This is a genomic window from Kitasatospora sp. SUK 42 (assembly GCF_015776785.2).
Taxonomy (GTDB): domain Bacteria; phylum Actinomycetota; class Actinomycetes; order Streptomycetales; family Streptomycetaceae; genus Kitasatospora.
In genome coordinates this window covers 1,425,329-1,623,564 of record NZ_LFMD02000002.1, presented here as the reverse complement: position 1 = coordinate 1,623,564, position 198,236 = coordinate 1,425,329, and the positions used below count along the sequence as shown (strand labels likewise).

Annotated in this window: 187 protein-coding genes, 1 rRNA gene and 1 riboswitch; of the genes, 117 read left to right on the top strand and 71 right to left on the bottom strand. The window is 72.9% G+C overall.

Translation table 11 applies throughout. The features are described from left to right. Positions 1-132: 132 nt before the first annotated feature. From rrf to pstB, 9 genes are all read left to right on the top strand, one after another. A 5S ribosomal RNA gene (gene rrf, locus RZ50_RS06960) occupies positions 133-249 on the top strand. 74 nt (positions 250-323) lie between these two features. After that, the gene (gene mshD / locus RZ50_RS06955; RefSeq protein WP_196951660.1) at positions 324-1,322 is read left to right on the top strand and encodes a mycothiol synthase; all 999 of its coding nucleotides are present in this window, start codon (positions 324-326) and stop codon (positions 1,320-1,322) included. 142 nt (positions 1,323-1,464) lie between these two features. Continuing rightward, positions 1,465-3,816, top strand: a complete 2,352-nt coding sequence (locus RZ50_RS06950; protein ID WP_374199879.1) for an RNA degradosome polyphosphate kinase — start codon at positions 1,465-1,467, stop codon at positions 3,814-3,816. A 122-nt stretch (positions 3,817-3,938) separates the two neighbouring features. Next, complete coding sequence (locus RZ50_RS06945; protein ID WP_254802014.1) at positions 3,939-5,027, top strand: CHAD domain-containing protein; 1,089 nt, start codon at positions 3,939-3,941, stop codon at positions 5,025-5,027. Between the two features lie 67 nt (positions 5,028-5,094). Further along, positions 5,095-5,556, top strand: a complete 462-nt coding sequence (locus RZ50_RS06940) for an NUDIX hydrolase (RefSeq protein WP_374199902.1) — start codon at positions 5,095-5,097, stop codon at positions 5,554-5,556. A gap of 227 nt (positions 5,557-5,783) precedes the next feature. Beyond that, a complete protein-coding gene (gene pstS / locus RZ50_RS06935; RefSeq protein ID WP_196951661.1) occupies positions 5,784-6,917 on the top strand; it encodes a phosphate ABC transporter substrate-binding protein PstS in 1,134 nt (377 codons plus the stop codon). 150 nt (positions 6,918-7,067) lie between these two features. Further along, the gene (gene pstC, locus RZ50_RS06930) at positions 7,068-8,045 is read left to right on the top strand and encodes a phosphate ABC transporter permease subunit PstC (protein WP_196951662.1); all 978 of its coding nucleotides are present in this window, start codon (positions 7,068-7,070) and stop codon (positions 8,043-8,045) included. Continuing rightward, entirely contained in the window at positions 8,042-9,118 is a 1,077-nt protein-coding gene (gene pstA / locus RZ50_RS06925; protein ID WP_196951663.1) for a phosphate ABC transporter permease PstA, read from the top strand. Before pstC ends, pstA begins: the two co-directional genes overlap by 4 nt. A gap of 68 nt (positions 9,119-9,186) precedes the next feature. Continuing rightward, complete coding sequence (gene pstB, locus RZ50_RS06920; RefSeq protein ID WP_196951664.1) at positions 9,187-9,963, top strand: phosphate ABC transporter ATP-binding protein PstB; 777 nt, start codon at positions 9,187-9,189, stop codon at positions 9,961-9,963. Between the two features lie 117 nt (positions 9,964-10,080). Here the strand turns inward: pstB and RZ50_RS06915 are convergent, their stop codons facing one another. Then, the gene (locus tag RZ50_RS06915; protein WP_196951665.1) at positions 10,081-11,076 is read right to left on the bottom strand and encodes an inorganic phosphate transporter; all 996 of its coding nucleotides are present in this window, start codon (positions 11,074-11,076) and stop codon (positions 10,081-10,083) included. A 5-nt stretch (positions 11,077-11,081) separates the two neighbouring features. Further along, positions 11,082-11,702 (bottom strand): DUF47 domain-containing protein, encoded by a 621-nt coding sequence (locus RZ50_RS06910; RefSeq protein ID WP_030059626.1) that lies wholly within the window; start codon positions 11,700-11,702, stop codon positions 11,082-11,084. Between the two features lie 435 nt (positions 11,703-12,137). Here RZ50_RS06910 and RZ50_RS06905 point away from each other — a divergent pair, with 435 nt between their 5' ends. Further along, on the top strand, positions 12,138-12,527 hold the full coding sequence (locus RZ50_RS06905; RefSeq protein WP_196951666.1) for a metal-sensitive transcriptional regulator: 390 nt from the start codon (positions 12,138-12,140) through the stop codon (positions 12,525-12,527). Between the two features lie 22 nt (positions 12,528-12,549). On the opposite strand, the gene RZ50_RS06900 is transcribed toward RZ50_RS06905, so the two are convergent. Together RZ50_RS06900 and RZ50_RS06895 are read right to left on the bottom strand one after the other, a co-directional pair. Then, positions 12,550-12,738: a hypothetical protein gene (locus RZ50_RS06900; protein WP_254802432.1), complete on the bottom strand. Its 189-nt coding sequence runs from the start codon at positions 12,736-12,738 to the stop codon at positions 12,550-12,552. Between the two features lie 196 nt (positions 12,739-12,934). Then, complete coding sequence (locus RZ50_RS06895; protein ID WP_196951667.1) at positions 12,935-13,834, bottom strand: hypothetical protein; 900 nt, start codon at positions 13,832-13,834, stop codon at positions 12,935-12,937. Between the two features lie 174 nt (positions 13,835-14,008). Between RZ50_RS06895 and RZ50_RS06890 the strand changes: the two genes are divergently transcribed. After that, positions 14,009-14,203: a hypothetical protein gene (locus RZ50_RS06890; protein WP_196951684.1), complete on the top strand. Its 195-nt coding sequence runs from the start codon at positions 14,009-14,011 to the stop codon at positions 14,201-14,203. On the opposite strand, the gene RZ50_RS06885 is transcribed toward RZ50_RS06890, so the two are convergent. After that, positions 14,200-14,949, bottom strand: a complete 750-nt coding sequence (locus tag RZ50_RS06885; RefSeq protein ID WP_196951668.1) for a phosphatase PAP2 family protein — start codon at positions 14,947-14,949, stop codon at positions 14,200-14,202. The two genes, RZ50_RS06890 and RZ50_RS06885, sit on opposite strands and share 4 nt — an antisense overlap. A 151-nt stretch (positions 14,950-15,100) precedes the next feature. Continuing rightward, positions 15,101-16,249 (bottom strand): bifunctional lytic transglycosylase/C40 family peptidase, encoded by a 1,149-nt coding sequence (locus RZ50_RS06880; RefSeq protein WP_196951669.1) that lies wholly within the window; start codon positions 16,247-16,249, stop codon positions 15,101-15,103. Positions 16,250-16,497: 248 nt separating this feature from the next. Here RZ50_RS06880 and RZ50_RS06875 point away from each other — a divergent pair, with 248 nt between their 5' ends. The 6 genes from RZ50_RS06875 (at position 16,498) to RZ50_RS06850 (ending at position 24,133) form a co-directional block, all read left to right on the top strand. After that, positions 16,498-16,848, top strand: coding sequence for a hypothetical protein (locus RZ50_RS06875; protein WP_254802012.1), 351 nt, complete (start codon positions 16,498-16,500; stop codon positions 16,846-16,848). 166 nt (positions 16,849-17,014) lie between these two features. Further along, positions 17,015-17,833, top strand: a complete 819-nt coding sequence (locus tag RZ50_RS06870) for a hypothetical protein (protein WP_308271510.1) — start codon at positions 17,015-17,017, stop codon at positions 17,831-17,833. 292 nt (positions 17,834-18,125) lie between these two features. Then, positions 18,126-19,115 carry a hypothetical protein gene (locus RZ50_RS06865; RefSeq protein ID WP_217680287.1) on the top strand — a complete coding sequence of 330 codons (990 nt, stop codon included), beginning with the start codon at positions 18,126-18,128 and terminating at the stop codon, positions 19,113-19,115. Between the two features lie 7 nt (positions 19,116-19,122). Further along, a complete protein-coding gene (locus RZ50_RS06860) occupies positions 19,123-20,712 on the top strand; it encodes an SCO6880 family protein (protein ID WP_308271509.1) in 1,590 nt (529 codons plus the stop codon). A gap of 63 nt (positions 20,713-20,775) precedes the next feature. Then, positions 20,776-22,125, top strand: coding sequence for an ATP-binding protein (locus RZ50_RS06855; protein WP_196951671.1), 1,350 nt, complete (start codon positions 20,776-20,778; stop codon positions 22,123-22,125). A gap of 208 nt (positions 22,126-22,333) precedes the next feature. Next, positions 22,334-24,133 carry a bifunctional UDP-sugar hydrolase/5'-nucleotidase gene (locus tag RZ50_RS06850; RefSeq protein ID WP_196951672.1) on the top strand — a complete coding sequence of 600 codons (1,800 nt, stop codon included), beginning with the start codon at positions 22,334-22,336 and terminating at the stop codon, positions 24,131-24,133. Between the two features lie 69 nt (positions 24,134-24,202). On the opposite strand, the gene RZ50_RS06845 is transcribed toward RZ50_RS06850, so the two are convergent. The 5 genes from RZ50_RS06845 to RZ50_RS06825 all read right to left on the bottom strand — a co-directional run bounded on the left by RZ50_RS06845 (position 24,203) and on the right by RZ50_RS06825 (position 29,768). Continuing rightward, positions 24,203-25,693 carry a HAMP domain-containing sensor histidine kinase gene (locus RZ50_RS06845; RefSeq protein ID WP_308271508.1) on the bottom strand — a complete coding sequence of 497 codons (1,491 nt, stop codon included), beginning with the start codon at positions 25,691-25,693 and terminating at the stop codon, positions 24,203-24,205. Continuing rightward, positions 25,690-26,460, bottom strand: coding sequence for a response regulator transcription factor (locus RZ50_RS06840; RefSeq protein WP_196951673.1), 771 nt, complete (start codon positions 26,458-26,460; stop codon positions 25,690-25,692). The genes RZ50_RS06845 and RZ50_RS06840 overlap by 4 nt, the downstream gene beginning before the upstream one ends. 68 nt (positions 26,461-26,528) lie before the next feature. Next, positions 26,529-27,722, bottom strand: a complete 1,194-nt coding sequence (locus tag RZ50_RS06835; protein ID WP_196951674.1) for a S1C family serine protease — start codon at positions 27,720-27,722, stop codon at positions 26,529-26,531. Positions 27,723-27,862: 140 nt separating this feature from the next. Further along, positions 27,863-28,921 carry a LacI family DNA-binding transcriptional regulator gene (locus RZ50_RS06830; protein ID WP_196951675.1) on the bottom strand — a complete coding sequence of 353 codons (1,059 nt, stop codon included), beginning with the start codon at positions 28,919-28,921 and terminating at the stop codon, positions 27,863-27,865. 115 nt (positions 28,922-29,036) lie between these two features. Next, positions 29,037-29,768, bottom strand: a complete 732-nt coding sequence (locus RZ50_RS06825; protein ID WP_196951676.1) for a response regulator transcription factor — start codon at positions 29,766-29,768, stop codon at positions 29,037-29,039. A 722-nt stretch (positions 29,769-30,490) separates the two neighbouring features. On the opposite strand from RZ50_RS06825, the gene RZ50_RS06820 reads away from it, so the two are divergent. The 7 genes from RZ50_RS06820 (at position 30,491) to RZ50_RS06795 (ending at position 35,047) form a co-directional block, all read left to right on the top strand. After that, on the top strand, positions 30,491-30,784 hold the full coding sequence (locus RZ50_RS06820; RefSeq protein WP_196951677.1) for a MoaD/ThiS family protein: 294 nt from the start codon (positions 30,491-30,493) through the stop codon (positions 30,782-30,784). Between the two features lie 5 nt (positions 30,785-30,789). Beyond that, on the top strand, positions 30,790-32,091 hold the full coding sequence (locus RZ50_RS06815; RefSeq protein ID WP_217680286.1) for a hypothetical protein: 1,302 nt from the start codon (positions 30,790-30,792) through the stop codon (positions 32,089-32,091). Positions 32,092-32,257: 166 nt separating this feature from the next. After that, complete coding sequence (locus RZ50_RS06810; RefSeq protein ID WP_196948049.1) at positions 32,258-32,980, top strand: DUF2993 domain-containing protein; 723 nt, start codon at positions 32,258-32,260, stop codon at positions 32,978-32,980. Between the two features lie 238 nt (positions 32,981-33,218). Then, positions 33,219-33,299 carry an Ms5788A family Cys-rich leader peptide gene (locus tag RZ50_RS30310; RefSeq protein ID WP_350517234.1) on the top strand — a complete coding sequence of 27 codons (81 nt, stop codon included), beginning with the start codon at positions 33,219-33,221 and terminating at the stop codon, positions 33,297-33,299. Positions 33,300-33,531: 232 nt separating this feature from the next. Further along, positions 33,532-34,368: a sulfurtransferase gene (locus RZ50_RS06805; RefSeq protein WP_196948050.1), complete on the top strand. Its 837-nt coding sequence runs from the start codon at positions 33,532-33,534 to the stop codon at positions 34,366-34,368. 40 nt (positions 34,369-34,408) lie between these two features. Next, positions 34,409-34,699 carry a DUF1416 domain-containing protein gene (locus RZ50_RS06800; RefSeq protein WP_030059605.1) on the top strand — a complete coding sequence of 97 codons (291 nt, stop codon included), beginning with the start codon at positions 34,409-34,411 and terminating at the stop codon, positions 34,697-34,699. A gap of 72 nt (positions 34,700-34,771) precedes the next feature. After that, positions 34,772-35,047: a DUF3099 domain-containing protein gene (locus RZ50_RS06795; protein WP_308271507.1), complete on the top strand. Its 276-nt coding sequence runs from the start codon at positions 34,772-34,774 to the stop codon at positions 35,045-35,047. A 24-nt stretch (positions 35,048-35,071) separates the two neighbouring features. Here the strand turns inward: RZ50_RS06795 and RZ50_RS06790 are convergent, their stop codons facing one another. Further along, positions 35,072-35,434: a DsrE family protein gene (locus tag RZ50_RS06790; RefSeq protein ID WP_196948051.1), complete on the bottom strand. Its 363-nt coding sequence runs from the start codon at positions 35,432-35,434 to the stop codon at positions 35,072-35,074. Between the two features lie 348 nt (positions 35,435-35,782). On the opposite strand from RZ50_RS06790, the gene RZ50_RS06785 reads away from it, so the two are divergent. From RZ50_RS06785 to RZ50_RS06775, 3 genes are all read left to right on the top strand, one after another. Continuing rightward, positions 35,783-36,367, top strand: coding sequence for an FABP family protein (locus RZ50_RS06785; RefSeq protein ID WP_196948052.1), 585 nt, complete (start codon positions 35,783-35,785; stop codon positions 36,365-36,367). A gap of 85 nt (positions 36,368-36,452) precedes the next feature. Further along, entirely contained in the window at positions 36,453-36,917 is a 465-nt protein-coding gene (locus RZ50_RS06780) for a Fur family transcriptional regulator (RefSeq protein ID WP_196948053.1), read from the top strand. A gap of 19 nt (positions 36,918-36,936) precedes the next feature. Further along, positions 36,937-37,899, top strand: coding sequence for a folate-binding protein YgfZ (locus RZ50_RS06775; RefSeq protein WP_196948096.1), 963 nt, complete (start codon positions 36,937-36,939; stop codon positions 37,897-37,899). Positions 37,900-37,932: 33 nt separating this feature from the next. Here RZ50_RS06775 and dtd read toward each other — a convergent pair whose 3' ends face one another. Further along, positions 37,933-38,373, bottom strand: a complete 441-nt coding sequence (dtd, locus tag RZ50_RS06770; RefSeq protein ID WP_196948054.1) for a D-aminoacyl-tRNA deacylase — start codon at positions 38,371-38,373, stop codon at positions 37,933-37,935. Positions 38,374-38,846: 473 nt separating this feature from the next. Between dtd and RZ50_RS06765 the strand changes: the two genes are divergently transcribed. The 3 genes from RZ50_RS06765 to RZ50_RS06755 all read left to right on the top strand — a co-directional run bounded on the left by RZ50_RS06765 (position 38,847) and on the right by RZ50_RS06755 (position 40,792). Further along, positions 38,847-39,479 (top strand): ABC transporter substrate-binding protein, encoded by a 633-nt coding sequence (locus RZ50_RS06765; RefSeq protein WP_254802010.1) that lies wholly within the window; start codon positions 38,847-38,849, stop codon positions 39,477-39,479. A gap of 70 nt (positions 39,480-39,549) precedes the next feature. Next, the gene (locus RZ50_RS06760; RefSeq protein ID WP_196948055.1) at positions 39,550-40,509 is read left to right on the top strand and encodes an asparaginase; all 960 of its coding nucleotides are present in this window, start codon (positions 39,550-39,552) and stop codon (positions 40,507-40,509) included. A 73-nt stretch (positions 40,510-40,582) separates the two neighbouring features. Beyond that, positions 40,583-40,792, top strand: a complete 210-nt coding sequence (locus RZ50_RS06755; RefSeq protein ID WP_030288965.1) for a dodecin — start codon at positions 40,583-40,585, stop codon at positions 40,790-40,792. Between the two features lie 177 nt (positions 40,793-40,969). On the opposite strand, the gene RZ50_RS06750 is transcribed toward RZ50_RS06755, so the two are convergent. Further along, complete coding sequence (locus RZ50_RS06750; protein ID WP_030059594.1) at positions 40,970-41,461, bottom strand: inorganic diphosphatase; 492 nt, start codon at positions 41,459-41,461, stop codon at positions 40,970-40,972. A gap of 76 nt (positions 41,462-41,537) precedes the next feature. Here RZ50_RS06750 and dacB point away from each other — a divergent pair, with 76 nt between their 5' ends. From dacB to folE, 6 genes are all read left to right on the top strand, one after another. After that, complete coding sequence (gene dacB, locus RZ50_RS06745; RefSeq protein ID WP_196948056.1) at positions 41,538-43,160, top strand: D-alanyl-D-alanine carboxypeptidase/D-alanyl-D-alanine-endopeptidase; 1,623 nt, start codon at positions 41,538-41,540, stop codon at positions 43,158-43,160. Between the two features lie 631 nt (positions 43,161-43,791). Beyond that, positions 43,792-44,976, top strand: a complete 1,185-nt coding sequence (locus tag RZ50_RS06740) for a zinc-dependent metalloprotease (RefSeq protein ID WP_196948057.1) — start codon at positions 43,792-43,794, stop codon at positions 44,974-44,976. A 280-nt stretch (positions 44,977-45,256) separates the two neighbouring features. Further along, entirely contained in the window at positions 45,257-46,384 is a 1,128-nt protein-coding gene (gene tilS, locus RZ50_RS06735; protein WP_196948058.1) for a tRNA lysidine(34) synthetase TilS, read from the top strand. Between the two features lie 71 nt (positions 46,385-46,455). Beyond that, on the top strand, positions 46,456-47,010 hold the full coding sequence (gene hpt / locus RZ50_RS06730) for a hypoxanthine phosphoribosyltransferase (RefSeq protein WP_031064035.1): 555 nt from the start codon (positions 46,456-46,458) through the stop codon (positions 47,008-47,010). Positions 47,011-47,234: 224 nt separating this feature from the next. Further along, on the top strand, positions 47,235-49,289 hold the full coding sequence (gene ftsH / locus RZ50_RS06725) for an ATP-dependent zinc metalloprotease FtsH (protein ID WP_196948059.1): 2,055 nt from the start codon (positions 47,235-47,237) through the stop codon (positions 49,287-49,289). A gap of 107 nt (positions 49,290-49,396) precedes the next feature. Then, positions 49,397-50,002 (top strand): GTP cyclohydrolase I FolE, encoded by a 606-nt coding sequence (gene folE, locus RZ50_RS06720; RefSeq protein ID WP_196948060.1) that lies wholly within the window; start codon positions 49,397-49,399, stop codon positions 50,000-50,002. A gap of 57 nt (positions 50,003-50,059) precedes the next feature. On the opposite strand, the gene RZ50_RS06715 is transcribed toward folE, so the two are convergent. Beyond that, positions 50,060-51,214, bottom strand: coding sequence for an esterase family protein (locus tag RZ50_RS06715; protein WP_196948061.1), 1,155 nt, complete (start codon positions 51,212-51,214; stop codon positions 50,060-50,062). 379 nt (positions 51,215-51,593) lie between these two features. On the opposite strand from RZ50_RS06715, the gene RZ50_RS06710 reads away from it, so the two are divergent. The 7 genes from RZ50_RS06710 to RZ50_RS06680 all read left to right on the top strand — a co-directional run bounded on the left by RZ50_RS06710 (position 51,594) and on the right by RZ50_RS06680 (position 58,106). Then, positions 51,594-53,435 carry a phosphatidylglycerol lysyltransferase domain-containing protein gene (locus RZ50_RS06710; protein ID WP_196948062.1) on the top strand — a complete coding sequence of 614 codons (1,842 nt, stop codon included), beginning with the start codon at positions 51,594-51,596 and terminating at the stop codon, positions 53,433-53,435. 78 nt (positions 53,436-53,513) lie between these two features. Further along, positions 53,514-54,386, top strand: coding sequence for a dihydropteroate synthase (folP, locus tag RZ50_RS06705; protein WP_196948063.1), 873 nt, complete (start codon positions 53,514-53,516; stop codon positions 54,384-54,386). Positions 54,387-54,414: 28 nt separating this feature from the next. Continuing rightward, complete coding sequence (locus RZ50_RS06700) at positions 54,415-54,894, top strand: nuclear transport factor 2 family protein (RefSeq protein WP_196948064.1); 480 nt, start codon at positions 54,415-54,417, stop codon at positions 54,892-54,894. 247 nt (positions 54,895-55,141) lie between these two features. Continuing rightward, entirely contained in the window at positions 55,142-55,501 is a 360-nt protein-coding gene (gene folB / locus RZ50_RS06695) for a dihydroneopterin aldolase (RefSeq protein ID WP_196948098.1), read from the top strand. A gap of 43 nt (positions 55,502-55,544) precedes the next feature. Then, positions 55,545-56,144 (top strand): 2-amino-4-hydroxy-6-hydroxymethyldihydropteridine diphosphokinase, encoded by a 600-nt coding sequence (folK, locus tag RZ50_RS06690; protein WP_196948065.1) that lies wholly within the window; start codon positions 55,545-55,547, stop codon positions 56,142-56,144. Positions 56,145-56,298: 154 nt separating this feature from the next. Then, entirely contained in the window at positions 56,299-56,787 is a 489-nt protein-coding gene (locus tag RZ50_RS06685; protein WP_196948066.1) for a DUF3180 domain-containing protein, read from the top strand. A gap of 122 nt (positions 56,788-56,909) precedes the next feature. Then, the gene (locus RZ50_RS06680; protein WP_196948067.1) at positions 56,910-58,106 is read left to right on the top strand and encodes a hypothetical protein; all 1,197 of its coding nucleotides are present in this window, start codon (positions 56,910-56,912) and stop codon (positions 58,104-58,106) included. Positions 58,107-58,211: 105 nt separating this feature from the next. On the opposite strand, the gene RZ50_RS06675 is transcribed toward RZ50_RS06680, so the two are convergent. Together RZ50_RS06675 and RZ50_RS06670 are read right to left on the bottom strand one after the other, a co-directional pair. Continuing rightward, the gene (locus tag RZ50_RS06675) at positions 58,212-58,787 is read right to left on the bottom strand and encodes a TerD family protein (protein ID WP_196948068.1); all 576 of its coding nucleotides are present in this window, start codon (positions 58,785-58,787) and stop codon (positions 58,212-58,214) included. 146 nt (positions 58,788-58,933) lie between these two features. Continuing rightward, positions 58,934-59,431: a hypothetical protein gene (locus RZ50_RS06670; RefSeq protein WP_254802009.1), complete on the bottom strand. Its 498-nt coding sequence runs from the start codon at positions 59,429-59,431 to the stop codon at positions 58,934-58,936. A 145-nt stretch (positions 59,432-59,576) separates the two neighbouring features. Between RZ50_RS06670 and arfB the strand changes: the two genes are divergently transcribed. Continuing rightward, positions 59,577-60,008 (top strand): alternative ribosome rescue aminoacyl-tRNA hydrolase ArfB, encoded by a 432-nt coding sequence (gene arfB, locus RZ50_RS06665; protein WP_196948070.1) that lies wholly within the window; start codon positions 59,577-59,579, stop codon positions 60,006-60,008. Between the two features lie 10 nt (positions 60,009-60,018). On the opposite strand, the gene RZ50_RS06660 is transcribed toward arfB, so the two are convergent. Further along, positions 60,019-60,546 (bottom strand): flavin reductase family protein, encoded by a 528-nt coding sequence (locus tag RZ50_RS06660; protein WP_308271506.1) that lies wholly within the window; start codon positions 60,544-60,546, stop codon positions 60,019-60,021. Between the two features lie 371 nt (positions 60,547-60,917). Between RZ50_RS06660 and RZ50_RS06655 the strand changes: the two genes are divergently transcribed. Both RZ50_RS06655 and RZ50_RS06650 read left to right on the top strand, forming a co-directional pair. Then, positions 60,918-62,711, top strand: a complete 1,794-nt coding sequence (locus RZ50_RS06655; RefSeq protein ID WP_196948072.1) for a diguanylate cyclase — start codon at positions 60,918-60,920, stop codon at positions 62,709-62,711. Between the two features lie 141 nt (positions 62,712-62,852). Next, positions 62,853-63,911, top strand: a complete 1,059-nt coding sequence (locus RZ50_RS06650; protein ID WP_196948073.1) for a hypothetical protein — start codon at positions 62,853-62,855, stop codon at positions 63,909-63,911. 114 nt (positions 63,912-64,025) lie between these two features. Here RZ50_RS06650 and nagA read toward each other — a convergent pair whose 3' ends face one another. After that, positions 64,026-65,207 (bottom strand): N-acetylglucosamine-6-phosphate deacetylase, encoded by a 1,182-nt coding sequence (gene nagA / locus RZ50_RS06645; protein ID WP_196948074.1) that lies wholly within the window; start codon positions 65,205-65,207, stop codon positions 64,026-64,028. Then, entirely contained in the window at positions 65,204-66,151 is a 948-nt protein-coding gene (locus RZ50_RS06640) for an ROK family protein (RefSeq protein WP_196948075.1), read from the bottom strand. Before RZ50_RS06640 ends, nagA begins: the two co-directional genes overlap by 4 nt. Before the next feature lie 402 nt (positions 66,152-66,553). On the opposite strand from RZ50_RS06640, the gene RZ50_RS06635 reads away from it, so the two are divergent. After that, positions 66,554-67,789, top strand: coding sequence for an extracellular solute-binding protein (locus tag RZ50_RS06635; RefSeq protein WP_254802008.1), 1,236 nt, complete (start codon positions 66,554-66,556; stop codon positions 67,787-67,789). A 27-nt stretch (positions 67,790-67,816) separates the two neighbouring features. On the opposite strand, the gene RZ50_RS06630 is transcribed toward RZ50_RS06635, so the two are convergent. Then, complete coding sequence (locus RZ50_RS06630; RefSeq protein WP_196948076.1) at positions 67,817-68,161, bottom strand: cupin domain-containing protein; 345 nt, start codon at positions 68,159-68,161, stop codon at positions 67,817-67,819. 112 nt (positions 68,162-68,273) lie between these two features. On the opposite strand from RZ50_RS06630, the gene RZ50_RS06625 reads away from it, so the two are divergent. Together RZ50_RS06625 and otsB are read left to right on the top strand one after the other, a co-directional pair. Next, positions 68,274-68,501 (top strand): DUF3263 domain-containing protein, encoded by a 228-nt coding sequence (locus tag RZ50_RS06625; RefSeq protein WP_196948077.1) that lies wholly within the window; start codon positions 68,274-68,276, stop codon positions 68,499-68,501. A 54-nt stretch (positions 68,502-68,555) separates the two neighbouring features. Continuing rightward, on the top strand, positions 68,556-69,395 hold the full coding sequence (otsB, locus tag RZ50_RS06620) for a trehalose-phosphatase (RefSeq protein ID WP_254802007.1): 840 nt from the start codon (positions 68,556-68,558) through the stop codon (positions 69,393-69,395). Here otsB and RZ50_RS06615 read toward each other — a convergent pair. Then, positions 69,382-70,848 carry a trehalose-6-phosphate synthase gene (locus tag RZ50_RS06615; RefSeq protein WP_196948079.1) on the bottom strand — a complete coding sequence of 489 codons (1,467 nt, stop codon included), beginning with the start codon at positions 70,846-70,848 and terminating at the stop codon, positions 69,382-69,384. The genes otsB and RZ50_RS06615 overlap by 14 nt on opposite strands. Before the next feature lie 51 nt (positions 70,849-70,899). Continuing rightward, a complete protein-coding gene (locus RZ50_RS06610; RefSeq protein WP_196948080.1) occupies positions 70,900-71,904 on the bottom strand; it encodes a glucosyl-3-phosphoglycerate synthase in 1,005 nt (334 codons plus the stop codon). 146 nt (positions 71,905-72,050) lie between these two features. Then, positions 72,051-72,186, top strand: a riboswitch (SAM riboswitch). A gap of 17 nt (positions 72,187-72,203) precedes the next feature. On the opposite strand from RZ50_RS06610, the gene thrC reads away from it, so the two are divergent. From thrC to RZ50_RS06585, 5 genes are all read left to right on the top strand, one after another. Continuing rightward, positions 72,204-73,511, top strand: coding sequence for a threonine synthase (thrC, locus tag RZ50_RS06605; protein ID WP_196948081.1), 1,308 nt, complete (start codon positions 72,204-72,206; stop codon positions 73,509-73,511). Positions 73,512-73,540: 29 nt separating this feature from the next. Then, positions 73,541-73,819: a MoaD/ThiS family protein gene (locus RZ50_RS06600; protein WP_196948082.1), complete on the top strand. Its 279-nt coding sequence runs from the start codon at positions 73,541-73,543 to the stop codon at positions 73,817-73,819. A 550-nt stretch (positions 73,820-74,369) separates the two neighbouring features. After that, complete coding sequence (locus RZ50_RS06595; protein WP_153461112.1) at positions 74,370-74,570, top strand: cold-shock protein; 201 nt, start codon at positions 74,370-74,372, stop codon at positions 74,568-74,570. A gap of 323 nt (positions 74,571-74,893) precedes the next feature. After that, positions 74,894-76,516: a chaperonin GroEL gene (gene groL, locus RZ50_RS06590; RefSeq protein WP_196948083.1), complete on the top strand. Its 1,623-nt coding sequence runs from the start codon at positions 74,894-74,896 to the stop codon at positions 76,514-76,516. A gap of 113 nt (positions 76,517-76,629) precedes the next feature. Next, positions 76,630-76,986 (top strand): hypothetical protein, encoded by a 357-nt coding sequence (locus RZ50_RS06585; RefSeq protein WP_196948084.1) that lies wholly within the window; start codon positions 76,630-76,632, stop codon positions 76,984-76,986. Here RZ50_RS06585 and RZ50_RS06580 read toward each other — a convergent pair. Further along, complete coding sequence (locus tag RZ50_RS06580) at positions 76,983-77,624, bottom strand: hypothetical protein (RefSeq protein ID WP_196948085.1); 642 nt, start codon at positions 77,622-77,624, stop codon at positions 76,983-76,985. The two genes, RZ50_RS06585 and RZ50_RS06580, sit on opposite strands and share 4 nt — an antisense overlap. 64 nt (positions 77,625-77,688) lie before the next feature. On the opposite strand from RZ50_RS06580, the gene RZ50_RS06575 reads away from it, so the two are divergent. From RZ50_RS06575 to RZ50_RS06565, 3 genes are read left to right on the top strand one after another with little or no spacing between them, the layout of a single operon-like run. Beyond that, positions 77,689-78,042, top strand: coding sequence for a PadR family transcriptional regulator (locus RZ50_RS06575; protein ID WP_196948086.1), 354 nt, complete (start codon positions 77,689-77,691; stop codon positions 78,040-78,042). Then, positions 78,039-78,968, top strand: coding sequence for a hypothetical protein (locus tag RZ50_RS06570; RefSeq protein ID WP_196948087.1), 930 nt, complete (start codon positions 78,039-78,041; stop codon positions 78,966-78,968). The genes RZ50_RS06575 and RZ50_RS06570 overlap by 4 nt, the downstream gene beginning before the upstream one ends. Positions 78,969-79,021: 53 nt before the next feature. Next, positions 79,022-79,708 (top strand): copper homeostasis protein CutC, encoded by a 687-nt coding sequence (locus tag RZ50_RS06565; protein ID WP_196948088.1) that lies wholly within the window; start codon positions 79,022-79,024, stop codon positions 79,706-79,708. A gap of 57 nt (positions 79,709-79,765) precedes the next feature. Here RZ50_RS06565 and RZ50_RS06560 read toward each other — a convergent pair whose 3' ends face one another. Then, positions 79,766-81,817: an ATP-binding domain-containing protein gene (locus tag RZ50_RS06560; protein WP_196948089.1), complete on the bottom strand. Its 2,052-nt coding sequence runs from the start codon at positions 81,815-81,817 to the stop codon at positions 79,766-79,768. Between the two features lie 382 nt (positions 81,818-82,199). Here RZ50_RS06560 and RZ50_RS06555 point away from each other — a divergent pair, with 382 nt between their 5' ends. Continuing rightward, entirely contained in the window at positions 82,200-82,361 is a 162-nt protein-coding gene (locus RZ50_RS06555; protein ID WP_196948090.1) for a hypothetical protein, read from the top strand. Between the two features lie 50 nt (positions 82,362-82,411). On the opposite strand, the gene RZ50_RS29840 is transcribed toward RZ50_RS06555, so the two are convergent. Continuing rightward, a complete protein-coding gene (locus RZ50_RS29840; RefSeq protein WP_374199901.1) occupies positions 82,412-83,272 on the bottom strand; it encodes a cellulose-binding protein in 861 nt (286 codons plus the stop codon). Positions 83,273-83,354: 82 nt separating this feature from the next. Next, on the bottom strand, positions 83,355-84,992 hold the full coding sequence (locus RZ50_RS06545) for a DNA repair helicase XPB (RefSeq protein WP_196948092.1): 1,638 nt from the start codon (positions 84,990-84,992) through the stop codon (positions 83,355-83,357). A 138-nt stretch (positions 84,993-85,130) separates the two neighbouring features. Here RZ50_RS06545 and RZ50_RS06540 point away from each other — a divergent pair, with 138 nt between their 5' ends. Then, positions 85,131-85,382, top strand: coding sequence for a hypothetical protein (locus RZ50_RS06540; RefSeq protein WP_196948093.1), 252 nt, complete (start codon positions 85,131-85,133; stop codon positions 85,380-85,382). Positions 85,383-85,403: 21 nt separating this feature from the next. Here RZ50_RS06540 and RZ50_RS06535 read toward each other — a convergent pair whose 3' ends face one another. Next, positions 85,404-87,905 (bottom strand): helicase C-terminal domain-containing protein, encoded by a 2,502-nt coding sequence (locus tag RZ50_RS06535; RefSeq protein WP_196948094.1) that lies wholly within the window; start codon positions 87,903-87,905, stop codon positions 85,404-85,406. 339 nt (positions 87,906-88,244) lie between these two features. On the opposite strand from RZ50_RS06535, the gene RZ50_RS06530 reads away from it, so the two are divergent. Beyond that, on the top strand, positions 88,245-88,967 hold the full coding sequence (locus tag RZ50_RS06530; protein ID WP_217680284.1) for a hypothetical protein: 723 nt from the start codon (positions 88,245-88,247) through the stop codon (positions 88,965-88,967). 21 nt (positions 88,968-88,988) lie between these two features. Here the strand turns inward: RZ50_RS06530 and RZ50_RS06525 are convergent, their stop codons facing one another. Next, on the bottom strand, positions 88,989-89,861 hold the full coding sequence (locus tag RZ50_RS06525) for an alpha/beta fold hydrolase (protein ID WP_196947403.1): 873 nt from the start codon (positions 89,859-89,861) through the stop codon (positions 88,989-88,991). Between the two features lie 69 nt (positions 89,862-89,930). Between RZ50_RS06525 and RZ50_RS06520 the strand changes: the two genes are divergently transcribed. Further along, on the top strand, positions 89,931-90,536 hold the full coding sequence (locus RZ50_RS06520) for a TetR/AcrR family transcriptional regulator (protein ID WP_196947404.1): 606 nt from the start codon (positions 89,931-89,933) through the stop codon (positions 90,534-90,536). A gap of 76 nt (positions 90,537-90,612) precedes the next feature. Next, positions 90,613-91,662 carry an acyl-CoA desaturase gene (locus tag RZ50_RS06515; protein WP_196947405.1) on the top strand — a complete coding sequence of 350 codons (1,050 nt, stop codon included), beginning with the start codon at positions 90,613-90,615 and terminating at the stop codon, positions 91,660-91,662. 60 nt (positions 91,663-91,722) lie between these two features. On the opposite strand, the gene RZ50_RS06510 is transcribed toward RZ50_RS06515, so the two are convergent. Further along, complete coding sequence (locus tag RZ50_RS06510; protein WP_196947406.1) at positions 91,723-92,313, bottom strand: hypothetical protein; 591 nt, start codon at positions 92,311-92,313, stop codon at positions 91,723-91,725. Between the two features lie 249 nt (positions 92,314-92,562). Between RZ50_RS06510 and RZ50_RS06505 the strand changes: the two genes are divergently transcribed. Further along, on the top strand, positions 92,563-92,817 hold the full coding sequence (locus RZ50_RS06505; protein WP_196947407.1) for a hypothetical protein: 255 nt from the start codon (positions 92,563-92,565) through the stop codon (positions 92,815-92,817). Between the two features lie 57 nt (positions 92,818-92,874). Here RZ50_RS06505 and RZ50_RS06500 read toward each other — a convergent pair whose 3' ends face one another. Beyond that, on the bottom strand, positions 92,875-93,582 hold the full coding sequence (locus tag RZ50_RS06500; protein ID WP_196947408.1) for a carbon-nitrogen hydrolase family protein: 708 nt from the start codon (positions 93,580-93,582) through the stop codon (positions 92,875-92,877). Between the two features lie 75 nt (positions 93,583-93,657). On the opposite strand from RZ50_RS06500, the gene RZ50_RS06495 reads away from it, so the two are divergent. Continuing rightward, positions 93,658-94,251 (top strand): DUF4291 domain-containing protein, encoded by a 594-nt coding sequence (locus RZ50_RS06495; protein WP_196947409.1) that lies wholly within the window; start codon positions 93,658-93,660, stop codon positions 94,249-94,251. 38 nt (positions 94,252-94,289) lie between these two features. Here RZ50_RS06495 and RZ50_RS06490 read toward each other — a convergent pair whose 3' ends face one another. Continuing rightward, positions 94,290-94,856, bottom strand: coding sequence for a choice-of-anchor C family protein (locus RZ50_RS06490; protein ID WP_196947410.1), 567 nt, complete (start codon positions 94,854-94,856; stop codon positions 94,290-94,292). Positions 94,857-95,235: 379 nt separating this feature from the next. On the opposite strand from RZ50_RS06490, the gene RZ50_RS06485 reads away from it, so the two are divergent. Beyond that, positions 95,236-96,405: a serine hydrolase domain-containing protein gene (locus tag RZ50_RS06485; RefSeq protein WP_308271505.1), complete on the top strand. Its 1,170-nt coding sequence runs from the start codon at positions 95,236-95,238 to the stop codon at positions 96,403-96,405. 57 nt (positions 96,406-96,462) lie between these two features. On the opposite strand, the gene RZ50_RS06480 is transcribed toward RZ50_RS06485, so the two are convergent. Beyond that, on the bottom strand, positions 96,463-96,831 hold the full coding sequence (locus RZ50_RS06480; protein WP_196947411.1) for a nuclear transport factor 2 family protein: 369 nt from the start codon (positions 96,829-96,831) through the stop codon (positions 96,463-96,465). A 71-nt stretch (positions 96,832-96,902) separates the two neighbouring features. Here RZ50_RS06480 and RZ50_RS06475 point away from each other — a divergent pair, with 71 nt between their 5' ends. Next, the gene (locus RZ50_RS06475; protein WP_196947412.1) at positions 96,903-97,769 is read left to right on the top strand and encodes a LysR family transcriptional regulator; all 867 of its coding nucleotides are present in this window, start codon (positions 96,903-96,905) and stop codon (positions 97,767-97,769) included. Between the two features lie 121 nt (positions 97,770-97,890). Here the strand turns inward: RZ50_RS06475 and RZ50_RS06470 are convergent, their stop codons facing one another. After that, positions 97,891-98,574, bottom strand: a complete 684-nt coding sequence (locus RZ50_RS06470; RefSeq protein WP_196947413.1) for a hypothetical protein — start codon at positions 98,572-98,574, stop codon at positions 97,891-97,893. A gap of 288 nt (positions 98,575-98,862) precedes the next feature. Further along, complete coding sequence (locus RZ50_RS06465) at positions 98,863-99,444, bottom strand: TIGR03086 family metal-binding protein (RefSeq protein WP_196947414.1); 582 nt, start codon at positions 99,442-99,444, stop codon at positions 98,863-98,865. A gap of 65 nt (positions 99,445-99,509) precedes the next feature. On the opposite strand from RZ50_RS06465, the gene RZ50_RS06460 reads away from it, so the two are divergent. Beyond that, positions 99,510-100,319, top strand: a complete 810-nt coding sequence (locus tag RZ50_RS06460) for an AraC family transcriptional regulator (RefSeq protein ID WP_196947415.1) — start codon at positions 99,510-99,512, stop codon at positions 100,317-100,319. A gap of 131 nt (positions 100,320-100,450) precedes the next feature. Here the strand turns inward: RZ50_RS06460 and RZ50_RS06455 are convergent, their stop codons facing one another. The 4 genes from RZ50_RS06455 to RZ50_RS06440 all read right to left on the bottom strand — a co-directional run bounded on the left by RZ50_RS06455 (position 100,451) and on the right by RZ50_RS06440 (position 104,441). Continuing rightward, positions 100,451-101,467, bottom strand: a complete 1,017-nt coding sequence (locus RZ50_RS06455) for an iron-siderophore ABC transporter substrate-binding protein (protein WP_196947416.1) — start codon at positions 101,465-101,467, stop codon at positions 100,451-100,453. Between the two features lie 72 nt (positions 101,468-101,539). After that, positions 101,540-102,355 carry an ABC transporter ATP-binding protein gene (locus RZ50_RS06450; protein ID WP_196947417.1) on the bottom strand — a complete coding sequence of 272 codons (816 nt, stop codon included), beginning with the start codon at positions 102,353-102,355 and terminating at the stop codon, positions 101,540-101,542. Next, the gene (locus RZ50_RS06445; RefSeq protein ID WP_196947418.1) at positions 102,355-103,401 is read right to left on the bottom strand and encodes an iron chelate uptake ABC transporter family permease subunit; all 1,047 of its coding nucleotides are present in this window, start codon (positions 103,399-103,401) and stop codon (positions 102,355-102,357) included. The genes RZ50_RS06450 and RZ50_RS06445 overlap by 1 nt, the downstream gene beginning before the upstream one ends. Then, positions 103,398-104,441 (bottom strand): iron ABC transporter permease, encoded by a 1,044-nt coding sequence (locus RZ50_RS06440; RefSeq protein ID WP_196947419.1) that lies wholly within the window; start codon positions 104,439-104,441, stop codon positions 103,398-103,400. The genes RZ50_RS06445 and RZ50_RS06440 overlap by 4 nt, the downstream gene beginning before the upstream one ends. Before the next feature lie 99 nt (positions 104,442-104,540). Between RZ50_RS06440 and RZ50_RS06435 the strand changes: the two genes are divergently transcribed. Beyond that, on the top strand, positions 104,541-105,170 hold the full coding sequence (locus RZ50_RS06435) for an HAD family hydrolase (protein ID WP_196947420.1): 630 nt from the start codon (positions 104,541-104,543) through the stop codon (positions 105,168-105,170). 16 nt (positions 105,171-105,186) lie between these two features. Here the strand turns inward: RZ50_RS06435 and RZ50_RS06430 are convergent, their stop codons facing one another. Beyond that, positions 105,187-105,417: a hypothetical protein gene (locus RZ50_RS06430; protein ID WP_196947421.1), complete on the bottom strand. Its 231-nt coding sequence runs from the start codon at positions 105,415-105,417 to the stop codon at positions 105,187-105,189. A gap of 478 nt (positions 105,418-105,895) precedes the next feature. On the opposite strand from RZ50_RS06430, the gene RZ50_RS29835 reads away from it, so the two are divergent. After that, positions 105,896-106,279 (top strand): cold-shock protein, encoded by a 384-nt coding sequence (locus RZ50_RS29835; RefSeq protein ID WP_030289703.1) that lies wholly within the window; start codon positions 105,896-105,898, stop codon positions 106,277-106,279. A gap of 31 nt (positions 106,280-106,310) precedes the next feature. Here the strand turns inward: RZ50_RS29835 and RZ50_RS06420 are convergent, their stop codons facing one another. From RZ50_RS06420 to RZ50_RS06405, 4 genes are all read right to left on the bottom strand, one after another. Beyond that, positions 106,311-107,165: a 1,4-dihydroxy-6-naphthoate synthase gene (locus tag RZ50_RS06420; RefSeq protein WP_196947422.1), complete on the bottom strand. Its 855-nt coding sequence runs from the start codon at positions 107,163-107,165 to the stop codon at positions 106,311-106,313. Beyond that, positions 107,158-107,904, bottom strand: coding sequence for a futalosine hydrolase (locus tag RZ50_RS06415; protein WP_217680282.1), 747 nt, complete (start codon positions 107,902-107,904; stop codon positions 107,158-107,160). The genes RZ50_RS06420 and RZ50_RS06415 overlap by 8 nt, the downstream gene beginning before the upstream one ends. A 10-nt stretch (positions 107,905-107,914) precedes the next feature. Next, positions 107,915-108,448: a hypothetical protein gene (locus tag RZ50_RS06410; protein WP_196948210.1), complete on the bottom strand. Its 534-nt coding sequence runs from the start codon at positions 108,446-108,448 to the stop codon at positions 107,915-107,917. Between the two features lie 130 nt (positions 108,449-108,578). Further along, positions 108,579-109,928, bottom strand: a complete 1,350-nt coding sequence (locus RZ50_RS06405) for an MFS transporter (protein WP_374199900.1) — start codon at positions 109,926-109,928, stop codon at positions 108,579-108,581. Between the two features lie 543 nt (positions 109,929-110,471). On the opposite strand from RZ50_RS06405, the gene RZ50_RS06400 reads away from it, so the two are divergent. Further along, positions 110,472-111,353 carry a DUF3027 domain-containing protein gene (locus tag RZ50_RS06400; RefSeq protein WP_196948211.1) on the top strand — a complete coding sequence of 294 codons (882 nt, stop codon included), beginning with the start codon at positions 110,472-110,474 and terminating at the stop codon, positions 111,351-111,353. Positions 111,354-111,525: 172 nt separating this feature from the next. Next, positions 111,526-114,822 (top strand): sacsin N-terminal ATP-binding-like domain-containing protein, encoded by a 3,297-nt coding sequence (locus tag RZ50_RS06395; RefSeq protein ID WP_308271504.1) that lies wholly within the window; start codon positions 111,526-111,528, stop codon positions 114,820-114,822. Positions 114,823-114,884: 62 nt separating this feature from the next. Here the strand turns inward: RZ50_RS06395 and RZ50_RS06390 are convergent, their stop codons facing one another. Both RZ50_RS06390 and RZ50_RS06385 read right to left on the bottom strand, forming a co-directional pair. Then, positions 114,885-117,344: an HAD-IC family P-type ATPase gene (locus RZ50_RS06390; protein WP_196948212.1), complete on the bottom strand. Its 2,460-nt coding sequence runs from the start codon at positions 117,342-117,344 to the stop codon at positions 114,885-114,887. A gap of 53 nt (positions 117,345-117,397) precedes the next feature. Further along, positions 117,398-117,712 carry a DUF2530 domain-containing protein gene (locus RZ50_RS06385; protein WP_196948213.1) on the bottom strand — a complete coding sequence of 105 codons (315 nt, stop codon included), beginning with the start codon at positions 117,710-117,712 and terminating at the stop codon, positions 117,398-117,400. Positions 117,713-117,876: 164 nt separating this feature from the next. Here RZ50_RS06385 and RZ50_RS06380 point away from each other — a divergent pair, with 164 nt between their 5' ends. The 3 genes from RZ50_RS06380 (at position 117,877) to RZ50_RS06370 (ending at position 122,341) form a co-directional block, all read left to right on the top strand. Further along, positions 117,877-119,337 carry an NCS2 family permease gene (locus RZ50_RS06380; protein ID WP_196948214.1) on the top strand — a complete coding sequence of 487 codons (1,461 nt, stop codon included), beginning with the start codon at positions 117,877-117,879 and terminating at the stop codon, positions 119,335-119,337. Positions 119,338-119,509: 172 nt separating this feature from the next. Beyond that, entirely contained in the window at positions 119,510-120,433 is a 924-nt protein-coding gene (locus tag RZ50_RS06375) for a DUF4231 domain-containing protein (protein ID WP_196948215.1), read from the top strand. A 198-nt stretch (positions 120,434-120,631) separates the two neighbouring features. Further along, positions 120,632-122,341 carry a hydrogenase maturation protein gene (locus tag RZ50_RS06370; protein WP_196948216.1) on the top strand — a complete coding sequence of 570 codons (1,710 nt, stop codon included), beginning with the start codon at positions 120,632-120,634 and terminating at the stop codon, positions 122,339-122,341. 56 nt (positions 122,342-122,397) lie between these two features. Here the strand turns inward: RZ50_RS06370 and RZ50_RS06365 are convergent, their stop codons facing one another. Together RZ50_RS06365 and RZ50_RS06360 are read right to left on the bottom strand one after the other, a co-directional pair. Continuing rightward, positions 122,398-123,261: an MHYT domain-containing protein gene (locus RZ50_RS06365; RefSeq protein WP_217680280.1), complete on the bottom strand. Its 864-nt coding sequence runs from the start codon at positions 123,259-123,261 to the stop codon at positions 122,398-122,400. Between the two features lie 283 nt (positions 123,262-123,544). Next, entirely contained in the window at positions 123,545-123,952 is a 408-nt protein-coding gene (locus tag RZ50_RS06360) for a VOC family protein (RefSeq protein WP_196950817.1), read from the bottom strand. Positions 123,953-124,084: 132 nt separating this feature from the next. Between RZ50_RS06360 and RZ50_RS06355 the strand changes: the two genes are divergently transcribed. Next, positions 124,085-124,519, top strand: coding sequence for a MarR family winged helix-turn-helix transcriptional regulator (locus RZ50_RS06355; RefSeq protein WP_045692358.1), 435 nt, complete (start codon positions 124,085-124,087; stop codon positions 124,517-124,519). 121 nt (positions 124,520-124,640) lie between these two features. Further along, complete coding sequence (locus RZ50_RS06350; RefSeq protein WP_308271503.1) at positions 124,641-126,164, top strand: MFS transporter; 1,524 nt, start codon at positions 124,641-124,643, stop codon at positions 126,162-126,164. 114 nt (positions 126,165-126,278) lie between these two features. Here RZ50_RS06350 and RZ50_RS06345 read toward each other — a convergent pair whose 3' ends face one another. Continuing rightward, positions 126,279-126,803 carry a GNAT family N-acetyltransferase gene (locus tag RZ50_RS06345; protein ID WP_196952850.1) on the bottom strand — a complete coding sequence of 175 codons (525 nt, stop codon included), beginning with the start codon at positions 126,801-126,803 and terminating at the stop codon, positions 126,279-126,281. A gap of 75 nt (positions 126,804-126,878) precedes the next feature. Between RZ50_RS06345 and thpR the strand changes: the two genes are divergently transcribed. Further along, the gene (gene thpR, locus RZ50_RS06340) at positions 126,879-127,466 is read left to right on the top strand and encodes an RNA 2',3'-cyclic phosphodiesterase (protein WP_196952851.1); all 588 of its coding nucleotides are present in this window, start codon (positions 126,879-126,881) and stop codon (positions 127,464-127,466) included. A 263-nt stretch (positions 127,467-127,729) separates the two neighbouring features. On the opposite strand, the gene serC is transcribed toward thpR, so the two are convergent. Beyond that, positions 127,730-128,848, bottom strand: a complete 1,119-nt coding sequence (gene serC / locus RZ50_RS06335) for a phosphoserine transaminase (RefSeq protein ID WP_196952852.1) — start codon at positions 128,846-128,848, stop codon at positions 127,730-127,732. Positions 128,849-128,998: 150 nt separating this feature from the next. Then, a complete protein-coding gene (locus RZ50_RS06330; RefSeq protein WP_196952853.1) occupies positions 128,999-130,099 on the bottom strand; it encodes a citrate synthase 2 in 1,101 nt (366 codons plus the stop codon). A gap of 334 nt (positions 130,100-130,433) precedes the next feature. Between RZ50_RS06330 and pdxH the strand changes: the two genes are divergently transcribed. The 7 genes from pdxH (at position 130,434) to RZ50_RS06295 (ending at position 140,668) form a co-directional block, all read left to right on the top strand. Then, the gene (gene pdxH / locus RZ50_RS06325) at positions 130,434-131,159 is read left to right on the top strand and encodes a pyridoxamine 5'-phosphate oxidase (RefSeq protein ID WP_374199878.1); all 726 of its coding nucleotides are present in this window, start codon (positions 130,434-130,436) and stop codon (positions 131,157-131,159) included. Between the two features lie 138 nt (positions 131,160-131,297). Further along, complete coding sequence (locus RZ50_RS06320) at positions 131,298-131,492, top strand: hypothetical protein (RefSeq protein ID WP_196952854.1); 195 nt, start codon at positions 131,298-131,300, stop codon at positions 131,490-131,492. Between the two features lie 136 nt (positions 131,493-131,628). After that, positions 131,629-132,987: a TIR-like protein FxsC gene (locus RZ50_RS06315; RefSeq protein ID WP_196952855.1), complete on the top strand. Its 1,359-nt coding sequence runs from the start codon at positions 131,629-131,631 to the stop codon at positions 132,985-132,987. Continuing rightward, a complete protein-coding gene (gene fxsT, locus RZ50_RS06310; protein ID WP_196952856.1) occupies positions 132,984-136,955 on the top strand; it encodes an FxSxx-COOH system tetratricopeptide repeat protein in 3,972 nt (1,323 codons plus the stop codon). The genes RZ50_RS06315 and fxsT (RZ50_RS06310) overlap by 4 nt, the downstream gene beginning before the upstream one ends. A gap of 225 nt (positions 136,956-137,180) precedes the next feature. Continuing rightward, positions 137,181-137,378, top strand: coding sequence for a hypothetical protein (locus RZ50_RS06305; protein WP_196952857.1), 198 nt, complete (start codon positions 137,181-137,183; stop codon positions 137,376-137,378). 40 nt (positions 137,379-137,418) lie between these two features. Continuing rightward, positions 137,419-139,818 carry an FxsB family cyclophane-forming radical SAM/SPASM peptide maturase gene (locus tag RZ50_RS06300; protein ID WP_196952858.1) on the top strand — a complete coding sequence of 800 codons (2,400 nt, stop codon included), beginning with the start codon at positions 137,419-137,421 and terminating at the stop codon, positions 139,816-139,818. 7 nt (positions 139,819-139,825) lie between these two features. Next, positions 139,826-140,668 (top strand): aminoglycoside N(3)-acetyltransferase, encoded by an 843-nt coding sequence (locus tag RZ50_RS06295; protein WP_254802006.1) that lies wholly within the window; start codon positions 139,826-139,828, stop codon positions 140,666-140,668. Positions 140,669-140,689: 21 nt separating this feature from the next. On the opposite strand, the gene RZ50_RS06290 is transcribed toward RZ50_RS06295, so the two are convergent. Further along, entirely contained in the window at positions 140,690-141,424 is a 735-nt protein-coding gene (locus RZ50_RS06290; RefSeq protein ID WP_196952859.1) for a helix-turn-helix domain-containing protein, read from the bottom strand. A 244-nt stretch (positions 141,425-141,668) separates the two neighbouring features. On the opposite strand from RZ50_RS06290, the gene RZ50_RS06285 reads away from it, so the two are divergent. The 3 genes from RZ50_RS06285 (at position 141,669) to RZ50_RS06275 (ending at position 144,210) form a co-directional block, all read left to right on the top strand. Continuing rightward, positions 141,669-142,334, top strand: a complete 666-nt coding sequence (locus RZ50_RS06285; RefSeq protein WP_196952860.1) for a DUF4097 family beta strand repeat-containing protein — start codon at positions 141,669-141,671, stop codon at positions 142,332-142,334. Between the two features lie 53 nt (positions 142,335-142,387). After that, positions 142,388-143,491 (top strand): serine hydrolase, encoded by a 1,104-nt coding sequence (locus RZ50_RS06280; RefSeq protein ID WP_196952861.1) that lies wholly within the window; start codon positions 142,388-142,390, stop codon positions 143,489-143,491. 248 nt (positions 143,492-143,739) lie between these two features. Further along, a complete protein-coding gene (locus RZ50_RS06275) occupies positions 143,740-144,210 on the top strand; it encodes an NUDIX domain-containing protein (protein ID WP_196952862.1) in 471 nt (156 codons plus the stop codon). Positions 144,211-144,361: 151 nt separating this feature from the next. On the opposite strand, the gene RZ50_RS06270 is transcribed toward RZ50_RS06275, so the two are convergent. From RZ50_RS06270 to RZ50_RS06260, 3 genes are all read right to left on the bottom strand, one after another. Next, positions 144,362-144,922: a GNAT family N-acetyltransferase gene (locus RZ50_RS06270; protein WP_196952863.1), complete on the bottom strand. Its 561-nt coding sequence runs from the start codon at positions 144,920-144,922 to the stop codon at positions 144,362-144,364. Positions 144,923-145,008: 86 nt separating this feature from the next. Next, positions 145,009-145,203 carry a DUF397 domain-containing protein gene (locus RZ50_RS06265; RefSeq protein ID WP_196952864.1) on the bottom strand — a complete coding sequence of 65 codons (195 nt, stop codon included), beginning with the start codon at positions 145,201-145,203 and terminating at the stop codon, positions 145,009-145,011. Between the two features lie 2 nt (positions 145,204-145,205). Continuing rightward, on the bottom strand, positions 145,206-146,075 hold the full coding sequence (locus RZ50_RS06260) for a helix-turn-helix transcriptional regulator (protein WP_196952865.1): 870 nt from the start codon (positions 146,073-146,075) through the stop codon (positions 145,206-145,208). A 171-nt stretch (positions 146,076-146,246) separates the two neighbouring features. On the opposite strand from RZ50_RS06260, the gene RZ50_RS06255 reads away from it, so the two are divergent. Both RZ50_RS06255 and RZ50_RS06250 read left to right on the top strand, forming a co-directional pair. After that, positions 146,247-146,615 carry an ATP-binding protein gene (locus RZ50_RS06255; RefSeq protein WP_196952866.1) on the top strand — a complete coding sequence of 123 codons (369 nt, stop codon included), beginning with the start codon at positions 146,247-146,249 and terminating at the stop codon, positions 146,613-146,615. Further along, entirely contained in the window at positions 146,612-146,857 is a 246-nt protein-coding gene (locus tag RZ50_RS06250) for a hypothetical protein (protein ID WP_196952867.1), read from the top strand. Before RZ50_RS06255 ends, RZ50_RS06250 begins: the two co-directional genes overlap by 4 nt. Before the next feature lie 17 nt (positions 146,858-146,874). On the opposite strand, the gene RZ50_RS06245 is transcribed toward RZ50_RS06250, so the two are convergent. Then, positions 146,875-147,453, bottom strand: a complete 579-nt coding sequence (locus tag RZ50_RS06245) for a TetR/AcrR family transcriptional regulator (protein WP_196952868.1) — start codon at positions 147,451-147,453, stop codon at positions 146,875-146,877. Between the two features lie 78 nt (positions 147,454-147,531). Here RZ50_RS06245 and RZ50_RS06240 point away from each other — a divergent pair, with 78 nt between their 5' ends. After that, a complete protein-coding gene (locus RZ50_RS06240; protein WP_196952869.1) occupies positions 147,532-149,034 on the top strand; it encodes an MBL fold metallo-hydrolase in 1,503 nt (500 codons plus the stop codon). Between the two features lie 49 nt (positions 149,035-149,083). Further along, positions 149,084-149,611, top strand: a complete 528-nt coding sequence (locus RZ50_RS06235) for a hypothetical protein (RefSeq protein ID WP_196952870.1) — start codon at positions 149,084-149,086, stop codon at positions 149,609-149,611. Between the two features lie 16 nt (positions 149,612-149,627). On the opposite strand, the gene RZ50_RS06230 is transcribed toward RZ50_RS06235, so the two are convergent. Beyond that, the gene (locus RZ50_RS06230; protein WP_196952871.1) at positions 149,628-149,825 is read right to left on the bottom strand and encodes a DUF397 domain-containing protein; all 198 of its coding nucleotides are present in this window, start codon (positions 149,823-149,825) and stop codon (positions 149,628-149,630) included. A gap of 200 nt (positions 149,826-150,025) precedes the next feature. On the opposite strand from RZ50_RS06230, the gene RZ50_RS06225 reads away from it, so the two are divergent. The 3 genes from RZ50_RS06225 to RZ50_RS06215 are packed head-to-tail and all read left to right on the top strand — an operon-like array spanning position 150,026 to position 156,453. Continuing rightward, positions 150,026-151,456: a TIR-like protein FxsC gene (locus tag RZ50_RS06225; RefSeq protein WP_196952872.1), complete on the top strand. Its 1,431-nt coding sequence runs from the start codon at positions 150,026-150,028 to the stop codon at positions 151,454-151,456. Beyond that, complete coding sequence (gene fxsT, locus RZ50_RS06220) at positions 151,453-155,460, top strand: FxSxx-COOH system tetratricopeptide repeat protein (protein ID WP_196952873.1); 4,008 nt, start codon at positions 151,453-151,455, stop codon at positions 155,458-155,460. Before RZ50_RS06225 ends, fxsT (RZ50_RS06220) begins: the two co-directional genes overlap by 4 nt. 30 nt (positions 155,461-155,490) lie before the next feature. Beyond that, the gene (locus RZ50_RS06215; RefSeq protein WP_196952874.1) at positions 155,491-156,453 is read left to right on the top strand and encodes a D-glycerate dehydrogenase; all 963 of its coding nucleotides are present in this window, start codon (positions 155,491-155,493) and stop codon (positions 156,451-156,453) included. Here RZ50_RS06215 and RZ50_RS06210 read toward each other — a convergent pair. The 3 genes from RZ50_RS06210 to RZ50_RS06200 all read right to left on the bottom strand — a co-directional run bounded on the left by RZ50_RS06210 (position 156,450) and on the right by RZ50_RS06200 (position 159,197). After that, positions 156,450-157,304, bottom strand: coding sequence for an alpha/beta fold hydrolase (locus RZ50_RS06210; protein ID WP_196952887.1), 855 nt, complete (start codon positions 157,302-157,304; stop codon positions 156,450-156,452). The genes RZ50_RS06215 and RZ50_RS06210 overlap by 4 nt on opposite strands. Before the next feature lie 22 nt (positions 157,305-157,326). Then, entirely contained in the window at positions 157,327-158,256 is a 930-nt protein-coding gene (locus RZ50_RS06205; protein ID WP_196952875.1) for a DUF4231 domain-containing protein, read from the bottom strand. A gap of 176 nt (positions 158,257-158,432) precedes the next feature. Next, positions 158,433-159,197 carry an SIS domain-containing protein gene (locus RZ50_RS06200; RefSeq protein WP_196952876.1) on the bottom strand — a complete coding sequence of 255 codons (765 nt, stop codon included), beginning with the start codon at positions 159,195-159,197 and terminating at the stop codon, positions 158,433-158,435. A 220-nt stretch (positions 159,198-159,417) separates the two neighbouring features. Between RZ50_RS06200 and RZ50_RS06195 the strand changes: the two genes are divergently transcribed. Then, positions 159,418-160,110 (top strand): metal-dependent transcriptional regulator, encoded by a 693-nt coding sequence (locus RZ50_RS06195; RefSeq protein ID WP_196952877.1) that lies wholly within the window; start codon positions 159,418-159,420, stop codon positions 160,108-160,110. Between the two features lie 473 nt (positions 160,111-160,583). On the opposite strand, the gene RZ50_RS06190 is transcribed toward RZ50_RS06195, so the two are convergent. Next, positions 160,584-161,288 carry a bifunctional DNA primase/polymerase gene (locus RZ50_RS06190; protein ID WP_374199877.1) on the bottom strand — a complete coding sequence of 235 codons (705 nt, stop codon included), beginning with the start codon at positions 161,286-161,288 and terminating at the stop codon, positions 160,584-160,586. 306 nt (positions 161,289-161,594) lie between these two features. Between RZ50_RS06190 and RZ50_RS06185 the strand changes: the two genes are divergently transcribed. Then, positions 161,595-162,971, top strand: a complete 1,377-nt coding sequence (locus tag RZ50_RS06185; protein WP_196952878.1) for a transcriptional regulator — start codon at positions 161,595-161,597, stop codon at positions 162,969-162,971. Between the two features lie 215 nt (positions 162,972-163,186). After that, positions 163,187-164,392 carry a hypothetical protein gene (locus tag RZ50_RS06180; protein ID WP_196952879.1) on the top strand — a complete coding sequence of 402 codons (1,206 nt, stop codon included), beginning with the start codon at positions 163,187-163,189 and terminating at the stop codon, positions 164,390-164,392. A 57-nt stretch (positions 164,393-164,449) separates the two neighbouring features. Here the strand turns inward: RZ50_RS06180 and RZ50_RS06175 are convergent, their stop codons facing one another. Further along, on the bottom strand, positions 164,450-165,751 hold the full coding sequence (locus tag RZ50_RS06175; RefSeq protein WP_196952880.1) for an ABC transporter substrate-binding protein: 1,302 nt from the start codon (positions 165,749-165,751) through the stop codon (positions 164,450-164,452). Between the two features lie 175 nt (positions 165,752-165,926). On the opposite strand from RZ50_RS06175, the gene RZ50_RS06170 reads away from it, so the two are divergent. Beyond that, positions 165,927-166,442 carry a hypothetical protein gene (locus tag RZ50_RS06170; RefSeq protein ID WP_196952881.1) on the top strand — a complete coding sequence of 172 codons (516 nt, stop codon included), beginning with the start codon at positions 165,927-165,929 and terminating at the stop codon, positions 166,440-166,442. A gap of 159 nt (positions 166,443-166,601) precedes the next feature. Then, the gene (gene purU, locus RZ50_RS06165; RefSeq protein WP_308271499.1) at positions 166,602-167,468 is read left to right on the top strand and encodes a formyltetrahydrofolate deformylase; all 867 of its coding nucleotides are present in this window, start codon (positions 166,602-166,604) and stop codon (positions 167,466-167,468) included. 32 nt (positions 167,469-167,500) lie between these two features. Here purU and RZ50_RS06160 read toward each other — a convergent pair whose 3' ends face one another. Both RZ50_RS06160 and RZ50_RS06155 read right to left on the bottom strand, forming a co-directional pair. Beyond that, positions 167,501-168,703 carry a zf-HC2 domain-containing protein gene (locus RZ50_RS06160; RefSeq protein ID WP_217680278.1) on the bottom strand — a complete coding sequence of 401 codons (1,203 nt, stop codon included), beginning with the start codon at positions 168,701-168,703 and terminating at the stop codon, positions 167,501-167,503. Then, a complete protein-coding gene (locus tag RZ50_RS06155; protein ID WP_196950484.1) occupies positions 168,700-169,281 on the bottom strand; it encodes a sigma-70 family RNA polymerase sigma factor in 582 nt (193 codons plus the stop codon). Before RZ50_RS06155 ends, RZ50_RS06160 begins: the two co-directional genes overlap by 4 nt. 591 nt (positions 169,282-169,872) lie before the next feature. Between RZ50_RS06155 and RZ50_RS06150 the strand changes: the two genes are divergently transcribed. Further along, positions 169,873-170,346 (top strand): ATP-binding protein, encoded by a 474-nt coding sequence (locus RZ50_RS06150; protein WP_196950483.1) that lies wholly within the window; start codon positions 169,873-169,875, stop codon positions 170,344-170,346. A 495-nt stretch (positions 170,347-170,841) separates the two neighbouring features. Here the strand turns inward: RZ50_RS06150 and RZ50_RS06145 are convergent, their stop codons facing one another. Then, positions 170,842-171,843: a GlxA family transcriptional regulator gene (locus tag RZ50_RS06145; RefSeq protein ID WP_196950482.1), complete on the bottom strand. Its 1,002-nt coding sequence runs from the start codon at positions 171,841-171,843 to the stop codon at positions 170,842-170,844. A gap of 240 nt (positions 171,844-172,083) precedes the next feature. On the opposite strand from RZ50_RS06145, the gene RZ50_RS06140 reads away from it, so the two are divergent. From RZ50_RS06140 to RZ50_RS29830, 5 genes are all read left to right on the top strand, one after another. Beyond that, the gene (locus RZ50_RS06140; protein WP_217680277.1) at positions 172,084-173,331 is read left to right on the top strand and encodes an MFS transporter; all 1,248 of its coding nucleotides are present in this window, start codon (positions 172,084-172,086) and stop codon (positions 173,329-173,331) included. A 33-nt stretch (positions 173,332-173,364) separates the two neighbouring features. Further along, the gene (locus RZ50_RS06135; protein WP_196947811.1) at positions 173,365-173,892 is read left to right on the top strand and encodes a GNAT family N-acetyltransferase; all 528 of its coding nucleotides are present in this window, start codon (positions 173,365-173,367) and stop codon (positions 173,890-173,892) included. 131 nt (positions 173,893-174,023) lie between these two features. Continuing rightward, positions 174,024-174,368: a DUF4229 domain-containing protein gene (locus RZ50_RS06130; RefSeq protein WP_308271495.1), complete on the top strand. Its 345-nt coding sequence runs from the start codon at positions 174,024-174,026 to the stop codon at positions 174,366-174,368. Between the two features lie 146 nt (positions 174,369-174,514). Next, positions 174,515-175,504, top strand: coding sequence for a LacI family DNA-binding transcriptional regulator (locus RZ50_RS06125; RefSeq protein WP_196947809.1), 990 nt, complete (start codon positions 174,515-174,517; stop codon positions 175,502-175,504). A gap of 158 nt (positions 175,505-175,662) precedes the next feature. Then, a complete protein-coding gene (locus RZ50_RS29830) occupies positions 175,663-179,160 on the top strand; it encodes an SdrD B-like domain-containing protein (RefSeq protein ID WP_305853014.1) in 3,498 nt (1,165 codons plus the stop codon). A gap of 95 nt (positions 179,161-179,255) precedes the next feature. Here the strand turns inward: RZ50_RS29830 and RZ50_RS06110 are convergent, their stop codons facing one another. Further along, positions 179,256-180,464 (bottom strand): MFS transporter, encoded by a 1,209-nt coding sequence (locus tag RZ50_RS06110; RefSeq protein WP_196947808.1) that lies wholly within the window; start codon positions 180,462-180,464, stop codon positions 179,256-179,258. A 448-nt stretch (positions 180,465-180,912) separates the two neighbouring features. On the opposite strand from RZ50_RS06110, the gene RZ50_RS06105 reads away from it, so the two are divergent. Then, positions 180,913-182,262 carry a dicarboxylate/amino acid:cation symporter gene (locus RZ50_RS06105; protein ID WP_196947807.1) on the top strand — a complete coding sequence of 450 codons (1,350 nt, stop codon included), beginning with the start codon at positions 180,913-180,915 and terminating at the stop codon, positions 182,260-182,262. Positions 182,263-182,537: 275 nt separating this feature from the next. Here the strand turns inward: RZ50_RS06105 and RZ50_RS06100 are convergent, their stop codons facing one another. Next, complete coding sequence (locus RZ50_RS06100; RefSeq protein ID WP_030287184.1) at positions 182,538-182,741, bottom strand: cold-shock protein; 204 nt, start codon at positions 182,739-182,741, stop codon at positions 182,538-182,540. Between the two features lie 465 nt (positions 182,742-183,206). On the opposite strand from RZ50_RS06100, the gene RZ50_RS06095 reads away from it, so the two are divergent. The 7 genes from RZ50_RS06095 (at position 183,207) to RZ50_RS06065 (ending at position 191,361) form a co-directional block, all read left to right on the top strand. Then, positions 183,207-184,112, top strand: coding sequence for a menaquinone biosynthetic enzyme MqnA/MqnD family protein (locus tag RZ50_RS06095; protein ID WP_196947806.1), 906 nt, complete (start codon positions 183,207-183,209; stop codon positions 184,110-184,112). A 229-nt stretch (positions 184,113-184,341) separates the two neighbouring features. After that, positions 184,342-186,111: a serine/threonine-protein kinase gene (locus tag RZ50_RS06090; protein WP_196947805.1), complete on the top strand. Its 1,770-nt coding sequence runs from the start codon at positions 184,342-184,344 to the stop codon at positions 186,109-186,111. A gap of 108 nt (positions 186,112-186,219) precedes the next feature. Beyond that, entirely contained in the window at positions 186,220-187,440 is a 1,221-nt protein-coding gene (mqnC, locus tag RZ50_RS06085; RefSeq protein WP_196947804.1) for a cyclic dehypoxanthinyl futalosine synthase, read from the top strand. Positions 187,441-187,454: 14 nt separating this feature from the next. Then, positions 187,455-188,168: a hypothetical protein gene (locus RZ50_RS06080; RefSeq protein WP_196947803.1), complete on the top strand. Its 714-nt coding sequence runs from the start codon at positions 187,455-187,457 to the stop codon at positions 188,166-188,168. 257 nt (positions 188,169-188,425) lie between these two features. After that, positions 188,426-189,013: a hypothetical protein gene (locus tag RZ50_RS06075; protein ID WP_196947802.1), complete on the top strand. Its 588-nt coding sequence runs from the start codon at positions 188,426-188,428 to the stop codon at positions 189,011-189,013. A gap of 121 nt (positions 189,014-189,134) precedes the next feature. Next, positions 189,135-189,830, top strand: a complete 696-nt coding sequence (locus RZ50_RS06070) for a demethylmenaquinone methyltransferase (protein ID WP_196947801.1) — start codon at positions 189,135-189,137, stop codon at positions 189,828-189,830. Positions 189,831-190,038: 208 nt separating this feature from the next. Beyond that, positions 190,039-191,361 (top strand): geranylgeranyl reductase family protein, encoded by a 1,323-nt coding sequence (locus RZ50_RS06065; protein ID WP_374199876.1) that lies wholly within the window; start codon positions 190,039-190,041, stop codon positions 191,359-191,361. Positions 191,362-191,372: 11 nt separating this feature from the next. Here the strand turns inward: RZ50_RS06065 and RZ50_RS06060 are convergent, their stop codons facing one another. From RZ50_RS06060 to RZ50_RS06050, 3 genes are all read right to left on the bottom strand, one after another. Further along, on the bottom strand, positions 191,373-191,774 hold the full coding sequence (locus RZ50_RS06060) for a MazG-like family protein (protein ID WP_254802003.1): 402 nt from the start codon (positions 191,772-191,774) through the stop codon (positions 191,373-191,375). A gap of 122 nt (positions 191,775-191,896) precedes the next feature. Further along, positions 191,897-192,607 (bottom strand): peptidylprolyl isomerase, encoded by a 711-nt coding sequence (locus RZ50_RS06055; protein WP_254802002.1) that lies wholly within the window; start codon positions 192,605-192,607, stop codon positions 191,897-191,899. An 84-nt stretch (positions 192,608-192,691) separates the two neighbouring features. Beyond that, positions 192,692-193,381, bottom strand: coding sequence for a TetR/AcrR family transcriptional regulator (locus tag RZ50_RS06050; RefSeq protein WP_254802001.1), 690 nt, complete (start codon positions 193,379-193,381; stop codon positions 192,692-192,694). A gap of 94 nt (positions 193,382-193,475) precedes the next feature. Here RZ50_RS06050 and RZ50_RS06045 point away from each other — a divergent pair, with 94 nt between their 5' ends. Together RZ50_RS06045 and RZ50_RS06040 are read left to right on the top strand one after the other, a co-directional pair. After that, positions 193,476-194,141, top strand: coding sequence for a CatB-related O-acetyltransferase (locus RZ50_RS06045; RefSeq protein ID WP_196947799.1), 666 nt, complete (start codon positions 193,476-193,478; stop codon positions 194,139-194,141). A gap of 176 nt (positions 194,142-194,317) precedes the next feature. Next, positions 194,318-195,259: a DMT family transporter gene (locus RZ50_RS06040; RefSeq protein ID WP_196947798.1), complete on the top strand. Its 942-nt coding sequence runs from the start codon at positions 194,318-194,320 to the stop codon at positions 195,257-195,259. A gap of 55 nt (positions 195,260-195,314) precedes the next feature. Here the strand turns inward: RZ50_RS06040 and RZ50_RS06035 are convergent, their stop codons facing one another. After that, a complete protein-coding gene (locus tag RZ50_RS06035) occupies positions 195,315-195,887 on the bottom strand; it encodes a hypothetical protein (protein ID WP_254802000.1) in 573 nt (190 codons plus the stop codon). Positions 195,888-196,196: 309 nt separating this feature from the next. Between RZ50_RS06035 and RZ50_RS28915 the strand changes: the two genes are divergently transcribed. Both RZ50_RS28915 and RZ50_RS06025 read left to right on the top strand, forming a co-directional pair. Further along, on the top strand, positions 196,197-197,201 hold the full coding sequence (locus RZ50_RS28915; protein WP_196947797.1) for a histidine kinase: 1,005 nt from the start codon (positions 196,197-196,199) through the stop codon (positions 197,199-197,201). Continuing rightward, positions 197,198-197,893, top strand: a complete 696-nt coding sequence (locus RZ50_RS06025; RefSeq protein WP_196947796.1) for a response regulator transcription factor — start codon at positions 197,198-197,200, stop codon at positions 197,891-197,893. The genes RZ50_RS28915 and RZ50_RS06025 overlap by 4 nt, the downstream gene beginning before the upstream one ends. Positions 197,894-198,236: the final 343 nt, after the last annotated feature.

Here is a 198,236-nt window from a genome sequence, read left to right as displayed (position 1 = left end):
GCCCTGTGAGGGGTGGAGTTGACCGGTACTAATAGGCCGAGGGCTTGTCCTCAGTTGCTCGCGTCCACTGTGTTGTTCTGAAACAACGACCCCAACCATTCGTGGTTGGTGCGGTTGACAGTTTCATAGTGTTTCGGTGGTCATAGCGTGAGGGAAACGCCCGGTTACATTCCGAACCCGGAAGCTAAGCCTCACAGCGCCGATGGTACTGCAGGGGGGACCCTGTGGGAGAGTAGGACGCCGCCGAACAATTATTCAGAAGAGCCCTCATCCGGGAAACCGGATGGGGGCTTTTCGCATTTCCGTTGACGTATCGTCGGTACATGGACGATCAGACAGCGGTCATTGCGAACAACGTGCTCCGCCCCGAGCAGCGCGACGGCGCCCTGCGTGTTCTGGCGGAGGCCCAGACGGTGGACGGTCGGGCCGCCGTGTCCGAGCAGGGCCGGCTCCGGCTGCGTTCCTCCGCCGAGACGCCCCGCCCGGGCGTGACCCACTTCCTCCCGACCGACGACGACACCGTTCTCGGCTACGGCCAGCTGGAGGTCCCGGAGGTCCCGGAGGGCCCGGCCGCCAACCCCGCCGCCGAGCTGGTGGTCGACCCGGCCGCCCGCGGTCGCGGGCTGGCCCGTCCGCTGGTGGACGCCGTGCTGGAGCAGGCCCACCTGGCGGGGCGCGACGCGGTGGACTTCTGGGTGCACGGCGGCCACCCGGCGGCCCGGCACCTGGCCGAGGCGTACGGCGCGGAGCTGGTCCGAGAGCTGCGGCAGATGCGCCGCACCGGCCCGCAGACCGAGGAGGTGGCCCTCCCCGAGGGCATCGAGCTCCGCACCTTCCGCCCGGGGGAGGACGACGCCGAGTGGCTGCGGCTGAACGCCGTGGCCTTCGCCCACCATCCGGAGCAGGGCGCCTGGACCGAGCAGGACCTGGCCGAGCGGCTCGCCGAGCCGTGGTTCGACCCGGCCGGCTTCTTCCTCGCCACCCGCGACGGCAGGCCGGTGGGCTTCCACTGGACCAAGGTGCACCCGGCCACCGCCACCGAGCCGGAGCTGGGCGAGGTGTACGTCGTCGGGGTGGACCCGACCGAGCAGGGCAGCGGCCTCGGCCGGGCGCTGACCGCGGCGGGTCTGCGGTACCTGACCGGCTCCGGTGCGGGGGAGCGCGGGCTGGAAACCGTCCTCCTCTACGTCGACGCCGACAATCCGGCCGCCGTCCGGGTATATGAACGACTGGGATTCACCATTCACGAGGTGGACCTCATGTACCGCGCCCGGTACCGGGCCGACCGCCACCAGCGGCACCGGGCGAACCGCTCGGCCTAGCCGTCCCGGACGGCCGGGCCGTACCGAGCGGACGCGGGCGGGGGGCGGAAGACGGCACCGCCCCTTGCCCCGACCGACTCAGCTTTCCTCCTGGCCATGCGGTGTTTACCGTGGATTCAATTGCTGCCGCGAAGATCACAGGATGAAGTCCGTAGTGTCTCGCTCGTGCAGAGTCGACCGCCATTCGCCGGCCGGTCCTGTACGGACCGCGCCCGGTGGGTGGGCGCTGTCCCCGGGAGCCACCCGGGGCGAGGACGACGGCCCGCAGAGCCATTCGCGTCCGGACGCCGTCCTGCTGCTGGAGGAGCTGGAGCTCATGAGCATCCCCCGCCCCGTCTCTGCCCCGCTGTCGCCAACGGCCCGGATGTCCAGTTCGCTGGGTGTCCCTCCGGAGCTGCCGGCCACGGACGAGCAGGAGTTCGAAGTACTGCCGCAGGGCCGCTTCCTGGACCGCGAGCGGAGCTGGCTCGCGTTCAACGAACGCGTCCTTGAGCTCGCCGAGGACCCGGAGATCCCGCTCCTGGAGCGGGCCAAGTTCCTGGCGATCTTCGCCAGCAACCTGGACGAGTTCTTCATGGTCCGGGTGGCCGGGCTCAAGCGCCGCATCGCCACCGGCGTCGCCCAGCGCAGCGCGTCCGGCCTCCAGCCGCGCGAGGTGCTGGACCTGATCTGGACCCGCTCGCGCGAGCTGATGGCGCGGCACGCCGCCGCCTTCCAGCAGGAGGTGCTGCCGGACCTCGCGACCGAGGGCATCGAGGTGGTGCGCTGGTCGGAGCTGGCCGAGAAGGAGCAGGCCAGGCTCCACACCCTGTTCCGGCAGAAGATCTTCCCCGTTCTGACCCCGCTGGCCGTCGATCCGGCGCACCCCTTCCCGTACATATCGGGACTCTCCCTGAACCTGGCCGTCGTGGTGCGCAACCCGGTGTCCGGGCACAAGCACTTCGCCCGGGTGAAGGTGCCGCAGTCGCTGGCCCGCTTCCTGGAGGCCTCGCCCCAGCGGTACGTCCCGCTGGAGGACGTCATGGGCGCGCACCTGGAGGAGCTCTTCCCGGGGATGGAGGTGTTGGCCCACCACGCCTTCCGCGTCACCCGCAACGAGGACCTGGAGGTGGAGGAGGACGACACCGAGAACATCCTCAAGGCCCTGGAGAAGGAGCTGATGCGGCGGCGCTTCGGCCCGCCGGTCCGGCTGGAGGTCGAGGAGTCGATCGACCCCTACATCCTGGACCTGCTGGTGCGGGAGCTGAACATCACCGAGGCGGAGGTCTTCCCGCTGCCCGGGCCGCTGGACCTGACCGGGCTGTTCGGGATCGCCGAGCTGGACCGTCCGGAGCTCAAGTACCCGAAGTTCGTGGCGGGCACGGCCCGCGGGCTGACCGACGTCGAGTCCGCCTCGCAGCCGGACATCTTCGCCGCGATGCGCGAGCGCGACGTCCTGCTGCACCACCCGTACGACAGCTTCTCCACCTCGGTGCAGGCCTTCCTGGAGCAGGCCGCCGCCGACCCGGACGTGCTGGCGATCAAGCAGACCCTGTACCGGACCTCGGGAGACTCGCCGATCGTGGACGCCCTGATCGACGCGGCCGAGTCCGGCAAGCAGGTGCTGGTCCTGGTCGAGATCAAGGCGCGCTTCGACGAGCAGGCCAACATCAAGTGGGCCCGCAAGCTGGAGGAGGCCGGCTGCCACGTGGTCTACGGCCTGGTCGGGCTGAAGACGCACTGCAAGCTGTCGCTGGTGGTCCGCCAGGAGGGCGACACCCTGCGCCGCTACTCGCACGTCGGCACCGGCAACTACCACCCGAAGACGGCCCGGCTGTACGAGGACCTCGGCCTGCTCACCTCCGACCCGCAGGTCGGCGCCGACCTCTCGGACCTGTTCAACCGGCTGTCCGGCTACTCGCGCCGCGAGTCCTACCGCCGCCTGCTGACCGCCCCGCGCGGTCTGCGCGACGGGCTGGTCTCGCGGATCCACAACGAGATCGCCCACCACAAGGCGGGCCGGCCCGCGTACGTCAAGATCAAGGTCAACTCGATCGTCGACGAGGCCGTGATCGACGCGCTGTACCGGGCCTCGCAGTCCGGGGTGCCGGTGGACGTCTGGGTGCGCGGGATCTGTGCGATCAGGCCGGGCGTGCCGGGGCTGAGCGAGAACATCCGGGTGCGCAGCGTCCTGGGCCGCTTCCTGGAGCACTCCCGGATCTTCGTGTTCGGCAACAACGGCGATCCGGAGGTTTGGATCGGCAGCGCCGACATGATGCACCGCAACCTGGACCGCCGGATCGAGGCCCTGCTGCGGATCACCGACCCGGCGCACCGCGCCGAGCTGTCGGGGCTGATCGACCTCGGGGTGTCGGACGAGACCGAGTCCTGGCACCTGGGGCCGGACGGCACGTGGACCCGTCGCACCCAGGACGCCGAGGACCGGCCGCTGCGGCACGTCCAGGACCTCCTCATCGACTCGCGCCAGCGCCGCCGGGCCGCCACCTCGCGCTGACGCGTCCACTGATGCGAGCCGCCGGAGCAGTCGGGTCCCCCCGGGGCCCCGAGGGGACCTGCTCCGGCGGTCGGCCACCAGCTCCGGGGAACGGCCCCGGGGGAACGGGGATCTACCACGCCATGACCGATGCGCCGATGACGGCCCAGGCGGCGTCCACAGCGACCGCCGGGGACATCCTTTCCCGCCAGCTCACCGCTCAGGCCGGGGCGTTCCTGCGCGCCCTGCCGCTCGCGGTGGGCGAGGTCGGCGCCAGACCCGGTTCGGCCGCGGTCGTCCCGGCGACCGGTACCGCCGATCTGCTGCGGGCCGTGCGGCGGGTCGGCGGGCTGCTGCACACCTTCGGCGCCGTCTTCGAGCAGAGCTGGGCGCAGGAGTCGCGCACCGAGCTGCGCTGGCTGCTCAACCTGCTGGCGCTGGAGCCCGGGTACGTCCGTCGCTCGGCCCGGCTGCTGGGCGCGCTGGACTCGCTGAGCGGCACCGATCCGGACGGCACGGGCATGCTGGCCGGGCACGCCGGCGCCCCCAAGGCGCGGGCGCTGCTGGACCGGCAGCTGACCCTGGCCCGGACGAGGGCCCACTCCACGGTGCTCCAGGAGCTCCGCTCGGCCCGGCTGCACGCGCTGGCGGACCGGATGACCCTGCTGGTCGGTGACGCGCCGCTGCTGGAGGCGGCGGGCGGCCGGGCGCCGGCGGTGCTGCTGCCGCAGGCGGCCGCGGCGTTCACCGCGCTGGCCGCCGGCGCCCAGCAGCTGCCGCTGCAACGGGCCGCGACGCCGTACGGCGGGGACGGGTTGCGCCGACTGGGCACGGTGTCGGTGGCACGCGGCGCGGGGGACGCGGACGCGGCGCTGGCGGCCGACGACGCGCCCTGGTCCCGGCTGCGGATCCTGGTGAAGCGGGCCCGGTACGCGCTGGAGGTGTGCGCCCGCCCGTCCACCGAGCTGGACGAGCTGGACGCGGTGCTGGGCCGGCACCAGGAGGCGGCGGACGCCGCGGTGACCGCCGCCACCGCGGCGCGCACCCCGCGGATCACCCCCGCGACCGCCTACGTGCTGGGCGTGGTCCATGCTGATCAGCGACTGGAGGTGGAGGCGGCGCGGTACGCCTTCGGCCGCCGGTGGTCCGACCTCCCGCCCGGCCCGGACGGCTGGCTGGAGCTCCCCCCTGCCGAGGGCTGGGGGCATTCCCCCGCACCACGGACGGTCTGAATTGCGCGATCGCCTGAACACCGGGCGGCCGGCGGTCCCGGCCCCGGCCGGGACGGGCCGCGCCCCGGTGATCCTGGCGGCGGGCGCGGTGCTGTGGCTGCCCGGCCGGCCCAAGCCCAGCGGTCGGCTGGGGCGGCCGCGGATCGCGGTGATCCACCGGCCCAAGTACGACGACTGGAGCCTGCCGAAGGGCAAGCTCGACCCGGGCGAGGGCGTGGTCGAGGCGGCGCTGCGCGAGGTGTGGGAGGAGACCGGCTTCCACTGCCTGCTCGGCCCGGAGCTGCCCGCCCAGCACTACCCGGCGCAGGGCCGTCCGAAGGAGGTCCGGTACTGGGCGGCGGTGCCCACCGGCGGGGCCTTCCGGCCGAACCGGGAGGTGGACCGGCTGGAGTGGCTGCCGGCCGGGAAGGCCCGCGCCCGGCTGACGCACGAGCGCGACCGGTTGCTGATCGACGCGCTGCTGGCGATGCTGGGCGCGGGGCCCGTACGGACGGACGGCGTCCCACCGGTGAAGGAACAGTGGAAGTGATCTTCCTGCGCCCTTGCCGTGACGCAACCGTTACTACGTGACGTAGTTTCCTGTCATCCGTTCGAGGTTCACTCCCCGTTCACTTGTGACCGGCTGTCGTGTCACTTACCCGGCCTAACTTCGGGTCTACCGGAGGGCCGAACGGGCCCCGGACCACAGCAAAACCCGCTCGGCGCCGTACACGTACGGCCCTCGCAACGGGCAATGCCACAGAAAGGGACACCCCTGTGAAGCTCCAGCGGAACGGCCGCTCCAAGGCCCTCGCCATCGGTGCCATGGCGCTCGTCAGCTCGCTGTCGCTCGCTGCCTGCGGGTCGGACAACAACAGCGGCTCCACCGCCTCCGGCGGTTCCAGCGGTTCCGCTGCCGCCAGCGCCATCAACTGTGGCAAGCCCGGCTCGCTGATCGCCGCCGGCTCGACCGCCCAGGGTGCGGCGATGGACGTCTGGAAGACGTCGTTCAACGCCGCCTGCTCCGGCACCACGATCAACTACCAGGGTGGCGGCTCCGGCGCGGGCATCCAGCAGTTCAACCAGGGCAAGATCCAGTTCGCCGGTTCCGACTCGGCCCTCAAGCCGGCCGAGGTCGACGCCTCCAAGGCGGTCTGCACCGGTGGCCAGGGCATCGACCTGCCGATGGTCGGCGGTCTGATCGCGCTCGTCTTCAACGTCGACGGCGTCGACAACCTGGTCCTGGACGCCCCGACCGCCGCCAAGATCTTCGACTCGCAGATCACCAAGTGGAACGACCCGGCCATCGCCGCCCTGAACCCGGGCGCCAAGCTGCCGGACGCGGAGATCCAGACCTTCCACCGCTCGGACGACTCCGGCACCACCGAGAACCTGACCAAGTACTTCGCCGCCGCCGGCGGCGGCGCCTGGTCCTACCCGGCCGGCAAGGCCTGGGCGGGCAAGGGCGGCCAGTCGGCCAACGGCAGCGCCGGTGTCTCCGCCCAGGTGAAGCAGGTCAAGAACTCGATCAGCTACGTCGAGCTCGCCTACGCCCAGACCAACAACCTGAAGAGCGCCGCGATCAACACCGGTGCCTCCAAGCCGGTCGCGGCCACCGCGGAGAACGCCGCCAACACCTTCGCCAAGGCGCAGATCGCCGGCACCGGCAGCGACCTCGCGCTGAAGCTCGACTACGCGACCAAGGAAGAGGGCTCCTACCCGCTGGTCCTGGTCACCTACGAGATCGTCTGCGACAAGGGCAACAAGGCCGAGACCCTCGACACGGTGAAGTCCTTCCTGACCTACACCATCAGCGACGCGGGCCAGAAGGCCGTCGGCGAGAAGGGCTACGTCCCGCTGCCGAAGACCCTCACCGACAAGGTCAACAGCACCATCGCGACCCTGGCCTGATCCGACAGGACCACCGGTGGGACGGCCCCGTGAGCGAGGGGGGCCGGGGCCGTCCCGCCGGAACGCACCGATCCAGCACCAACGTCCGGGGCACCGCCGCCATGGTGCCGACCCCCTTCCGGGGCGGCGCCACCAGACCGGAGTAGACCAATGACTTCATCCTCCCCTGCCGCCCCGCGAGGCAGGGAACGCCGACCGCGTGACAGCCGGGTCGGCGACAAGATCTTCATGAACCTCGCCCGTGGCTCGGGCATCCTGCTGCTGGTCATCATGGGCGCCATCGCCGCGTTCCTGACCTGGCGGTCGGTCCTGGCCCTCAGCACCAACGAGGGCAACTTCCTCACCACCTTCGAGTGGACGCCGGACGCCCCGAAGCCGGTCTTCGGCATCGCCGTCCTGGCCGTCGGCACCATCGTCAGCGCCGTCATCGCGATGGTGATCGCCGTCCCGGTGGCCATCGGGATCGCGCTGTTCATCTCGCACTACGCGCCGCGCCGGATCGCCCAGCCCTTCGCCTACCTGGTCGACCTGCTCGCCGCCGTCCCCAGCATCGTCTACGGCCTCTGGGGCGCGCTCTTCCTGGTCCCGCACATGGACGGCCTGACCAGCTGGCTCAACCAGTACCTGGGCTGGACGTACATCTTCGACCAGACCAGGACCGGCACCCCGCGCAACCTGTTCACCGTCGGCATCCTGCTGGCGATCATGGTCCTGCCGATCATCACCGCGGTCTCCCGCGAGGTGTTCCGCCAGGTGCCGCGGATGCACGAGGAGGCGGCGCTCGCGCTCGGCGCGACCCGCTGGGAGATGATCCGCACCGCGGTGCTGCCGTTCGGCCGCCCCGGCATCATCTCGGCCTCGATGCTCGGCCTCGGCCGCGCGCTCGGCGAGACCATCGCGGTCGCCGTGGTGCTGTCCGCCAGCAACGTCCTCTCGCTGCACATCCTGGACGCGGGTGGCGGCACGTTCGCGCAGAACATCGCGCTGAAGTTCGCCGAGGCCGGTGACAACGGCCGCAACGCGCTGATGGCCTCCGGCCTCGTCCTGTTCGTCATCACCCTGCTGGTGAACGGCGCCGCGCGACTGATCATCGCCCGCCGCAAGGAGTACTCGGGGGCCAACGCATGACCGCGGCAACGACTTCCGTCACGGCGGACGCCCGGCCGATCAGCCGGAAGCTGACCGCCAACCGGCTGCCCAAGTGGGCCCCGGCCGCCATCGCCGTCGGCTCGATCGCGGTCGGCTGCGGGATCGGCGCCGTCGGCGGCCTGGAGAGCCACCTGCAGTGGGGCCTGATCTCGGCCGTGCTGTTCCTGCTGGGCAGCTACCTGGTCTCGGCCCAGGTCGAGGGCCGGCGCCAGGCCAAGGACCGGTTCGCCACCTCGGTGGTCTGGGTCGCCTTCATCCTGGCCGTCGTCCCGCTGGTCTCGCTGACCTTCTACACGGTCCAGCAGGGCATCTCGGTGGTGAATGGGAACTTCCTGAGCCACTCGATGAGGGGCGTGATCCAGTCGGGCCCCGGCGGCGGCATCTACCACGCCCTGATCGGCACCCTCCAGCAGGTCGGCCTGGCCACCCTGATGGCCGCCCCACTGGGTCTGCTGACCGCCGTCTACCTGGTCGAGTACGGCCGCGGCAAGCTCGCCAAGGCCGTCACCTTCTTCGTCGACGTCATGACGGGCATCCCGTCGATCGTCGCCGGTCTGTTCATCCTCTCGCTCTGGAACCTCGCCCTGGGCTTCAGCTACTCCGGCTTCTCGGGCAGCCTCGCGCTGGCGATCCTGATGATCCCGGTCGTGGTCCGGTCCACCGAGGAGATGCTCAAGCTCGTCCCGAACGAACTGCGCGAGGCCTCGTACGCGCTCGGTGTTCCGAAGTGGAAGACCATCCTGCGGATCGTCCTCCCCACCGCGATCGGCGGCATCACCACCGGTGTGATGCTCGCGGTCGCCCGCATCACGGGCGAGACCGCCCCGGTGATGATGCTGGTGTTCGGCGCCGACGCCATCAACACCAACCCGTTCGAGGGGCCGCAGCAGTCCCTGCCGATGTACATCTGGCAGCAGTACTCGATGGTCAACAACGACTTCGGGTACGCCCGCGCCTGGGGTGCCGCGCTGGTGCTGATCGCCTTCGTGATGGGGCTCAACCTCATCGCCCGGGGCATCGCACGCTGGCGCTCGCCCAAGGGCGGGCACTGAGCGACCGACTGACGTACGACACAGCATTCATTAGCGGCCGACGGCCGCGGGCGAGAGAAGTAATGATCATGGCCAAGCGCATCGACGTCAGCGGACTGTCGGCCTACTACGGCACCACCAAGGCCATCGAGGACATCTCGATGAGCATCGAGCCCCGCTCGGTGACCGCCTTCATCGGCCCCTCCGGCTGTGGCAAGTCCACCTTCCTCCGCACCCTCAACCGGATGCACGAGGTGATCCCCGGCGCCCGGGTCGAGGGCAAGGTCCTCCTGGACGACGAGAACCTGTACGCCTCCAACGTCGACCCGGTCGCCGTGCGCCGCTCGGTCGGCATGGTCTTCCAGCGCCCGAACCCCTTCCCGACCATGTCGATCTACGACAACGTGGTCGCCGGGCTGAAGCTCGCGGGCGTGAGGAAGAAGGCCGTCCTGGACGACGTGGTGGAGCGCTCGCTGAAGGGCGCCAACCTCTGGAAGGAGGTCCACACCCGGCTGAACAAGCCGGGTGCCGGCCTCTCCGGCGGTCAGCAGCAGCGCCTGTGCATCGCCCGCGCCATCGCGGTCGAGCCGCAGGTCCTGCTGATGGACGAGCCCTGCTCCGCGCTCGACCCGATCTCCACCCTCGCCATCGAGGACCTGATCGGCGAGCTGAAGTCGCAGTTCACCATCGTCATCGTGACCCACAACATGCAGCAGGCGGCCCGTGTCAGCGACCGCACCGCCTTCTTCAACCTGTCCGGCGTCGGCCAGCCGGGCAAGCTGATCGAGCTGGACGACACCCAGCGGATCTTCTCCAACCCGTCGGTCCAGGCGACCGAGGACTACATCTCCGGCCGCTTCGGCTAGACCGCCGGACCCCAGCCGTCCCGCGGTGCTGCATGGCGGTGCCGCCGCGGGGCACGAGAAAGGGCCCGCCCCCGAGATGTGGGGGCGGGCCCTGCCTCTTTCCGGCCGTCCGGGGCGTCAGCCCCAGAACAGGTGAACGAACCAGTACATCAGCGCTGCGACGATGGCGGCCGCCGGCATCGTGATGAACCAGCCGAGCACGATGTTCTTCGCGACGCCCCAGCGCACCGCGCGGATCCGCTTGGTGGCCCCCGCGCCCATGATGGCGGCGGTGATCACGTGGGTGGTCGAGATCGGCGCCTTGAAGACGAACGACGTGATGTACATGACCGCGGCGGAGGTGGCCTCGGCGGCGAAGCCCTGCGGCGGGTCCAGCTCGATGATCTTGCGGCCGAGCGTCCGCATGATCCGCCAGCCACCCGCGTAGGTGCCCAGCGAGAGCATGGTCGCGCAGGAGATCTTCACCCAGACCGGGATCCCGCCGCCGGACTGGTGGCCGGAGATGGTGAGTGCCATCACGACGATGCCCATGGTCTTCTGGGCGTCCTGCAGGCCGTGGGCCAGCGCCATCGCGGCGGCCGAGGCGGTCTGGGCGACCCGGAAGTTGCGCTTGGCGCGGTGCGGGTTGGCCCGGCGGAAGATCCACAGGATCGCCAGCATCACCAGGAAGCCGCCGACCAGGCCGACCACCGGCGAGACGATCATCGGGATGACGATCTTGTCGATCACCCCGCTCCAGATCACGTCGACCCCGCCGGCCAGCGCCGCGCCCACCATGCCGCCGAACAGGGCGTGCGAGGAGGAGGACGGCAGGCCGAAGTACCAGGTGACCAGGTTCCATGCGATCGCGCCGACCAGTGCGGCGAAGAGGATCGCCATCCCCTGGTTGCCGGTCGGGGTCTCGATGATTCCCTTGGAGACGGTGTGCGCGACCCCGCTGCCCAGGAACGCGCCGGCCAGGTTCATCACGGCGGCCATCGCGAGCGCGGCCCTCGGGGTCAGCGCCCGGGTCGAGACCGAGGTGGCGATCGCGTTCGCCGAGTCGTGGAAGCCGTTGGTGTACGTGAAGAAGAACGCAACGCCGATGACGGCGATGAGTGCTGCCATGTCCACGAGGGTCAGGACTCCTTGACGGCGATGGTCTCCACCGTGTTGGCGACGTGCTCGAACGCGTCCGCCGCCTCCTCAAGGACGTCCACGACCTGCTTGAGCTTGAGCACCTCGATGGCGTCGTACTGACCGGAGAACAGGTGGGCGAGCAGCTTGCGGTGGATCTGGTCGGCCTGGTTCTCCAGCCGGTTGACCTCGATCCAGTACTCGGTGAGGTTCGACATGCTGCGCAGGTTCGGCATCGCCTCGGCGGTGAGTTCCGCGGCGCGCGCCAGCACCTCGATCTGCTGCTCGATGCCCTTCGGGAGCGTCTGGATGTCGTAGAGGACGACCAGGTCGACGGCCTCCTCCATGAAGTCCATGATGTCGTCCAGCGACGAGGCGAGGCTGTAGATGTCCTCGCGGTCGAAGGGCGTGATGAAGGAGGAGTTCAACTGGTGGAAGACGGCATGGGTGGTGTCGTCCCCGGCGTGCTCGGCGGCGCGCATGCGCTCGACGATCTCCGCGCGGGCCGACACGTCTGATCCCAGCAGCTCCAGAAGGAGCTTCGATCCGACGACGAGGTTCTCCGCGGCTGCGGCGAACATGTCGTAGAAACTCGTCTCCTTCGGGGTCAGGCTAAAACGCACGGAAATCTCCGATGTGCGGGGTAGGGACTGAACGATGCTAGGTGCAACCAAGCGCAATCGCGCAAACGGGGTGATGCCGGAGGAGGCGGAACCTCCCCTTCCGTTCGGCTGCCGCACCGGCTGATCCGGACCGCACGGCCGTGTGCGGACGTGAGCGAGCGTAGCGAGCGAACCGTCAGGAGGCGCGCTTTGAGCGGAGCGTCCGCCGAGCCGGGCGGGGCGGGCGCCGAGCCCAAGTCTGGCGGAACCCCGCCCGGATCGCCCCCGTCGTGCAGGAGGAGGAACGGGGCGCCGCTCAGACGGGTGAACCGCGCGACGGCCCGCACCGGGCCCCCTCGGCACCTGCCGGATCGGCCGTCGGAACACCACGGGAGGCCCCGGTGTTGGACACTGGAGGCCGACGCAGCCACCAGGCACCCAGACGAAGGCGGGCCGATGACCACGACGCAAGCGCGCACCGAGCCGGACCACGCGCACGGGACCGACCCCCACCCCGGCACCCCCACCACGGCCGTCCCCGAGGCCGCCGGTCACCACGGCGGCCCGCACGGCTACAGCGCGCAGAAGGACGCGCACCTCAAGCGGCTGCGCCGGATCGAGGGCCAGATCCGCGGCCTCCAGCGGATGGTCGACGAGGACGTCTACTGCATCGACGTGCTCACCCAGGTCTCGGCCAGCACCAAGGCCCTGCAGTCCTTCGCGCTCTCCCTGCTGGAGGAGCACCTGCGGCACTGCGTCGCCGCGGCCGCCGAGCAGGGCGGAACCGAGCTGGACGCCAAGGTGGCGGAGGCCTCGGCGGCGATCAGCCGACTGCTGCGCAGCTGAGGCCGGGGCCCGAAGGCGGGCCCTAGCCTTCGCCCTCCCGCTCGGCCCGGCCGGGGTCCACCCGGTCCAGCAGCACCTCGTCGATCCGTTCGGTCGGCAGCCGGTCGCAGGAACTGGCCGTCGCGGCGATCATCAGCTCGCCGGCCAGCTCGATCTCGTCGAGGGCCGCGTCGTCGTGGCCACCGCTGCGGCCGCCCGTGGACGACACCACCTGCACCACCCCTTCAGCGCCTCGCCAGCCCGGGCGGCAGCCACCCGATGTCCAGCCTAGGCACTCCGGGGCCCGTCCACATGGCACGGACGGGCCATCTCGGCGCCGCCGAAACGGGTGGCCACCGCTCCCCGGACGGCCACCCGCTCCGGCGGCGCCCCGTCTCGCCCCGGCGCCGGAGCGCTGCCCCGGCGGGCTACTTCGGGCTCTCCGAGGGCTTCATCTGGTAGATGTCCGAGGCCGGCGGCTCCGCCGCGTCGACCGGCTTGCCGAAGTCCGACAGCGAGGTGGTCGAGGTCACCTTCACCTGGTCCTTGGCCTCCTTCGACCCGGCCACCCCGGCGAAGGTGAACACCTCGACCACCTTGTGCAGCCGGCCCTGGTCGTCCAGCCAGGCGTCGTACGGGACCTCCTTCGCGGTGAAGGTCTGCGCGCCCATCCGCAGGCCGTCCCCGCCCCGGCCGCCGGTCGCGTCGGCCGCCTTGGACAGGTCCAGGGTGCCCCGGTAGTGGTGCAGCACGGTCCCGTCCACGGTGTCGGTGCCGACCAGCTCGGCCTTCTGCACCCCGCGCAGCGCGCCCGCCGCCGAGGCCGGGTCGGTGGCGCCGCTGCTGACCAGGTTGCCGTCCGGCAGCTGACGCACGTCCAGCTTGACCCACTTGCCCTCGGGCACCTTGGCGCCGCTGTTCTGCAGGTAGACCGTGCCCGGCAGGACCACCTCGACGATCCTCCCGGTGGTCGCCGCGCCCGGCGGCACCTGGACCTCCAGCCGGCCGATCCGCTTCACGTAGTCGTAGCCGCCGGTCCCGGTGAACGAGGCCTTCTTCTCGGCGGACTCGGTGACCAGCTCGGTGGCGGTGTGCGCCGAACCGGTGCGGCCGGTGATGTCGGCGGCGCCCCGAACGGCCGTCAGCGGGTCGGCGGCCAGCTGGTCCGGGGCACCCGACTGCTGGTCGGAGGAGCCGGCGCCGGAGTGGCCCGAGCAGCCGGCGGCCCCCGCGGCCAGGGCGGCGGCGAGCAGGGCGGCCCCGGCCGCCGAGCGCAGGTGCGGACCCGGACGGCGCGCTGGCCGCCCGGTGCGCTGCTGGTCGGTCATCTTCATCCTCGCGACAACCCCCTCGGGCCCGACTGCCCCGCCGACGGCGGCACCGGCTGAGGCACCGGGTGGGCAGAGCTCTTTCCGGGTAAACGAGTTGGGGCGCGAAGGGTTACGGGGCCGGGGGAGCGGAGCACGTCGCACGACGGGCCCGGGAGCGTTACGGTGAACCACGTGCACAGTGAGCTGCCGGCCGCGCCCGGCACCACCCGGATGCCCGAGCACCGCGTCGCGATCAGCGAGCGCGGTTCCTTCGCCTTCGCGACCTGTAGCTGCGGCTGGTACGCGCCGGCCCGCCGCTCCCGGGACCTGGCCCGCCGGGAAGGCGGCGGGCACCTGGCGGAGAACGGCGGCGGGGAGCTGGATTAGGCCGCGAGGTCGGACTCCGGCGGCTGCTCCTCGGCGCGCACCGCCCCGCGCCCGCGCCGACGGCCGCGCGCGACGGCCCCGCCGCGGCCCGCGCCGCCGCGCTCCGGGGCCCGGATCAGCGGGGCGACGGCCGTCCGGCTCAGCGCGTGGCAGAACGGCACCAGCACCGCCATCGCGATCGGTGCCAGCAGCAGCACCACGGCGACCGCGAGCGCGAAGCCGCCGATCACGTCCGTCGGGTAGTGGACGCCCATGAACATCCGGCAGAAGCCCTGCAGCAGGGCCAGACCGCCGGCGATCCAGCCGAGCCTGCGGTTCACCAGGAACAGCGCCACCGCGACCGCCATCGTCATGGTCGAGTGGTCGCTGACGAAGGAGTGGGTGCCCGCCTTGCCGTCCACCAGCACCAGCAGGTCGGGGTGGTCGACGAAGGGGCGCGGGCGGTTCACGATCGCGGCGATCGGCAGGTTGGCCAGCTCGGCGACCGCGACCGAGAGCGGCACCCAGAGCAGTCCGGCGATCGCCACCGGCGCGTCCGGGCGGCGTCTGGCCTGCAGCCAGCCCACCAGCCCGAGCATCGCCAGGCCGATCAGGATGCCGTACTCGCCGACCCACGAGACCAGGTGGTCCAGCCACCGCGGGGAGCTCTTGGCCAGGCCGTTGACGGCGCGGAGCAGGCCGAGGTCGGGGTTGGTCGTGTCGGCAAGCGGCGTCGACACGCCGCACCTCCTTCTGGTCCGCTGCATCTGGTCGTTCGGCCGGGGCCCGCCCGGCGGGGAAAAGCTGACGAGGGGCCACCGGACCCAACGTCAACGCCGGGACACAGCGTTCCACGGGAACGCGCGGTTATGGAAACTTGACTCAGCGTCCACAGCGCGCACACAGGTCCCCCGGGGCTCAGCCGTTCCCGACCGGGCGTCCCGGCCCGGTCGGGGCCGCCGGGGCCGCGAGCGCGGGCTGGGCCGGGGCGGTCGTCGGGCCGGCGGTGGGGGAGGTCGTGGCCTGCGGGTCACCCGGACGGCTGGGGGCGTTGACCGCGCCCTGGCTGTTGCGGGTCGGCAGCGCCTGGGCGCCGTCCGAGGTGACCCGGGTCGCGCCGATGTACTCCCTGGTGTCGATCTTGTCGTAGCGGATCACCGCCCCGGTGTGCGGGGCGTCGAGCATGTAGCCGCCGCCGACGTAGATCCCGACGTGGTGGATGCTCCGCGGATCGCTCAGGTCCGTCGCCCAGAACACCAGGTCGCCAGGCCGCAACTGGTCGCGCGACGGGTGCGGGCCGGCGTACCACTGGTCGTTGGCCACCCGGGGCAGCTCGATGCCCACGCTCTCGAACGCCGCCTTGGTCAGCCCGGAGCAGTCGAACCGCCCGTTGTCCGCGGCCGTGCCGTCACCGCCCCACAGGTACGGCGTGCCGAGCTTGGTCTGCGCGAAGTAGATCGCGGCCGCCGACTGCGAGGACACCTCCACCGGCGCGGTCGACGCGGTGAAACTGCGGGCCATCGCCTGGATGTTCCGCACGTAGCCCTGGGTCTCCCGGTACGGCGGCACCCCCCTGTTCTTCGTCACCGCGTACGGGCCCGCGTTGTAGGCGGCCAGCACGTTGGCCTGCGGGTCGCCGGGCACATTGGCGACGTCCTTGGCGAGCGCGCAGTCGTAGACCGCCGCCGAGGCGATCGCGTCGTACGGGTCCCAGACGTCCTTCCTGCCGTCCCCGTTGCCGTCCGTTCCGTACATCGCCCAGGTGCCCGGCATGAACTGCGCCATTCCCTGCGCGCCGACGCCGGATTGGGCCTTGGGATCGAAACCGCTTTCCTGGTACAGCTGCGCCGCGAGCATCGGCGGGGAGATCTCCGGGCACAACGTGCCCCACTTCTGGATCGTCTCCTGGTAGGCCGCCGGGACCGTACCGGGAGAGAGGGCGGAACGATTCGCCGCCTGCTGCGGCGTCCCGCTTGCCGCATATGTCCCCATCGTCACCAGGCCGAGGAAGCCGAACGCGACAACTCCCGCAGCGACGGCGGCAGTACCGCCCTTCCGGAGTACCATCAGCACCATCCCGACGAGTCGTCAGTCGAAGTGTCCCGGAAGGCGTTGCTCACCGCAATCATCAGAGATACAAAGAGTGAGCGCTATCCTTCGTACGGTGGACATCCTCGCGTACGTGTCCGGTGCCTCACGACCAATCTGCGAGAAGTAGCCAAGTCGACATCAGATCTGGCCAAGAATAGGCACCGACCCTTCGCGCGGGCGGGGTCAGGGCCCTTGAATTTGCCTGATCGGGCGGTGAGATGGAAATGAACCTGAGCAGCGTGCACACCCATGCGGTCGGCCACCTGGCCGAGGACCCACCCAAGAAACCGAATATCGACACCATCATCGGCGGGATCGCCCCGGACTGGGGCCCGTTCGCGAGCCTCGGCTCGGAGGCCCGGGTGATGGTCGAGGTCATCATGGCCGTCGCCATCCTGGTCTGCCTCGGCATCGCGGTCTGGGGCGCGGCCAAACAGCGGATCGGCGCGACCGCGATGCGCGACAGCTTCGGCGCCGAACAGGGCAAGGGGCTGATCATCGCCGGGCTGACCGGCGTGTTCATCATCGGATCACTCGGCACTCTGTTCACCATTGTCTACGGCATGGCTATCTGACGATCAGACAGCAGTGAGTCGGCCAGACTGAGGACGGGCCCCCGCCCGGACGTCCCAGCGGCCGACCGCCCAGGAGTCCACCCCCGTTCCCACCCTCCGCCCGCGCCCGCCCCCGGACGGAGAGCCCCCGGAGCCGCCCCCGGCTCCCAGCACCAGGAGGGCCGCCGTGCCGTTGTCCGACGACCAGCCGCACACCCGTACGCGGCTGCCGGTCGGCGAACAGCCCGTATCCACGCCGACCCTCCGTCAGTCCAAGCCGCTGCGCACCCTGCTGACCGTCCTCGTGGTGGTCACCCTGCTCGTGGTGGCCATCTCCATCGCCAACCGCGCCAAGCCCGCCCCCGGCAACGCGGGCGGCTCCGCCGACCACGCGGCGGCCCCCACCGCCCCCTCCGGCGCCGGCCCCGGCCCCAGCGGCGACCAGCCCGTCGGCACCACCGTCAACGGCATCCCCTCCGGCTACCCGCACAACGAACAGGGCGCCCAGTCCGCCGCGACCAACTACGCGGTGGCGATCGGCTCCACGGACATGTTCCGCACCGACAGCCGCCACACCATCATCGCCACCATCGCCGACCCGGGCGCGGCGGGGGGACTGCAGAGCCGACTGGACCAGGGCTTCACGCCGGAGACGGCAGCACGGTTCGGTGTCGACGCCCAGGGGCAGCCGCCCAAGGGCTTGACCTTCGTGAGTCGGACGATTCCGGTCGGTTCCAAGAACAACAACTACACCGCGGAGAGCGTCAAGGTCGACGTTTGGTGCACTGGCTTGTTCGGGCTGGCCGGTGAGCGGTCGACCAAGCCGGTTTCCGAGGAATGGTTCACGCTCAGCCTCAGCCTGCGGTGGACCGGAACGGACTGGAAGCTCACTGACTACAGCCGAGTGGCGGGCCCAGCACCTGTCCCGCCAGATCAGCAAGCCGCGACTGCGGAGGAGATCACTGGTGCCGTCGAGCAGTTCGGAGGCTTCCGCTATGCCCGCTGACGGTAACCCCGGCCTTGTCAGGAGGACTGTCGGCCGCGTGACCGGGTTGGCGCTGTTCGGCGCCGTTTCGGTCCTGCTGACGGCCAACCGTGCGATCGCGGACCCCGCACCCACACCCACCCCCGGCTCCGGGGGCACCAACTCGAGCTGCCCGGGAGTTCCCCTTCCCGGGAACGACGTCTACTGCGCCCCGCCCGGTGGTGGTGGATCGCTCCCCGGGAGTGGCACCGTCAGTAACGTCACCGATCCGCTCGGGTCGCTGGCCAAGGGGTGTGCCCAGGCGGCGGCGTGGGTGGTGCGGAACCTGTCGGGGGCGATCGACGGGACGACGCAGGTGGACTTCACCAATGCGTCGTTCCTGCAGCAGTACGCGGTGGTGTTCGCGGTGTCGACGGTGATCACGCTGGTGCTGTGGCTGCTGGCGGTGACCAAGCGGGCGGTGCGGGGGGCGCCGCTGACGACGGCGATCTCGGAGGCGATCGGCTTCCTGTGGCTGACCGTGGTGGCCTCCGCGTTCACGCCGCTGATCCTGTACACCGTGGTGAGCGTGACGGACGGGCTGACCAAGGCGATCGCGGTCGGGACGAAGTCGGACACCGGGACGTACCTGGGCGGGTTCGCCGACACCCTGGAGAAGGGGAACGTCGGCGGCGGGCCGCTGATCCTGGTGCTGGTGTCGCTGGTGGCGGTGCTGGCGGCGGCGGTGCTCTGGATCGAGCTGCTGATCCGGGCGGCGATGCTGTACGTGGGCGCGCTGCTGGGTACGGCGGTGTACGCGGGGCTGGTGGACAAGCAGATGTGGAAGCACGTGCGCCGGTGGGCGGGGGTGATGGTGGCGGTGGACCTGGCGAAGCCGATCATCGTGGTCATCCTGGGCCTGGCGGGTGCGGTGGCGACCGGGGCCGGGGCCAGCGACGACTTCTCCCGGGTGCTGTCCGGGCTGGCGATCCTGTTCCTGTCGATCTTCGCGAGTGCCGCGGTGTACCGGTTCGTCCCGGGTTTCGGCGACGAGATGATGAACATGCGCCGGGCCCGGGCCAGTGCCGTGCAGGCCGGTTCGGCGATGATCAACGGCACCGCGAACCTGATGAAGCAGGGCATCACCACCCACGGCGACCGCGGTCAGCAGGCGGCCGGCGGGGGCGGTGGCGGTGCGGGCGGCGGCTCGGTCGCGCCGGGCATCGCCGCGCACGCCGGCCGTACGCCCGCCCCACCGCCGCAGGCCGGGCCGCCGCAGGCCCAGGTTCCGATCCGCGACAGCAATCCAGCGAAGGGGGGGTGACGGGTAAGTGAGCAGCGAACCGCTCGGCCAGTACGGTGCCCAGTACGCCCAGCCGTACGTGCACCAGCGCCGCACCTACCTGATCGGCAAGGCCCGCCCGAACGCGCCGATCGGCCGGAACCGGGAGTCCGGCGAGATCCTGCTGATCATCTTCGGGGCGTTCCTCGGGATGCTCTGGGGTCTGATGATGCCGATCCTGCCGCTGAGGATCGCCGGTCTGGTCGGCCTGCCCCTGCTGGCCATCGCGGCGGTCTACGTGCCGTACCGCAAGCGGACGTTCTACAAGTGGGTGGAGATCAACCGCACCTACCGCCGGACGGTCCGCAGCGGGCGCGCGGTGTGGCGTTCGGAGGCGATGGACGCGGGCACCCGGATGGACGGCCGTGAGGTGGAGATCGGCCCGCCGCCCGGGGTGGGGCGGCTGCGCTGGCTGACCGCGCCGTTCGGGCCGGACGAGGTCGGGGTGCTGATGCACCTGGAGCGGCGGACGGTGACGGCCGCGATCGAGATCGAGGGCCCGGGCGTCGGGCTGCGCGACTCGGAGGACCAGGAGGCGCTGGTCGACCGCTTCGGCACGCTGCTGAAGCACGTCGCCAACGGGGACGGCTTCGTGACCCGGTTGCAGATCCTGGCCCGTACCCTGCCGGCCGACCCGGACGCGCACGCCAAGGACGTCGAGCGGCGCGGCGACCACGACGCGCCGCGCTGGCTGCAGGAGTCGTACGACCAGTTGCAGTCGATGGTCTCGACCTCCTCGGAGCAGCACCGGGCGTACCTGGTGGCCTGCATGCACTACACCCGCGACCTGGCCGCCGAGGCGCACGCGATGGGGCGCAGTGCCTACGAGAAGCGTGCCGCCGGCGGCCCGTCCCGGGACGACGACGGGTTGGCGGCGGTGATGGCCCGCGAGCTGACCGACATCTGCGCCCGGCTGGCCGAGGCGGACATCCGGGTGCGGCAGCCGCTGGGCCAGGCCCGGCTGTCCTCGCTGCTGCACTCGATGTACGACCCGGACCACCCGATCGACCACATCCAGGCGATGTCGCGGCGCAACGCCTGGCCGGCGGAGCTGGACGCGACCCACCCGCAGTACCTTGAGGCGAAGACCCGCGAGTCGGCGACCCGGGAGCCGTGGTGCCACGCCACCGCGTGGATCAAGGAGTGGCCGCTCACCCCGGTGGGCGTCAACTTCCTGGCGCCGCTGCTGGTGCACACCCCGGACGTGATCCGGACGGTCGCGGTGACGATGGACCTGGAGCCCACGGACGTCGCGATCGAGCGGATGCTGACCGAGAAGACCAACGACGAGGCGGAGGCCAGCCGGGCGGCCAAGATGAACCGCACGGTCGACCCGCGCGACCTGGCGCACACCGGCCGGGTGGATCAGCGCGGTGACGACCTGGCGTCGGGCGCGGCCGGGGTGAACCTGGTCGGCTACATCACGGTCTCCTCGCGCAACCCCGAGGCGCTGGCCCGCGACAAGCGGACCATCCGGGCCTCGGCCGGCAAGAGCTACCTCAAGCTGGAGTGGTGCGACCGCGAGCACCACCGGGCCTTCGTCAACACCCTGCCGTTCGCCACCGGCATCCGTCGCTGACGGCGGCGTCCGCCCACCCCACCGCGCTCGTCCATCCCTACCGCTGGCACCAGGAGGCCGCCCATGGCGCTCGGCAACCTCACCGACGCGTTCACCAGCCTGATGTTCGGCAAGGTGGAGACCACCCGGCTGCCGGTGCGCACCTCGACCGGCCAGGCGCAGGCGGTCTACCTGCCCACCGCCGCACCGGGGTTGGGCGACTCGGGGGTGATCATCGGGCGCGAGGTGTACAGCGGCAAGGGCTACGTGTACGACCCCTTCCAGTTGTACGGGCAGCAGCTGCCGGCCCCGCACTGGCTGGTGCTGGGGGAGTCCGGCAACGGCAAGTCGGCGCTGGAGAAGACGTACGTCCTGCGGCAGTTGAGGTTCCGCGACCGCCAGGTCGTGGTGCTGGACGCGCAGGGCGAGGACGGTGTCGGCGAGTGGAACCTGATCGCCGAAGCGCTGGGCATAAAGTCGATCCGGCTGGACCCGTTGGCGGCCCGGGACGGCGGGGTGAAGCTCAACCCACTGGATCCGGCGATCACCCAGACCGGCCAGCTGTCGCTGCTGCGCACCATCATCGAGGTGGCGATGGGGCGCGGTCTGGAGGAGCGGGCCGGCTTCGCGCTGAAGGCCGCGCACGCCCATGTGGTGGCCTCGGTGAAGGATCGTCAGCCGGTGCTGGACGACATCATCGACACCCTGCGCAACCCCGACCTGTCCTCGGTGGAGTCGCTGGGCGTGGCGGTGGACGAGGTGCAGTCCTGGGGCCTGGACGTGGCGCTGGTGCTGGACCGGCTGGTCGACGGTGACCTGCGAGGGATGTTCGACGGGTCGACCACCAAGGGCATCGACCTGGACGCCCCGCTGATCGTCTTCGACCTCTCGCACATCGACCGCAACTCGATCGCGATGCCGATCCTGATGGCGATCGTCGGGGTGTGGCTGGAGCACACCTGGATCCGGCCGGACCGGAAGAAGCGCATCTTCCTGGTCGAGGAGGCCTGGCACATCATCAACAGTCCTTTCGTGGCACAGCTGTTCCAGCGGCTGCTGAAGTTCGGGCGACGGCTGGGTCTGTCCTTCGTCGCGGTGGTGCACCACCTGTCGGACGTGGTGGACGGCGCGGCGGCCAAGGAGGCCTCGGCGATCCTGAAGATGGCCTCGACCCGGACGATCTACATGCAGAAGGCCGAGGAGGCGCGGGCCACCGGCCGAGTGCTGGGCCTGCCGCGCTGGGCGGTGGAGATCATTCCGACCCTGTCGCCGGGCATCGCGGTCTGGGACGTCAACGGCAACGTCCAGGTGGTCAAGCACATCATCACCGAGGCCGAGCGGCCGCTGGTGTACACCGACCGCGCGATGACCGAGGACGCGGTGGCCGAACGGACGCGGGCCGAGCGGCAGTTGGCGGCCGAGCCGGGGGTCTGAGTCGAGGCTTGAGCCGCGGCCGGGCGGTGGTCCGCAGGCGGTGCGCCCCCGCCGGATGGCGATGGTTCGTCAGCAGGTAATCCTCTCGTTACGTTCGACCTCCTGACAGCTACGCGCGTTGACCCTAGGCTGCACAGGCGCAACATCTTGCCCGCACGCCGGCGCTCCAGTCGCCGGTGCTCCCTCCGAGGTGCAGGGGACCCCCTTCATGCTCACCGTCAGATCCCGACGGACGGCGCTCGCCGTCGTCGCCGCCGCAGGTCTGTTCGGCACGGTGGCCGTGCCGACGGCCGCTCAGGCCGCCGATGCCAACGCCAAGCGCCACAAGACCGTCAACCTCCAGTTGCTGGCGATCAACGACTTCCACGGCAACCTGGAGCCCCCGGCCGGGTCCTCCGGCACGATCAAGGAGATCGACCCGGCCACCGGCAAGGAGGTCTCCACCCCGGCCGGCGGCATCGAGTACCTGGCCACCGAGCTGCGCCAGGCCCGGATCCCGGCCGACGACTCGATCACCGTCGCCGCGGGCGACATCGTCGGGGCCAGCCCGCTGACCTCCGCGCTGTTCCACGACGAGCCGACCATCGAGGCGATGGACAAGCTCGGCCTGGACGTCACCTCGGTCGGCAACCACGAGTTCGACCAGGGCGCGGCGGAGCTGCTGCGCAAGCAGGACGGCGGCTGCCACCCGACCGACGGCTGCTACGAGCCCGGTCGCACCTTCAAGGGCGCCAACTTCAACTACCTGTCGGCCAACGTCACCGACGAGAAGACCGGCAAGCCGCTGCTGGCCCCGTACTGGGTGACCAAGTCGCAGGGCGTGAAGATCGGCTTCATCGGCGTCACCCTGGAGGGCACGCCGAACATCGTGACCGCCCAGGGCGTCCAGGGCCTGAAGTTCGCCAACGAGGTCACCACGATCAACAAGTACGCCGCGGAGCTGAAGGCCAAGGGCGTCAACTCGATCGTCGCGCTGATCCACGAGGGCGGCTACCCGGCCAGCGGCGTCTACAACTACGACTGCGGCGCGGCCGGCCAGGGCATCTCCGGCCCGATCGTCGACATCGCGAAGCGGATCGACCCCGCGGTCGGCGCCATCGTCACCGGCCACACCCACAACGCGTACGCCTGCAGCATCCCCGACCCCAACGGCGTGCCGCGCTCGGTGACCAGTGCCGCCTCCTTCGGCCGGCTGTTCACCGAGATCGACATGAAGCTGGACAAGACCACCGGCGAGATCGTGCGCCCCTCGGTGAAGGCCGAGAACCACGTGGTGCGCCGTACGGTCGCGAAGGCTCCGGACATGACGGCGCTGATCGACCGCTACTCCAAGCTGGCCGCCCCGATCGCCAACCGTCCGATCGGCTACATCTCCTCGGACATCAACGGCCGCGGCAGCAGCGACCTGGAGAAGCCGCTGGGTGACGTGATCGCCGACGCGCAGCTGGAGGGGATGGCCCCGGCGGACAAGGGCGGGGCGCAGGTCGCCTTCATGAACCCCGGTGGCATCCGCTCCGACCTGGTCTACAAGGCCTCGGGCAGTGAGGGCGACGGCGTGGTGACCTACGGCGAGGCGTTCACCGTCCAGCCGTTCACCAACATGATGCAGGTCAAGACGCTGACCGGCGCCCAGCTGATCCAGCTGCTCCAGCAGCAGGTGAGCGGTCTCAACGACGCCGCGCCGAAGATCCTCCAGGTGTCCTCGAACCTGCACTACACCCTGGACATGCGCAAGACCGGTGCGGCCCGGCTCCTGGTCGACTCGGTCCGGCTGAACGGCGCGCCGGTCGATCAGGCCGCCAAGTACCGGGTCGCGGCCAACGAGTTCCTGGCCGGTGGCGGCGACGGCTTCCCGGCCTTCGCGGCGGGCACCGACAAGCTCGTCGGCGTCTCCGACCTGGACGTCTTCACGGCCTACCTGGCGGCCCACAGCTCGGCGGCCTCGCCGCTGAAGCCGCCGGCGAGTGACCGGATCAGGATCCTCGGCCCGGGCAGCGACATCGACTGACCGTGAGCCGGACACGGGGGCGGGCGGGGCGCTGTCGGGGCGCCCCGCCCGCCCTGCTGTTGGCGCAGGCTATTCGGGGGCGGGGCCGCCGGGCAGCCGGACGGTGGCCAGCGCGCCGGGGCCGCCGTCCCCGGCCGGGCCCAGCGTGACCTCGCCGCCGGCCTCCCGGACGCTCTGCGCGACGATCGACAACCCCAGGCCGGAGCCCGGCAGCTGGCGCGAGGACGGGGAGCGCCAGAAGCGGTCGAAGACGTACTGGAGCTCGTCCGGCGGGATGCCGGGGCCGTGGTCGCGGACGGTCAACACACCCTGCTGGAGCCGGACTTCGATGGTGCCGCCGGGCGGGCTGTACTTGACCGCGTTGTCGAGGAGGTTGATCACGGCCCGTTCCAGCCCGGCCGCGTCGCCGTTCACGTACCAGGGTTCGGTGGTGGTCTCGAAGACCAGGCCGGGGCCGCGCAGCTTCGCCCGTTCGACGGCCCGCCCGGCGATCTCGTGCAGAGCGACGACGGTGAGGTTGGGGCCGGTCTTGGGGGTGTCGGGGCGGGAGAGCTGGAGCAGGTCGCCGATCAGCACGGTGAGTTCCTGCATCTGCGCCTTCATGTTGCCCAGCAGCTTGGTCTTGGTCGCCGGGGGCAGCGGTCGGCCGGTGTCGTCGCTGCGGATCAGCAGGTCGACGTTGGTGCGCAGGGAGGTCAGCGGCGTGCGGAGCTCGTGGCCCGCGTCGGCGATCAACCGGGTCTGCCGTTCACGGGAGTTGGCGAGGGCGGTGCTCATGGAGTTGAAGGAGGTGGACAGCCGGGCGATCTCGTCGTCGCCGTTGACGGGGATGGTGGTGCCGACCTCCTCGGTGCGGGCGATGTGCTCGACGGCGTCGGTGAGCTGGTCGACCGGCTTGAGCGAGGAGTGGGCCACCAGACGGCCGGCGACGGCGGCGAGCAGGATGCCGCCGAGGGAGACGGCGCCGAGCAGGATGGCGAGGCCCTGGAGGGACTGCTCGATGGACTTGGTCGGCGTCGCCACCATCACCAGCACGGGCTGGGCACCGGCGGTGCGGAAGACGGAGATGCGGACCATCGCGGGGTCGCCGTTGGTGTAGTGGCCGTCCCGGATGATCGACTGGCCCGGCTTGAGCCGGAACGCCTGGACGTCGTCCTTCTGGAGCGCGATCGCGTTGCTCGCCATCGGCGGCAGGCAGACCTGGGTCGGATCCGTCAGGACGTACTGGGTGTCCCGGGGGACGGGGCCTCCGGTCACCTCCGGCGTGGAGCTCTGGACCTCCTGGAGAGCCCCTTCGGGCGTGCTGGGACAGGAGGGGAGGTGGAGGAACACCCCGCGCGGCTTCGGCGCGTTGCGCAGTTCCGTCTCCACCTGGCCGTAGAGCTGCCTCTCCACGATGAACCAGCAGGCCAGCGCCGACATCGCGATGGCCACCGCCACCGCCGCCGCGCTCAGGAAGGTGAGGCGGCCGCGGAGCGAGCGCGAGCGGAGCCAGTGGCTGACGCGCCGGCGCCGGGGGGTGCGGGGTGGTGCCAGGGGCGGGGGCGGAACGGTGGTCACGCGCTGGGGCCGGTGGTCGGGCGCAGGGCGTAGCCGACGCCCCGTACGGTCTGGATGAGGCGTGGCATGCCGCCCTGCTCGGTCTTGCGGCGCAGGTACATCACGTACACGTCCAGGGAGTTGGAGGAGGGCTCGAAGTCGAAGCCCCAGACCGCCTTGAGGATCTGCTCGCGGGTGAGGACCTGGCGGGGGTGGGCGAGGAACATCTCCAGGAGCATGAACTCGGTGCGGGTGAGTTCGACCGGCTTGCCGGCCCGGGTGACCTCGCGGGTGGCGGTGTTCATCCGCAGGTCGGCGAAGGCGAGCACCTCGCTCTCGTCCTCGGCGGCGGCGCGGGCGGCGGCCTCGGTGGCGAGGGCGTTGCGGCGCAGCAGGGCGCGGACGCGGGCGAGGAGCTCGTCGAGCTCGAAGGGCTTGGCGAGGTAGTCGTCGGCGCCGACGTCGAGGCCGGTGACGCGGTCGCCGACGGCGTCGCGGGCGGTGAGCATCAGCACGGGGACGGTGTCGCCGCGGGAGCGCATCCGGCGGACGGCGGTGAGGCCGTCCATCCGGGGCATCATGATGTCCAGCAGGACGAGGTCGGGCCGGTCGCGTTCGACGGATTCCAGCGCCTCGTAGCCGTCCGTGGCGGTGGCGACCTCGTAGCCCTCGAAGGCGAGGCTGCTCTCCAGGGCGTCCCGGAGCGCGGGTTCGTCGTCGACCACGAGGAGCCGGGCGGAGGTGTGGCCGGCCTCGGAGGGGGTGCGGTCGTCGGCGGACGGGGTCATGGGCTGGTGCCCTTTCTCGTCGGGTGGAGGGCCTGCTGGGAGCAATTCTCCGTCGAACGGACGGCGACTTACAGGTTCTGGCCTGCTTCGAGCTTCGGCAGGACCTGCTTGATGTCGTTCATCGGGATGGCGAAGCCGAGACCGACGCTACCGGCGCTGCTGCCGCCACCGCCGGAGGAGCCGGAGCCGCCGGGCGCGTACATCGCCGAGTTGATGGCGATGACCTGGCCGTTGGCGTTGATCAGCGGGCCGCCGGAGTTGCCGGGGTTGAGGGCGGCGTCGGTCTGGAAGGCCTTGTAGGTCGTGGTGCTGCCGCTGTTGGACTGGGGGGCGTTGCCGCGCGTTCCGGGCAGGCCGGGCAGGAAGGGGAGGCCGAAGCCGCCGTTGTTGCTGGTGCTGCCCTCGTCGAGCTGGACGGTGACGTCGCGGTTCTCGGCGCTGATGATGCCGGAGGTGACGGTGCCGGTGAGTCCGTCGGGGTTGCCGATGGCGACGACGGGGTCGCCGACGGCCACGGTGGAGGAGTCGCCGAGGACGGCGGGGGTGAGGTTCCTGGCGCCGGTCGCGGTGATCACGGCGACGTCGAGGGACTTGTCGGTGCCGGTGACGGTCGCCGGGGCGGTGGAGCCGTCCTTGAAGGTGACGGTGATCTGGCCGCCGTCGGCCGCGGTGTCGATCACGTGGAAGTTGGTGAGGATCCGGCCGTCGGTGTCGAGGACGACGCCGGTGCCGGTGGCGGTGCCGTTGCCGGTCTTGACGGTGATCTGGACGGTGCTGGGCGAGACGGCGGCGGCGATGGCGGGCACGTTGGCGCTGCCGTCGGAGCGGGCGGAGACGGGGCTGGCGATGGTGCCGACGCGGGTGTCGGCGGACTGCCGGTCGGAGGCGATGACCCCGCCGGTGACCCCGCCGATGACGGCGGCGATCGCGGCGACGGCGGTCGCCATGGCGAGGCGTCCGCGCAGCAGGCCGCGCCGGGCCCGGTGGCCGGGGCCGCCGGGGCCCTCGGGGCCCGAGGGGTGGCCGAGCAGGGTGGGCGGCTCGGGCGGCATGGGCGGGGGAGGCGGCGGTCCGTCGAAGGCGCCGCCGGAGTGGTCCTCGCGGTAGCCGTACCCGGTGCCCGGGTCGGCGCCGGGGGCCCAGGTGTTGCCGCTGTTGCCGCCGCCGAGCACGGTGCCCTCGATCACGCGGGGCCGGTCCGGGTCGTACTGCTCCCGGTAGGGGTCGTACTGCTCGCCGGGGTGCTGCTGCTCTTCGCTCATGCCGACCAAGCTCCGCCCGGTGGATGAGGACCGGATGAGAAGCGGCTCAGAAGGGCCCGAGAAGCCCGTTGGGTTCTCATAAAGCCTGGTCAGGCCGCCTGTGGAGCGGAACCGGCGGCTCCGCTCCCAAGTGGTGGCGGCTACTCCGCCGCGGCGCGGCCGGGCGCGGTCCCGTCGCAGCCGCAGGAACGGCGGATGACCAGGCGGGCCGGGAACTTGCGGACCCGCTCGGTGTCCGAGCCGGGCACCATCAGCGAGTCGTCCAGCACCAGCTCCACGGCGGCCCGGGCCATCGCGTCGCGGTCGGAGGCGACGGTGGTCAGCGGCGGGTCGGCGAGCGCGGCCTCCGGCACGTCGTCGAAGCCGGCCACCGCGAGGTCCTCCGGGACCCGCAGGCCGACCTCGCGGGCGGCCCGCAGCACGCCGATGGCCTGGTCGTCGGTGGAGCAGAAGATCGCCGGCGGCCGCTCCGGCGAGCGCAGCAGGGCGAGCGCGACGTCGTACGCGCCGTAGCGGTGGAAGGGCGCGTCGATCAGGTGCGGTTCGGTGGGGATGCCGTGCGCGTCCATGGCGCGCTGCCAGCCCTCGACGTGGTCGATGACCGGGTCGCCGGGGGCGGGGGACTCGACCGGGCCGCCGAAGCAGGCCACGTACGGGTGCCCGTGCACCTCCAGCAGGTGGCGGACCACGGCCTCGGCGCCGTCCACGTCGTCGGTGACCACCGCGACGTCGTCGATCGCCTCGGGCCGGCGGTGCAGCAGCACCACCTTGGCCCCCTCCATGGCGGCGAACTCCTCGGCGGCGCGCTGGGAGGGGCCCTGGCTGACCAGGATCAGGCCGGAGACGCGCATGCCCAGGAAGGCGCGGACGTAGTGGACCTCGCGGTCGTCCACGTAGTCGGAGTTGCCGATCAGCACGAGCTTGCCGCGCTCGGAGGCGGCCCGTTCCACGGCGTGCGCCATCTCGGCGAAGAAGGGCTGGCGGGCGTCCGGGACGACCATGCCGATCAGGTTGGTCCGGCGGGAGGCCATCGCCTGGGCGACGCTGTTCGGCCGGTAGCCGAGCTGCTCGATCGCCGCGAGGACCTTCTCCCGGGTCGCGGGCGCGACCGGGCGCGGCCCGTTGTTGATCACGTAGCTGACGACCGCGGTCGAGGTCCCAGCCAGTCGGGCTACATCGTCGCGCGTCACCTTGGCCACGGAGGGAGTCTACGCGTGTGGCCTCCGGGGCGGCAGTGGGATCCGGGGCCGTCTCCGGAGGGCATCCGGGGCAATGCGGACAAGCCGGGCGGGGGGCGGGCCCGCCCGGCCCGTTTCAGGCCTCCAGCGGCGTCGAGGGGCGCTGGGCGAGCTCCGGGCGCTCGCCCTTCTCGGCCTTGTCCGGTACGACGAAGCGGTAGCCGACGTTGCGCACGGTGCCGATCAGCTGCTCGTGTTCGACGCCGAGCTTGGCGCGCAGCCGCCGGACGTGCACGTCCACCGTCCGGGTGCCGCCGAAGTAGTCGTAGCCCCAGACCTCCTGGAGCAGCTGCGCCCGGGTGAAGACCCGGCCGGGGTGCTGGGCGAGGTACTTGAGCAGCTCGAACTCCTTGAAGGTGAGGTCGAGTGCCCGGCCCTTGAGCTTGGCGGAGTAGGTGGCCTCGTCGACCGAGAGGTCGCCGTTGCGGATCTCCATCGGGCTGTCGTCGGTGGCGACCTGGAGCCGGCCGAGCGCGAGCCGCAGCCGGGCCTCGACCTCGGCCGGGCCGGCGGTGTCCAGCAGGACGTCGTCGATGCCCCATTCGGCGGTGACGGCGGCCAGGCCGCCCTCGGTGACGACCAGGATCAGCGGGCAGCCGATGCCGGTGGAGCGCAGCAGCTGGCACAGGCTGCGGATCTGCGGCAGGTCGCGCCGTCCGTCGACCAGGATGACGTCCGCACTGGGGGTGTCCACCAGGGCCGACCCCTCGGCGGGGGCCACCCGGACGTTGTGCAGCAGCAGGCCGAGCGCCGGCAGCACCTCCGCGGAGGGCTGTAGCGCGTTGGTGAGGAGGAGGAGAGAACTCATACCCGGTGGTCCCCTTTCCGGGTCGTCGCGGTCGCTTCCGGGCCGTCGTCACCGTCGGACGGCGCAGGGCCGGGAAGGTGTCGCGCGCAGCGCGCCCCGGGAAGGGCGTCGGTGGGCGACGTGAGGGCGGGGGAGAGGACGCCTGTCGGGCGTGCGCCGGGGGTGTGGACGGCGCGGCGGCGGGCGCGCTCGGGGTCCCGCAACCCCTGGCGCACCGTTTCTGCCCTGCTCATCCCGCGAACCCTCCGGTCTGGGCCGGTGCCGGGCGGCGGCCCGGCGCCGGGGTGGCGACACCCCGCCGGACCGGCACGTCCTTGTGCCGCGAGAAGCGGGGCGGTTCCTGCTGCCCGCCGGGGGTGGGCCGACGAATCGCAAGAACGTCCGTACTGGCGTCCTTAAAGCACAAAAGGACCCGGGGGCGACTCTGCCCGGATCCCTCTAGGAGGACGAGGATAGCCGACGGCCTCCCGCGCCGGGAGTGCGCGAACCCGGCGGTTCGCCCAATCCGGGCGTGCGCCGGGTGAGCCTGGACACAGCTTCGAACGCGCCCGGGGATTGGTCCGGCCAGGGCGATTGCCGGTCGTGGTGGCGGACACGCCATCATGGGACGCACATCGGCGGCGCCGCGCGTTCCATCGTTCGGGTGATCGGGCGGCCGCCCCCGGTGGAGAGCCGGACCGGGGCACCGGGACCGGACGAGGACGAACAGAAGGGGTGGCCCGATGGGCGCGACCACCGAGCCCGCGAGCGGCGCCCGGGTGCGCGGGACGATCCGCTACTGGGCGGCGGCGAAGTCCGAGGCCGGACGGGCCGAGGAGCCGTACGAGGCGGCGACCCTGGCGGAGGCGCTGGCCGCGGCCAAGGAGCGGCACGCCGACCGGCCGACGTTCGTCCAGTTGCTCGGGCACTGCTCGTACCTGGTCGACGGCGCCCAGGTGGGCGGCCGGGACCACACGACCATCGCCCTGATCGAGGGCGGGACGGTGGAGGTCCTCCCGCCGTTCGCGGGAGGCTGAGCGGCGTGACGGACATGAACAACCCGAACCGCGGCGGCTACGGCGACTGGCCGCAGCGGCCCCAGCAGCCCTACCCGCATCCGCAGCAGCACCAGCCTCAGCACCCGTACGGCTACCCGGTGGACGACGAGGCCGCGACCACGCTGCTGCCCCCCGTGCCCGCGCTGGACGACGCGGCGGCCACCACGCTGCTTCCGCCGGTGCCTCCGATGGACGCGGCGGCCACCACGCTGCTGCCGCCCGTCCCGCCGATGGACGATGCGGCGGCCACCACGCTGCTTCCGCCGGTGCCGGCCTCCGGCGCGATGCCGGCGGCCCCGCCGCAGCACCGGCCGCAGCCGCCGTACCAGTCTCCGCAGCAGCACCAGCAGCACCAGCAGCGCCAGCAGCAGCAGCCGTCCAGGGCCCGGCACGCGGCTGCGGCGCCGCAGCAGGCCCCGCAGCCGACCGCGCCCGCCGCGCCCGCCTTCGACCCGCCGACCATGACGCTCAAGCGCCCGGTCGTCCCGGCGCCGGGCGCCCCCGCCGCGCCGCCGTACCAGGCCGTACCGGCGCAGCCGGTGCCGGTCGCCGCGCCGCCCGCCGCCCCGCGCGGCCGGACCGGTTCGCCGATCATCGACCCGGGCCTGCAGCCCGCACTGATCACCGCCGGTCTGGCCGCGCTGCTGGCGGGCGGTGCCGCGCTCGGCCAGGTGGCGCTGGCCCTGGTGGTGGCGCTGTTGCAGGTGCTGACGGCGGCCGGCTGGTTCCGGCTGAACGGCATGTGGCCGGCCCGGCAGGGCATCCTGCTGGCCGCGCTGGCCGGGCTCACCGCGGACGTGGCGGTGCTGCTGGCGGACTCCGACGGTTCGGCGGCGGCCGTGGTGGGCACCCTGGGCGGGTTCTTCCTGCTGGTCCTGGTGCTGCAGACGTTCCGCCCCTCGGACCCGAAGGAGCGGTTCTACGCGCTGACTGTGCTCGGTTCGGCGTCGGTGGTGACGGCGCTGTGCACCACGCTGCTGCTGGCCGACTGGGTGCCGGCCGGGGTGGGCGCGGTCGCGCTGGCGACGGTGCTGGCCGCGGCGCCGCTGCCCGGTCCGAAGCAGCTGGGCCCGGTGCTGGGCCTGGTCGCGGCGGTGCTGCTGGGCTTCCTGGTGGGCGCTCCGGTGGCCCTGGGGGCGCTCGCCGGGCTGGGCGCGCTGGTCGGCCGCCGGGTCGCGGCGTACGACTTCCCGTCCCGCTTCGTGCACATGACGGCGGGCGTGGCGCTGCCGCTGGCGGTGGCCTCGCCGCTGATCTGGATGGCCACCGACCTGCTGGCCGGCTGAGCAGGATTCGTCACACCCGCGTCCCGTCCCGGAACCACCGTCCGGGGCGGGACGTCGTACGGTCTTGCGGGAGCGGTCGCGTCAGGGCGGCCGCCGAGGGAACAGCGACGAAGCACGGACGAAGCACAGCGGACGACGACGGCGACCGGCGACGACGGGGGACACGATGCGCGGATGGCTGAAGGCCACGATCGGCCTGGTGGTGCTCTCCGGGCTGCTGCTGGGCGCCGACCGGATCGCGGTCGGCGTGGCCGAGGACGAGGCCGCCGACCGCATGGTGAAGAGCGGCCGGATGGGCCAGCGGCCGGACGTCTCGATCGAGGGTTTCCCGTTCCTCACCCAGGTGGTCTCGCGGAGGCTGGACGACGTCCGGATCTCCTCGGACGGCCTGACGGTGGAGAACGACGGCCACCAGGTGGCGCTGCACTCCTTCAAGGCCAGGCTGTCCGGCGTCTCGGTGGGCGACAGCCTGAACACCGCCACGGTGGCCACCGGCAGCGGCAGCGGCGTGATCTCCTACCCGGACCTCGCCCAACTGCTGCCGCCGGCCTCCCAGTTGCTGGGCGGCGTCCAGCTGCCGGTGGGCGGCAACTCCCGGCTGAACCTGTCGTACGGCGGGCCGGGCAAGATCAAGGCCTCGCTGGGGCCGGTCTCGGTCGGCGAGGCCACCGTGCGCAACAACGGGAACACCATCACGGTGGAGGGCCTGAAGCTGAGCTCGCTGGCCGAGGTGTTCTCCGGGCTCGGCAACAAGAAGATCGAGCCGGCCGGCTTCACCCTCGACTCGATGCCGGCCGGGCTGAGCCTGGCCGCGCAGAACGGTGTGACGCCGCTGCCGGAGGGCCTCCAGCTGTCCTTCGAGGGCAAGGACGTGAAGCTCCTGGGCTGAGGCCCGCCCCCGCCCGCCCCCGCCAGGGCCGCACCCCGGACCCGTTCCGCTCCGCGAGACGCGCTGTCCAGCGCGGACCGCGGAGCGGCGTCGTTTTCGCCCGAAGTGCGCCACCGGTTGGCCCGGAAGCGGTGCCCGGCAGACCATGTGCAGGCCAAATCCCACGATCCGACCGTTTCGATCCCACCATTCGATACGCTGATGACAGCGGGCCCCGGGTGTCCCTAGCATCGTCGGCATGAAGCGACAGACGGATCTCACGAAGCGGCGGGCGGTCGACCTGTGCCGCGTGGCCGCCTGTCTGTGTCGAATGCGCTGAGTCGGCGTCCTGGCAGGGCAGTTGTGGCCCGCCGCCGATCTTCCCGGTGACCTTTCCCGGCCGTTGCGGCGGGCGGTTGCCGTCGTACCCCGCAGTTCCCCGCCCGGTCCCCCGGTTCGACCGCTCCGTCCCAGTATTCGGACAGGAATTCGGACCGCTTCCTCCCGGGCACCCTCGCAGCACCTCCTGAGCAGCACCTTCCGCCAACCGCCCTCGGATGGAGAACACCACCATGAGCCGCAGCGACGTCCTGGTCGACGCCGACTGGGTCCAGGCCCGCCTGGACGACCCGAAGGTCGTCATCGTCGAGGTCGACGAGGACACCTCCGCGTACGACAAGAACCACATCCGCAACGCCGTCCGGATCGACTGGAAGCAGGACCTCCAGGACCCGGTCCGCCGCGACTTCATCGACCAGGCCGGCTTCGAGGCGCTGCTCAGCGCCAAGGGCATCGCCAACGACGACACCGTCGTCCTCTACGGCGGCAACAACAACTGGTTCGCGTCCTACGCCTACTGGTACTTCAAGCTGTACGGCCACGGCGACGTCCGCCTGCTGGACGGCGGCCGCAAGAAGTGGGAGCTGGACTCCCGCGACCTGGTCGCCGAGGTCCCGGCCCGCCCGGCCACCGAGTACAAGGCGCAGGCCGCCGACTCCTCGATCCGCGCGTTCCGTGACGACGTGATCGCCGCCATCGGCAACCTGAACCTGGTCGACGTGCGCTCGCCCGACGAGTTCTCCGGCAAGCTGCTCGCCCCGGCCCACCTCCCGCAGGAGCAGTCGCAGCGCCCCGGCCACGTGCCGAGCGCCCGCAACATCCCGTGGGCCAAGAACGCCAACGACGACGGCACCTTCAAGAGCGACGACGAGCTCAAGGCCCTGTACGAGGCCGAGGGCATCGACCTGGCGAAGGACACCATCGCCTACTGCCGGATCGGCGAGCGCTCCGCGCTCACCTGGTTCGTGCTGCACGAGCTGCTGGGCCAGCAGAACGTGAAGAACTACGACGGTTCGTGGACCGAGTACGGCAGCCTGGTCGGCGTGCCGATCGAGCTCGGCAGCAACTGAGCCCCCGGCTCGACCCGTAAGTCAGAAGGGAAAACCAGACATGTGCGGTGCGAAGGCCGGCGGCCCGGACCTGGCAGGAGTTGACGTGGCGAACGAGACGATCATCCAGGGTTCGGTGACCCGCGACGGTGAGCCGGTCAACGGCTACGTCCGGCTGCTCGACGAGGGCGGCGAGTTCACGGCGGAGGTGCCCACCTCGGCGACCGGCCAGTTCCGGTTCTTCGCCCGCCCGGGCAAGTGGACCCTGCGCGCGCTGGTGCCGGGCCAGACCGTGGACCGTCAGGTGGTGGCCTCCCAGGGCACCGCCGTCGAGGTCGCGATCGCGGTCTGACCTGGTCGGCGAGTACGACGACAGCACCGCGGGCCCCTGCCGAGCAGGGGCCCGCGGTCGTACCGTGGAGAGGTGCAGACGAGGCGCCGGCGGCGCTACTACTACGCCATGATGGGCGTGTGCCTGGGCCTGTTCGTCCTGGCCTGGGGCGTGGTGCGGTTCTTCTCGGTCGGCGCGGCGATCGGCATGTGCGTGGTGGCGATGGTCATCCCGCCGGCCGCCGCGGTCTTCGCCAACAAGCGGGACCCGGACGACGACTGGTGGAACGACCCGCGCTGGGACGACCCGAAGTGGGACGAGCCCGGTCACGACCGGGACCGCCCCGACCACGAGCCGCGCGACTCCTAGGACCTGCCCTGGGGCCTGCCCGCCTCAGTACACGAGCGCCTGGACGCCGTCCGCCATGATCTCGCTGACGAAGACCTGGGCGCCCGCGATCCGGACGCCCTCGACGGTGTCCTTCTGCTCGATCCCGCGCCGGGCCGCGCACTGGGTGCACAGCGTCACCGAACCGGAGGCCAGGATCGACTCCAGCAGGTCCGGCAGCGGCGCCGCGTGCGGCAGCTCGAACTCCGCGGCCCTCCCCGGCAGGGCGAACCAGGAGGATTCCCCGGTCAGCCAGAGCGAGACATCGATCCCGCTGGCGACGGCCACGGCCGCCACCGTGAACGCCTGCGAGCACCGCTCCGGCGCGTCCGCTCCGGCCGTGACCTTGATGACCAGTTTCTTCGACATGGCGCCACCCTAGAGGGCCCGCCACCCCCGTCCACGGTCATCCCGGAATCCCTTGGGCAAACCTTGGGCAGCGCCCGGAGACCGGCGCGAATCCCGACGTGGTGGGGCTCACCGCGACCGGCCGGAGCACGGCGGATAGAGTGAGCGCGAGCAAAATCCACCACACTGTCGCTGCCTGGGAGCCCCCCGTGTCCGGTCTCGAATGGTTCTTCGATGGTCTGCTGGCCCTCATGGCCGTGCTGATCACCTGGTTCGCCATCTTCTCGGTGATGAAGCTGTACCAGGGCCAGCGCTGAGCCTGCCGTACGGTTGACGCAGACCGCACCGACCACGACAGCGACCAGGAACATGATCGAGATCCCCTCTGACCTCCACAAGGACGTCGTCCCGCTCGCCTTCCTCCTCGGCACCTGGGAGGGCGCGGGCGTCTACGACTTCCCGGGCACGGAGAAGTGCAACTTCGGCCAGGAGATCGTGATCCGGCACGACGGCCGCCCCTTCCTTGAGTTCCGCTCCCGCACCTGGGTGCTGGACCAGGAGGGCGAGAAGGTCCGCCCGCTGGAGAACGAGCACGCCTTCTGGCGCATCACCAGCAACCAGGGCGGCACCAGCGGTGCCCGGGGGATCGAGATCTCCTCGGTCCGCGACGACGGCACGGTCGAGATCTGGTACGGCGAGCTGGCCGACGGCAAGCCGCAGGTCGACGTCTCCACCGACGCGGTGGCCCGGATCGAGGGCTCCCCGGAGTACTCGGGCGGCAAGCGGCTGTACGGCTTCGTCAACGGCGAGCTGCTCTGGGTCGGCGAGAAGGCCGCCCCGAACGTGCCGCTGCGCCCGTACATGTCCGCCCAGCTGAGGAAGGTGCTCAGCCCGGCCCAGCTGGTCAAGGACGTCAACGACCTGCCGGACGACGGCATCGCCTTCTTCAAGTAGGCACCGTTCTGCGCGAGGTGGGGACCGGCCCTGGGCCGGTCCCTACACTTGCATCAGGACCCCCGACCTTGGCAGGGACAGCACCGTGGCGGACACCGGCACCACCGACTGGCAGCTCTCCGGCGACTGGAAGGCCGACCTGCGCGAGCGCGGCTACCGGCTGACCCCACAGCGGCAGCTCGTGCTGGAGGCGGTCGACGTCCTCGACCACGCCACCCCCGACGACATCCTCTGCCACGTCCGCAAGACCGCCAGCGGCATCAACATCTCCACCGTCTACCGGACGCTGGAGCTGCTGGAGGAGCTCGGCCTGGTCTCGCACGCCCACCTCGGCCACGGCGCCCCGACCTACCACCTGGCCGGCCGCCACCACCACCTGCACCTGGTCTGCCGGGACTGCGAGAAGGTCACCGAGACCGGCACCGAGATCGCCCAGCCGCTGATAGACCGGTTGCGGGAGCAGCACGGCTTCGACACCGACCTCAAGCATTTCGCCATCTTCGGCCGCTGCGCCGACTGCGCCGCCGGGCGTACGGACGGCCAGTCGTAAGCTGGCCGGTATGACCGGTCTGAAGAGCCCGCTGCTTGCCCTGCCCGGAGCCGTCCCCGCCGAGGGGCCCGACGAGGGCGTCGCCGCCCACTACGGCGACATCTTCCGCGAGCAACGCAACCTCGCCCGGGGCACCGGCTTCGTGGACCTCTCGCACCGCGGCGTGGTCACCGTCACCGGCGCGGACCGCCTCTCCTGGCTGCACCTGCTGCTCACCCAGCACGTCAGCGAGCTGGCGCCGCAGCACGCCACCGAGGCGCTGGTGCTCTCCCCGAACGGGCACGTCGAGCACGCGCTGTACCTGGTCGACGACGGCACCACCACCTGGGCGCACGTCGAGCCCGGCACCCAGGACGCGCTGGTCGCCTACCTGGAGAGCATGAAGTTCTTCTACCGGGTGGAGGTCGTCGACGCGACCGCCGACTACGCCGTGGTCCACCTCCCGGCCGGCTCCACCGCCCCCGTCGAGGGCGTCGCCGCCGTCCGCGAACTCCCCTACGGGCGCGACCTGTTCCTGCCGCGCGCCGAGCTGGCGGAGCTCACCGCCGGGTACGGCCCGGCGGCCGGGGTCTGGGCGTACGAGGCGCTGCGGATCGAGGACCACCGGCCGCGGCTCGGCTTCGAGACCGACCACCGGACCATCCCGCACGAGGTGGACTGGCTGCGCACCGCCGTCCACCTCCAGAAGGGCTGCTACCGGGGGCAGGAGACCGTCGCCCGGGTGCACAACCTGGGCCGCCCGCCGCGCCGGCTGGTCTTCCTGCACCTGGACGGCACCGAGGAGACGCTGCCCCCGCACGGCACCGAGGTGCGGCTGGCCACCGACCCGGACGGGCGGGCGGTGGGCTTCGTGACCTCCTCGGCCCGGCACCACGAGCTGGGGCCGATCGCGCTGGCGATCGTCAAGCGGAACGTCCCGGTGGACGCGGTGCTGCTGGCCGGGACGGTGCCGGGCACCCAGGACGTGATCGTCCCGCAGTAGCGGGCGGCACCGGTCGGTGGCGGCCGGTGCCGGTCAGACCTCGACGAGGACGGTGAACGGGCCGTCGTTCACCAGCGCCACCCGCATGTCGGCGCCGAACCGGCCCGTCTCCACCTTGGCCCCGAGCGCGCGCAGCTGGGCGACCACCTCGTCCACCAGCGGTTCGGCGACCGGCCCGGGGGCGGCGGCGTTCCAGGTGGGGCGGCGGCCCTTGCGGGCGTCGCCGTAGAGGGTGAACTGGCTGATCACCAGCAGCGGGGCGCCGAGGTCGGAGCAGCTCTGCTCGACGCCGTCCTCGTCGGCCGGCAGCAGCCGCAGCGTCCAGAGCTTGCGGGCCAGTTGGGCCGCCTTCGCCGGGGTGTCCTCGTGGGTGACGCCGACCAGGACGCACAGCCCGGGCCCCTCGATCGCGCCGACGGTCTCACCGGCCACGGTCACCCGGGCCTCGGTCACTCGCTGCACCACTGCTCGCATGCCGCCATTGTGCCGGAGCGCCGTACGGCCCCCGGAGGGTCCCCGGGGCGCAGATGAGGGGCGCGTGCGAGTGGTGCGCGCGCCATGCGGTGCGCGCCTGCGCAGGTTCGGGCGCCACTTTTGCTGCGGAAAGGCCCGGTCATATCAGCCACCCCCGTTCGCCAGGGGGCCGTTCGGGTGCACGGGCGGTGCGCGCGCGCCGGGTGGGGTGGCACGCTGGTGGACCGTAGGGAGGGCCCGGCGCGCCTGAAGGTCCGCCGCACCGGGCCGGGGTTCGGCCGGGCGGTCGAGCCGGTGGGTCTGGCGTTCTGGCCGGGGTCGTCCCGGCGGGTGGTTCCGGCCGGGGAACGGAATCCTCCGGGCCCCCGGGCGCGCCGCCGGACGGGACGCGGGGGTCCGTCGGGGACGGGCCGGACCGGCGGCAGGGACGGGGTGTCGCGAGCGGGCGGGATCGGACGACGGCAGGTGGCTGGATGATGGACACGAGCAACGCGGCGTGGGAGCGTCCCGGGCGGGTGGTGCCGGGCCCCGGGTCCCTCTCCTGGGGGGAGGGCCCGGACGGCGAACCGGAGCTGGAGCGGCTGGGCCTGGACCAGCTGCGGATCCTGCGCCGGGAGACCCTGGAGCAGGAGGCCGACCTGTCCTACCTGCGGCGGCTGCTGCACGGGCGGATGGACATCCTGCGCGCGGAGCTGGACCGGCGCCCCGGCGGCGGCCCGGCCCGCAGCGCCGGTACGGGCTGGGCCGAAGCCGTGGGCGAGGAGCCCGGGCACGACCTGCTGGACCGGCTGCCGGCCATCCTGACCGACGCGCCCTCCTCGGTGCGGCGCTCGGCCCGGCACGTCACCCTCGGCCCGCCGCGCACCCGGGAGTCCCGGCTGGAGGCGGACGCGCTGATGGGCGACGTCCAGCTCGCCGACCTCGCGGCGCACCCAGCCGAGGAACTGCTGGCCGCCCTGGAGCGGCTGCGGGCGCACGAGCGGGAGGTCTCGGGACGGCGCCAGCGGCTGCTGCGGACGGCCGACGGTTGCAATGCCGAGATCACCCGCAGGTACCGTGATGGGGAGGCACGGGTCGACGACCTGCTCACAGGGGGGCCGCTCTGACCGGGTGCGTTGCCGTGGGCGGGTGGGGCCCGGCCTCCTCCCGGCCCACCCTCGCCCCGGAAGGCTCCCGATGCCCCAGTCCGCCACCCCGTCCGTGCTCGCCGAGGTCATACGCTCGGGCTTCACCGAGGGCCGCCACCACGGCTCGCTGGTCCTGCTCGCCGCGGACGGCTCGGTCGAGTTCTCGCTCGGCGACCCCGACGCGCCGGTCTTCCCCCGCTCGACGGCCAAGCCGTTCCAGGCGGTGGCCACGCTGCGGGCCGGGCTGGCGATCGAGGGCGAGCTGCTGGCGCTGGCGGCCTCCAGCCACTCCGCGGAATCGTTTCACCTCGACGGTGTCCGGGCCATCCTCGGCTCCGCCGGCCTCGACGAGTCCGCCCTGCGCACCCCGGCCGACCTGCCGCTGGACGAGACCGAGGCGGAGCTGCTGCTCGGCGCCGGTGGCGGGCGCGCCCCGATCCTGATGGACTGCTCCGGCAAGCACGCCGGCTGGCTGGCCGCCTGCGTCGCCAACGGCTGGGACACCGCGAGCTACCTCGACCCGGCCCACCCGATCCAGCTGCTGGCCCGCGAGGCCCTGGAGGAGGGCACCGGCGAGGCCCCCGCGCACGCCGGGGTGGACGGCTGCGGCGCCCCGCTGCTGGCCGTCACGCTGACCGGCCTGGCCCACGGCTACCGCGGCCTGGTGCTGGCCGCCGAGGGCACCGCGCAGCGCCGGGTGGCCGACGCGATGCGCGCCCACCCCGAGTACGTGGCCGGCAGCCGCCGGGCCGACACCTGGCTGATGCGGGCCGTGCCGGGCGCGCTGTCCAAGATGGGCGCCGAGGCCGTCCAGGTGGTCGCGCTGCCGGACGGGCGGGCGCTCGCCTTCAAGATCGAGGACGGCGGCGAGCGGGCCCGGGGCCCGGTGCTGGCGGCGGCGCTGCGTCGGCTCGGGGTGACCGGCGCGGACGACACCGTCGAGCGGATCGGCGCGGCCCCGCTGCTCGGCGGCGGTGCCCCGGTCGGGCAGGTCAGGGCGGCGTTCTAGCCGCCGGGGTGCGGGCCGGGCGGGGCCGGTGCACGGTGGACCGGGGGCCGTCGCACAGCTGAGGGAGTCCGCCATGACCGACCACGTGTACCGGGTGACCGAGATCGTCGGGTCCTCGACCGAGAGCGTCGACGCCGCGATCCGCAACGGGGTGGAACGGGCCTCCCGCACGCTGCGCAACCTCGACTGGTTCGAGGTCTCGCAGGTCCGGGGCCATCTGGAGGACGGCCGGATCAAGCACTACCAGGTGTGCATCAAGGTCGGCTTCCGGCTGGAGGACTGACAGGGCTGACAGGGCTCACCGGGCTGACAGGACTGCGCGGGCCGAGCGGGCTGCGAGGACCCGGCCGCCGCCGGACACGACAGGGGCCGGGCTCCGCGGACGAATCCGCGAACCCCGGCCCCAGGCTGTCCCGACCTACCTCGAACTGCCCTGATCGAACGAGATCGGAACGACGGCTCAGTGACCGCCCTGCTCCGCGAGACGCTTGATCGAAGCGGTGACCTCGGCCTCGGCCTCGGCGCGGCCGACCCAGTTGGCGCCCTCGACGGACTTGCCCGGCTCCAGGTCCTTGTAGACCTCGAAGAAGTGCTGGATCTCCAGGCGGTCGAACTCCGACACGTGGTGGATGTCGCGCAGGTGCTCCCAGCGCGGGTCGGTCGCCGGGACGCACAGCAGCTTGTCGTCGCCGCCGGCCTCGTCCGTCATGTGGAACATGCCGATGGCGCGGCACTTGATGAGGCAGCCCGGGAAGGTCGGCTCGTCCAGGATGACCAGGGCGTCCAGCGGGTCGCCGTCCTCGCCGAGCGTGCCCTCGACGTAGCCGTAGTCGGCCGGGTAGCGGGTCGAGGTGAAGAGCATCCGGTCGAGCCGCAGACGGCCGGTCTCGTGGTCGACCTCGTACTTGTTACGAGAGCCCTTCGGGATTTCGATAAGGACGTCGAACTCCAACGGTTCCTCCAAGGTAGGGACTGACAGAATCCAAGTGTCTCCTACGGGAGTGAGTGCTCAGGAAAGGGGCCGGTCGGTGGGAGCTGGGGTGGGGGCGGCGCGCCGCCGCAGGGGGACGGCCGTCGGGTTGTTCGGAGCGGCCCTGCTGGTCGCCGGAACGGTCCTGACCCCGGTCGGTGCGCATGCGCAGCCGTCCCCGACGTCCGGCGGGCACAGCGCCGAGCACGGTGACGACGACAACCAGGGCGACCACGGCGGCCGGGACGGCGGCGACGGCCGCAAGGGCGACCACGGGAAGGGCAAGCCCGGCCCGAGCGGCAGCTCCAGCCCCAGCTCCAGCCCCAGCTCCGGCCCCGGCCGACGGGCCGAGCCGCCCCTCGTATCCGGCGGCAGCGACTCGCCGACCACGCGCCCCGCACCCGACACGGGCGCCGTCCTGGCCGGCGCCGAGAACGGCCCGGAGGCCGCCGCCCCCACCGCGCAGGGCCTCCAGCAGGCGCTCACCGCCGCCCTCGCCGACAAGAGCCTCGGCACCGTGACCATCGCCGTCGCGGACGCCGCCGACGGCCGGCTCCTCTACGGCTCCGGGGAGAACACCCCGGCCACCCCCGCCTCCACCACCAAGCTGGCCACCGCGGTCGCGGCCCTCTCCGTGCTCCCGGCCGACACCCGGCTCACCACCCGGGTGGTCCGCGGCGCGGACCCGGGCACGATCACCCTGGTCGGCGGCGGGGACCCGACGCTCACCGCGCTGCCCGCCGACCAGGTGCAGATAGGCGGCCAGCCCGCCGACGCCGACACCGCCCCCGCCTCGCTGGAGGCGCTCGCCCGGCAGACCGCCGAGGCCCTCAAGGCGGCCGGCACCACCACGGTCAGGCTGGACTACGACCTGTCGCTGTACGCGGGCAACCCGCAGCACCACAACCACGACGCGGCGAACATCGCGCTGGTCGTCCCGCTGATGGTGGACGAGGCCAGGAGCGACCCCAGGAGCCGTGAGGACGCCCCGGCCCGGGTCGCCGACCCGGCCGGCGCGGCCGCCGACGCCTTCGCCGCGCTGCTCGCCGCCCAGGGCGTCACCGTGGAGGGCAAGGCCAAGTCCGCCGCCGGCCCGGCCGCCGCCGAGGCGCCCGTCCTCGGACGTGTCGACTCGCCGACGGTCGCCCGACTGGTCGAGCGCCTGCTGACCACCTCCGACAACCAGCTCGCCGAGGCGATCGCCCGTCAGGTCGCCCTCGCCGCCCACCAGCCGGCCAGCTTCGAGGGCGCGGCGGCCGCCGTCACCCAGGAGCTCACCCGGCTCGGCGTGCCGATGACCGGCGTGGTCCTCAACGACGGCAGCGGCCTGCACCCGGGCAACGCGATCCCGCCCGCCGTGCTGGTCCGGCTCCTCGCCCTGGCCGCCTCCGACCAGCACCCCGCCCTGCGCCCGGTCCTCACCGGCCTCCCGGTGGCCGGCTTCACCGGCACCCTCAACAAGCGCTACGGAACCGGCTCCGGCGCCGCCGACGCGGCGGGCCTGATACGCGCCAAGACCGGCACCCTCAGCGGCGTCAACACCCTCGCCGGCACCGTCGTCGACGCCGACGGCCGCCTCCTCGCCTTCGCCGTCATGACCCGCACCACCGCCCCCGCCGACACCGCCCGCGCCGCCATGGACCGCATCGCCGCCCGCCTCACCACCTGCGGCTGCCACTGAACCGGCCTGACGGCCGGTCGGTCTGAACGAGCGGTGCGGGTTCCGATCGTCGGTGGCGGGCCGAACTCGGCGGTGCGGGTGCGGCCCTGACGGCGGACCACCCGTCGTCCGCGGAGCGGCTTCGCCGGCCCGGGCCGGTCGGGCCGCGCCCCGCTGTGCCGGACTCCCGGCCGGGGGAGCGCCGCGGACCCAGTGAGGATCCGCGGACACGCCCCGGGGGCGGAGGAGGGGGCCGGGCGGTGTCTCGCGCTCCCGTCGGCCACGGCGCTCGCCGACCGCCGCGGCCGGTCCGGCCGCCTCGGCGGGCACCGCGCACCGCCCGGCCCGCCGGGCCTGGGGCCTGTCTTCGAACTCGCGTCTGCGGGGCGGCGCTCCCCCAGCCTCCGGCCGGGAGGTGCCCCCACCTCCGCCTTGCGATGCACGTACCCCAACGCCGCCCCGCCCGCCCTCCGGGCGGACGACGGGAGTTTGAGGACAAGCCCTGGTCGGGGCCAGACCGGCCGGTCCGAACGCCCCCGTCAACCGGTCGGGTTCGGGTTGAAGTGGCTGCTGGAGCGGGCAGGGGAGGTGTGGGTCGGGTGTTCGGGTCGGGTGGCTGCCGTTGGTGGTGGTGAGCACGTACGGTGAGGGCATGACGAGCGCGAGCGGCGGGGCTGACATGGTCGACTGGAATCTCGCGGTCGCAACCGCGACCAGGCTGGTGCGGCCGGGGCCGGAGGTGAGCCGGGCGGAGGCGGCGGCGGTGGTCGCCGAGCTGCGCCGGCACGCCCTGGAGGCGGAGGAGCACGTCCGGGCGTTCACCGGGATGCGGTCGAGCAGTCTGTCCGCGGCCGCCGCGACGCCCGTGCTGGTGGTGGACCGTCCGGGGTGGGTGCGGGCGAACGTGGCGGGCTTCCGCACCATCGTCCGGCCGCTGGTGGAGAAGTTGCAGGCGCGCCGGGCGAACAGCGCCGCGGCCGGGGTGTTCGGTGCGGTGGGGGAGAAGGCCACCGGGATCGAGGTGGGGGCGCTGCTGGCGTTCCTGGCGACCAAGGTGCTCGGCCAGTACGAGACCTTCGCCCCGGCGGAGCCCTCGCTGGAGGCCCCGGACAGCCCGGCGGCGCTGTTCGACAAGCCGCGGACGGGCCCGGAGGGCCCCGGCCCGGGCCGGCTGCTGCTGGTGGCGCCGAACATCGTGCACGTCGAGCGCGAGCTGGACGTCGACCCGTCCGACTTCCGGCTCTGGGTGTGCCTGCACGAGGAGACGCACCGTACGCAGTTCACCGCGGTGCCGTGGCTGCGCGACCACATCCAGTCGGAGGTGCAGTCCTTCCTGGCCGAGACGGACGTCGACCCGGGCGCCCTGCTGGACCGCCTGCGGGACGCCGCGGGTTCGCTGGGCGCCGGCCTGCCGGGGACGGGTGGCCGGGAGAGCCGGGAGAGCGCCTCCTCGGCGAACCTGCTGGAGATCGTCCAGTCGCCCGCGCAGCGCGAGATCCTGAGCCGGCTGACGGCGGTGATGTCGCTGCTGGAGGGCCACGCGGACGTGGTGATGGACGGTGTCGGCCCGGCCGTGGTGCCGACGGTCGCGGAGATCCGGGAGAAGTTCCAGCAGCGCCGCGACCGGGGCGCGAACCGGCTGGACCTGGTGCTGCGCCGGCTGCTCGGCATGGACGCCAAGCTGCGCCAGTACCAGGACGGCGCGGTGTTCGTCCGGGCCGTGGTGGAGCAGGTCGGCATGGAGGGGTTCAACCGGGTGTGGACCTCCCCGAACACGCTGCCGACCAAGGACGAGATCCACGACCCGGCCGCCTGGATCGCCCGCGTCGCCCGCTGAGGCCCGGCGAGGGGCGGAGGCCGGGGCCGGGGCCCCGGCGGTGGCGGTGGCGGTCAAACCTGCTCGTACGAGTGGTCCAATCGGGCGCTCGGCGGGTGAAGATACGTTTCTCCATTCACCCGAACGTGGGACGGTGGTCGTACCGGTGGCGCGGGTGGCGTAGCGGGTCGCTCCTTTCTGCCACCATCTGTGAGCGCCCGGTAACAGGGCGCGCACGCAGGTGCGCGGTCCGCCGCGCCCCGTCGCAGTCCTGTCCCCCTCCGCCGAGGAGTCGTCCGCCGTGGGCCCACATCCCGCCGTCGCCGCGATACGCCTGGCCGTTCGCCGTACGCTCACCGACCTCGCAGCCGAGGCCGGTTCCACCTTCACCGCGCCCGTGCGCGAGCCCCGCGAGCGCCCGGCCGGGGCGCCGCTGGTGGGTGCCGCCGTCGGCACCACCCTGATCGGCAACGCCGCGCGCCACCCGTCCGGGCTGCCCCGCACCCCGGCCGCCCCCGGCTCGCCGCTGGTCCTGGTCGCCGTCAGCGGCGGCGCGGACTCGATGGCGCTGGCCATCGCCGCCGCCTTCGAGGCCCCCAAGATCGGCCTGCGGGTCGGCGCCGTCACCGTCGACCACGGCCTCCAGGACGGCTCCGCCGAGCGCGCCGCCCAGGTGTCCGAGCGGCTGAGCTCGCTCGGCCTGGACCCGGTCGAGGCGATCCCGGTGCGGGTCGGCCGCACCGGCGGCCCCGAGGCCGCCGCCCGGGACGCCCGCTACGCCGCCCTGGACGAGGCCGCCGACCGCCACGGCGCGATCGCGGTGCTGCTCGGCCACACCCGGGACGACCAGGCCGAGACCGTCCTGCTGGGCCTGGCCCGCGGCTCGGGCGCCCGCTCGCTGGCCGGGATGCCGGCCCAGAAGGGCCGCTACCGCCGCCCGCTGCTGGAGCTGGACCGGGCGGCCACCCGGCAGGCCTGCTCCGCCCAGGCGATCCCGGTCTGGGACGACCCGCACAACTGTGATCCCGCCTACACCCGCTCCCGGGTCCGCCACGAGGTGCTGCCGGTGCTGGAGAAGCACCTGGGCGGCGGCGTGGTGGAGGCGCTGGCCCGTACGGCCCGGCTGTTCCGTGACGACGCCGACGCCCTCGACCAGTGGGCCTCCCTGGCCGAGCGCGACCTCCGTACGGGCGAAGGCGCCCTGGACGCCGTGAAACTGGCCGAGCTGCCCTCCGCGGTGCGCCGCCGGGTGCTGCGCCGGGCCGCGCTGCGGGCGGGCTGTCCGGCCGGGGACCTGTTCGCGCGGCACCTGGAGGCGGTGGACCAGCTGGTCACCGGATGGCGTGGTCAGGGGCCGCTGCACCTACCCGGGGGCGTCGGAGCCACCCGCAGGTGTGGCACGCTGGTCTTTCGGCGGCAGGGCGACTGACGGGCGAGGCATGTCCCGGGGGAGCAGGCCGCCGGCCACAAAGACCCCGAACGTTTGAGGACGTATCCCCGGTGGACCAGAACGACATGGGCGCTGACCTCGCGAAGGTGCTCATCAGCAAGGACGAGATCGACGCCAAGCTCCTTGAGCTGGCCGAGCGGATCGACCGGGACTACGCAGGCAAGGACCTGCTGATCGTCGGCGTCCTCAAGGGTGCTGTGATGGTCATGGCCGACCTGGCCCGGGCCCTGCACTCGCAGGTCACCATGGACTGGATGGCCGTCTCCTCGTACGGCATGGGCACCAAGTCCTCCGGCGTGGTGCGCATCCTGAAGGACCTGGACACCGACATCGCCGGCCGTGACGTCCTGATCGTCGAGGACATCATCGACTCCGGTCTGACGCTGTCCTGGCTGCTGGGCAACCTGGGCTCGCGCGGCCCGGCGTCGCTGGAGGTCTGCGCCCTGCTGCGCAAGCCGGACGCCGCCAAGGTCGAGATCGACGTGAAGTACGTCGGTTTCGACATTCCGAACGAGTTCGTGGTCGGCTACGGCCTGGACTACGCGGAGAAGCTGCGTAACCTCCCGTTCATCGGCACCCTCGCCCCGCACGTCTACGGCGGCTGAGAGCCCGTTCGGGCTACGGGCGGGAACAGTAGGTCGTTCCCGCCCGTTGGACCGGGGGACAAAGAACCAAAGCCGTGTCGCCGTGCTCCCGCCATGGGTGGGTAGGACTGCGGTACGGTCCAATAAACCGCTCTTCACATGAGCACCGACCGGATGCGCCGCGGCCCCCAGCCTCACGGCGCCGTTGAGTGGCAGGAGGGACGGGGCGGCAACGCCCCGCATGGATGGACGTCAAGCGATACTTCCGTGCGCCGATCATGTGGATCGTGCTGGCCGTCCTCGCCGTCATCGTACTGATGCAGGTCGTTTCGGATTCGAACGGCTACAAGACGGTGGACACCGGTCAGGTGGTCGCGGCGATCGACGCGCACAACGTCAAGTCGGCGCAGATCACCACCGGTGATTCGAACACGATCAAGATCCAGCTGAAGGACGGCGCCACGCTGTCCAACGCCGGCACGGGCAAGGTCCCGTCCGGCAGCAAGTTCCAGGCCTCGTACATCGGCGACCAGGGCGTCGCCCTCGCCGACAAGCTGCAGGCCCAGATCAACGACAAGGACCCGAACACCCTCGCCGAGGGCTACACCGTCAGCCCGGAGAAGCAGAGCACCTTCGTCAGCCTGCTGCTGTCGATGCTGCCGATCGTGATCATCGTCCTGGTCTTCCTGTTCCTGATGAACCAGATGCAGGGCGGCGGCTCGCGCGTCATGCAGTTCGGCAAGTCCAAGGCCAAGCTGCTCACCAAGGACACCCCGAAGACCACCTTCGCCGATGTCGCCGGTGCCGACGAGGCGGTCGAGGAGCTCCACGAGATCAAGGAGTTCCTGCAGGAGCCGGCCAAGTTCCAGGCCGTCGGCGCCAAGATCCCCAAGGGCGTGCTGCTGTACGGCCCGCCCGGTACCGGCAAGACCCTGCTGGCGCGTGCCGTCGCGGGCGAGGCCGGGGTGCCGTTCTACTCCATCTCCGGTTCGGACTTCGTCGAGATGTTCGTCGGCGTCGGCGCCAGCCGGGTCCGCGACCTCTTCGAGCAGGCCAAGGCGAACGCCCCGGCGATCGTCTTCGTCGACGAGATCGACGCCGTCGGCCGGCACCGCGGCGCGGGCCTCGGCGGCGGTCACGACGAGCGCGAGCAGACCCTCAACCAGCTGCTGGTCGAGATGGACGGCTTCGACGTCAAGGGCGGCGTGATCCTGATCGCCGCGACCAACCGCCCCGACATCCTGGACCCGGCGCTGCTGCGCCCGGGCCGCTTCGACCGCCAGATCGCGGTGGAGCGTCCCGACCTCCAGGGCCGTCTGGACATCCTCAAGGTGCACCAGAAGGGCAAGCCGATCGCGCCCGACGTCGACCTCTCGGCCGTCGCCAAGCGCACCCCCGGCTTCACCGGCGCCGACCTGTCGAACGTGCTGAACGAGGCGGCGCTGCTGACCGCCCGCTCCGACAAGAAGCTGATCGACAACGGCATCCTGGACGAGGCGATCGACCGCGTCGTGGCCGGTCCGCAGAAGCGCACGCGGATCATGTCCGACAAGGAGAAGAAGATCACCGCGTACCACGAGGGCGGTCACGCCCTGGTCGCGGCGGCCTGCCAGTACAGCGACCCGGTGCACAAGATCACCATCCTGTCCCGCGGCCGGGCCCTCGGCTACACCATGGTGCTGCCGGACGAGGACAAGTACTCCACCACCCGCAACGAGATGCTCGACCAGCTGGCCTACATGCTGGGCGGGCGCGCGGCGGAGGAGCTGGTCTTCCACGACCCGACCACCGGCGCCTCGAACGACATCGAGAAGGCCACCGCCACGGCGCGGGCCATGGTCACCCAGTACGGCATGACCGAGCGCCTGGGTGCGATCAAGTTCGGCACCGACAACTCGGAGCCGTTCCTGGGCCGCGAGATGGGCCACCAGCGCGACTACTCGGAAGAGGTCGCCGGGCTGGTCGACGAAGAGGTCAAGAAGCTCATCGAGAGCGCGCACAACGAGGCCTGGGAGATCCTGGTCGAGAACCGCGACGTGCTCGACAACCTGGTCCTGGAGCTCCTGGAGAAGGAGACCCTGAACAAGGAGCAGATCGCCGAGATCTTCGCCCCGGTGATCAAGCGCCCGGTCCGCCCGGCCTGGACGGGTTCGTCCCGCCGCACGCCGTCCACCCGGCCGCCGGTGCAGTCGCCGAAGGAGCTCGCGCTCACCAACGGCGCCGCGTCCGCGGACAGCGTGCCGGTGGACATCGTGAAGCTCCCGCCGCTGCCGACGTCGGAGCCGCCGACCGAGGGCTGATCACGGTTTCCGCAGGGAATGGATGCCGCGTCACCGGGGTTTGTACCCTGGAGGCGCGGCATCCGTGCTGTTCAGCCAGAGTCTTCACACGAGTAAGCGAGGCCCGCATGATCGACCCGGTGACGCTCGACGGTCCGCCCGCCGTCGGGACCTTCGACCAGAAGCGGGCCGAGAACGCCATCCGCGAGCTGCTGCTCGCCGTGGGGGAGGACCCGGACCGCGAGGGCCTCCTGGAGACCCCCGCCCGGGTCGCCCGGGCCTACAAGGAGATCTTCGCGGGTCTCTGGCAGGAGCCCGAGGACGTCCTGACCACCACCTTCGACCTGGGCCACGACGAGATGGTCCTGGTCAAGGACATCGAGCTGACCTCGGTCTGCGAGCACCACCTGGTGCCGTTCCGCGGTGTGGCGCACGTCGGGTACATCCCGTCCAGCAACGGCAAGATCACCGGCCTGTCGAAGCTGGCCCGGCTGGTCGACGTCTACGCCCGCCGCCCGCAGGTGCAGGAGCGGCTGACCAGCCAGGTCGCCGACGCGCTGATGCGGATACTCGAGCCGCGCGGGGCGATCGTGGTGGTCGAGTGCGAGCACATGTGCATGTCGATGCGCGGCATCCGCAAGCCGGGCGCCAAGACCATCACCTCCTGCGTGCGCGGCCAGCTGCGCGACCCGGCGACCCGGGCCGAGGCGATGAGCCTGATCATCGGGCGGTGACGGAACCGTCCCCCGACCCGCCGGCCGGACCGGCCGGCGGGTGGTCGTCCACGGGCCTCAGCCCATGTGGGTGCCCAGCCATTCGAGCGAGGCGGGCAGCTCCCTGTTCCAGCTGTCGAAGTTGTGCCCGCCGTCGTCCAGGTAGAGCGAGTCGACCTTGAACTGCGGGTTGGCCGCCGCGGTCCGGGTCGCCTCGTCGACGAACTGGACGGTCTGCTGGTAGTCCGACTCCTTGCGGGTGGAGACGACCAGGATGTTGAGCGGCGGCACCGGCAGGTTCTGCAGCCGCCAGGCGAGGTCGTGCTGCTGGGTGAGCGCCTTGTCGCCGTTGAAGAGGTCGCCGCCGGTGTAGTTGTCCTGGCGCACGGTGAAGTCCCCGTGCAGGCTGACCGCGTTGCCGTAGACGTTCGGGAAGCGCATCGCCAGCCGCAGCGCGCAGGAACCGCCGGTGGAGAAGCCGAAGGTGGCCCAGGAACCGGCCGTGCGGCCCACCCGGTAGGCGCTGAGGACGGCCTCGGGGACGTCCTTGACGAACCAGGTCTCGGTCCGCGGCCCGCCGGGGACGTCCACGCACTCGGTGTCCCGGGTCGGGACGACCGCCGGGCGGGCCATCACCAGGACGGTCGGCGGCATCTTGCCGGAGCGCTGCATCTCGATCGCGGTCTGGGCGAGGGGCAGGTCCTGGATCAGGTTCAGGGCGGTGCCCGGGTAGCCGGAGAGGGCCAGCAGGACGGGGAAGCGGACCAGGGCGAACTTCGGGTCGAAGTACTCGCGCGGCAGGTAGACGAACAGCTGGTCGGAGAAGCCGGTCTCCTTGCCGCTGACCCGGACCGACTCGATCCTGCCGACCTCCTCGGGCGTGCCCTTGGGCAGGTTGCCCACCGCCTCCAGGCCGCCCTCGTCGGTGGGCTGGATCAGGGCGTCGGCGGCCGTCGCGCCGCCCTTGTGGTTCTCGTTGCCGGCCAGCGCGAGCTTGGCGCCGCCGGGGCTGAGCAGGTCGTCCCAGGTGGTGTAGAACCCGAAGGAGTTGTTCACCGACAGCGCCAGCACGGCCAGGGTCGAGACCTGAACGACCGTCAGCAGTCCGATCCGGCCGAGCACCGGCAGCGGGCGCTGCCGGGCCAGTCTGGGCCAGATCCACAGGGTGGTGAGTAGGGCCGCCGCGCCGAGTGCGAGCAGCGAGTTCACCAGCGCTTCGCTGGTCAGTTCCATGCCGTCGGCCTTCCGGTGGGGCACTGTCGGTGCAGGCTTCATCGTCTGGCGGCCCGTCAGGCCGGGCCACCGCGGCTAGGCTGTCCGGGCGCCTCCGGGTCGGCCGGGAGGGCGGGGGAGACCAGGGGCAACCGGCGCCCTAGAATGCGGCGTCCACCGTACGTAACGCGCGCCTGGGGGTCTGGTCGCGCCACGCGCCGGTGGGCCCTCCACTCCCACCCCCGGCTCAACCCGCAGCGCATCCATGGAACCGGTTTACCGTCCGTTTCCGGATCCTTGGTATGCGCATTGCCTGATGAAGGAATAGGCATGAAGGTCCATCACACGTGGTCCACCGAAGTGACCGGACACCGCACCGCAGCCTCTACGCTGAGCTTCCATGAGCGTTCCCGTGTCCGTTGAGCCGAGCCCCGAGCAGCCGCCGCGCCGCAAGCGCGGCCTGCAGACGCTGCGCACCCAGGCGGCGGCCGTCCCGAGGGCCTGGCTCCCGGGCGCGGTCGGCTACGCCTGTCTGCTGATCGGGCTGGTGGACATCGCCAGTGCGGTGTTCCCCAAGCTCCGGCACACCAGGATGCACACCTTCGCCGGGCAGCTGCCCGGCGGCACCACCAGCCTGGCCGCGGTCGGCACGCTGATGGTCGGCATCCTGCTGGTGCCGCTCGCGCACGCGCTGCGCCGGCGCAAGCGGCGGGCCTGGCGGGCGGTCTGCGTGCTGCTGCCGCTCAGCGCGGCGCTGCACATCGTGCGCTGGCACCAGATCGGCCCGGCGGTGGTCTCGCTGGTCGTCCTCGTCGTGATGCTGCTGCACCAGCGCGAGTTCTACGCCAAGGCCGACCCGCGCACCCGCTGGCGCGCGGTGGCCAACCTGGTCGTCATGGGCGCCCTCAGCGTGCTGCTCGGCCTGCTGATCGTGAGCACCCGGACCAGGTACGAGTTCGGCCACCCGGGCCTCACCGAGCGGCTGCAGCACGTCGCGTACGGGCTGTTCGGCTTCGAGGGGCCGATCCGCTACACCAACGAGCGGATGTCCGACCTGGTCGCCTACCTGCTCGGCGGCCTCGGTCTGCTCACCGCCTTCACCACCGCCTACCTGGCGCTGCGCCCCGGGAAGCCGAAGCCGGAGCTGACCGCCGAGGACGAGGAGAAGGTCCGCGAGCTGCTCAAGCGGCACGGCGAGCGCGACTCGCTCGGTTACTTCGCGCTGCGCCGCGACAAGAGCGTGCTGTTCTCGCCCACCGGCAAGGCCGCGATCTCCTACCGGGTGGTCTCCGGCGTGATGCTCGCCTCCGGCGACCCGGTCGGCGACGTCGAGGCCTGGCCGGGCGCGATCAAGGTGTTCATGGCCGAGGCCCGCGAGCACGCCTGGGTGCCCGCCGTGATGGGCTGCAGCGAGGTCGGCGGCGAGGTCTGGACCCGCGAGGCGAACCTGGACGCCCTGGAGCTGGGCGACGAGGCGATCGTCGACACCGCCACCTTCTCGCTCGCCGGCCGGGCCATGCGCAACGTCCGCCAGATGGTCAAGCGGATCGAGCGCAACGGCTACTCCTGCAAGGTGCGCCGGGTCTCCGAGCTCACCGCCGACGAGAGGTACCGGATCGCGGACGCCGCCGCCCGCTGGCGCGGCACCGACACCGAGCGCGGCTTCTCGATGGCGCTGGGCCGCTTCGGCGACCCGCTGGACGACGACTGCGTGGTGGTCACCGCCCACAGGGACCCGGAGGAGGGCGAGAGCGGCGACGACCTCAAGGCCGTGCTGCACTTCGTGCCCTGGGGGCCGGACGGCATCTCGCTGGAGCTGATGCGCCGCGACCGCGCCGCCGACCCGGGCCTGAACGAGCTGCTGATCGTCGCCGCCCTGCAGGCCGTGCCCGCCATGGGCGTCCGCCGGGTGTCGCTCAACTTCGCGATGTTCCGCTCGGCGCTGGCCCGTGGCGAGCGGATCGGCGCCGGCCCGGTGCTGCGCGCCTGGCGCGGACTGCTGGTGTTCCTGTCCCGCTGGTTCCAGATCGAGTCGCTGTACAAGTTCAACGCGAAGTTCCAGCCGGAGTGGGAGCCCCGCTTCCTGGTCTTCCCGAACACCCGGGACCTGCCGCGGATCGGCTTCGCCGCGATGCAGGCGGAGGCCTTCATCACCCTCGGCATGCCGCGCTTCGGCCGCAAGCGGCAGCGTGAGGGCCTGATGCCCGTGCCGTCGGCCCGTGAGGTCACCGAGGCCGCCTGAGGCCGTCCGGGACGCCTGAGCGCCGTCCGGGGCCCCCGCCGAGAATCCTCGGCGGGGGCCCCGTTCGATAATGGGCGCATGAGCAATACGTCGCCGTTCTCCCTGCCGACCGGGCTGCCGCGGCTCGACCGCTGCGCCGTGATGGGTGTGGTCAACGTCACGCCCGACTCCTTCTCGGACGGCGGGATGTGGTTCGACCCCGCCAAGGCCATCGCGCACGGGCTGGCCCTGCGGGCCCGCGGCGCGGACCTGGTCGACGTCGGCGGCGAGTCCACCCGGCCCGGCACGACCCGGGTGCCCGAGGAGGAGGAGCTGCGCCGGGTGCTGCCGGTGGTGCGCGAGCTGGCCGCCGCCGGGGTCGTGGTGTCGGTCGACACCATGCGCGCCTCGGTCGCCGAGCGGGCCGTCGAGGCCGGCGCCGCGATCGTCAACGACGTCTCCGGCGGGCTCGCCGACCCGGCGATGGCCCGGGTGGTCGCCGAGAACGGCGCGCCCTTCGTGGTGATGCACTGGCGCGGGCAGTCCGCCGACATGGACCGGCTGGCCGTCTACGACGACGTCGTCCGCGACGTGGTCACCGAGCTGACCGACCGCATGGACGCCCTGCTGGCCGCCGGGGTCAAGGAGGACCAGCTGATCCTCGACCCGGGCCTCGGCTTCGCCAAGACCGCCGAGCACAACTGGGCGCTGCTCGGCCGGCTCGACGCGCTCACCGCGCTCGGCCGTCCCGTCCTCGTGGCGGCTTCGCGCAAGCGGTTCCTGGGTACGCTGCTCGCCGACCCGGAAACCGGGGAGCTGCGCCCGGCCCGCGAGCGGGACGACGCGACGGCGGCGGTCTCGGTGCTGTCGGCCCAGGCCGGAGCCTGGGCGGTACGGGTGCACGACGTGTCCGGCACGGCGGACGCCGTCCGCGTGGTCGCGGCATGGCAACGCGCGGCACGGCTGGGGTGAGGGAGGGTCTGTGACAGGTGACGGCAGGTTGAGCGGCGGTACGGCCGGGAAGGCCCCCGAGGCGGACCTGGAGGCGGTGCTCGCGGCGAACCGGGCGCTCTACGAGGCGTTGGAACGGGGGGACGTCGAAGCGGTCGAGGACGCCTGGCTGGGCGCCGAGTACGCGGACGACAAGGGCGGCGTGGTGTGCGTGCACCCCGGCTGGCCGGTGCTGCGCGGACGGGCCCAGGTGACCCGTTCGTACATGCTGATCATGATGAACACGGAGTACATCCAGTTCTTCCTGACCGATGTCGAGGCCGAGGTCCACGGAGATGTGGCCCTTGTCACGTGCACCGAGAACATCCTCTCCGGCGGAGAGGCGGAGGAGGAGGGGGAACTCGGTCCGCTGATCGGCGGAAAGGTCGTCTCGACCAATCTGTTCCGCCGGACCCCGGCCGGGTGGAAACTCTGGTCGCACCATGGTTCACCCGTTCTGACCAGCGGGGACGAGGACGACGAGGACTGATTCCGGCGGATGCGGGAAATCGGTGCCGGAAGGTCGCCCGGGTATTTCCGGGTGGTCACCCAACGTTCACGTCAATCGCCATTTCGGTGTGCGTGGCGACGGTTCGTGCCGGGTAGGACGGTCAGGTGTTGTCTGCGCTCGCGGGTAGATTCGAAACGGAGTGGCGGGCATGCCGCCCGCCGTCGCCCCGCCCGCCCACGCCTTTCTCCGGGTGGGGCCCGTCCGACTGGGAGCAGTGATTCGTTTGCTGGACCGCGTCACCCTGCGGGGGCTGCGAGCCCGGGGCCACCACGGCGTCTTCGAGCGTGAGCGCATCGAGGGCCAGACCTTCGTGGTCGATCTCGTGCTGTACCTGGACACCCGCCCTGCCGCGGCCGGAGACGACCTCACCCGCACGGCGCACTACGGCATCGTGGCCGAGGAGGTCACCGCGATCATCGCCGGGGACCCGGTCGACCTGATCGAGACCCTGGCCCAGCGCATCGCCGACCAGTGCCTGAAGCACGAGCCGGTCGAGGAGGTCGAGGTGACCGTGCACAAGCCGGACGCCCCGATCACCGTGCCGTTCGACGACGTGACCGTGACCATCCACCGGGGCCGCGCATGACCCCCACAGCGCGCCTGGTTTCCGATGTAGAGGACATAGCTCGATGAGTACCAGCGACCCGACCACCGCGCCGAACGCCTTCGACCTGGAGAGCCGGGTGGACTCGGCCGACACCACGCTGCACAGCCAGCGCTGCGCGGTGATCGCGCTCGGCAGCAACCTGGGCAACCGGCTGGACACCCTGCAGGGCGCCGTCGACGCGCTCGCCGACACGCCCGGGCTGAGGATCAAGGCCGTCTCGGCGGTCTACGAGACCGAGGCCGTCGGCGGCCCGGCGGAGCAGCCGAACTACTACAACGCGGTCGTCGTGCTGCGCACCTCGCTGCCCCCGCGGGACCTGCTGGAGCGCGGCAACGCGATCGAGGACGCCTTCGGCCGGGTGCGGGAGGTCCACTGGGGGCCGCGCACCCTGGACGTGGACATCCTGGCCTACGAGGGTGTCGTCAGCGACGACCCTCAGCTGGTCCTGCCGCACCCGCGGTCGCACGAGCGGGCCTTCGTGCTCGCCCCGTGGCTGGATGCCCAGCCGGAGGCCGAGGTGCCCGGGCACGGGCAGGTCGCCGCGCTGCTGGAGGCGCTCGGCGGGCCGGACGCGCAGGGTGTGAAGCGGCGTGACGACATCCGGCTGACGCTGCCGGAGTAAGGGGCTCCGCGGGCCGGCCGGGGAACTCGGCGAGGGGGCCCGGCCGTACGAGTAGATGTCCGCCCGGCCGGGCCCGGTACGGTGGCCTGGCGCCTCCGCGTCGGGCCACCGGGCGGGCGGCCGGCTCTGGTACCCCGGGAAGGACCTCCTCCGAGTGAAGCTGCTTCGCCTCCGCCTGCTGATCGGGATCACCGCTGTGACGGCGGCGCTGTCCTGGGCCGGCTCCAAGCTGTGGGCCTCCCTGGACACGCTGCCGGCCGTGCCGGCCGCGGCCCCGGTGGTACTGGCGGCGGTGGCGGTGATCCTGCTGGCGACCGCGCTCTCGCTGCGGTCCCGGCTGAAGGCGGTGCGCGAGCGGCAGCCCGGCGCGAAGCGGGTCGACCCGCTGCTGGCGGCCCGGGCGGTGGTGCTGGGGCAGGCCAGCGCGCTGGTCTCCTCGGTGGTGACCGGCATCTACGCCGGGGCCGGGATCTACCTGCTCGGCGAACTGGACGTGCCGGCCCGCAAGGACCAGGCCGTCACGGCCGGGCTCGCGGTGCTGGCGGGGGCCGCGGTGATCGCCGCGGCGCTCTGGCTCCAGCACGTGTGCAAGCTCCCCGAGAATCACGACGATCCGAGCGGTCCGGCGGCCTCACATCACTGACCAGGCCTTTTCTCGTGATCTTGAGTGAAAAGCCGGGCACGTGCGGTAAAGACCGCACCCTGTCAAGGGCGGAAGGGGACCCTGGGCTGACACGGCCCCAATTCGCACGCTAGTTTCTTGGCATGTCTCGCGGACGCCACCGTCATTCCTCCGTCCTCGGCCGGGTCTTTCCCCCCACCGCCGCCGGCGTACTGCTGGTCGCCGCACTGGCCGCTCTGCTTTTCAGTCAGGACACCATCCTGGTGCGCTCGGTGGGCGTCGCGGCGCTGATCGCGACGCTCGGCTTCGCCGTGCTGCTGCGCCAGCGGGACAAGGCGGCCCGGGCGGCCGCCGAGATGTCCTCCGCGCAGCGGCTGCGGGCCGAGGAGCGGTTCGAGGAGCAGCTGGCCGAGGCCGAGTACGCGGCCGAGGTCGCCGAGGAGCGGGCCACCCGGTTCGGGCGGCGGCTGACGGCGGAGAAGTCCCGGCTGGCGAAGGCCGAGACCGAGATCGCCCGGCTGCTGCGCGAGCGGGCCGTGACGGTGGCCGAGCAGGCGCTCAAGGAGGCCGAGGCGGCCCAGCGGGCGCTCGCCGCGAGCCGGCCCAAGTACCCGGCCAGTCCGGCCGCGTTCGTCCGCGCTGCGGCCGTGCTGCGGATGCTGGAGCGTCAGGCGGCGGAGCAGGAGGCTCGGCGGGAGCGTACGGCGGGTGCGGAGGTCGCGCTGAGGGCGCCCGCGACGGCGTCCCGGATCGGCACGGCCGTGCCGGCCGCGCCGGCGCCCAAGCCGGTGTCCGTGCCCGCCCCGGTGGCGCCCTCGGTGCCCACTCCGGCGCAGGCGCCGCTGGCCCAGGCGCCGGTGGACCCGGCATCGTCGGCGCAGCCGCCGGTTCCGCCCACGCCGCTGCGCCCGGCGCTGACGGCGACGGTCGGCCAGCTCGGCGGCGCACAGAGCGCGCCGACCGCGGCTCCGGTGCCGGCGGAGCGGCAGCGGCCGCGCCCGGGGCAGTCCGGCCAGGCGCGCGGGCAGGGCTTCAGCTTCTTCGGCCGCAGCCCGGGTGCGGCGGTGCGGGCGGCGGCTCCGGCGCCGGCGGTGGGCAGCATCGCCGAGCTGGGGGAGCGTACCGACCTGGCGGACGTGGTGGGCGACGAGGCGGTCGCGGCGAAGGCGAAGGCCGAGGCGCAGGAGGCCGCGGAGTCGGCGGGGCCGGCCGTGCCGGGCGGCGAGCGGACGGCGGAGTCGGCCGGGGCGGCGGAGCAGGACGGGCCGGCCGTGGTGGACCTGACGCCTGAGGACGAGACCGAGCTGATCCAGCTGCCGGAGCTGCGCGCCTCGCGCTGAGGCCGCCCGGAGCGAACGCGACGGCGCGGGAGTCGGTACGTACCGACTCCCGCGCCGTTCGGTTTCCCGGGGACCGTGGGGTGCGTCAGGCCTGCCGGGGGTGGGTCAGATCTGGACGCCGAAGTCCTGGGCGATGCCGGCCAGGCCGGAGGCGTAGCCCTGGCCGACCGCGCGGAACTTCCACTCGCCGTTGTTGCGGTAGAGCTCGCCGAAGATCATGGCGGTCTCGGTGGCGGCGTCCTCGGAGAGGTCGTACCGGGCGATCTCGGCGCCGCCGGCGGCGTTCACCACGCGGATGTAGGCGTTGCGGACCTGGCCGAAGTTCTGGCCGCGGGCGACGCCGTCGTAGATGGTGACCGGGAAGGTGATCTTGGCGGCCTCGGCGGGCAGGCCGGCCAGGTTGACGTTGATCGACTCGTCGTCGCCCACGCCCTCGCCGGTGCGGTTGTCACCGGTGTGCACGACGGTGTTGTCCGGCGTGCTGGTGTTGTTGAAGAAGACGAAGTGCGCGTTGGACAGCACCTTGCCGTCCGCGTTCAGGACGATCGCGCTGGCGTCGAGGTCGAATTCGGCGCCGGTCGTGGTGCGGACGTCCCAGCCCAGGCCGACACTGACCGCGGACAGGCCGGGGGCCTCCTTGGTCAGCGAGACGTTGCCACCCTTGGAGAGGCTCACTGGCATGGCGATTGCAGTCCCTTCGTTCGCTTTTCCCGGGAGAACGCAGTACTCCGGCGGCTTGGTTCCGCGCGGGCCGTGAATTCTTCGTGCGGTGTCAAGGCCGGGCAAAGTACGGGCAAAGCAGTGGTCCGGGACGGGGGATCAGGGGATCAGACGCGCGGGAAGCGGCCCTGGAGCGACCAGATGTTCGGGTTGTCGGCCAGGTCGGGGTGCATGTCGAACAGGTCGGCGAGGGTGTCCTGGAGGAAGTCCCGGGCCTCGCGCCGCAGGTCGCTGTGGCGGACCACGACGGGCGGCTCGTCCGGCAGCCAGGTCGCGGTGATCTCGACCCAGTTGAAGCGGCGGGCGAAGCGCAGCAGCTCGGTGTTCTGGGTGAAGTCGAGGTCGGCGGTCTGCACCCGGGCGGCCCGGGAGCCGTCCGGGTCGCGGTCGAGCTGCTCGACGATGTCGCACAGCGCCCAGGCGAAGTCCAGCACCGGGACCCAGCCCCAGCGGGTGGAGACCTCGGCCCCCTCGGCGTCCAGGTAGACGTCGCCGCAGAAGAGGTCGTACCGCAGGGAGCGCACGGGGGCGGTGCGGTAGTCGGTCTGCGGGGGGTCGGGGAAGCGGTTGGAGAGGGAGTAGCCGAGCTCGATCACGTAGGCCATTGTCCGGGCTCGGCGGGCGGTCGGGTAACCGGGTGCGTGGGCGGGCGGTCGGGGCGCGCGGTCGGGCGTGGGGGCGCGGGGGCGCAGGGGGTGCGGGGGCGGATAACCGGGTGACCGGGCGGGCGCGGCGCGGGATGATGGGCGCATGTTTGAGCCCGTCCGCGTACGGGGTTCGGTGGTCGTCCCCGACGCCGAGCTCGTCTGGCGCTTCTCGCGTTCCTCCGGCCCCGGTGGCCAGCACGTCAACACCTCCGACTCCAGGGTCGAGCTGCGCTTCGACCTGGCGGCCTCGGGGGCGCTGCCCGAGGTGTGGCGCGAGCGCGCCCTGGAGCGGCTGGCGCACCGGCTGGTGGACGGTCGGGTGCTGGTGGTCCAGGCCTCGGAGTTCCGTTCGCAGTGGCGCAACCGGGAGGCGGCCGCGGCCCGGCTGGCCGCGCTGCTGACCGAGGCGTGCGCGCCGCCGCCGAAGGCCCGGCGGGCGACCCGGCCGAGCCGGGGGATGGTCGAGCGGCGGCTGTCCAACAAGCGGCACCGCTCCGAGCTGAAGCAGGGGCGGCGGGCGCCGCGCGGCGAGTAGGAGGGCCGGTTCAGCCGAGGGTGCGGTAGCCGCCGCGGAAGTAGAGCAGCGGGCGGCCGCCCGGGTCGGGGACCACGGCCTCCAGGACGCGGCCGAGCAGCAGGGTGTGGTCGCCCGCGGGTATCCGCTGTTCGGTGCGGCACTCGACGGTGGCCAGCGCGCCGTCGATCAGCGGGGCGCCGGTGTGCGGACCGCGGCGGTGCGCGGTGTCCGCGAACAGCAGCCGGTCGCTGAGCCGGCCCTTCATGGCGAAGCGGGAGCCGAGCGTCTTCTGCCCCTCGGCGAGCACCGAGACCGCCCAGGTGTCGGTCCGGGAGAGCACCTCGTCCATCCGGGAGTCCTCGCGGACCGAGATCAGCACCAGCGGCGGGTCCAGCGACACCGAGAGGAAGGACGTGGCGGTCATGCCGATGTCCTCCCCGTCCTCCGGGTCGTGGACGGTCACCAGGCTCACACCGGCGGCGAGCTGGGAGAGTGCTGCCCGGAACTCGTCGGGCGTGGCGTGGGGGGCAGCTTCGGGCTGCGGGGACGAGTACACGTACCGCACGGTAGTCGGCGGTCGTGGGAAACGGCATCGGGCCGTGGTCGTAGGACCACCGGCGCAGCCGCAGGGGTACTCCCGGTGACCGGACTCACTCTCAGGAGTGAAGCGAGGGGGTTGGCGGGCCCAGGGGGCTTCAGTGGGAGGCCGATGCGGTCGACGACGAGAATTGTTCCGATGGCGCTAGATGTCCCGCTATGGGACGGATGAACTGATTAAAGGCGCATTAGTGTCGTGTGATTTAAGTCACAAGTGGCGGCCTATTGCTGACCGAGCGTGCCGAACGCTGTGCTCGCTGTGATTCAGTTCTTCTGGCAATCGGACGATAACCAATCAAGAACTATCCGAAGCAGCCGGGGAGCCCCCGCATGGAAGCCGAGTCGGAGCCGTACGTCCGTCTCGCGACCCTCCGCACCTTGCACCGGGTCGTGGCGGACCTCAACGCTGCCCGCAGCCTGGCGGGCACGCTGCAGGCCGTCGTCGAGGGCGCGGTGCACGGGCTCGGCTTCGACGCCGCCGCGGTCAGCCTCGTCCGCCCGGACGGCGACCTGGTGGTGGCGGCCGTCTGGGAGCTGGAGGAGAGCCCGATGGGCGGGCCCTCGGTGCTGCTCGGCCAGGTCGGCTCACGGGAGTCCTGGGACCGGCTGCTCGGCGTCAGCGACCACTGGGGCACCCTGCGCTTCCTGCCGTACGACCGCGGCTGGGCCGTCGCCAGCGACATCCCGCGCTGGATCGGCGACGGCCCGCTGCCCGTCTACGCCAACGACTGGCACCCCGCCGACGGGCTGCTCGCCCCGATGTACAGCGCCGGCGGCGACCTGCTCGGCGTCCTCTCGGTGGACCGCCCGCGCAGCGGCAAGCGGCCCGGGGCGTGGACCCGCGAGGCGCTGGAGATGTTCTCGCTCCAGGCCTCCATCGCGATCGGCAACGCCCGGCTGCGGGCCGAGATGCAGCGGGCGCTGGCCCGGCTGGAGAAGGAGCAGCAGGCGCTGCGGGCCAGCGAGGAGAGCTTCCGCCAGGCCTTCGAGTACGCGCCCAGCGGGATGGCCATCACCGAGCTGCACGGCGCCGGGCGCGGCCAGCTGACCAGGGTCAACGACGCGCTCTGTCGCCTGCTCGGCCGCCCCCGGGCGGTGCTGCGCCAGCAGAGCTTCGCCGACCTCGTCCACCCCGAGGACCGGGCGCTGCTGGAGCGCACCAGCGCCGAGAGCGGCCGGGCGGAACTGCGGCTGTCCCGGCGGGACGGCGGTTACCAGTGGGTGTGCCTGCGCAACTCGATCGTGGCGGACGCGGCCGAGGGCCCGAGCTTCCTGCTCACCCACGTCGAGGACATCGAGGACCGCAAGCGCCACGAACTCCAACTCGCCCACCGGGCCAGCCACGACGCGCTCACCGGCCTGCCCAACGGCGCCGAGCTCAAGACCCGGCTGGCCCGGCGGCTCTGCCCCGATCCGCAGCCGGTCGGCGCCGCCGCCGAGTCCGGCGAGGCCGGCTACCCGCAGCCGTACGGCTACCGGGCCGACTCCTACCACGCGCACACGGCGTACGAGGGTCTGGAAGGGGTGGACCCGTACGCCGGCCCGGTGCACGGCTACGGGGCGGGCGACGGCAGCTGCCCGCTGCCCGGCCTCGGCGCGGGCTTCGGGGAGCACGTGCACGCGGTGATCCCGGCCGAGTTCGGGCCGGGCGGCGAGGTCTGGTCCTCGCCGTTCCGCTCCGGCGGGTCGGCCGCGGTGGAGAAGGGGCTCGCGGTGCTCTTCTGCGACCTGGACGGCTTCAAGTCGATCAACGACCGGTTCGGGCACAACGCGGGCGACTCGGTGCTGGTCGAGGTGGCCCGGCGGCTGAGCGGGGCGGTCCGGGACGGTGACACGGTGGCCCGGCTGGGCGGCGACGAGTTCGTGGTGCTGGCCGACGGGATCGGCCGCGAGGAGGCCAAGGACCTCGCCCACCGGCTGCGCAACGCGATCATCCCGCCGATGCGGATCGACGGGCGGGCGATGCGGGTGGGGGTGAGCCTCGGGATCGGCTGGGCCGGCTGCGGGATGAGCATCGAGGAGGTGCTGCACACCGCGGACGAGCGCATGTACGACGAGAAGCGGGCGCGGGGCGGCGCCGTGCGCGGGGCCCGGGGCGAGCGCTCCCACCGGCGCGCCGGCTGACGCCGGAGGCCGTCCGGGCCGGGTTCGCGCAGGTCGGCCGGGTGCCGGGTGCCCGGGGGCGCACAGGTTACCCATGAGTTGTCAAGGGGTCTTTCACCGCTGTCAGGAACGGCAGGTAGGGTTCCCGGGACGACAGCGTCCATGATCTGTGCCGCCCGCAGCCCGGCGGCGCACCGGATGGGGGAGCAGACCACCGTGACGACCGCCGGCGACAACGGAGTGCCCGAGGGCCAGGGGGGCGGTGCCCCGCAGGACGACGACCCGTTCGGCTACCTCTACCGTCCGGCCGACGGCTCCACCGGGCAGCCGGCCGAGCCGCAGCAGGGTGTTCCCCGGACGCCGTACAGCCGGCCGATGGAGGTCGGGCGCGCGCAGTACGGCCAGCACTACCAGCAGGGGGCGCCGCCGCGCGGCCAGCAGCCCCCGTACGGCCAGCCCGGCGCGGCGCAGCCCCCGTACGGGCAGCCGCCGCAGCAGGCCCCGTACGGCCAGCCGGGGGTGCCCCCGCAGCAGGCCGAGTACGGCGCGCCCACCCAGCAGACCCGCTACGCCGAGCACTCCCGGCCGCAGCCGGGGGAGGAGCGGCCGAGCAGCGGCCGGAGCAAGGGCGCGGTGATCGGCGCGGTCGCCGTGGTCGCGGCGATAGCGATCGGGGCCGGGATCGCGCTCTCCACCGGTGACCCGGACAGCGACAAGACCGCGAAGGGCGGCACCACGAGCGCCGCCCCGCCGGCCCCCACCACCGCGGCGGCGTCCGCCACGGCCACCGCGGCCTCGCCCTCGGCGAGCGCGACCGTCGCCTCCGGTCCGTCGACCGTGGACGCGGGCCAGCTCCAGGCGCAGAACGCGCCGTCCGCCAACACCGTCAAGGGCGCCAAGTCCGCGGACGGCAGCTACCTGACGCTCCAGCAGGGCGGCACGGTGACCTGGACCGGCGAGATCGCGACGGCCGGGACGTACAAGCTGACCGTGCACTACAACAACGCCGGGGCGGACGTGAGGGGCGCGGCCTCGGTGAACGGCAAGGACTGGCCGAGCGGCCTGGCCTACCGGAACTTCTCGCCGGGCAAGGACCCGGCGTCGTCCTGGTACACCACCTGGATACTCCCGCAGTTCCAGGCGGGTTCGAACACGGTCGCCTTCACCGTGCCCTCCGGACCGATCCTGATCGACCAGATCACCGTCGAGCCGAGCAGCTGAGGCCGCCCCGGACACGACTCGGCCGCCCTTCCCCGTGGGGGAGGGCGGCCGTCGCGTTCCGCGGGCCGGTCAGGCGGCCCTCACCCGGGCGGACTTGAGCCCGGCGTGCCCGACTCAGACGGGCTTCACGGTGGCGAACCGCTCGCCGCCGAGGACCCAGCGGCCGTGGCGCATCACGGCGACCAGGTCGTAGCTCTCGGAGTCGACCACGGCCAGGTCGGCGAGCTTGCCGGTCTCCAGCGAGCCGATCGAGTCGCTCAGGCCGAGCAGCCGGGCCGGGGTGGCGGAGAGCGACTCGACGGCCTGGTTGAGGGTCAGGCCGTTGATGGTGACCGAGCGCTTGAACGCCACGTCCAGGGTGAGGGTGGAGCCGGCGATCGCGCCGCCCTCGACCAGCCGGGCGACGCCGTCCTTGACCTCGACCTGGAGCGGGCCGAGCGGGTAGAGGCCGTCGCCCATGCCGGCGGCGCCCATGGCGTCGGTGATCAGGGCGACCCGGGAGGCGCCGGCGGTGCCGTAGGCCAGGTCGAGGACGGACGGGTGCAGGTGCACGCCGTCGTTGATCAGCTCGACGGTGACCCGCTCGTCCTCCAGGAGGGCGACGATCGGGCCGGGGGCGCGGTGGGCGATCCCGGGCATGGCGTTGAACAGGTGGGTGGCGACGGTGGCGCCGGCCTCGATCGCCTCCAGGGTGGTGGCGTAGTCGGAGTCGGTGTGGCCGACGGCGGCGATCACGCCGAGGTCGGCGAGCATCCGCACCGAGTCCAGGCCGCCGGGCAGCTCGGGGGCGAGGGTGACCATCCTGGCGTGGCCGCGGGCGGCGTCGACCAGCTTGCGGACCAGGGCCGGGTCGGGGTCGCGCAGCAGGTCGGGGCGGTGGGCGCCGCAGCGGTTGTGCGAGATGAAGGGGCCCTCGAAGTGGATGCCGGCCAGGACGCCGTCCTCGACGAGTTCGGAGAGGACGGCGGCCTGGCGGGCGACCTCGTCGATCTCGCCGGTGACGGTGGAGGCGACCGTGGTGGTGGTGCCGTGTTCCAGGTGGGTGCGGGCGGCGAGCAGGGCCTCCTCGGCGATGCCGGAGGCGTAGGACGCGCCGCCGCCGCCGTGGACGTGCAGGTCCACGAAGCCGGGGACGACGGTGAAGCCGGTCAGGTCGAGGTCGCCGGGCTCGGTCTCGCCGCCGAAGCCGGCCAGGCGGTCGCCTTCGACGGCCAGGCGGTCGCCCTCGACGACGCCGCCGGGCAGGACCAGTCGGGCGCCCGCCAGGGCAGTACGGTCACGGTCCGCGGTGGTCACGCGGTCACCTCCATGGAGAGCAGATCCCAGGCGAGCAGGCCAGCGCCCAGGGACGCGGCGGTGTCTTTGAGCATGGCGGGGACGACCTTCGGGGGCATCTGGAAGGTCAGTCGCTCGGTGACCGCCGCGCGCAGCGGAGTGAAGAGCGTGTCGCCGGCCTCGGCCAGCCCGCCGCCGACGATCACCGTCGACGGGTCGAGCAGGCTCTGGGCGAGCACGATGCCGTCGGCCAGGGCGTCGATCGCGTTCTGCCAGACCGCGAGGGCACGGTCGTCCCCGGCGTCCACCGCGGCGGCGCAGGATGCCGCGTCGGCGTCGGGGTCGCCGCTGGCCTCGGCCCAGGCGCGGGAGACGGCGGAGGCGGAGGCCAGCGTCTCCAGGCAGCCGCGGGCGCCGCAGCCGCACTGCGGTCCGCCCGGGCGGACCACGACGTGGCCGATCTCGCCGCCGTAGCCGTGCGCGCCGGCCTCGATCCGTCCGCTGATGCCGATGGCGCCGGCGATGCCGGTGCCCAGCGCGATGAACAGGAAGCGGTCGACGCCCCGGCCGGCACCGAGCCGGCCCTCGGCCAGGCCGCCCGAGCGCACGTCGTGGCCGAGGGCCACCGGTATCGCGGGGCCGCCGTCGCCGGTCAGGCGCTCGCCGAGCAGCTTGCGCAGCGGGAGGTCGCGCCAGCCGAGGTTGGCGGAGTAGACCGCGACGCCGTTCTTCTCGTCGATCGTGCCGGGGACGGCGACGCCGGCCGCGAGCGGGGCAGTGCCGAAGCGGCTGCGGCCCTCGTCCGCGAGGTCGGCGGCGAAGTCGAGGATGGCGGCGACGACGGCGTCGGTGCCGTGCTCCCGCCCGGTCGGTCGGCGTGCTTCGAACAGCACGGAGCCGTCCTGGGCGAGCAGCGCGGCCTTCATGCCGGTGCCGCCTACATCGAGTGCGATGACGTGCTTCACGGAGGACAGTTTCCCTTGGGCGGGTCGAAGAGGTCTAGTCCAGTTGTCGGATTGGTCTGGTCCATACTGGGTGAGCTTTGTCTCGGCTGCGGGCGGTGTGCGGGGTTTTGTGCCCCGGGTGCTCCTCGGCCGGGCCGTGGCCGCGCCGTGGCCTCGCCGCGGGCCCGGGAGGCGGGTTCGGGTGGCGGGGTCCGGGGTGTTGCGCATCGTGCAATGAAGCCGGGCACTTCGGTAACTACTGGTCGGGTGGGGCCGAGTGGTGTGGACCAGTGGACGGAGGGTTTGGCAGTGTGGCGCTCCCCCCTGCCGGATTCCCTCCTCCGGCCGTAGTTCATTCCCCTGAAGGCGGTACCCGCGTTGGACAGGCGCGCCCACGTTCCCACCCGTGTGCTCGGTACGGCGTTGGCCGGAGCACTGGTGCTCACCGCGGTCAGCGCGTGCAGCGGGCAGGACGACGGGCCCGTCACGCTCAAGCTGGTCGCCGCGGACTACGGGGAGAGCGTCGAGACCAGCTCCAGCCACTACTGGGACCAGGTCGCCAAGGACTTCGAGGCCGCCAACCCCGGCATCAAGGTCCAGGTCGAGGTGGACACCTGGACCGACATCGGCAAGAAGGTCGACGACATGATCGCGGCCGGGAAGTCGCCGGACCTGCTGCAGACCGGAGGCTTCGCGGAGCAGGTCGCGGCGGACCGGCTGTACTCGGCCGCGGACGTGCTCTCGATGGACACCCAGGCGAAGTTCATGGACAACTTCTCGCACGCCGGGCAGGTGCTGGGGACGCAGTACGGGATCCCGTTCGTCTCCTCCTCGCGGGTGCTCTTCTACAACAAGGCGGTCTTCCGGCAGGCGGGGATCACGCAGCCGCCGACCACCTGGAACGAGCTGCGGCAGGCGGCCGAGAAGATCAAGGCGAAGGTGCCGGGGGTGACCCCGTACGGGCTGCCGCTGGGGCCCGAGGAGGCGCCGGCCGAGTCGATGCTGTGGACGCTGAGCGGGGGCGGGAGCCTCTCGGACGACGTCGGCAACTACACCATCGACAGCACCGAGAACCAGGCCACGTTCGGCTGGCTGAAGAGCAACCTGGTGAACACCGGGCTGACGTACCCGGACCCGGGCAAGATGAACCGCACGCCGGTGTTCCAGGACTTCGCGTCCGGGAAGGTCGCGATGCTGAACGGGCACCCGACGCTGCTGCGGATGGCGACCGCCGGGAAGATCGACTTCGGGACGGCGCCGATCCCGAAGAAGGACGGCGTGGGCAAGACCGGGAGCCTCGGGGTCGCGGACTGGATGATGGCGTTCAAGGCGAACGGGCACAAGAACGAGATCAAGAAGTTCCTGTCGTTCGTCTACTCGCGCGAGAACCAGCTGAAGTTCGACGAGCAGTACAACCTGCTGCCGGTGACGCAGGACGCGTTCACCCAGATGTCGTCCGACCCCAAGCACGAGGACCTCAAGCAGTTCGCGGTCGGGCTGACCAACGCGAGCTTCTACCCGTTCGGGGATCCGGCCTGGGGCGACGTCAGCAGCCGGATCAAGGCCGGCATCGGGCAGGCGGTGACGGGGGATCCGAAGCAGGTGCTGGCGGGGATCCAGGACGCGGCGGTGAAGGAGGCGGCCCGGGTCCGCAAGTAGGACCCGGGGCGCCTGCGCCGGAGGGTCTCAGGGGAGCGTGATGGCGTAGGCCTTGCGGAGGGTCTCGTGGACCGTCCAGGTGGTGCGGTCGCCCTCGCGCAGGACCGCGCAGTCGCCGGGGCCGACGTCCAGGGTCGGGCCGTCCTCGATCTCGATGGTGGCCCGGCCGCTGAGCACCACGAACATCTCGTCGGCCTCGACGTCGGTGACCACGCCCGGGGTGATCTGCCAGATGCCGCGCAGCTGGCGGCCGTCGGGGGACTCGGAGAGGACCTTTCCGGTGACCTCGGGGGTGCCGGAGACGATCTGGGACGGGTCGAGGGGCTCGGGTTCGAGGTCCGCGTCGGGGATGTGCAGGGCGAAGCTGGTCATGAGGGCGACGGTAGTCGGCGCCGGGGGCTCGTGAGGGGCGCAGAGTGTGTCGGGGGCGGGCGGGAGAATGACACTCCGTAGTTTCCTGGCGTGACGGGCGGAGGTGTTCCCGGTGGGCGAGCTGAGTGAGCGGGACCGGGCGGTGCTGGCGCTGGAAGGGCGGCAGTGGCGGACGGCGGGGGCCAAGGAGCGGGCGATCCGGGAGGAGCTGGGGCTCTCCTCCACGCGGTACTACCAGCTGCTGAACGCGCTGTTGGACCGGGAGGAGGCGCTGGCGTTCGCGCCGGTGCTGGTGAACCGCTTGCGGCGGGTGAGGGAGGCCCGGCGGGCGGCCCGTTGACGGGGGCGGGCGCGGCCGGTGCGTTGACGGGGCCTTCGGGGTATGGGCGTCGGTATGGGATTCGAAGAGATGGTCGGGCCCGTCACCGCCGCCGGGCGGGACGGGGTGCGGGCGGTTCTGGCGGCGCCGGGGGACGCGGTGGTCGCGTTGGACTTCGACGGGACGTTGGCGCCGATCGTGGCGGATCCCGAGCGGGCGCGGGCCCATCCGGGCGTGGTGGGGGTGCTGCGGACGCTGGCGCCGGTGGTGGGGGCCGTCGTGGTGGTGACGGGGCGCCCCGCGGGCGTGGCGGCGGAGTACGGGGGGTTCGCCGGGGTGCCGGGGCTGGTGGTGCTGGGGCACTACGGGGCCGAGCGGTGGGAGGCGGGCGAGGTGACGGCGCCGGAGGTGCATCCGGGGGTCGCGGCGGTGCGGGCGGCGCTGCCCGGGGTGCTGGAGCGGGTGGGGGCGCCGGAGGGGACGTGGACGGAGGACAAGGGGCGCTCGGTGGCGGTGCACACCCGGCGGACGGCCGCGCCGGAGGAGGCGTTGGAGCTGCTGCGGGCGCCGGTGGCGGAGTTGGCGGCCGAGTACGGGCTGGTCGTGGAGCCCGGGCGGCTGGTGCTGGAGCTGCGTCCGCCGGGGGTGGACAAGGGGGCGGCGCTGACCGGGTTCCTGCGGGAGCGCGGGGCGCGGTCGGTGCTCTACGCGGGGGACGACCTGGGGGACGTGGCGGCCTTCGCGGCGGTGGAGAAGCTGCGCGGGGAGGGCGTGGCGGGGCTGCTGGTGTGCGCCGGTGCGGTGGGGGACGCACCGGTGCGGGAGCTCGCCGACCGGGCGGACGTGGTGGTCCGGGGGCCGGAGGGTGTGGTGGGGCTGCTGGGCGCCCTGGGGGAGGAGCTCAGAGGGCGTTGAGCTGGTCGAGGAACCACTGCTGCGGGGGGAGCGCGGTGGCCGCGGCGGCGAGGCGCTTGGTGCGGTCGGTGCGTTCCTCCCGGCTCATGGTCAGGGCGGTGTTCAGGGCCTCGGCGGTGGCGATGACGTCGTAGGGGTTGACGGTGAGGGAGGCCTCGGCGAGTTCGGCGTGGGCGCCGGCCTCGCGGGACAGGACGAGGACGCAGCCGTCGTCGGACACGACGGGGACCTCCTTGGCGACCAGGTTCATGCCGTCCCGGATGGGGTTGACCAGGACGACGTCGGCCAGCCGGTAGGCGGCCAGGGAGCGCGGGAAGTCGTCGTTGACGTGCAGGATCAGGGGCTGCCAGGCGGGGGTGGCGAACTCGGCGTTGATGGCCTCGGCGAGCTCCTGGACGGCCGCGGTGTAGTCGCGGTACTCGGCGAGGTCGGTGCGGGACGGGTAGGCGAAGGCGATGTGCACCACCCGGCCGCGCCATTCGGGGCGGGTGCGGAGCAGGTGCCGGTAGGCCTGGAGGCCACGGACGATGTTCTTGCTCAGCTCGGTGCGGTCGACCCGGACGATGGTGCGGCGGTCGCCGACGGCCTCGCGCAGGGCGGCCAGGCGTTCGTCGACGTCGGGGCGGTGGGCGCGTTCGCGCAGGAAGTCGGCGTCGGCGCCGAGGGCGTGGACGCCGAGGGCCGTGGTGCGGCCGTCGTGCGTGACGGTGAGGGCGCGGTGGTCGACGGTGGCGCCGAGGAGGTCCTCGCAGCAGGCGGCGAAGGCGCGGGCCCAGCGTTCGGTGAGGAAGCCGGCCCGGTCGGCGCCCAGGATGCCGGTGAGGACGGCGCGGGCGACGTCGTCGGGGAGCAGCCGGTAGTACTCGGGCGGGGCCCAGGGGGTGTGCGAGAAGTGGCCGATCCGCAGGTCGGGGCGGATCTCGCGGAGCAGGGCCGGGGCGAGGGAGAGGTGGTAGTCCTGGACGAGGACCGCGGCGTTCGGGGCGGCTTCGGCGGCCAGGGCCTCGGCGAAGGCGGCGTTGTACGCCTGGTAGGCGGCCCACTGGGTGCGGAACCCGGCGTCGAAGGAGGGCGCGGTGGGGGTCGAGTAGAGCAGGTGGTGGACGAACCAGAGGGTGGAGTTGGCGACGCCGTTGTAGGCGTCGGCGAAGGTCTCCGGGGCGATGTCCAGCATTCGGACGGCCAGGCCGCCGACGTCGTGGCCTGCCAGGTCGAGGCGGCCGTGGGGGGCTTCCCGGGCGGCTCTGCGGTCCGCGTCGTTCAGGGCGGCGCAGACCCAGACGGCGTTCGGGTCGTCGATCGCGGACAGGCCGGAGACCAGGCCCCCGCCGCCTCGGCGCAGGGTCAGCGTGCCGTCGTCGGCGGTGCTGAACGACACCGGTCCCCGGTTGGAGGCCACCAGGACGGGGGCGGTGCCGGTCACACTCGAACGTTCGGTCGTGAGATCGCCCATGGTTGGCATGTTGCCGGGGGGTCGGCGTGGCAAACCATTCGACGGCGCCATTCAATGGCGCTTCGCGTACTCGGGGACGGTGTGCATCGGGGGGCGTTCGAGGGCGGTCACGGGGTGGGTGTGGGCGGTGAACTCGCGCGTGTCCGGATCGCGGGTGAACTGGGTGAGGTGGGGGTGGACGAGGTCGGCGGAGGCCTTGAGGCGGTGGGTGCGGTCGAGCCGTTCCAGGGCGGTGCGGTAGATGGTGGCGGCCATCCGGCCGAGGGCCTGGCCGTCCTGGTGGCGGTGGTGCCGGACACCGACGTCGACCTGGGCCAGGGCGTCCAGCCCGACGAGTTCCAACGCGTCGACCAGCAGGCCGAGTTCGACGCCGTATCCGGTGGGGAAGGGCAGCCGTTCGAGCAGTGAGCGGCGGGCCGCGTACTCGCCGCCGAGGGGCTGGACGAAGCCGGCGAGCTCGGGCCAGTGGAGGTTGAGGAGGGGGCGGGCGACGAGTTCGGTGACCCGGCCGCCGCCGGCCGGGACGATCGCGCCGGTCTCCGTCTCCAGGGGGCGGTCGTACATGGCCTTGACCAGCTGGATGTTCTCGTCGGTCAGGAGGGGGCCGATGATGCCGGAGACGAACGCCGGGTCGAACTCGCGCAGGTCGGCGTCCACGAAGCAGACGATGTCGCCGTGGGTGACCAGCAGGGAGCGCCAGAGCACCTCGCCCTTGCCGGGGACGGCGGGCAGCCGGGGCAGGACGGCGTCGCGGTGCTCCACCCGGGCGCCGGCCCCGGCGGCGACGGCGGCGGTGGCGTCGGTGGAGCCGGAGTCGACCACGACGAGTTCGTCGACGAGGGGGAGGCGCTCCATGAGTTCGCGGCGGATGGTGCGGACGATGTCGCCGACGGTGGCCTCCTCGTCCAGGGCGGGGAGGACGACGCTGACGGTGCGGCCGGTGCGCCGCTTGGCCTCCAGCAGGGTGTGCACCGGCCGGTCGGCCGCGCTCCAGGAACGGCGGTGCAGCCAGGACGCCGCCTGTGGGAGGAGTGCGGGGGTCGGTTCGGCGGGCACGGACTCTCCTCGGCGGGTTCGGTGGGACGTGTCATCTCGCGTGGCGGACGGTCCCGTTCGGGGTTGACGCCTTCGGATACAGTCTTCGTACAGCGGTCGGACCTTTGCACGCCGGGGTCTCCGCTGAGCACCACCACAATTTCACAAGCTCATCCAGAGGGACTGAGGGAACGGCCCGTTGACGTCCCGGCAACCTTCTCGCTCGGCTGTCGTCGACAGGCCCCGGCGGGACAGGTGCCAATTCCGGCCTGTGGCGCGACCGCGTCACGGGGAAGATGAGGAGAGAGGCCTCCGCCATCATGGCTATCGACACTGCCGCACCCTCCCCCAGCCTTCGGCCGGGGGTACCCCCAACCGTCGACCTCGGCCCCGCCGCCGCGCTGTCCTGTCGGGAGTGCGGCACCCGCTTTCCGCTCGGTCCCAGTTTCGCCTGCCTGGAGTGCTTCGGGCCGCTGGAGATCGCGTACGAGTTCGGCAGCGAGGGCGCGGAGGAGCTGCGCAAGCGGATCGAGGCCGGTCCGACGTCGATCTGGCGCTACGCGCCGCTGCTGCCGGTTCCGGCCGACGTCGCCTCGAAGCCGAACCTGAACCCGGGCTGGACCCCGCTGGTGAAGGCGGACAACCTGGGCCGGGAGCTCGGTTTCACCGCGCAGCTGCACATCAAGGACGACTCGGGCAACCCGACGCACTCGTTCAAGGACCGGGTGGTGGCCTGCGCGATCGAGGCCGCCCGGGCGTTCGGCTACACCACGCTGTCCTGCTCCTCGACCGGCAACCTCGCCGGCGCGGTGGGGGCGGCGGCGGCCCGGGCCGGCTTCCGTTCGTGCGTGTTCATCCCGCACGACCTGGAGCAGGGCAAGGTCGTGATGGCCGGGGTGTACGGCGGCGAGCTGATCGGCATCGAGGGCACCTACGACGACGTGAACCGCTTCTGCTCGGAGCTGATCGGGGACCCGGCCGGTGAGGGCTGGGGCTTCGTGAACGTCAACCTGCGCCCGTACTACGGCGAGGGCTCGAAGACGCTGGCGTACGAGATCTGCGAGCAGCTCGGCTGGCGGCTGCCGGAGCAGATCGTCATCCCGGTCGCCTCGGGCTCCCAGCTGACGAAGATCGACAAGGGCCTGCAGGAGCTGATCAGGCTCGGGCTGGTGGAGGACCGGCCGTACCGGATCTTCGGCGCCCAGGCCGAGGGCTGCTCGCCCGTTTCGGGCGCGTTCAAGGCGGGCCGGGACGTGATCAAGCCGGTCAAGCCGGACACCATCGCCAAGTCGCTGGCGATCGGCAATCCGGCGGACGGCCCGTACGTGCTGGACATCGCCCGCCGTACCGGCGGTGCGGTGGAGGACGTGACGGACGCGGAGGTCGTGGCGGCGATCCGGCTGCTGGCCCGGACCGAGGGGATCTTCGCCGAGACCGCGGGCGGGGTGACCGTCGGTGTGCTGAAGAAGCTCGTCGAGACCGGTCAGCTGGACCCCTCCAAGGAGACCGTCGCGATCAACACCGGTGACGGCCTGAAGACGCTGGACGCCGTTTCCGACGCCGGGATGACCGCCGTCATCCGCCCGACGCTGGAGTCCTTCCGCTCCACCGGTCTCGCGTCCGCCTGAACCACCTCTCACCCCCCGCTAGGAGAACCATGAGCGCCAACGTCCGCATCCCCACCATCCTGCGCACCTACACCGGCGGCGTCGCCGAGGTGACCGCCGAGGGCGTCACCCTGGCCGAGGTCATCGCCGACCTGGAGAAGAACCACGCGGGCATCTCGGCCCGCATCCTGGACGACGCGGGCAAGCTGCGCCGCTTCGTCAACGTGTACGTGAACGACGACGACGTGCGCTTCGAGCAGGGGCTGGAGACCGAGATCAAGGACGGCGCCAAGGTCTCGATCATTCCGGCGGTGGCCGGCGGCTGCTGAGTCGTTCCGGGCCGTGTTTCGGCCGCCCGTGCGTACGGAATTCCGCTCTCCGTACGCACGGGCGGCCGCTCGTATTTCGGCTGGAATATTTCCGAGTCAAGTCGGAGTAGAGTGTGGCTCGAATGGGAACAGGGTCGCCCCTCCGATCGTGCGGTGTTTCGCCGGAGGTCGTCCGGCCGCTGGGACCGGTCCGGGGCCGGGGCCGTGAAACATGTCAGGCAGATGTCAGAATTCCTGCGGGGATTTGAGTAATTCGTCCGCTATGTCCGGTGCGGAATGCCGACTTCCTTCCGATTTGCTCGCTGTTGTCTCTTGACGGGGCTTTGGAATTACCGGCGGCTGGCCCTGTTGCAGAGGGCGTCGATCCGGATACATTCAGCCGCGGTCGACGTAATCACCCGCTCACCGGAAGCCGCCCGGCGTTCCGTGCGGGGGGTTGCGGCGTGCACGGCTGGGCTCAGGGGGGGTTCCCCGGGCCGGCCTTCAACCAGACCCGGGCCCGCGACCTGCGGGCGCGTGAAGGGCCAGCACAGCACTAGGGGAGTTCGGAATGGCTCAGGGCACCGTCAAGTGGTTCAACGCGGAGAAGGGCTACGGCTTCATCGCGGTCGACGGTGGTGCGGACGTCTTCGTCCACTACAGCGCGATCCAGATGGACGGCTACCGCACCCTCGAGGAGGGCCAGCGGGTCGAGTTCGAGATCTCCCAGGGACAGAAGGGCCCGCAGGCGGACATGGTCCGCGCGGTCTGACCCCCTTCCGCTCCAGGAGCTCGGCGCGGCCCACGGCTGGTGACCACTCGCTTCTCGGCGGGCCCGTACGACACGCGTCGTACGGGCCCGTTCGCGTTCCCGGAGGGGCTCAGCGGCGGCTCGCGGGTTGGCGATTGGGCTTGCACTCGACCACCCGGAGTGCTAATCATTGGCGTTAGCACTCTCAGCTTGAGAGTGATAAGCGGACCGGGTCGGTGAGGTCTCGGGGAGCGGTAGGGGAAGGGACCCCCGCACACCCGGACCGTCCGTCGCGGGCACCCCTTGGTCCGAGCAGTCGACCGTGTCCCGGAGGACCACTTCAGATGGCCAAGATCATCGCCTTTGATGAGGAAGCTCGCCGCGGCCTTGAGCGTGGCATGAACCAGCTCGCCGACGCGGTGAAGGTCACGCTCGGCCCCAAGGGTCGCAACGTCGTGCTGGAGAAGAAGTGGGGCGCCCCCACCATCACCAACGACGGTGTCTCCATCGCCAAGGAGATCGAGCTCGAGGACCCGTACGAGAAGATCGGTGCGGAGCTCGTCAAGGAGGTCGCCAAGAAGACGGACGACGTCGCGGGTGACGGCACCACCACCGCCACCGTGCTGGCCCAGGCCCTGGTTCGCGAGGGTCTGCGCAACGTCGCCGCCGGCGCCAACCCGATGGCCCTGAAGCGCGGCATCGAGAAGGCCGTCGCCGCCGTCTCCGACCAGCTCCTGGCCCAGGCCAAGGACGTGGAGACCAAGGAGCAGATCGCCTCCACCGCCTCCATCTCCGCCGCCGACACCCAGATCGGCGAGCTGATCGCCGAGGCCATGGACAAGGTCGGCAAGGAAGGCGTCATCACCGTCGAGGAGAGCAACACCTTCGGCCTGGAGCTTGAGCTCACCGAGGGCATGCGCTTCGACAAGGGCTACATCTCCGCCTACTTCGCCACCGACCTGGAGCGCATGGAGGCGACCTTCGAGGACCCGTACATCCTCATCGCCAACTCCAAGATCGGCTCGGTCAAGGACCTGCTCCCGCTGCTGGAGAAGGTCATGCAGAGCGGCAAGCCGCTCGTCATCATCGCCGAGGACGTCGAGGGCGAGGCCCTGTCGACCCTGGTCGTGAACAAGATCCGCGGCACCTTCAAGTCCGTCGCCGTCAAGGCCCCGGGCTTCGGCGACCGCCGCAAGGCCATGCTCGGCGACATCGCCATCCTCACCGGTGGCACCGTGATCTCCGAGGAGGTCGGCCTCAAGCTGGAGAACGCCGGCGTCGACCTGCTGGGCACCGCCCGCAAGGTGGTCATCACCAAGGACGAGACCACCATCGTCGACGGTGGCGGCGACAGCGAGCAGGTCGCCGGTCGCGTGAACCAGATCCGCGCCGAGATCGAGAACAGCGACTCGGACTACGACCGCGAGAAGCTCCAGGAGCGCCTCGCCAAGCTGGCCGGCGGCGTGGCCGTCATCAAGGCCGGCGCGGCCACCGAGGTGGAGCTCAAGGAGCGCAAGCACCGCATCGAGGACGCCGTCCGCAACGCCAAGGCCGCTGTCGAGGAGGGCATCGTCGCCGGTGGTGGCGTCGCCCTGCTGCAGGCCGGTGTCGCGTTCGACAAGCTGGAGCTGGACGGCGACGAGGCCACCGGTGCCAACATCGTCAAGGTCGCGCTGGAGGCCCCGATCAAGCAGATCGCGACCAACGCCGGCCTTGAGGGCGGCGTCGTGGTGGAGAAGGTCCGCAACCTCCCCGCCGGTCACGGCCTGAACGCCGCCACCAACGAGTACGTCGACCTGGTCGCCGAGGGCATCATCGACCCGGCCAAGGTCACCCGCTCCGCGCTGCAGAACGCCGCCTCCATCGCGGCGCTGTTCCTCACCACCGAGGCCGTCATCGCCGACAAGCCGGAGAAGGCCGCCGCGGCCGCCGGTGGCGGCATGCCGGGCGGTGACATGGACTTCTGATCCTGATCGCTCAGATCGGATCGGCTGGTTCCTCGTCCGTGTGGGCGGCTCCCTTCGGGGGGCCGCCCACACGGCGTTTCGCGGCAGTCGGTGCTTCGAGAGAGGATGGACGGATGGCTTCCGACGACATCGAGACCGCCCTGCACAACGCCCGGGCACTGATCCTGGCCGACCTCACCGCGCGGGACGTGGCGGACGCCGCCGTCGTCTCGCTGGTGGAGCAGGCCGTCACGCACCGCCGCTGGTGGCTGGAGCAGTGGCCGGACGGCACCGAGTACGTGCTCGGGCTGGTCGCCCAGGACGTCCAGGACGCGCTGCTGGAGGCGTACGGGCGGTGGCCGCTGTGCACCGCCTGCGCGGCCGACGGGGACCCGCACGCGTTGAGCGTGGAGCCGGAGCTGGGGCCGGAGCCGCACTGGGTGTGCGGCAAGCAGGGCGCGGTGGTGGCGCCGGTGGGGGAGCTGGTCTAGAGCCCGTCGAGCCCGTCGAGTTCGGCCGTCAGGTTGGCGCGGGCGGCCGCCGTGAGGCGCTCGTGCGCGGCGGGGGTGCGGTAGAGGGCGGGGAGCGCCAGGATCCCGCGCAGGACGGCGGCCCGGCCGGCGCGGAAGTCGGGCTCCGGGACGAAGCCGTACTCCTCGCGGACGGCGGCCGCGTACGCCGCGTACTCCTGCGGGGCGCCGCCGAGGACGGCGAGGTCCGCGTCGCAGAGCACCTCGCCGTTGCGGTCGCCCGGGGCCGGGTCGTGGGTGACGGTGAGCAGGACCAGTCGTTCGACCTCGGCCACCAGGGCGGCGGGCAGTCCGGCCGCGGTCAGCGCGCGGTGGGCCAGGGCGGCGCTGCGCTCCTCGTTCTCGGTGCGGTCGGGCCGGTAGACGGCGTCGTGGAACCAGGCCGCGAGCCGGACGGCGTCCGGGTCGGCGGCGTGGTCGGCGAGCCCGTCGACGTGTCGCAGCACGGCGCGCAGGTGTTCGACGGTGTGGTAGCGGCGCTGCGGCTCCGACCAGCGGCGCAGCAGCTCCCGGCCGTACGGTTCGGGGTCGTCGGTGGCGCCGCGGCGGTGCAGCAGGGTGGTCCAGTCGGCCAGCAGGTCCTCGGTCGCGGTAGGCATGCGGCTCATTGTGGTGGCTGGTTCCGATGGACGGGATGTGCCGGTCGACGATATATGTAGACGTATGACAGAACGCTCCATGCAGGAGCCAACGCTGCTTCTGCTCACCGCGCTGGCCGATGCCCCGAGGCACGGCTACGCGCTCATCCAGGAGATCGCCGCGATCTCGGACGGCCGGGTCAAGATGCGCACCGGCACGCTCTACGGGGCGCTCGACCGGCTGCTGACCCAGGGTCTGATCGAGGTCGCCGCCGAGGAGGTGGTGGACGGCCGCGCCCGGCGCACCTACGCACTGACCGACACCGGGCGGGGCGCGCTGGCCACCGAGGCCGAGCGGCTGAGGACCGTGGCCGCCGAGGCCGAACGGCGGCTGTCCGTCGCCGTCGCCGTTCCGAGGGTCAGGGGGGCCTTCGCATGAGCATGGCCGATTCGACCGTCGCCGTTCGAACGGCACTCGCCTTCTACCCGGGCCGCTACCGCCGTGAGCGCGGTGACGAACTGGCCGTCGTCTTCGCCGACACCACGGCGGAGGCGGGCGTGGCCGCCAAGGTCCGGGAGCTGCTCGACCTGGGCGCGTACGGGCTGCGGATGCGCACCGGGCTGACCTCGACGTCCCGGGGCGGGCGGCTGGCGGTGCTGGCCGCACCGCTGGTGGCCGGGGCGGCCGGAGGGCTGGCGGCGGGCCAGGCGCTGCTGAACTACCTGGAGTCCGGCATGCCGATCGGGGGCTGGGGGCTGCTGCACCTCCTGCCCTACTGGGCCCTGCTGGGGGCGGCGATGCTCTCCGCCGTCGCCGCACTGCTCGGGCGGTGGACGGCGGCGAAGCTGCTGGCCGGGGTGTCGGCGCTGGCGGCCGGGGTCGACCTGGTGTGGTCGGTGAGCGGCGCCGTCGTCCAGCCGCTCTGGTACCTCCTCGAAGCCTTCCAGTGGGACGGCCCGTTCGTGCTCTGGGCCCTGCTGCTGCTGGCCGCGCCGAAGGACGCGTTGCCGGTGCCGACCTGGCGGGAGCGGGGCCTGCTGCTGGCCGCGGCGGTGCTGACCCCGGTGGCGGCGTTCGCGGACAACGTCTACACCAGCTGGTACGAGCTGGACACGCAGTGGCGGGCGCTGATGATCGTCGTCCCGCTGCTGATGGCGTTGACGGCGGTGCGCGGCTGGTACCAGGTGTCCGTTCTGGGGCTCGCCGTCCTGCCGTGGGCGCTCGGCGTCAACCTGCACGGGCTCTGGCAGCAGGAGGGTGGGGCCTGGAAGCTGCTGCCGATGGCCGTGGCGACGGTCTCGGTGGCGATCGCGCTGGCTCTGGTCGGCCGGCGGAAGGGTCCGGACGGGCGCCAACTGGCTTGAGCGTTCGGACGGCGGGGTCGCCGGGGGCGGGCGGATGTGGCAGGCTGTCGAATATGTCTAGACCAATTTTCGAAGTCATCGCGCTGACGCCCCAGGACGCCCAGGCCGCCGAGTCGGGCGGCGCCGACCGGCTCGAACTGGTCACCGACATGGCCTCCGACGGGCTCACCCCGTCGGTCGAGGACTTCGCCCGGATCCGGGCCGCCGTCGGCATCCCGCTGCGCGTCATGCTCCGGATCCGGGACGGCTTCGCCCCCGGCGACCTGGACGAGCTGTGCGCCCGGGCCTCCGCACTGCGGGCCGAGGGTGCCGAGGAGTTCGTCCTCGGCTTCCTCGACTCCGAGGGCGCCGTCGACCTGGCCGCCACCACGGCCGTCGCCGAGGCGATCGCCGGCTGCCGCTGGACCTTCCACCGGGCGATCGACCACAGCACCGACCGGGCCGCCCTGCGCGCCGCCGTCGGCGCGCTGCCCGGGCTCGACACCTTCCTCACCTCCGGCGCGGCCGCCGGGGTGGACGCCGGGCGCCAGGTGCTGGCGGCCGAGCTCGCCGACGCGGGCGAGCCCGGGTACGCCCAGCGGATCCTGATCGGCGGCGGCCTGCGGGCCGAGCACCTCAAGGAGCTGCGGGCGGAGGGCTTCGACGCCTTCCACGTCGGCGGCGCGGTGCGGGTCGACGGCTGGCAGACGCCGGTGGACGCGGCCAAGGTCGCCGAGTGGCGGGCGCTCATCGACGCCTGAGCGTCGTGTTCTGCCCGGAGGGGCCGGTCCCGTGTCCGGGGCCGGCCCCTCCGTTCCTCAGCCGAGCTGCGAGGGCAGCGGCTCGGCGTGCAGCACCGTCAGGCCGGAGACGGCGCGGGTCAGCGCCACGTACAGCCGGCGCAGGCCGGTCCGCTCGTCCGGCTCGCCGGCGACCACCGCGGCCGGCTCGTCCAGCACCACGTAGTCGTACTCCAGGCCCTTGGCCAGCGAGGCCGGGACGAGCGTCAGCCGGGCCTCGGCGCTGGTCTCCGTACCGGGGGCGAGGTGCGGCAGCCCGGCGGCGGTGAGCGCCTCGGTGAGCAGCGGGATCCGGGCGTCGGCGGCGATCAGGCCGGTCGAGCCCTCATGCTCCAGCGCCTCCCGGCAGGCTTCCAGAACGGCCTCCGTCAGCCCCCCGTCCGCGATCTGGCGGATCGTCAGCGATCCCGGCGTCTCACGGACGGAGGTGGCCGGGGCCAGGCCTGGGGCGATCACGGGCAGCAGCCGGGAGGCGTACGCGATGACCTCCTCCGGCACCCGGAAGCCCTTGGTCAGCTCCTCGACGTGCGCCTCGGGCTTGCCCAGGTGGCGCAGCGCGTCCGGCCAACTCGCCGTCGCCCAGGGGGTGGTGCCCTGGGCGAGGTCGCCGAGGACGGTGGCCGAGCCGGTGGTGCAGCGGCGGCCGACCGCGCGGTACTGCATCGGGGAGAGGTCCTGGGCCTCGTCCAGCACCACGTGCCCGAGCGAGGGCGTGCGCTGCACCAGGTCGGCGGCCTCGTCGACCAGCACGGCGTCGGCCGGCGTCCAGCGGGCGGTCTTCACCGAGCGGCCCGGCTTGGGCCACAGCACCGCCTGCTGCTCCTCGGGGGTCAGCACGCCCTCGGCGCACTCGGCCAGGAACTCCGGTTCGGAGAGCAGCCGCAGCACCAGCTTGGCCGGGTCGACGGCCGGCCAGCACTCCTTGACCACGGCCTTGACCGCGCTGTTGCGGGCCACCGCGTCCTGCACCCGGTCGTCCGGGGCCTCGCCGCCCTGCTCCATCTTCAGCAGCACGGCGTGCGCGATGCGCTGTGGCAGGGCGTCCCGGGCGGCGCCGTAGCGGACCTCGCGGCCCTTCAACTCCTCGATGATCTCGACCAGTTCGTACACGGGTACGCGCCACCGGCGGGAGCCGCGGACCACCACGCAGGGCTCGGTGGGCAGCGTGATGCCCGCCCGCACCGCCCGGCGCAGCACCTCGGACATCCGGGCGTCGCCCTTCAGCCGGGCCGCCTCCGGGTCGTCCTCGCCCCTCACCTCGACGTGCGCGACCAGCTGCTGCACGGTGGCCTGGGCGACCTCCAGCTCGCCGAGGGCGGGGAGCACCTGCTCGATGTAGGAGAGGAAGGCGTTGTTCGGGCCGATCACCAGGGTGCCGGTGCGGGCCAGCCGCTCGCGGTGCGCGTACAGCAGGTACGCGACGCGGTGCAGGCCGACCGCGGTCTTCCCGGTGCCGGGTGCCCCCTGGACGCAGATGGTGCCCGTGATGTCGGAGCGGACGATCTCGTCCTGCTCGGGCTGGATGGTGGCGACGATGTCGCGCATCGGGCCGACGCGGGGCTTCTCGATCTCGGCGGCGAGCAGGGCGGAGGTGGTCTCCCTCTCGGCCGGGTCGGTGAGGTGCTCGTCCTCGTAGGCGGTGAGCTCGCCGCCGGTGTAGCCGAAGCGGCGGCGGCGCTCGACGTCCATCGGGGCGGTGCGGCTGGCCCGGTAGAACGGCTGGGAGACCGGCGCGCGCCAGTCGATCACCATCGGGTCGCCGTCGGCGTCGTGGACGTGACGGCGGCCGATGTAGAAGTTCTCGCCCCCGCCGCCCTCGCTGAGCTCCTCGCTGATCGCGTGGAGGTAGTCGAGGCGGCCGAAGAACAGCGGGGTGTCGGCGAGGTCGGCCAGGGCGGCGATCCTGGCCTCGATCTGGTTCTGGAGGATGACGGCGGTGACCCAGGTGCCGGTCACGTCGCGGATGTCGAGCGACTGGACGTCCTCGCGCATCGCTCGCAGCGCGGCCCGGGACGCGGCGAGGTGGTCGCGTTCGCGCTGGAGGGGGTCGGTGGTGGGGGTGGCGGGCACAGCGAACCTTCCCGGCTGCCCCGGAGGCGGGCGCAGCGGATCGATGGAGCTCACGGTGAGGACAGCCGACCGGTTGCCGTGCGGTCGACACCTCCCCCGGCTGCCTGCGGGACACCGGCAGGTACCACGGTTCGGGAGGGGGCAGACGGACGATCTTAGACCCGTCCGCCCCGGGGTTCCAGCCCCGCCGGTCGCGGGGGCCCGGCCCGGAGGGGCCCCGGGTCGCGCTCCCGCGGGTCTCAGGGTTGTGCTCCTGCGGGTCTCAGGGTCGCGTCCCCGCAGGTCTCAGGGCCGTCCGTACACCTGGAGGACGACCTCCGTCCTGGTGGATGCGGCCTTTGGAGTGATGCCCGGAACAGGTCGGGTGCCTACCGTTGAAGACATGAGCACCCAGAACCGCACCCCCCGTACCGGCCCGGCCGGCGCCACCGCCACCCAGGGGCGCCACCGCAACCCGCTCAGCACCGCCGTCCGCAACGTCGGCATCGCCCTGGACACCGCCGCGCGCGTGATCTTCCTCGGGCGCGACGGCGTCCGGTACTGATCGCCGAGGCCGTCCGCTGTTTCCGGTGGAAACAGCCCGGAGGCCTGCCGTCACCGGCGCTTCCTGAAGCCCCACCGTGACCGTTCGACCGCTGTGCCGCCCTGCTGCTGCGGAACCGGCGGGGAATCGGCCTCCACCGGCAGGGATCCGTTCTCTTCGCCCGGGGAGGGGGAGCCGGCCGCGTACTCCGCGACGAAGTTCCGCACACCGAGCAGCTGCTGGTTGATGCTGTCCCGCTTGCTGGTGAGCTCGGCCAGCTCGCGCTGGGAGTCACCGAGCAGCTCCGTGGCCCGCGCGTTGGCCGCCGCGACGATGTCATCGGACTGCCGCTGGGCCGTCTCGACGGTCTGGACGGCCCGGCGCTCGGCCTCGGTGCGCAGCTTCTCGGCCGCCAGCCGCAGCTCTTCCGCCCGGTGCTCGATCTTGGACAGGCGCTCCTCGGACTTGGCCTGACGGGCGGTGATGTCCCGTTGGGACTGCTCACGGCGCTTGGCGAGGTTGGTCTCGAAATCGATCGCGGCCTGGGCGGCCTTGGTGCGGGTCTCCTCGAAGAGGGAGTCCGCCTCCTCGCGCTTGTTCTGGGCGTCCTTGTCGGCCTGGGCACGCAGCCGGGCCACCTCCGCCTCGGCGTCGGTGATCTTCTGCCGGGCCTCCTCATCGGCCTGTTCCCGGACCCGGGCGGCCTCGTCACGGGCGGCGGTCCGGAGCTGTTCCGCCCGCTCCTCCGTTTCGTCGAGCTGCCGGAGCCGTTCCTCGGAGACCTGCATGGCCTCGGCCACGGCCCGGAGCTGTTCCTCCTGTTCCCGGGCGATCCGCTCGCGGTCGACCGCGCTGTCCGCCTGTTCCAGCTCCACCTCCAGCTTCTGGCAGCGTTCCTCCGCCTCGGCCTGGGCCCGGCGGGCCTGTTCCAGTTCGAGGCTGACGCGGGTCCGGCCGGCGTCTCGACCGCGGGTGCGGTGGGACGCCGGCCGGGACCGGGCACGGCACGTGTTCTCAGAGCACGTCGTCCGCGTCGATGATGCGGTACGCGTAGCCCTGCTCGGCCAGGAAGCGCTGCCGGTGGGCGGCGAAGTCCTGGTCCACGGTGTCGCGGGCGACCACCGAGTAGAAGTGGGCCGCGTGCCCGTCCGCCTTGGGGCGCAGGACGCGGCCCAGGCGCTGGGCCTCCTCCTGGCGGGAGCCGAAGGTCCCGGAGACCTGGATGGCCACGGTGGCCTCGGGCAGGTCGATCGAGAAGTTCGCGACCTTGGAGACCACCAGGACGCTGATCTCCTTGTTCCGGAACGCGTCGAAGAGCTTCTCGCGCTGGGCGTTGCTGGTCTCGCCCTTGATCACGGGGGCGTCCAGGGCCTCCCCGAGCTCGTCCAGCTGGTCGATGTACTGGCCGATGATCAGCGTCTGGTCGTTCTCGTGCTTCTTGACCAGCGCCTCCACCACCCGCCGCTTGGTCGCCGTGGTGGCGCAGAAGCGGTAGCGCTCCTCCGGCTCGGCGGTGGCGTACGCGAGCCGCTCGGAGTCGGTCAGGGTGACCCGCACCTCGCAGCAGTCGGCGGGCGCGATGTAGCCCTGCGCCTCGATCTCCTTCCACGGGGCGTCGAAGCGCTTGGGGCCGATCAGGCTGAACACGTCGCCCTCGCGGCCGTCCTCGCGCACCAGCGTGGCGGTCAGGCCGAGCCGGCGGCGGGCCTGGAGGTCGGCGGTGAACTTGAAGACCGGCGCGGGCAGCAGGTGGACCTCGTCGTACACCACCAGGCCCCAGTTGCGGGCGTCGAACAGCTCCAGGTGGGCGTAGACGCCCTTCCGCTTGGTGGTCATCACCTGGTAGGTCGCGATGGTGACCGGGCGGATCTCCTTCCTGGTGCCGCTGTACTCGCCGATCTCGTCCTCGGTGAGCGAGGTGCGCTTGACCAGCTCGTGCTTCCACTGGCGGGCCGAGACGGTGTTGGTGACGAGGATCAGCGTGGTCGACTGGGCGTGCGCCATCGCGGCCGCGCCGACCAGCGTCTTTCCGGCGCCGCAGGGCAGCACGACCACGCCCGAGCCGCCGTGCCAGAAGCCCTCGACGGCCTGCGCCTGGTACGGGCGCAGCTGCCAGCCGTTCTCCTCCAGCTGGATCGGGTGCGCCTCGCCGTCCACGTACCCGGCGAAGTCCTCGGCGGGCCAGCCGAGCTTGAGCAGCACCTGCTTGATCTGCCCGCGCTCGGAGGGGTGCACCACCACGGTGTCCGGGTCGACCCGGGCGCCGACCAGCGGGGCGATCTTCTTGGAGCGCAGCACCTCCTCCAGCACCGGCCGGTCGGTGGTGGTGAGCACCAGCCCGTGCGTCGGGTGCTTGAGCAGCTGGAGCCGCCCGTACCGGCCCATGGTGTCCGCCACGTCGACCAGCAGCGCGTGCGGCACCGGGTAGCGCGAGTACGTCACCAGGGCGTCCACCACCTGCTCGGCGTCGTGCCCGGCCGCTCGCGCGTTCCACAGCCCGAGCGGCGTCACCCGGTACGTGTGCACGTGCTCGGGCGCCCGCTCCAGCTCGGCGAACGGCGCGATGGCCCGACGGCAGTCGGAGGCCTTGGGGTGGTCGATCTCCAGGAGAAGAGTTTTGTCGCTCTGGACGATGAGTGGTCCGTCGTTCACGCGGGGGAGCCCTCCACTGGCTGACCGGCTGGATTGACCGGCGGGATTGACGCAGACCCTCCAGTGTCGCTCATCGCGGGTGTCGCGCGGGAGACTGCTTCGAGTGACCACCGTGTGGGCTTGGTCGTTGAGCTGGTCATGAAGAACTCGAAGCGTGTTCTCACCGCTCTCGCCCTGATGGGCTCGGCCCTCGCCGCCACCGCCTCCTCGGCCGGTTCCGCGCATGCGCTCGCGGGGATCGGGGAGGGGCCCGGCGGGTTGCTGGCGGCTCCCGGATTCCTGATCGCGGAGACCGCCACCGGGGGGTCGATGCCGGTCGGGCAGTCGCAGATCGGCAGCCTCGCGGACAAGGTGGTCCAGGAGAAGATGAAGGAGGGGCAGGGGCACTGACGGGGGGTCGGCGCTCCGCGGCTATTCGTCCAGTTCCGCGACACCGGTGATGCGGTGGAGGGCGAAGGTGCGGAGTTCGTCGGCGTGGTGGTCGAAGGCGGTGACGAAGCCGCCTTCGACCTTGACCGGGTCGATGATGCGCTGGCTGGCGATGCCCTCGGCGTTGAGGTAGCCGATCCACATGCGCTCGCCGAGGAGGACGGCCGTCTGGAGGGCGGCGAGGGTCTCCGCGGCGGCGGTGCGGGGGAGGTGGCGCGGGTCGGGGGTGGGCTCGCGGCGGGAGGCGGTGGCGGCGCGGTCGCCGGCCCGGATGGCCTTGATGGCGGCGGCGAGCAGGGTGTCGTCAGGGGTGGGCGGGCCGTCGGGGACGGGCACGGGCGCCGTACGGGGCGGGGTGCGGTGGCTGTCCGGGCGGGTGATCAGCACGTCGCCCTCGGCGGATTCGGCGGCGGGCGCGTAGCCCATGGTGCGCAGGGCGGCGAGCAGGACGTCCGGGGCGGCCTGGGAGGCGAGGACGGTGGGGGCGAGCAGCCGCAGCCGCAGGTCGGCGGAGCGGCGGTCGGCGAGGACCTCGCCCAGCAGGGACGGGTCGTCGCAGCGCAGGTAGGAGGAGGCGGCGCCGACCCGCAGGATGCCGTGGCGGCGGGCGACGTCGTCGATCAGGTAGCTCAGCGGCTGCGGCACGGGCGTGCGGCTGTGCTGCGCGAGGAAGGTCTGGAGGTCGGCGGCGGTGCGTCCGGCGTCGAGGGCGCGGCGCACGGAGGCCGGGGTGAACCGGTAGACGGTGGCGCCGCCCTTGGACTCGATGTCGGCGCACAGGGCGAGCGCGTGGGCGAGCGGGGTGAGCAGCGGGCCGGGGGCGATCGCGGTGAGGTCGGGCTGGAGGATCACGTGGTCCAGCGGCTGCGGCAGCAGCGGGGCCAGCACCTCGGCCGGGTCGCCCTCGGCGGTGAGCAGGGCGCGGGCGGGGGCGGCGAGGGCGCCGCGGCCGGTGATGCCGAGGAGTTCGGCCTCGGCGAGGGCCCAGGTGGTGAGGTCGTCGCGCAGCTCGCGCCCGTCCGGGCCGGTGGGGCCGCCGCGCAGCGGGCGCTGCCAGCGCAGGGTGGGGAGCAGTTCGTCGGCGGTGGCCGGGGTGCCGGGCGGGAGTTCGGCGAGCAGGGCGAGGGCGGCGCGGCGGACGGACGGGGCGAGGGTGCGGTCGAGTTCGGGGCCGAGGGCGGCGCGGGGCTTGCCCTTGCCGTCCGGGGTGCCGGTGAGCGCGGGGACGCGGGTGGCGGCGAGCCAGGCGCCGGCCAGGACGGACCAGCGTTCGGCGGTGTCCAGTTGTAGCCAGGTGTCGTACGCCGGGGTCGGCGCCCAGCACTCGTCGGCTTCGCCGTCGGGGGCCAACAGGCCTGAGGTGTAGGAGAGTTCGAGCCAGAACGCGGCCTGCTGCTCGGTGCTCTCCAGGGCCTGGGCGGCGCGCTTGAGGTCCCGTACGCCGAGGCCGCCGGCCCGCAGGGTGGGCGGCGGGGTGAGGCCCCAGGTGTCGAGGAGCTCCTCGACGGTCTTGACGGCGGTGTGCGCCTGGCCGGCCGCGGCGCTGTCCACAGCCTGTGGATCGCGCGGGGGAGCGGCGGGCGCGGGTTCGGGCTGGACCGGCTCGACGGTGCGGTGGGTGCGGCCGCCGCGCAGGTGCAGGGCGAGCTCGCGCGGCAGCACGACGCTGCCCGGGCTGCTGGGCAGCAGCAGGCCGCGGGCGAGCAGCCACTCGACGGGGCTCTGCGCGTCCTCGGCGGTGACCGGCCGGGTGGCGTCCGGGACGGTGCCGGTGGGCGGGCCCCAGACCAGCCGCTCCAGCAGCCGCCGCGCGGCCTCGGGGGCGGTGTCGAGCAGTGCGGCGCAGCGGGCGCGGTCGGTGAGCAGCGCGGTGAGGGCGGCGACGGCGGTGACCGGGTCCGGGGTGGCCGGCTGCCCGGCCGAGGCGAGCAGCTGCTGGAGCCGGGCCGGGGACATGCCGATGGTGGCGTCGGCGAGGGTCGGGCCGAGGCCGGTGCGCCCGGGGTTGGCGGCGGTCGGGGCGAGCGCCTCGCGGACGGCGAGGACCAGCCGCAGGCCGTTGTCCGGGCCCCAGAGCAGCGCCCGGTCGCGCAGGGTGGCGATCGCGCGGGGGAGCGCGGCGGCGACGGCGGACCGGTCGGCCGGGGTGAGCGGGGTGGCACCGGGGTGCGGCTTGACCTTGGCCGGGCCGGTCAGCAGGGTGCGGACGGTGGTCAGGCCGGTGCCGTCCGGGGCGGTGGCCAGGGCCTCGGCGACCTGCAGGGTGAAGCGGTCGAGCCGCTCCAGGGCGCGCAGCGCGGAGGCGCGCGAGGAGAGCCGCGCGGACAGCTGGGTGAGGTCGCCGGGGACGGGGTTGAGCAGGTCGGGGCGGGAGCGGAGCAGGGCGGCGAGCGCGTCGTCGGGACGGGCGCGCAGCTCCTCGGCGAGGGTGCGGGGGCCGGTGGTGGACCTGCCCTGGCGTTGAGGGCCCTGCTGTGTGGTCATTCGACCTAGGTTAGTCGGGTGGGCGGACGGCGGGGTGTCCTCGTGAGCGGCGGAGCGGTGTCCTCGTGAGCGGCGGAGCGGTGTTCGGGCCCGGTGGAGCGGTGTCGGGTGCCCGGTGGACTCGCGTGGTCGGGGGCGGGGTGGGTAGCGTCACGGCCGAGGGCGGTTCGGTGGGCGGCCGGGTACGGGCGAGGCGGGGTGTCGGTGATGACGGACGGCGAGTGGTGGCGCAAGAGCGGGCCGTGGAGCGAGCGGGCGGCCTCTTCCGGGTCGGCCGGGGCTTCCGGCCCCTCGGCCTCTTCCGGGCCTTCCGGTCCGTCCGGCTCCTCCAGCCCTTCCGTGCCGTCGGCTGAGAGCGCGCCGAGCGCCGCCGAGGCGGAGGACAGCGTGTACGGCGCCCCGTCGGCGCCGGCCGCGGGCGGTCTGCAACAGGTCTCGCTGGATCTGCCGGGCGTCACCGGGCCCGAGGACCGCTCGGCCGTGATCCCGCCGCCGACGGTGCAGAGTTCGGGCCCGTGGACCATGACGATGCTCGACTTCTCCGACACGCCGCAGCCCGCGCCGAAGCCGATCCCCGAGCAGCGCGCGGGGGAGGAGGCCGCGCCCCCGGCCGCTGCGCCCGCCCCGCCCGCGGCGGGCTCGAAGCGGCAGCGGAAGGCGCGGGCCAAGGCCGTGCCCGCCGCCAACCAGGGCAAGGGCTCGGCCAAGGGCGCCCGCAGGCCGTCCCCGCTGATCCTGCTCTCCTGCGGCCTGCTGGTCGGCGGCGCCGTGACCGGCTTCTTCCCGGCGATGCTGGCGGGCTGGGGCCTCGGCTACCTGTCCCGGCAACTCTCAGATCTGATGCGCAAGTTCGTGATCCTCGGGATTCCGCTGGCCACGATGAGCGCGAGCACCCTGTTCGCGATGCAGCGCGCCAAGGAGGCCGGCGGTGCCGCCGGGGTGCAGGCGGGCTCCCCGCTGGGCCAGTTCAGCTGGTCGATGGCCCCGGGGGTGCTGCGGACGTCCGCGGTGATCTCGGCGGTTGTCCTGCTGCTGCTCAGCATGCGCCGCCGCCCGTCGTAGCAGGGCTGAGACCGCGGCGCATCAACTCGGCTGCTGCGCCGCCATGGTGAGGATCCCCTCGGTGACGGCCGCCGGGTCGTCGGTGGGCAGGGCGTGCCCGGCGCCGGGGACGATCTCGACCCGGGCGGCGGGGGCGAGGCGGTGCAGGCGTTCGGCGACGCCGCGGGAGTCGTGCAGGGCGCTGCGTTCGCCGAGGAGGAAGAGGGCGGGGGCGCTGAGGCGGCCCAGTTCGTCGTCGGTGAGGGTGGTGGCCAGGGGCAGGCGGCGGCGGAAGCCCGTGGAGGCGCGCATCAGGGTCATCAGCTCGGTGTCCAGGATGGCGCTGTTGCCGACCGCCCGCGCCAGCCGGGGCCGGAGGGCGCGCGGGGCCAGGGCGGCGAGGCCGCCGAGGACGAGCCACCTGTAGAAGCGCCGGCCCACGTCGGCGAGGCCGGCCGGGTCGACGAGGGTGAGGCCGGTGGTCCGTCCCGGGTGGCGGATCTGGTGGTGGAGGGCGATCCAGCCGCCGTAGGAGCAGCCGACGAGGTGGGCGGCCGGGACGTCGAGGGCGGTGAGGAGTTCCTCCAGCCAGTCGGCGGCGTCGTGCCCGTCCTTGATCGGGGCGGTCTGCACGCTGGCGCCGGGTTCGCCGATGGTGTCCACGGCGATGACGGGGTGCTGTCGGGAGAGTTCGTCGAGGTGGCCGTGCCACATCAGGGCGTTGCCGCCGGAGCCGGGGAGCAGCACGATCGGTTGCCCCTGCCGGGGGCCGGTGCGGTGGACGCGGGTGGTGCCGAAGTCGGTGGGGACGTCGATCGACGTCCGCTGCCCGGGCCAGAGCCGGGTCAGCGCGCGCTCGTAGGCGGCGCGGTAGCGGTCCTCGGCCTTGCCGTTCCTGAACTCGCTGATTCGCATGGTACATGTGTATCACATGCATGATACGGGTGTACCAAGAGTGGGAGGGCGAACCATGGAGGCCATGTCATGACCGGGAAGGTCGACCACGAGAAGCGCCGGCGGCAGATCGCCGAGGCCCTGCTGCGCATCGCGGACACCGAGGGTCTGCAGTCGGCCAGCATGCGGGCGGTCGCGACCGAGGCGGGTGTCTCGCTGCGCCTGGTGCAGTACTACTTCACGACCAAGGAGGGCCTGCTGCTGGACGCCTTCGCCCGGCTCGGCACCCAGCTCCAGGCCCGGATGCAACGGTGGATCGGCGAGGCGCGCGCCCCCCGCGAGGTGGTGACCGCGATCCTGTCCTGCATCCTGCCGACCGACGCCGAGAGCCGCCGGATCACCCGCACGTACACCGCCTACTACACGCTGGTGCTCACCGACGCCGAGGCGATCGGCAAGCACGGGGTGAGCCAGCCGGACCTGCTGGAGAGCTTCCTCGTCAAGCAGCTCCGCGCGGCCCGGGAGGCCGGGGAGATCGCGCCGGAGCGGGACGTCGAGATGGCGGCGGCCGGACTGCTGGCCATGGTCAACGGCCTGGGGCAGAGCGTGCTGGGCGGCCAGCGGGACGGCGAGGCGGCGCTGGCGATCCTCACCCACCACCTGGACGAGCTGTTCCTGCCGTCCGCCGGCGGCTGAGTACGGGGGTTAGCACCCGTACGGGACGGGTGCTGTCCCCGTTCTCCCGGGCGGCGCGCCGAACCAGACTCGGAGCATGCTCACACAGTCCGTGACGACGACCGAGACCCCCGCCCCGCAACGCCGGGGCGGCGGCAGCGACTTCGCCCAGCTGAGCCGCCGGATCGCCGCCGAGGGCCTGCTCGACCGGCGCCCCGGCTACTACGCCGTCCGTGCGGGCCTGGTGCTCGCCGCGTTCCTCGGCGGCTGGTACGCCCTGTTCGCGCTCGGCGACACCTGGTGGCAGCTCGGCCTGGCGGCCGCGATGTCCGTCGTCTTCGCCCAGCTCGGCCTGCTGTCCCACGATCTGGCGCACCGGCAGGTCTTCGACAGGCGGCGGCCGAGCGAGATCGGCGGCCGGATCGCCGCCAACCTGCTGATGGGCATGAGCTACGGCTGGTGGATGAACAAGCACACCCGCCACCACGCCAACCCGAACCACGAGGAACGGGACCCGGACGTCTCCCCGGACCTCGTCGTGTGGTCCCAGCGGCAGGCCCGCCAGGCGAGCGGCCTGGCCCGGTTCATCGGCCGCCGGCAGGCCTACCTGTTCTTCCCGTTGCTCCTGCTGGAGGGCCTCAACCTCAGCTTCAACAGCTTCCGGGCCCTGCGCAGCCCCACGATGAAGCGCCCGCTGCTGGAGGGCGCCCTGCTGGTCGCGCACTTCGCCGGGTACCTGGGCCTCGTCCTCGCCGCGCTCCCGGCGGGCAAGGCGGTCGCCTTCCTCGCCGTGCACCAGGCACTGCTCGGCGTCTACCTGGGCTGCGTCTTCGCCCCGAACCACAAGGGCATGCTGATGGTGACGCCGGACATGAAGCTCGACTTCCTGCGCCGCCAGGTGCTCACCTCGCGCAACGTCCGCGGCGGCCCGGTCATCGACTCGGTGATGGGCGGCCTCAACTACCAGGTCGAGCACCACCTCTTCCCCAACCTGCCGACCCCCGCGCTCGGCCGGGCCGCCCGGATCACCCGGGAGTTCTGCGCGGAGAAGGGCATCCCGTACTACGAGACGGGCCTGCTCCGCTCCTACCGCGAGATCCTCGGCCACCTGCACCGGACGGGCGAGCCGATCCGCTCCGGCGACTGAGGACGCCCGCCCCGCGCAGGAAGTCGGCCCCGCCGACTTCCTGCGCGGATCGGGGCCCTCTCAGCGTCCTGCCTCAGGGGCCTGGGCATCCTCGACCAGGGGCGTTGTGGTGTCCTTCGGCATTCCGAGGTTCTGCGCCGACATGATCACCGTTGCCCGGTACCGGGCCGGATCGGCGATCACGTCCTTGAACGTGGTCCCCGGGCAGGCCGTGTCGATCAGGAGCGTCTGTTCGTAGGGGCGCTGGCCCACCGGAAATCCGATGGCCGGGAGGCCGTTGACGGTGGGGGTTCCGTCCGTGGCCGAGGGCGTGCCGGCCGGCTTCGTCGTCGCGACGATCCTGCCGTCCCTGAGGAGCAGGCCGGTGGGCGGCACCTCTCCGATGGGCACGGTGAGCATGGTCTTCGGGTCCGACGCGGTGATCCGGTACGAGAGCGTGACACCTTGTTCGTCCACCGTCGCGGCGGTCACGACGAGGTGCACGGGGTCGCTGTCAGTGGACTGCGCCACCGGCGGAGCAACGCTGGTTCCGCAGGCGAGGGAGCGCTTCTGACGCTCGATGGGCGCCGAGTCCCTTCCGGGAGGCGACCCCGCTGAGCCGCACCCGGCCAGCAGGAGCACGGTGGAGACGCCGTACAGGACCTTCTTCACACTGGCTCTCCTTCGGAAGTGGAGGTGACGGCGGTGCGACGCGGCGCGGGGTGCACCGGTTCCAGTGCTTCGCAAAGCGTGCTGGGGGATTCCGAGTTGGGGTGACGTACTGCGCTGTGGTGGATCGGGGGTCTGGCCAGTGTCCTTCCGCTGGTCGGGGCGTTGGTACGGGCGGGCGTCGTCCGGGCGCCGGTTCCGACAGTCGTAGCCGCACCGGTCGCCGGTGCGGTGACCGGGAAGGGGAAGAGCATGGCCACGTACAACACGGAGATCCACACGGGCGGCGGGGGCTGGCAGGAGGACTCGCCCCTCACGCTCAGCATCGGCAACCGTGGGGACGTTGTCGGTAACGGTGCTCCCGAGGCGGGGACCACCGTCACGTGGAACAGCCCCAACGCGGGGGCGGGCAACGTCACCTTCTTCGACGACGGCAACAGCTTCCGGGGTACGGCCCAGTTCCCGAATGAGGGCCCGGTCGAGTACCGGGGCAGCCTGGCCGACTGATCGGCGAATGCCAGTGGAGCAGGAAGTCGGCCCCGCCGACTTCCTGCTTCGGTTCGCTCAGGGGATGTCGGCGATGGCGACGGTGGTGGTGCGGTCGTCGGCCTCGGTGAGGAGGGTGCCGCCCGGGGCCCAGATCGCGGAGCGTCCGCACCCGGTCCAGGGGCCGGCCGGGCCGACGTGGTTGGCGAGGACGACGTGCAGGTTACGGTCCTTGGCGATGCCCGGGTAGACCGTCGCCCGCTCGTGGACGCCGTTGCCGGTCCCGTAGAGGGAGCTGGCGAGGTGCACGTGGCAGCCGTCGGCGGCTTCGCGGGCGGTGAGGTCCGGGAAGTGGTTGTCGTAGCAGGTGGCGAGCGCGAAGCGGAGACCGCCGAGCTCGAACCGGCCGTCGCGGTCGCCGGGGGCGAAGACGCCCTGCTCGTTCTCGTAGAGGTGCTGCTTCCAGTACGTGGTGATCAGCTCGCCGTCGCTCCCGAGGACCAGCGTGCCGATGGCGGGGAGAGGGCCGCCGGTGGGGACGGCGCAGTTGACCACGGTGGTGATTCCGGTGGCACGGAGGGCGTCGAGGCGGGGGTCGTCCGGGTGGACCCAGAGGCGGGGATCGCCGGCCAGGGCGTCGAGTTCGTACCCGGTGAGGGCCAGCTCCGGAAAGACGATGAGTTCGGCGCCCTGCGAGCGGGCCTGCCCGGCGAGATCGGCGAGCTGCTGGACGTTGGCGGGTATGTCGCCGGGGACACAGGTCAGTTGGGCGGCAGCGATCTTCATGCGGCCCAGCATGGCACGCCGCCGGGGAGGTAATTCGATGGCGCGCACCGCGCCGGAGCACCGACCCTGGGCGGCGTGACAGTGCCCAAGCATGAGATCCGCGCTCTCCACACCGACTCCACGGTGACCGTCTACCAGGCGTACACCCCGGAGATCGGGCTGCCGGCCGCGCGCGACGGCCGCTTCCCCGAGGCCTGGAAGCGGGACCGGATGACGTGGATCAAGCCCTCGTTCCTGTGGATGATGTACCGCTCCGGGTGGGCCACCGGCGAAGGCCAGGAGACCGTCCTCGCCGTCGAGATCACCCGCGAGGGCTTCGAGTGGGCCCTGGAGCACGCCTGCCTGACCCACTACGAACACGGGATCCACGAGGACCGCGCTTCGTGGAGGAGACAGTTGAAGCGGGCCCCGGCCCGGGTGCAGTGGGATCCCGAGCGTGACCTCCACCTGCAGCCGCTTCCGCACCGCTCGCTGCAGCTGGGCCTCGCCGGGCGAGCCGCGGGCTGCTACGCGGACGACTGGGCGGTCTCGATCACCGACGTGACCGACCTCGCCCGCACGATCCACGCCCACGTCAGAGCCGGTGAGGTGTCCGTGGCCCGGGAGCTCCTGCCCGCAGAGCGCCCATATCCCGTGGACGGCGCGGCAACGGCTCATCTGCGGCCCTGAACCCGCCAGGTTCTGTCCGGCCGGTCGTGCGAAGGTGCTCAGGGGGAGCCGGCGGTGACGAGGACGTCGTCGATGACGGGGCCGTGGTGGTCGGCGCCGGTGGTGCTGGCGAAGGTGAGCTCCGTGGTGGGGTTGGCGGCGACGAAGGTGAACTGGCGCCTCGCGTAGCCCATGTCGGCGTGTGACCTGCCGGTGGTGTCGAAGGAGAAGTCCTGGCGGTCCTGGCCGTCGACGAGGGCCTTGCCCGTCTTCACCGGGGGATTGTTGTCCGGGTTGCCGGCGAGGGCGTACGTCACGGTGTAGGTGGTGCCGGGTGTCGTGGTGAAGGTCTGGTTCACGGCGCCGGCGGCGTTGAGGTCGACGGACTGGTCGCCTTCGGTGGCCTGCCAGGTGCCCTGGCCGATCAGGTCGACGGTCTGGCCGGTGACCAGCCAGGGGCCGATGGACTGCCCCGGGTAGTACGGGGTGAAGAGGTTGACGGGCGCCCGGGGGTACTCGAAGCTGCCGTCGTCGAAGCGGCTGGGGGTCCGGGCGGAGGTCGGCGAGCCGATGGCCAGCATGGCGGCCACGGTCATGGCGGCGGCGGACAGGCGCGATGAGGACATGGATCCCTCCAGGGGACAGCGGTGCGAAGGGCCGACCGGCTGGACGTCGGGCGTCCCGCCTGCGTGATGTCCGCAGGTTGGCCGACGAGTTGACGGACCGACGGGCCGGCTGGCCGGAGCAACGCAAAGGTAGGGCACCACATCGTGTGCGCAGCATCGTCCGTCCGAGTGACGGGGGCGCTCGCGTGTGGCGATGCGCGTGGGAGTGCGTCAAGCCGCCCGGCTCAGCCCCTGGTCTCGGTTTCCGATACGCCGTCAGGACGATGCGGGCGGAGGGCGGTCGTCCTCGATGGCGACGGCGGCTCGCGCGGTCGCGTGATGTCCTGAGCGGGCCGGGAGTCCCGGCGCATCGTGCACGCCCCGTTTGAGGAGTCGCCTCGTGAACTCGCCTGCCCCGTACCGGTTCCGCTCCGCTCGCCGCGGAGCGGTGGCCGCCGCCGTCGCCGTGGCCGCCGGAGCCCTCACTCTGGGGTCGCTCGCTCCGCCGGCTGTCGCCGCGTCCGGAGACGGCCCCGGCCTCGCGAGGACGGATGTGGTCCAGCAGCGGTTGAACGCCCTGGTCGCCGACGACGGTCAGCCCGGGGTGCTGGCGGCCGTCCGTGGTCGGGACGGTCGCACCCGCAACTACACGGCGGGCGTGGGCGATCTGGCGAACGGGGCGAAGGTACCCGTCGACGGGCAGATCAGGATCGGCAGCAACACCAAGACCTTCGTCGCGGTCGTCGTCCTCCAGCTCGTGGCGGAGGGCAAGGTGGATCTGGACGCCTCCGTCGACACCTACCTGCCCGGCCTCGTCCACGGGGACGGCATCGACGGGCGGAACATCACCGTCCGGCAGATCCTCCAGCACACCAGCGGACTTGCGGACTACACGTCGTTCCTTGAGATGTCCGGCGCCGACCAGTACATCGAGCCGCGCGCCCTGCTCGATGTCGCCCTCGCGCACAAGCCCGACTTCGCCCCCGGAGCGGGATGGAAGTACAGCAACACGGGTTACGTGGTGGCCGGCCTGATCGTGCAGAAGGTGACCGGGCGGCCCGTGGGGGAGGAGATCACCAAGCGCGTGATCGACCGGATCGGTCTGCGCCACACGTACTTCCCCGCTCAGGGGGACATGACCATCCGTGAGCGCCACCCGCACGGCTACCTGTCGGAGAAGCCGGGCGATCCGTTGCAGGACATCACGGAGATGGACCCGTCCTGGGCGTGGGCCGCAGGGGCCATGGTGTCCACCAACACGGATCTGAACCGTTTCTTCTCCGCCCTGATCGGCGGAGAGCTGCTGCCCCCGGCGCAGCTCACCCAGATGCGGACCACCATCCCGGCCGAGTACATGGGCCCCGGCGCCCGCTACGGCCTGGGCATCGAGAGCCACCCGCTTCCCTGCGGGGGACTCTCGTGGGGGCACGGCGGCAGTCTCCCCGGTTACACCACGCGCGGTGGTGTGACGGAGGACGGCCGCGCCGCGAACATCGCGGTGACCACGCTTCCGTCGCACGAGGTCAAGCAGCGCGTCGCGGACGCGGCTGACGCGGCCCTCTGCCGCTGAGTGATCGGGTGGCCGGGCCACGGCAACCTGGCCCGGCTCCACCCGTTCCGGTGCTGCTCAGCCCTGCTTCTCGAAGCCCGCCAGCAGCCCGCGCGGGTCGAACGTCACCCGGATCCGGACGATCTTCCCGCCCTCCACGTGCATCCAGTTCGCCGTCGGCGCCGGCGGCGCGATGCCGGTGCACAGGTCGAACCAGGTGATCACCTCGTCGCCCTCGGCCACCCGCACCTTCACGTCGATCTTCTCCAGCACCTGCCCGAGCCCCTTCAGCCCGGCCAGTACCTCCTCCACTCCCGACGCCGTCCCCAGCGCCCCGACGAAGTCGACATCCTCGGCCAGCAGCCCCCGCATGGTCTCGAACTCGCCTGCCTCCCAGGCGGTGAAGTAGGTCTCGGCAAGCTCACGCGCATTCCTCGTCGTCGTCATGCCCCCATCCTCCCGACCACCTCGGCTATCCGTCCAACAGATAGATCCGATGCCAGCTATCATCAACAGTTATGGAAATGCATCAGCTGCGCTACTTCGCCGCCGTCGCCGACGAGGGCACCTTCACCGCCGCCGCCCATCGCCTGCACGTCAGCCAGTCCGGCATCAGCACCCAGGTGGCGAAGTTGGAACGCGAGTTGGGGCAGCAGCTCCTCGACCGCTCCGGCCGCCAGGTCCGCCTCACCCCCGCGGGCGAGGCCGTGCTTCCACTGGCCAAGAACGCCCTGGCCACCCTCGACGCCATCCAGCACACCGCCGCCGAGTTCGCCGAGGCCGTCCGTGGCCGGGTCCGGCTCGGCATGATCACGGGCTGCTCGATCCCGCCCTTCCTGGACACCGTCGCCGACCTCGGCCGCACTCACCCCGGCATCGAACTCAGCCTGCACGAGGGCCACTCCGACGACCTCCAGTCGCAGGTCCTGGCCGGCTCCCTCGACCTGGCGCTGATCGGCTACGCGGGCGAGGTCGCGTCCGGCCTGGAGAGCACCGTCGTCATCGACGAGCCGATCGCCGCCGTCCTCCCCGTCGGCCACCCCCTCGACCGGGCGAAGCTCCGACTCACCGACCTCCGGGGCGAGAAGATCCTCTGCCTCTCCTCGGGCACCGGCATCCGCGCCGCCTACGAGGACTCCTGCCGCCGCCGGGGCGTCGACCCGCGCGTGGACATCGACGCGAGCTCCCCAGCCGCTCTGCTCCGCCTCGCCGAACGCGGCGCGGGCGTGGCCGTCCTCAGCGCCTCCTCCGCCGGCGCCGGTCTGCGGGCCGTCCCGCTCGCCGACGCCGCCACGCACGCCCGGCTCGGCCTCATCGCCCGCCGCGACCAGCAGTCCCCGGCCGTACGCCTGCTCCGCGCGAAGCTCCAGGCGGCACTGCGCTGAGACGCGGTCGGGAGTACGGCCGAAGCCGCGGCCGAAGCCACGGCGGGGAACGCCCGGAACGCGAACCGGCCCGGCGTGGGAGGGGCGCACGCGGCCCCTCCCACGCCGGGCCTTCAGGTCGTCAGTTGCGCACGAGGAGCCAGGCGCCCACGCCGCCGCAGTAGGAGCCGTTCCAGGTGGTGGTGTGGTAGCCGGCCGGGATGGGCTGGTAGGGGCAGACCCACAGCCCGGGCCGGGCCAGCTGCGTGAACCAGGAGCCGATCCCGCCGCAGCCGTTCAGCTGGTGGTTGGTGTTCACGTACCCGGGCCAGATCGGCGAACCGGCGCAGGTCCACTGGCCGTCCCGGGCCCGGTTCATGAGCCAGGCGTCGATGTTGGCGCAGCCCATGCCGTTGCCCTGGTGGGCGGTGATCACCCAGCCGGGCGGGATCGGCGAGGTGCCGCAGGTCCACAGGCCGTCGACGGGCAGCCGCATGTACCAGGAGTCGTAGCCGTCGCAGCCGGTGGGGTTGTGGCCGGAGAGCACGTACCCGGCCGGGATCGGCGAGGTGGCGCAGGTCCAGATCCCGTCCCGCACGGGCTGCTGGTACCACATGCCGGCCCCGTTGCAGCCGTTGTTCGTGTGCATGGTGAGCACGTAGCCCGGAGTGACGGGTGCGCCCCGACAGATCCATCCGGCTCCGGCGAGACCGGGTGCGGCGGGCCGGGCGGCGGCCCCGGACGAGGCGACGTGCCGGGCGCCGCCGTCGGCCGCGGGGGCGGCACTGGCGGTGCCGGCGGAGAGGCCGGTGAGGGCGGCCACCATCAGTGCGATGACCCTCGCGATGGAGGCGAGGCGGCTCAGGAGGCTTGTTTTCGAAGGACGTTCCTGCAGGCGGTGATGCGTTTCGTTCACTTCACATCAGTCCTATCGGGCAGGTCCATAGGGCACCGCACGACGGCCGTGTGGCGCCGGGGTTGTGGAGCAGGAGCGACCCTAGCCGGAGCCGGAACGGGTTGAATACGGCGCCATGGTCACGTCATGAACTTGGCCTGGAAACGTCCCTGACCGTCAGTCAAGCCATGACGGACACCGACGAGTTCGCCGCTGCGGTCACCTCGGATCGCGCCCGGAGGCGGCCAGCGCCCGCTCCCATGCCGAGGCGGTGTCCAGCAGTGCCACCGGGTCGGCGAAGCCCCCGTACTGGCGGAACAGTTCGGCGTTCTCCGCCACGATCTCCCCGGCCAGCAGGGCGAGTTCCTCGTCGACCTCGATCCGCCCGCCGGTCGCCCGGGCGACGTCCCAGCCGTGCAGCAGCAGCTCCAGGACCAGCATCCGGGCGATCCCCACCGCCGGGAACGGCGAACCGCCCAGGTCGACGTCCCCCTCCCAGGCCGCCGGATCCTCCCAGGCCGCGACCGCCCGCTCCAGCTGCGCCGCGTACGCCTCGCGCCAGTCGGCGTCCGCCGTGAAGTCCCGCGCGATCAGCTCCCCGGGGAGGTCGACCCGCCGTGCCCGGTGCTCCAGGCCGTGCGAGGTGTAGAGCACCCAGTGGTTGATCAGGGCGCGGGCGTCGAACTCCGCGCAGGGCGTCGGCCCGTCCAGCGGCAGGCCGGCCGGGACGGCGGCGGCGACGCCGGCCGCGACGGAGGCGGCCCGGGCCAGGAGGGGGTGCATCGGGTGGTGAGCGTTCATGCCCCGATCCTGCCGACGGCCCCGCCGCCCGGTCTTGAAGAAACGCGACGACTAGCCTGGCCCGCATGGCCTCCCCGCACCCTCCCCACCTCGGCCGCGGCGTGCTCCACCCCGCCCGGGCGGCCGAGCTGATCAGCGTGGACCGGCTCGCCCCCGCCCCCGACGTGGCGCGGTTCGTCGAGTACTACTGGCTGGTCCGCTGGGACCTGACCGGCCACGCCCCGTACGAGCAGAAGGTGCTCGCCCACCCCAACGTCCACCTGGTCTTCGAGGCCCCGCGCGCCCGGGTGTACGGGGTGGACCGCTCGGTGTTCGTCCGCCGCCTGGAGGGTGCCGGGCACGTGCTGGGCGCGCGGTTCCGCCCCGGAGCCTTCCGCCCGTTCGCCGGGCACCCGGTGGGCGACCTCGCCGACCGGTCCGTCCCCGCCGCCGAGTACTTCGGGCCCGAGGCGGACCGGCTCAACGAGGAGTTGCTCGACGGGGGACCGCTCGGCGGCGAACCGGAGGCCCGGCGCGCCGACGCCTTCCTCCGCCCCCGCCTCCCCGCGCCCGACCCGGTCGCCGAGGAGGTCGCCGCCGTGGTGGACCGGATCACCGGCTCGCCGGACCTGTGCCGGGTGGACGAGCTGGCCCGCGAACTCGGCCTGACCGTCCGCCGTCTCCAGCGCCTGTTCGCCGAGTACGTCGGCGCCTCCCCGAAGTGGGTGCTGCGCCGCGCCCGCCTCCACGAGGCCGCCGAACGGGCCCGTACGGACGGCGGGCTGGACCTGGCCGCACTCGCCGCCGAACTCGGGTACGCGGACCAGGCCCACCTCACCCGGGATTTCACGGCCGCCGTCGGTGTCTCCCCGGGCCGCTATGTCAGCGCCAACTAGCCGCGACGCCAGGGAAGTTCGGGGCTGACCGGCGCACGCGCGAACGGCTCGCCGGTCGACCGCGCGTAGGCCATCCGCTCGCGCACCTCGCCGAGCTCGACCGGACTTCCGCGGGGGCCCAGGCCCACGGCTCAGGCCCCCAGGAAGCGCTGGAGCTCGTCCAGCATGAAGTTGGCGCCAGTGTACCCGATCCCCTGGAACCAGAGCTGGTCGTCCACCGGGAACGCCCGGTGCGCCTTGACCGCCCCGAGCGCCTGCCAGCCCGGGCTCGCCAGCGTCGCGTTGGTGCCGGCCCGGCCCGGGTCGCCGTACGTGGCGTACAGCAGCAGGTCGCCGTCCGCCTTGGCGAGCTGGTCCGGTGGCACCTCGAAGTCCGACTGGTCGACGTTCTGCGCGTCCGGCCGCCCCACCTGGGCGTCGGCGAGCACCGTCCCCGGGAAGCTCTGCCGCCCGAACACCCGCATCCCGCCGCCCTCCACGAACCGCACCAGGCTCACCCGGTGCCCCGACAGCTTCGCCGCCGCCAGCGCCTGCACCACCTGCCCGGCGTGCTTCTGGTACGAGGCGACGAAGGCCGCCGCGGCCGCCACCCGGCCCAGCGCCTGGGCGTGCAGCTGGAAGTCGGACTTCCACGACGCCCCGGCGGTCTGGGTGAGCACCGTCGGCGCGAGCTCGCTCAGCTGCGGGAACCAGTCGCCGTCGCGGGTCTGGTTGGAGAGGATGAGGTCCGGCCGCAGCAGCCGTACGGCCTCCAGGTCCGGCGCGCCGGACGGGCCCACCAGGCGGATGCGCGAGGTGCGGGAGGCCGGCCAGTAGTCGGGGAAGCGGGTGTCCGCGGACGGGAGGGCGGCGCCGACCGGGGTCATGCCCAGGGTCAGCGCGGAGTCGAGCACGTCGGTGTCCAGCACGACCACCCGCATCGGCTCGCCCGGCACCACCACCGGGCCGGTCGCGGCGTTCACCGTGACCGGCGGCGCCGGGGTGGGGGAGGGGCCGAAGCCCTCCTCGGGCGGCGGCGGGGCCGGCTGCGGGGACGTGCACGCCGCGAGCGTGGCCCCGCCGAGGCCGGTGAGGAACGTACGGCGGGCGATCCGGGGCACCGGCCGGCCCGGCATCGGCGGCGGGTCCTGCGGCGACGGGTCCTGCATCGGCGGTCCTCGGGAGGCTCGGCAATGGACGAGGGCGCGTCGATTATGTCCGAAATGACACCTAAAGTGCCGTTAAGCGTCCACCGGCTCCACCGTCGCCGCCCAGGGAGCGCCCGGAACGACCAACGGCGTGCCCGTCACCGGATCCGGCACCACCACCGACTCCAGCCCGAACACCTCCCGCACCAGCTCCGCCGTCACCACCTCCCCGGGCGCGCCCTGCGCCACCACCCGGCCGTCGCGCATCGCCACCAGGTGGTCGGCGTACCGGGCGGCCTGGTTGAGGTCGTGCAGCACGGCGACGACCGTCCGGCCGCGCTCCACGTTCAGCCGGCGCACCAGGTCCAGCACCTCCACCTGGTGCGCGATGTCCAGGTAGGTCGTCGGCTCGTCCAGCAGCAGGATGTCCGTGCCCTGGGCGAGCGCCATCGCGATCCAGGCGCGCTGGCGCTGCCCGCCGGACAGCTCGTCCATGCTGCGCTCGGCCAGCTCCGCCGTCGAGGTGCGCTCCAGCGCCTCCGCGACCGCCGCCTCGTCCTCCGGCGACCACTGCTGCCACCAGCTCTGGTGCGGCTGGCGGCCACGCGACACCAGGTCCGCCACCGAGATGCCCTCCGGGGCGGTCGGCGACTGCGGCAGCAGGCCGAGCCGCTGGGCGATCCGCCTGGTCGGGATCCGGGCCAGCTCCTCGCCGTCCAGCAGCACCGAGCCCCGTACGGGCTTCAGCAGCCGGCCGAGCGCCCGCAGCAGCGTCGACTTGCCGCAGGCGTTCGGGCCGACGATCACCGTCACCCGGCCGTCGGGGATGCGGACGTCCAGGTCCTCGACGACCGTGCGCGCCTCGTAGGCCAGGGTGAGGCCCCGGGCCTCCAGACGGGGTGCGGACATCAGGAACCTCCACGGCGGGATCGGATGAGCAGCCACATCAGGTACGGCGCGCCGACCATGCCGGTCACCACGCCCACCGGCAGTTCGGTCGGGGCGAGCAGGCGCCGGGCGATCAGATCGGCGAGGACCACCACCAGGGCGCCGGTCAGCGCCGAGCACAGCAGCGGGACCTGCGCGGAACGGGCCAGCCGCAGCGCGATCTGCGGGGCCATCAGCGCCACGAAGTCCACCGGCCCGGCGGCGCCCGCGGCGCAGGAGGCCAGCACGATGCCCAGCAGCGCCATGCCCAGGCGGATCCGGTCCAGCCGCAGCCCGAGGCCGACGGCGGTCGCGTCGTCGAACGAGATCGACCGCTGGGCGCGCGCCGCCCACAGCGCCACCGGCAGGGCCGCCAGCAGCACCCAGGCCAGCCAGCCGGCCTGGTCGAAACCGGCACCGTTCAGGCTGCCGGTCATCCAGACCTTGGCGGCCTGCGCCTGGAAACCGTCGCCCTTGGTGAGGAACACGGAGGTCAGGGACGACAGGGCGACGCTGATGCCGATGCCGATCAGCACGAAGCGCTGCGCGTGCAGCCCGCGCCGCCAGGCCAGCGCGTACACCAGCAGCCCGGCCACCAGCCCGCCGCCGACCGCCGCGTACGGGGCCTCGCCGGTCGAGCCGACCACGCCGTACGCCATCAGCCCGACCACGGTCGCGGTCGCGCCCCACGTCACGCCCACCACGTCCGGGCTGGCCAGCGGATTGCGGGCCACGGTCTGGATCAGCGCCCCGGCCAGCCCGAGCGCCGCCCCGACCAGCAGCCCGACCACCACCCGTGGCAGCCGGAACTCCCCGACCACCAGCTCGTCCGGGCTCGGCTGCCCCAGCACCACCTTGACGACCTCGCCCGGCGACACGGTGGACTCGCCCAGGCAGAGGGAGGCCACCACGGTCGCCGCCAGCGCCACCAGCAGCCCGCCGGCGGCCAGCGCCGAACGCCGGTGCAGCAGGAACGACGCCCGCCCGGCCCGCACCACGGAGTACCCGCGCAGGGAAACGGAGCTCATGCGGCGACCACCTTCCGCCGCCGGACCAGCGCCACCAGCACCGGGACGCCGACCAGGGCCGTCATCACGCCGGCCGGGACCTCGGACGGCGGGAACAGCACCCGGCCGAGGGTGTCCGCGAGCAGCAGCAGGGCGGGGCCGAGGACGGCGGAGAAGGCGAGGACCCAGCGGTGGTCGGCGCCGGCGACGGCGCGGGCGGCGTGCGGGACGGCGAGGCCGATGAAGGCGATCGGGCCGGCGGCGGCGACGGCCGAGCCGGTCAGGACGGTGGCGCCGAGCGCGCCGACCGCGCGGACCAGGCCGGTCTTCGCGCCCAGGCCCTTCGCGGTGTCCTCACCGAGCGCCAGCGCGTCCAGCCCGCGGGCCACCGAGACCACCAGCACCGTCCCGACCGCGAGGAACGGCAGCAGCTGCCAGGCGACGTCCGCCGTGCGCCCGGAGAGCGAGCCGACATGCCAGAAGCGGAACTGGTCCATGGTGGCCGCGTCGGTGGTCAGCACCAGGGTGTTGAGCGAGGCGATGAACGCGGACATCGCCGAGCCGGCCAGCGCCAGCTTGATCGGGGTCGCCCCGCCCCGGCCGCGGCCGGCGAGGCCGTAGACCAGCACGGTGGCGACCACCGCGCCCGCGAAACCGAACCAGACGTACCCGGTGAGGGTGGAGATCCCGAAGCCGGAGATGGCGACCACCACGCCCGCCGCCGCACCCTGCGAGACGCCGAGGATGCCCGGGTCGGCGATCGGGTTGCGGGTCAGGCCCTGCATCACGGCCCCGGCCAGGCCGAGCGCCGCGCCGACGGCCAGCCCGACGACCGTCCGGGGCAGCCGCAGCTCGCGGATCACCACCGCGTTGGCGGAGTCGCCGCCGTGCAGCAGCGCGTCGACGGTCTCGGAGAACGGGACGGTCCGGCTGCCGACCGCCAGACTCAGCAGCACCGCGACGGCCAGTACGGCCAGCGCGGCGGCGAGCCACGGTATTCGGCCGCGCGGCGTACGGCGGGGGGTGCGCCGTGTACCGGGTGGTGCGGGTGTGTCGGTCATGGGCCCTCTCCGCAGACAACTCAGGCAAACCTAAGTTCCGCCTCCGAGCCGGGGCAAATCCCCTCGTCGTCCGCGTCGTCGCTCGGTTAGCCTGACGGCATGCCCGCGATCCCACCCGCCCCGCTCACCGTCGGCTTCGACCTCGACATGACGCTGCTGGACACCCGTCCGGGTATCCGCGCCACCTACGAGGCACTCTCCGCCGAGACCGGCACCTACATCGACTCCGACCTCGTGGTCACCCGGCTGGGCCCGCCGCTGCTGGAGGAGATCCGCAACTGGTTCCCGGAGGACGAGGCGGAGCGGGCCGTGAACCGCTACCGCGAGCTCTACCGCGACCACGCCTTCGCCCCGACCGTGGCCCTGCCCGGCGCGCACGCCGCCATCGAGGCGGTCCGCGCCCGCGGCGGCCGGGTCGCCGTGATCACCGGCAAGTACGAGCCGAACGCCCGCCTCCACCTGGAGCACGCCGGGATGGCGGCGGACGCGGTGGCCGGCGACCTGTGGGCCGAGACCAAGGGCGAGGTGCTGCGCGAGTACGGCGCGAGCATCTACGTCGGCGACCACCTCGGCGACATCCGGGGCGCCCGGCACGCGGAGGCGCTCGCCGTCGCCGTGGCCACCGGCCCGTACGGCGCGGACGAGCTGCGCGAGGCCGGGGCGGACGTGGTGCTGGCCGACCTCACCGGCTTCCCGGACTGGCTCGCCGCCCACCTCGGCGAGGCCTAGGCCCCTACCTGACCGGTCAGGACTCCACCCGGCGGCGCTGCGCCCGCGCGTTCAGGAACAGCCCGGTCAGCGCGGACAGGAAGCCGGCCGGCATCAGCATGCTCAGCCAGTACGCGGCCGTGGGCAGGGGCGTCAGGTGCAGGAACAGCGGGACGAAGGTGACCAGGGTGGCGAGCGCGCCGAGGCCGAAGACGACCGCTCCGGCCTTGACGTAGACGTCGCCGGGGTCGGTGCTCTGGCTGCTCACGTCGGTTCCTTCCGCAGGGTTGTGCTGGGGCGCTCCCAGTCTGGCAGAGCGGCCGCCGGGGCCGCCCATCGCAGCGGCCCGGTCACGTTGCGCAGTTTCCCGGGAGCTGAACGTTTTGATCCCTGCTGGGCGGGGGTATGCAGGGGGTGCCGAGGGGCGCTCACAGGTGCGTCCCGTGTCCTCAGATCCGGGGGTGTGAGCCGATGGACTGCGCCGAGCCGCGCCCCGGCCGTGCCAGTACCGGGTCACCCGGGACCGCGAGATGCGCGCGCCGCCACCGCCACGAGCGGGCCCCGGAACGCGGATCCATCGCGGAACGCGGATGAGGCATTGACGGACCGTTAGTCTGCTCCTGACAACGTGCTGACCGTGAGCGCCCGCGGGCGCGGAGCCGAGGTCGGCCGTCTTCTTTCCACCACCACCCAGTGATCCCCGGCCCGGGCCGGGATCCCTCACACCCATTCGAGGACTGTTCGAGATGCCCACCGGCCAGGTCAAGTGGTTCAACGAGACGAAGGGTTTCGGCTTCCTGTCGCGCGACGACGGTGGCGACGTCTTCGTCCACACCAAGGCGCTGCCCGCCGGTGTCACCGTGCTGAAGCCGGGCCAGCGGGTCGAGTTCGGCGTGGTCGCCGGTCACCGCGGGGACCAGGCGATGGCCGTGCAGCTGCTGGACGCACTGCCGTCGGTGGCCGCGGCCCAGCGCCGGAGCGCCGACGACATGGCGCCGATCGTCCAGGACCTGATCACCACCCTGGACGCGGTGCTGCCCGGCCTCCAGCGCGGCCGCTACCCGGCCAAGCCGACCGGCCAGAAGCTGGCCGGCCTGCTGCGCGCGGTGGCCGACCAGTTCGACGTCTGACGGCCGGCCGGGCGGGAGCCGTCGGACGGCCTCAGACGAACGCGAGCGCACCCGGGTCGAGCGGGGGCACCAGCCCCTCCGCGGCGGCCCGGGTGAGCAGCGCGCGGACGGCCTCGTAGCCCTCCTCGCCGAGGTCGGCGGTGAACTCGTTCACGTACAGCCCGATGTGCTGGTCGGCGACCGCCGGGTCCATCTCCTGGGCGTGCGCCAGCACGTACTCACGGCTGGCCGCCGGGTCCGCCCAGGCCTGCCGGACGGAGTCGCGGATCGTCCCGGCGAGCTCGCGCAGCCGCTCGGCGCCCAGTGAGCGCCGGGCGACGATCGCGCCGAGCGGGATCGGCAGGCCGGTCTCCCGCTCCCAGGCCTCGCCCATGTCGGCCAGGCTGTGCAGGCCGTACTGCTGGTAGGTGAAGCGGGCCTCGTGGATCACCAGGCCGGCGTCCACCCGGCCGTCCCGGACGGCGGGCATGATCTCGTGGAACGGCAGGACGACGATCTCGCCGAAGCCGCCCGGTACCGCCTTTGCGGCCCAGAGCCGGAACAGCAGGTAGGCGGTGGAACGCTCGGACGGCACCGCGACGGTCTTCCCGGCGAGGTCCGCGGCGGAGCCCACGCCCGGCCGGGTGAGCACCAGCGGGCCGCAGCCGCGCCCGAGCGCCCCGCCGCAGGGCAGCAGCGCGTACTCCTCCAGGACCCAGGGCAGCGCGCCGTAGCTGATCTTCAGCACGTCCAGCTCGCCGCGCTCGGCCAGGCCGTTGGTGATGTCGATGTCGGCGAAGGTCACCTCGGGGGCGTCCGCCCCGGTCACCCGGCCGTGTGCCCAGGCGTGGAAGACGAAGGTGTCGTTCGGGCAGGGCGAGTACGCGATGCTCAGCCGTTCAGCCACGGCCGGCCTCCTCGATCAGTTCGTGGACGGGCAGCGCGGCGAAGGCCCGCTCCAGGGCGGCCAGCGCCTCGCCGATCCGCCAGGCGGCCCGGTCGCGCGGGCCCACCGGGTTGGACACGGTGCGCAGCTCGAAGGCCGGAACGCCGTGACGGGCGGCGGCCTCGGCCACGCCGAAGCCCTCCATCGCCTCGGCCGCGGCACCCGGGTGGCGGGCGGCCAGCGCGGCGGCCCGCTCCGCGCTGCCGGTGACGGTGGAGACGGTCAGCACCGGGCCGGTCACGGCCCCCAGGGCCTCGGCGGCCAGGGCCACGGCGGCCGGGGGAGGGGTGTGCCGGGTGGTGCCGAAGCCCAGCTCGGTGACGTCGGCGAAGCCCTCGGGGGTCTCGGCGCCGAGGTCGGCGGCCACGATCGCGTCGGCCACCACGGTGGCGCCGACCGGGGCGAGCGGGGCGAAGCCGCCGGCGATCCCGGCCGAGGTGACCAGGCCGTACGGGTGCGCCGCGAGCGCGGCCGAGGCGGCCGCCGCGGCCGCGGCCGGGCCGACCCCGGCGGCCAGCACGTCCACGGGCGCGCCCGCCGACCGGTGCAGCGTGCCGCCCGGCAGCGGCAGGTCGTCCGCCCCGCCCGGCAGGCCGCGCAGCACGGCCTCGGCCTCGGCGGGCACCGCGACGACGACGAGCAGCCGGGCCCGCTCGGGGCCCGGCCGCTCGGGATGCGCGTCGGCGACGTGCGCGGTCATCGCGGGACCGTCAGCCGTTGTCCTTGGAGTTCAGCTGGAAGTACCAGACGGCGATCGGGTTGTCCGAGTTCTGGTCGGCCTCGACCACGGTGACCAGCGTCTTGCCGCTGGCGTTCAGCAGCTTGGTGGCCGACTGGGCGCCCGACCAGGTCGTGCCCTTGGCGTACGAGAACAGGCTGTAGCGGCCGCCCTGGCCGGTCGAGCCGCCGTTGGTGAACGCCCACCAGCCGGTGTCGGCCACGTTCGGGCTGACGCCGACGCCGACCCGGTCGCTCGCGACCACGGGAGAGCTCGGGAGGGTGCCGTCCTTCAGGGCCTGGGTGGCCTTGTCCTGGCACTCCTGCTGCAGGTCCTCGGTGATCGGGCTGCCGCCGTTCCAGCACAGCGGGTCCGCGACGAACGAGGAGTTGCCGACCTTCAGGGTGGCCCGGTGCGAGATGTGCTCGGTCTGGCCGGCAGCGATCGCCACGGAGGTGCCCACCGTGGCGGCGCCGACCACGACGACGGCGCCGAGGGCGGCGATGACACGGGAATTGAGGCTCATACGTCAGAATCTACCGGGCCCGGCCGATCACGCTACGCGGGGGTGGGGCACCGCGTGTTGCCGCACCTCCTGCGCACGCCCCGCCGCACGCCTCGCCGTGCGCTCGCCGGGCGCTCGCCGGGCGCCGGAATCAGGCCACCCGGGGCGCGGCCGGGTGCCGCCGCAGGCCCAGCCGCAGCAGCGAACGGGCCGTCCACAGCAGCATCACACCGACCACCCCGGCGGCGATCGACAGGCCCAGCACCCCGTTCAACGGCAGCAGGATGCCGACCCCGCCGCCCGCCACCCAGGACAGCTGCATCAGCGTCTCCGACCGGGCGAACGCCGAGGTCCGCACCGCCTCCGGGACGTCCCGCTGGATCAGCGCGTCCTGCGCCAGCTTGCCCAGCGAGGCCGCCATCCCGGCCACCCCCGCGACCAGAACCACCGTCAGCACCCCGTACCAGAGCGCGGCCGCCGCCGTCACGAGCGTCGCCAGCAGCAGCATCACCGTGACCGTCGCCTCCTGGCCGCGGGTGCGCAGCCAGGAGCCCAGCACCGAGCCCAGCGCGTTGCCTGTCCCCGCCGCCAGCGCCACCACGCCCAGTGCCACCGTCGGCCGCAGACCGCCGATCGGCTCGCTGCGCAGCAGGAAGGCCAGGAAGAACACCAGGAAGCCGACCAGCCACTTCATCGCCGCCATCGCCCGCAGCGCCAGCACCACCGACGGGCCGACCGTGCGCAGCGAGGCCTTCACGGGCGGGGCCTTGTGCTGGATCAGGTGCGAGCCCTCGCCGTGCACCTCGGCGTGCAGGACGGCCCGCTGCTCGCCCTTCGCCGAGTCGACCTCGTGCGGCAGGTGGAAGGCCAGCAGGGTGCCGATCACGAACACCAGGAAGGCGCCGCGCAGCGGCCAGCCCGGCCCGATCAGGTGCAGCAGCCCGCCCACCCCGGCCGCCACGCCGGTGGCCAGCAGCCCGGCCAGGGTGACCCGGGAGTTCGCCTTCACCAGGGACAGCCGGCTCGGCAGCAGCCGGGGCACCACGACGCTGCGCACCACCCCGTACGCCTTGGACGCCACCAGCACGCCCAGCGCCTCCGGGTAGAGCGCCAGGCCGCCGCCGGAGATCACCCCGGCCATCGTCCAGGCCAGCACCGCCCGGGCCAGCATCGACGTCGCCATGGCCGCGCGGCGGCCGTGCGGCAGCCGGTCCAGCAGCGGGCCGACCACCGGGGCCAGCAGGGCGAACGGGGCCATCGTGATCAGCAGGTACAGCGCGACCCGGCCGCGGGCCTCGCCGGTGGGCACCGAGAAGAAGATGGTGGAGGCCAGCGCGACGGTGATCAGCATGTCGCCGAAGGAGTTCAGCGCGTGCAGTTCGATCAGCTTGGCGAGGCCCGACTCGCCCGCGCCCTCGGCGGAGGTGGCCCGGCGGATCCGGCGGCCGGTGCCGTGCACCACCTTGCCGGTGCGGACGCCGGCGGCGGAGGCGGTGCGCACCAGGAGGTTGCGGTGGGGCTCGGGGACTTCCTCCGGGAACCCGTCCGCGAGCTCCTCGGGCAGGTCCTCGGGCAGGTCGGGCTCCGCCAGGCCCACGCGGGCGGCGGACGCCTCGGGACCGTCCGCCGACTGCGGTTCGCCCGCAGCGGGGACGGGGGGCTGCGGTCGCGGCACGGCGTCCGGCTCGTCGGGGCCACCGACCCGGGGGACGCGCAGTGCGTGCTGCGACGGGTTCTCGTCCGCCACATGCCCATCCTGCCCCAGATTCGCCGCGCCGACGCGGGATTCTGCTCCGGTCGGCGCGGCCCCCGGAACGATCCGCTCCGCCCCGGACTGTGCCGGGGCGTCGACCGGCGGGTAGCCTGCCCAAGGTCCGCCCGCCGGGGCACCGGGGCGCCGGAGGCCGGATGAGCGGCGCGGTCGGTACCCGAGGCGGTCCCGGGTCGCGCAGAATGGACGAGGGACCACCGAGCCGCGACGGAATGGGCAACACGCCGTGGGCGACAGAAGAACTGGGAGAGAATCGACGCCGTGAGTGCTGCGATGCGAAGCCGTACCCCCGACCGGCTCTGTGCCGAGGCCGTCGAACTCGCCCGCCAGGCCGCCGAGGAGGCCGTGGGGCCGGAGGCGGTCGGGCCGCACCTGGGTGTGCAGGCGGACGCCGACCGGGTCGTCACCCACAGCTTCGAGTGCCTGGACGCCGCGTACCGCGGCTGGCACTGGGCCGTCACCGTCGCCCGAGCGCCGCGCGCCAAGAACGTCACCCTGGACGAGGTCGTGCTGCTGCCCGGCCCGGACGCCGTTCTGGCCCCCCAGTGGGTGCCGTGGAGCGAGCGGCTGCGCCCCGGTGACATGGGCCCCGGCGACCTGCTGCCCACCGGAGCCGACGACCTGCGGCTGGAGCCCGGCTGGAGCGGCGAGGACGAGCCCGCGCCGAACTCCCCGGTCGCCCTCGCGGCCGAGGAGGACGTGGTCGTCACCGACCCGCACGTCCAGCCCGCCCCGGCGCGCGCCCAGATCAACGCCGTCGCCGAGGAACTCGGCATGGGCCGCAGCCGGGTGCTGTCCCGGCTCGGCCTGCACCTGGCCGCCGACCGCTGGGAGAAGGCCCACGGCCCGCAGACCGCGATGGCCCAGGCCGCGCCGGCCGCGTGCGGCAGCTGCGGCTTCCTGATCCCGATCGGCGGCTCGCTCGGGCAGGCCTTCGGCGTGTGCGGCAACGAGTTCGGCCCGGCCGACGGGCAGATCGTCTCCTTCGCGTACGGCTGCGGCGGGCACTCCGAGGCGGCCGTCATCCCCGCCCCGCCGGCGCCGTCCGAGCTGATCCTGGACGAGCTGGTGGTCGAGCCGATGCAGCTCCACCCGGACCGCACCTCCGGTTCCGTCGAGCCGGACGCCCCGGCCGAGGAGCTCGGGCACTCCTGAACCCGCTGTTCGACGGCCCGCACCGGTGACCGACCGGGGCGGGCCGTCGGCGTTCCACCAGGCTCTGACGAAGGGTCCGTCGACCGGGGCGCGAGGTCCGTGGTCGGGAGCAGTCGGTGGGGCAGGGAAGAATGCCCCTACGACGTACAGGCGGCGGAAGGCGGCAGGTCCAGTGGAACCTCGGATCATCGGCAGCGGCACGGACGAGCACCTCGCGGACCCGTTCGGGTGCGCCGCGCTGCGCCGGCGGGTGCTGGACGCCTGGGCCGCCTCGCCGGCCAGGTTCCGGGAGGACGCCAACGCCGAGGAGGAGCTCGCGCTCGGCGGCTACCGCGACCGCCTGGTGGTCGAGTTGGCGCAGAACGCGGCCGACGCCGCCGTCCGGGCCGGGCACGGCCCCGGCCGGCTGCGGCTCACCCTCGCCGACGGCGTGCTGGCCGCCGCCAACACCGGCGCCCCGCTGGACGCGGTCGCCGTCGAGTCGCTGTCCACCCTGCGCGCCTCCTCCAAGCGCGGCGAGGCGCCCGCCGTCGGCCGGTTCGGCGTCGGCTTCGCGGCCGTGCTCGCCGTCACCGACGAGCCGGCCGTGCTCGGCGCCGCCGGCGGGGTGCGCTGGTCCCTCGGCGAGGCCCGCGCGCTCGCCGAGGCGCAGCCCGAGCTGACCGAGGAGCTGCGCCGCCGGGACGGCCACGTGCCGCTGCTGCGGTTGCCGTTCGCGGCCGAGGGCCCCGCCCCCGCGGGCTACGACACGGTCGTGGTGCTGCCGCTGCGGGACGCCGCCGCCGAGGACCTGACCCGCCGACTGCTGGCCGGGATCGACGACGCGCTGCTGCTCACCCTGCCGGGCCTGGCGGAGGTCGTGGTGGAGACCCCGGAGGGCACCCGGACGCTCACCCGCAGCGCCGCCGAGCCGCGCCCGGACGGCGTCACCGAAGTCACCGTCACCGACGACGCGGGCGGCCTGCCGCGGCGGACGGTCTGGCAGACCGCCGGCGCCTCCGGAAGCCTCGCCGCCGACCTGCTCGCCGACCGGCCCACCGAGGAGCGCACCCGCCCGTACTGGACGGTGACCTGGGCCGTGCCGGTCGCCGAGGACGGCGTCCCGCAGCGGCCGGACATCGCGCCGGTGCTGCACGCGCCCACCCCCAGCGACGAGCCGATCGGGCTGCCCGCCCTGCTGATCGCCTCCTACCCGCTGGACTCCACCCGCCGGCACATCGCCCCCGGCCCGCTCGCCGACTTCCTCACCGAGCGCGCCGCCGACAGCTACGCCGAGCTGCTGCGCGCCCGCGGCGCCGACCTCGGCTCGCTCGGCCTCGTCCCCGGCCCGCTCGGGCAGGGCGCGCTGGACAACGCGCTGCGCGCGGCGGTCCTCTCCCGGCTGCCCGGCACGCCGTTCCTGCCGCACCCGGCGCCGGTCGAGGAGGGCACGCCCGCGCTGCGGCCCCGGGACGCGACGCTGCTGGAGGGCGCGGACGGCTCGGTGGTGCAGGCGCTCGCGCCGATCTTCCCGGGGCTGCTGCCGGCCGGCCTGGAGCGCCGCACCGAGCTGCGGGTGCTGAACGTGCGCCGGGTGCCGCTGGCCGAGGTGGTGGACCAGCTCGGCGGCCTGGACCGCGAGCCCGTCTGGTGGCGCAACCTGTACGCGGCGCTCGGCGCGGCCGACCCGGAGGCGCTCGGCGCGCTGCCCGTACCGCTCGCGGACGGGCGGACCGTCACCGGGCCCCGGCGGGTGCTGCTGCCCTCCGAGGACGCCGACTGGGAGGCCTTCCCCGGCTACCCCGAGACGCTGGCCGGGGCGCTCGCCGCGCTGGACCTGCGCCTGGCCCACCCCGAGGCGGCGCACCCGCTGCTGGCCAAGCTCGGCGCCGGGACGGCCACTCCGGCCGGGGTGCTGGACACCCCGGAGGTGCGCGCCGCCGTCGACCGCTCCTACGAGCTGGCCGACGACGACCTGGACGCCGCGCTCGAACTCGCCGACGCCGTCCTGGCGCTGGTGAAGGCGGCCGGCCCGTCGGCCGGCGAGCACCCCTGGCTGGCCCGGCTGGCACTGCTCGACGACGAGGGCGAGCCCGCCCGCGCCGGCGAACTCGTGCTGCCCGGGAGCCCGTTCGCGGGGCTGGCGCGCGAGGAGGACGCCGGCTGGGTGGACGACGAGCTGCTGGAGCGCTGGGGCCCGGAGGTGCTCGCGGCCGTCGGCGTGCTGGCCGACTTCGTGCTGGTGCGGGCCGAGGACGTGGTGCTGGACCCGGACGACCTGGAGCGGCTCGACCCGACCGCCCCCGCCGACCGCGCGGCCGGCGGCCACCCCACCGGGCTGCTGGACGAGGCGCCCGACGGGCTCGCCGACTGGGCCGAGGACGCCCTGGAGGCGCTCCAGGCCGACGAGGCGGTGGGCGTCCCACCGGTGGCCGCCGAGCTGCTGGCCGTCCGCGACCTCGACCTGGTCGACGACGACGCCTGGCCCGAGGCGCTCGCCGCGCTGGCCCGCCCGCCGTACCGGGACGCCGTGGTCAACCCGGTGCGCACCCTGTTGCCGGACGGCTCCTACGCCGACCTGCCGCCGTACACCGCCTGGTGGCTGCGCGACCACCCCGTGCTGGCGGGCCGCGAGCCGGCCGGGCTGCGCGCCGCCGGGGCCGACCCGCTGCTGCGCGGCCTGTACGACGAGGCCCGCACCACCCTGGACGAGCAGTTCCTGCACGCGCTCGGGGTGCGCACCACGCTGGCCGCGCTGCTCGCCGAACCGCACGGCCCGGACGAGCTGCTGGACCGGCTGACCGACCCGGAGGCCGAGGTCGGGCACCGCCAGCTGCACGGCATCCACAGCGCGCTGGCCCGGGTGGACGCCGAGCGGATCGAGCCGCTGGACGTGGTGCGGGCGCTGCCGCCGCTGGACCCGGCCACCGGGCGCCGCCCGGCCCACACGGTGGTGGTGGACGCCACCGAGGCGGTCGTCGCCGACGCCCCGGACCTCGTCCAGCTCCTGCACCCGTACCCGTTGCTGCCGGTCGCCCCGGCGCTGGCCGCCGACCTCGCCGAGCGGCTGCACGTGTCGCTGGCCAGCGAGGTGGCGGGCGGCCGGGTGCTGTCCGAGGGCGTGCTGCACCGGGTCCCGGCCGTGGTGCGGGAGCTGCTGCCCGGCTGCCCGGTCGCGTACGAGGAGCACGAGGAGCTGCTGGTGGTCGGCCCGGACGGGGCCGAGGCCGCGGTGGACTGGCGGTGGGACCCGGAGTCGGACGCGCCGGAGCCGCCGTACGACCCCGAGCTGGCCGAGGCGGCCGAGGAGGACGACGAGTTCGAGGTCCCGCCGGTGCCCGGGCTGCTGCACGCGGCCACTCCGGAGGGCCTGGCGGCCGGGCTCGCCTGGTCGGTCGGGCAGTGGCACCGGCGCTTCGAGGTGCTGGCCGCGCTCAGCGAGCCGGAGCGGGCGTACGAGCTGTCGGCGGCCCGGGACTTCGAGGGCTGAGCGGGCTGAGCGGTTGAGCGTCGGCCGTGGGCCCGCCTCGGGAGGCGGGCCCACGGCGGCGGTCACTCCATGCCGCGGCGCTTCATGAAGCGCCAGGCGATCTCCAGGGCGATGCCGCAGACCACCGCGATGGCGACGCCCGTCCACGGGTCGCGCCAGCCGACCAGACGGAGCTGGAAGAAGTCCGACAGCCACGGCACCAGCAGCACCAGCGCGAAGGCGCCGCCCATGGTGCCGATCAGCAGCAGACGCCACCAGTTGTACGGGCGGGCGACGATGGCGAGCACCCAGATGGCGATCAGGAAGAGCGTCAGGGTGGCCACGCTGGTGTCGGCCTTGAGGTCGGTCGCGTGGTCGGAGCGGGCCAGCGCGTAGGCGACGAAGGTGCCGGTGCCGGCGATGATCCCGCCGGGGACGGCGAGCCGCAGGACGCGCTTCACGAAGCCGGTGCGGGCCCGCTCGTTGTTGGGGGCGAGGGCCAGGAAGAAGGCCGGCACGCCGATGGTGAGGGTGGACAGCACGGTCGAGTGCCGGGGCAGGAACGGGTACGGCGAATGGGTGAAGATCACCAGCAGCGCCAGCAGCACCGAGTACACCGTCTTGACCAGGAACAGCCCGGCCACCCGCTCGATGTTGCCGATCACCCGGCGGCCCTCGGCGACCACCGAGGGCAGGGTCGCGAAGGAGTCGTTGAGCAGCACGATCTGGGCGACCGCCTTGGTCGCGTCCGAGCCGGTGCCCATCGCCACGCCGATGTCGGCGTCCTTGAGCGCGAGCACGTCGTTGACGCCGTCCCCGGTCATCGCCACGGTGTGGCCGCGCGACTGCAGCGCCCCGACCAGCTGGCGCTTCTGCTGCGGGGTGACCCGGCCGAAGACGCTGGTCCGGTCGGCCGTGTCGGCGAGCTCCTCCGGGTCCTCGGGCAGGGTGCGGGCGTCCAGCGGGTGGTCCGCGCCGGGCAGGCCGAGGTGGCCGGCCACCGCGCCGACCGAGACCGCCGAGTCGCCGGAGATGACCTTGGCCCGGACGTTCTGCCCCTCGAAGTAGCGCAGGGTGTCGGCGGCGTCGGCGCGCAGCCGCTGCTGGAGCACCACCAGGGCGAGCGGGGTGAGGCCGGAGGCCGGGTCGGGGGAGTCCAGCGGGACGGGCGTACGGCCCAGCAGCAGCACCCGCAGGCCCCGGGAGCCCAGCTCGTCCACCTCGACGAGGGCCGGGTGCCCGGCGGGCAGCAGGACGTCGGGGGCGCCGAGCAGCCAGCTGGCCTCGCCGCCCTGGGGCTCCAGCAGCTGCACGCCGCTCCACTTGCGGGCGGAGGAGAAGGGCATCGCCTCGATCACCCGCCAGCCGCCGCCCGGGGAGCCGTCGGCGCCGTCGCCGCGTCCGTACCTGTCGATCACGGCCTGCATGGACGGGTTGGGGCGGGCGTCGGCCCCGGCCATCACGGCGAGCGCGTGCTTGATGGTGTCCTTGTCGACCGGCTCGGGCTCGCCGTTCGAGATCATCCGCAGGTCGACCACGTCCATGCCGCCCTCGGTGAGGGTGCCGGTCTTGTCGAGGCAGACGGTGTCCACCCGGGCCAGGCCCTCGATCGCCGGGAGCTCCTGGACCAGGCACTGCTTGCGGCCCAGCCGGACCACGCCGATCGCGAAGGCCACCGAGGTCAGCAGCACCAGGCCCTCGGGGACCATCGGCACGATGCCGGCCACCATCCGGCGGACGGCCTCGCGCCAGTCGCGGCCCTCGACGGCCAGCTGGCTGATGATCAGACCGAGCGCGGTGGGGATCAGCAGGTAGGTGATGAAGCGCAGGATGCTGTCGATGCCGGTGCGCAGCTCCGACTTCACCAGGGTGAACTTGCTGGCCTCCTCGGCCAGCTGCGCGGCGTAGGCCTCCCGGCCGACCCTGGTGGCGGTGAACGCGCCCGCGCCGGCCACCACGAAGCTGCCGGACATCACCTGGTCGCCGGGGTGCTTGAGGACGGGGTCGGGCTCGCCGGTGAGCAGCGACTCGTCGATCTCCAGGCCGTCCGCCTCGGTGACGACGCCGTCCACGATCACCTTGTCGCCGATGCCGAGCAGCACGGTGTCGTCCAGGACGATCCCGGAGACGGCGATCTGCTGGACGGCGCCGTCCCGGCGGACCTGCGGGCGGGCCTCGCCGATCAGGGCCAGGCTGTCCAGGGTCTTCTTGGCGCGCAGCTCCTGGATGATGCCGATCGCGGTGTTGGCCACGATGACCAGGCCGAACAGGCCGTCCTGGATCGGTCCGACGATCAGGATGATCCCGAACATGACGCCGATGATCGCGTTGAAGCGGGTGAAGACGTTGGCCCGGACGATCTCCTTGGCGGAGCGGCTGGACCGTACCGGAACGTCGTTGACCTGCCCCTTCGCGACCCGCTCGGCCACCTCGGCGGTGGTCAGGCCGCCGCGCCGACCGGGCAGCAGCCCGAGTGGGTGTGCTCCGTCCGAGCGGTCTCCGTCGGCGGGCTGCTCTTCCGCTGGGTGGGCAGGCTGCGTCATGGCACCGACTCTACGGGTGCCTTATGCCCGATGCGTGCTACTAACGGACGAATTCAGTCCGACCGGGTGGCCTGGTTCTGGCCGTTCCCGGGGCCGTCGTTCTCCCGTGCGGCGGCCTCGGCCTCGGCGGCGCGGCTGCGGGCGATCGCGTCCCGCCGGGCGCGGCAGTACCAGAGGCCGATCAGGCCGAGCAGGCCGCCGGAGAGGCAGATCCAGGGCCAGGTGCCGTGTCCGTGGTCGGAGAGGGTGCCCTGGAAGGGGAGCAGGACCAGGAAGGCGACGAACCACAGCACCGTGCCGCCGCCGACGATGGCGACGTCGTTGGCCTCCAGCGGAGGGGGCGAGGGGTGCAGGGGCGTCTTGGGCATGGGGCCTAGCGTACGGTGCGGCGGGTGCCCGGGGGAGCCGCGCTGGCTCTACGCGCGAAGATAGCGCGTGTGCGATCCGGAAACCATACTTAATGGTCTACGCCCGGCCACCGTCGCCCCGGGCTGGTCTCCCCCTCCTCAGCTCCCCCACAGAGGACGCACGAATGCCTGTGGTCCAGCCGACCACCGAGTCGCCCGAACCCGCTGCCACCGCGCCGACGCCCCCCAACGGCGCCCTGGACCGCTACTTCAAGATCAGCGAGCGCGGCTCCACCGTGCCGCGCGAGATCCGCGGCGGTATCGCCACCTTCTTCACCATGGCGTACATCCTGGTGCTGAACCCGATCATCCTGGGCAGTGCCACGGACATGACCGGGGCTCACCTGGACAGCGCCCAGCTGGTCACCGCCACCGCCCTCACCGCGGGTCTCACCACCCTGCTGATGGGCGTGATCGGCAACGTCCCGATCGGCCTGGCGGCCGGCCTGGGCGTCAACACCATCGTCGCGCTCCAGCTCGCACCCAAGATGACCTGGCCGGACGCCATGGGCATGGTCGTGCTGGCCGGTTTCGCGATCATGCTGCTGGTCGCCACCGGCCTGCGCGAGCGGGTCATGAACGCCGTGCCGCTCGGCCTGCGCAAGGCCATCGCGATCGGTATCGGTCTGTTCATCAGCCTGGTCGGCCTGGTCGACTCCGGCTTCGTCAGCCGCATCCCGGACGTCGCGCACACCACCGTCCCGCTGCAGCTCGGCGGCAACGGCCACCTGCTCGGCTTCCCGGTGCTGATCTTCGTCGTCGGCCTGGTGCTCACCCTGATCCTGCTGATCCGCAAGGTGCCCGGCGCCATCCTGATCAGCATCGCGGTCTCCACCGCGATCGCCGTCGTGATCGACAAGGTCGCCGACGTCCCGGCGCTCAAGTGGGGCCTCACCGTTCCCACCTGGCCGGGCAACCCGGTGGCCGCCCCGGACTTCGGCCTGGTCGGCAAGGTCAGCCTGTTCGGCGGCTTCGAGAAGGTCGGCGTGCTGACCGGCGTGCTGTTCGTCTTCACCGTCCTGATGTCCTGCTTCTTCGACGCGATGGGCACCATCCTCGGCGTCGCCGACGAGGCCAAGCTGCTGGACGCGAAGGGCGACCTGCCGGGCATCAACAAGATCCTGATGGTCGACGGCATCGCCACCGCGGCCGGCGGCGCCACCTCCTCCTCCGCCAACACCTGCTTCGTCGAGTCCACCGCCGGCGTCGGCGAGGGCGCCCGCACCGGCTTCGCCTCGATCGTCACCGGCCTGCTCTTCGTGGTGGCGCTCTTCCTCACCCCGCTCGCCACCATGGTCCCCGCCCAGGCCGCCACCCCGGCCCTGATCACGGTCGGCTTCCTGATCCTGGCGAACTCCATCAAGGAGATCGACTGGGCGGACTACACCATCGCGATCCCGGCCTTCCTGACCATCGTGATGATGCCGTTCACCTACTCGATCACCAACGGCATCGGCTTCGGATTCATCTCCTTCTGCATCCTGCGCCTGGCCGCCGGCCGCGGCCGCAGCGTCCCGATCCCGCTCTACGCGGTCGCCGCGGTCTTCGCCTTCTACTACCTGATGCCGGCCCTCGGCCTGCTCTGACCCCTCTCCACCGGGTTTCCACGGCCCCGCGCTCCCCGGAGCGCGGGGCCGTTTTCGATTTCGAGGGCGCGGGCTTGACCGGGGGTGCTTCGAAGCTGTCAAAAAGGGGACGGTGTACAGCAGTTGGCGGCGGGCATACTGCCTGGACGGAGACGGGGAGGGGACTCGACCGATGGTGTACAAGGATCCGCCCGGGGGAGTCGAGGCGCAGCTGCTGCCGGAGCTGTTCTGGCGGGCGGACAAGGCCTCGCAGGACGGTCAGCGCGAGACGTTGCGCTGGTACCGGGGACTGATCGCGATGCTGGTGATCGCGGCGCTGATCGGGTCGCTCCCGGGCCCGGACCACAAGGGCGACGGCGACATCGCGCCACTGTTCTCGGTGGCCGCGTTCCTGATCGCCGGCTACTTCTGGTCGCGGCTGCGCCGCAGCAATCCGCAGGGCCGCTGGTACGAGGCGCGGGCGGCGGCCGAGTCGGTCAAGACGCTGGCCTGGAAGTACAGCGTGCGGGCCCGGCCCTTCGACGGCGAGGCCGAGTCGGCGGACGTCGACCGCGGCTACCTGCTCCAGGTCGAGGACGTGCTGCGGGCCTTCGAGGACCCGGAGATCGTGCCTCCCGGCAGCGTCCCCGAGATCACCGAGGAGATGCGGCGCGCGCGGGCCGACAGCCTGACCGCCCGGCGCACCCTGTACCTGCGCACCCGGGTCGAGGGCCAGCGCACCTGGTACCGCGCCCGGGCCGAGGCCTGCGACTCCCAGGCGGTCTCCTGGGGGCTCGGCATCGCGGTGCTGATCATCGTCGGCGCGGCGGCGGCCATCGCCCAGGCCACCGGCACGCTGCAGGTGCACATCTTCGGAGCCAGCTCGGCCGCGGCCGCCTCGATCATCGCCTGGACGCAGCTCAAGCAGCTCCGCCCGCTGGCCACCGCCTACCAGTTGGCCGCGCGCGAGCTGGAGAACGTCGGCAACCAGCTCTCCGACCTCGACCTCAAGGCGCCGGACGCCGAGGCGCGCTGGGCCCGGCTGGCCGCCGAGGCGGAGGACGCCGTCTCCCGGGAGCACACCACCTGGCGGGCCCGCCGGGCGTTCCCGCGCTAGCCGGGCGTTCCTGCGCCGGCCGGGCGTTCCCGCGCCAGTCCAACTCCGGGAGGAGGCTGGGGAGATACCGCGAAGCGGGAGGCACAGGTGTGCGGGCTGCGTGAGGGTAGGGCGGCGAGGCGCGGAACGTAATCATTACGTGTCCATGCCCTGGTTTCATCGCCTCCGCGCGACCCGAAGTCCCTGCCGGAGGCCCCCTTGCGCATTCTCCTGATCGCCACCGCGTTCAACAGCCTGACCCAGCGCGTCCACACCGAGCTGCGGCGGCGCGGCCACCAGGTCGCCGTCCAACTCGCGCTCGGCGACGAGCAGATGAGGGCGGCGGTGGACCGCGTCGACCCCGAACTGATCATCTGCCCGATGCTCACCAGGGCCGTCCCGGCGGACATCTGGTCCGCCCGGACGGTCCTGATCGTGCATCCGGGCCCGAAGGGCGACCGCGGCCCGTCCTCGCTCGACTGGGCGATCACCGAGGGCGCCCGGCACTGGGGCGTCACCGTGCTGCAGGCCGTCGAGGAGATGGACGCGGGCGACATCTGGGCCTCCGTGGAGTTCCCCGTCCCCGACTGCGGCAAGAGCGAGCTGTACCGGGGCGAGGTCGCCGACGCCGCCGTCGAGGCCGTGCTGCTGGCCGTCCAGCGCTACCAGGGCGGGCTGTTCACCCCCGAGCCGCTGGACTACGGCCGCCCGGACGTGCAGGGCGAGCTGCGGCCGTTCCTCAGGCAGGACGTGCGCCGGATCGACTGGCAGCACGACGACACCGCCACCGTGCTGCGCAAGCTGCGCGCCGCCGACTCCCAGCCCGGCGTGCTGGACGAGCTGTACGGGCGCGAGTTCTTCCTGCACGGCGGCCACCCCGAGGACCGGCTGCGCGGCCCGGAGCCCGGCGCCGTCCTGGCGACCAGGGACGGCGCGATCTGCCGGGCCACCGTGGACGGCGCGGTCTGGATCCCGCAGCTGCGCCCGCGCCGCACCCCCGGCGGGCCCACCCCCTTCAAGCTGCCGGCCGCCACGGTGCTCGCCGACGAGCTGCACCGGGTCCGCGAGGTGCCGGTGACCCCGGCGGAGGCCGCCGGCCGGGACACCTGGTCGGAGCTGCGCTACCGCGAGGAGGGCGAGGTCGGCTTCCTCGAATTCGCCCACGCGGGCGGGGCGATGAGCACCGGGCAGTGCCGCCGCCTGCTCGCCGCCTACCGGGAGGCGGCCGAGCGGCCCACCTCGGTGCTGGTGCTCGGCGCGCCCCGGGACTTCTACTCCAACGGGATCCACCTCAATGTCATCGAGGGCGCGGCCTTCCCGGCGCTGGAGTCCTGGGAGAACATCAACGCGATGGACGACCTGGTCGAGGCGGTCCTGACCACCGGCGACAAGCTGACCGTCGCCGCGCTGGCCGGAAACGCGGCGGCCGGCGGCCTGATGCTGGCGCTCGCCGCCGACGAGGTCTGGTGCCGGGAGTCGGCGGTGCTCAACCCGCACTACCGGCTGATGGGCCTGTACGGCTCCGAGTACTGGACGTACACCCTGCCGCGCCGGGTCGGCGCCGAGCAGGCCGGGCGGCTCGCCACCGAGGCGCTGCCGGTCGGCGCCGAACACGCCCACCGGATCGGCCTGGTGGACCGTACGGCCGGCGGGGGCGCCGCCGAGTTCCGCCGCTGGGTGGCCCGGGAGGCCGCCCGGCTGGCCGCCTCGCCGGAGCTCACCGGGCGACTGGTGGACAAGAAGCGCCGCCGGGCCGAGGACGAGGAGGCGAAGCCGCTGGCCGAGTACCGGGCGGAGGAACTGCGCCGGATGCACGCCAACTTCTACCGGGCGGGCGAGCCGTACCACGCGCTGCGGCGGGACTTCGTGCGCAAGGTCTGCCCGGTGGCCACGCCGGAGCACCTGACCGGGCTGCTCGGACCGTCGTGAGTGGGGCGACGCCCGGCCGGGGTGGGGGGCCCGGCCGGACGTCCGTTCCTGTGGGCTCAGTTGCGCGTGCCCGCCCCGCCCAGCGGCCGCCGCCGGTCGGGCACCCGGTCGGGCTGCGGGCCGCGGGCGGCGCGCGAGGCGCGGGCGGGCCGCGCCGGCAGCGGGGCCGCCGGGCCGACCAGCAGCGGCTGCGGGGTGCTCAGGCTCGGCGAGACGGCGAAGGCCAGCGAGCCGAAGAACACGTAGCAGCCGAGCCCGACCCCGAGCGGGAAGATGAACTGGAGGGCCATCACGCCGCCCTGGGTGGAGTGCGAGTAGTCCAGCCGGACCGACAGCGCCGCCATGCCGGTGTAGTGCATCGCGCAGACGGCCACGCCCATCACCGGCGCGGCCGCCAGCACGGCGAGGGTGCCCCGGATGTTCAGCGCGGCCCAGAGCGCGGCCGTCGCCGCGACCACCGCGATGGCGACGGACAGCGCCACCGTCAGGTGGTCGTACCCGAGCCGGCCGGGCAGCACCATGGCGGCCATGCCCAGGTAGTGCATGGCGGCGACCCCGAGCCCGGTGGTCAGCCCGCCGACCAGCAGCGACAGCGCGGGGCGGCGGCGCCAGTACCCGACGGTGAACAGCCCGACGCCGACCACCGCGACGGCGACCAGCAGGCTCAGCACGGTCAGCGCGGGCTGGTAGCTGATCTCGACGCCGGTGACGGAGAAGCCGAGCATCGCGATGAAGTGCATGGACCAGATCCCGGCGCCGAGCGAGGTCGAGGCGAAGAGCAGCCAGACCACCCGGGTGCGGCCCTGTGAGACGAGTGCCCAGCGGGCGCTGCGCAGGGCGACGAAGGCGCCGAGGCAGGCGACGAAGTACGAGACCGCCGGTGTCACCCAGCCGTGGTCGGCATGATGGATCTCACCCAAGAGAGCTCCCTGGACGGATGCGGGGATGGGGGCGCCAGGGTTCGGGCGGAGGTGCGGGGCCCGCGGTACGGACGGTGGAACGCGCGCGGGGGTGGGCGCGGTGGGGGATCCGCCGAGGGGGCCTGGCATGTGGTGCCCCTGACAACGGGGACAGTAGCCACTGCCCGGCGGTCGCACAATGTTCGTGTTTTTCGTGAAATGCCTGGTCAGCGTGGGCCTTTACGCGGCCTGCATGATCTTGGCACCAAGCCCTGACACCGCCTGCGCACGGCCCCCCGGTGCCTCACTGCTCCAGGGGGGCCAGCCCGAACGGGTGGCCCGCCGGGTCGATCAGCACCCTGAGGGTGCGGCCGTGCTGGTAGGTCGGCTCGGTCGCGCCGAGCGCGAGGGCCTTCGCGGTGGCCTCGTCCAGGTCGTCGACGTAGAAGTCGAGGTGGAAGTGCTTGCTGCCGTCCGGCTCGGTCCACGGCTCCGGGCGGTAGTGCACCACCCGGCCGAAGCCCAGCGGGCTGCCGCCCTCGGGGTTGTCCAGGATCGCGAAGTTCTCGTCCACGTGCCGGGTCTCCCAGCCGAGCAGCTCGCCGTAGAAGGAGGCCAGCGCGACCGGGTCGGCGCAGTCGATGGTGACCATGGCGAGCCGGGCGAAGCCGGTGTCGTCGGGCGCGAGCTGTTCGGAGGCGAGGTCGGACATGGCTGGTCGCCCTTCCTGGAGTCGCGAGCGGTGATCCAAGGTGATCCAAGACCCAATATGGCACCGGGTCGATCTTCCGGCGCGGTGGGAACCCGTTTTTCCTTAGCGAGAGTAATGACGTAAGCTAAAGAGATGCCCGAGATGTCCGAGCAGGACCTCGCAGCGATCTCTCAGCTGCGATCGTCCACGATGCGCCTCTCCCGACGACTCAAACACCAGCGGGTGGAGGAGTCGCTGAGTCCCACCGAGATGGGAGTGCTGGGCACCCTCGCCCGGTGCGGAAAGGCGACGCCGGGTGAGCTCGCCCGGAAGGAGCACGTGCAGCCTCCTTCGATGACCAGGATCGTCGCGATGCTGGAGGAGAAGGGGCTGGTGCGGCGCGAGCCGCACCCCGAGGACCGCCGCCAAGTGGTCGTCAGCAGCACCGAGCAGGCCGAGGCGATCCTCGCGGAGAGCCGTCGGCGCCGAAACGTCTGGCTCGCCGAGCTCGCCCAGGGGCTCGACGAGGAGGAGTGGGCCGTCCTCCGGGAGGCCGCGCCCGTGCTCTACAAGCTCGCACACCTCTAGGCACACCGAACCCGGCCGGCCGCCGGGAGGAGAAGGAGCCCGCATCACCGCAGGACCGACCACCGACACCAGGAGCGCGACGGCCACCGCCAAGGCCGTCGCGCTACGAGGGGAGACCACCGTGACACCGCCGGCCGCAGCCAGCGCCGCCGCCATCCGTACCGACGAGCAGACCACCGACCCCGCCGCGGCCAGCGCCGCGGCCGCCGACGCCCAGGCCCCCGCCCCCAGCGGACTGCCCGGCAACGGCGACGACGACCCCGACGAACGCACCGCGGCGGACGAACCCGCCGCTCCCGGCCGGACCCACCCGGCCTCGTCTCCGACCGGCGCCCGCTTCACCCGGCCCGGGGGGATGTTCTCCTCGCTGCGCGTTCGCAACTACCGCTACTACTTCGCCGGCCAGGTGGTGTCCAACACCGGCACCTGGATGCAGCGCATCGCCCAGGACTGGCTGGTGCTGAGCCTCACCGGCAGCCCGCTCGCGGTCGGCATCACCACCGCGATGCAGTTCCTGCCGATGCTGCTGCTCGGCCTGTTCGGCGGGGTGCTCGCCGACCGGATGCCCAAGCGCCGGTTGCTGATCCACACCCAGGGCGCGATGGGCCTGCTCGCCGCGGGCCTGGCCGTCCTGACCGTCGGCGGCGTGGTGACGCCGTACTACGTGTACGCCTTCGCGCTGCTGCTCGGCCTGGTCACCGTGGTGGACAACCCGGCCCGGCAGGCGTTCGTCGCCGAGATGGTCGGGCCCAAGGACCTCGCCAACGCCGTCAGCCTGAACGCCGCCAACTTCCAGACCGCCCGGCTGATCGGCCCCGCCGTCGCGGGCCTGCTGATCGCCGCGGTCGGCAGCGGCTGGGCGTTCGCCGTCAACGCGCTGTCCTTCGCCGCCGTGATCGGCGGACTGCTCGCGATGCGGGAGAGCGAACTGCGCCCGACCGAGCCGATCGCCCGCGAGAAGGGCCAGCTGCGCGAGGGCCTGCGGTACGTGAAGGAGCGGCCCGAGCTGCTCTGGCCGATGGTGCTGGCCGGCTTCATCGGCACCTTCGGCTTCAACTTCCCGACGCTGCTGTCCGGTTTCGCGTACGACACCTTCAAGGTGGGCGCGGGGCAGTACGGCCTGCTGAACACCGCGATGGCGGTCGGCTCGCTGGCCGGCGCGCTGTTCGCGGCCCGTCGGGGCGCGCCCCGGCTGCGGCGGCTGGTCGGCGCGGCGCTGGCCTTCGGCACGCTGGAGGTGGTCGCGGCCTTCGCGCCCGACTACTGGACCTTCGCGCTGCTGCTGATGCTGGTCGGGGTGTTCGGGCTGAGCTTCAACACCTCGGTCAACTCCTCGCTCCAGCTGGCCACCGACCCGGAGATGCGCGGCCGGGTGATGGGCCTGCTGGTGCTGGTCTTCACCGGCGGCACGCCGATCGGCGCCCCGATCGTCGGCTGGGTGACCGCCTCGTACGGGCCCCGGCTGGGCCTGCTGGCCTGCGGGCTGGTGTCCGCGCTGGCCGCCGCCGCGGTCGGCCTGGTGCTGGCCCGCAGCGCCGACCTGCGGGTGCGCGTCGACCTGCACCCCGGCCGTGGCGGCCGGGTGGTGGCCTTCGTGCCGCGGACCGCTTCGAGGAGCAAGTCGGAGCTGGCCACGGCCTGCTGACGGCCGGTCGGGTTTCCCCGGAGATCGTCGGGATCTCCGGGGGAACCCGGGGCGTCAGAGCCGGACTTCTCAGAGCCGGACTCCTCAGGGCCGGATTCCTCAGGGCCGGATTTCTCAGAGCCGGATTTCGAGGACCTGGCCGGGCCAGACGCCGCGCGGCTGCTCGACCTCGAAGGTCTCGGTCTCGGTGAAGCCGAGCGCCCGGTACTGGGCGACCAGCTTGCGGTCGGCGCCGCCGTAGCAGTCCACCCGCAGCAGGCCGATGCCGCGCCGGCGGGCCTCCTCGATCGCGTCGGCGATCAGGGCGGCGCCGATGCCCGAGCCCTTGCGGCTGCGGTCGGTGACCAGGTTGCGGACGTACAGCTCGCGCTCGTTCACGGCGGGGATCCACTTCCCGCGGTCCTCGGAGAGCACGCAGCAGCCGACCGTGCGGCCGTCCTCGTCCACCGCGAGCCGGATCAGGAACGGTTCGGCGGCGTACGAGGAGACCTGCTCGACCCGGGCCGGGTTGGTGCTGAACGGCTGGTCGCCCCACTGGCCGGTGCGGTCCTGGCCGGTCAGCCAGGTGACGGCGCCGTCGAGGAGGGCGAGGATGTCGGGGACGTCGTCGGGGCCGCCGGTGCGGATGTCGATCTTCATGGAAGAACGTTCTAGCCCAGATCGGGGAGCGCGGAAAGATGCCCCGCGCCCCGTGCGAAAGGCGAGAATGGCCGTATGAGGCTGTTCGTGGCGGTGCTGCCGCCGGTCGTGGCGTTGCAGGGGCTCTTCGACGCGGTCGCGCCGGTGCGCGGGCTGCCCGGGGCGGACCGGCTGCGCTGGACGACCGTCGAGGGCTGGCACCTGACCCTGGCCTTCCTCGGCCAGGTGCAGGCCGAGCGGCTGCCGGAGCTGGAGACGGGCCTGGCCGCCGTCGCCGAGGCGCACCCGGTGCACCGGCTGCGGATCGCGGGCTCCGGCCGGTTCGGCGACCGGGTGCTCTGGGCCGGGATCGAGGGCCAGACCTGGGCGCTGCGCCGGCTCGCCGAGGCGGTCGCCGAGGCCACCGCCGACGTGACCGGGGAGACCGACGCCTTCGCCTTCCACCCGCACCTCACCCTGGCCCGGGCCGGCTCCTCGCGCGGCCACCGGCGGGCCGTCCAGCGGGTCGCGGCGGCCGAGCTGGACGCGCTGGCGGCGGCACTGGCGGACTACCGGGGGCCGGAGTGGGAGGCCGCCGAGCTGCACCTGATGAAGAGCGACCTGGACGGGGGCTTCGCCCACTACGAGTCGCTGCGCTCCTGGGCGCTGGCCGACTGGAGCTGAGGCCGACCTGAACTGAGGCCGACCTGAACTGGGGCCGACCGGAGCCGAGCCGGGGAGCTGAGCCGGGCCTCCGGTTCGTCCCGGTGCGAGCCACGGGTACGCTCGATGACCGTGGATCCCAAGACTCGTATGCGCATCGTCTCCGGCACCCTGGTGCTGCTGCTGGTCGTCGTGCTGATCAGCTCACTGGTCGGCAAGTAGCCCTGGAACGGCGAGAGGGCCACCGCCCGCAGGCGGTGGCCCTCAGCCGTGCTCGGAGGCCGTCAGAGCTGCTCGACCACGTAGTCGATGCAGTGGGTGAGCGCCTCGACGTCCGCCGGGTCGATAGCCGGGAACATCGCGATGCGCAGCTGGTTGCGGCCCAGCTTGCGGTACGGCTCGGTGTCCACGATGCCGTTGGCACGCAGTGCCTTGGCGACCGCGGCGGCGTCCACCGACTCGTCGAAGTCGATGGTGCCGACCACCTGGGAGCGCTCGGCCGGGTTCGCCACGAACGGGGTCGCGAAGGAGGACTTCTCGGCCCAGGAGTACAGCCGGGAGGAGGAGTCGGCCGTACGGGCGACGGCCCAGTCCAGCCCGCCGTTGCCGTTCAGCCACTCCAGCTGGTCGGCCAGCAGGAACAGCGTGGCGATCGACGGGGTGTTGTACGTCTGGTCCTTCGACGAGTTGTCGATGGCCGTCGGCAGCGAGAAGAACGGCGGGATGTAGCGGTCGGAGCCGGCGATCTCGGCGGCGCGCTCCAGGGCGGCCGGGGAGAAGGTGGCCAGCCACAGGCCGCCCTCGGAGGCGAAGGACTTCTGCGGCGCGAAGTAGTAGACGTCGGTCTCGGTGATGTCGACCGGCAGGCCGCCGGCGCCCGAGGTGGCGTCCACCAGCACCAGCGAGCCCTGGTCGGCGCCGGCCGGGCGCTTGATCGGCATCGCGACGCCGGTCGAGGTCTCGTTGTGGGTGAGGCCGTAGACGTCCACGCCCGCCTCGGCGACCGGCAGCGGGTGGGTGCCCGGGGCGGTCTTGATCACGGTCGGCTCGGCCAGCCACGGCGCGGCCTTGACCGAGGAGGCGAACTTCGAGGAGAACTCGCCGAAGTCCAGGTGCTGGGACTTCTCCCGGACCAGGCCGAAGGCCGCGATGTCCCAGAAGGCGGTGGAGCCGCCGTTGCCGAGGACGACCTGGTAGTCGTCCGGCAGGGAGAAGAGGCTGCTCACACCCTCGCGCACGCGCTTGACCAGGTTCTTGACCGGGGCCTGGCGGTGCGAGGTGCCGAGCAGGGAGGCCTGGGTGGCGGCGAGGGCACTGAGGGCCTCGGGGCGCACCTTGGACGGTCCGCAGCCGAAACGGCCGTCTGCGGGCTTGATGTCAGCGGGGATCTGGATCTGAGCCACGGGCGCAGCCTACCGGCCGGTGGCTCGTCGGAGGTACGGTCGTCCGCCCGCTGAGATTGTGATCTTCGCTGCCCGGAGACGCCGCCAGCGGGCCCGGCCGGAGCCGGACCCGCTGGTCAGGGGTGGTGCGGAGCCGTCGGCCCGGCGTGTTCAGCGCTTGATGGCGTCCCAGCCCTCGATCTCCTCGGGGCGGCGCGGGCCGGGGCCCACGTAGCGCGCGGAGGGGCGCACGAGGCGTCCGGTGCGCTTCTGCTCCAGGATGTGCGCCGACCAGCCCGCCGTGCGCGCGCAGGTGAACATCGAGGTGAACATGTGCGCCGGGACCTCGGCGAAGTCCAGCATGATGGCGGCCCAGAACTCGACGTTGGTGGCCAGCACGCGGTCCGGGCGGCGGTTGTGCAGCTCCTCCAGGGCGGCCTTCTCCAGTGCCTCGGCGACCTCGAAGCGCGGCGCGCCGAGCTCCTTGGCGGTGCGGCGCAGCACCCGGGCGCGCGGGTCCTCGGCGCGGTAGACGCGGTGGCCGAAGCCCATCAGGCGCTCGCCCTTGTCCAGCGCGTTCTTGACCCAGGCGGTCGCGTCGCCGGTGCGCTCGATCTCCTCGATCATGCCCAGCACGCGGGAGGGCGCGCCGCCGTGCAGCGGGCCGGACATCGCGCCGACCGCGCCGGAGAGCGCGGCCGCGACGTCGGCGCCGGTGGAGGCGATGACCCGGGCGGTGAAGGTGGAGGCGTTCATGCCGTGCTCGGCGGCCGAGGTCCAGTAGGCGTCGACGGCCTTGACGTGCTTCGGGTCCGGCTCGCCGCGCCAGCGGATCATGAACCGCTCGACCACGGTCTCGGCCTTGTCGATCTCGCTCTGCGGGACCATCGGCAGGCCCTGGCCGCGGGCCGACTGGGCGACGTACGACAGCGCCATCACGGCGGCCCGGGCGAGGTCGTCGCGGGCCTGCTCGGCCGAGATGTCCAGCAGCGGCCTGAGGCCCCAGACCGGGGCGAGCATGGCCAGCGCGGACTGGACGTCGACCCGGATGTCGCCGGAGTGGACCGGGATCGGGAAGGGCTCGGCGGCCGGCAGGCCGGGGTTGAACTTGCCGTCCACCAGCAGGCCCCAGACGTGGCCGAAGGAGACGTTGCCGACCAGGTCGTCGATGTCGACACCGCGGTACCGCAGGGCGCCGCCTTCACGGTCGGGCTCGGCGATCTCGCTCTCGAACGCGACGACTCCCTCAAGCCCGGGTACGAAATCGGACATGCGACGGCTCCTTCAGTTCTGCGATCGGTGCTCCGCCGTGGTGGGGCGGCGCGCCAGTGACCGAATCGTGGTTGGCACTCCGTGCCAGAGTGACAGGCACGGGGTGCATTGCGCCATACACCACGGTGGTGATGTTTCCCCGGGGGCCGCTTGACCTTCCCGCCGTCCCCGCCGAGGGCCGGTCGCGCTCGGGCGGGCCATCGGAACCAAACGCCCCGTTCCGGACAATTCCCCGCAGGACGGGCACCCAAGCGGTGGCGGGTCACCTGAACTCCGGCCGAGGTTTGTCCGGAGGTAGCGGTGCCGGTTGCTTGTCGTACGGGATGATGTTGACGTGCAGACCCCGGAACGCGCCCAGTCGACGCCCCCGAGCCCCGCCACCCGGACCCTGGCCGACGAGGCCCGCCCCGGCCCGGACCTCACCGTGATGCGCAAGCACTACAGCCACGAGGGACTGGTCGAGGAGCAGCTCGCGCCCGAGCCCGTCGGCCAGTTCACCCGCTGGTTCCACGAGGCGGACGACGCGGGGGTGGTGGAACCCAACGCCATGGTGCTCTCCACCGCCGACGCCCAGGGGCGGCCCAGCTCCCGCACGGTCCTGCTCAAGGCCTACGACGCGCGCGGCTTCGTGTTCTTCACCAACTACGGCTCCCGCAAGGGCTCCGAACTCGCCGCCAACCCGTACGCCGGGCTGCTCTTCCCGTGGATCGCGCTGGCCCGCCAGGTGATCGTCCAGGGGCGGGTGGAGAAGGTCGGCCGGGACGAGACCGCCGCCTACTTCCGCACCCGCCCGCACGGCTCCCAGCTCGGTGCCTGGGCCAGTGAGCAGTCCAGCCCGGTCAGCGGCCGCGACGTCCTCGAACAGCGCTACGCCGAACTGGAGCGCCGCTACCCCGAGGGCGAGGGCGTTCCCGTCCCGCCGTTCTGGGGCGGCTACCGGGTGGTCCCGGAGAGTGTCGAGTTCTGGCAGGGGCGGGAGAACCGTCTGCACGACCGCCTCCGCTACGTTGCCGACCCGGCGAGCCCGACCGGCTGGCGGGTGGAGCGGCTCTGCCCGTGACCCGGGGGGCGGGGGAGCGGCTCCGCCGGGGGACGGACGGCTCGCGCGCCGGGTGACGACGGTCGGCGTGTGCGGGTACGTTGGGCGCGAGCCACCCGTGATTCGAAGGGGTTCGGACTTCAGATGCGTGAGACCGCGATGCCTGAATCCACCGCCGCTGTCGAACTCCCGTCCGCCGGGCCGGATCCCGATCCCGACCGGTCAGGACCCACGCTCGACGAGCTCCTGGCCCGCTGCACGCCCGAGGCCGTCGGGCGGCTGATGCGCCGGGTCGGCCTCGCCGGCGAGGGCCCCGGCCTCATGCCGGTGATGCGGTTCTCGTCCGCGATCTGACCGGCCGGGCCGTTCGCGCCGCCGGCGGTACCGACCGGGGTGCTCCGACCTGCGATTCCGCCCGGATGTTCCGCATCCGGGCGCGCTTGCGTCAACTCCTAGTACGGTAGGCCACGTTGGCCGACCGGGGGGTGCCGTGGAGCCCTACTTCTTCTTCAGTTACGCACGGCGGGACCACCTTGCCGGCGGCGCCTTCGTCGACCAGTTCTTCCACGACCTCAAGGACGAACTGGCCCGCATCGAGCCCGCGGCCGGTGCCGGCGAACTCGGCTACCGCGACACCGAACGGCTGCGCGTCGGCGACGACTGGGAGCAGCAGCTCTCCGGGATGGTCGCCTCCTGCCGCAGCATGGTCGCGCTGTACTCGCCGGCCTACTTCGGCAGCCCGTACTGCGGCAAGGAGTGGACCGCCTTCCACGAACGGGTGCGCCGGCACCGGGAGTTGACCGGGGAGGCGGTTCCGGCCCTGATCCCGGTGCTGTGGGAGCCGCCGCCGCAGGAACTGCCCGTCGAGGTGCAGCGGATCCAGTACGTCCAGCACGACATGGGCGAGGCCTACGCCGCCGGCGGGCTGCACGCGCTGCTGCGCGCGGAGCCGTACGGGCCCGACTACCTGAGGGTGGTCAAGGTCATCGCCGAACGGGTGCGGGACGCCGCGCTGCGGCCGGTCACGGTGCTGACGGCGCTGGACCTCGGCGCGGTGGACGGCTGCTTCCCGCTGCCCGCCGCCGAGCCTCCGCCGGCCCGGACCGGCCTGGTCCGGCTGTTCGTGGCGGCGGACCGGTCGCTGCCGGGGGCGGCCGCGGCGCAGGAGCCGTACCGCGGCGGCTGGTACGGCCCGCAGCCCTGGGACTGGGCGCCCTACCACCCGCCGACCCTGCCCTCGCTGGTCGCCCGCGCCCAGCAGGTGATCACCAGGGCCGGGCACATCACCACCCTGGACGAGGTGGGGCCGGGCCTGGCCGCCGACCTGGACCGGGCCCGGGAGAACAACCAGGTCAGCGTGCTGCTGGTGGACCCGTGGTCGGCGGGGCGGGAGCCGTACCGGCAGGCGCTGCGCGAGTACGACGGCCAGAACCACCCGGTCACCGGGGTCCTGGTGCCCACCGGCACCGACGACCCGCCCGAGGGGCCGGCCCGCGCGCAGTTGTGGGGAGGGGTGCGCGCGGTGTTCCCGCGCAACTGGTTGCACCGTTCCGGGCCCGAGCCGCTCTTTCGGGTGCACGTGACCAGGGAACGATTCGAGATTGAACTCCTCAGGGCCGTGTCCGTGGCCCAGAACCGGCTGTTGGACGAGGAGGAAACCAGCGATCCGGTTGCCGCCCGCGCGTCGTTCGGGCTCGGTGCGGAGACGGCGTCCCTGCCCGGCCCGTCCCTACCCGGTCTGGCCATCCCGGCCTGGCCGCCGGCGGACTCGGAGCGCCTGCCGCCCCGGCCGCGCCGACCGCCCAGGATCGCCCCCGACCAGCCGCGTGAAGGAGACCCGCAGCGATGACCGCCGACCAGGCCGTGCCGGTAGAAGCCGGGACCGCCGCCCCGCCGGCGACCGGCTCGGTCGTCACGTTCTACTCCTTCAAGGGAGGGACCGGCCGGACCATGGCCCTGGCCAACCTCGGCTGGATCCTGGCCAGCCAGGGCCTGCGCGTGCTGGTGGTGGACTGGGACCTCGAAGCCCCCGGCCTGCACCGCTACTACCACCCGCTGCTGATCGACCCCGAACTGCACGACACCCCGGGCCTGATCGACCTGCTGCGCGCCTACGTGGACCAGGCGCTGCCCGGTGCCGGCGACACCTCCGCCGCCGGACCGCGGGAATGGCTCACCACGCCGGGCCGGCTCGACGGCTACCTGTGCGGCCTCGCCCTCGACCTGCCGTCCGACGGCCGCCTCGACCTGATGCCGGCCGGGCGGCAGAACGGGGCCTACTCGGCGGCCGTCACCAGTTTCAACTGGCGCAGCTTCTACACCCGGGCGGACGTCCGCGGGGCGGAGTTCCTGACCGCTCTGCGGGAGCAGTGGACCGGCGCATATGACTATGTGTTGATTGATAGTCGGACCGGGGTCAGTGACACCTCGGGCATCTGTACCGTGCTGATGCCCGACAGCGTCGTCGACTGCTTCACCCTGGGCGCCCAGAGCATCCGCGGCGGTGTCGACGCGGCCCGCGCCATCGCCGAGGCCGACGTCCGGGAGATCCGGGTGCTCCCGGTGCCGATGCGGGTCGAGGAGACCGAACGGGCCGGGCTCGCCGCCGGCCGCGACCTCGCCCACGACGCCTTCGCCCCGTACCTGGGCCGTTGGCTCGGCGCCGACCGCCGGACGGCGTACTGGCGGGACGTGGAGGTGCCGTACAAGCCCTTCTACGCCTACGAGGAGGTGCCGGCGACCGTCGTCGACCGGCCGGGGCAGAACCGCAGCCTGCTCAGCGCCTTCGAGCGGCTGGCGGACTGGCTCACCGACGGGCGCGTGCGGGAACTGGCGCCCGTCCCGGACCGGGTGCGCCGCCGGCTCTACGCGGCCTACCTGCGGCCCGGGCGGGCCAGGTCCCGCCGGGTGCACGTGAGTTACGCCCCGGGGGACCGGATCTGGGCGGAGTGGGCGGCCGGTGCGATGGCCGGGTTCGGCTACCTGGTCTCGCTGCACAGCGTGGCCGTGCCGCAGGACGGGAGCGGCGCGCTGCCGGAGGCCGACGGGCCGGCGGAGGGCGACGGGCGGGTGCTGGCGCTGCTGTCGCCCGAGTACCGGGCGTTCCCGAGGGCGGGCGAGCTGTGGCGCCGGCTCGGTGCGGGGGAGGGCGGCGCGCTGCTGGCGGTGTCGCTGGAGGCGGAGCCGCTCGACGGGGAGGCGCTCGACGGGGAGGCGGCGGGGGCGGTGGAGGCCGGGGAGCCGTTCGACGGCTGGCCGGTCGCGGACCGCTCGGCGGTCCAACTGGCCGGCTGCCCGGCGGAGCTGGCGGAGTCCCGGCTGTTCGAGCTGCTCGGCCCGCCGCCCGGTGCCGGGCGCTGGGTCGGGGCCGAGGACGAGCCCCCGCCGCCGCCCGCCCGCTTCCCCGGAAGCCGCCCGGTGGTGCACACCCTGCCGCCGCGCGACCCGGCCTTCACCGGCCGGGGGAGGCTGCTCGACCGCCTCCGGGACGGCTTCACGACTCCCGGCCGGGCCCGCTCCGTCCAGATGCTGTACGGCATGGGAGGGGTCGGCAAGTCGCAGACCGCCGCCGAGTACGCCCACCGCTTCGCGGCCGCGTACGACGTCGTGTGGTGGATCCGGGCCGAGGAGCCGGCCGGTGTCCCGCAGCAGCTCGCCGACCTCGCCGCCGAGCTCGGGCTGCCCGCCGACCAGGACGTCCAGCGGGCCGCCGCCGGCCTGCTGCGCCACCTCGACCGGGGGCAGCCGTACGGGCGCTGGCTGCTGGTCTACGACAACGCCGAGGACCCGGACCGCCTGACCCCCTGGCTGCCCGCGGGGACGGCCGACGGGCACGTGCTGGTGACCTCGCGCAACCGGCGCTGGGCGAGGCACCCCGGCCGCGTGGAGGTCACGGTGTTCGACCGGGCCGAGAGCGTCCGGCTGATGCGGCGGTTCAACCCCGCGATGCGGCAGGTCGAGGCCGACCGCATCGCCGAACTGCTCGGCGACCTCCCGCTCGCGGTCGGCCAGGCCGCGCGGTGGCTGCAGGAGACGCCGATGCCGGCCGCCACCTACCTGCACATGCTGGGCGAGGCGCTCACCGAGGTGCTGGACCGGCCCGTTCCCGGCGAGTACTCCACCGCCACCGCCGCCACCGCCCGGATCGCGGGCGCCGACCTGCGCCGCGTCAACGCCCCGGCGATGCGGCTGTTGGAACTGTGCGGCTTCCTCGGGCCGGACGCCATCCCCGTCGAGCTGTTCTACAGCGAACCGGCCGTCCGGGCGATCAGGCCGCCGCAGGGCGAGGACGAGCGGATGGCGGTCGGGGAGATCCTGCGGACCGTCAACCAGTACGGCCTGGTCCGCTACGACGCGGAGGGCGGCGGCACGCTCGGGGTGCACCGGATCGTCCAGGCGCTGCTGCGGGACCAGGTGGCCGAGGCCGACCGGCCGGCCGTCCGGGCCGCCGTGCACGGCGCGCTGGCGCTGACCGGCTCCGGCGACCCGGACCGGACGGAGGACTGGCCCCGGTTCGCGGCGCTGCTGCCCCACCTGGGGCCGTCCGGCGCGGTGGAGAGCGCCGATCCGCAGGTGCGGCGGTGGATCACCGCCTCGGTCCGCTACCTGCGCCACCGGGGGCTGCTGGAGGCCGCCCGCGAACTCGCCGGGCGGGCGCTGGCGCACTGGGGCGAGGGGGAGCTCCCCGCGCTGACGCTCCAGGTCGAACTCGGCAACGTGCTGCGGCTCCAGGGCGCGGCGCAGGAGGCGTACCGCACCGACCGGGAGGCGTGGGAGCGGCTGACCGACCTGCTCGGCCCCGACCACCTGCACACCATCGCCGCCGCCGCCGGACTCGGCGGAGACCTGCGTCAACTCGGCCGCTACTCCGAGGCGCAGGCGTTCGACCGGCGGACGCTGGAGGCCGCCGAGCGGGTCCTCGGGCCGCACCACCCGCGCACCATGATGAGCCTCAACAACCTGGCCGTCTCCGACTTCCTGGCCGGCGACCTCGGCGACTCCGTCGAAGGCCACTCGACCGCCATGGCCCGCCAGCGGTCGGTGCTCGGCGAGGACGACCTGTACACCCTCATCTCCGAACTCAACCGGGGCCGCGCCCTGCGCGAGGCCGGGCGGTACGAGGAGGCGCGGGCCGCACTCGCGGACACCGTCGAGCGCTCCCGCGCGCGCTACGGCGAGGACCACGACGGCACCCTGCGCGGTCTGCGGCACCTCGGTGCCGCGCTGCTGCGGCTCGGCCGGTACGAGGAGGCCCGGGCCGCCGACGAGGAGGCGCACCGCCGGCTGCTGGCCCGGTTCGGGGCCGACCACCCGGAGACCGCGGCCGCCGCCGGGAACCTCGCCGTCGACCTCGCCGCGCTCGGCGAGAACGGGCGCGCGGTCGAGCTGGCCCGGGCGGTGTTCGAATACCACCGGGCCCACCTCGGCGAGGAGTACCCGACCACCCTGATCGCCGCCGGGAACCTCGCGGTGCTGCTGCGCCGGGACGGCCGCGCGCAGGAGGCCGCGGCACTGTCCGGGCGGGTGCTGGAGGGGCTGCGGGCGCAGTTGGGGGAGCGGCACCGGTACGTCGGGGCGGCGCTGCTGAACCACGCCAACTCGCTGACGGCCGTGGGCGATCAGGCCGGTGCTCGGGAGCTGGACGAGCGGGCCGCGGAGGTGCTGGCGGAGTCGCTGGGGCCGGACCACCCCGACTCCCGGGCGGCGTTCGGCAACCTCGCGCTCGGCCGGGCCGGTGGCGGTGTCGGTGACGGGGCCGGTGACGGGGCCGGTGCTTCCGGGCGGGTGGACATCTTCGTGGAGGCGCCGCCGGTGTGATCAAGCCCGGCCCTCGTAGGATCCTGTGCGCCGGTCGAGTGCCCTCGCGCGACCGCTGGACGGGTGAACTTTTGGCGAGACGCCGCAGCCCGCAGGGGGTAGTGGGCAGTTAGGGCTCTGTAAGGGAGCGTCGCGACCTGCCCGTGCGCAGTACTCTTGCGACCAAGCCGGGGTATATACCCGGCGGTGCTTCTCTCTAACCCCCTTCGCGGAAGAGAATCGAACATGACACCCGCACTGGACACCATTCCCCGCACTGAACTGACGTCGCCTCAGCAGGCTCCGCAGGCTCAGGGCGACGACCGGCCGTCGCTGGACGACCTCGCCCGACTGGGCGCGGAGGAACTCGCCGCCAGGCTCCGCCGCGCCCTCCCCGACACCGGAGCCGGCGTTCCGGTCGCCGCCTTCAACTCCTCCATCTGATCGGCCGACCCGACGTCGGCTCCGCTGAATCCGATCGACCATGACGCCAACTCCGCGACCTCTCACCCAATTCGTCGTGAAGGTCCACAGCCGGTGTGATCTCGCCTGCGATCACTGCTACGTGTACGAGCACGCCGACACCAGTTGGCGGCGACGTCCCAAGGTCATCGGTGAAGAAGTCCTGAACACCGTCGCCGAGCGGATCGGCGAACACGCCGCCGCCCACCGGCTGCCCGTTGTCCGGGTCGTCCTGCACGGGGGAGAGCCCCTGCTCGCCGGCCCGGACCGTCTGCGCCACGCCGCCGAGGCGCTCCGGGCGGCACTGCCCCCCGGCTGCGCGCTGGACCTGCGGATCCACACCAACGGCGTCCAACTCTCCCGTGCCTACTGCGAACTCTTCGCCGAACTGGGTGTGAAGGTCGGCATCTCGCTGGACGGCGACAGGGCCGCCAACGACCGCCACCGGCGCTTCGCCGACGGGCGCAGCAGCCACCCCCAGGTCCTGCGGGCGGTCGAGCTGCTGAGCACGCCCGAGTACCGGCACCTGTTCGCCGGGCTGCTGTGCACCGTCGACATCGAGAACGACCCGGCCGCGGTCTACCGGGCGCTGGCCGAACTGGAGCCCCCGGCCGTCGACTTCCTGCTGCCGCACGCCACCTGGGAGGAGCCGCCGAAGCGGCTCCCGGGCGGCGGGGAGACCCCGTACGCCGACTGGCTGCTCACCGTCCACAGGCTGTGGGAATCGGACGGGCGGCCGTTCGCCGTCCGGACCTTCGAATCCGTGCACCGGACGCTGCGGGGCTTCTCCAGCCTCACCGAGTCGCTCGGGCTGGAGCCCTCGGACCTCGCCGTCCTGGAGACGGACGGGGAGTTCGAGCAGGCCGACAGCCTGAAGACGGCGTACGACGGCGCGCCCGCCACCGGAATGAACGTTTTCGCGCACAGCCTGGACGACCTCGCCCGTCACCCCGGCATCATGGCCCGGCAGTCCGGACTGGCCGGACTGAGCGAGGCCTGCCGGGCCTGCCCGGTGGTCCGCTCCTGTGGTGGCGGGCTGTACGCCCACCGGTACCGGGCGGACACTGGCTTCGACAATCCCTCCGTCTACTGCGGTGACCTCATGAAGCTCATCAACGGCATTGCGGAGAACGGTGGTTCCACCGCCGTTCCGGCGGCGATCCCAGCGCAGGGCGGGGAGTCGCTGCTGCCGGCCGCGCTCACTCCGGCGCAACTCGACGAACTGGCCCGGGGGTACGGGGGAGCGGACACCGTCTCCGCGCTCGCGCGCTCCCAACTCGCGCTCACCCGGGCGATGCTGGCCGCCGCCTGGGACGCCTCCGGGCAGGGAAGCGCGGAGGCGTGGGGCCTGCTGTCGGCGCTCGACGCGGGTGCGCCCGCCGCCGTGGACGCCGTCCTCGCGCACCCGTACGCCCGCGCCTGGGCGGCCCGGCGGCTCGCCGGGGACCTCTCCGTCGGGCTCGGGCCGCTGGCCGCGCTGGCCGCCGCGGCGGCGGTGCGGGCCGGGCGCGGGGACGCGGTCGCGGTGCCGGTGCGGGACGGGTGGCTGCACCTGCCGACGCTCGGGCGGATCGCCGTACCGGACGGGGAAGCGGTGGTCACCGGCCTGGCGGACGGGTTCGAGGTGCGGGCCCAGGACGGGTCGGTGTTCACCTCCTACGACCAGCCGCTGCGGCGGGTCCGGCTGGCCGGGGGCTGGACGGTCGCGCTGGAGGACCTCGACCCGCTGCGGGACAGCCACGACCACCCGGTGGCCGGGCGGCTTCCGGAGGGCGAACTGCTGGGCTGGACGGGCGCGTTGCGCGAGGCCTGGGAGCTGCTCGGGCGCGACCTGCCCGGGTACGCGGAGGGCATCCGGGCGGGGCTGTCGACGGTGACCCCGCTGCGGCCCGGCCCGGCCGGACGGGACGTCAGCTCGGCGGCGCGGCAGGCGTTCGGGGCGGTCGGCATCGCGCGGCCGGCCACCGCGCCGACGCTGGCGCTGCTGCTGGCGCACGAGTTCCAGCACGTGAAGCTGGGGGCCGTCCTGGACCTGTTCGACCTCTACGACCGGGCCGACGAGCAGCTGTACTTCGCGCCCTGGCGGCCGGATCCGCGCCCGCTGGAGGGTCTGCTCCAGGGCACGTACGCGCACCTGGCGGTCACCGAGTACTGGGGCACGCGGACGGCCGCGTACGACGGGCTTCCCGCTGAGGCCGCCGACCGGGCGCGGGCGCAGTTCGCGCTCTGGCGGCGGTACACGGCGGAGGCGGTCGAGCGGCTGGTCGAGTCGGGGGCGCTGACGGGCGTCGGGCTGCGGTTCGCCGAGGGGATGCGGGAGAGCCTCACCCCGTGGCTCGCCGTTCCGGTGCCGAGGGCCGCCGAGCAGACCGCCGACCGGATGCGGGAGAAGCACAGCCGCGTCCGTGCGACGGGGGCCTGATGCCGGTATGACGACCATGCTGCCTCGTACCGCCCGCACCGGTGCCGTCCTCACTGGTGCCGCCCGCGCCCGGACCACCCTCGCCACCGGGCAGTTGGCCAGAGGACTCGCCGAACTCGGCGTCCGGCCGGGAACGGTGCTCCACGTCCAGGCGTCCCTGCGCGCCCTCGGCTGGGTGGCCGGCGGCGCGGCCGGGGTGGCCGACGCCCTGCTCGACACCCTGGGCAGTGAAGGGACGCTGGTCGCCTACACCGCCAACCCCGAGAACTCGGCGACCTCGCGGATCCATAAGGCCGCCATCGCCGGACTCTCCCCGAGGGAGGTCGCCGCCTACCTCGACGGGATGCCGCCCTACGACCCGGTCGGCACTCCCTGTTCCCCGACCATGGGCGCCCTCTCCGAGGAGATCCGCACCCGTCCCGGCGCCCTGCGCAGCAGCCACCCGCAGACCTCCTGGGCGGCCCTCGGCCCCCTGGCGCGGGAGATCACCGCGCACCACGCCCTCACCTCCCACCTCGGCCCGGACAGCCCGCTCGGCCGGCTGTACGACCTGGACGCCCGGGTGCTGATGCTCGGGGCCCCGATGGCGAGGTTCACCGCCTTCCACCTCGCGGACCTGCGGATGCCCGACGTCCGCATCAGCGAGTTCCGGTGCCGGGGGCCGGAGGGCTGGATCACCTTCAGGGCCCCCTACCTCGACGATCTCCACTTCGCCGATCTCGGGGCCCGGGTCCTGCGCGTCGCCACCGGCGTCACCACCACCCGCATAGGCTCCGCCGAGTGCCACCTCATCCCCGTCCGGGAGGCCGTGGACCTCGCCACCCACATCCTCCGCCGGGGCCTCGCCTGATTCCTCTCCCCCGGGGCGCGGTCACCCGCCGCCGTTGAGGGCCGGCTCGGGCTTGGTGTGGAGGACCTCGCGGGCCTGGTCGGCGGCGCGGGCGATGGCCTCGGAGACGAAGTCGAGGAAGCGGGCGACGTTCTCCATGCGGGCGGCCGCCGGGGTGTCCGGGACGAGGACGCCGACGCCCTGCCGTGCGATGACGGCGAGTTGGGCGGTGCCGTGGGCGCTGGCCATCATCGACTGGTACCAGACGTCGTCGTCGACGACGTAGCGCTCGCGGCGGCGCTCGTCGCGTTCCCGGCGGACGAGGCCCTGGCTCTCCAGGTACGCGACCGCCTTGGAGACGGACGCCGGGCTGACCTGGAGACGCTGGGCGAGTTCGGCGGCGGTGAGGCTGCCCGCGTCGGTGGTGAAGAGGCAGGACAGCACCCGGGCCATCATCTTGGGCGTGCCCGACTGCATGAGGACGGTGGTGAACACCTCCTCGTACGCGCGTACCGCCTCGGCGTCGCGCCCGTGGGCCTGCGGGGAGGCGGCCGGGTCCTTGGCCTCGCTCTGCCTGCGGCGCTGGGCGCGGTGCGAGGTGGCGCGCTGGGCGAGGTCGGCGCGGTAGGCGGTGGGGCCGCCGTTGCGCATGACCTCGCGCGTGATGGTGGAGGTCGGGCGGTCGAGGCGCCTGGCGATCTCCGCGTAGGCGAGGCCGTCGGCCAGTCCCAGCGCGATCTGCTGGCGTTCCTGCTGGGTGAGTCTGCCTCCCGGCATCGCGGTCTCCTTCGTGGCGTGCGGTCGCCCCAGCATAGCGTTAACGTCCAGTTCATTGCAACGATCTGGGCTTCGCTCGTTGCGTTACGCCTGAGACCGTTGCAATGATTTATCGCCAGTGACCTGCATTGATGGTGATTGTGCGCAACGAATTGGTTGCCAGAGTCATGAACGCAACGTAGCGTTTCTGTCATCAGAAAGCACCGGGCCGAGGGGCTCGCCGCCACCGAAGAGGGAGACCGCGATGCAGAAGTTCGACACCACCGCCCCCGTCACCGCCGTCCTGGACATCCCCGCCGGGCACATCCGCCTCATCGCCGCCGACCGGGCCGACACCACGGTCGAGGTTCTGCCCGCCGACGCCACGAAGAGCCGCGACGTGAAGGCGGCCGAGCGGATCGAGGTCACCTACGCCGACGGCGTCCTGCGGATCGAGACCCCGGAGCCGAAGAACCGGATCCTCGGCAGCTCGGGATCCGTCGAGGTGACCGTCCAGCTGCCGGCCGGCTCCCGGGTCGAGGCGAAGGCGGCCATGGCCGAACTCCGGGGCGTCGGCCGCCTCGGCGACGTCGACTACGAGGCCGCGCAGGGCACCGTCAAGCTCGACGAGACCGCCGGCGCCCGGATCGCCCTCCAGCTCGGCGACATCACGGTCGGCCGCCTCGGCGGCCCCGCCGAGATCACCACCCAGAAGGGCGACATCCGCATCACCGAGGCCGTGCGCGGCACCGTCACCCTGCGCACCGAGCTGGGCCGGATCGAGGTCGACGCCGCCCGCGGCGTCTCCGCCGCCATGGACGCCGGCACCGGCTACGGCCGCATCCACAACGCGCTCCGGAACACCGGCGAGACCGAGCTCGCCATCCACGCGACCACCGCCCACGGCGACATCACCGCCCGCAGCCTCTGAGCACCGGCTGGCACGACCGAACCGGCCCCACCACCGCGAGAGAAGGAACGATCATGAGCACCGTCCAGCACAACGCGGCCCAGGAACGCCCCGAACTGCAGAAGGCCGCCCAGGAGTTCGTCGACGCCGGCTTCGCCGGAGTGCAGCTGCGGGTGCGCGACGAACGCGGCGAGTGGGTTGGCAGCGCCGGAGTGCACGAGCTCGGCGGGAGCGCCAAGCCGTCGACGGAGGGGCAGTTCTGGATCGGCAGCACCACCAAGACCTTCGTCGCCACCCTGGTGCTGCACCTGGTGGCCGAGGGCGCGATCACGCTGGACACCCCGGTGGCCGACCACCTGACCGGGTTCGGGCTGGACGGGCGCATCACCGTGCGGATGTTGTTGCAGCACACCAGCGGCGTCCACAACTGCACCGGCGAACTGGACCCCGACGGGACGTTCGTGCCCGGGCTCCCCTCGGTGGGCAAACCGTGGGTGGACAACCGGTTCCACAGCTACCGGCCCGAGGAACTCGTCCGGTTCGCGCTGTCCGAGCCGGCCCGCTTCGAGCCGGGGGCGGACCAGAGCTACTCCAACACCAACTACACGCTGGCCGTGCTGCTGATCGAGCAGGTTGCCGGCCGGCCGTACGCAGAGGAGATGCGGCGGCGCATCCTGCAACCGCTCGGCCTGCACGGCACCGTGGTGCCCGGCGACTCGCCGGACATCCCCGGCCCGCACGCCCACGGCTACTACCGCTACCAGGACGGGGAGGAGTGGAAGGTCGTCGACGTCAGCCGCCAGAACCTCTCCCTGCTGGTCGGCGCCGGAGACATGATCTCGACCACCCGGGACCTGCAAGTCTTCTTCGCCGCCCTGCTCGGCGGCAGGCTCCTGCCCGCCCCGCTGCTCGACGAGATGCGCAAGCCCCACGGGATGCTCGGCTACGGTCTGGGCCTGTTCGTCCAGGACCTCGGCCCCGAAGGCGGCACCATCGTCCACCACAACGGCGGCGCCCCCGGCGGCTACGGCGCCCTGATGATCAGCTCCTTCGACGGCACCAGGACCCTCACCGCCGGCCTGACCACCGGCGACACGGACTCGGACCCGGCCCAGGAGTTCCCCAAGGCCCTCGACCGACTCCTCACCACCGTCTTCCGCACCCCCCACCCCGCATAGCCACCCGATGCCCCCACCCTCTGGTCGCCCGTCGCCGCTTCGGCCCCGCCGAAGCGGCGACGTCGCTCAGAGCCCTTCGTGCGCAGGAAGTCGGCCGATCCGACTTCCTGCGCACGAAGCCCGGCCTCGGTGTGCAGGGTGAAGCAGGCCCGCGCCCCCAGGAGGCCTGGGGGCGCTGTTCGATACCTATGCTGCGAGCTTCGATGCAGTGTGGAACGCCGCCCTACCGGTTGAGGAGAGCTGATCACGTGGCACGGACCGAGTTCTACGACGACCCCAACGCGCCCAAGCCGAACCGGCTGGTGGTGGCAGCGTCCGCCGTGGTGACCGATGGCGAAGGGCGCATCCTGCTCCAACGGCGCACCGACAACGGCCTGTACGCGCTGCCGGGCGGAACGATGGACCTCGGTGAGTCACTTCCGGGTACGGCCGTTCGGGAGGTAAGGGAGGAGACCGGCCTCGACGTCGAAATCACTGGACTGGTCGGCACGTACACCGACCCCCGACACGTGATCGCCTACTCGGACGGCGAGGTTCGGCAGCAGTTCAACGTCTGCTTCACCGCGCGCATCACGGGCGGGGAACTCCGGATCTCGGACGAGTCCACCGATCTCCGGTTCGTAGCCCCAGGCGACATCGGGGATCTGCCGATGCATCACTCCCAGCAGCTCCGGCTCCAGCACTTCCTGGAGCACCGGGCGACTCCGTACCTGGGGTAGAGAGCCATGACGGCGAAAGCCCCCGCCCGGCCCAGCGAAGGGGCGGGCGGGGCCTTGTCGCCCGTCGCCGCTTCGGCCCCGCCGAAGCGGCGACGTTGCCCCCGGGCTTCGTGCGCAGGAAGTCGGCTTGGCCGACTTCCTGCGCAGGCGTCTACTGGCGCTGCTGCCACTCGGTTCGGGTGAGTTCGTACTCGACTTCACCATGTTCGGAACCCGGGATCGACTCCGGCCAGTCGCCGGTGAAGCTGCGGAGGAAGGACAGGCCGGACTTCTCCATCACGCGCCGGGAGCGGGTGTTGACGGTCATGGTGTTCGCCGTGACCCGTTCCACGCTGAGGTCGGTGAAGCCCTTGTGGATCAGGTCCCGCGATCCCTCCGTGGCGTAGCCCTTGCCCCACGCCGCCCGGTTCAGCCGGTAGCCGAGCTCGACGACGGCGGGGCTGTGATCGTCGAGGGGGCGGAACTCGAACCAGCCGAGGAAGACGCCGGTGGCCTTCTCCTCGGTGGCCCAGTAGCCGCGGGTGCCGAAACACGGGTGGTCGTGGAGCAGGCGCGGCAGGATCCTCGCCTGGACCGCCTCCCGGCTGGTCGGCTTGCCGCCGTTGATGAAGCGCATGACCTCGGGGTCGTTGTCCAGCGCGAAGAGGTGGTCGGCGTCGGCTTCGGTGAACGGGCGCAGCAGGAGCCGTTCGGTCTCAAGGAAGACGTGCATGCCGTGATCCTTGCTGCCTGCCGCCGGGCACACCACTGGATATCCCCGTGCCCCGGCGGGATGCGCCGGGGCACGGGGCCGGGGGATCAGGCGGTGAGGTGGTCGAACTCGCCGGCCTTGGCGCCCTGGATCCAGGCGTTGAGCTTGGTGCGGGTGGTGGTGACGATGGTGGTGGGGTCGTCGGACTCGCGGATGTAGACCAGCTCACCCGCAGAAGCGATTTCGACGCAGTTGGCCTGGTCGCTGCTGAAGCTGGACTTCTGCCAGTTGAGCTGGTGCATGGCTATCTTCCCTGGACCTTGTAGCGAATGTGCTGGATCAAACCCAATGAGTCGCGCTGGGCTGGTGATGACTCGGAGGTCGCGGCGGACAGGGGAGGGAGTGCCAAGCCCCTGAGCCGGTCGAACTTCCGGTCAAATGTTGTCACGACCTCAGGGGCTCCGATGAAGTCGGACCCATGAGGGTGTTCGAGCAACACGGTGTCAAGCCGAGCGTGAGTCCCGCGGATGAGCAGGAACGGAGTGTCGTTCGAGGCGTACGTGGTGCAGTCGAACGGCAGGATCTGAATCGTCACGTTCGGCAGCCTGCTCATCTCGATCAGATGGTTCAGCTGCTCCCGCATGACCGTAGGCCCTCCGTACATCATGTGCAGGGCCGCTTCGTGGATCACTGCGCGGTACGTAGGCGCGTTGGTGCCTGTCAGTACCTTGTGGCGCTCGTGGCGGAACTCGACTTTCTTTTCGTTGTACCCCTGGATGACCTCGCCGTAGGCCTTCGTCTGCAATAGCCCGGGGACCAGGAGGGACTCGTAGTTCTCCAAGGCTGTTGCACTTGCCTCTGCCTCAGCCAGATCGAGTGCGCTGCGTGTCACGTCGTGCTTGAACTCGGTCCACCAGCCCTTGCCCGCGCTCTCGCTCATGGCGATGAGGCCGGCTCGGTACTCGGGGTCCGTGACCTTGCAGATGTTGAGCCAGGCATTCAATCGCTCAAGATTGAGGCCAAGCCTGCCAGCTTCGGTGTGGCTGATGTTCGGGCCCTTCACTCCCAAGGCCTCGCCGATCTCCAAGGCCGAGATGCCGGCGGCATCTCGAACACGGCGAAGCTCCTCGCCGAAGCGGCGCTGTCGTTCGCTGATCCCAGTCCTGAACCCCATGGGCACATCCTTCCCGCGATCGATGCCTACGCAAAGTGTAGATGCATGTGCGGAGCGTGTTGCAGAGTTGAGGCTAATTGACCTACAGTTCCAAGCACACACCGCCGACCGGACGGGTCGTCAGTAGTGCCCGCTCGTGCGGCATTCCTCTGCACCGCTGGGAGATTCCCCATGTGTGACCCCCACCTCAACTCCCCCTCCCTCACCGTTTCCCGCGAGGCGTTGCGCCACGTCATGGAGTGCGCCGGGTACTCCGACTCGGCCATCGCGGACGCCGAACTCGCGCTCGTGGAGCTGATCGTGAATGCCTGGCGTCATGGCCTGACCACTTCTCCGGCGGTCTTCGCCGCCATCGCGAACGGCACCCTCCGGGTCACCGTCGCCGACCGCAGCTCCATGCTCCCCGAACCTCGACAGCCCAGCGAACTCGCCGAATCGGGGCGGGGGTTGCAGTTGGTGGAGGGCCTCATGCACCGGTGGGGTGCGGAGCCGCAGAAGCTCGGCAAGCGGGTCTGGTTCGAGTTGGACGGCGCCGCGTGAACGCCCTTCATCCGATCCACCCGGCCGATCCGGCACTTCACCACCTCACCGGCCGCCAGATCACCGATCTGATCGTGGAACTCCGCACTGAGGGCCGCGAGTTCGGCCTCCTCTGGCCCTCGGCCAAGCCCGGGGAGACCATCCTGAACGGCCAGCTCCTCGTCTCCCTCGGCAACGTTCCGGCGAGCACTCTGGTCAACCTCCTCGCGCTGCTGCGCGAGTTCAGGCGCCACCGGGATTGACCGCGCCCGTCCGCAGTTCAGTGCGCCGTGAAGCCGCTGGCGAGTATGTCCAGCCTGGTGAGCAGCGCTTCGGTGAGGGAGTGATCCCCGTCGGCGCTCAGCCAGCGGCTCAGGGCGGTGACGTAGGCGTCGAAGACCAGGTCGGCGATCGTTCCCGGCTCGAACTCGGGGCGGATCTCGCCCCGTTCCCGGCCGTGGGTCGCGGCGTTCAGCAGCGCGTGGGGCGTGGTGGCGCCGAGGCCGAACGCGGAGTGGAGCACTCCGCTGTCGTGCAACTCCTTGGCGAGCGCGTACTCCTGCTCGTTGAGCTCCGCGAGGGTGCGCAGTGCATCCGCCAGCGCGTCGACGGCGGACGCGCCGCCCGTTTCGCCCCGGGAGTCCAGCAGTTCGTGCCGGCGGTGGACCCAGGCGGCGACGAAGTCCTCCTTGCGGCCGAAGTGGTTGAAGGCGGTCTGCCGCCCGACATCGGCCCGCGCCGCGATGTGGTCGTACGTCGTGGCCGCGTACCCCTGGGTGGCGAACAGCTCCAGGGCGGCGGCCAGTAGCCGCTCCCGGGTCTCGGTTCGTCGCTGCTCGCGTCGGTTCGTCGCTGTCACGCCCTCAGTGTACTTGAATCCAGAATTGGACTGGAGTACATCTGGATACTCAAGTACACCTAGCGAGGAGGCCAAGCGATGGACGTTCCCTACTCCCTCGGTCTGCACGAGATCGCCCCGGACACCTACGCCTACCTGCAACCGGACGGCTCCTGGGGCCTCAGCAACGCCGGGCTGATCGTCTCCGGCGACGAGGCGGTCCTCGTCGACACCCTGTTCACCGTCCCGCTGACCCGGGACCTGCTGGCCGCCGTCGACGAGGCCCTGCCCCACGTCACCATCGGCACCCTGGTCAACAGCCACAACGACGGCGACCACTGGTGGGGCAACCAACTGCTCCCGGACGCCGAGATCATCGCCTCCGAGGCCGCGGCCGCCGACATGCGCGGCGAGCACCTCCACGCAGTGCTCGCCGCGCCGGGCGACCTCCCGCTGCCGCGGGTCGTCCAGCGGATGCGGAAGGTCTTCGACTTCTCCGGCATCACCCCGAACCTGCCGAGCCGGACCTTCAGCGGCGAACTCGAACTCACCGTCGGCCGCCGCACCGTCCGGCTGATCGAGGTCGGCTACGCCCACACCCGGGGCGATGTGCTGGTCCACGTGCCGGACGCGGGCGTGCTGTTCACCGGGGACCTCCTGTTCATCGGCGGCCACCCCGTGGTCCACAGCGGCCGGATCGGCAACTGGATCGCCGCCTGCGACCTCATCCTCGGCCTCGACGCCGAGACGATCGTTCCCGGCCACGGCCCGGTCGTCGGCAAGGCCGAGGTCCGCCGCTTCCGCACCTACCTGGAGCGGGTGCGGGAGCACGGCGTGAGCGCGCACGGGGCGGGCCTGTCCGTACTGGAGGCCGCCCGGGAGATGGACCTGGCCGGCTTCACCGATCTGGCCGACCCCGAGCGGCTGGTTCTCAACCTCGGAGCCGTCTACCGCGAGCTCAACGGCGACGGCACCCCCGGCGAGCTGGACCTGATGGTCCTCCTCGACGAGTTCGACGAGCCCCGCCTGGCGCCGCGCCCCGCCGCCAAGGTCGCCGGCGACGTCCTCGCCCTCGCCGGCGGCCTGGAGAGCACCGTCCGGCAGCTGTTCGGCGGCGGCGACGCCGGGCCGCTGGAGGGCTTCCCGGTGCCCAACGTCCTCGCCGTCATCGGCCACCACCCCGACCTGCTGGCCCACCTGGCGCCCCTGCTCGCCCAGCTCAACCAGGGGCTGATCCCGCCCCGCGCACGGGAGTTGGCGATCCTGCGCACGGCGCACCGCTCCGGCTCGCCGTACGAGTGGCGCCATCACGTCCGGCTCGGCGCCCTCGTCGGGCTGACCGGGCCCGAGATCGCCCGCGTCCCGGCCGGGCCGGACCACCCCGGCTGGAACGAGGACGACCGCACGCTGCTGCGGGCCGTCGACGAACTGCACGACGCGCACGCGCTGTCGACGGGGACCTGGCAGGCGCTGGTCGCCCGCCACCGCGAGCCCCAGGTGCTGGAACTGCTGGCCCTGGTCGGCACCTACCGGATGATCGCCGGGATCCTCAACTCCTGCCGGGTGCCGATCGATCCGTGGCTCGCCGGGGCCGCCGCCTGAGGGCCGGCGAACCGGACCGGATGTCCGACCCCGCTCCTAGGATCGCGGCATGCCCGATGCCTTCACCGTCCTGTGGACCCACGACACCTGCCGCGCCCTGCGCAAGGCCGGTCACGTGGGCGTGCGGCCCCCGGTCGCCTTCAGTGGGGTGCACTCCTCGCTGCCCGCCTGGTCCGGGGCCCGCGCCGGGGACGAGGTGTACGCGCTGCACGTCAACCGGTGCGAGGTGTTCGTGGTCAGCCGGATGCTGGTGGTCGACCGGGAACGCGGCGACTGCTGCGGCACCCCCGCCGCGACGTGGCGGGACCCGGCGTTCCCCGGGCACGACGACTGGCGGATGCTCGGCGCCGGCGGCTGCGGCGCCTCGGCGGTGCACGTGGACGCCACGCCCGTGCGCTTCGACCGGCGGATACCGGGCGAACTGCTGGAGCGGCTCACCTGGCGCAACCGGCGCAACCGCACCAGGGTCCTGAAGTACGTGGTGGAGGGCCGTCTCGAACACTCCGTCAGCCTCCAGGGGTTCTACCGCCTCACCTCGGAGTCGGCCGACGAGTTGGGGGAGCTCGTCGGCCGCTGACTCCCTCCCGGGGCGGTCAGAGCCCGACGAAGTGGTCGAACTCGCCGTCCTTGGCGCCGAGGATCCAGGCGTTGAGCTTGGTGCGGGTGGTGGTGACGACGAGGTCGGGGTTGTCGGATTCGCGGATGTAGACGAGGTCGCCCTCGGACGCGATCTCGATGAACTCGGCCCCGTCGTCGCTGAAGCTGGATCGCTGCCAGTTGAGTTCGGTCATGGTCGCCCTCCCAGGAGCGCAGTTAGGCTGGTTCATGACCAGGATCGCGGATGACGGCCCCCGGGGGTCGTCGTTTCGGTCATGTCAATCCGTGCGGGTCGTTGTGCTATTCCATTGCGGTGTCAGTCGTTTCTACACTGAAGCCCCGCCGCACGGGGGCTGCGGGAACCAGGTTGCCGACGGGCCCGGGGGAGGCGCGTGTGAACGACCGTGGCTGGGACGAGGACGAGGCCCGGCCGTACTTCTTCCTCTCCTACGCGCACACTCCGAAGGCCGGCGCGCGGGGGGCCGGTGATCCGAACCACTGGGTGCGGCAGCTGTACCGGGACCTCTGCGAGGCCGTGCTGCAGCTGACCACCGTGCCGGCCGGGGTGCCGGTCGGGTTCATGGACGAGTCCATGCACCAGGGCGAGTTGTGGGCCGACCGGCTGTCCGGGGAGTTGTCGACCTGCCGGGTGTTCGTGCCGCTGTACTCGCCCCGGTACTTCAACAGCGTTCCGTGCGGCCAGGAGTGGCACGCCTTCACCCGCCGCCCGGTCTACCCGGCGACCATCGACGCGGAGCGCACCAGCGGCATCGTCCCGGTGCTGTGGGCGCCGATGAGCCGCTACCGGCTGCCCGCGGTGGCCAGTGAACTGCAGTTCAACCATGCGAGTTTCGGCCCCGACTACGCCACCGAGGGCCTGTACGCGCTGATGAAGCTCAGCTACTTCCGCTCCGCCTACGAGCTGGCCGTGCACCGGCTGGCGGCGCGGATCGTGCAGGTGGCGGAGGAGACGGTGATCCCGGTCGGGCGGCGGATGGACTTCAACACCCTCCCCAGCGCGTTCAACGTCACCGCCCCGACCAAGCAGCTGCGGATCTCCGTACTCGCCTACCACCAGGGCGAGGTACCGTCGGACCGTAACCCGGACTTCTACGGCGCCCGGCGCACCGACTGGCACCCCTACCGCCCGGCCGGGTCGCCGATCGCGCAGCACGCGGTGCGCCTGGCGCGGCAGTTGGGTTTCCAGCCGACCGTGCACGAGTTCGACGACGAGGCCGAGTCCATCATCGAGGGCAACGCCGAGGCCCCCGGACTGCTGCTGCTCGACCGGTGGGCGCTGCGCGACCCGCGCCGCCGCGAACTGGTCCGCCGCTTCGACCGCTGCGACGCCACCTGGGTGAGCGTCCTGGAACCGTGGAACACCGACGACCCCGAGTGCGACGCCGACGGCGGCGAACTCGCCGAGCTGAGCGACCAGACGCTGCGCATCACCCGGCGCGCCAGCCGGCCGAGCTTCCTCGGCGCGACCGGCCCGACCCGCTCGACCGGGCTGAACACCCTGGAGGACTTCGACGACGCCCTGCCCCGGGCGGCGATGAAGGCCAAGTACGCCTTCGAGGGCCGCACCAGAGCCGAGCCGGAGGAACCCCCGGCGCCGCGCCCGAGCCTGCGGGGCGCCTTCCGCCGACCCGACGGGTTCGGGGCGGACGGGCCGAACGGGGAGCAGGGCGGGCACCGGGTCGAGCCCTACGGCCCGGACCCGTTCGGCCTCGATCCCGACCACGACCCCGACCGTGACGACCGTGACGACGGCGATGACCCCGATGACGGGATGGCGCCCTTGGGAGGACGAGGAAACCGATGAGCGACAACCGCACCAGGAATCTCCGCCTCGGCGGCCTCACCGCCGCCGAACTCGCCGCCCAGCGCGAGGCCGAGCGGCAGGCCGCGGAGAAGGACCGCAACGGCCGGATCATCACCTTCTACTCGTACAAGGGCGGCACCGGCCGCACCATGGCCCTCGCCAACACCGCCTGGATCCTCGCCGCCAACGGCTTCCGCGTCCTCACCGTCGACTGGGACCTGGAGGCGCCGGGCCTCGCCAAGTTCTTCCACCCCTTCCTCGACCCGGCCTCCCTCGCCGGCACCACCGGGATGATGGACCTCATCGCCGAGTACCGGGAGGAGGCGCTGCGCCCGGTCGAGCACGCCGAGGGCTGGCACCTGGACTTCGCCCGGGTGCACCCGCACGCGCTCTCGCTCTCCTGGCCGCACTTCCCGGCCGGCGGCAGCCTGGACTTCCTCTCCGCGGGGCAGTTCAACCGCGACTACTCCGAGGCCGTCACCCACCTCGACTGGGACATCTTCTACGACCGCTTCGACGGTGGGCAGTTCTTCGACGCCCTCAAGGCCGACATGGCCAGGCGCTACGACTACGTGCTGATCGACTCCCGCACCGGCCTGTCCGACATCGCCGAGATCTGCACCGTCCAGATGCCCGACGACCTGGTCGTCTGCTTCACCCTCAGCGACCAGTCCATCGACGGCGCCTCCCGGATCGCCCAGCACATCCACGACCGCTACCGCGAGCGCGGCATCCGCATCCTGCCCGTCCCGATGCGCATCGACGAGGGTGAGAAGGAGAAGGCGGACGCCGGCCGCGCCCTCGCCCGGGTCCGCTTCGACGGCCTGCCCGTCGGCCTGGGCGGCGAGGAACTCGCCCAGTACTGGGGCTCGGTGGAGATCCCGTACCGGCCGTTCTACGCCTACGAGGAGATCCTCGCCACCTTCGGCGACCAGACCGGCACCCCCACCTCGATGCTGGCCGCCTGCGAACGGCTCACCTCCGTCATCACCGAGGGCCGGGCGCCCGGCCTCCCGCCGATGGACGAGGAGGTGCGGCTGCGCTACGTGGACGCCTTCACCCGCCGCCGCCCGTCCGTCCCCGCCGACCTCTACCTGTCCTACGTGCCCGAGGACCGGATGTGGGCGGACTGGATCGAGTCGGTGCTCACCCGGGCCGGCTTCCGGGTGCTGCCGCGCGACCTCAGCGCCGGCACCGACCCGCGCGAGGAGACCGAGCGCGGCATCGACTCCGCGTACCGCACCGTCGCCGTGCTCTCGCCCGCCTACCAGCGCTCCCCGCAGGCCAGGGCGCTGTGGGAGTCGGTGGTCAGCTCCGACCCCTCCGGCACCCGCCGCCAGCTGCTGCCCGTCCGGGTCGGCGACGTCCGGCTCACCGCGCCGTTCAGCAACCGCAACCCGGTCGACCTGGTCGGCCGCGACGAGACGCAGTCCGTGCAGAGCCTGCTGCGCGCGCTCGGCCGCAGCGACGTCGCGCTCGGCGACGAACCCAGCGACGGCCCGCGCTTCCCCGGCAGCAAGCCCTCGGTGTGGGACGTCCCGCCGCGCAACCCCTCCTTCACCGGACGCTCCGCCGTCCTGGAGCAGCTGCGCAACCAGCTGCGCGGCGGCATGGCGGCCGTCCTGCCCACCCCGCAGACCCTGTACGGGCTCGGCGGCGTCGGCAAGACCCAGGTGGCGCTGGAGTACGCCCACCGCTTCATGTCCGACTACGACCTGGTCTGGTGGATCGACGCCGAGCAGACCGAACTCGTCGCCCCGGCGCTCGCCGAACTCGCCCGCCGCCTCGGCCTGCGCGTCGGCGACTCCGTCACCGAGGCCGCCGAGGCCGCCCGGGAGGCGCTGCGCCGCGGCGTGCCCACCTCGCGCTGGCTGCTGATCTTCGACAACGCCGACGAGCCCTCCGAGATCCGCCGGTTCTTCCCCGGCGGCTCCGGCCACATCCTGGTCACCTCCCGCAACCAGGCCTGGACCGGGCACGCCGAGGCGCTGGAGGTCGACGTCTTCACCCGCGGCGAGAGCGTCGAGCACCTGTGCCGGCGCGCCCGCAGCCTCTCCCGCCCGGACGCCGACCGGGTCGCCGAGGCGGTCGGCGACCTGCCGCTCGCCGTCGAGGTGGCCGCCGCCTGGCTGGACACCACCGGCACCCCGGTCGACACCTACGTCAGCCAGCTGCACGCCGAGGCCGCCCGCGCCCTGGCCGTCGGCCGCCCCGCCGACTACCCCACCCCGGTCGCCGCGACCTGGAACGTGTCGATCGGACGGCTGCGCCAGCAGTCCCCGGCGGCGGTGCGGCTGCTCCAGCTGTGCGCCTTCTTCGCGCCCGAGCCGATCTCGATGAACCTCTTCTACAGCGACCAGATGATCCGGGCGCTGGTGCGGTTCGACGCCGACCTCAGCGACAAGTTCATGCTGGGCAAGGTGATCCAGGCGATCGGCCGCTACGCGCTCGCCAAGGTCGACGCCGGCAGCAACAGCTTCCAGGTGCACCGCCTCGTCCAGGCGGTGATCCGGGCCGGCATGACCGAGGACGAGCAGGAGATCGCCGTCCACGAGGTGCACCGCATCCTCACCGGCGCCCGGCCCGTCCTCGGCGACACCGACGACCCGGCCAACTGGCCCGCCTTCGACGAGATCTGGCCGCACCTGTCGCCCTCCAAGGCGCACAACTGCGACGAGGCCGACACCCGTCAACTGCTCATCGACCGCGTCCGCTACCTGTGGAAGCGCGGCGAACTCGACCGCGCCCGCGACCTCGGCCACGCCCTGGACGCGGAGTGGACCAGCAAGCTCGGCGAGGACGACCGGCAGACCCTGCTGCTGCGCTTCCAGCTCGCCAACGTGCTGCGCTCCCAGGGCAACTACGCCGAGGCACTGGCCCTCGACGAGGCCACCCTGGAACGCCAGCAGGTGCTGCTCGGCGAGCACCACCCCTACACCCTGATGACGGCCGGCTCGCTCGGCGCCGATCGCAGGGCGCTCGGCCGCTTCCAGGCCGCCCTCGACCTCGACCGCGAAATCCTGGAGCAGTTCCGCGAGTTGTTCGGCGACGACAACCCGCGCACGCTCTCCATGGCGAACAACCTGGCGATCGACTACCGGCTGGTCGGCGACAGTGAGGCCGCCCGCGAACTCGACCAGGAGACCCTCGACCGGCGCACCGCCGTCCTCGGCCCCAGGCACCCCTACACCCTGTCCACCAAGTCCAACCTGGCCCGCGACCTGCGCGAACTCGGCGACTACCGCGGCTCGGTGGACCTGCTCCAGGAGGTCACCTCCGACCTCGGCGACGTGCTCGACCCGGACCTGCCGGAGAACCTGCGCAACGCCAAGTCGCTGGCCGTCTCGCTGCGCCGGATCGGCCAGCTCGCCGAGGCCCGCCGGATCACCAAGGAGACCTACGAGCGCTACCTGGAGCGCTACGGCGCCGACGCCCCCGACGCGCTGGCCTGCGCGCTCAACCTGGCCGCCGACCACAGCGCCTCCGGCGACAAGGAGGCCGCCCGCGACCTCTGCTCCACCGTCTTCGAGGGCCACCGGCGGCTGTTCGGCGACGAGCACCCGTTCACCCTGGCCTGCGCCAACAACCTCGGCATCTACCTGCGCGGCAGCGGCGACGTCCCGGGCGCCATCGAACGCGGCCGGCTCACCGTCGAGGGCCTGACCAGCTCGGTCGGGCCGGAGCACCCGTACACCCTCAACGCGATGATCAACCTGGCCAACGCGTACGGCGACAACGGGCAGACCGAGCTCGCCGAGCAGCTCGGCCGCGCCGCGTACATGGGCCTGTGCGACCGCTACACCCCGCAGCACCCGGACGCGGTGGCCTGCGAGGCCAACCTGGCGATCACCCTGCGCGCGGCCGGCCGGCACACCCAGGCCGCCGAACTGCGCGCCCGGTCGATCGCCGAGCTGATCCGGCAGTTCGGCGAGGAGCACCCCAACACGGTCTCCGCGCGCGGCTGGAAGCGGATCAACCGCGACCTGGAGCCGCAGCCGGTGTAGCCATCAGGGGGCGGGGTACGCTGCGAAACCATGAGCACCCCGCCCCCGGTCCTGGTCACCCGGCGCCTCGCGCCCGGCGTCATCGAACGGCTCACCGCCCACCACGCCGTCACCTGCCACGACACCGGCGAGGAGATGGAACGGGCCGAGCTGCTCGCGGCCGTCCGCGGCCGCCGGGCCGTGCTCACCACCCTCAACAACCGGGTGGACGCCGATTTCCTGGACGCCGCCGGGCCGCAGCTGGAGATCGTCGCCAACCACGCCGTCGGCTACCACAACATCGACCTGGCCGCCTGCGCCGAACGCGGCGTCGTGGTCACCAACACCCCCGGCGTGCTCACCACCGCCACCGCCGAGATGGCCTGGGCGCTGCTGCTGGCCGCCACCCGCCGGCTCGGCGAGGGAGAACGCCTGCTGCGCTCCGGCACGCCGTGGACCTGGGCGCCCACCTTCCTGCTCGGCCTGGAGCTGGCCGGCACCCCGCTGGGCGTGCTCGGCATGGGCCGGATCGGGCGGGCGGTGGCCCGCCGGGCCCACGCCTTCGACATGCCGGTCAGCTACCACAACCGCCGTGAACTGCCGCCAGAGGAGGCCGAGGGCGCCGACTGGAAGCCGCTGGAGGAACTGCTCGCCACCTCCACCGTGCTGGTCGTCACCTGCCCCCTCACCGCCGGGACCCGGCACCTGCTGGACGCCCGCCGGCTCGCCCTGCTGCCGCGCGGGGCCGTGGTGGTCAGCATGACCGCCGGGGTGGTGGACGAGGAGGCGCTGGCCGCCGCGCTGGAGTCCGGCGCGCTGTTCGCCGCCGCCGTGGACAACTTCGAGCACGAGCCCGCCGTCCCGCCCGCGCTGCTCGCCCAGGAGCGCGCGGTGCTCGCCCCGCACCTGGGCAGCGCCACCGTCCGCACCCGGCAGGCGATGGGCGGCCTCGCGGTGGACAACATCCTGGCGGTGCTCGCCGGGGGAGAACCCCTGACGCCGCTGAAGCCCTAACCCGCCGCCCAGGCCAGGGCGGTGGTCATCACCCGGAACGCCCCGAAGTGCGCGGCGCCGGGCTCCAGGAACAGCTCGGCGCCCGGGACGTGGTCGGCCAGCCAGCGGGAGTGGTCGACCGGCGAGAACTGGTCGTCCGCGCCGTGCCACAGCCAGGTCGGCACCCTGATCGACCCCACCTCGAAGCCCCAGTCGGCGGTGAAGGCCAGCACGTCGTCGATCCAGCCGTCCGCGCCGTGCCGGAACGCCTCCCGGTAGTTGCTCTGCAGCATCCGCCGCAGCCCGCTGTCCGCCACCACCTCGCGGTCGGCGGCGGACAGCTCGGTGCGCAGCCCGTTCAGCAGCCGGACCGGGTCGTCCTTGATCTGCCGGGAGCGGAACTCCATCGCGTCGGCGATCCGGCCGTGCCCGCGCTCCGCCTCCCGGTAGGCGCGCACGTTGGACGGGGTCATCCCGGCGTACCAGTCCAGGCCGGCCGCGTTGCGCGGGGCCAGGCCCACCAGCACCGCGACCCGGCTGACCCGCTCCGGCAGCAGCGCCGCGCAGGCCAGCGCGTGCGGGCCGCCGCCGGAGCGGCCCAGCACCGCGAAGGCGTCCAGCCCGAGGTCGTCCGCGATGGTCCGCACGTCCGCGGCCGCGGCGGACACCCGGCGGCCGAACAGCCGGGTCGAGTCGCCGTAGCCCGGCCGGTCGTAGGAGATCAACCGCACCCCCAGCCGGTACAGCACGGTGCTGCGCGGGTGCGGGCCGACCCGGCTTCCGGGCATGCCGTGCAGCAGGAACACCGGACGGCCGCGCGGGTCGCCGAGGGACTCGACGGCGAGGGCGCGGCCGTCCGCCGTTTTGACCATCCGTAACGCCACGCGTTCCTCCTCAGTGCTCCATGTCGGTGGTGGTGCGCACCTCCCGGCGGGCCTGCCAGGTGGTGTGCTCCCGGGACACCGCGTCCTCGGCGTCCCGGGCCAGCCGGGCCCAGATCTCCTCGGCGTCCTCCGACTCCAGGTCCAGTTCGGTCAGTTGGCGCTGTATCAGCTCCAGCTCGTCGGCCGCCAGCCCGTACGCGGCGGCCAGCGGACGGTACTGGCGCAGCTGCGCCCAGGCGGCGATCGAGGCGGCCACCGCCGAGACCGTGCCCAGCGCGTCGTAGGTGAAGGCGTTGAGCGCCCGCAGCACCGCCAGCACCAGGCCCAGCGCCGGCAGCAGCACGCCCAGCACCCCGGTCCAGTGGCCGGCCCGGGCGCAGTAGCGGGCCTTGGAGCGGTACCAGTCGTGCTGCACCCGGATCCGCTCGTTCAGGTACACCTCGCGGCGCACCGCCAGCGGCTGCCCGCGCAGGTCGCGCATCGCGGGGGTGACCTCGATCCCGCCCTCCGGTACGGCCACCGGGCCGCTCCGGAAGGCGCCCAGCACCCGGCCGAGCTGGAAGCGGTACAGGCCCTCGGCGTCCGGCAGGGCGCGCGGCGGCGGCTGGTAGGCGTCCGCCCGGACGGCGAACTTCCAGGCCAGCGTCTTGACCGACTCGGCGGCGGCCCGGCCCTCGTACCAGAGGCCCTGCGGGTTCTGCCGGCTGATCACCACCGCCAGCGCGACCGCGCCCAGGTACGCCAGGGCCGCCGGCCACGCCCAGGGCTCGCTGTCGGCCGAGCCGGTCGCGGCGGCGACCACCAGCAGGATCAGCTGCCAGGCGGAGAGCAGCACCGAGCGGTGCTGCCCCCGCAGCGAGGCCGTGTCGGCGGCCCAGAAGAACTCGGGCAGCAGCTCCCGTTCGCGGACCCACCCGGTCCGCCCCGCACCAGACGCCATGTTCGGCCCCCACCCGTCGCTCAGGTCGCACCTCTCCTGCCCCCGGCGGCTTCCCGGTACGCCTGGCGGGGCCCGGGGCCGCCCGCAATGGCCGGGAAGCCCCGGTGCTTTGTCCGATACGCCCCGTGTTCGAACCGGCACCCAGCGTGCGTCCCGGGTGCGGGGCGGCAGGCGTGTCAGTAGGTGTAGAAGATGCGTTCCGCGTTGTCGGCCATCTGCTTGGCGTTCCACTCGGTGCCGCCCGGGACGTTGCCGGAGCGGAACAGCGGCGGGGCGGGGGCGTCCCCGGCGGCGGCCAGGTCGGCCAGCCGGCCGACCGCGGAGGCGACCACGGCCTGCATCAGCGCGCTGGTCACGATGGTGGAGACCGGGCCGAAGGTGGTCTCGGCGGCCGGGTGGGTCAGCTCGCCGTCGCCGACCGCGATCTTGCTGTCCAGCACCACGTCGCAGTGGTCCTTCAGGTAGGTGCCGGACGGGTGCCCGGACGGCACCTCGCCCGGGTACGCCAGCGAGGTCACCCCGATCACCTTCAGGCCGCGGTCGCGGGCGTACCGCGCCAGCTCCACCGGCATGACCTGGCGGCCGGACAGCGAGATCAGGAACAGCACGTCCCCGGTGGTCGCCGGGGTGAGGTCCAGGGTGGCGGTGGCCAGCCCCGACACCCGCTCCAGCGCGCTGGACAGCGGCGCGGGCATCATCGTCACCCCGGCCATCCCGGGCACGTTCAGCAGGTTCATCGGCACCAGCCCGCCGGCCCGGTAGACCACGTCCTGGGCCGGCAGCGAGGAGTGCCCGGCGCCGAAGGTGAACACCCGGCGGCCCTCGCTGATCGCCTCCGCGAGCAGCGCGGCGGCCGCCTCGATGGTGTCCGCCTCCTCCTCGCGGACCCGCTCCAGGTGGGCGATCGCGGCGTCGAAATACCTGCCGACCAGGTCGTTCATCTGTTGCCTTCGCTCTCTGCCGGTGGGGGAGCCGGCCGGGTGGGGTGGCCCGGGTGGCCCGGACCGCCGATGGAGAAAGGTACGGCGAGCACGGTCGCGCCCCGGCGGCACCGCTGTCAACAGGAGGGAAAAGCAGCACCGCAGGCCCCGCCCGGACCCGGTTGTCGGCGCGGTACGTCAGAATTGGCGGTGAGGACACCGAAGAACGGAGCCAGCTGCGATGTCTGGGCTGATCGACACCACTGAGATGTACCTTCGCACCATCCTGGAGCTGGAGGAAGAAGGCATCGTGCCGATGCGTGCCCGCATCGCCGAGCGCCTGGAACAGAGCGGTCCCACGGTCAGCCAGACGGTCGGGCGGATGGAGCGCGACGGGCTGCTCCAGGTCGCCGGGGACCGCCACCTCGAACTCACCGAGGACGGCCGCCGGCTCGCGGTGCGCGTCATGCGCAAGCACCGCATCGCCGAGTGCCTGCTCGTCGACGTGATCGGGCTGGAGTGGGAGCAGGTCCACGAGGAGGCCTGCCGCTGGGAGCACGTGATGAGCGAGACGGTCGAGCGCAAGGTGCTCGCCATGCTCGGCCACCCGACCCAGTCCCCGTACGGCAACCCGATCCCGGGCCTGGACGAGCTGGGCGACACCAAGGCCGAGGGCGAGGGCTTCGACGCCGCGCTCGTCCCGCTGGACTCCGTCAAGCCGGGCGAGGCGGGGGCCAGCGTGGTGGTCCGCCGGATCGGCGAGCCGATCCAGATGGACAGCGAGCTGATGAGCACTCTGCGCCGGGCCGGGATCCGGCCGGGCTCCACGGTCAAGGTGAGCACCGGGGTCGGCGGCGTGCTGGTCGGCAGCGGGGACAACGCGGCGGAGCTGGGCAAGGACATCGCCCAGCACGTCTTCGTCGCCCAGGCCTGATCCGCCCGGCCGGCTGGTCGGTCGGCTGGTCGGCCGGCTCGCCTGGTCCGTCCGTCCGCCGGTTCGCCCGCCGGTCCGGCCTTCCGGAACCGACGGTCAGGGCCCGCTGCTCCCCGTGCAGCGGGCCCTTCCCGTCCTCCCCGGCCCCACCCGGCTCCCCTCCGTCCCCTCCTGCTCCCTCCCGGTCCCCTCCGCCGCCGCGCCCGGCTTCCCCGTCCGAGCGTCCCTTCCGGCGTCCCCACACACCGCAATTCCTCCCCTCGGCCGATCATGGCAATCCTTGAGCGCTGTCACTCGTCCGAGGGGCTTCTTCGCTTGACCAGCGGGTACACCGGGGTCTTATCCGCACATGCGTATGACGGGCCTCGTCTCCGGTGGGAGACAAGGCCCGTCACTCGCGCGCGTTGTGTCGCGCAGTGCACGCCCTCACCCGATAGGCGTAGGGCGGCGGTCCGGTGGGTGGTGAACCCGGGTCAGACCCCGGCCGGCTGGGCGGCCCGGGCGCGGTACGAGGGCGAGTCCCGGCCGCAGGCGTAGGCGAGCGGGCTGATCAGCTCCGAGGCGTCCGGCAGCCAGCGGTTGAGCGTGGTGGGGGAGCGGGCCCACTGGGCGTAGCCGGCGGAGCCGATCCGGGAGGGCGGGGCGACCGTCCAGTCCCCCTCGCCGCGGGCGACCAGGTCCAGCCGCCCGGGCGGCCAGCCCAGCTTGCGGAGCATCTCCGGCAGCCTGACCGCCACCCCGGGCAGCACCAGGAAGTGCAGCCGCCGCCCCGCCCGGCCGGGCGCGAAGGGCAGCACCGCGACCGGGCCGAGGTGGAGGTCCATCCGCTCCATCCGCGCCAGCGCCAGGCAGCCGGCGGTCTCCGGGACGTCCAGGACGTCGAAGGACCGGCCGGTGGGAAGCAGGATCGACGCCTCGGGCAGCTCCGTCCACCAGGTCCGCACCGCGACCGGCCCGGCGCTCGCCCGGCGGGACCAGTCCGCGTCCAGCGGGTGGGCGCCGGGCAGCGTGCAGCGCCGGTCGCCGCAGGAGCAGCGGGTGGACCCGCCGCCGTCGACCAGCCAGGCGCCGGGGGTCACCTCCCAGTGGCGGCTCTCGGCGTAGCCGACGGCCTCGGCCAACAGTGTGGGCAGGCCGGTGTCCGCGGCCTGGTCGGGGGCGTCGGGGATGTCTTCCACGGGGTGCTCAACTACCGTGTGTGAAGCTGGTTACGGGCCAGGGGCCCCCGGTTGGGCGTATCCCGGCAATGTCACCCGATCCGGTTACTCAAGCGAGTTGAGGCGGGCGGAGGCGGGCGCGTCGGGGGCGCACGGAAGCATTACCCAGGGCGCGTGGGGGGTGCGGTTCGTCACCGTGGGTATCCCGCTGGCGTTGCTGATCGCTAACCTGGTGTCAGATTCCTTGGACGGTCGGACAGTCGGCAACAGATCAGCAGAATCGTCGCCCGCCGGCCGGGACCGGAGGGTGTGGGGAGGCGAAGCCCAATGGCCGCGAGACCACTCGTCGCACGACAGCCCAACGAGCGTCTGCAGCAACTGATCCAGGAGGCCAGCTGCTCCAACGCCGGCCTGGCCCGCAGGGTCAACCTCTGCGGCGCGGAGCACGGACTGGACCTGCGCTACGACAAGACCTCCGTCGCCCGATGGCTGCGCGGGCAGCAGCCGCGCGGGCAGGCGCCGGCCGTGATCGCCGAGGCCCTGGGCCGCAAGCTCGGCCGCAGCGTGTCGGTCGAGGAGATCGGCATGGCCGACGGCAAGAACCTCAGCTCCGGCATCGGGTTGCAGTTCGCGCCGACCCTGAACGCGGCCCTGGAGCAGGTGTGCGAGCTCTGGCGCAGCGACGTCGGCCGCCGGGACTTCCTGACCGGTGCGACGGTCGCCGCCTCCGCCCTGGTGGAGCCCAGCCGGGACTGGCTGATCACCCCGCCCGACCCGGTGGTGGCGCGCACCGGCGGCCCCCGGGTCGGCCCGACCGACGTGGCCGCGATCAGGGCCACCACCACGATGCTGGTCGACCTGGACCACCGCTTCGGCAGCGGGCACGTGCGCCCGGTGGTCGTGCACTACCTCAACTCGGTGGTCTCCGGCCTGCTCGGCGGCGCCTACCGGGAGGAGACCGGCCGCCAACTCTTCGCCGCGGTGGCCCGGTTGACCGAACTGGCCGGCTACATGGCGGTGGACACCGGGCAGCCCGGGCTGGCCCAGCGCTACTACATCCAGGCCCTGCGGCTGGCCCAGGCCGCCGACGACCGCGGCTACGGCGGCTACGTGCTGGCCGCCTCGATGAGCCACCTGGCGGCCACCCTCGGCAACCCGCGGGAGATCGCCCAACTCGCCCGCGCCGCCCAGGAAGGCGCCCGCACGGTGGCCACCCCGACGGCGATGGCGATGTTCTACGCCGCCGAGGCCCGCGGCCACGCCCTGCTCGGCGACGCCCGCTCCTGCGAGGCGGTGTCGGCCAAGGCGCTGGAGATGATGGAGAAGCGCCGCCCGGAGGACGACCCGGACTGGATCGTCCACTTCGACGACGCCTACCTCGCCGACGAACTGGCCCACTGCCACCGGGACCTGGAACAGGCCGGCAAGGCCGAGCACTACGCCCGCCGGGCGCTCGACCTGCACCCGCCGACCCGGGTGCGCCGCCGCGCGGTGGACCTCGTGCTGCTCGCCACCGCCCAGCTCCAGCAGCGCGACCTGGAACGCGCCTGCGAGACCGGCACCCAGGCGGTCCGGCTGCTGAGCGGGCTGCGCTCCAACCGGGGCGTGGAGTACCTGGACGAGTTCCGGCGCCGGCTGGAGCCCTACCGGGAGCAGCGGGTGGTGCGCGAGTTCCACGCCCGGGCGGACGCGGAGGCGGCCTGAGGATCTTCTGTGCGGATCTTCTGTGCGGATCGCCCGCACGGATCGTCCGCACGGATCGTCTGTGAGGGAGTGTGTGGGATTGTCCCGCCCACGTGGTCACCCGGTGAGGCGAACCGGTAGCGTGGGCGCGACGTCCAAGGAACTGTACTGCTCCCAAGAACCGACGAGATGTGGTCCGCCGTCAGCGCGCGGTCCGGCCCAGGTGAGGAACCGCGTTGAGCCAGCGCCGCTCGTACCCCAACTCGGGTGATTTCAACCTGGACGACCTGTTCCGCCCCGAGCCCGGCCAGTCCCAGGGCCAGCCGGGCCAGCCGCAGGGGCCCACGGCCGTGCCGCCGGTGGGACAGCCGTCCGGGCAGCCGGAGTACCTCGGCGAGGACGCGCACGCGCTGCCGACCCAGGCCATGCCGGCCCAGCAGCCCCCGTGGGGCGCCGCACCGCAGCCCGGGTACGGCGCCCAGCAGCCCGGCCCCGCCCCGGAGACCCAGCACCTGCCGCCGTACCCGGCCGGCGGCCCGCAGCCCGGCGGCTACCCGGCGCCGCAGCCCGGCTACGGCGTCCCGCAGGCCGCGCCCGGCTACCAGCAGGGCTACCCGCAGGCCGGGCAGCAGCCGGTCCACCCGGCGCAGGGCTACGGCCAGCAGCCGTACGGGCAGGACCCGTACGGCCAGGACGGGTACGGACAGGCCGCCTACGGCCAGGACGGCTACGGCCAGGACGGCTACGGGGCGGACCCCGACGCCACCCGGACGGGGCGTTCGGGCCGCGGCGGCCGCCCGTCCAACAAGCTGATCATCGGCGGGGTGGTCGCGGGCTGCGCCGCGGCCGGCATCCTGGTCGCCGTCCTGATGGGCGGCGGGGAGGACACCAAGACCGACCGGAAGACCGCCCCGGTGGCCGCCACCGGCAGCAGCACCCCCGGTACGGCGAGCGCGAGCGCGAGCGGCACGGGCGCGGCCGTCGACCCGGAGGCCAAGGCCCAGGCGCAGCCGCTGTCGGACCTGCTGGGCACCGCGAGCGACAGCCGCAGCTCCGTGGTCTCCGCGGTCGCCTCGGTGCAGAAGTGCGACAAGCTCCCCGACTCGCAGCAGGCCCTGGCCGCGGCGGCCGGCAAGCGCCGCGAGCTGCAGACCAAGCTCGGCCAGCTGAAGACCGACAAGCTGCCCGGCGGCCAGCAACTGGTCGACCAGCTCAACGCCGCCTGGACGGCCTCGGCCCAGGCCGACGACGAGTACGCGGCCTGGGCGACCGACGCCCAGAGCTCCTGCGACCCGAAGAAGCCGGACACCGGCAACCAGCACTACAAGAACGCCGTCCAGGCCAGCGGCACCGCGACCACCGCGAAGAAGCAGGCCTCGACGCTGTGGAACGCGATCGCGACCCAGACCGGCCTGCCCAGCCGCACCGACGGCGACCTGTAGCGGGAAGCCGGAGGGCGGGCCCGGAGGCGGGCCCGCCCTCATCCTGGGGAGCGTGCGTCAGGCCGGCGGCCGCGCCCCGGTGAGCACCCAGCGGACGTCCACGAAGCCCGGCTGCTGCAAGGTCATCCGGCCGCCCTTGACCACCTGGTAGGTGATCCAGGTGTTCACCAGCCGCGGTGACTCGCCGCTGGGCAGCATGTTGGTGGTGCTCCAGTTCAGCGGCGGGGTCAGGCCCACGTCGATGACCTCGCCGCCGTCCAGCAGGGCGGCGATCGACTTGGCGGTGACCGGCTTTCCGGCCGCCGACAGCTTGTCCGACACGAGCCGGAACACCTCGTACGCGACCCAGGTCGTCTGCACGCCCGGGTCGGCGACGTCGATGGTGCGCCCGCCCGTGGCGTCGGCCCGCACCACCGCGCGCAGCCCGTCCCAGGTCTTGGCCGACTCCGGCGGGTACCAGCTGGTGACGAACGCGCCGGCCAGCGGGCCGGAGTCGCCGCCGGTGGAGTCCACCACCGACTGCTGCACGCTGCCGATCACCGAGGCGATCCGGGTGTTCTTCGGGGTCAGCCGGCGGTAGGCGTCCAGCAGGTTGCCGGTCGGCTCGGCGGCCAGCGCGCTGGTGACGCAGTTGCCCGTGTCGTCCTTGCCGATCGCCTTGCGGGCCACCGGCGTGTAGTCGGAGGACTGCTCGGGCGCCTTGACGTCCAGCAGCTTGATCCCGGCCGGCTTGAGCGCGTTGCCCAGGTAGCCGAGCAGGTTGTCGCCGGCCGGCGTGTCCGGGCGGATCAGCGCGACGGCCTTGCAGCCGGCCTCGACCAGCTGGCGGCCGCTGCCGGCGATCAGCGCGGGCATCCCGCCGTCCACCGGGTAGGACAGCGGGCTGGAGAACTCCGGCTGGGACAGGCCGTAGCCGCCGATCAGCGGGATGCCGGCGCGTTCCAGCACCGGCATGAAGGCGTCGCCCCACTGGCTGTAGGAGCCGAGCACGGCGACGGCCTTGGCGTCCACCGCCTGCTGGGCGCAGGCCTTGGCGCCCTCCGAGCTGTTGTGCTCGTTGCAGGTGATCACCCGCAGCCGGTGGCCGTTCAACCCGCCCTTGAGGTTGACGTCCTTCCCGACCGCCTCGGCGAGCGCGGTCATGCCGGGGCGGTCCGCCGAGCCGGTGTCGGACGGCGCCCAGGTCATCACGGTCAGCTCGTCGGTGGTGGTGGAGGCATCGGCCGATCCGCCGCACGCGGAGGCCGAGAAGAGGGTGGGGAGCAGCGCGGCGGCGGTCGCCGCTGCGGCGATCGGACGCCGACGGCGGCGTCTCGCGATCGTGGGACGGGCCTGGAAGGAGTCCCTTCGGCTGGTCATCGGTATTCCCTCTCTGGGGCGCCCTTCGGCGCACCGGGGGACAGCCAAGCCCCGGCGCCGCAAGTCGAGAGGACCGAAATGTGAACGGTCGGAAAACGGCGGCTGAAACCCGGAGGGGTACGCGTGTAGATCGCGAGTGGAGCACGAACAGACGGGGAACGTACGATCGTTCACCATGTCCGTCAGCACAGATTCTTCGCACCGGTCTGCCCGAAACCCTTCTCGTCCGGGCCACCGCTCCAGCACGATGGGCGGCATGCCGCTCAACGACCTGCCCTGGTGGCGCTGGCGAGCCCGACTGCGCTCGGCGTTGCACATGCTGTCCGACCCCGGTTTCCAGCAGGAGACCTGGCTGACCGGCCGCGAGGGGTACGGGGACGTCACCGACGCCGTGTACCGGCTGGTCGAGGACACCTGGCTGGACCGCTGGTCCGCCGAGAAGTACATCGGCACGATCTTCCGCGACTCCGCCGAGGCCGCCGTGGTCGACGTCGCCGTGCTGCGGGCGGTGCAGATGCTGCACGAGGTCGGCGCGGACGCTCCGGCCTCCGCCTACCTCGGCCACCCCGGCTGGCCGGAGACCGTCCGGGCCGCCCGGGAGGCGCACGTCGCGCTGGCCGTGGGCGACGGGGACGACCCGGACGCCGCCCCCAAGTCGCTGGACGTGCTGCGCATCCTCACCCAGGTCTGAGCCCGGGCCGAACGGGCGGACCCGGGCCCGCGTGCGCCCGGGCCGCGCGGACGCCGGGCGGAGCCGTCCCGCAGTGCGGGCAGCGGGGCGGCGACCGTCCGGAATGTGACACGCTTGACCGTCCACGCACGCACCACAGACCAGGACGGGATACCCCCAGTGGAACAGCAGCCGGCCAGCGCCCAGTACGTCCTCACGCTGTCCTGCCCCGACAAGCAGGGCATCGTCCACGCTGTCTCCAGCTACCTCTTCATGACCGGTTGCAACATCGTCGACAGCCAGCAGTTCGGGGACGGGGACAGCGGGCTGTTCTTCATGCGGGTGCACTTCTCCGCCGACGAGCCGGTCACCGCCGACAAGCTGCGGGCCAGCTTCGCCGCGATCGGCGCCTCCTTCGGGATGGACTGGCAGATCCACCAGACCGAGCAGCGGATGCGGATCGTCCTCATGGTCAGCAAGTTCGGGCACTGCCTGAACGACCTGCTCTACCGCACCCGGATCGGCGCCCTGCCGGTGGAGATCGCCGCGGTGGTCTCCAACCACACCGACCTGCAGGACCTCACCGAGAGCTACGGCGTCCCCTTCCACCACATCCCGGTCACCCGCGACACCAAGGACGAGGCCGAGCGGCAGCTGCTGGACCTGGTCGCCAAGGAGGACGTCGAGCTGGTCGTGCTGGCCCGCTACATGCAGGTGCTCTCCGACCAGCTGTGCACCGAGCTGTCCGGCCGCGTGATCAACATCCACCACTCCTTCCTGCCGAGCTTCAAGGGCGCCAAGCCGTACCACCAGGCGCACGCCCGCGGTGTGAAGCTGATCGGCGCCACCGCGCACTACGTCACCGCCGACCTCGACGAGGGCCCGATCATCGAGCAGGAGGTGGCCCGGGTCACCCACGACGTCAGCCCGGACCAGCTGGTCGCGCTCGGCCGGGACGTCGAGTGCCAGGCGCTGGCCCGCGCGGTCAAGTGGCACAGCGAGCACCGGGTGCTGCTCGACGGCACCCGGACGGTCGTCTTCGCGTAGCGATCCTCGCGGCCGGCGGAACCGCTCGGGCTTCAGGGCCGCGACAGCAGCGGCAGCGCGTGCAGCACCGCGCGGATCGCGGCCCGGTCACCGTGCTCGCCCACCGGCAGCCGGTCCGGGTCGCGGTGCGCGGCGGCCAGCTGGCACAGCTCCAGGCCGTCCAGCACCATCGAGGCCACCGGCTCCCCGCCCGGCGGCCCCGCCTCCGCGCCGTCCAGCGGCACCAGCCACTCGCCCGCCGCCGGACCGTCCACCACCAGCCGCAGCCGGCGGCCGCCGGTGCCCACCCCGGCCGGTGCGCCCGGCGCGCCGGCGTGCTCGGGACGCGCCCCGCGCAGCCCGGCCAGCGCCCGCGGGAGCAGCCGCACCACCAGCTCCACCATCTGCCGCAGGTGCTGCGGGGCCGGCGGGTCGTACGGGTAGGCGACCGCGCGGGCCACGTCCTCGCCGTGGACGAAGCACTCCAGGGCGCGGTCCACGAAGGCGTCGCGCAGCGGCAGCACCGCGTACCCGAAGTCGACCGGGGTGTTGCCCTGCGGGGCGAGCGCGGCGCTGCGCACCAGGTCGTGGGTCTGCTGCCGCCACCGGCAGCGCACCGACTGCGGCGTCAGGCCGGCCTGGTCGGCGAGCAGCCGGGCGGTGCGCGCGGTGACCTCGGCGTACCGGCCGCCCTGCGGCGGGACCCTCGGCGCCGCGGGCGGCGCGGGGACGGCCGCGTCCTGCGGCGGCACCCGTCGCTCGGCCGGCGCGGGCGCCCCCTTGGCGGCCGGCACCGGGTCGGGCAGGCCGAGGGCGAGCGCCAGGAAGCCGTCCACGGCGGTCAGCCGGCCCAGGACCTCGGCCGGGCGCAGCTGTTCGGTGCCGCCGTGCCACGGCAGTTCGGCCACCTCCTGCCACTCCTCCGGGCCGAGGTCGCGCAGCAGCGCGTCGAGCTTGGCGGTCTCCGCGGTGTACGGCATGCCCCAGGCGGGGACGGGCAGTTCGGCCGGGCGCCGGGCCAGGCACCAGTCCAGCACCTGCTGGCGCAGCGAGCAGGGCTGGTCCAGCGGTTCGTCCAGGGAGAGCCAGCCGGCCGCCTCGCGCAGCCGGGCCGCCTCCTCGGCGCACTCCGGGCAGGTGCGCAGGTGCCGCTCCAACTCGGCGGCCTCGCGCGGCGGGCAGGCGCCCAGGGACCAGGCGCCGAGCAGCGAGCGCAGGGTCTCGTGCCGCTCCTCCTCCGTGTTCCCCTGGTTCACCTGCCGTCGTCCCCGTCCTCGCCGCCGTGCTGGCGGGCGCGCTCCTCGGCCAGTTCGGTGGCCAGCAGTTCCAGGCCGAGCCGCATCCGCTGCTTGGCGGCCTGCTCGCTGATGCCGAGCAACCGGGCCGTCTCCTGGTAGGTGCGGCCGTCGTAGTACGTCACCGCGATGGTCTCACGCAGGGGTTGGGGCAGGGAGTCGACCACGTACTGCATGCGCGCGGCGGTGGCCACGGCTCGGATCTCCTCCTCGGCGGCCCCGGTGCCGCGGCCCGGAAACGGTTCGGCGGCGCGCCGGGCCCGCAGCCGTTCGACCGCGCGGCGGTGGGTGAGCGCGCCGAGCCAGGCGCGCAGCGAGCCCTGGGCGGGGTCGAAGTCCTCGGGGTGCTCCCAGACGTAGGCGAAGACCTCCCGGGTGAGCTGGGCGGCGGCCGCCTGGTCGGCGAGTATCCGCCCGGCCAGGCCGTGCACCATCGGCGCGAGCCGGTCGTAGAGTTCGCCGAGCGCGGTCTCCTCGCCGCGGGCGAGGCGCCGCTGCAACTGCGCGTCCCAGCGCGGGGAGTGGTCCTGGGTGGCCATCAGGAACCACCCTCCTGCCCGGTCCGCTGGCGTTACCCAACGGTATCCCGTGGCAGGTCGGCGGTGGGAGGGAATCCGGCAAGAACGGAACGGGGCCCGGCGGATCGTCACATGGTTGGACGGTCCGTTCGTTGGACGGTCCGTCGATGCCGCTGTTCGAGAGCCGCTGGACATATGTCGCACGGGTGGTTCGCGAGTGGCGGGCGGGGCGTCGGGGGTGTCCGGCGGTAGGTTCCCGACCAGGGCGTGTCCGACACGCCCTGCGCGGGACCGGCGTCGGCCCGGGCCGGACGAGTGCCGGTACGAGGCTCGCGAGAGTGAACGGGACAGTATGCACTGCCCGTCCCCCGATCGCCGGAATATGCCCGAAGCGCTTGCCGCGGTCCGCCCGCCCACCCATCCTGAGGCGTATTCGTGTCGCGGCCAGTGCGCGACCGACGGGTCGGCGCGGACGAGCGGATGCGGGCGGACGGCTCGGCGAGCGCCCGGACGGGTCCCGGCTGGCGCCGGGCGATGTGCGAGGACCCCGCCGGCCGGCTGATCCGGCCCGATCGGGACGATGGCCGAACTGCGAGTGCGGGTGGTGGAGCGGTGCAGGTTCTTCAGGTACAGCTGGCGGTGCAGCCGGACCCCGCCGAGGTCGGCCGGGCCCGCCGGTGGGTGCGCACGCGACTGCTGAACCACGGAGTGGACCCGGACGCGCCGATGGCCGAGACGGTGGTGCTGGTCGTCTCGGAGCTGGTGACCAACGCCGTGGTGCACACCGGCTGTCCGGCCGTGCTGCGGCTGTGCCTGCCGATGGCGGACGACCCGGAGCAGGACGCTCCGGCCGGCCCGCTGCGGGTGGAGGTGGCGGACGCGAGCCAGGCCGCCCCGGCTCCGCGGCACGCCGGGGCGGACGAGAACGCGACCAACGGGCGCGGCCTGGAGCTGGTCGAGCTGCTCTGCGAGCGCTGGGGCTGGTACCCGGACGGCTCGGGCAAGCGGGTCTGGTGCGAGATCGGGACCGACGCCCGCCCGGCGGATCCGCTGGCGGACGTGGACTGGGCGGCGCTGGCCCAGTAGGGGACCGCGGGGGACGGCGGTAGAGGGGCGGACGGCGGTAGAGGGGACGGGCGGCCGTAGAGGGGGCGGGTCGTCCGGTTTGGCGCAATAGCGGCCTCGGGGGCGGCCGTTCGACCGGTGACGATCACCGGCCGAAAGCTGACGCAACCATTCCGAATTTCGGACTAACCATTGACGTGACGTATCCGACTGATCACGCTTGGGTGCGGCTCTCCGTCGCGAGGGGACGCCGAGGGGACGTCCGTCCGCCGCCACGGTGCTGCTGTTCAGGGGGATCAGCGTCAGCCGGGGGAGCGTGGAACGCCGGTCGCGCGCCGCTCCTTGGCGAGTGCGGAGGGCCGGGCGCGGGGTCAGGGCCCGCGCGCCGCGCTCGGACGGCGGTCCACCGCGCCCCCACCCGGGGTGCGCGCGGTCGGCCGCCGTCCGTGACGCCGTTCCACGGCAGCGATTTCCGGCCAACCGCCGGCCTTTCCCCGGCCTTCGCCCGGCCCGTGCTCAGGAAGCGCGTGCCACCCGGGGGCCGGTCTCGGCCGGGGCCGCGCGGAAGGTGCGCCGGTAGGCGCTCGGCGCCACGTCCAGCCGGCCGCGAAGTTGCAGCCGCAGCGAGGCGGCGGTGCCGAAACCGGACTCCCGGGCGACCTGGTCGATCGTCAGGTCGGTGCGCTCCAGCAGCTGGCGGGCCCGCTCGGTGCGCTGGGTGGTGATCCACTGGCCGGGGCTGGCTCCGGTCTCCTCGCGGAAGCGCCGGGTGAAGGTCCGTACGCTCATGCCCGCCCGGTCGGCGAGCCGGCTCAGCGGCAGCGGCCCGTCCAGGTGCTCCAGTGCCCAGGCGCGCACGGCGGCGGTGCCGGAGCCGCCGGTGTCCACCGGGCTCGGGGCCTCCACGTACTGCTTCTGGCCGCCGTCGCGCCACGGCGGCACCAGGCAGTTGCGGGCCACCGCGTTGGCCACCGCGCTGCCGTGGTCGCGGCGCACCACGTGCAGGCACAGGTCCACCCCGGCGGCCACCCCGCCGGAGGTGAGGAGGTCACCGTCGTCGGTGTAGAGCACGTCAGGGTCCAGCCGCACCTTCGGGTACATCCGGGCGAAGCGGTCGGTGTAGCGCCAGTGGGTGGTGGCCGGGCGGCCGTCCAGCAGTCCGGCGGCGGCCAGCAGGAAGGAGCCGGTGCAGATCGACATCAGCCGGGTGCCCGGCCGGATCCGGCCCAGGGCGGCGGCCAGTTCGGGGGTGTACGCGGCGTCGACGCCGGTCGGGCTGGAGTCGTGCGAGGCCGGGATCACCACCGTGTCGGCCCGCTCCAGCAGTTCGGGCCCGTGGTCGACCGCGATCCGGAAGTCCGCGCTGGTGGCGATCGGCCCGCCGTCCAGGGTGCAGGTGGCCACCTCGTAGAGCGGGCGCCCGGCTCCGTCCTTGGCGTTGCCGAAGATCCGGGCCGGGATGCCGAGTTCGAAGGCGATCACGCCGTCCAGGGCGAGTACCGCGACCAGGTGGGTCATGCCGTCCCCTCGGTGGTGGGTGGGTGGGTGGTGGTCGGTGGTGGGTGGCGTGCGGGTCTGGGCCAGGGTACGCCGGGCCGTGGCCCGATTCTTGCGAAAGCTGTCATTCAGGCCACTCGTCCGGGACCGGCCCGCTCGGAACACTCGACCGCGTGACCGAACGCAGCGCCCCCGCCCCCGCCGTCCTCGGCGACTCCCGCCGCCGGCCCTGGCCGTCCCGGTCCCGCCGAGCGCCCCCGGGTGCACTACGCCTGGGTGGTGGCCGGCGTCTCCCTGCTCGTCCTGCTCGGCTCGGCCGGCTTCCGTTCCGCGCCCAGCCTGATGATGGACGCCCTGCACAACGAGTTCGGCTGGTCGCTCGGGACGATCTCCGCCGCCACCTCCGTCAACCTCACCCTCTACGGCCTCACCGCCCCCTTCGCCGCCGCCCTGATGGACCGTTTCGGCGTGCGCCTGGTGGTGGTCTGCGCCCTGCTGACCATCTCGGTCGGCGCCGGCCTCACCATGCTGATGCGCCAGCCCTGGCAACTGGTGCTCTGCTGGGGCGTGCTGGTCGGCCTCGGCAGCGGCTCGATGGCGGGCGCCTTCGCCACCACCATCACCGGCCGCTGGTTCGAGGCCCGCCAGGGCCTGGTCACCGGGGTGCTCACCGCCGCCGGGGCGGCGGGCAACCTGGTCTTCCTGCCGGTCGGCGCCTGGCTGGTCGAACAGCACGGCTGGCGCTCGGCCGTGGTCGTGGTCTCGCTCGCCGCCAGCGCCGTCGCCGTCCCGGTCCTGCTGCTGATGCGCGAGCGGCCCGCCGACCTCGGCCTGCTCCCGTACGGCGCGACCGAGGCCCCTCCCTCGCCGGTGCGGGACGGCCGCGCCCTGGCCCGCTCGCTGCGGGTACTGCGGAACGCGGCCCGCAGCCGGGCGTTCTGGCTCCTGGCCGGCTCCTTCGCGATCTGCGGCGCCACCACCGCCGGCCTGGTCGGCACCCACTTCATCCCGGCCGCGCACGACCACGGCATGCCCGTCACCACCGCCGCGAGCCTGCTCGCCCTGATCGGCGTCTTCGACGTGCTCGGCACCGTGTTCAGCGGCTGGCTCACCGACCGGGTCGACTCCCGGCTGCTGCTCACCGTCTACTACGGGCTGCGCGGACTGTCCCTGCTCCTGCTGCCGCAACTGCTCGCCGGCTCGCTGCAGCCGCCGATCCTCGCCTTCGTGATCTTCTACGGCCTGGACTGGGTGGCCACCGTGCCGCCGACCGTCGCGCTGTGCCGACGACACTTCGGCGAGGACGCCCCGATCGTCTTCGGCTGGGTGCTGGCCTGCCACCAGATCGGCGCGGCCGTCGTCGCCGGGCTGGCGGGCCTGGCCCGCGACGCGCTCGGCAACTACGACCTCACCTGGTACGGCGCCGGTGCGCTGTGCGCGGTCGCGGTCGGGCTCTGCCTGGCGCTGCGCACCGGGCGGCCCGACCGGACGGTGCCCGCCCTCCCGTGAGGACTGTCGGTGCGGAGGTCTAGGCTCCGGATCATGGTGCTCACCTTCACCCTCGACCCGAAGCTCGACCCCGATCTGCGCACCGCCGTCGTGCGGCTGTGGACGGACGTGACCAACGCCGGCGGCGCGGTCGGCTTCGTGGCGCCGGTCACCGAGGAGGAGGTCTGGGACACCGCCGACCACCAGTTCGCCGGGGTCGCGCCGGACGGCCCGGACCGGCTGCTGGTCGCGCACGAGAGCTCGACCGGGCGGCTGGTGGGCGTGCTGTTCTTCGAGTCGATGCGCTTCGACCTCATGGAGCACTGGCGGCTGCTCAAGCGGGTCATGGTGCACCCCGACTTCCAGGGCCTCGGCCACGGGGTGCGGCTGCTGGCCGAGGCCGAGCGGGTCGCCCGGGAGTGGGGTCTGGAGTCGCTGCGGTTGACCGCGCGCGGAGGCCAGGGCCTGGAGCGCTTCTACACCCGCTGCGGCTACCGGGAGGTCGGCCGGGTGCCGGCCGCGATCCGGATCGCCCCGGGGGACGACCGCGACGACATCACCATGTGGCTCGACCTGCGCTGACCCCGCCCGGACGGGGCCCTGCGGTCCGGGCGGGCACCCCTGCCCCGGGCCGGGTGTCAGGCATGCTTGACTGGAAGGCCCGCCCCCGAGCCGCCGACCCGCCCCGGCGCGAACGAGAAGGAAGTGTCCCAGTGAGCAGCAACGGCCCGCAGAAGACGCACGCCACGCTCCGCTACACCTCCATGCGGGTCAGCATCTTCCTCGGCTGTCTGCTGGTGGCCCTGCTGCTGGGGCACTTCCAGGTCATCCCGGTCAGCGGCGACGCCGGCGTGATCTTCCTGTTCCTGCTCGCCGCGATCGCCTCCGCGCCGCTCAGCTACGTGCTGCTGAGCAGGCAGCGCGACGAGATGTCCTCCCAGATCACCACCAAGGTCGCCGGGATGCGCAGCCGCACCGCCGAGCGGATCGCCACGCAGAACGCCGAGGAGGACGCCGTGGACGACGCCGCCCGCGCCGCCTCGGCCGGGCAGAACTGACCTCCGGCCCGCTCCTCGGACCGCCGCCCGCCGTGCCCGCTGCCGATCCCCGTACCTCCGCCGACGGACCCGCCGCCCCCGCCGACCGGCCGGGCTCCGAGCCCGTCCGGCCCGCTGAGAGTGCGGCCGGGACGTGGCCGGCCCCCGTGCGCCGGCCCACCGGGCGGGACGTGGCCCGGCTCGCCGGGGTCTCCCAGGCCACCGTCTCGCTGGTCTTCTCCGGGGCCGAGGCCGGCCGCAGGGTCTCCGAGGCCACCCGGCAGCGGGTGCAGGAGGCCGCCCGCAGTCTCGGCTACCGCCCGCAGGCGGCCGGTCGGCAGCTGCGGTTGGGCCGCAGCGGGATGATCATGCTGGCCGTGCCCAACCTCCAGGGCCCGTTCTTCGGCCGGGTGCTGGAGGGCGTCCACCACGAGGCCGGCCGGCACGGCCTGGCGGTCGTGGTCAGCTCCGGCTGGGGCAGCGCGACCCTCGCGGAGGCCGCCACCGCCGGCCGCTTCGACGGCCTGCTGATCTGCTCCCCGGACGACAGCCAGCTGGGCGAGCTGCCCGCCGACACCCCCGCCGTCTTCCTGGACGCCGACCCCGGCACCGACCGGGCGCGCCCGACCGTCGAGCTCGACGTGGCCGGCGGGATGCGCGCGGCGGTCGAGCACCTGGCCGCCCTCGGCCACCGCAGGATCGGGCACCTGCGCTCCACCCTCGCCGCCTACACCTTCCGGGTCCGGCAGGCCGCCTTCGAGCAGGCGGTGCGCGAACTCGGCCTGGACGTCGTGGAGTTGGGCGTGAGCCTGAACGAGGGCCACACCGCCGCGCGGAGTGTGGCGCACCGGCTGCTGGAGCCGGCGGACCGTCCCCGCGCGGTGATCTGCGACGACGACGTGGTCGCCTCCGGGGTCTACCAGGCCGCCGCCGAGCGGGGGTTGCGGGTGCCGGACGACCTGTCCGTGGTCGGCATGGACAACGTGGCCGTCTCCGGGCTGCTCGCCCCGCCGCTGACCACCGTCGACCTGCCCGGCGAGGAGCTGGGCCGGGCGGGCGCGGCGGCGCTCGCCGCGCTGCTGCACGGGGAGCGGGTGGAGCCGGTCGCGCCGTTGGCCACCTCGCTGGTGCTGCGCTCCTCGACCGCTCCGGCGTGATGACCCGGCGTGACGGCCCGGGGTGATGACCTGGGGTGACCGTCCCGCTCCGTTATCGCGATTCGTCCAGCCGAGTCACTAGCCCAAACGGGTGAAAAGTACTCTTTATCCCTCGCGCCGTGACTCCTTTTGGATGAACAAACGATGAGATTTCCGGCATGCGGACGCTACCCTCACGCCCACCACGCCTGTCCAGGGCGGCCAGAACGGCCACGGCCTTCGGCCTCTTCGCAGGCACCCTCCTCACCGGAACCCTCACCGCCCCGTCCGCCGAGGCGGCCGTCAGCTTCACCAAGACGGTCGACAAGGCCACCGTGGCGCCCGGTGAGAACGTCACCTACACCCTGCGCTACACCTGCTCGGTGAGCGACTGCGCCGGCGGGCGCATCACCGACACCCTGCCCGCCGGAATGGAGTTCGTCGGCTGGAGCCCCGACAACTCCACGGTGGACGTGGCGGGTTCGACCGTTCCGACTGCGGGCAGCGTCGGCGGCACCCTCGACATCAAGCTCCTCACCCTGAGCCCGGGGACCACCGCGACCATCAAGGTCGTCCTCAAGTTCCCCAACTTCACCACCCCCGACAACACCAGGACCGTCAACTCGGCCACCCTGACCGCCGACGGCGAGCCCGAGCAGAGCGGCTCCGCCACCACCACGGCCGTCGTCCAGCCCGACTACAAGGTCACCAAGGGCGTCCAGACCAGCAGTCAGGACGGCCGCTCGGTCACCTACCAGTTCAGCGCCTGCTCCACCAACGGCGTCCCCAACGTCGACCTGGACGCCGCCCGGCTCGTCGACACCCTGCCGCCCGGCGCCGTCGTCGACACCGGCCGCTCGCCCGGCTGGACCCAGGACCCGAAGAACCCCGACCGCTGGACCTACGACATCGGCGCCTTCCGGGCCACCAACGGCCAGGCCGGCTGCCGGAACCCCGGCGTACTGGTCGTCAACTTCCCCGACCCGGCCTTCCCCAGCGGCACCACCGCCACCAACTCCGTCGTCCTGCAGGGTGACCCGCTCGGCCCCGACGGCATGCGCGACCTGTCCAACGCCACCGCCGAGTCCCCGACCTTCCAGCCGCCGACCTCCGGCATCCAGGTCACCGCCTCCAAGGTGTGGCAGGACCAGGCCGTCTCCGGCGACCTCACCTCCTTCAGCCTCCACCCCGGCAACACCGCCGGCCCCGCCACCGGCCTGGTGATGACCGACCCCGGCGCCGGTACCACCCCCGACCTCTACAACTGGCTGATACCGCAGTCCATCCAGCTGGAGGCCTGGAACCCCACCAGCATCGGCCTCAAGCTCCAGTACCGCCTCGACGGCGACCCCGCCTGGAAGACCTTCACCCCCGGGAGCCCCTTCAACGGCTCCGACGCCCGCCGGATCACCTTCGCCGAAGGCGCCGGCGACCCGGCCCGCGACGTGCTCGGCATCCCGGCCGGCCGCCGGCTCGACGGGCTGCGCTTCCAGTGGGACGGCCCCATCCCCACCGGCTGGAGCCCCGGCAACGCCGTCCAGGTCCTCGCCCAGGTCGTCACCCCCGGCCACGACGGCCGCACCGCGCCCGCACCGCTGCACAACTGCGTGGACGTGACCGGCACCGACGCCTCCGGCGGGACCTCCTCGGCCAGCGCCTGCGCCGACTCCACCGTCAGCGCCGCCACCAACCTCGGCGCCTCCAAGACCACCACCGCCGGCGCCGTCCTCGCCCCCGGCGGCGTCGCCACCTTCGAGGTCGTCCCGTACAACCGCACCGGGCGCGAGCTCGGCACCCCGCTCGTCCTGTACGACCTGCTGCCGCAGGGCCTCGTCTACCAGGACGGCAGCGCCCGCCCGGACCCGGCCTACCCGGACGCCGTCGCCCCGCAGTCCGTCCAGGTGCTGCCCGGCCCGGACGGCCGCCAGCTGCTCAAGATGACCTGGCCGGCCGGCGCGCCCGACATGATGTACCTCAACGACCACCTGGCGTACCGCACCCTGATCGACGTCCAGGTCGCCGGCAGCGCGCGGCCTGGCACCCTCACCAACGACGTGTACGTCACCACCGAGGGCGCCACCGCACCCGTCACCTGCTCCTACTTCGGCAGTGACAGCGGGGTGCCGGACGCCCTCGACCTCAACGGCGACGGCAACACCACCGAGCACATGTGCCACGCCTCCTCGCAGGTCGAGGTGCAGGTCCCGGCCGTGCTGCGCTCCTTCAAGGAGGTCAAGGGCGACCTCGACAAGGACTACGCCAGCACCGGCACCACCACCCCCGGCGGCGGCATCTCCTACCGGCTGACCGTCCGCAACGACTCGCCCGACCCGGTCACCGACTTCATCGCGTACGACAGGCTGTCCACCCCGGGCGACTCGTACGTGCTGCACCCGGACATCCCGCGCGGCTCCGCCTGGACGCCCTCGCTCACCCGGCCGCTGACCTCCAGCGACCCGACCGTGGCGATCGAGTACACCACCTCGTCGAACCCCTGCCTGACCGGCGCCATCACCGCGCCCGGCCCGTGCGACGCGAACGCCACGTGGAGCGGCACCTTCCCGGGGCCGGGCAACGCCACCTGGTTCCGGGTCCAGCGGCCCGGCACCCTGGCGCCCGGCGGGCTGTTCACCCTCACCTGGCCGATGGTCGCCTCGGTCGACGCCGGCAACGCCGACTTCGCCTGGAACAGCTTCGCCTACACCGCCACCGACTCCGGCGGCCACCCACTGCTGCCCGCCGAGCCCGCCAAGGTCGGCGTCGGCGTGCAGGCGCCCGTCCCGCCGAACAACGCGATCGGCGACCTCGTCTGGGTCGACCGCGACGGCAGCGGCGTCCAGAAGCCCGGCGAGCCCGGGGTGCCCGGCGTACGGGTCGAACTGCTGGACGGGACCGGGCAGCCGGTCCGCGACAAGAGCGGCAAGCCCGTCACCGCGGTCACGGACACGAACGGGCACTACCTGTTCGACAAGCTGCCGGACGGGGAGTACGCGGTGCGCTTCGACCTGTCGACCCTCCCGGAGGGCGCGAAGGCCACCGCCCGGCACGCGGGGACGGACCCGGCGCTGGACTCGGACGCCGACCCGGGCACCGGGGTCACCCAGACGGTGCGGGTGTCGGGCGGGGCGCGGGACCTGAGCCTGGACATGGGGGTGGTGATGGCGAGCTCGCCGACTCCGACGCCTACGCCGACTTCCACGCCTACGCCGACGTCCACTCCGACGCCGACTTCCACGCCTACGCCGACGTCCACTCCGACGCCGACGGGCTCGCCCTCGCCGACCTCGTCGCCTTCGCCCACGTCGTCGCCCACGTCGTCGCCCACCCCGACGTCGTCCCCGACGCCGACGGGTTCGCCGTCTCCGACGAACTCGCCTTCGCCGACGAGCACTCCGACGGGTACTCCCACGGGTGCTCCGACGAACGAGCCGACGCAGGGCCCGACGGACGCCCCGTCGTCCGACCCGGCCGGCCCGCCGTCGTCGGGTGGGGACCCGGCGGAGGGTGAGCCCGGCGCACCGTCGCAGGACCCGCAGCCGTCCCCGAGCCGCGGTGGCGGCGAACTGCCCGGCACCGGTGGGCCCGGTCTGCTGCCGGCCGTGCTCGCCGCCGTCGCCCTCGGCTGCGGTGCGCTGTTCGCCGTGATCGGCTTCCGCCGCAGGGGCCGCCACAGCTGATCACGGCCGATCGCCGATGATCAGGTGATCTGAAAGAGGAAAGACTGCGCCCGCCGGCCAGACCACCGGCGGGCGCAGTCGTCTGCGGGGGCGGGTCAGCCCACCGGGACGGGCTGCGCCCGCGGCGCGACCGGTGCGCTGTGGAACCAGTGCCGGGCGCCGAACAGCACCAGCGCGCCGAGGGTGATTCCGCCGGCCGCGCACAGCGCCACCGAGCGCAGCGAGCCCTCGGCGAGGTGCCCGGAGACGGCGTAGCCGAGCGAGTTGCCGGTGGCGAACAGGGTCACCAGCCAGGCGAAGGCCTCGGTGACCGTCCCGGTCGGGGCCAGCTCGGCGATCAGCACGAACGCGGCCGCCAGCAGTGGGGCCAGCACGATCCCGGACAGGAAGGCCAGCGCGGCCATGGGGTACGGGCCGGGCAGCGCCACCAGCGGAAGGTAGGAGGCGGCCATCGCGAGCGCCATCACCCAGGTGCGGGTGGCGGTGCTCCGCCGCCAGCGGACCATGCCGTAGACCAGCGCGCCGAGCAGTCCGCCGAGCGCGGCGAGCGCCAGCAGGGTGCCCCCGCCGCCGGGCAGCCCGTCGGAGTGGCGCTCGGCGTAGGCGATGAACAGCACGTTCTGCGCGCCGACCGCCCAGCCGGCCCCGGCCAGTCCGACCAGCAGCAGCACCAGGCCGGGGGAGCGCAGCGGGCCGAGCAGTCCGGCGCCCTGCTCGCGGGCGGGGGCGCGCCAGGCGCGGGCCGGTGCGGCGGTGGCCACGATCAGCGCGCCGGCCAGCCCCAGCCCGGCGGCCACCCAGAGCGCGGCGACCGGGCTGAACAGTCCGGCGATCCCGGCGACGGCCAGCGGCCCGGCGACGTAGAGGATCTGCTGGGAGGCGGAGTCGAAGGCGTACGCGGTGTCGAGCTGCTCCTCCTCGACGACGTCCGGCCAGAGCGAGCGCAGGCAGGGTTCGAGCGGGGGCATGGCGAGGCCGGCGATCGCGGCGCCGAGCGGGGCGCCGACCGGGGAGCCGGGGGCGAGGGCGAGCAGCGCGTATCCGCCGCCGGCCACGACGGCCGTGGCGAGCAGGACGCGCGGCTGCCCGGTGCGGTCCACGATCCGCCCGAGCACCGGCCCGCCGACGGCGGCGGCGATCGCGTAGGCGGCGGTGGCCAGGCCGATGCGGCTGTAGGGGACCCCGGCCTCGCGCAGGGCGAGGGCGATCACCAGGGCGGTCATACCGGCGGGCAGGCGGCCGAGCAGGGTGCCGAGCAGGAGTCGGGTGACGTGCGGGGCGCGGAGCAGGGCGAGGTAGCCCATCGGCGTTCTTCTCCGGTCTGGGCAGGGGAGGGCGGGGCGCCGTCAAAGTTATACGTATAACTGGCGGTCGGTCAATCTGACTTTGGCGGTGAACTGATGGGGCGTCAGCCTGGTTCGTGTCCGGACCCTGGCTTCCGGGTGTGGCGAGATCGGACCCCATCTCAAACAAGTACTTTGAACATCTCAAACCTTTGCTGCTAATCTTTCGACCGTGACCACCTCAGACGCACTGCGGATGCACGGCACGGGCCCGCTGCCCGGCGCCGCCGGCCCGTGCGCTCTGAGCGGTGTTGTGGACAGCCCGCGCCGCTGTCGCGCCATGGGCTGTATTCCGGCGGCACGCCCCTGACCGGGGTCCGAGACCTCTCCCGTCCGGCCCCCCGCCGTGCCGCCCCCCTCCGCCCCACGCCCCACCGTCAGCAACGCCCTCCCCCGGAGTCGCACCCCCATGTCCACAGCGCCCGAGGCGACCTCGTCGCCGTCCGTGCTCACCCGCATCCGCAAGACGCCGTTCTGGGTGCAGATCGTCGCCGGCCTCGTGCTCGGCGTCGGCCTCGGCTACCTGGCCCGCGCCGCCGACATCTCCTGGCTGGCCACCACCCTGGAGACCATCGGCAAGATCTTCGTCCAGCTGCTCAAGCTGGCCGTCCCGCCGCTGGTGTTCACCGCGATCGTGGTGAGCGTCGCCAACCTGCGCAACGTCACCAACGCGGCCCGCCTGGCCACCCGCACCCTGCTCTGGTTCATGATCACCTCGCTGATCGCGGTCGGCATCGGCCTGGGCCTGGGCCTGCTGACCAACCCCGGCAAGGGCACCAACCTGAAGACCGAGGGCCTCAAGGCGCTCGACTCCAAGGGCACCTGGATCGACTTCCTGACCGGGATCTTCCCGACCAACATCGTCGACGCCTTCGTCAAGGTGAACGTGCTGCAGATCGTCTTCATGGCGGTCGTGGTCGGCGCCGCGATCATCAAGATCGGTGCCAAGGCCGAGCCGATCCTCAAGATCAGCGAGTCCGTGCTGGAGCTGACCCAGACCGCCCTGTGGTGGGTCATCCGGCTCTCCCCGCTCGGCACCCTCGGCCTGATCGGCAAGTCCGTCGCCAAGTACGGCTGGGACCTGCTCAAGCCCTTCGCCACGCTGACCCTCGACATCTACGTCGGCTGCGCGCTGGTCCTGTTCGTCGTCTACTCGCTGGTGCTGCGCTTCGCCGCCGGGCTCAACCCGCTGCACTTCTTCAAGGGCGCCTGGCCCGCGATCCAGCTGGCCTTCGTCTCGCGCTCCTCGGTCGGCACCCTGCCGGTCACCCGCCGCGTCACCGAGCGCCTCGGCGTCCCCAGCGAGTACGCCTCCTTCTCCGTGCCGTTCGGCGCCACCACCAAGATGGACGGCTGCGCCGCGGTCTACCCGGCCGTCGCCGCGATCTTCGTCGCCCAGGTCTTCAACATCGAGCTGGGCATCAAGGACTACATCCTGATCGCCTTCGTCTCGGTGGTCGGTTCGGCCGCCACCGCGGGCCTCACCGGCGCGATCATCATGCTGACGCTGACCCTGTCCACCCTGGGCCTGCCGCTGGAGGGCGTCGGCCTGCTGCTCGCCATCGACCCGATCCTGGACATGATGCGGACCGCGACCAACGTCGCCGGCCAGGTCGTGGTGCCGATCGTGGTCGCGGCCCGGGAGAACATCCTGGACGTGGCCGCGTACAACAACCCCTCCGGCGACCTGTACGAGGAGGACGCGCCGAAGGCCGTCATCCCGGCGCAGAGCGGCGCGGGGGCCACGGCGACGGCCTGATCCCGGACCGCGGGGCGCGCACGACACCCGCTTGACAGCCGAAGGGCCCTCTCCCGGTGACGGGGGAGGGCCCTTCGGCGTTCTCCTCGGGGGCCGGGGGCCGCGTTTGGCCCGGGCCGTGTCTCCTCGGGGCCGCGTCCTCCCGGAGAAAAGGCAGGGGGCCCGCCACGATGGGCAGGCCCCCTTGGGTGTTGCTCTTGTGCTCACGGTGACGGCTGTCGGGAGCCGCCGATGGACCCGAACGGGTCCTGAGCGATCAGAACATCAGAGGATGGTCAGACAGCGGTGACGTTCTCCGCCTGCGGGCCCTTCGGGCCCTGGGTGACGTCGAAGGTGACCGCCTGGTTCTCCTCCAGCGAACGGAAGCCGTTCGCGTTGATGGCGGAGTAGTGGACGAAGACGTCGGGGCCGCCGCCCTCCTGGGCGATGAAGCCGAAGCCCTTCTCAGCGTTGAACCACTTGACGGTTCCCTGAGCCATGCCGTTCTCCTTGCGATGCGTGTCGGGGGCCACACCGTGTGGCACCCGGTCCGCTGCGCTGATCGCCCTGCCTCCGGACGAGTCCGAAATTTTTCGATATTGCTGAAAAACTACAAAAAGCCCGCGGTTACATGCTCCGCAGGCTTCAAGTACTGCAAGGGGAATCAAACTGCAACTGAGGGCAACGCTAGCATGCGGCCGCTGTGACGACCAGGGGTCGATCGGGGCGTGGACGGCGCGTGTCGTCAGGCGTGGGAGCGGGTGCGGGCAAGCCTGTTGAGGGCGTGCGAGCACGTGATCGAAAGCGTCCGCGGAGGCGGCCGGAGGCGGACGGAGACGGTCTGAGCGGGGGTGCGCGCGGGGGCCGGGGACAGCGCGCACGCGTGTCGGGTGGCCGGTGCGGGGCGCCGCGAACGGCAGGCATACGCTGCGGGGAGGCTCACGAACAGCTAAGGGAGCGGCGCAGTGGCAACACCGGATGCGGAAACACGGGAGTCCGAGGAGAACACCCCGGTCAGGCCGCGGGTCGGCCATATCCAGTTCCTGAACTGCGTACCCCTCTACTGGGGCCTCGCCAGGACCGGCAACCTGCTCGACCTGGACCTCACCAAGGACACCCCGGAGAAGCTGAGCGACCAGCTCGTCGGCGGCTCCCTGGACATCGGGCCGATCACCTGCGTGGAGTACCTGCGCAACGCCGACGACCTGCTCGTCCTGCCCGACATCGCGGTCGGCAGCGACGGCCCGGTGATGTCCTGCATCATCGTCAGCAAGGTGCCGCTCGCCGACCTCGACGGCCGCCGGGTCGCCCTCGGCTCCACCAGCCGCACCTCCGTCCGGCTCGCCCGGCTCCTCCTGGAGGAGCGCGAGGGCGTCCGCCCCGACTACTTCAGCTGCCCGCCGGACCTCAGCGCGATGCTCGCCGAGGCCGACGCCGCCGTCCTCATCGGCGACCCCGCGCTGCGCGCCTACCTCGGGCAGGCCGCCGACCTCGGACTGAAGGTCCACGACCTCGGCGAGATGTGGAAGGAGTGGACCGGCCTGCCGTTCGTCTTCGCGGTCTGGGCCGTGCGCCGCGAGTTCGCCGAGCGCCGCCCCGAGCTGACCGCGGCCGTCCACCGGGCCTTCCTGGAGTCCCGCGACCTGTCGCTGGTGGAGGCCGCGAAGGTCGCCGAACAGGCCGCCCGCTGGGAGGCCTTCGGGGCGGACGTGCTGGAGCGGTACTTCAGCGAGGCGCTCGACTTCTCGCTCGGCGAGCGGCAGCTGGCCGGGGTCGCCGAGTTCGCCCGGCGGGTCGCGTACGACAGCGGCTTCACGCCGGACGTCGCGGTGCGGCTGCTGGAGCCGGCCGCGCTGCCGGTGGGCCAGTAGGGCCCGGCCCTCCGAGCCTCCAGGCTCTCGGGCCCCTGGGCCCCTGGGCTTCCGGGGCCGCCGACGGGCTGAGCGGGCGGTCGGTCAGGCCCGGTACGGTCTGCTCCCGAGGCGCGTCCGACGGCCGGTCCGACGGCCGGTCCGCGGGGCGCGCCCCGGAAGCGGCGTGCGCGCGGCCGGGCACCCGCCCGGGAGCCGCGCGGGCGAGGGCGAGGGGAGCGTACGGGGCATGGGGGCACTGGAGTCGGACGACCCGCGCAGGGTGGGCGCCTACCGGCTGCTGCGGCGGCTCGGTTCGGGCGGGATGGGCCGGGTCTACCTCGGCCGGACGGCCGGCGGGCGCACCGTCGCCGTCAAGGTCGTGCGCCCGGAACTCGCCGACGACCCCGAGTTCCGCGCCCGGTTCCGCCAGGAGGTCGCCGCGGCCCGGCGGGTCGGCGGCGCCTGGACCGCTCCCGTCCTGGACGCCGACACCGAGGGCGGGCGGCCCTGGGTCGCCACCGGCTACGTCGCGGGCCCCGCGCTCGCCACCGCCGTCCGGACGTACGGGCCGCTCCCCGAACCGTCCGTCCGCTCGCTCGGCGTCGGGCTCGCCGAGGCGCTCGCCCACGTCCACGGGCTCGGCCTCGTCCACCGCGACGTCAAGCCGTCCAACGTGCTGCTGACCCTGGACGGGCCGCGGCTGATCGACTTCGGCATCGCCCGGGCGCTGGACGCGGCCGCCGGGCTCACCCGTTCGGGTTATGTGGTCGGCTCGCCGGGCTTCATGTCCCCCGAGCAGGCGAACGGCCAGCCGGTCGGACCGGCCGGGGATGTCTTCTCGCTCGGCGCCGTCCTGGCCTACGCCGCCACCGGGGTCCACCCCTTCGGGGAGGGGGTCAGCGCGGCCGTCCTCCTCTACCGGGTGCTCCACGAGGAACCGGACGTGGCCGGGCTGCCCGACCCGCTGCGCACGATCGTCCTCGACTGCCTGGCCAAGGATCCGGCCGCCCGGCCCACCCCGCAGCGGCTGCGCGCCCGGCTGGACGGGGACGGCGCGGCCGCCACCCGGCTGGCGCAGGGCGGCTGGCTGCCGGCGGCGCTGGCGGCGGGGGTGGGCCGGGCGGCGGTGGAACTGCTGGACCTGGACGGGGAGCCGGAGGGGGCGGGGTCCGGGGAGGGGGAGGCGGCCGGGCCGGTGCCCTCGCCGACCTTCGTGTCGAACTCCGTGCCCGGCCCCGTGCCCGACTCCGCGCCCGGCTCCGTGCCCGACTCCGCGTCGGACTTCGTGTCGAAGGGGTACCTGCCGCCGGGGCCCGTGCGGTCGAGTGACTCCGTGCCGGCGTGGCGGCGGCGGGCCGGGGCCCTGGCGGTGGCCGCGGTGGTGGCCGCGGGGCTCGGGGGCGGCGGGTACGGGCTGTACGCGTGGCTGCACCGGGACCGGCTGCCGGCGCCGGTGGCGACCGTGGGGCCGCTGCCGGGGGTGTCCGTCCACCCGGGCCAGGCCGCCCCGCCGAGCGGGGCCCTCGCTTCGGGGACGGCCACGGCGCCCGCTTCCGCGTCCGGGGCCGCGTCGGCCCCGGCCACCGGTGCGGCCCCGGCCACCGGGTCGGCTTCGGCCTCGGCGCCCGGGACGGGTGGGCCGAACGTGGTGCCGGCCGCGTTCCTCGGCACCTGGAGCGGGGAGATGGTCACGGACAAGGGACTGCCCGGCGGCACCACGACGCTCACCGTCCGTCCGGCGGCGATCGGCGAGGAGGCCACCACCAGCCGCAACGCCCTCTCCGGCCTGATCTCGATCAGCTGCGAGGGCGCCTGGACGCTCAAGTCCGCCTCCGCGACCAGGCTGGTGTTCCAGTCCCGGCTGGTCCGCTCCTCGATGCCCGGCGCCTGCACCGGCGGCGCCGACGCGGAGACCCTCACCCTCCAGGCCGACGGGACGATCCGCTTCACCTCCGCCGACCCGGCGGCCGGGAACCCGGCGGGGACGATGCGCAAGGCGACCGGGGCGGCGGGCTGAGGCGGGTTCGGAAGCGCAGCTCAGCGGGCTGACGCGGGCGCTGGAAAGGGCTGGCGTAGGCTGGTTCGGCCGTACCCGAGTAGCACTTGAGAGAGAGAAGGCCGCCAGGTGACCGAGCTCGCAGCGACCACCCTCGATGCGTCCAGCACCGACCTGCAGGCCGTGCTCGACCGGGCCGCCGCCGGCGGCCGGATCACCCCGGAGGAGGCGCTGGAGCTCTACCGCTCGGCGCCGCTGCACGCGCTCGGCTCCGCCGCCGACGCGGTGCGCCGCCGCCGCTACGCCGGTACCGAGCACATCGCGACGTACATCATCGAGCGCAACATCAACTACACCAACGTGTGCGTGACGGCGTGCAAGTTCTGCGCCTTCTACGTGCCGCCGAAGAGCGACAAGGGCTGGTCCCGAGAGCTCGACGAGATCCTGCGCCGCTGCGCCGAGACGGTCGAGCTGGGCGGCACCCAGATCATGTTCCAGGGCGGTCACCACCCCGACTACGGCGTGGAGTACTACGAGCGCGCGTTCTCGGCGATCAAGGCCGAGTTCCCGCAGCTGGTGATCCACTCGCTGGGCGCCTCCGAGGTCGACCACATGGCCCGGATCTCGGGCGTCTCCATCGAGGAGGCCATCACCCGGATCCACAAGGCGGGCCTGGACTCCTTCGCCGGCGCCGGCGCCGAGCTGCTGCCGGAGCGCCCGCGCAAGGCGATCGCCCCGCTGAAGGAGTCGGGCGAGCGCTGGCTGGAGATCATGGAGGCCGCGCACGGCCTGGGCGTCGAGTCCACCTCCACCATGCTGATGGGCACCGGCGAGACCAACGCCGAGCGGATCGAGCACCTGCGGATGATCCGCGACGTGCAGGACCGCACCGGCGGCTTCCGGGCCTTCATCCCGTACACCTACCAGCCGCAGAACAACCACCTGAAGGGCTCGACCCAGGCCACCGTCTTCGAGTACCTGCGGATGATCGCGATCGCCCGCCTGTTCCTCGACAACGTCGCCCACATCCAGGGCTCCTGGCTCACCACCGGCAAGGAGGCCGGCCAGCTGTCGCTGCACTACGGCGCGGACGACCTCGGCTCGGTCATGCTGGAGGAGAACGTCGTCTCGGCGGCCGGTGCCAAGCACCGCTCCAACCTCACCGAGCTGATCCACCTCATCCGCACCGCCGACCGCGTCCCGGCGCAGCGCTCGACCACGTACGAGCACCTGCGGGTGCTGGACGACCCGGCCAACGACCCGGTCGACCCGCGGGTCGCCTCGCACATCGCCTCCACGGCGATCGAGGGCGGCACCGCGCACCCCGAGCTGAAGATCCTGGACAACTGAGCCCGGGTGCCGCCGTGTTGACCCTGCACCGGGCGGCCCTCGTGCTGCCCGATCCGGCCGATCCCGCCGCCCCGTCCTTCGCCGACGGGGCGGTGGTGGTGCGCGGCGAGCGCGTCGAGGCCGTCGGGCCGTACGCGGAGCTGGCGGCGGCGCACCCGGAGGCGCGGGTGCGGGACTGGGGCGCGGCGGTGCTCACGCCCGGGCTGCGGAACCCTCACGGGCAGCGGCTGTTGGAGCGGGACTACCACCCGGACCCGCGGGAGGAGATCGGCGTCGAACCGGTGGCGGACGGGCTGGTGGGGTCGGGCGGGTCCGCCGACGAGGCGCGGTGCGGGGCGAGTGCGCGGCGGGGGTTGCAGCGGATGCTCGGGTTCGGGGTGACGGCGGTGGCCGGGCCCTTCGAGCGGGCATCGGTGCGGACGGCGGTGGCGCGCTCCGGGCTGGTGGTGCTGCCGGGCGGCGGGGTGTCGGGTGGTGTGGCGTCGGGCGGTGCGGGGGCGCTGGGCGGCGCCGGGGCGTTGGACGGTGCTGGGACGCCGGTCGGCGCCGAGGTACTGGACCCGCTGGCGGGGCTGCCGCTGGCGCGGGCCGTGTACGGGCGGGTGACGGTCGGCGGCCGGGCGGACTTCGCGGTGTTCGCGGCCGCGGGGGAGAGCGGTGCCGAGCCGCTGCCGGGCGGATGCCTGGCGACCGTCCTGGGCGGACGGTTGGTGTACCGGCGGCGGTGAGGAGCGCGCCGCCCGGCACCGGGCCGGTGTGACGTACTCGTCAGTAGCCGGATTGCCCTGCGGCGCACCGGACTTCCTTCGTGTGCGCCTGAACTCCGGTGCCCGCGCCGATGGGTGATTCCCCCTTCGCCGTGACCTGAGGGGCCGCCAGCGGATACGATCCCGAACAGCTCACTCCGTACCCTCACCACACCACCGTCCGTGACCGCGGACGGCGGGGCCGTGTCCCCGGCCCCGAAGGCACCAGGACAGGAACCATGCGAACCGCGATCGTTCCCCCGCCGCGCTCCCCGCGGATGGGCCGTGGTTGGTACCTCGCCGCCGTGCTCAGCGCCGTGCTCGCCGTCGGCATGTGCCTGCTCGGCTGGCGTCAGGCCGTCCAGGCCGACCGGATCGGGGCCCACCCGGTGAGGGTCGAGGGCGTCATCACCCAGCTCCCGACCGGCGGCGGCACCTACAGCGCCGTCAGCTACCGGGCGGGCGGCCAGCCGCACACCGCGGCGGCCCTGCCGCTCGCGGACGGCGCCCGGGTCGGTGACGCCGTCTGCCTGGAGCACGCGGCCGACGACCCGGACGCGGTGCGGGTCTGCGGCGACACCTACCCGCAGCCGGTCGGCATAGGACTGGCCCGGTTCAGCGTGCCGGTCGCCGCGGTGGCCTTCGTGATCTGCATGCTGCGCATCCGCAGGCACTGGCGGGCCGTCGCGGTCCGCAGCGGCCAGGGGCGGCTCGCCGCCAACCTCGCGCTGGCGACCGGGGCGCTGGCCGACGGGATGCCCGCGATAACGCACGGCAAGCGCTCCCGGCGGCGGAGGCGGGCGGGCGGACGGCGCGGGCTGCACTGAGCGAGCACTGAGGGGGCGGGCGTCTTCCAGGGGTTCGGCCCGGCGTGACCGGCGTGCCCGGTGCCTCGCTGGTCGGTGCCCCGTTGGTCGGGGTGTCCGTCGCAGGGTGAACAATGGGGTCGTGACCCGAGCCTCTCTGGACAAGCAGCCGCACGAAGTCGCCGCCATGTTCGACGACGTCGCGGCCAAGTACGACCTCACCAACGACGTGCTCTCCCTCGGCCAGGCCCGCGCCTGGCGCCGGGCGGTGGCCGAGACGGTGGACGCCGGACCGGGGGACCTCGTGCTCGACCTCGGCGCCGGCACCGGCACCTCCTCGCTGCCCTTCGCGGACGCCGGGGCCAAGGTCGTCCCGTGCGACTTCTCGGTCGGCATGCTCGCCGAAGGCAAGCGCCGCCACCCCGAGCTGCCGCTCACCGCGGGCGACGCCACCAAGCTGCCGTTCGCGGACGACACCTTCGACTCGGTGACGATCTCCTTCGCGCTGCGCAACGTCCACGACACGGACGCGGCGCTGCGCGAGATGCACCGGGTCACCAAGCCCGGCGGCAAGCTGGTGATCTGCGAGTTCTCCACGCCGACCTGGACGCCGTTCCGCACGGTCTACACCGAGTACCTGATGCGCGCGCTGCCGCCGGTCGCCACCGCGGTCAGCAGCAACCCCGACGCGTACGTGTACCTCGCCGAGTCGATCCGGGCCTGGCCGGACCAGCCCTCGCTGGCCGCCCGGATGCAGGACGGCGGCTGGTCGAAGGTCGCCTGGCGGAACCTGACGGGCGGGATCGTGGCGCTGCACCGCGGGTACAAGACGGCGTAGCCGAGGCGGTGGGCCCGTGGGGCCGCGCGCCCGTGGGCCTGGGGCTGCGGGCCTGCGGGCCTGGGGTGTTCCGAGGGGTGCCCCGCCCGCCCTGCGGGGTTCCGCGGGCGTCCGCGAGGGGCGGGGGCGTCTGCGGTGGTGTGAGCGGAACTAGACTGCCGGAGACAAAGCCGCCGTCCCCCCGCCGCAGCTCCAGGAGTGTGTCCACGTGTCCGAGACCGCAGCCGATCTGACGAAGCCGGACAGCACGGTGGACGACACGGTCGAGAGCACCGCCGACGTCATCGTGGTCGGCGCGGGCCCGGCCGGCTCCACGACCGCGTACTACCTCGCCCAGGCGGGCCTGGACGTGCTGCTGCTGGAGAAGACCGCCTTCCCCCGGGAGAAGGTCTGCGGCGACGGCCTGACCCCGCGTGCCACCAAGCAGCTGGTGGACATGGGCATCGACGTCTCCACCGGGAACGGCTGGCTGCACAACAAGGGCCTGCGCATCATCGGCGGCGGCGTCCGGCTGGAGCTGGACTGGCCGGAGCTGTCGGCCTTCCCGGACTACGGCCTGGTCCGCAAGCGCGCCGACTTCGACGAGCTGCTGGCCCGTCAGGCCGAGAAGGCCGGCGCGCGGCTCTACGAGCGGTGCAACGTCAGCGGCCCGGTCCTGGACGACCGCACCGGTCGGATCGTCGGCGTCACCGCGAAGCTCGGCGAGGAGAAGCGGCCGGTCACCTTCCGGGCCCCGCTGGTGGTCGCCGCCGACGGCAACTCCACCCGGCTCTCGCTGGCCATGGGCCTGCACCGCCGCGAGGACCGCCCGATGGGCGTCGCCTACCGCACCTACTTCACCTCGCCGCGCCACGACGACGACTACCTGGAGTCCTGGCTGGAGCTGTGGGACACCCGCGACGGCCAGCGCAAGCTGCTGCCCGGCTACGGCTGGGTCTTCGGCATGGGCGACGGCACCTCCAACGTCGGCCTCGGCATCCTCAACTCCTCGCCCGCGTTCGGCGAACTGGACTGGCGCGAGGTGCTCAAGGCCTGGTGCGCCGGGATGCCGGAGGAGTGGGGCTACACCCCCGAGAACATGACCGAGCCGATCCGCGGCGCCGCGCTGCCGATGGCCTTCAACCGTCAGCCGCACTACACCCGCGGCCTGCTCCTCGTCGGCGACGCGGGCGGCATGGTCAACCCGTTCAACGGCGAGGGCATCGCCTACGCGATGGAATCCGGCCAGATCGCCGCCGGGGTCATCGTGCAGGCCCACGCCCGGGTCACCGACGGCGGCCGCGAGCGCGCCCTGCAGGCCTACCCGCGCATCCTCAAGGACGTGTACGGCGGCTACTACACGCTGGGCCGCGCCTTCGTGAAGCTCATCGGCAACCCCAAGGTGATGCAGCTCGCCACCCAGCGCGGCCTCACCCACCCGATGCTGATGCGCTTCACCCTGAAGCTGCTCGCCAACCTCACCGACCCGCAGGGCGGCGACGCGATGGACCGCGTGATCAACGGGCTGACGAAGGTCGCGCCGAACGCCTGAGCGGGGGCGGGCTAGCGCGGGTCCGGCGCCGGTGCCGCCTCCGGCGTCGCCCTCGCTGCCGTTACCGGTGCCACCTCCGGCGCCGCCTCCCGGACCAGGGTGTCGCGGGAGGCGGCGGAGCGCTGCTCGACGTAGGCGAGGCGTTCGGCGAACACCCGGGCCGCGTCCGGGGTGAGCGTCCGCAGGGCGACCAGCGCGGCGAAGACGACGTCGCAGAGTTCGTGCTGGACGTCCTCCCAGGTGTGGGTGACGCCCTTGCGGGGGTTCTGCCCGGTGGCGCCGATCACCGCCGCGCCGACCTCGCCCACCTCCTCGGAGACCTTGAGGATCCGCAGCAGCCGCTCCTCCTGCGTGCTCTGCTCGTCCAGCCATGCGACCAGGTGGTCGACGCTCTCCCAGATCCGGCCGTCCATGCGGTGCTGCTCCCCTGCGGTGTCGTTGGTCCTGCCACCGTACGGGAGCGGCGCGGCGGGGAGGGTGGGGTGCCCGGGGTGCCAGGGCCTCCCGGAGCCCCCGGCTTCTCCGGGCTTCTCCGTCAGTGCTTGCTGATCTTCACGTGGCGGATGTTCACGGGGACGTTGGGGAAGCCGTCGCCGGGCCCGTTCTGGTCGTCCTCACCGGCGGCGGCGATCTTCTGCAGGACGTCCAGGCCGGCCGTGACCCGGCCGAACGGGGTGTAGGCGGGGGAGAGCTTGGTGTCCTTCCAGACGATGAAGAACTGGCTGCCGTTGGTGTTCGGACCGGCGTTGGCCATGGCCACGGTGCCGGCCGGGTAGGTGGCGCCGGTCAGGTTCTCGTCCGGGAAGGAGTAGCCCGGGCCGCCGCTGCCGGTCCCGGTCGGGTCGCCGCACTGCAGGACGTAGATCCGCTGGGTGGTGAGGCGGTGGCAGTGGCTGCGGTCGAAGTAGTCGTGCTCGGCGAGGAAACGGAACGAGAAGGTGGTGCACGGCGCTTTGTCGGTCAGCGCCTCGAAGGTGATCTGGCCCTGGTTGGTCCGCAGCGTCGCGTGGTAGGGCTGGGCCGCCTTCTTGGCGTCGAAGACCGGGATGCCCTTGAAGTTGTCGGCCGGGACGGCGGGTGTGTACGTGCAGGCCGCGCTCTGGGCGGTCGCGGACGCGGGTGTGTCCGCGACGGCGGTGCCGGTGCTCGCTGCCAGCGGGAGGACGGTGGCGGCGGCGACCAGTGCCCAGTGCGTGCGCTTCACGTGACGGGCCTTCCGTGGGGTGGTGGACGGCATGGTTGTCATGCAGGCATCATCCACGGCCGGATGGGTCTCCGGTAGGGGTCGGGGCGGTCGATACTCCTTCGTTCTCTGGTGGCTGGTGGTAGGTCAGTTGCCTTGCGGAGTCGTGGTGTTGGGTTTGGCGTGTGCCTCCTCGGCGGCCAGGGCGGAGGTGAACAGCCCGGCGCGAGCGGCCAGGGCGGCGGCGTCGGCGGCCCGCTCGGCGGTGCGGGCGTCCAGCGGCTCGCCGGTGACGAACAGGCGGTAGTAGAGCGGGGCGGTGGCGGCCCGGACCACCTCGGCACCGTCCGTCCCGGCGGGCAGCTCCCCGCGTGCGACGGCCCGTTCGGCCACTTCGGCGGCCTGGCGGTGGCGGGCCGTGAAGAAGGCGTGCAGGGCGGCCGCGCCGGCGTCGGAGCGCTGAGCGGCGGAGATCAGTGCGGTGGGCGTGGGGCCCAGATCGGGATCGGTGAAGACGCTGAACACCTCCTGGGTGATTCGGCGGAGGTCCTGGCGGAGGTCTCCGGTGTCCGGCAGCGGCCAGGGCTGGTCGGCCGAGGCGGTCAGGGCGTCCGCGACCAGTCCGTCGACCCCGCCCCACCGCCGGTAGAGGGTCGCCTTGTGGACGCCGGAGCGGGTTGCGACCGCCTCGACGGTGAGGCCGTCGTACCCCTTCTCGGCGACCTCGGCGAGCGTGGCGGTGACCACGTCCGCCCGGACCCGGGCGCTGCGGCCGCCCGGGCGCGGGGTCGGAGCGTAGGGCTGCCGCTCCTGCTCGGGATGGTTTGCTCCACTCAAAGTCGACTCCTGTCGCGTTAAGCCTTGCTGCGGGGTGGCGCTCATGCCATGCTCATCGTAATGCGACTCAAGTCGCATTACGAGAGGAGCCCTGGTGACCACCACCGCCGTCCCCGACCCGACCGCCCTCCACCCGCTCGCCGGCCACGACCGCGTGGTCCTGCTGCGCCCACTCGTCACCGACCCGAGGATCGAAGTCGGCGAATACACCTACTTCGACGACCCTGACGGAGCCACCCGCTTCCAGGAGCGCAACGTCCTCTACGCCTACGGACCCGAACGGCTGGTGATCGGCAGGTACTGCGCCCTCGCCACCGGGACCCGCTTCCTGATGGCCGGAGCCGCCCACCCGACCATCGGCGTCTCCACCTTCCCCTTCACGATGTTCGGCGGCAGCTGGACCGAGCAGACCCTCGACATCGTCACGGGCCTGCCCAGCCGCGGCGACACCGTGGTCGGCAACGACGTCTGGTTCGGCTACGGCGCCACCGTCCTGCCCGGCATCCGGATTGGCGACGGCGCGATCATCGCGGCCGGTGCGATGGTCACCGCCGACATCGAGCCCTACACGATCGTCGGCGGCAACCCCGCCCGCCCGATCCGGCGCCGCTTCGACGACGCCGACATCGAGCGCCTGCTCCGCGCGGCCTGGTGGGACTGGCCGGTCGAGCTCGTCACCGAGCACGTCCGCACCATCATGTCCGGCACCCCAGCCGACATCGAGGCGATCGCCGAGGCGAACGGTCTGCTCGCCTCCTGACCCGTCGGCGCCCGGCAGGGGCATTGATCACCAACGGGCAGGTGCGCGAAGATGGCGCCTCCCTGCTCCACGCTCCGCCCCTTCCCCCGCTGAGCCATGCGCCCAGCTCCCCGGTCCGTCCGACGCCGTACGGTCCTCGCGCCCGCCGGTTCCGTTCGTTCGGAGGGATCCTCCTCATGCGTGCCTCCCCGCTCTCGTCCTCATCGGTTCTTCGTGATCTGCCGGTCCTGCTCGTGGCAGTGGTGTGGGGGTCGAGCTTCCTCGCCGTCCAACGGGTGGCCGAGCCGGGGACGGTCGTGGCGATGCTCGTACTGCGCTTCGGACTGGTACTGCCGCTGCTCGGGCTGGTCGCCCGGCGGACACTGCGGCGACTGAGCCGCGCCGAGTGGCTCGGAGGCGCCGCACTGGGCCTGGTACTCAGCGGAATCTTCCTGCTGGAGACCTACGGGGCCGTGCACACCTCCGCCACCAACGCCGGGCTGATCATCAGCCTTGCGATGGTGCTCACCCCGCTCGGCGAGAGCGCCCTCGGCCGAACCGCGCCGCCGCGCGCCTTCCTCGCGGCAGCCGGGCTGGCCGTCGCCGGCGTCGCCCTGCTCACCGGAGACGGCGGGCTGCGCCCACCCGCCCTCGGTGACCTGCTGGTACTGGGCGCCGCCCTGGTCCGCTCGGCGTACGTCCTCGCCATGGCCCGCACCCGCGCCATCCGGGACACCGACATGCTCGCCGTGACCTGGGTCCAGCTCGCCACCGCCACGACCGTGTTCGCGGTCGTCGCACTGGCCGGGGGCCCTGCGCCGTGGACCGTCGCGCTCTCGTACGGAGCCGGCCAGTGGGCCTGGCTGCTGCATCTGTCCCTGTTCTGCACCCTGTTCGCCTTCTTCGTCCAGATGTGGGCGGTCCGGGCCACCTCCCCGTCCCGGGTGAGCCTCCTGCTCGGGACCGAACCGCTGTGGGCCGCCGTCTTCGGTATCACCGTCGCCGGGAACCGGATGGGTCCGCTCGCCCTGCTCGGCGGGGTTATGGTGCTGGTCGCGACCGAGTGGGGCCGTCGCACCGCCCCGGCGCCGGGCCGCGACACGGCAACCGATCGGGTGCCGGAGCCCGCCGCGACCTGACCCGCCTCCGCCGCCATGTCTGCCACCGTCGCCATGTCTTCCACCTCCGCCACCGTCACCGGCGCCGCAGGGTGCGGCGCGCGAAGTCGACGGTGACCGCGCCGAGCAGCGGCCCCCAGACGACCAGGGGCAGGTAGGCGAGGGTCATCACCAGGGCGGCGAAGCCGCGCGGCGAATCCGGTTCGGCCATGTTCCGAGCCCAGCCGCCGAACAGGGAGACAAGCCCCATCGCGGTCAGGACCGCAGACCCCAGCGCGGCCGGAACGATCGCGGCGAGCGGAGGGACCCGCCGACCGCCGATCAGCGGGATCCATCCGGGCGCCACCTGCCCCCAGGACCGGACCAGGCCCATGGTCAGGAACGCCAGCGACTCGGCCAGCGCGCTCAGCACCACCACGTAGACGGTGCCCCAGCCCGGCTGGTGCTCGGCGTACCGCGCGGCCGTCGCGCCGGTGAAGCCGACCGGGACGCCGAACCCGAACGCGATCCGCCACACCCCCGAGGGGACGGTGGTCCAGACGGCGGCCTTGGCGGCGAGCTCCGCCCAGCGCGGCGCGGGCGGGACGGCCGGTGCGGCCGTCCGGGCGCGGTGAGCGGTGCTCCGAGCGTTGATCACAAGCTTCGACATGGTGGTGGACTCCCTTCCGGTCCGGCCTCCCCGGCCGGTGCGATGACTCAAGAGTGGAGGCCCACCAGGGGCGTGCGGCAGATGCCGATCGGGCTGTCTCTCCTGCTCAACCGCCCTGTGAAATATGCCGATCAGCACAGGCGAACCGCCGTGGCCGCGTCGTAATGTGACGGCAGTCGAAGGAAGGCGGTGACGATGACTCAGCTCCTGGCCGTGATTGTTCCGGCACTTCTGCTGCCTGTGTGGGCGGCCCGCGGGCGCCACGCGGCGTCGGCCCTGACCGTCGCGGTTGGGGCGGTGTCGGTGGCGGTGACCACCGCCGTCTGGTTGGCCGGCCGCTGGACGGAGTCCGACCGCTGGCCCGCACTGCTCGGCCTGGTCGAACTGGCCGCCCTGCTGCTGTCGGTGGTCCTCACCCTGCGGACCGAGGACGGCCCGCGGTGCGCGGCGGCGGCCTGGACGGCCTGCGGCGCGGTCGCGCTCTGGCCGTCCCGCTTCGAGGCGATCAACGGGCCCGCCGACACACTGACCGTCTTCGGGTTCGGATCGATGCTGTCCCTGCCGACCGTCCTGATCGGCCTCTATCTGCGAGGCCTGGACAACGGGCGGCAGCGGGCGGTCGCCGAGGCCAGGCGGAGCCAGCGCCTCGAACTCGCCCACGACCTGCACGACTTCGTGGCCCACGACGTCAGCGGCATGGTCGCCCAGGCCCAGGCCGGGGCGTACCTGGCCGCGATCGACCCGGCCCGCGCGGCCGAGATGTTCGAGCGGATAGAGCAGGCGGGGCAGCGGGCCCTGGCTTCGCTGGACCGGACGGTCCAGCTGCTGCGCACCGAGGACGGTGCCGACCGCGGCCCGCAGCCGGCTCTGGCCGAACTCGCGGAGGTGGCCGAGCGGTTCGCCGCCGCCGGTGGCGCCGAGGTCCGGCTGGAGCTGCCGGAGGAGCCAGTGCCGCGAGAGGTGGAGGGCACGGTCCACCGGATCGTCGTCGAAGCCCTGACCAACGTCCGGCGCCACGCTCCGGCCGCGCGGTCGGTCGAGATCCTGGCCCGGCGAAGCGGCGGATGGCTGGAGCTGACCGTGACCAACGACGGCCGGGCCCCGGCTCCGGGAGGGAAGCCGCGCATGGGCGGCGGAAGCGGACTGCCGGGCCTGGCGGCCCGGGTGGAAGCCCTCGGCGGCTCGCTGGGAGCCGGCCCGTACGAGCGGGAGGCCTGGCAGGTGAGGGCGACGCTGCCACTGGAAGGAGCCGGCGGAGAACCTGCGCGGTCGCAGGAGCCGGCACGGATCGACACCAGGGAGGTTCAGACATGAGGAGCGGTACGGGGCCGATTCGGATCCTGGTTGCCGATGACCAGGCCGATGTCCGCAGCGCGTTCCGGATGATCCTGGACGTCCAGCCGGACATGACGGTGGTGGCGGAGGCGGCGGACGGCGCCGCGGCGGTGGCGGAGGCGAAGAGGCTTCGGCCGGACGTCGTGCTCGCGGACATCCGGATGCCGAAGCTCGACGGCCTGGAGGTCACGCGGCAACTGGCGGGCCAGTGCAAGGTGATCGTGGTGACCACCTTCGACCTGGACGAGTACGTGCACACGGCTCTGAGGCACGGTGCGGCGGGATTCCTGCTGAAGCGTTCGGGGCCGGTACTGCTGATCGAGGCGGTCCGTGCGGCGATGGCCGGGGACGCGTTGATCAGCCCGCAGATCACCGTCCGACTCCTGAGGCACATGGCGGTGCCGGGAGCGGACCCGAAGCCTGGACCCGAGTCCGGGGCGGGTGCGTCAGGGCCGTCGATAGCCGGCCCGGCGGAGGAACTGAGCGCGAGAGAAAGGGAGATCGCTGAGCTGGTGGCCGACGGGGCGACCAACGCCGAGATCGGAGCCAGGCTCTTCATCTCACCGGGAACGGTGAAGAACCACCTCGCGAACGTCCAGCGCAAGCTCGGTGCCCGTAACCGGGTGGGCATCGCGGCCTGGGTGTGGGAACAGGCGGCCAGTAGCCGGTAACCGGCCCCTGACCCGGAGGGCGAGGACGAACCTGTGGAGGCGGCCCGCACAAGGGCGGAGCCCAATAGGGAGAGGGAGGCGGAGGCGAAGACGGCGGCTGGCCCGAGGTCTTGAGGGCAGCGTCGACAAACGGGGCCGGCCCGACAGGAGGCCGTGCGGAGGTGGCGAGGCGGCGGAGGAAGAGGCCGAGGCCAAGGGACGGAGGAGGGAGCAAGCCCCCAGGGCTACAAGCCAGGGCTGCGAGCGCGCGGCAGCCCCGCGCTGGGACCGGCCGGCCCAGCGCGGGCAGCACCGCCAGCAGACGGGCAACCCTGGCGCGCGCGGCTACGGCGTCTTCCGAATG

Bases quoted from the DNA above. Each gene is read 5' to 3' on its own strand.
- RZ50_RS06535 (WP_196948094.1), bottom strand. From the start codon at position 87,905: ATGACCACACAGCAGGGCCCTCAACGCCAGGGCAGGTCCACCACCGGC.
- RZ50_RS06790 (WP_196948051.1), bottom strand. From the start codon at position 35,434: ATGTCGAAGAAACTGGTCATCAAGGTCACGGCCGGAGCGGACGCGCCG.
- fxsT (WP_196952873.1), top strand. From the start codon at position 151,453: ATGAGCGACAACCGCACCAGGAATCTCCGCCTCGGCGGCCTCACCGCC.
- RZ50_RS06525 (WP_196947403.1), bottom strand. From the start codon at position 89,861: ATGCGAATCAGCGAGTTCAGGAACGGCAAGGCCGAGGACCGCTACCGC.
- dtd (WP_196948054.1), bottom strand. From the start codon at position 38,373: ATGCGAGCAGTGGTGCAGCGAGTGACCGAGGCCCGGGTGACCGTGGCC.
- RZ50_RS06380 (WP_196948214.1), top strand. From the start codon at position 117,877: ATGCCTGTGGTCCAGCCGACCACCGAGTCGCCCGAACCCGCTGCCACC.
- RZ50_RS06715 (WP_196948061.1), bottom strand. From the start codon at position 51,214: ATGGAACTGACCAGCGAAGCGCTGGTGAACTCGCTGCTCGCACTCGGC.
- RZ50_RS06855 (WP_196951671.1), top strand. From the start codon at position 20,776: ATGGCGCTCGGCAACCTCACCGACGCGTTCACCAGCCTGATGTTCGGC.
- RZ50_RS06580 (WP_196948085.1), bottom strand. From the start codon at position 77,624: ATGCCTACCGCGACCGAGGACCTGCTGGCCGACTGGACCACCCTGCTG.
- RZ50_RS06760 (WP_196948055.1), top strand. From the start codon at position 39,550: ATGCCCCAGTCCGCCACCCCGTCCGTGCTCGCCGAGGTCATACGCTCG.
- RZ50_RS06060 (WP_254802003.1), bottom strand. From the start codon at position 191,774: ATGGACGGCCGGATCTGGGAGAGCGTCGACCACCTGGTCGCATGGCTG.
- folP (WP_196948063.1), top strand. From the start codon at position 53,514: ATGAGCAATACGTCGCCGTTCTCCCTGCCGACCGGGCTGCCGCGGCTC.
- RZ50_RS06235 (WP_196952870.1), top strand. From the start codon at position 149,084: ATGCCCGATGCCTTCACCGTCCTGTGGACCCACGACACCTGCCGCGCC.
- RZ50_RS06145 (WP_196950482.1), bottom strand. From the start codon at position 171,843: ATGACCCACCTGGTCGCGGTACTCGCCCTGGACGGCGTGATCGCCTTC.
- RZ50_RS06840 (WP_196951673.1), bottom strand. From the start codon at position 26,460: ATGACCCCGTCCGCCGACGACCGCACCCCCTCCGAGGCCGGCCACACC.
- RZ50_RS06945 (WP_254802014.1), top strand. From the start codon at position 3,939: ATGACCGATGCGCCGATGACGGCCCAGGCGGCGTCCACAGCGACCGCC.
- fxsT (WP_196952856.1), top strand. From the start codon at position 132,984: ATGACCGCCGACCAGGCCGTGCCGGTAGAAGCCGGGACCGCCGCCCCG.
- RZ50_RS06755 (WP_030288965.1), top strand. From the start codon at position 40,583: ATGACCGACCACGTGTACCGGGTGACCGAGATCGTCGGGTCCTCGACC.
- RZ50_RS06135 (WP_196947811.1), top strand. From the start codon at position 173,365: ATGGTGCTCACCTTCACCCTCGACCCGAAGCTCGACCCCGATCTGCGC.
- RZ50_RS06100 (WP_030287184.1), bottom strand. From the start codon at position 182,741: ATGGCTCAGGGAACCGTCAAGTGGTTCAACGCTGAGAAGGGCTTCGGC.
- RZ50_RS06630 (WP_196948076.1), bottom strand. From the start codon at position 68,161: ATGACCAGCTTCGCCCTGCACATCCCCGACGCGGACCTCGAACCCGAG.
- RZ50_RS06300 (WP_196952858.1), top strand. From the start codon at position 137,419: ATGACGCCAACTCCGCGACCTCTCACCCAATTCGTCGTGAAGGTCCAC.
- RZ50_RS06440 (WP_196947419.1), bottom strand. From the start codon at position 104,441: ATGACCGACACACCCGCACCACCCGGTACACGGCGCACCCCCCGCCGT.
- RZ50_RS06205 (WP_196952875.1), bottom strand. From the start codon at position 158,256: ATGGCGTCTGGTGCGGGGCGGACCGGGTGGGTCCGCGAACGGGAGCTG.
- RZ50_RS06280 (WP_196952861.1), top strand. From the start codon at position 142,388: ATGAGCACCGTCCAGCACAACGCGGCCCAGGAACGCCCCGAACTGCAG.
- thrC (WP_196948081.1), top strand. From the start codon at position 72,204: ATGGCTATCGACACTGCCGCACCCTCCCCCAGCCTTCGGCCGGGGGTA.
- RZ50_RS06155 (WP_196950484.1), bottom strand. From the start codon at position 169,281: ATGGCCACCCAGGACCACTCCCCGCGCTGGGACGCGCAGTTGCAGCGG.
- RZ50_RS06570 (WP_196948087.1), top strand. From the start codon at position 78,039: ATGAGCATGGCCGATTCGACCGTCGCCGTTCGAACGGCACTCGCCTTC.
- RZ50_RS06585 (WP_196948084.1), top strand. From the start codon at position 76,630: ATGGCTTCCGACGACATCGAGACCGCCCTGCACAACGCCCGGGCACTG.
- RZ50_RS06445 (WP_196947418.1), bottom strand. From the start codon at position 103,401: ATGAGCTCCGTTTCCCTGCGCGGGTACTCCGTGGTGCGGGCCGGGCGG.
- RZ50_RS06475 (WP_196947412.1), top strand. From the start codon at position 96,903: ATGGAAATGCATCAGCTGCGCTACTTCGCCGCCGTCGCCGACGAGGGC.
- RZ50_RS06615 (WP_196948079.1), bottom strand. From the start codon at position 70,848: ATGGGCGATCTCACGACCGAACGTTCGAGTGTGACCGGCACCGCCCCC.
- RZ50_RS06505 (WP_196947407.1), top strand. From the start codon at position 92,563: ATGGCCACGTACAACACGGAGATCCACACGGGCGGCGGGGGCTGGCAG.
- RZ50_RS06285 (WP_196952860.1), top strand. From the start codon at position 141,669: ATGCAGAAGTTCGACACCACCGCCCCCGTCACCGCCGTCCTGGACATC.
- RZ50_RS06260 (WP_196952865.1), bottom strand. From the start codon at position 146,075: ATGGGGTTCAGGACTGGGATCAGCGAACGACAGCGCCGCTTCGGCGAG.
- RZ50_RS06540 (WP_196948093.1), top strand. From the start codon at position 85,131: ATGAAGAACTCGAAGCGTGTTCTCACCGCTCTCGCCCTGATGGGCTCG.
- RZ50_RS06025 (WP_196947796.1), top strand. From the start codon at position 197,198: ATGAGGAGCGGTACGGGGCCGATTCGGATCCTGGTTGCCGATGACCAG.
- RZ50_RS06555 (WP_196948090.1), top strand. From the start codon at position 82,200: ATGAGCACCCAGAACCGCACCCCCCGTACCGGCCCGGCCGGCGCCACC.
- RZ50_RS06805 (WP_196948050.1), top strand. From the start codon at position 33,532: ATGAGCCGCAGCGACGTCCTGGTCGACGCCGACTGGGTCCAGGCCCGC.
- RZ50_RS06305 (WP_196952857.1), top strand. From the start codon at position 137,181: ATGACACCCGCACTGGACACCATTCCCCGCACTGAACTGACGTCGCCT.
- otsB (WP_254802007.1), top strand. From the start codon at position 68,556: ATGGGATTCGAAGAGATGGTCGGGCCCGTCACCGCCGCCGGGCGGGAC.
- RZ50_RS06075 (WP_196947802.1), top strand. From the start codon at position 188,426: ATGCGAACCGCGATCGTTCCCCCGCCGCGCTCCCCGCGGATGGGCCGT.
- RZ50_RS06385 (WP_196948213.1), bottom strand. From the start codon at position 117,712: ATGCCCAAGACGCCCCTGCACCCCTCGCCCCCTCCGCTGGAGGCCAAC.
- RZ50_RS29830 (WP_305853014.1), top strand. From the start codon at position 175,663: ATGCGGACGCTACCCTCACGCCCACCACGCCTGTCCAGGGCGGCCAGA.
- RZ50_RS06215 (WP_196952874.1), top strand. From the start codon at position 155,491: ATGAGCACCCCGCCCCCGGTCCTGGTCACCCGGCGCCTCGCGCCCGGC.
- groL (WP_196948083.1), top strand. From the start codon at position 74,894: ATGGCCAAGATCATCGCCTTTGATGAGGAAGCTCGCCGCGGCCTTGAG.
- RZ50_RS06240 (WP_196952869.1), top strand. From the start codon at position 147,532: ATGGACGTTCCCTACTCCCTCGGTCTGCACGAGATCGCCCCGGACACC.
- RZ50_RS06410 (WP_196948210.1), bottom strand. From the start codon at position 108,448: ATGAGCCTCAATTCCCGTGTCATCGCCGCCCTCGGCGCCGTCGTCGTG.
- RZ50_RS06575 (WP_196948086.1), top strand. From the start codon at position 77,689: ATGACAGAACGCTCCATGCAGGAGCCAACGCTGCTTCTGCTCACCGCG.
- RZ50_RS06895 (WP_196951667.1), bottom strand. From the start codon at position 13,834: ATGACCGACCAGCAGCGCACCGGGCGGCCAGCGCGCCGTCCGGGTCCG.
- RZ50_RS06460 (WP_196947415.1), top strand. From the start codon at position 99,510: ATGGCCTCCCCGCACCCTCCCCACCTCGGCCGCGGCGTGCTCCACCCC.
- RZ50_RS06390 (WP_196948212.1), bottom strand. From the start codon at position 117,344: ATGACGCAGCCTGCCCACCCAGCGGAAGAGCAGCCCGCCGACGGAGAC.
- RZ50_RS06210 (WP_196952887.1), bottom strand. From the start codon at position 157,304: ATGGTCAAAACGGCGGACGGCCGCGCCCTCGCCGTCGAGTCCCTCGGC.
- RZ50_RS06400 (WP_196948211.1), top strand. From the start codon at position 110,472: ATGCGAAGCCGTACCCCCGACCGGCTCTGTGCCGAGGCCGTCGAACTC.
- RZ50_RS06055 (WP_254802002.1), bottom strand. From the start codon at position 192,607: ATGACAACCATGCCGTCCACCACCCCACGGAAGGCCCGTCACGTGAAG.
- RZ50_RS06835 (WP_196951674.1), bottom strand. From the start codon at position 27,722: ATGAGCGAAGAGCAGCAGCACCCCGGCGAGCAGTACGACCCCTACCGG.
- RZ50_RS06875 (WP_254802012.1), top strand. From the start codon at position 16,498: ATGAACCTGAGCAGCGTGCACACCCATGCGGTCGGCCACCTGGCCGAG.
- ftsH (WP_196948059.1), top strand. From the start codon at position 47,235: ATGGACGTCAAGCGATACTTCCGTGCGCCGATCATGTGGATCGTGCTG.
- RZ50_RS06295 (WP_254802006.1), top strand. From the start codon at position 139,826: ATGACGACCATGCTGCCTCGTACCGCCCGCACCGGTGCCGTCCTCACT.
- RZ50_RS06110 (WP_196947808.1), bottom strand. From the start codon at position 180,464: ATGGGCTACCTCGCCCTGCTCCGCGCCCCGCACGTCACCCGACTCCTG.
- RZ50_RS06175 (WP_196952880.1), bottom strand. From the start codon at position 165,751: ATGACCAGCCGAAGGGACTCCTTCCAGGCCCGTCCCACGATCGCGAGA.
- RZ50_RS06850 (WP_196951672.1), top strand. From the start codon at position 22,334: ATGCTCACCGTCAGATCCCGACGGACGGCGCTCGCCGTCGTCGCCGCC.
- RZ50_RS06880 (WP_196951669.1), bottom strand. From the start codon at position 16,249: ATGGTACTCCGGAAGGGCGGTACTGCCGCCGTCGCTGCGGGAGTTGTC.
- RZ50_RS06950 (WP_374199879.1), top strand. From the start codon at position 1,465: ATGAAGTCCGTAGTGTCTCGCTCGTGCAGAGTCGACCGCCATTCGCCG.
- pstB (WP_196951664.1), top strand. From the start codon at position 9,187: ATGGCCAAGCGCATCGACGTCAGCGGACTGTCGGCCTACTACGGCACC.
- RZ50_RS06820 (WP_196951677.1), top strand. From the start codon at position 30,491: ATGGGCGCGACCACCGAGCCCGCGAGCGGCGCCCGGGTGCGCGGGACG.
- RZ50_RS06375 (WP_196948215.1), top strand. From the start codon at position 119,510: ATGGTGTACAAGGATCCGCCCGGGGGAGTCGAGGCGCAGCTGCTGCCG.
- thpR (WP_196952851.1), top strand. From the start codon at position 126,879: ATGAGGCTGTTCGTGGCGGTGCTGCCGCCGGTCGTGGCGTTGCAGGGG.
- RZ50_RS06345 (WP_196952850.1), bottom strand. From the start codon at position 126,803: ATGAAGATCGACATCCGCACCGGCGGCCCCGACGACGTCCCCGACATC.
- RZ50_RS06680 (WP_196948067.1), top strand. From the start codon at position 56,910: ATGTCTCGCGGACGCCACCGTCATTCCTCCGTCCTCGGCCGGGTCTTT.
- pstC (WP_196951662.1), top strand. From the start codon at position 7,068: ATGACTTCATCCTCCCCTGCCGCCCCGCGAGGCAGGGAACGCCGACCG.
- RZ50_RS06765 (WP_254802010.1), top strand. From the start codon at position 38,847: ATGATGGACACGAGCAACGCGGCGTGGGAGCGTCCCGGGCGGGTGGTG.
- RZ50_RS06810 (WP_196948049.1), top strand. From the start codon at position 32,258: ATGCGCGGATGGCTGAAGGCCACGATCGGCCTGGTGGTGCTCTCCGGG.
- RZ50_RS06595 (WP_153461112.1), top strand. From the start codon at position 74,370: ATGGCTCAGGGCACCGTCAAGTGGTTCAACGCGGAGAAGGGCTACGGC.
- RZ50_RS06670 (WP_254802009.1), bottom strand. From the start codon at position 59,431: ATGGCCTACGTGATCGAGCTCGGCTACTCCCTCTCCAACCGCTTCCCC.
- RZ50_RS06355 (WP_045692358.1), top strand. From the start codon at position 124,085: ATGCCCGAGATGTCCGAGCAGGACCTCGCAGCGATCTCTCAGCTGCGA.
- folE (WP_196948060.1), top strand. From the start codon at position 49,397: ATGATCGACCCGGTGACGCTCGACGGTCCGCCCGCCGTCGGGACCTTC.
- RZ50_RS06320 (WP_196952854.1), top strand. From the start codon at position 131,298: ATGCCTGAATCCACCGCCGCTGTCGAACTCCCGTCCGCCGGGCCGGAT.
- RZ50_RS06185 (WP_196952878.1), top strand. From the start codon at position 161,595: ATGGCCGCGAGACCACTCGTCGCACGACAGCCCAACGAGCGTCTGCAG.
- RZ50_RS06170 (WP_196952881.1), top strand. From the start codon at position 165,927: ATGTCCGTCAGCACAGATTCTTCGCACCGGTCTGCCCGAAACCCTTCT.
- RZ50_RS06105 (WP_196947807.1), top strand. From the start codon at position 180,913: ATGTCCACAGCGCCCGAGGCGACCTCGTCGCCGTCCGTGCTCACCCGC.
- RZ50_RS06740 (WP_196948057.1), top strand. From the start codon at position 43,792: ATGACGAGCGCGAGCGGCGGGGCTGACATGGTCGACTGGAATCTCGCG.
- RZ50_RS06230 (WP_196952871.1), bottom strand. From the start codon at position 149,825: ATGACCGAACTCAACTGGCAGCGATCCAGCTTCAGCGACGACGGGGCC.
- RZ50_RS06490 (WP_196947410.1), bottom strand. From the start codon at position 94,856: ATGTCCTCATCGCGCCTGTCCGCCGCCGCCATGACCGTGGCCGCCATG.
- RZ50_RS06090 (WP_196947805.1), top strand. From the start codon at position 184,342: ATGGGGGCACTGGAGTCGGACGACCCGCGCAGGGTGGGCGCCTACCGG.
- RZ50_RS06520 (WP_196947404.1), top strand. From the start codon at position 89,931: ATGACCGGGAAGGTCGACCACGAGAAGCGCCGGCGGCAGATCGCCGAG.
- RZ50_RS06655 (WP_196948072.1), top strand. From the start codon at position 60,918: ATGGAAGCCGAGTCGGAGCCGTACGTCCGTCTCGCGACCCTCCGCACC.
- mshD (WP_196951660.1), top strand. From the start codon at position 324: ATGGACGATCAGACAGCGGTCATTGCGAACAACGTGCTCCGCCCCGAG.
- RZ50_RS06290 (WP_196952859.1), bottom strand. From the start codon at position 141,424: ATGCCGGGAGGCAGACTCACCCAGCAGGAACGCCAGCAGATCGCGCTG.
- folK (WP_196948065.1), top strand. From the start codon at position 55,545: ATGAGTACCAGCGACCCGACCACCGCGCCGAACGCCTTCGACCTGGAG.
- RZ50_RS06800 (WP_030059605.1), top strand. From the start codon at position 34,409: ATGTGCGGTGCGAAGGCCGGCGGCCCGGACCTGGCAGGAGTTGACGTG.
- RZ50_RS06885 (WP_196951668.1), bottom strand. From the start codon at position 14,949: ATGCAGCGGACCAGAAGGAGGTGCGGCGTGTCGACGCCGCTTGCCGAC.
- RZ50_RS06035 (WP_254802000.1), bottom strand. From the start codon at position 195,887: ATGTCGAAGCTTGTGATCAACGCTCGGAGCACCGCTCACCGCGCCCGG.
- RZ50_RS06515 (WP_196947405.1), top strand. From the start codon at position 90,613: ATGCTCACACAGTCCGTGACGACGACCGAGACCCCCGCCCCGCAACGC.
- RZ50_RS06435 (WP_196947420.1), top strand. From the start codon at position 104,541: ATGCCCGCGATCCCACCCGCCCCGCTCACCGTCGGCTTCGACCTCGAC.
- RZ50_RS06600 (WP_196948082.1), top strand. From the start codon at position 73,541: ATGAGCGCCAACGTCCGCATCCCCACCATCCTGCGCACCTACACCGGC.
- arfB (WP_196948070.1), top strand. From the start codon at position 59,577: ATGTTTGAGCCCGTCCGCGTACGGGGTTCGGTGGTCGTCCCCGACGCC.
- RZ50_RS06040 (WP_196947798.1), top strand. From the start codon at position 194,318: ATGCGTGCCTCCCCGCTCTCGTCCTCATCGGTTCTTCGTGATCTGCCG.
- RZ50_RS06470 (WP_196947413.1), bottom strand. From the start codon at position 98,574: ATGGTGGCCGCCCTCACCGGCCTCTCCGCCGGCACCGCCAGTGCCGCC.
- RZ50_RS06785 (WP_196948052.1), top strand. From the start codon at position 35,783: ATGATCGAGATCCCCTCTGACCTCCACAAGGACGTCGTCCCGCTCGCC.
- RZ50_RS06450 (WP_196947417.1), bottom strand. From the start codon at position 102,355: ATGTCCGCACCCCGTCTGGAGGCCCGGGGCCTCACCCTGGCCTACGAG.
- RZ50_RS06650 (WP_196948073.1), top strand. From the start codon at position 62,853: ATGATCTGTGCCGCCCGCAGCCCGGCGGCGCACCGGATGGGGGAGCAG.
- RZ50_RS06200 (WP_196952876.1), bottom strand. From the start codon at position 159,197: ATGAACGACCTGGTCGGCAGGTATTTCGACGCCGCGATCGCCCACCTG.
- RZ50_RS06195 (WP_196952877.1), top strand. From the start codon at position 159,418: ATGTCTGGGCTGATCGACACCACTGAGATGTACCTTCGCACCATCCTG.
- RZ50_RS06360 (WP_196950817.1), bottom strand. From the start codon at position 123,952: ATGTCCGACCTCGCCTCCGAACAGCTCGCGCCCGACGACACCGGCTTC.
- pstA (WP_196951663.1), top strand. From the start codon at position 8,042: ATGACCGCGGCAACGACTTCCGTCACGGCGGACGCCCGGCCGATCAGC.
- RZ50_RS06255 (WP_196952866.1), top strand. From the start codon at position 146,247: ATGTGTGACCCCCACCTCAACTCCCCCTCCCTCACCGTTTCCCGCGAG.
- RZ50_RS06270 (WP_196952863.1), bottom strand. From the start codon at position 144,922: ATGCACGTCTTCCTTGAGACCGAACGGCTCCTGCTGCGCCCGTTCACC.
- RZ50_RS06710 (WP_196948062.1), top strand. From the start codon at position 51,594: ATGAGCGTTCCCGTGTCCGTTGAGCCGAGCCCCGAGCAGCCGCCGCGC.
- RZ50_RS06415 (WP_217680282.1), bottom strand. From the start codon at position 107,904: ATGACCGCGCACGTCGCCGACGCGCATCCCGAGCGGCCGGGCCCCGAG.
- RZ50_RS06675 (WP_196948068.1), bottom strand. From the start codon at position 58,787: ATGCCAGTGAGCCTCTCCAAGGGTGGCAACGTCTCGCTGACCAAGGAG.
- RZ50_RS06465 (WP_196947414.1), bottom strand. From the start codon at position 99,444: ATGAACGCTCACCACCCGATGCACCCCCTCCTGGCCCGGGCCGCCTCC.
- RZ50_RS06330 (WP_196952853.1), bottom strand. From the start codon at position 130,099: ATGTCCGATTTCGTACCCGGGCTTGAGGGAGTCGTCGCGTTCGAGAGC.
- RZ50_RS06825 (WP_196951676.1), bottom strand. From the start codon at position 29,768: ATGAGTTCTCTCCTCCTCCTCACCAACGCGCTACAGCCCTCCGCGGAG.
- RZ50_RS06500 (WP_196947408.1), bottom strand. From the start codon at position 93,582: ATGAAGATCGCTGCCGCCCAACTGACCTGTGTCCCCGGCGACATACCC.
- RZ50_RS06565 (WP_196948088.1), top strand. From the start codon at position 79,022: ATGTCTAGACCAATTTTCGAAGTCATCGCGCTGACGCCCCAGGACGCC.
- RZ50_RS06265 (WP_196952864.1), bottom strand. From the start codon at position 145,203: ATGCACCAGCTCAACTGGCAGAAGTCCAGCTTCAGCAGCGACCAGGCC.
- RZ50_RS06905 (WP_196951666.1), top strand. From the start codon at position 12,138: ATGACCACGACGCAAGCGCGCACCGAGCCGGACCACGCGCACGGGACC.
- RZ50_RS30310 (WP_350517234.1), top strand. From the start codon at position 33,219: ATGAAGCGACAGACGGATCTCACGAAGCGGCGGGCGGTCGACCTGTGC.
- RZ50_RS29835 (WP_030289703.1), top strand. From the start codon at position 105,896: ATGCCCACCGGCCAGGTCAAGTGGTTCAACGAGACGAAGGGTTTCGGC.
- RZ50_RS06455 (WP_196947416.1), bottom strand. From the start codon at position 101,467: ATGCAGGACCCGTCGCCGCAGGACCCGCCGCCGATGCCGGGCCGGCCG.
- RZ50_RS06480 (WP_196947411.1), bottom strand. From the start codon at position 96,831: ATGACGACGACGAGGAATGCGCGTGAGCTTGCCGAGACCTACTTCACC.